Source organism: Litorilinea aerophila (genome assembly GCF_006569185.2).
Lineage (GTDB): Bacteria > Chloroflexota > Anaerolineae > Caldilineales > Caldilineaceae > Litorilinea > Litorilinea aerophila.
The window spans coordinates 57,672-244,897 of sequence record NZ_VIGC02000005.1 but is presented as its reverse complement, the minus strand read 5'-3'; the positions used below and the strand labels follow the sequence as shown (position 1 = coordinate 244,897).

The following is a 187,226-nucleotide window of genomic DNA, read 5'->3' as shown; positions in this document are numbered from 1 at the left end:
CGGCTGGGAGCCGCCCCTACCACAAACCGGCGCCCTCTCTTGTAGGCGCAGCTCGTAGCTGCGCACCCGTCGCCGTTCCTTCACCCGCCGGGATGTGGCGGCAGCGGGCGGGCACGGCGGCCCGCCCCTACAGGACATGGCCGCTCTTTCGTAGGCGCAGCTCGTAGCTGCGCAGCCGTCGGTACCCGTTCACGTGCCTGTGTGTGGCACCATCGGGCGGCTGGGAGCCGCCCCTACCACAAACCGGCGCCCTCTCTTGTAGGCGCAGCTCGTAGCTGCGCACCCGTCGCCGTTCCTTCACCCGCCGGGATGTGGCGGCAGCGGGCGGGCACGGCGGCCCGCCCTGACGGCTCAAGGCGACGGCGGCGAGTTGCGCAACGCGATGGCCACGGTACAACGGCTATAACGCTGCTTGGGCACCAACAGGGGGCCGCCCGCCACCAGCCGGGCACAGGGCTCGGCCACACCGGGCAGCCCGAATTTCTCCTGGGCGGCGCTGGGCGAGAAGTCCTCAGGGGCCAGCCCGGCCAGATCCCCTTCGGGAACGACCACCAGGGGCACCTGAAGCCGCGCGGCCAGGGCATGCAGGCCGGGCTCCTCCTGCTTGATGGAGGCCGTGGCCAGGGCCCCCACCGCCGAGAGGGCCAGACCGGCGTCGGCGCACGCGGCCTCCAGGGCTTCCTGTAGCTCGGCTACGTCCACCCCGCGGCGACAGCCGATGCCAGCCACCAGCAGCGGCGGACGATAGACGACCACCCGGCCCTGCCAAAGCCGCGCCGCTGGCTCCAGTCGGCGATGGCTTACGATCACGGCCGCGGCCAGGCGTTGACCGGCCAACCCTTCCTCCAGTTGGGCCAGGCTGGCCACGGACTGCACCTGGCCCAGCCCACGCAGGGGCGCCAGCACCGGCGCGGTGGCGTCGGCCAGGGCCGGTTCCACGAACAGGCCGATGGGCGCCCCGTTCACCAGGGCGGCGCTCACAGGGGTCAGGGCCTCTTCTCCTTCCAGCCGCCACCCCTCTTCCAGGCCCAGGAGATCCAGGGCCGGTTTTCCCTGCAGGTCGCTGGCCGTAGTAATGGCCGCATGGGCGCCGGTCAACGCAGCCAGGCGTCGAGCCAGCCCATTGGCCCCTCCCCTGTGCCCTCCCACCAGCGGGATCACGGAACGGCCGGCTTCATCCAGGCAGACCACCGCCGGGTCTGTCCGTTTGTCTGCCAGGAGGGGGGCGATGGCCCGGACGGCAACGCCGGTGGGCATGACCAGCACCAGCTGGCGACAGGTGGACCAGCGCCGGCGTACTTCATCCAACACAGAGCCGGTGTAACCGGTCAGGGGGATGTCCGGCCCCGGGGCCGGCGGCGCGAACCGGGCTGGCACGACCAGCTCAGCCTCCAGTGCCTGGGCCAGGCGAAGGGCCAGCTGGCTGCCGGCCCGGGTCACCGCAAGGACGGCCCCGGAGGAGCGGCCTGCCTCCGGGGCGGATGTTGGTGCGGAGGCGTCCTGCCCATTCGGCTTCGGCCGGGCAGGAGTGGACACCGCCCGGCGAAAGCGATGGGTATATGTCTTGTCATAGAGGTGGCTGGTGGTCCGGCCTTCACGGCTTTTCAGGGCGGGATCCAGGGCCGGGCTGACCAGGATCAGGGCCTGGCGGGTATAGCCGGCCGCCCGCACCTTCTCGGTGATGTCGGCCAGCGTCCCCACCACGTAACTCTCGTCGGGCCAGGTCACCCGGTGGAGCACGGCCACTGGCGTTTCGGCCGGATAGCCGCCGGCCCGAAGATCGGCGACCACCTGCCCCATGCGGGTGACGCTCAGGTAGATGGCCAGGGAAGCCCGGGAAGCGGCCAGGTGGCGCAGATCTTCGTGGGGTGGCATGGCGGTGCGCCCGGCCGTGCGGGTGAAGATCACCGTCTGCACCACGTCGGGGATGGTCAGCTCGCATTTCAGCCGGGCCGCCGCGGCAAAGGCGGCGGTGATGCCCGGCACAATTTCATAGGGAATGGCCAGGTCATCCAGGTGGGCCATCTGCTCGTGGATGGCACCGTAGAGGGCCGGATCGCCGCTGTGCACCCGGGCGACGACGCCCCCCCGTTGGGCGGTTTCCACCATCAACGCCAGGATCTGTTCCAGGTGTAACCCCGAGGAACGCTCGATGCGCACCTGGGGATTGCGGCTCCAGCGCAGGATGCTGGCTTCCACCAGGCTATCCGCGTACAGGATCAGATCCGCCGCGGCCAGGATGGACGCCCCCCGCACCGAGATCAGGTCGGGCGCGCCCGGCCCCGCGCCGATGAAGTAGACGGTGCCGGGTTGGATGGAAAACTCGTTCATGGGCCAGCGCTTCCTTTCACTGCTTCCTGGTCACGAGAATCAGGGAAAAATAGGAGGTGGGCTGGGGTGGCAGTTGACGCAGATCCAGGACGACCCGCTCGTCCGGCATGCCGACTCGCTCCACGTAGACTGCGTCCGTCAGCCGGCCCAGCGCCTCCAGAAGCTGCACCATCTGGGGCAACACCGGTCCCACCTTCAACAAGATCACGGTCTCAAAGGCGGCCAGGATCTCCCTCAGGGCGGCTGCATCCGTTTCATGGCTGGCCGGGAGGATGGCCACCCGTCCGGCCATGGCGCTCAGGGGCTGCTGGATCCGGGCCGCCGCGGCCGCGAAGGAGGTCACGCCGGGGACAATCTCCACGGCCATGGCCGGGCAGAGGCGCTGCAGCGCCGCCTGGATGTAGGGAAAAGTGCCGTATAGCAGGGGATCCCCCAGCAGCAGATAGACGCCCCGGCGGTCGACGACCCCCTGGACCCGCAGCTCCTGGAATGCGGCCGCGATGGTCTCTGCCGCCGCCTGCCAGGCAGACTCCAGCACCTCCGCATCCCGGGTCATGGGCAGGGGCAGTTCAATCACGGTCTGCCGGGCCGGGTCGATGTGGGGGCTGGCCACCTGCAGGGCCAGGCTTTGCCCCCGGCCGCGGCTTCGGGGCACAAAGATGAGCTGCGCCGCCTGGATGGCCCGCAGCCCTTTTAAGGTCAACAGCTCCGGGTCGCCGGGCCCCAGGCCCACAGCCGTCAGGGAATCGTTCGTCATGGCGGTCCATCCGTTGTCTGTGGTGGCTGCCCGGCAGCAGGCGGGGCCGGGGCGGCGGTCCTCCCCTGGCGCCAGGTAAGGATGAAAACTGGGTTCAGGGCCTGAAAACGCAGCGTCTCCAGGATCGGCACGGCCCGGCTGACCTGAAGTTGCACCAGCTGGGCCGCGGGCAAAAGGGTCAGGGCGATGGCCAGGCTATCCAGGGTGACCAGGTTGACGACCAGCCGGCCGCCTGGCCGCAACCGCGCCTGGGCCAGGGCGATCAGATCCGCTAGCCGGCCACCGCTGCCGCCGATGAAGACGGCGTGGGGATCGGGCCAGGATGTGCAGGCTTCAGGCGCACTGCCCCGATAGGCCCGCAAGTTCGGCGCAGGGAAGCGGCGCAGGTTCTCCTGGAGGTGCTGGAAGAGGATCTCCCGACGCTCCACCGCGTAGACGGTGGCCGTAGGGCGCGACCGGGCCGCTTCGATGGCAAGGGCGCCGCTGCCCGCGCCGATGTCCCACAGGATCTCCCCCGGGCCCAGGGCCAGTTCCGCCAGGCTCAGCAGCCGCACCTCTCGCTTGGTGATCTGGCCGCCCTCTGTGCGGAAGGCGCTGTCAGGCAGCCCTGGCGGCAGGCCTTCCACAGGTCGATTCACCCCACCATGCTCTCCAGCCGGAGCCCTGACCCATGGATTCCAGACCACCACCACGTTCAGGGGCGCGGCCTGATACCCGCACAACCCGGAGAGGCTCATGCGCGCCACGTGGGCCGTGGGGCCCCCCAGATTTTCGCAGACGGCCACCGCCGTCTCCGGATCCAGGCCATCCTCCAGCAGCGCCCGGCCAATGGCCGCCGGCGTATGGTGCGGATCAGTCAGGATGGCGACCTTGGCCGCGGCCCGGACTGCCTGCACCACCTGGTCCAGGGGGCGGCCATGGGCACTGACCAGGGTCGCGTCGTGCCAGGGCTCCCCCAGGGCGGCAAAGGCCAGCTGAAACGCGCTCGGCGCGGGCACGAAGCGCAACATCTCGGGTGGGAAAAAACGGCGAAGGGTGCTGCCAATGCCGTAGCAGAGGGGATCGCCCGATGCCAACACGACAACCTGCTGGCCCTGCTCCCAGGCCTGACCCAGGCGCACCCGCAGCGCGTCCATATCTGCGCCCAGGGGGAAGGTTTCCCCCTGGAACTGGGGAAAGTACGACAGGTGACGGCGCCCGCCCACCAGCAGGTCCGCCGCCTGGATCTGGGCCAGCAGGTTCGGCGGCAGGCTGGATGCCCCGGCCGTGGTCAGCCCGATCACCAGGATCGGCTTCATGATTCCTCCTCCAGCGGGCTGTCGTCGTCGTAGGCGTGGCCTGGATCGGCGGCCAGCCGCTGCACCAGGGTGCTTCCATCCCGGGCCGGCGTCCGGCGGGGTGGGCGGTGATGGCGGGCACGGGCCAGGACCGTGCCGTCGAAGTCCACCAGAATGGTCTCCAGCGCCAGATCGCCCCCCTGTTTTTGAACGAAGGCCGTGCACTGTTCCAGGGCCAGGGCCACCACCCGCTCCACCGGCGCCATGTTCTGCCAGGCCTGGCAAAGCTCCAGGAAGTGGCGCCCGGTGTTGGCCTGCTCCACCGCCTCTGCCAGCCCGGGCGGTGCGCCCACGTCCCGACAGATCTGGGCCAGGAAAGCCAGGTCCACCTGGTTCCCCGCCACGTGGGTGGTCATGTGGCCCTGGGCCGTCTTGATCATTTTGCCGATCATGCCCACGAAGGCAGCCGCCGCCACGCCCTGGGCCACACAGGTCTTCAACGCATCGCCAGTAAAGACGCTCACCTGAACGAAGGCCACCTCGGGCAAGTCGGGAAAGAGCTGCATGGCGAAGCGTTCCGAGCGGCCACCGGTGGTCAAAACCAGTTTGGACACGTGGTTTTGCGCGGCCACCTCCACCGCCTGGATCACGCTGGCCCGCCAGGCCGCCGTGCTGTAGGGGTAGACCTTGCCGGTGGTGCCCAGAATGCTGATGCCCCCCACGATGCCCAGGCGAGGATTCAGGGTACGTCTGGCCAGTTCTTCGCCTGCCGGTACGCTGATCTCCACCTCCAGCCCCTGCCGCTCCAGGAAGGTGGGCGACCATCCCGCCGCTTCCACCCCGTCCCGGACGTTGGCACAGATCTGTTGGCGGGGCACCGGGTTGATGGCCGGGCCGCCCACCTCCAGGCCCAACCCCGGGAGGGTGACCCGCCCCACGCCCGGCCCTCCCTTCAGGTGGATGCCCGGCGTCTCTACCACGCGCACCCGGGCGCAGATGAGCGCGCCGTGGGTCACGTCCGGGTCGTCGCCGGCGTCCTTGACCATGCAGCAGTAGGCTTCCTCGTCGGTTCGCCGGCACTCCACCGGCGTCATGGTCGCGGTCTCGCCGATGGGCAGGGTAATGGTCACCTCGTCCGGCCAGCGGCCGGTGAGGAGGGCGATGGTAGCCGCTTTGGCGGCGGCTGCCGCGTTGCTGCCGGTGGTGTAGCCGGTGCGCTGACCGGTCCGGTTCCGGGGTGGTACAGGATACTCGCTCATGCCAGGACCTCCCAGTACAGTCTGGCGTAAATACTACGACAGAAATTCGGCGGCCTTACCTCTGGTGGAAACTCTCGGCGAATTTCTGCCGGGATTGACCAGGGGTCAGTCTGTCTCCGTGGCCGGCACATTCGCCGCCAGCCGCAGCAGGGCATTGACGATGGCGACCGCGACGGGCGAGCCGCCCTTGCGCCCCTGGGTGACAATCCAGGGCACCTGTCGGAGCCGGGTGAGGGCTTCCTTGCTTTCGGCCGTGCTCACGAAGCCCACGGGCACGCCAATCACCAGGGCCGGGCAGGCCTGTTCCTGCTCGACCAGGCGGATGATCTCGTAGAGGGCGGTGGGCGCGTTGCCGATCACCACCAGTCCCTTGTCCACCAGACCCTGCTCCCACGCCAGGCGGATGCCCGCCGCGCTGCGGGTGATGCCGCTGGCCCGGGCCCGGGTGGCACAGGCCGGGTCGGCCACGAAACAGTGGAGGGATCCGCCCAGGGCCTGCAGCCGCGACTCGCTGATGCCCGCCCGGACCATGTTCACGTCGGTGACCACCGGGCACCCCCGGCCCAGGGCCGCCGCGCCGGCCTGGACTGCCCCGGGCGCAAAGTGGGTGATGGTGGCGAAATCGAAGTCCGCGGTGCTGTGGATGATCCGCTCCACCACCGCGGCCTCGGGCCCGGCCCAGGCCAGGCCAAGCCGCTCCAGCTCCTGCCGGATGATGGCAAAGGAGCGGACGGTAATGGCTGTCGGATCGTTCAGGGGGGTGCTCATGGCGCTGGCTCGCCTCCCATGGCCTGGATATGTTCCTGCCAGTAATGATGGGTCTTGGCCACCACAGTGACCACATTTTTGATCTCCGCCGCCAGGCGGAAGTGGGGGCCGACGGGCAGAAAGAGCACCGTCCCTTCCCGCCGGGCGAAGACATTCTCCACCACGATGGCCCGCAGCAGCCAGATGGCCATCTCCTCGCTCTCACACTGGAGGCCGATCCAGCCGGGCGTGGCGCTCTCCACCACCGGCAGGCCAGTTACCAGCCGGAGGCCCCGCGCCAGCTCCGCCAGGACCCGGGCGTAGCCGGCCGGATCTGCTGTGCAGACGGTTGGATCCACCGGCTCCAGCAGCTGGCCCCGATGGGGCGGCCCGCCGGCCAGGGCCAGATCGCAGAAGTCGCTCCAGATCCGGTCCCAGGCCACCCGTCCCTCCTCATCGAACTGGAGGGGAGCAGCGCCCATGGGTGCCGGGGAGACGGCTTCGCCAGCCCGATAGCGGGGCGGCAGCAGCCGGGCCAGCCGCGGGTCTACGCCGTGATCGTGGGGAATACCCCGCAGGCCGTGGTGGTGATCCGAGTATTGGGGCAGCCCGAATTCGGCTTCGAACCCGGCCATCTGCACCCGATACTTGCAGAGGTCGCAGGTCATGGAGGCCGTGCCGTTCACCGCTTCAGCATGGCGTTGGACAAGGGCTTCCAGGACGCCGTCATGGGGCCACAGATAGGAGGCGCAGTGAATCCTCATCCCCGGATATCGCTCCTGGGCTGTGGCCACCTGCTGTTGGATTTGCCGGTAGATTCGCCCGGTGAAGAGCAGATAGGGGAGGACGACAACGCGCCGGGCGCCCAGGCGACTACATCGTTCGAGCCCCTCGGCCACGGATGGCGTGGCCAGGCTGAAGAAGCAGTAATCCACCCAGGCCACCTCCCGCCCTTCAAAGAGGAGGCGGGCCGCGCGGGCCACCTCGCCGTTGCTGTCCGGATCCCGGCTGCCCCGCCCCACCACCAGCAGCCCGGTCTCAGCACCGGGGATCCCAGGGTCGAGCGCCAGGCAGGCCGCAGCCCGGTCGGCCAGGGCCTGGATCAGGGGGTACTGGGCGCCCAGGGGTACGCCATAGCGAAACTGGACATGGGGCCATCTCTGGCGAGCCCAGTTGAGGATGGCCGGCACGTCGTTCTTCTGGTGGCCGCCGGGCCCCAGGAAGAGGGGCAACACCACCACCGTCTTCGCGCCACCCGCCACACAGGCCTGGATCCCCTCCACAATGGGCGGATGGGCGAATTCCAAGAAGCAGAGCTGGACCGACCGTTGTAGAGCCCGGCTTAATCGGTCGGCCAACGCCTGACATTCGTGGACGGCCGCCTGATCCCGGCTGCCATGTCCAATGAGCAGGATCTGCTCCGTCTGTGTTTCATCCATTCTTTGTGCACTCCTTCAGCTACTGTCGCCTGCCGGCCCCTACAGGACGGGATGTCTCGTCGTAGGCGGTAGGGCGAATCATGATTCGCCCCTACATACAGCGCAGCCGTCGCCCTCCCTTCACCCGCCTGGGGCTGGCGACACCGTGCGGTTAGAAACCGCACCTACGGCACGGGGTGCCATCCATCCCGGTTGGGCCACGGATCCGTAGGGCGGGTCTCCGGCCCGCCGGGCGTGGCCGGTTCTGCAGGAGATCCATGTCCGAGGGCGGCAGCGGGCGGGGCAAGCCCCGCCCCTACAGAATTGGGCGCCCCGTCGTAGGCGGTAGGGCGAATCATGATTCGCCCCTACATACAGCGCAGCCGTCGCCCTCCCTTCACCCGCCTGGGGCTGGCGACACCGTGCGGTTAGAAACCGCACCTACGGCAAACCGGCACCCCTCCTCGGCTGGCACCAGCGGGCGGGCACGGGGGCCCGCCCCTACTAATTGTTTCTTGCCGGCCCCGGGCTGCAGGTCCCGTTTCCATACGGGCCCTCCTTCGTGCGGCAGGGATACCGCACCTACTGGCCAGCCAGACTCTCCGTGGTCGGCCCCAGGAAGACGATCTGCAGCAGGCCGCTCTGGGGGTGCCGCTCCACCAGGGCCTCCACGCCGTACACCGCCCGGATCAGGCCGGGGGTCAGCACCTGCTCCGGCGGTCCCGAAGCCACCACCGTCCCCCCGGACAATAGGTAGAGCCGGTCGCAGTAGCGGGCCGCCAGGTTCAGGTCGTGCAGGGCGGCCAGCACCGTCACCCCCAGCCCCCGGACCAGGCCCAGGATCTCCATCTGGTAGCGGATGTCCAGGTGGTTGGTGGGCTCGTCCAGCACCAGCAGCCGGGCCTGCTGGGCCAGGGCCCGGGCGATGAGGACTCGCTGCTTCTCTCCGCCCGACAGGGTGTGGAAGAGCCGGTGGGCGAACGCCTGCATCTGAACCCGTTCCAGGGCTTCTTCCACCAGGGCCAGGTCGGCCGGGCCGTCCCGGTCCAAAAGCCCTTTGTGGGGATGGCGCCCCAGCATCACCACCTCGTGGACGGTCAGGTCGAAGTCATTACCCCGCTCCTGGGCGACCACCGCGGTGCGCCGGGCTGCTTCCCGCGCGCCCAGGGCCCAGACATCCTCGCCGTCCAGGCTCACCCGGCCGGCATCCGGCCGCAGCACCCGGTAGATGGTGCGCAACAGGGTGGACTTGCCGCTGCCGTTGGGGCCGATCAGGCCCACGAATTCCCCCGGCGCCACATCCAGCAGGATGCTGTCCACGATCCGCCGCCCGTCGGCAGCCCAGGTGACATCCTCCACGTAGAGCTTCAGGGGCACAGCGTCCACGGCACACCTCCTCACAGCCCATCCCGCAGGGCGTCCCGCCGGGTACGCATGAGCCAGATGAAGAAGGGCCCACCCAACAGAGCGGTGATCACCCCCACCGGCAGCTCCACCGGGGCAAAGGCGGTGCGGGCCACCACGTCCACCCAGGTGAGGAAGAGGCTGCCGGCCAGGGCCGCCACGGGCAACACCCGCCGGTGGTCGCTGCCCACCACCATGCGCACCATGTGGGGCACCATCAGGCCCACAAAGCCGATGGCGCCGCTCACGGCCACCATCACGCCGGTGACCACCGAGAGCACCAGGAAGAGCTGCCGCCGAAAGGGGTGAACGTCCACCCCCAGGGTGGCCGCGGTCTCGTCGCCCATGACCAGCGCGTTGAGACTGCGGGCCCGGAGCTGCAGGTAGCCGCAGCCGGCCAGCAACACCGCCACCGGCAAGGTGAGATCGGGCCAGTCTGCACCGGCCAGGCTGCCCAGGAGCCAGGCCAGCACCGACCGGGCCAGCTCCCGGTTGTCCGACGTCAGGATCAGGAAGCTGGTGAGGCCTGAGAAGATGTAGGCGCAGGCCACGCCAGCCAGAACCAGGCGGATGGGCGACAGACGCCCGCCGCTCTGGGCCAGCAGGAAGACCACGCCGAAGGTCAGCAGCGCGCCCGCAAAGGCGCCCAGGGAGATGGCGTAGAGTCCGGCGAAGGCGAACCACCCCAACTCCAGCACCGAGACCGCGCCCACCGAGGCGCCCGCAGAGACGCCCAGGATGTATGGGTCGGCCAGGGCGTTGCGCACCACAGCCTGCATGACCACCCCCACCGTGGCCAACCCCGCGCCCACACACACCGCCAACAGAACCCGGGGCAGCCGGATGAGCCAGACGATGTTGAGCTGGGCCGCATCCCACGGACCCAGGCCATCCCCCAGGAGCCGGTCGGCCACCATCTGCCAGACCAGGCCGGGCGGAATGGAGACAGGGCCGATGGCCACGGCCAGGACGACGGTCGCCAACAAGAGGCCGGCCAGCGTGGCCAGCAGCATCCAGAAGGGAGCCCGGCTGTACCCGGCACCCACCGGCCGGGCCGGGCTGGAGAGGGTCGTTGACATACCGGGCTCACTCCCCGTGGGCGGCGAAGCGATCCGGATAGAGCCCCTGGGCCAGGTCCACCACCGCCTGGGCGTTGCGCACGCCCAACGTGGTGGCGCTGAAGGGGAGCACCACGAAGCGCTCCTGCTGCACCGCGGTGATGGTGGCGTAGGCCGGGTTGCTGCGCAGCAGCTCGATCTTCTCCTGGGCCGGCGACCACTCGGCGTCGATGACCACAATGGCCTGGGGATCCCGGGCGATGACCTCTTCCCAGCTTACTGTGGCCCAACTGCCGCTGGCGTCGGCGAAGATGTTCTGGGCGCCGGCTGCTTCCAGGATCATGTTGGGCGCGCCACAGCAGGCGCCGGCGAAGGGCTCATCGTCTCCGCTGTCAAACCAGAAGACCCGCAAGGGCTCTGTCTCCTGCCCATTGGCAGCCGCTACCTGGTCCAGCCGGGCCTGCATGGCGGCCACCAGGGCCTCGGCCCGGTCGGACGCGCCGAAGATGCGGCCGATGTCCCGGATCTCGTCGTAGACCGTCTCGAAGGTGACCCGTTCCGGGCGCAGGGCCGGATCCTCGCAGGAAGCCACCGACAGGTAGGAGCGGATGCCCAGCTCCAGCAGGCGCTCCCGGGGCCCCGCGGCCTCGTCGCCAAATGCGCTGCGGTAGGCACCGTAGACGAAGTCCGGCTCTGCCACCAGCAGCACCTCCTGGGAGGGATACTCGTCTGCCAGGACTGGGATGGCCTGGTAGGCTTCCTCCAGCTCGGGAAGAATGGCGTCGTCCAGGTAGGCGGTGCCCACCATGTGATCGCCCAGGCCCAGGGAGAGCATGATCTCGGTGGCGGCCTGGTTCATGGTGACGGCCCGGGTGGGGGGTGCCGGGTAGGAGATGGTCAGCCCACAGTTATCGATGGTCACGGGGAAGCCGGCAGGGCTTGCTGCCGGCTGGGGGGTGGTGGCGGGGGGCAGGGTGGCGGTGCAGGCGGCCAACCACAGGGCCACAAGCCCGCTCCCAATCAACCGGACAAATGAACGGGCATATGAACGGACGTATCGGCTGAGTGGCTCACGCATGATTTCCTCCTTACAAAGAAAATGGCGCCTCCTCCCAGGGAGAAAGCGCCGGCAATAAAAAAGCCGCCAGAAGGCGGGCGAGACACAAGGGGCAATCCCTTGCGTTCGGCCTCCTCTCTCCACGAAGGTGGTCACGAACGGACGGTGAAGGCGGGTATTCGGGCTTGGCCGTGCAGGCCTTACCGTTGCGGGACAGCGCCGGACTGGTCCAAAGGACGTCACCGGTCTTCCCCCATTGTGCGCCACGCATCCGGGCGTCTGGCGCACCTCCACCGATGGAGTATGCAGTTGTGGGCGTGAGTATAGCCATCTCCCGCCGCCCTGTCAAACGGGGCCGACGGCTGTCCGATGTTGGAAAGCGAACAGGAAAAGTGAACAAAATCTGAGCAGAGAATGGCCTGTCATGTGAACAGACTGGCGACGTATCGTTGGGGCACCGGTGAACCACTCCTGTATTTCAGGACATCATCGAGGTGTATCCCCTGGGCCTCTGCACGCTGTTCCACATTGTGCAGCCAAATCAACGCTCATATCAAGAAAGGAGCCCGTACCATGTACCTCACCCTGTTGACGGGGAAGGCGCGAGTCGCCAACCGCTGGAACCTGCGCCCAGGCGCCGCTCTCCTCCTCCCCTTCCTGATGTTTGCCCTGGTCCTTAGCGGCTGCCAGCCCATTGTCCTGCCCGGCAGCGACGCCACGACGATTCAAAGCTTCGACGCGGCCTGGAATGCCCATGACGTGGATGCGGTGCTGGCTTTCTTCACCGACGACGCGGTGATCACGCCGGTTCCGCCCCTGCCCGGCGGTCCGGAGAAGTTCACGGGCAGGGAAGAGATCCGGGGCTTCATTCAGCTGCTCATGCCGGGTTTCCGCGTTAAATCAGAAAACATTCAGGTCTCCGGGACCACGGTCACCTGGTGGTTCGCCGTTTACTCGGACTTCTTCCAGAGCTTGGGGGTGAACCCCGTCACCGGCATGGGCGAAGCCGTGCTGGACCAGGGCAAGTTCCGCTCTTTTGTCCCGCGCTTCAGTCAGGAGACGGTCAACAAGCTGCTGGCCCTGCGGGAGGAAGCGGAGATCGAAAGCGGCGGCAACCTGGCACTGATCGATGAACTCTTTGCACCAGAGTTCCAGCTGCATTTCCCTGGCTTCCCGCCCATGGACCGGGAAGGGTACAAACAGCTCCTGGCCGGGTTCCGGGCCGGCTTCCCGGACCTGGAGGTCACGGTCGCCGGTCAGGTGGCGGAAGGGAGCATGGTGGCCAATCGGCTGGTCATCCGGGGGACCCACACGGGCGAATTCCAGGGCATCCCGCCCACAGGCAGCGCCATCGAGGTCACCGGCATGAATGTGATGCGCTTCGAGAATGGAAAAATCGTCGAACTCTGGGGCGTGCCCGACTTGCTGGGCATCTTGCAACAGATTGGGGCGATCCCGGCGCCGGGGCAGAACTAGGATCGAGAGCGTGACATCGTCACCCTCTCTTTCATACTACCTTGACCAAGCAAACCGCGCCCTGCAAACCTGGAGGACCAGCCTTGTTCTCGCTCTCTCTTGACGACATAGACCTGGGGGAAACTTTCTGGTCGAACCACGACCCAAGCCTGCGCCATCGGGCGGCTTTTGTCTCCTACGGCGACACGGGGGCGCGAGACTCCGCCGTCATCCTGGCCGAGCTGGAGCCGGGCTTTGCGGTCGGCCGGCACACGGATAGCGCCGAAGAGGTGGTTATCGTCCTCTCTGGCGCCCTGCAGGCCGAAATCGGCGACGAGACCCGGCGACTGGCTGCCGGCGATCTTGTCCTGGTGCCGGAGAGGATGCCCCACAACTTCCGCAACATCGGCGACGGCCCGGCCCGCTTTCTGGGATTCTTTGCGAAGGCCCAGATCATCAGCACCTTCGATGTGCCGCTGATGCCCGGCGGCCAGCGCGTCTTTCGTACCGACCAGATGGTGACCGATCCGCCCATTTCCTGACATTTCTCTTCTGACCCACACTCTGGAGGTGAACTCATGAGTCCACAGACCACCCCTAACAAACACGCCCTTGTCCTGGGCGCCAGCATGGCCGGTCTGCTCGCAGCCCGGGTACTCAGCGAACACTTCGACCAGGTGACCCTGCTGGAACGGGACGAAGTCTGGGATGAACCCCAGTCCCGCAAAGGACAGCCCCAGACCCGCCACCTGCACGGCATTCTGGCCAGCGGGTTGCAGACCCTGAACCAATACTATCCGGGCCTGGCCGATGAGCTGGCCGAGCACGGGGCCATGGTCGGGGATATGGCAGAGACCATGCACTGGTTCAGCTACGGCGGCTTTCGCCTGCGCTTCCGCATGGGCCTGCCCGCGGCCACCATGAGCCGCCCCCTGCTGGAGTATGTGGTCCGCCGGCGCACGCTGGCACGGCCCAACATCACCCTTCAGGACAACACGGCGGTCAGGGGGGTGGTGACCACCGGGGACAGGACTCGGGTGATCGGCGTGGAGGTGGAGGAGCGAGGAGGATCTGCCGCCCGTAAGACCCTCCATGCCGACCTGGTGGTGGACGCCACCGGCCGCGGCTCCCGCACGCCCCAGTGGCTGACCCAACTGGGGTACGAAGCGCCGCCGGAAAGCGAGGTCAAGATCGATGTGGGCTACGCTACCCGCCTCTATCGCCGGGACCCCCAGGACCCGAACGGCGGCGACTGGATCCTCTCCACGCCGGAAGCGCCCAAAGAGAGCCGTTTCGGCGGCATCTTCCCCATCGAGGGGGAGCGCTGGATTCTATCCGTCGGCGGCTGGGCTGGGGACCACGCGCCCACGGATGAAGAGGGGTTCAACGCCTTCGTGCGCTCGCTGCCCAACCCGGACATCCAGCGCATCGTCAGCAGCGCGGAGCCCCTGTCGGAGATCGTGGCCCACAAGTTCCCGGCCAGCCTGCGCCGCCACTACGAAAAGCTGAAGCGCTTTCCCCAGGGTTACCTGGTCATGGGGGACGCCATCAGCAGCTTCAACCCCACCTACGGCCAGGGGATGTCCTCTGCGATTCTCCAGGCGGCCGAACTGGACCAAATCCTGGCCCGGCGCCTGTCCCCAGAGCAGCTGGCGCCCACCTTCTTCAAGGCTGCAGCCCGGGTGGTGGACATCCCCTGGCAGCTCTGCGTGGGCGAAGATTTCCGCTTCCCCCAGACCTCTGGCCCCAAGCCCGCCGGCATCGACCTGATCAACCGCTACGTGGCCGCGGTCCACCGGGCCACCCGCTTCGATCCGGAGGTGGGCCGGGCCTTCCTGAAGGTGATGAACCTGCTGGAGCCGCCGACCAGCCTCATGAAGCCGGGCATGATGTGGCGGGTCTGGCGGGTGAACCGCCGGCATCCGGCGAAAGATCAACCGGCGACGGCTCTGCCCGCAGCGTCCGCGCTGTAGAGACACGCGATATCCATACAACTGAACGAGCAGCCCCCCATCTTCAGCCTGGAGGGCCACCGCTGGCCGATACCGATCAGCCCTATCCTGTGTCTATCAGTCAACTGTCCATTCCACATTGGAGGATCCACGATGAACGCTCATGTAGCCCGTACCATGCAGGCCTTGAAAGCCTGGAGCGCCCAGGACCTGGAGAGCTACCGCACCCTCTACCACCCGGACGCGGTGCTCTACGGCTTTGCGCCCCAGCCGATTGATGTGGAGAGCGCGATGCAGTTCTACCGCGCTTTCTTCGCCGCCTTCCCGGATGTCCACTTCGAAACGCTGGATACCGTCGCCGAAGGGGATCGAATCGCCATGCGCTACCGGGTGACCGGAACCCATGCGGGCGAGTTTCAGGGCATCCCTGCCACCGGACGCGCCATCGATGTCCAGGGCATCACCATCCTGCACTTCCGGAACGGGAAGGTCGCCGAACGCTGGCAACAGCTCGACCTGATGTCGTTGCTGCAGCAATTGGGCGTTGTTCCCGGATGATTTGGCAATGACGCAACGGGGACGCAGCCATTCGCTACGTCGATTCTCGACATTCTCAACATCTTTTACAAGAAAAGGAGCGAACCAATGAGCATTATGGTGATTTTTGACGTGCCAGGGATGACGGCGGATCAATACGACCGGGTCATCCACGATCTGGAGGAGGCCGGCCTGGGCGCGCCGGCGGCCCGGCAACACCACATCGCCGCGGCCAAGAACGACGGCTGGCTGGTGGTGGACGTGTGGGACTCGCCCGAGGCGTTGGAGCAATTTGCCCAGACGCTGATGCCGGTCCTGGCGAAAAACGGCGTCACGCCGCCCCAGCCCCAGGTTTATCCAACCCACAACATCCTCGTCAGGTGACAACCCAAAGGAGACTTTCCATGTCCAGCGAACCACTCAAAATGAATGTACGTCGCTTCATCGAGCAGGGGTTTAACCGGCAGGATATGGCCGAATTCGACCGCTATTTCTCGCCCCAGGTGGTGGACCACGCGCTGCCGCCGGGGATGCCGGCGGGGCGCGAGGGGCGCAAGCGCTTTGCCCAGGCCTTCTTCGCCGCCTTCCCGGACATCCACGTCCACATCGAGGATCTGCTGGCCGAGGGCGACCGCACAGTGGCGCGCTGGTCCGCCCACGGCACTCACCAGGGCGAGCTGATGGGCATTCCCGCCACGGGCAAGACGGTCAACCTCACCGGCATCGCCATCGACCGCTTCGAGAACGGCCAGTCGGTGGAGCACTGGGAGATCATCGACCAGGTGGGGTTGATGCAGCAGTTGGGGGTGATGCCGGCGTCGTAGGTCTGAATCGGTCTCCAGGCATCGATGGCGCCTTCTGCCAATCCCCGGCCTCGCCAGGTAACTTCAGGATAAACGTTGAACCTCCCAACTGAGCGCCGCCCGGGCCGCGTGGAAGCCGCACATGCCGTGCACACCGCCGCCGGGGGGCGTGGAGGAGGAGCAGAGGAAGACACCGGGGAGGGGCGTGGCGTAGGGCGGCCAGTGCAGCACAGGCCGGGTCCACAGTTGGCGAATGTCCTGGACGCCGCCATTGATGTCGCCGTCCACGTGAACCGTTCGGACGCTATCCAGGACACAGGGTCCCTCAACGCGTAGTCGATCTTGAAGAAGCCGGGCAGGGTCAGTTCACCGGTGCGGGCACCCCCGCCGATGGTCCTCCCCGGCTTCGATCACCAACACGGAACGCCCTGCCCGGGCCAGGGTGATGGCCGCGGCCAGCCCGTTGGGTCCTGCGCCGACGACCACTGCGTCGTGGTTGCCCGATCTCCAGTCTTCAGTCCCAAACCTAAAGAGACGAACGCTCATCGGCCAAGCATCTGTCGTACCCAGCGCCCCGGCAGGGCCAGGGTAGTGCGGATGACCGCGTTGTGCCAGATGTTCTTGGCCTGGCCCCACTGCAGCCGTGGGTCCACGCAGACCTTCTGTACACTGACTTCCCCTGCCCCGTCAAATTGGCGAGCCAGCCCGCTGAGCACGTGTCGCCAGATGCGTTCTTGCTGGGCGGCGCCCCCCATGAAACGAAAGCCAAGGGGCGTCGTAGTCAGTCATTGCCTTGTCCTTGACAATCGTCGTTAAGCATGTAGAATGAATGTAGCACATAACGCTACAAAAAGGATGAACCCATGCAATTTGTTCCCTATCGCATGTTGCGCAATCAGCCTCGCGTGTTGAGAGAGCGCCTGCAGCAGAGCGGCGAGCTGGTGGTAACGAACAACGGCGCGCCGTTCGCACTCATGATCCACGTGGAAGCGGATGAGTTGGAAGACATCCTCCACCTTGTCACCCAACTCAAAGCCCAGCGCGCTGTGTCGGAGCTACGGCGGACCGCCCAGGAGCAGGGGCTGGCGGATCTCACCATGAACGAGATCGACGCCGAGATTCAGGCGGCCCGAGCCGAGCGGTCGTAACGGTATGCTCGTCGTGCTGGATACGAACGTCCTCGTTTCGGGTCTACTCAAAGCCCACAGCACGCCCGGCCGCATCGTCGATCTCGTTCTGGCCGGCAAAATCCAGGTCTTGTTTGACGACCGAATTCTTGCCGAGTACCGTGATGTTCTGGCGCGCCCCCGATTCCAGTTCAACGCTGCACACGTGGCTTCCTTTCTGACCTTCTTGCGCCTGTCCGGCAGACATGTCATCGCTCCTCCGATCCCCGGAATAGAGCTGGCCAGCCTGCCGGACGGCAATGATCTGCCTTTTGCGGAAGTGGCGCTTGCCGGTGATGCGGCCTTTCTTGTGACCGGAAACGTGAAACATTTCGACTTCTTGGCAGACCACCCCATATCCGTCCTCACGCCGCGCCAGTTTCTGGACGCATGGGCGCACATCCAAGAAACCCCGATCTGATCTGCTCCCGCTCCACCGGCGCGGCCCGACAATAGCGCACGAACAGGGAAGCGACGCTGCCCAGAATGACGGTCATCAACCCGATGCCCCAGAACGATGGCCGCCAGCAATTGCTCGTCTTCGTGACCGCCGGCCCGGTTTAGAAGTAGCGCCGCCCTGTATGCCGAGTGTCTGGCTGCGGGAGGACAAAATCAAGCCGGTTGGGGCCTCCCGAAGCCTCTCCCCAATTTGCCGTGACCATCCACCGTTTCCATACGAGCCACGAGCAGCCATGCTGAACGCATCAGGCTTCATGTGCTACAATCGCTTTATATACTTTGTGGGATAAGGAGTTGTAAAGCATGCAAGTCGCTACGGTCTCTTCTAAATACCAGGTGGTTATTCCCCGCCACATACGCGATCAATTCAATCTGAAGCCCGGGAGCAAAGTCATGTTCATCCCCTATAACCAGACACTGCGTCTGGTGGTTGTGCCGCCTGTTGAACAGGCACAGGGCATGCTGGCCGGAATTGACACCGCCCCCCAGCGCGAAAAGGATGAACGGGAGTTATGAACCTGGTGGATTCTTCCGGCTGGCTGTCTTACTTTGCCAACGACAGCCATGCCCACCACTTTGTCCCTGTGATTCAGGCGACAGACCAGTTAATTGTGCCCACGATTTGTGTGTATGAGGTGTTCAAGCGTGTTTTGGCGCAGCGGGGAGAAGAGGCCGCTTTGCAGGCAACGGCCGTCATGGCGCTGGGAACCGTTGCCGATTTAACGCAGGAAATTACCATCAACGCGGCGCAAATCTCCCAGGCCCACAAGCTGGCTATGGCAGACAGCATCATTTTGGCCACTGCCCGCGCCCACAATGCCACACTCTGGACGCAGCATGTTGACCTTGCCGGGATTGAGGGCGTGCGGTACGTGCCAAAATGATGAAAGGTGTTGTTATACGGTGAACGGTAAACTCTCTCTTAAGACTTTCTGGGAAGCTGTCGAGCAACGGCTGGCCGAATGCTCAGCCGATGAACTGCGGGACATCCTACGGGGGATGGCCCGACACGTGTCGCCGTCCGCCCGCGGTGAGTTCCTGGCCCAACTTGGCGCCGGCGTGGTCTCCTCCCCAACCCCTGCAACGCCCTGGGAAGCGCTGTTGGATGACATCGAGGACCTGTTTCTGGAATTCCAGGAAGCAATGGCTTCGGCCGATGAATGGGAGGAGGACAACTGGCGGTATGAATATGGGGAGGACTCATCGAGGCCCTATGACGACTTTGTGGAGCCGGTCACCCTGCTCTTCGAGCGCACGGCTCTGGCTTTCGACCACGGCGAACTCCCCCTGGCCCATCAGGCCTACCGTCGCCTGTTCGACCTGCTAGACGCGGAAGACGATTATGGCCGTGGCCTCTCCCTTTTCCACTTGACCGGGCTGGATCAGAAAGAGGTTGTCGCCCGCTACCTGCGGGCCGTGTACGAAGTGACTCCTCTTGCTCGACGGCCTTCGGTCCTGTACGAAGAAATGAGCCGCTTTAGCGAATACCCCTTTTCCGCCCATCAGCATATGATGCTGGAGGACCTGCTCCAGATCTCTCCCCATCCCCTGCCCGACCAAGAGGCATTTTTCAAGGCGTGGGTCGCCTTCCTGCACACCCAGAGCGGCTCCAGGGCCGATGCCTGGCTGCGAGAGGCGGTGCGTATGACCGAAGGAACGGCCGGTTTAGAACGGCTGGCGCGCACAGAAGGCCGTCGCCACCCCCGCGCCTACCTGGACTGGTTCACCGATCTGGAGGAAGCAGGGCAGTACCGAGAGGTTCTGGTCGCCGCGCGTGAGGCACTGGAAGCCCTCCCCGACGACCTTCCCATCCGGGCCGCGATTGCCGACCACCTCTGTGCCGCCGCGTCCGTTCTCAAAGACACAGAAAGCCTGCGCGCCGGCCGGTGGGAGGCATTCCTCGCCAAACCCACCCTCGCCCGTTTGCTGGATCTGTGGGAGGTTTTCCCCGTCGGAAAGGAACGTTTCACGTGGATGCAGCGAGCCGCTCAGCATATGGAGCAGATCAGGGCCAGGAACACCTCTGGAGAGCATCCCTATTACCCGGCCTTGGACTTAGACGACCTGGAACGACCTGTCGTCCCCGACGATGCCCTGCTGGCCCACGCCCGGCTCCTGGCCGGGAACTGGGCAACCGCCCATCGGGCTGTCGCCGATAAGAAGGTGTTGGGCTGGAGTAGGACCAGCAGCGATCAGGGGCTGGTGCTCTCCTTCCTGCTGGCGTTGCTCTCCGGACAACCGCGTCAGGCCCTGTCCCCCAACCTGGAGAGGCTCTGGCTGTGGAATCTGCAAATCACGACATTGGATAGATGGACATATAGCCTGACAGGGGAGAACGAACTGGGCCAACGAGCGGACCGGATCTATGCCAACTATCTGGTCGGGGGAGAAGAAAACAGTCAGCTACGCCTGGAAGCAGGGCAGGAAGCAACCTATCTCGCCTGGTGCCTCGATGTGGCCCGCAAACGGATAGATGCCATTGTGTCTAACCAACACCGAAAAAGCTACAACAAAGCCGCCAACCTGACGGTGGCCTGCGCTGAAGTCCTGAGCCACCGGGGAGAGATCAACGCAGCTGATGCCTGGGTGCGCGATATCCGTGAGCGTTTCCCTCGGCATCATGCCTTCCAACGCGAACTCCGAACCGCGCTGAGCAGAAGAACCTGAGTAGGTGGAGAAAGCAGAGAACACCTCGACACCGTAGGTCCGGTCTCCGGGCCGGACGGGTGTCGCTGTTCCGGGGACCTCTGTCACGCAGGGATGCGTGACCTACGGGCTGCGGATGCACTCTTCGATCTGTTCGAAATCCTGGCACCCTTACCCACCCCGGGGCGGGGGCAGGTCCGGCTCCTGGGCCCGCAGGGCGGCCATGTCTCGCTTGATGGTGCGTTTGCTGACGCCCAGAGCTTCGGCCAGGTGATGGTAGGCGGGCAGGGCGAAGGGGCCGTTGTGGTTTGACAGGAAGAAAGTCACGCGTCCATCAGCCAATCCTGGCACAGCACCTCTGCCTGCTCCAGGACCGTCTGGGTGGCTTTCTCCTGCTTGTCCGGCGGGTAGCCATAGCGGCGCAGGATGCGCTTGACGATCACCCGCATCTGGGCCCGGGCGTTCTCCCGCAGGTTCCAGTCGATGGTCACGCTGCGACGCACGGCCCGCACCAATTCCTGGGCGATCTGCTTCAGGGTTTCATCGCCCAGCACCTGCACCGCGCTGTCGTTCACCCCCAGGGCGTCGTAGAAGGCGATCTCGTCCTCGTTCAGGCCCAGATCCTCGCCCCGGTGCTGGGCCGCCTGCATCTCCTTGGCCAGGTGGATCAGCTCTTCGATGACCTGGGCCGCCTCGATGGCCCGGTTTTGGTAGCGGCGGATGGCCTGCTCCAGCATCTGGGCGAAGGAGCGAGCCTGCACCACGTTCTTGCGAGAGCGGACCTTGATTTCGTCCTGGATCAGCTTGCGCAGCAATTCCACGGCCAGGTTTCGGTGGGGTAGTTGCCGCACCTCGGCCAGGAACTCGTCGGAGAGGATGGAGATGTCCGGTCTGGGCAGGCCGGCCGCGGCGAAGATGTCGATCACCTCATCCGAGGCCACGGCCCGGCTGACCAGCTGGCGGATGGCCGAATCCAGCTCGTCCGGGGCCTTGCCCTCGCCGGTGGCGGCCATCTTGGCGATGCCGCTACGCACGGCCTGGAAGAAACCCACCTCATCCCGCACGGCCAGGGCCGCCTCGTGGGGCGTGGCCAGGGCGAAGGCCTTGGAGAGGGCGGTCACCTCCCCCAGGTAGCGCTTCTTGCCATCCTCCAGCTGCAGGATGTGGTCCATGGCCGCGGCCACACCGGCCATGCGTCGCTCCGGGGGCGCGTCCAGCAGGGACAGGTAGTCGAAGCCGTGAAACATGGCCCGCACCACCTCCAGCTTCTCCTGCATGACCAGCACGGCCTGCTCCTGGTCGATGGCCGCATCGCCCCGGCCCCCGGCCTCGGTGTAGTCGGCCAGGGCCCGCTTGAGCTGGTCCGCCAGGCCCAGGTAATCCACCACCAGGCCGCCGGGCTTGTCCTTGAACACCCGGTTGACCCGGGCGATGGCCTGCATCAGGCCGTGGCCGCGCATGGGCTTGTCCACGTACATGGTGTGCAGGGCCGGGCAGTCGAAGCCGGTCAGCCACATGTCCCGCACAATGACCAGCTTGAGGGGATCGTCCGGGTCCTTGAAGCGACGGGCTAGGGCTTCCCGGCCGGCTTTGTTGCGGATGTGGGGCTGCCACTCCAGCGGGTCCGTGGCCGAGCCGGACATGACCACCTTGATGGCACCCTGGCCGTCGTCGTCGCTGTGCCAGTCGGGCCGAATCTCGACGATGGCGTTGTACATCTCCACGGCGATGCGCCGGCTCATGGTGACGATCATGCCCTTGCCGTCCAGGATCGCCAGCCGGTTCTCGAAGTGCTGCACCAGATCCTGGGCCACCAGGGCGATGCGCTTCTCCGCGCCCACCATGGCCTCCAGCGCGGCCCACTTGGTGCGCAGCCGGTGGCGCACTTCTTCCTCCTGGCCCTCGGTGATCTCCTCGAACTCGGGGTCGATCCTGGGCTTCTCCTCTTCCCGCAGTTCCAGCCTGGCCAGGCGGCTCTCGTAGTAGATGGGCACCGTGGCCCCGTCCTCCACGGCCCGCAGGATGTCGTACTTGTCGATGTAGTCGCCGAAGACGGCCGGCGTGCTGCGGTCGTCCCGCTCGATGGGGGTGCCGGTGAAGCCGATGAAGGAAGCGTTGGGCAGGGCGTCGTGCATGTGGCGAGCGAAGCCGTCGATGAAGTCGTACTGGCTGCGGTGGGCCTCGTCGGCGATGACCACGATGTTGCGCCGGTCGGAGAGTTGGGGATAGCGGGCGCCCTTGGCGTCGGGAAAGAACTTCTGGATGGTGGTGAAGATGACGCCGCCCGCGGGCACGGTGAGGAGTTGGCGCAGGTGCTCCCGGCTTTCGGCCTGCACCGGCGTCTGGCGGATCAGGTCCCGGCAGGCGGCGAAGGTGGCGAAGAGCTGGTCGTCCAGGTCGTTGCGGTCGGTGATGACCACCAGGGTGGGGTTCTCCATGGCCGGGTGGCGGATGACCTTGCCGGCGAAGAAGGTCATGAGCAGGCTCTTGCCGCTGCCTTGCGTGTGCCAGACCACGCCGATCTTGCGGCTGCCGAAGTGGTCGCTGTCGGGGCCGTAACGGGACCGTTCCTCCCGCAGGGTGGAGAAAGGGTTGTCCGCATCCAGTCGGGGGAAGCGGGCCAGGAGCCGCCGGGGGTCGGCGTCGATGCCACAGGCGGAGAGGGTACATGCCAGGGCCTTGTTGGTGGCGTGGAACTGGTGGTAGGCGGCCACTTTTTTGATGATGTGGGCGCCGTCGTCCTCGAAGACCACGAAGTTGTGGATCAGGTCCAGGAAGCGCCGCTGCTCGAAAACGCCGTAGATGACGGTTTTCAGGCCCGGCTGCAGGATGCCGTCGGTCTGCTGCTCGTTGCCCGGTTCCCGGTAAAGGTCCGTGCCGTCGATGGTGCGCCAGGGCATGAAGCGGTCCCAGCCGCTGGTCAGCGCGCCCACCCGCGCCGCCAGCCCGTCGGCCACGACCAGCAATTCGTTGGTGTGATAGAGGTCGGGAATGTGGGCCTTGTAGGTCTGGATCTGGTTATAGGCGTGGTGCAGGGTGGCGTTCTCGTCCTCCGGGTTCTTGAGTTCGATATCCACCAGGGGCAGGCCGTTGACGAAGAGGAGGATGTCGGGCCGACGATTTTTCTTGTTGATGATCACGGTGAACTGGCTCACGGCCAGCCAATCGTTGTTGGCCAGGTCGTCCACGTCGATCAACCAGGCCTTTTCATGCACCTCGCGGCCGTTCCTGAGGTAGGACACGTCCACGCCGTCGGTGAGGAAGCGGTGGAAGCGGCGGTTGTTTTCCACCAGGCTGGGCGATTCGGGCCGGGTGATCTGGCGCAGGGCGTCCTCCAGCGCGGCCGGGGGCAGGTCGGGGTTGATGCGGGCCAGGGCCTCCCGCAGACGACCGGTCAGGATGACCTGGTCGTAGCCGCTGCGTTCCGGCGTGGGGCCATCCGGCGCGATGTCCGGGCCGAAAACGTGGGTCCAGCCCAGGTCGGCCAGCCAGTCCAGGGCGAGTTGTTCCAGTTGGGCTTCGTTCATGAGAACTCCAGAAGTTAACGCAAAGGCGCAAAGGCGCAAGGCGTGTTTTTGCTTTGCGCCCTGGCGTCCTGGCGTCTTTGCGTTAAGTATTTTTCTAACGCAAAGGCGCAATGGCGCGAAGACGCAAGGATTTTCAGCTTATCTTTGCGCCCTGGCGTCTTTGCGTTGGAATTCTTTAACGCAATGGCGCAAAGGCGCAATGACGCAAGGGGCTTTCTGTCTTTGCGTTGAGCTTTTACAGCCCATTGACCACACGATGTATACCGTCTTTGACCAGACGTTCTCCAAAGTTGATCACCATGCCTAGTTTCAGACCGGTCAACCTGAGATAGGTCAGTGTTTGGGCTTCGAAGACCTCGTTGTACTTTGCCGTGGCTTTGCATTCCACAATCACCTTGCCATCTACCAGAAGATCGATACGGAGGGGCGATGCCAACGTCTGACCTTTGTAGGGAATAGGGAGGCTGACCTGTCGTTCTACTCGGAGACCGGCCTGGGCCAATTCCCACGCCAACGCTTCTTCGTACACGCTTTCCAGCAGCCCTGGGCCGCCCAGCGTGCGATGGACTTCGATGGCGCAACGGACGATTATCCGGCTGATCTCATCTTCGGTCATGTGTAGCTCCAGGATTTAACGCAATGACGCAAGGGCGCGAAGGCGCAAGGTTTTCTGCTTATCTTTGCGCCATTGCGTCCTGGCGTCTTTGCGTTAAGTATTGTTCTAACGCAATGGCGCAATGGCGCGAAGACGCAAGGATTTTTTTTCTTTCCGCCCTGGCGTCCTGGCGTCTTTGCGTTAAATCTTTTCATACCCCTGCCTCCGCCAGGAACTGCTCCGCATCTTCCACCCGCAGCTCGCCGGAGATGAGCCGGGGCAGCAGCGTGTCCCGCAGCCCCGCCAGCGTGCGGGATTCGTACAAATTGGCCTTCATGCGCTCCATAAACGGCGCGACTTCTTCATCAAAGCGTCGAATCAAGGTAGTGTCAGGGAAAACTGTTTTGGACTGTTCAAAGGTCCTGGTTGTGATGGTGTCAAAAATGGTTCCATACGAGTTTTGCTGTAACCAGCCAACAAGATTTGCCAGCGTAAAGAACACAAAGTAGTCCCCATAGCCCAGCTTGGACTTCAGTCCGTAATTGGTTTGATTGATCGACATAGGTTCGGCCAACAGGCAATAACTGCCGACCGTTCCACGCGCAGTTACCACGGTTGTATTTGCTGGCAGAATCTTTGCGCTACTTCTTTCGATTCCAAGAGCAGTGACTTTCTTTTCAGTATCAAGGACGAAGCTCCCATGTGCATTGCGCACGTCCTTTGCTGAGACCCACTTGATGTCTCCGTTCCAGTACTCGGGGACGCTCGTCTTTGGAGTTCCACCGCTAAGGCGTTCGGCATATTCCAAGATTGGTGTTACCCGCCACCCCTGGGGAATCAACCCCAACGCCGACTCCTCGAAGGCATCGGGGAACAGCGCCAGGATCTCCTCCGGTAGGGAGGGGGCGCCGGGGTGGGCGGCGGCCAAGTCTTCCGTTGCGCCCTTGCGCCCTTGCGCCCTTGTGTTCTCTTTTTCAACGCCAAGACGCGAAGACGCCAAGGCGCGAAGCTCTTCTTCCCCCTTTGCGTCCTCGCGCCCTTGCGCCCTTGCGTTTTCTTCCTTCCGCCTCACATTCTCCCACACGGGGTCGAAGTCCACGAACCAGCTCTTGAACAGGGCCCGGGCCATGGCCTCCAGGGTGGCGTTCATGCGTCGGTTCAGCTCGATCTTGTCGTCCAGCGTCCCCAGGATGTGGGCGATGGCCCGCTGTTCGGGGAGGGGGGGACAAGGCAACAGAATTTTCCTCATGTCGCCTTGGGTCAACTTTGGCCTCGTAGAACCTGAGAGATAGCTTCCGACATTAGCTACCTGCAATGCGTAGCACAGGAAGCGAGTATCATTGTGCGAATTACCTTTCAACACATGTGCATGGTTGTTCACCCAAAATTTACCACTGGCCATAAAGGCAATGGGCAGATTTCGTGAGCGCAAGTTTTCTCCATCTTCCGCAAGCAACAAGTACTCTCCATCGAAAATATACGAGTCTACGTAATCAACTATGCCAGAAGCTCCATAGTATGGATACGGTCCAGGTCTTCGATCTGCCTTTTTCACCGGTATTCGCATTGAATCATAGATATCAGCCAATAGGCCAAGTGGTTTCTTAGGATAGACCTCACTCCCCATAGCCCAACACCTCCAGGTTGCGGCGGATGGCGGCCTCCAGGGCTTTGGCCTCCTCGAAGTGCTCGTACGCCTCTGCGCTCAGCGTCACCGTGTGGTTCATAGGGGCTCCGTCCCTTCGCTCAAGATGGCGAGATACTGTTCGTAGGTAAAGACGCGGTTCCGACGCTGGCCGGTGATCTCCCGCAGGATGCCGGCCTCTTCCATTTCTTTCACCGCATTTGCGGCCGCAGCGAAGGAAAGGCCCGTCCGCTCGCACATTTGGGTCAGGTTCATCAGCGGACGCTCACAGAACACACGAAAAACTCGTAACGCTGTAGAGGCGCGACGGCCCATGGCCTGGATCCTTTGCTCATCTTGCTGGAACAGGGCCACGAGCCGTCTGGCGGTTTCCACCGCGTTGGATGCGGTTTGCTGTACTCCTTCCAAAAAGAAATCGATCCAGGCTTCCCAGTCCCCATCCGTGCGCACCAGGTCCAAGAGACGATAGTACTCTGCGCGATGCTGCTTGAAATAGAGACTCAGGTAGAGCAACGGTTGCGACAGCACGCCATCGTGGTGAAGAACAAAGGCGATGAGGAGCCGCCCCACTCGTCCGTTGCCATCCAAGAATGGATGGATGGTTTCAAACTGCACATGGGCCAGCGCCGCCTTGATCAGGGCAGGGTAGGGATTGCCTTCACCGTGAAGAAAGCGCTCCAATGCTGCCATACACTCCGCCACACGATCGGGCGGCGGGGGAACAAAATGGGCGTTCCCAGGCCGTGTGCCGCCAATCCAGTTCTGGGAACGACGGAATTCTCCGGGCGATTTGTCGCTGCCTCTCCCTCGTGCGAGCAGGACGCCGTGCATCTCCCGGATCAAGCGGTTGGATAGCGGAAACCCCCCTTGCAAACGCCTGAGGCCATGATCGAGTGCCGCCACGTAGTTTGAGACTTCCACCACGTCATCCAGTGGCACACCCGGAGCATCTTCTATTTCGAAGAGCAGCAATTGAGCGAGGGATGATTGGGTCCCTTCGATCTGCGAAGACAGAACAGCCTCACGGCGGACGTAGGCGTAGAGGAAGAGATCGGGATCGGGCAACAGAAGCGAAATGCTGTCCAAACGCCCCAAAGCCAAAGTAGCCCGTTCCAGCAGTCTCTGTCGTTGATTGGTCAGTTCCAGCGGCGGGTTGGGCGGAAGTGGATGGGGGACAAATGCGCGAACCTCTTCGCCCATAACACCTGTTACTTCGTATCTTCCTGTGAGTCCACGCTTCATGTCTCATCCCTTATTTTACGAACGTACAATAGGGCTCCTCCTTATTTTACAAAAGGCCTGCTTCGTAAAATAAGAACGGTCTACGTCCCATAGCCCAGCACCTCCAGGTTGCGGCGGATGGCGGCCTCCAGGGCTTTGGCCTCCTCGAACTGCTCGTACAGCTCCGCGGTGAGCTCGGCCATCTTCTCCTCGAAGGGCACGCCGTCGTCCTCCACCGCAGCCGCGCCCACGTAGCGGCCCGGCGTCAGCACGTAGCCGTGCTCCCGGATCTCCTCGAGGGTGGCCGATTTGCAGAAACCGGGGATGTCTTCATAAAACTCAACGCAATGACGCAAAGTCGCCAAGTCGCCAAGCCCTTCTTCCCCCTTTGCGCCTTCGCGCCCTTGCGCCCTCGCGCCCTCGCGTCCTTGCGCCCTTGCGTTCTCTTTTTCAACGCCAGGACGCGAAGACGCCAGGTCGCCAGGATTCTCTTCCGTTGCGCCCTTGCGCCCTTGCGCCTTTGCGTTTTCTCCCTCTCCCCTTCGCCAGGCGTGGTACGTCCCGGCGATGCGGGCGATCTCCTCGTCCGACAGCTCCCGGTGGGTGCGGTCGATGAGGTGGCCCATCTTGCGGGCGTCGATGAAGAGGGTCTCGCCGGGGCGGGATTTGCGGCGGCGCAGGAACCAGAGGCAGACGGGGATCTGGGTGGTGTAGAAGAGCTGGCCGGGCAGGGCGATCATGCAGTCCACCAGATCGGCCTCGATGATGGCCTTGCGGATGGCCCCCTCGCTGCTGGTGTTGCTGCTCATGGAACCGTTGGCCATGACGAAGCCGGCCACGCCGTTGGGGGCCAGGTGGTAGAGGAAGTGCTGGATCCAGGCGTAGTTGGCGTTGTTGGCCGGGGGGACGCCGTAGACCCAGCGGGCGTCCTCCCGCAGGCGCTCGCCGCCCCAGTCGCTCATGTTGAAGGGGGGATTGGCCAGGATGTAGTCAGCCCGCAGGTCCTTGTGCAGGTCGTTGTGGAAGCTGTCCGCCGGCTGGCCGCCCAGGTTGGCATCCAGGCCTCGGATGGCCAGGTTCATCATGGCCAGCCGCCAGGTGGTGGGGTTGGACTCCTGGCCGTAGAGGGCGATGTCTCCCAGCCGTCCGCCGTGCTCCTCCACGAAGCGCTCGCTCTGGACGAACATGCCGCCGGAGCCGCAGCAGGGGTCGAAGACCCGGCCCCGGTAGGGCTCGATCATGGCCACCAGCAGCTTGACCACGCTCTGGGGCGTGTAGAACTCGCCGCCGCCCTTGCCCTCGGCGGCCGCAAACTTGCCCAGGAAGTACTCGTAGACCCGGCCCAGGATGTCCCTGGAGCGGGCCGCCTCATCGCCCAGGCCAATGCTGCCGATGATGTCGATCAGCTCGCCCAGGCGGCGCTTGTCCAGGGTGGGACGGCCGTAGTTCTTGGGCAGTACGCCCCTCAGCCGGGGGTTCTCCCGCTCGATGGCGTCCATGGCGTCGTCGATGAGCTGGCCGATGGTGGGCTGTTTGGCGTTGGCCTGGAGCACCTGCCAGCGGGCTTCCGGCGGCACCCAGAAGATGTTGGCAGCCAGGTACTCGTCCCGGTCCTCCGGGTCGGTGTACTCAGTTTCCCGCAGGGCCTCCAGTTCCTGGTACTTGGCCTCGAAGGCGTCAGAGATGTACTTGAGGAAGATGAGGCCCAGGACCACGTGCTTGTATTCGGACGCGTCCATGTGGCCCCGCAGTTTGTCGGCTGCGGCCCAGAGTTGGTTTTCAAAGCCCAGGTTGGCGCCGTTGGTGGATGTGGTCATGATGTGGGTTCTCCTGATCGTCTTCGCCCCCATAGTGACGGCGGGAGGGTCATCTGCCAGGGTAAGCCGGTGAGGATGGCTGTGCTGAGCAGCTTCCAGGGCGGCATCATTTTTGAACCTGCTGGGTTAGGAAGAGGCCAGTCAGGACGGCGTGATGCGCCATCCTGGTCCAGGTATGTCGGTGGATGTCGGCGTGTCGGGCACGCCTGTCACGCAGGGATGCGTGACCTACGGACCACGCACCCCCTCGCCGGTCCGAGCGCCCGGCCGGGTGGAAGGTGTCGACGTGTCGGGCACGCCTGTCACACAGGGGTGCGTGACCTACGGACCACGCACCCCCTCGTCGGTCCGAGCGCCCGGCGCGGGCGGGGATGTCGGCGTGTCGGGCACGCCTGTCACGCAGGGATGCGTGACCTACGGACCACGCACCCCCTCGCCGGTCCGAGCTCCCGGCGCGGGCGGGGATGTGGGCGTGTCAAGCACGCCTGTCACGCAGGGATGCGTGACCTACGGACCATGCACCCCCTCGTCGGTCCGAGCGCCCGGCGCGGGCGGGGATGTGGGCGTGCCGGGCACGCCTGTCACGCAGGGATGCGTGACCTACGGGCCACACCGCAGGTCACGTATCCGGACAGGGCTCTAGAAGCCCTGCAACTTGCTCAGATCCGCCACGTCCTGGGGCAGGGCGGCGATGTGCTGGACCAGGGCCAGCCGGGCCCGGCGCAGGGTCTCGTCCTCGGCGTTGACCAGGACCCGGTCGAAGTAGGCGTTGATGGGGTCCCGCAGGGCCCGCAGTTGCTCGCCCAGGACGGTGGCCGGCTCGGGCGCTTCGGCCAGGGCTGTGGCCGCCGCCAGGTACGCGGTGTGCAGCTCGTGCTCCACCGGCTCCACGTAGGCGTCCGGGTTCAGGGGCAGCTGCTCTTCCAGGTTGCGGGTGATGCGGGCGCAGCGGGCGTAGGCCACGAAGGTCTCCTCCCACCAGGGCTGCTCCACCAGCGCCTGGAGCGCCGCGCAGGCCCGCCGGGCCGCGGTGGGGTTGTCCCCCCGCACGGCCAGGACCGCCTCCACCACGTCGTGGGCATAGCCCTCCTCCAGGAGGATGCCCTGCAGCCGCCGCTCCACGAACTGGGCCACCTCGGCCAGGGCCTCCGGCGAGACTTCCACCGGCTGGAGCGCGGCCGCGGCTTCCAGCGCCTGGCGGATGCTGAAGTCCTGCCCGGCGGCCAGGAGGTTGTTGACCACGCCCAGGGCAGCACGACGCAGGCCGAAGGGATCCGCGCTGCCGGTGGGCACGGCACCCACGGCGAAGAGACCGGCCAGGCTGTCCAGCTTGTCGGCCAGGCTCAGGGCCAGGCCGGGAAGGGAGGCGGGGTTCTCATCCCCGGCAAAGCGGGGCAGGTAATGCTCCCGGATGGCCTGGGCCACTGCGGGCGGCTCGCCGCTGCGCAGGGCGTAGATCTCGCCCATGATCCCCTGCAGGCTGGTCATCTCCACCACCATGGCGGTCACCAGGTCGGACTTGCTGAGCGCGGCGGCCCGGCGCACCGTCTCCACTTGCTCTTCGTCGGCACCCAACTGCCGGGCGATCTGGGGCGCCAGGGCCTTGAGCCGCTCCACCTTGTCCAGCATGGAGCCCAGCTTTTCGTGGAAGGTGAGGGTGGCCAGCCGGGGGGTGAAGTGCTCCAGGGGCTGGGCCGTGTCCTGGCGGTAGAAGTAGGCCGCGTCCGCGTAGCGGGCCCGGATCACCCCTTCGTTGCCGGCCCGCACCACGTCCGGGTGGGCCAGGTGGCTGCTGTTGGCGATGGTGATGAAGTAGGGGAGCAGGTGGGTGGTGCCTGCGGCGTCCGACGCCTGCACCACCGGGAAGTAGCGCTGATGTTTCTTCATCACGCTGATGAGCACAGGCTCTGGCAGCTCCAGGGAAGCCTCGTCGAAGTGGCCCAGGACGGCCACGGGGGCCTCCACCAGGTCGGTCACCTCGTCCAGCAGGTCGGGGTCGTCCGGGGTGACGCCCCCCACGCTGGCGGCCGTTTCCTGGACCAGGTGGGCGATGCGTTGCCGCCGTTCTTCCCGGTCCAGCACCACGCCCTGTTGGGCCACTGCGTCGAAGTAGCCCGCGCTGTCGGCCACAGAGAAGGTGACGAATTCGCCCGGCTGGAGCCTGGCTGCGGCGTCCACAAAGCGGGGGGCCCGGCTGACCCGGCCGCTGGTCACGCCGGCCCAGGTGAAGGGCACCACCGCCTGGCCGTAGAGGGCCACGATCCAGCGCAGGGGACGGGGGTAGGAGATGCCGCTGCTGTTCCAGCGCATGGCCTTGGACCAGCGCAGGCTGTCCAGCAGCTCCTGGCAGAGCTCGGGCAGGACGCTCAGGGTGGGCTGGCCGGCCACCCGCCGCACCGCGTAGACGTAGCCGTCCCGCACTTCCAGGTCCTCCACGGCGACCTCCTGGCCCCGGGCAAAGCCCTGGGCGGCCCGGGTGGGCCGGCCGGCGTCGTCGAAGGCCCGGTCCACGGAAGGCCCCCGCTTTTCGATGAGCTCGTCCTGCTGGCGTGGCGCCAGGCCCCGCACCCGGGCCACCAGGCGCCGGGGGGTCCCGGTGACGTAGAGGTCATGGTAGTCCAGGCGATAGCGTCGGAGGAGGTCCGGCAGCCGCTCCTGGATCTGCTGAATGCCGTCCACCACGTCGTGGGGGGGCAGCTCTTCGGAGCCCAGCTCCAACACGAAGTCGGCCGGCCCCGTGGGCGCGGGCGCTTCGTCCTGGGGCGCGGCTGCGGGGGCGGTGGGGCGGCTGGCCTGGCCGTTCTCCCGCAGCCAGGGGAACTCTTCCTGTTCCCGCTGCTGGACGTAGAGCTCGGCGATGGCCCGGGCCTGGCTGCGCATGGCGGCGAAAAACTTGGCCCGTTCGGTAACGCCGATGGCACCCCGGGCGTCCAGCAGGTTGAAGGTGTGGCTCTGGCGCAGGACGTAGTCGTGGGCGGGGATGACCAGCCCCCGCTGGATGCAGGCCTGGGCCTCGGCCTGGTAGATGTCGAAGAGGGTCTTGAGCCGCTCCACGTCGGCCAGCTCGAAGTTGTAGATGCAGTGTTCGATTTCCGGCGTGCGGTAGAGCTCGCCGTAGGTGTGGCGGTCATCCACGTCGATGGACCAGACGTCGGTCTTGTTCTGGAGGTACATGACGATGCGGTCCAGGCCGTAGGTGATCTCCACGCTAACGGGGTCCAGGGGCAGGCTGCCCGCCTGCTGGAAGTAGGTGAACTGGGTGATCTCCTGGCCGTCCAGCCAGACTTCCCAGCCCAGGCCCCAGGCGCCCAGCGCGGGCGACTCCCAGTTGTCCTCCACGAAGCGGATGTCGTGGCGGGTGCGGTCCAGGCCGATGGCCTCCAGGCTGCCCAGGTAGAGCTCCTGGGGGTTGCCCGGGTCGGGCTTGAGGATGACCTGGTACTGGTTGTGCATCTGCATGCGGTTGGGGTTTTCCGCGTAGCGGCCGTCATCGGCCCGGAAGGAAGGCTCCACGTAGGCCACGTTCCAGGGCTCCGGCCCCAACACCCGGAGCACCGTGGCGGGGTTCATGGTGCCGGCGCCCACTTTTTCGCTGTACGGGTGCCAGATGAGGCAGCCGTGGGCCGCCCAATATTCGTGGAGCCGCATGATCACGTCTTGCATGGTGGGACGTTTGGACATGGTTTTGCGCTCGCTTTGACCTTATGCTTTCACTGTATGTGATGCTTTCACTGTACGTGCTTTTTGGCTACGCTCGCTGCTTTGGGCGGCTCTGAATATTTTTCAGAGCCGGATATTTTAAAGCATAGTCCGCAAGGGGACAGGCACAAAGGTGATGATGAAAATGAAAATGACCAGGTAGCCGACCAGCCGCCGGTTGGGATCTAGCCGGGTGACGTCGTCCAACGCCGGCGGGTGGAAGGGGCCGATCAGGGCGAAGATCAAGATCAGCCAGAAGAACCAGCCGGTGAAGCCGATGGATCGCAGGGGCGGGTAAAGCTGCTGAAGGGGCTCCAGCCCGGCGATGGCCAGGAGGGCCATGACGCCGGTGGTGGCCAGGTTGATGTAGCGGGCCGATCGGCCGAAGAGGGCGTAGACGGTGTGGCCGCCGTCCAACTGCCCCACGGGCAGCAGGTTCAAGGCGGTCACCAGCAGCCCGATCCAGGCGGCGAAGGTGACCTGGTTCATGAGCACGTCTTCGCCGGTGATGGGGTTGGGCAGCACCTTGCCGAAGACGACCAACTTGGCGTAGTAGTAGAGCAGGCTGTTGCCCTCCACCACGGCGAAGGGAGAGGGCGGCGGTACCTCCACCGGGCTGGTGGCCAGGCCGATGAAGAGCAAAGGCACGGCCAGCACCAGTCCGGCCAGGGGGCCGGCTACTGCGATATCGAAGAGCTTGCGGCGGTCCGGCACCGGCTCCTTGAGCTGGATGAAGGCGCCCAGGGTGCCGAAGCCGAAGGGCATGGGGATGAAGTAGGGCAGGGTGACCGCCACCTTGTGATAGCGGGCGGCGAAGTAGTGGCCAAACTCGTGGGCGGTCAAAATGCCCAGCAGGGTCAGGGCGAAGGGCCAGCCCAGGAGCAGGTTACGGGGGAGGAAGAGTTCCCAGATGGTGTCTGCCTGCACGCCTGTGTCGCCGTAGAGGGAACCCACGAACAGGGTGCTGATCAGGGTGGCCACGAAGAGGGCCACGTTGATCCAGGGCCGGGGATGGGCCTGGGGGGGCACGCCCGGCAGGATGTGGAGGGCCACCTCGCCGGAGCCCTCGTCCTGGGCGTGGCGCAGCAGGGGCGTGAAACCCTGTTTGCGCAGCTCTTCCAGCCAGCGGGGGAAGACCTCGTGGCTGGGCCGCCGCAGATATCCCCGGAAGACGACCAGGCCGTGCTGCTGGGGAACGCGGGGGTGTTCAATGGATACGATTTCCATATCGGCCCCGATCAGTGTTCGCACCGTTTCGGCAACGAAGTGGGGATCGATGGCCGGTACCTGAACAAAACGGAACAACTGGTCGGTTGGTCTTCGCATGACTCTCCACTTCTTTGTCTGCACAACGTCGTAGGCGCAGCTTGTCGCTGCGCCGCCGTCGCCATCCCTGCATCTGCCCGGGGGCGGACACCATCGGGCGGGCGGGGCAAGCCCCGCCCCTACGGAAGATGGCTGCCTTTCCATCGTCTACATGGGCCGGCGAGGGCCGTATCATGCCCAGGATTTTACCCCAAAACCGCATATTATGGTATAACACAGCCAGCCCAGGATGGAATGGGAGAGGCGGTGGCTTTCCCGCCACGCTCAGCCTGGGCGCCCTCCGAGTTCACCCAATTACCTCCGGGCGGGAAAGCGCCGCGTAAGGAATCAGGAGTCCATGCTCAATCCGTTTTTGCAGAAACTCATGGAACAGCCCCTGCTGGGCGACGGTGCCATGGGCACCATGCTCTACGCCCGCGGGGCCAGCAGCGAACAGTGTCTGGAACAGCTGGTGGTGGACCGACCCGGGTGGGTCACCGGGATTCACCAGGCCTACGCGTCGGCCGGCGCCGACGTGATCACCACCCATACCTTCGGCGCCAACCGCTTCCGCCTGGCCAAACATGGCCTGGAAGACAAGGTGCGGGAGTTCAACTTCCGGGCCGTGCGCCTGGTCCGGGATGTGCGGGAGGTCACCGGCCGGGCCCTCTTCATCGCCGGCAATGTGGGCCCCCTGGGACGCCGCCTGGACCTGGACAATCCCCAGGAGCGGGCCGAGGCGGAGGAAGCGTTCAAAGAACAGATCGGCGTCCTCTGGGAGGCTGGAGCCGACCTGCTGTTGTTCGAAACCTTTTCCGACGTGGCCGAGCTGGAGCTGGCCGTCCAGGTGGCCCGGGCCCTCTGCGATTTGCCCATCGTGGCGGAGATGACCTTTGCCGAGGATGGCCTCACCCCGGCCGGCCAGAGCCCGGAGCTGATCAGCCAGCGGCTACACGCGGCCGGCGCCCACGTCATCGGCGTCAACTGCTCGGTGGGGCCGTCCCACGTGCTGGGGACCCTGGCCGCCATGCGCCAGACCGTGCCCGACGCCCTCCTGAGCGCCATGCCCAACGCCGGCTTTCCCCGGCGCATCAACGGCCGGCTCTATTACCCCTCCAGCCCCGAGTACTTCGCCCAACAGGTGCCCCAGCTCATCCAGCAGGGCGCCCAGCTCATCGGCGGCTGCTGTGGCACCACCCCCATCCACATCCGGGCCATGCGGGAAGCCCTGGACGCCTACCTGGCGGGCCGCAACCCCCGGCCTCCGGCCCAGCTCCGCGGGGGAGATCGCCCGGCTCCGCCTGAGGTGGACATGGGCCTGGCAGCGGACCTGGACACGGACCGGGACGACCAGCCCACGCTTCTACTGCGCAAGCTGCGGGCCGGCAAGTTCGTCATCAGCGTGGAGGTGGATCCGCCCCGGGCCTTCACCGCGGAGAAGCAGATCGAAGGGGCGCGCTATGCGAAGTCTGTGGGGGCCGACGCGGTCAATGTGGCCGACAGTCCCATGGCCCGGGTGCGCATGGCCGCGCTCTCCCTCTGTGCCCAGATCCAGCAGCAGGTGGAGATCGAGACCATCGTCCACTTCACCACCCGGGACCGCTCCCTCATGGGCCTCCAGGCGGACCTGATCGGCGCCCACGCCCTGGGCATCCGCAACATCCTGGCCCTGACGGGCGACCCGCCCAACCTGGGCGATAACCGGGAGAGCACGCCGGTCTACGACGTGGACAGCATCGGGCTGGTGCGCATCATCAACGCCTTCAACCAGGGGGTGGACATCTCCGGCCGGGAGATGGGCAAGCGGGCCCAATTCACCATCGCCGTGGCCTGCGACCCGACCCGCCCCAACCTGAGCGAAGAGGTGGACCGCTTCCACCAGAAGGTGAGCGGCGGCGCCCACTTCACCATGACCCAGCCCATCTACGATCCTCAGCTCTGGCTCAACTTCCTGCGCCTGTACGAGGAGCGCTACGGGGAATTTCCGGTGCCGGTGCTCATCGGCGTGTTGCCGCTCCAGAGCCACCGCCACGCCAGTTTCCTCCACAACGAGGTGCCCGGCATCACCCTGAGCGAGGAGGCGCTGGAACGGATGCGCAAGGCCGGCGCCAACGGCCGGCAGGAAGGGGTGAAGATGGCCCAGGAGCTGCTGGCCCAGCTCAAAGAGCTGCCCCACGTCCAGGGGGTCTATCTCATGCCCAGCTTTGGCCGCTACGAGCTGGCCTGCCAGGTGCTGGAGGTCCTTTCCCCCGAGGAGCGCAGCGGTCCCCTCTCCCCCGCATGAGGCGCAGGGTGGCCTGTCCCCTCAGCCCAGGGCCACCACCAGCGCGATGACCCGCTCCCGGTCGTGGCTGAGGCTGAGGCTCCACTCCCGCAGGCCCAACTCCTGGGCCCGCCGGGCGGCTGCGCCGTGGAGCAGCAGTTGGGGTGCGCCGGTGGCCTCATCCCGGCGCACCTCGATGTCCGTCCACTGGATGCCGGCCCGCCAGATGCCGGTGCCCAGGGCCTTGGCCACGGCTTCCTTGGCCGCAAAGCGCCCGGCCAGGGACTCCATGCGCGGGCCGCAGTCGGCCAGTTCGCCCGGCGTGAAGACCCGCTGCAGGAAGCGCGCGCCGTGGCGGTCCACGGCCTGACGCAGGCGTTCGATCTCCATCATATCCACCCCTGTGCGCAACATGCTGCCTCCTGCCCAGGTCCAGGTGACCCGGCCCGCCGGGCTACCCGTCGCCCGGCGGGCCGGCCACCACGGTCACGGCGCGGTCGGGCCGCAGATAGAGGCGGGCCACCCGCTGCACGTCTTCCGGGGTCACGCCGTAGATGAGGTCGTTGTAGCGGAGCAGGTAGTCCAGGCCCAGGCCGTACCACTCCATGTTGAGCAGGGTGCTGGCCACGCCCTCGTTGGTTTCCAGGGTCAGGGGCAGCACGCCGGTCATGTACGCCTGGCTGTCGGCCAGTTCGTCTTCCCCCACGGGCTCCTCCGCCAGGCGACGGAACTGCTCCTCGATGGCGGCCACGGCCCGCTCCACGTTGGCCGGATTGACGCCGGCAGAGGCCAGCCAGACGCCCCCGGCCCGCTCCGCGTCCAGGGTGCTGTAGGCGTAGTAGGCCAGCCCCTGCTCCTCCCGGATCTCCTCACCCAGCCGCCCCATCATGCCGAACTGGCCCAGCACGGTGTTGGCCACCCGCACCGCGTAGTAGTCCGGATGCTGCCGGGAGACGGCCTGGCAGCCCACGATGATGTCCGCCTGGTATTTGCCGGGCATGGGATAGTCCAGCCGCTGGGCTGACTCTCGGGGAGGCGGCGGGGGCACGTCCTGGGCCGGCGCCGGCCCCTGCCAGTCGCCCAGGTGTTGGGCCAGCAAGTCCAGCACCGCCCCGGCCTGGACGTGGCCGCTCACGGCCAGGATGGCGCCCTGGGGGGTGTAGCGAGCCTGGTGAAAGGCTTCCAGATCCTCCCGGCGGATGGCGCTGACCGTCTCGGTGTAACCGCTGACGGAGCGGCCGTAGGGGTGATCGCCGTAGATGGCCTCGTAGAAGCGCAGGATGGCCACGGACTGGGTGTCCTGGTCCCGCTCCTGGATGCGCACCAGCTTCTGGCGGCGGACCCGCTCCACGTGCTCCTGGGGGAAGGTGGGGCGCCGGAGCACGTCCGCCAGCACCTGGACCATGGTGGGGAAGTCCTCGCTGAGGCTGGTGATGTTGAAGCTGGTGACGTGGGTGTCGGCGGCCACGGTGAGATTGGCGCCGATGGCCTCGATGGTCTCGTTGAAGGTGGCGTAGTCGTAGTGGGCGGAGCCCCGGGTCACCATGGCGGCCACGAAGCTGCAGAGGCCCACCTTGTCGGCCGGGTCGTGGATGGCGCCGGCCGGCAGGTAGCCTTCCAGGACGGCCACCGGCGCCGAGGGGTTCTCCCGCACCAGGACCACCAGGCCGTTGTCCAGGACGAAGCGGGCCACATTTTCAGGGTTGGGGATAGATTGGCTCATGAGGCATCGCTCCCGTCGTCTGGCACGTACCAGCCCACCGTCTGGCGGTGGGGGGCGAAGTATTGGCGGGCCACCCGCTGCACGTCGGCCGCGGTGACAGCGCTCAGTTGATCCAGCCAGCCGTCCAGCCAGTCGATGCTGGCCACCATTTCGCTAAAGCCCAGCCAGTAGGCCTGGTAGGTGACACTTTCGCTGCTGTAGACGAACTGGGCCCGGGTCTGCTTGATGGCCTTCTCCAGCTCGGGGGCCTCCACGCCCTGCTCCTGGATGCGGACGATTTCGGCCCAGAGGGCATCCTCCACCTGTTGGTGGTGGACGCCGGGCGCCAGGGTGGCGTAGAAGCTGAAGAGGTTGGGATCCACCGTGGGGCGATAGCTGCTGCCCACGGCCACGGCCAGGTCCCGGTCCACCAGGGCCTGGTAGAGGCGGTTGCTGCGGTTGTTGGCGTTGCCGCCCAACATGCCCATGCCCTTGGCGCCGCCCAGCACCGCATCCATCACCATGAGGGGGAAGAAGTCGGGATGGGTGGCCGCCGGGGCGTGGAAGCAGAGGAGCAGGTAGCCCGTCCGGTCCCTGCCCCGCAGGACGACCCGGCGTTCGGCCCGCTGCTCGGGCTCCACCAGGCGCATGGGCGGCACGGCCGGCCCCCGGGGGATGGCGCCGAAGAAGTCGGCGATGCGGGCCAGCATTTGCTCCCGGTCGAAGTCGCCCACGGCCACGGCCACCGCGTTGTTGGGCGTGTAGTAGGTGCGGTAGTGGCGGTAGAGATCCTCCCGGGTGAGGCTCTGGAGGTCGCTCTTCCAGCCGATGATGGGGTGGTGGTAGCTGTGGACCTGGAAGGCCGCGGCCTGGACCTCCTCGCTGAGCAGGTAGAAGTAGCTGTTCTCGCTCCCTTCCCGCTCGCTGAGGATGACCGTGCGCTCGGACTCCACCTCCCCTGGTTCGAAGACCGCGTTGGCCATGCGGTCGCTTTCCACCTGCAGGGCCAGCTCGATGCGGTCGGCCGGGAAGGTTTCAAAGTAGGTGGTCCAGTCCTGGGTGGTCATGCCGTTGAAGAGCCCGCCGGCCCGGGCCACGGCCCGGTCGAATTCGCCCCGGGGGAACTGCTCTGTGCCCTTGAAGAGCATGTGTTCCACCCAGTGGCTGATGCCGGTGGTGCCGGGGAGCTCGTTGCGGCTGCCCACCCGGTAGTAGATCCAGAAGCTGGCCACCGGCGCCACGTGGCTCTCCTGCAGGATGACCTGGAGCCCGTTGTCCAGGGTCGTCTTCAGGCGGGTTTCAGGCGCCATTTTCGAAGCTTGCTCCTCGGCCCACGGCTCGATAGATGAAGCCCAGCTCCTTCATGGCCTGGACTTCATAGATGTTGCGGCCGTCGATGATGATGGGCCGCGCCATGAGATCCCGGATGCGGGCCAGATCCAGGTGTTTGAATTCGTTCCACTCGGTGCAGATGATGAGGGCATCCTTGTCCCGGGCCAGGTCGTAGGGGTCTTCGGCCAGGCAAAGCTCCGGATTTTCCCGGGCGGCGTTGGCCATGGCCACCGGGTCATAGCCGCTGACCAGCGCGCCTTCATACTGGAGCATGCGGGCGATCTCCAGCGCGGGCGCATCCCGGATGTCGTCGGTGTTGGGCTTGAAGGCCAGCCCCAGCAGGCCGATGCGCCGCTGGTCCAGGTTGTTGTCCAGCAGTTTGCGCAGGGTGACGATGGGCCAGCGCCGGGCGTCCCGGTTGATCTCCATCACTGCACGCAGCAGCGAGGGGTGGGATCCCTGGACCAGGGCCATGTGCTCCAGGGCTTTGACGTCCTTGGGGAAACAGTTGTGGCAGATCAGGCCCGACGACGCCACCAGGGTACCGGTGCTCGTCTCGAGACTATAGACGGTCGTTTCCACCTCCTCGTATTCCACGGCCTGGACGGTGAGGGTCGCCACCCCGCCCTCCCGGGAGAAGCCTCGCTGTCGGATATGTCGCTGGTAACCTTCCAGAACGCTGCCGATGGCGGCCCGATGCCTGGCGCCGAACACGTCCTGAAGGGCAGCCAGTTGACCATAGCCGCTCACCCGCAAAATGTAGGCCGGCTGTTTGGACTTGTTCATCCAGCGCTTGCGCACCGATGGAACAATTCCCAGGGACTGCATCAACAGGACCATACCGTCGGCCAGTTGCTTGCTGACGGTGGCATACTCGAAGATCAGGTTGCGTCCATTCTGCACCGCCGTGACGGCGCCGTCCCCGCTGAATGCGCCCCGAAGCAGTTCGTGGCGCAGTTCCGACGCCACGTTGAAGGCCAGGCGTGGCAGCGCCTTATCCTCTGAACGCGTGCCCAACTTGAGGACATCCCGCAGGAGCCAGGCGAAGATGCGCGAGGAGACCACCGTGGTGACGGCATTGGAACTGCGCCGTTCGATAAACTTCAGCCCCCAGCGCTCGAGGATCCGGCGTACATCGGCGATGTACTCGGCCTCATCCTGATGGAAAGTGAGACCCACACGCTCCCGTGTGGCCCCGGCCCGCCCCCGGTCGCAGCTGATGTAGCCCTCGGCCAGGTAGTAACCGCAAAAGCGCAACAGGTCCGCATCCACCGGAATCACGGCATTGAGCCGGGTCCCCGCCCCCTTGGCCGTGTAGAGCTGGAGCTTTTCAGCGGGAACATGGAGCACGCCTTTTTCTCTGAGATGCCGGAAGAGGCGGAGCGGCATACGGTTCTTTCGCCTGATGTCATACGGGTAGCGCAACATCTCCGGTGGGATGTGGTCCGCGAAATGGGTGTACTGCGCCCGGAAGGAGTCGTCGGTGGGGGCCACATGGACGTCCTTCTCCAGTTCGGTGCCGGCTAACAGCTGGACCAGGTCGAGCCGGGTGATCTCTTCAACGGCCGGCAGATCGCACAGGGCCAGGAGCTGGTCCCCTGGGGTCACGGCAAGCGCCGGCACGATCTCAAGGCCGGCCCCTGCACGCACAATGACCGGATGATCGGCCGTGACCCGCAGGGTGCGTCCCATGCTGGCTTTGATTTCGACCATGGTCCCCTTGTAGGGCCGCCGTGTTACGGCCTTGACTTCGGCCAGCGTCGGACGGCCGGTTTCCAGGTCAAACGCCAGCACGCGCCGGTCCCTGGGTGTACACACTTGCACGGTGTCGCCCTGAAAAGGTTCGCCGGCATTGGCAAAGAGGGCCTCGAAGGACTCGGCAGCCACGTTGGGGCTATTGAGGGTGAAGACGGTCTCATCTCCCTCAAAGCAGGAGCCCCCGTAGCCCAGGCCGGCGTTGAGGAAGTGGGGGCCGATGCGCTTGTCGTAGCCCATGCCCACGGCCACTTCCTGGACGTCCGCCCCCAGCTTTTCGCAGATGGCTGCGATCTCGTTGATGAAGCTGATCTTGGTGGCCAGGAAGGCGTTGCTGGCGTACTTGATCATCTCGGCCGTGCGCAGGTCGGTGACCACGATGCGGGTGCGCAGGGGCAGGTGGAGCTGGGCCACCTTCTCGGCCGCCTCCGGGTTCTTGCTGCCCAACACCACCCGATCCGGGTTCATGAAGTCGTAGATGGCCGAACCTTCCCGGGTGAACTCGGGACAGCTGACCACGTCGAAGGGGATGGGTTTGGGCTGGCTGCGCTGGATGATGTCCGCCACCCAGTCGCCCGTGCCCACGGGGACAGTGCTCTTGTTGACCACGATCAGGGGGTGGTCCATGGCCTGGGCGATGGACTCGGCGGCCATGCGCACGTAGCGCAGGTCAGCCTCGCCGTCCACGCCGCTGGGCGTCCCCACGCAGATGAAGACGAACTCGGCGTCGGCCAGGGCTTCGGCGTAGTCGGTGGTAAAAAAGAGGCGTCCCGCCTTGACGTTGCGGGTGATGAGTTCGCTGAGGCCAGGCTCGTAGATGGGAACCTCGCCCCGGCGCAGCATTTCGATCTTCTCCTCGTTGATGTCGATACAGGTGACCTTGTTGCCCATGTCGGCGAAACAGGTCCCCGTGGAAAGCCCCACGTAGCCGGTACCGGCAACTGCGATGTTTTTCATGCCCGATCCCTCTCCTTCATCAAGCGATCATCCATCTATCATTCATCTATTTTATTGACCGTTGGTTCCAATGGGGCGCTCATGGCCCTTGTGGCGTCAATCCGCGACCGGATCCATTCCGTCGGCCATCTGCGGCTGGGGCTGGCTGAAGTCCCGCCAGTGGAGATGCTCCCGCCAGAAATAATACGCCCCCACGGCGGTGACAGGGATCCACAGCGCGGCGTGCAGGGTAAAGGTGTAGCTGGCGGCCAGGTTCCGGTCCACCTGGAAGGCGGCCAGGGTCTCGATGCCCGGCGTGTCAAAGGTGCCGATGTAGCCCGGCGCCGAGGGCAGGGTGGTGGCCAGGTTGACCAGACCATTCATGAGCATCAGCACCAGGAAGGAGACGTGAAACGGAAAGGCATGCATCACGAACCAGTACTTCACCGTCTCCATCAGCCAGATCACCACGCTGGTAGCAAAGATCATGACCACGTCGCGGCTGCTGCTCAGACTCTGGAGGCCGTGGAGGAAACGGGTGTAGAGATCATCCGTGCGCAGCCGCACCCGTGCCGGCAGCACCCGCCCGGCCAGCCAGCCATAGACCCGCACCACCCGCTCCGGCCGGGAAGCCATCCAGACGAAGATGGCGGCGGCCATCACCATCATCAGGGTCAAGAGGACTACCAGGTTGCGGTAGGTGGCCGGCAGGGGCGCGAAGGGCAGGGCCAGGAAGACGAAGAGCAGCATCACCAGGCCGTCGAAAACCCGCTCGATGAGGACCGTGGCCAGGCTGGACGAGATGGGAATGCCCTCCTTGCGGCGCAGGACGTACGAGCGGATAATCTCGCCGGCTCTGAAGGGGTAGACGTTGTTGCCGAAGTAGCCAATGCAGATGAGGGGATACAGCCGGGAGACCGGCACCGGCTTCAAGTGGCGCAAGGTGTAGTGCCAGCGCCAGCTCCGTGCCCACAGCCCCCCAAAGTAGACGGCGATACCAGGCAGGATCCACCAGTAGTTGGCCGTGCGCAGGGACCGGGCTACTTCGGGCAAGTGGAGGCCCGGCAATGCCAGATAAATGAAAAAAACGCTGATCAATACCCCGACCAGCAACTGTCCGTATCGCTTCAAGATCCTCTCCGCTCCCATCCCTTTGAGCGTTTAGCGACCCTCAGAATAGCACAACCCTGGGACTTCGCAAAAGCCATGGCGGGAGGCGGGGGGATTGGGGAATTAGGGGATTGGGTGGGGAGAGAGGTGGGATCGAAAAGCCGGATACGAGTGCGCTGGCCTCGTATCCGGCCTCTCCATCGGATGGAGCAACGACGACGGCGATCTGGGTCAGGGCAGGCCCGCTCCCGAAAGGAGTTACTCTACCTGGGGCGTGTGTACGGTGGCCGTCTCCACCGAATCGCCCAGGATCTCCTCCATGGCCATGATGTGGGCGCAGACCCCGCGAAGCTGGAAGTCCTCACAGTCACAGCGCCAGTTGCCTTCGTCGTAGGTGATCACATGGTTGGCGTGCTCGCCGTGAAGTTCTACCTCAAAGCTGTGGACACGGATGCGGCGGTCCCGCTCTTGAGCATACTGGCGAGCCTTGATGATTCTGCTGGCAATTGAATCCATCATTGTTCGATCCTTTCTTGTGGAGAATGAACTGTCTGTACTGTCTTTCTGCAACGGCCTTCGGGACGGTCTATGGATGTCGGACGGGCCCTGGTTCCATCCAGGGCTGTCTGTCTGGCAAAGGGACGGGTAAAGAAAAACGCCCAGGCAGTATGGTACCTGGGCGCTTCAATGTCGTTCTTGAGTTGTCCCACAACACTCTGGCGTTTTGGAGAACACCGGCATTGGCCTTTCTGCTCAAGCCTTTCCTCCCATGTGGGGGAGAAATGGCCGTCTGCTCGATCCACTTACCAAACACCAATACCAGGAGAAAATGGGCAGCCTCGTGATTTCCGCTTTCACAGATAGTTATTTAACAGATAGTTAACATGAAGTTAACTCCAGTATAGCCCGCTTTGAGAGTCATGTCAAACCCAATTTTTAGACCATTAAACGACGATTTCCCGACGGCGCGATGGGATTCAGATCTCGTTTCCAGGCGGCTCCAGAAGCTGAAGCGGCACCCGATCCGCCGGGTCCACGTTGGCCAGGATGGCGGCGTAGAGGGCCACCCATTCGCCCAGGGCCAACAGATGGACCATGGCCGCAGGCAGGGGGAGATCCGCCGGCGCAGAGACGACCCGGGCAGTGAAACGCCGGCGCCGAAAGATGTAGTCCAGGGTCTCGGCCGACCCTGAAGGAGAAGCAGGGCCATGTTGCAGGCGGACCAGGCTGACCGTATTGGGCCAGTAGCGGGGCAGCCGGGCCATGACGTGCATGCGCGCCATCTCCCCGCTGGACGCGCCCAGGGCCATGGCCTCGGCATACCACTGGTACCGCAGCGCCCAGTCCACCGCCACGCCAGCCAGGGGTCCCTCCCCCCAGAACAGAGGCACCCGCTCGTGGAGGTGCCAGGCCAGCTGCTTGGCCGGGTTGTCCCGCAGGGGAACGTCTGGGGCACAGTGGGCCGGCCAGAGCTGACTTCCCGGGAACGAAAGCAGGGCTTCCAGCGTTGTTTCGTCAATCTTCGCATCCACTGGGCCGGCCAGCCGGCGCAGGAGGCCCAGCAGGACCAGGAAGGTCTGGGCGGGATGATGTTCGGCGCTGATCCACGCCGTCAGATCCACCAGGGTGCCCTGGCCCGGCCCACCCTGGGTCAGGGCACCCTGGCCGGAGCCCGGCAGGGCCGACAAGAACAGGGCACCCCGGGGCAGAGAATCCAGGGGAAGGTCCGGCTGCCAGAGCCACAGGGGTTGGCCGAAGTGGTGGGAAAGGAGCGAGACGAGGGCCCGGCCAATGCCGCTCAACTCGGCGGGCAGGGCCAAGACCACCAGCGGCGCACTGCCGGCCGCGTAGGACGGCTCCAGCCGGTCGGCGGCCTGGGCCACCGCCGTTGCAATGGCGTCGACACGAAGGTCATGCTGGCCGGCCCGCTCCAACAGCCGGGTACGATCATAGCGCTGGAGGTGGGTCAGGTCGTCCAGTTCGTATTCATGCATGGCGCTTCCGCCTTCCATTCAGAATGGAGATACCATGAACGCTGTACACCCGGATGGGCAAAATCAAAATTTAGGCCGCAGATGATGCACGCAGGCTTCCGCACGCAGATTTCTTCGCGTCTTTGCGCCCTGGTGTCCTTGCGTTCCTCCCCGATGGTTGGCCATGTGCGGCGGCATCCCATCTGGGTCGGCATCTGAGGGTGCCGACTCCGCTTTGTGAGGGTGGCCCATGTGTGGCGGAAGCACCCTCCGATGCGGTGTCATCCGTGGAATCTGTGGTTCCTGCAGGCGAGTCAGGATTCAGGGCGCAGGCTGGATGCGAAAACCAGGGGGCACGGCGGCGGGTTCATAGCGCAGGGGCAAAGCCAACGGCGCCTGGGTCTGGGCCAGCTCCTGTTGAACGGCCTCCAGGCGCTGGCTGAGCTCCACCGGCGACGCGGCCGGGTAGAGGCCCATCTGCTGCTGCAACGCCAGCCAGCGCAACAGGTCAGCCCGCAGCAGGGCCCGCTCCACCGGATCGGCCTGGCTGCCGGCCAGCGCCTCCCCGACGGCGGCCAGGTTGGCCGTGACATTGGCCAGTTCCTGGAGCAGCAGGTCGGCGCGAGCCTGCCATTCAGGCACCAGCGCCAGGCCGAAGCCTTCCCGGGCCACCTGCAGCTTGAGGGCCACCCACCGGCGCTGCTCCAGGAGCAGGCTGAGCTGCTGGGGCAAGGGCAGGCCAGCCGCCAACGCCTGGTTGACAGCGGCGTTGCGTACCTGATCTTCAGCCAGGAGGGCAGCGGCCAGGGCCTGGCGCTCCGGCTCGATGTCCACACCGCCGGTCAGGAGCAGCCGATCGGCCAGGATGCGGGCCGCCTGGGTGCGGGCCTGGAACGCGGCCATCACCGTTGGATCCAGCGCCAGGGGCTCTGCCAGGTCATGCCAGCGGCCGTCCCATGGCCGCCCCGTCGGCTGGAGGTAGGGGTTGCGGATCAGCTCGCCCACCTCCTGGAGTAGGGCGTTATCGGCCAGCGCCCGGGCTACCGGCTGGATCCCCTCGAAGATCTGGCTGCGCTGGGCCGGCAGCAGCTCCGGCGTCTGGCGGCCCAGGCGCACGGCCTGCCGGGCGGCATCCCGGGCCGCCTCTGTCTGGTCGGCCTGCAGGAAGCCACTGGCACACTGGAGGAGCGCCTGCCCCCGTTCCATGGGGCTCAGGGGCGCGTCCAACAGGGCCACCGTTTGGGCCAGGCCGTAGATCTGGGCCGCGCGCAGGGGTTCGTCCAGGGCGTGGTACCGGCGGGCCAGGAGCAGCAACAGGCCCAGCCGCTGGGTGGCCGGCAGGTGGGGGGCGAACAGCAACATGGCGTGGGCCGTCCCTGCCTCCCCGGCGTTGAGGGCCTGGTAGACCAGGGCATCCACCGGGTCGCCGGCCAGCTCCATGAGCGCCAGGGCCGGGGTGACCCGGGCAGGGTCCAGGGTCTCCAGGGGTGGAGCGTCCAATGCCGGCCTTTGGGCCGTGCGCAGGAGGATCAAAGCTGCCAGCGCGCCCATGCCGATGAGCAGACAGCCGAGGAATGCGGCCAGCAGAAACCGTTCTAACCAGCGTCGTGAGCGTGTGGGAGCAGCCTCCTGCTCCATGTATTCCAGTTCCATGGTGCCCAGTATAGCATGGCTCCGGATGGTCCGGCGAAATGATGAATGCAAAATCCAGGGGTGCCGTCCCCCGGGCGCCGCCGTGGCTTTGCAGGATTTTTGGACCGCAATCCAGCTATGCTAAGATTAGGATTCGTCTACGCGCCTTTCCGTTGGACAGGGCAACCCAGGCCAGATCGCTGCCGGGCACCAACCAACAGCCTGGTACGCCCAAACAGATGGCGGTGGAACTTTAGACTTTTATCAAGGAGTTTAATCCGATGCAAAACACCCGGTTTGAGCCTCGTCTTGAATCGCGACCGTCGATCTGGTCTAGCATTGGGCGGGTGCTGGAAGGGCCGGCTGCCTGGCTGCTCACCTTTGTGGTCATTCCAGCCCTGGTGATCGCCGCCCTGCTGCTGCCGCCCATTAGCCTGATGAGCCGGCTCCAGGCCTTCACCTATACCCGCATCGGCGTGGCCGGCGGCGCCATTCGGGATCCCGATGGTACCATCGTCAACTTCCCGGCCGAAGGCATTCAACGTGGCTTTTTGGCCACCATCGAAAGCACGCCTCGCGCAGAATTCATCGAAGGGCAGGCAGGCCGAGAGCTGTACGAAGCCGCCCGCGACCTGCCCGATTATCTGATCCCCAAAAGCCCTTTCTATAAGGTCAAGCTGATCGGCACCGAACCCACCCAGGTTATCCTGGAGATCCCCATCCCCAACGACAGCCTGCCCTACGAGACCCTGGGGGTCTACTCCTACCGGGATGGCCGCTGGTGGCACCTGCCCAATGTGGTCTACCCCGCCGACGACATCATCGAATCTCGCCTGGAGTTCGTCCCACCCAACTTTATGGTCATGCAGACAGTAGCCGTGGTGCCTGCCGTCTCGGTGGACCTGGGGCTGGAAGGCCAGTTGCCCCAGAATGCCATGGTGGCCAACGAGATCAAGGCGGGCCTCTACCTGCGAGGGGATGGTGCGCTGGAGGGTGTGGCCCCGGTGAACACCGGCAACACCCTGCCCGTCATCCGCAACTGGGTGGACGACGTGGTGCGCACCGACCTGATCAACAACCTGCTCCTGGACCCGGGCCTGCAGGATAACCAGCTGGTCGCGGTGGAGCAGACGGTGGTCCAGAACGGCTACCCGGGTGTGGTCATCGACTACCGGGGCGTGGATGCAGTGCCCAGCGCCCGGGCCGACTTTGTCCACCTCATGTCCCGCCTGGCCGAACGGCTCCACGCCAATAACAAGACCCTGGCCGTGCGGGTGGAACGTCCCCGGCAAATTTCTGCCGACACCTGGGACACCACCGGCTACGACTGGGAAGGGCTGGGCCAGGTGGTGGACACCCTCATCATTCCCGCGCCTGTCGACCCCCGGGCGTACGCGCCCAATGGCGAGATGGAAGCCCTGCTGGACTTCGCCACCAGCCGGGTGGAACGCCGCAAGATCCAGTTTGAGCTGACCGCCCAGTCCATCGAGCGCAGCGGCAACTATCTGCTCCTCAAGGGTTACCAGGAGTCGTTGCAGCCCCTGGTGACCCAGATCCAGGCGGAAGTGGGCGACGACGGCAACGTGGTCGTCAGCCTGGACAACCCCCGCATCCAGGAACGGGTGACGTGGGATGACGCCATCGGCATGTACACCTACACCTACGTGGATGACCAGGGCCTGCAGCGCACGGTCTATATCGAGACGGCCAGCAGCCTGGCCCGCAAGCTGACCCTGCTCCAGCGCTTCCACGTCCGGGGCGTCTCGGTGGTGACACCTCCCTCCGGCGATGTGGATCCCAACATCTGGAACGTCCTGCTCCAGTTCCAGCAGGGCACGGACCTGAGCGGCGTGGCCAACCAGATGGCCATCGCCTACACCGTGTACGGACCCGACGGCAACGTGATCGCCCAGGAGCTGCGGCCCCTGGATGACCCCCGCCTGGCCTTCGCCGCCCCGGCCGGTCAGGGCGAGCTACGGGTGGACGCCCAGATCGTGGGCGGCAACGGCCAGCCGCTGACCGCCCTGCAGTCCACCACCCTGGCCCTGGGCGCCCAGGCCGTCGCTGAAGAGGCCCCGGCGGAGGCAGTGGCCGCCGCCGAGGAGGCCCCCGCGGAGGAAGTCGTCGCGGCCAGCGGCGAACCCACCCTGAGCAGCGGCCAGGTGGTGAACGTCCGGGAAGGGCCGAGCACCGCCTACAACGTCCTGGGGCAGATCACCCCGGGCAATACCTACCGCATCAAGGCCCAGAACGAAAACCGGGACTGGTGGCAGATCGACTTCAACGGCCAGGACGGCTGGGTGATCGGCCAGCTGGTCAACACCAGCGGCAACGTGGATGCGGTGGCCGTGACCAGCGACTACCCCGAGCCGCCGGCCCAGCCGGTGGCCGCCGCTGCAGCCCCGGCAGCCGCGCCGGCCGTGGCAGCGCCCGCCCCCACCGGCGGTGGCAGCTTCGGCTATGGCGTCCAGGCCCACATGGTCCACAACGACCAGGCCGGCCAGGTGATGGCCATGACCCGGGACCTGGGCTTCAATTGGGTCAAGCAGCAGGTGGAGTGGAAGGTCTTTGAGCCCAGCCCAGGCCAGCGGGACTTCGGTGCGCTGGACGGCATCGTCAACGCGGCCAACGGCGCGGGCATCAACCTGCTCTTCAGCGTGGTGAACGCCCCCGGCTGGGCCCGGGAACCGGGCTTCGACGCCAGCGTGGGCGGCCCGCCCCAGAATCCCCAGACCTTCGCCGATTTCCTGGGGGCGCTGGCCGGCAAGTACTGCGGCTCTTCGGTGAAGGCCATCGAAGTCTGGAACGAACAGAACCTCCACTACGAGTGGGGCAACCGGCCTCTGAACCCGGCCGACTACGTGGCCCTGCTGGCGCCGTCCTACGCGGCCATCAAGGCGGCCTGCCCGTCCATGTACGTCATCAGCGGCGCGCTCACCCCCGCCGGCGACAACCCGGGCCTGGCCGTGGACGACTTCGCCTACCTGGAGGGCATGTTCCAGGCCGGCCTGAACAATTACATCGACGGCGTGGGCGCCCACCCCAGCGGCTACAACGTCCCCCCCAGCGTCACCTGGGAAGGCGCCTGTGAGGCCATCCAGCGCCACGGCAATAGCTTCAACGGCGCCTGCGACTCGCCCCACCACTCCTGGAGCTTCCGCAGCACCATGGAGGGCTACCGCAATATCATGGTCAAGTATGGCGCCGGCAACAAGAAGATCTGGCCCACCGAGTTCGGTTGGGCCGCGGGCGGGGCCTTCCATCCGGCCTACAAATATGCCGACGACAACGACTTCAACGAACAGGCCCAGTGGACGGTGGAAGCCTTCCAGATGATGAAGAGCTGGGGCTGGGTCGGCCCGGCCTTCCTCTGGAACCTGAACTTCCGGGTGGTGGCCAACGGCACCGAGAAGGCCCAGTGGGGCATTGTCGGTCCCAACTGGGAGCCCCTGCCGGTCTACAACGCGCTGAAGTCCATGCCCAAATAATGGGTCGGCTCGCTGCATGTCCGTGGGGAGCCGTGAGGATCTGGCATCTTATCATCGCGAGGGGTACGGGTTACCCCTCGCGATCTCTTTATGCGCCCGCCCTGTCCACTCCGCCATCGCCATCAACGCCGGCGGGCATTCACTTCCCATCTGCCAGCCTGCAAGAAATCCAGGTAGATAGACTTTAAGGCCCCCCAGGGGCCAACTGTCGTACCCATCTGGCTGCCATGTCCATTGGGAGGAGTGGAATCATGTTGTCATTCAGCAGAAACCGCAGGCAAGGCCCTCGCCCGCTGGGGTGGATCGTAGCCAGCATGGCCTGGCTCGTCCTGGCCGGCAGTTGCACCCAGGCCATGCCCGCCCTACCGGCCGCCGAGGAGCCCACACCCACCCCGGCAGTCACCCTGGCGGTGGTGACCACCGAGGACAGCCGCCTGAATGTGCGCAGCGGTCCCGGCACAGACTTCGCCATCGTGGGGAAACTCGACCCCGGCCGTGTGGTGACCATCACAGGAAGCAGCGAGGACGGCCAGTGGTACCGGGTCCAGGTGGATGAGGTCGACGGGGAGGCCTGGATCGCAGCGGCGTACGCGGCGGTGACCGAGGCCACCCCGGCTGCAACCGAAGAGCCGGCAGCGGCACTCCCCACGCCTACCCCTACCCCTGGCCAGGCCAGCACCCCGGCCCAGCCTGTCGAGGTCAGCCTGCTGCCCACGCCCACCCCTACCCCCCAGCCGACGCCCACTGCGCCGGTGGCCGTGATCCAGCCGGAGCGGATGAACGTCCGCCAGGGGCCGGGCACCAACTACCCGGTGGTCACCACCGTCACCGCGGGTACCTGGCTGCCCATCGTGGCCCTGGGGCCCCAGGGCGAGTGGTACCAGGTCCAGGTGGCCGGCCGGGATGAACCGGCCTGGGTCTACGCCGGGCTGACCCAGGGGCTGGGGCCGCTGGAGACGCTGCCCCGGCTGAGCCCGGAGGAGATCCCACCGGCACCCACACCCACCCCGGCACCGGTGGTGCAGGCGGCCGCCCTGCCCGCTGCCCCGGCGCCAGCCGCCCCCGGCTTCTTCGGCTATGGCGTCCAGGCCCACATGCTGGGCGGCGGCGTGGATGCCGCGCTGGCCGCCACCAGCGACCTGGGCTTCAACTGGATCAAGCAGCAGGTGGAGTGGCGTCTCTTCCAGCCGGAGCCCGGCGCCATCGGTTTCGGGGAGCTCCATGGCATTGTCAACGCGGCCGGCAACCGGGGCATCAACGTGCTCTTCAGCGTGGTCAATGCACCACCCTGGGCCCGGGAACCCGGCTTCGACGCCAGCGTGGGCGGCCCCCCCGCCGATCCCCAGACCCTGGCCAATTTCCTGGGCGCCATGGCTGGGGAGTTCTGCGGCAGCGCACTCAAGGCCATCGAGGTCTGGAACGAGCAGAACCTCCACTACGAGTGGGGCAACAAGCCCCTGAATCCGGCGGAGTATATGAACCTGTTGCGGGCTTCGTACGCCAGCATCAAGGCGGCCTGCCCGTCCATGTACGTCATCAGCGGCGCGCTCACCCCCGCCGGCGACAACCCGCCCTTCGCCATGGACGACTTCGCCTACCTGGAGGGGATGTACCAGCACGGACTGGCCCAGTACAGCGATGGCATCGGCGCCCACCCCAGCGGCTACAACGTCCCCCCCAGCGTCACCTGGCAGGAGGCGTGCGCCGTGATCCAGCAGACGGGCAACAGCTTCAACGGCGCCTGCGACACGCCCCACCACTCCTGGAGCTTCCGCAGCACCATGGAGGGCTACCGCAACATCATGGTCAAGTATGGTGACGCCAACAAGCGCATCTGGCCCACCGAGTTCGGCTGGGCCGCGGGCGGCGCCTTCCACCCGGCCTATGCCTATGCCAACGACAACGACTTCACCGAGCAGGCCCAGTGGACGGTGGAAGCCTTCCAGATGATGAAGAACTGGGGCTGGGTCGGGCCGGCCTTCCTCTGGAACCTGAACTTCCGGGTGGTGGCCGACGGCACCGAAAAGGCCCAGTGGGGCATTGTACGGAACGATTACTCCCCCCTGCCCGTCTATGAGGCGTTGCGGGCCATGCCCAAGTGAGCCACGGAAAGGCTGCGGGCCGCCGAAAGCCGGCGCGAGCCCTGTTCCGTTTCATGGACAGACAATCACGAAACCCAGGAGTCAAACAGGATTCAGGAAAAGGATGAACCAACACCAGCTTAAGCCAACCAAGAGGATTTCGATGAACAGGGGCTATATGTTGTGGGCTATGTTGTGGGCTGTGCTGCTCGTGGCCAGCCTGCTGCTGGCAAGCTGTGGCCGGAGCGAGCCCGAACCCACGCCGACCCCGACCAAGACGCCGGTGGGCGCGGCAGGCCAGGCCCCGCAGCCGGCGACCACGCCATCCCCTGCGACGGACGGAAGCCAGTCTGCTCCCCAACCGGCCAACACCCAGCTGGCTGCCAACCCGGACCCGGCCACCCCCACAGCGGCAGCCGCCGTCTTCGCGGTGGTGGATGCCGACCTCCTCAACGTGCGCAGCGGCCCGGGCACCAATTTCGACGTGGTCACCACCGTGTCCCGGGGCGAACGGTATCAGATCATCGGCCGCAGCCAGGACAATTCCTGGGTACAGCTGGGCAACGAGGGCCGGGAGTTGGGCTGGGTAGCGGCAGACTTCGTGCGGGAGGAACGGGGCGATGGGAGCGGCCAGGTGGCCCAGGCCACGCCTACCCCGGCCACCGGCGGTGGAAGCCAGCCGACGGGCGGGGGCACCTACGCGGCGGCCACCATGTCCAGCCCGGACTTTGGCGCCCAGGCCTTCCTCTGGTGGCGCCCCGAGATCGCCGACCGGGACCTGAAGCTGATGCAGGAGGCCGGTTTTAACTGGGTGAAACAGACCTTCGCCTGGGAGACCATCGAGGGCGCGGGGAAGGGCCAGTTCGATTGGTCCATCGCCGACCGGGTGGTGACCCACGTGAACCAGCACAACCTCAAATTGCTGGCCCGCCTGAGCAGCGATCCGGAAAAGACCAACTTCTGGCCCGGCCAGCCCCCGGGCAACGCAGACCACTTCGCCGACTTCGCCTTCGCCGTGGCCAGCCGCTATAACTGCACGCCCCAGGCCGTGGGCTGCATCCAGGCCTACCAGATCTGGAACGAGCCCAACCTGGCCCGGGAATGGGGCGGCAACCGGCCCAACCCGGCCCAGTACGTGGAGTTCCTGCGCAAGGCCTACGCGGCCATCAAGCGGGCCAACCCCAACGCCATCGTCATCAGCGCGGGGATGGCGCCCACCGGCGACAACAACGCCAACGCCATGCCCGACGACCTTTTCTACGAGTCCATGTACCAGGCCATGGGCGGCAGCAGCAACGGCTACTTCGACATGCTGGGGGTCCACGGGGCCGGCTTCGCCGCGCCGCCAGAGCTGGACCCGGCAGAGGCGGCAGCCAATCCCCAGTACGGCGGCTACCGCTTCTTCGCCTTCCGCCACGTGGAGGACATCCGCAACATCATGGTGCGCTACGGCGACGGCAACAAACGGATCGTCCTGCTGGAGTTCGGCTGGACCTTCGACCGGGTCAACCCCAGCTACAAATGGCATGGCGCCGACGCCGGCATCGACGAATTTGTCCAGGCAGATTACTTGAAGCGGGCCTACCAATACGCCGCGGCCAACTGGCAGCCCTGGATCGGCCTGATGAGCCTGCTGACCATGCCCAACCTGGACTGGCTCAACGACGGCAATCCCCAGGACGAGGAGCAGTACTGGTGGGCCATCCTGGAGCCCAGCCAGATCGACGAGCTGAAGCTGCGCCCGGCGTTTGTGGAGCTCTGCATCTACTTCAACTCCCTCAAGGGGCAGCGCTGTAAGTACGACCCGAACTAAACCAGCGGCCTCTGCCCCGGCCAGGGAGGGACCGGCAGACAACATCAGGGGGAGGCGTGCGCCTCCCCCTGATTCTTGCATGGGTGTTGTGGGCGATGGGTGGACGAGCAGCTGCCTGCGTGCCCGCCCCGCTTAGCTGCCGCTGGTAACGCCGAAAAAGAGCTGAATGACCTCTTCCCCCAACGCAGCGATGAAGTCAATCCAGTCGCCATTCTGATTGAAGGCGGAAAGATCCAGATCCTGGGGCCGGATCTGCCAGTGGGCGGTGGCATACCAGGCGCCCAACAGTCCCATGCCCAGGACCAGGATCAGATAAAGGCGCAGCCAGCGGCGATGGGGACGTACCATGATGAAATCCTCAGACGCATCTGCCATAACTTCAAAACAACCCGGGCGCGAACTTGCGTTGTCGCCCAAATATGATATACTGGCTTCAGTCATTCAGGAAATCTACGGGTGAATAGCTCAGCTGGTTAGAGCGCACGGTTCACATCCGTGAGGTCGGGGGTTCGAGTCCCTCTTCGCCCACAGGCTGCAGGCCCTCTTTCAGGGCCTGCAGTTTTTTGATTGCCCCATGGCTGGCTCGACTACAGAAACCATCGAGTTTTACAGATGAACACAGATGGTAACTGTTCATCCCCTAGCCCCCTTCCCCCTGCTTCCGCCGGGGGTGAATGCCTACGCCGCCAGCGCGGCCCGGCGCAGGAGCTGGGCGTTGATGGCCACGATGATGGTGCTCAGGGACATGAGCACCGCACCCACCGCCGGCGAGATGGCCGGGATGCCCATGGGCACCAACACGCCCGCCGCCAGGGGAATGGCCACGATGTTGTAGCCCGCCGCCCACCACAGATTCTGGACCATCTTGCCATAGGTGGCCCGGCTCAGGCGGATGACCTTCACCACATCCCGCGGGTCGTTGCGGACCAGCACAATATCTGCTGACTCCACCGCTACGTCCGTGCCGCTGCCGATGGCAATGCCCACGTCCGCCCGGGTCAGGGCCGGCGCGTCATTGACGCCATCGCCCACCATGGCCACCTTCTTGCCCTGACGCTGCAACTCGGCCACCTTCTGGTCCTTGTGCTCCGGCAGAACCTGGGCAAAGTAGGTGTCGATGTCCAGCTCGGCAGCCACCGCCCTGGCCACCGCTTCGCTGTCGCCGGTGAGCATGGCCACCTCCAGCCCCATGGACTGCAACTGGCGCACCGCCTCGTAGCTCACTTCCCGGATCACGTCGGCCAGGGCCAGCGCGGCCACCGGCTCCTTCTCCACGACGAGGAAGATCACGCTCTGGCCCTTCTCGGCTGCCCGCTCTTCAAAGGCGGCCAGCGCCTCCGGCAGACGGACTTCCAGCATCTCCAACAGGCGAGGACCGCCCACATGAACGACCTTCCCCTGGTGCCGGGCCCGCACACCCCGCCCCTGGATGGCCTCGAAGTCACTGACCTGGGGCAGTGAGAGTCCCTTCTCCTCCGCGCTGCGGCGGATGCCCTGGGCGATGGTATGCTCCGAGTCCCCTTCCACCGCCGCGGTCAGGGCCAGCGCATCCTCTGTTTCCCAGCCCTCCACCGTGGCCAGATCCACCACGCCAAACTTCCCCTCGGTTAACGTGCCGGTCTTGTCAAAGATGACGGTGTCCAGCTCTCGGGCGGCCTCCAGGGCCAGGCGGTTGCGCACCAGGATGCCGTTATTGGCAGCCAGGGCCGTGCTGATGGCCACCACCAGAGGGACAGCCAGCCCCAGGGCATGGGGGCAGGCGATGACCAGCACGGTGGCCACCCGCTCCACCACCTCCACCTGGAAGCCCTGGGCCACGCTCCAGGCCACCGCGGTGATCAGCGCCGCGGCCAGGGCAATGTAGAAGAGCCAGCCGGCCGCGCGGTCGGCCAACACCTGGGTTTTGGACTTGCTCTGTTGGGCCTCCTCCACCAACCGCATGATCCCGGCCAGCGCAGTCTGGTCGCCGGTGGCGGTGACCCGCACCCGCAAACTGCCATCGCCGTTGATGGTCCCCGCAATGACCCGGTCCCCTTCGCCTTTCTCCACCGGCCGGGATTCGCCGGTAATCATGGCTTCGTTGACCGCGGAACGCCCTTCCACCACCTCGCCGTCGGCGGGGATGCTCTCGCCGGGCCGCACCAGCACCAGGTCTCCCTCCCGGAGCTGGCTGACCGGGACCGTCTCGGTGCTGCCGTCCTCCCGCAGGCGTTCCGCGGTGTCCGGCATGAGCCGGGCCAGCTCGTCCAGCGCGCCGGAAGCCTGGCGCACGCTGCGCATCTCCAGCCAGTGGCCCAGGAGCATGATGTCGATCAGGGTGACCAGTTCCCAGAAGAAGCTGGCCGTGCCGGGCAGGAAGAGCGCGGCCAGGCTGTAGACAAAGGCTACGGTGATGGCCAGGGAGATCAGGGTCATCATGCCCGGCTGGCGGTTGCGCAGCTCGGGGATGGCCATATCGATGAAAGGCCAGCCGCCATAGAAGAAGATGACGATGGCGAAGAGGGGGCCGATCCACTGGCTGCCGGGGAAGGTCGGTACGGTAAAGCCCAGCCAGCTCTGCAACATCTCGCTGTAGAGCAGCACAGGGATGGAGAGCACCAACGACACCCAGAACTTACGGCGAAACATCTGCTCGTGGCCGGTGTGGTCGACGCCGTGGCCCCCATGCCCATCTCCGTGGCCGGCGTGTTCATCCCCATGGTCGCCGTGGGCCATGGCCGGCGCCTGGCCATCCGCCTGGTCGTGGGCGTGGGCGGCGTGATGGGCATGCGCTTCCTGTTTCTGTGCGGTTTGCGGCATAGTTTCCTCGTGTCCATGTTCAGAAGTCATAGCGATGAGCTCCTCTCCGTCATTGTCCATCTGGCGTCAATCCGACCTGGGAGGTGGGCGCCGGGGCAACACCACCGAAACCCGGGTGCCCCGAGCCTGTCCGGGGGGCGGACTTTCGGCCCAGATGCGCCCGCCGTGGGCGGCTACAAACTGGCGGGCGATGGCCAGCCCCAACCCGCTCCCGCCCCGCTGACGACTGCGGGAGGGATCCCCCCGATAAAAACGGTCGAAAATGTGGGGCAGGTCCGCCGGGGCGATGCCCTCGCCGTCGTCCTGGACGTACATGCGAACGCCGTCGGGGTCGGGTTGCAGGGCCACGGTGACGTGTCCCCCAGGCGGGGTGTGGCGCAGGGCATTGGTGAGCAGGTTGCCCAGCACCTGGCCCAGCCGCTTTTCATCTCCCTGCACGGGCGGCAGGGGTTCAGAGATGTCCAGAGCCAGGGCAATGCCCTTCTGTTGAGCCTGGGGCTGATGGAGCGCCACCTGGCGAGTCGCCAGCCCGGCCAGATCCAGGGCGGTAATTTCCAGAGTCAACTGGCCTGCCTCCGCGTGGGCCAGGGTGCGCAGCTCCTCCACCAGGCGGTTGAGCAGCTCGATCTGTTGGTGAATACTGGCCAGGTTCTCCGGCGTGGGCGGGAAGACGCCGTCCTGCATGGCCTCCACCATGCCCTGGATGCCCGCCATGGGCGTCCGCAGCTCATGGGCCACATCGGCCATGAGGTTGCGCCGCAGCTGCTCCTGCTCTTCCAGCGCGGCGGCCATCTGGTTGAAGGTGTGGGCCAACTGCCCCAGTTCATCCTGCCCCTGGACAGGCACCCGCACATCCAGCCGCCCCTGGGCAATGGCCCGGGAAGCCCGGTGCAGTGCGGAAAGGGGGCGGGTGATCTGGCGGATGAGGAGGGCTGCCAGGGCCAGGGCCACCAGACCGGCCACCAGGCCGGCTGTCAACACCGCCCGGGTCACGCTGATGACCAGCTGCTGCTCTCCGCCGCTTTCCATGGTCATGAACGGCCCCTGGACGACCACCGTCCCCACCCGGCGGCCCTCCACCATCACGGGCCATCCCTGTTCCATCGCCCCGCTCAAACCGGGTGCGGGCTCTCCCGATTGCGCCAGGAGTTGCCCCTGGGCATCCAGCAGGGTCACCTGGCTGTTGAAGAGCCCCATCATTTCACCCATCATGCGGCCCATGGAGCCGGCCGGAGAAGCCTGGGCCACCAGCCCGGGGAGGGCATCCGCCACCCCGTCCCAGCCACCGTGTTTCCGGTAGTAGTCGGCCAGGAGATTCCGCAACAAGTCAGGTTGGACCATATACGGCCCGACCATGACGTGGGAAATCTGGGTGGCAGTGCCCTGCCGGGCCAACACCACGGTCACCACGATGCCCACGGCAATGACAGCGGCGAAAGCCAGGGTCAACCGCAACCAGAGGGGTGCACTCCAGCGGCTGGTGGACGGCTTCATGGGGAGCCCTCTGCAGCTTGCGGCACAAAACGGTAGCCTACCCCGTGGACGGTTTCGATATACCGCTCGCGATCGGTATCGTCCAGCTTCTGGCGGATGTTCTTCACATGGGCGTCGATGGTCCGCTCATACGGGCTCACATCGCCCACAGCGTCCCGCTGGGTCACATCCAGCAGCTCACTGCGGGTGAAAGGACGGCCGGGGTGACGCATGAAATGGGCCAGCAGGTCGAACTCGGTGCGGGTCAGGTCGACGGGCTTCCCGGCCAGGGTGACGGTCCGGTAGACCGGGTCCAGACGCAGCGCGCCGGCCACCAGGGGCTGGGCCTGGCCGGACTGGCCTTCCAGGCGTCGGAGGGCAGCGCGGATGCGGGCCACCAGTTCCCGGGGGCTGAAGGGCTTGGTCACGTAGTCGTCTGCGCCCAGTTCCAGGCCCACCACCCGGTCGGTCTCCTCCACCCGGGCGGTGAGCATGATGATGTAGATGCCGGCCAGGGCCGGATCTGGGCTGGCCCGCAGGCGGCGGGTCAGCTCCCAGCCATCCAGTTCCGGCAGCATCAGGTCCAGGACCACCAGGTGGGGTTTTTCCTGTTGGACCAGGGCCAGCCCGGTGCGGCCGTCCCCGGCAGTCAGAACCCGGTAGCCGGCTTGCTTCAGATATCCTTCCAGGACGTGGCGTATCTGGGCGTCGTCCTCAACGATCAGTAGGGTCTTCGTCATCCTGGATCCCGTATTTGTGCATGCGATAGATGAGGGTGGCCCGGGTCAGCCCCAGCAGGCGGGCAGCCTGGGACTTGTTGCCGCCGGCCAGGGCCAGGGCCTGTCGGATAAGTCCCTGCTCTACTTCCTCCAGGTCCACGCCCTGGGGCGGCAGCAGGTAGGGGCCGGCCGGCAGGGAGGCCCCGCGGAGATGATCGGGGAGATGATGGGGCAAGACCGGTCCATCGCCGGCTGCCCTGGCGGCCTGGGTCACCACCCGCTGGAACTCCGCCACGTTGCCCGGCCAGCCGTATGCCCGCAGAATGGCCTCGGCCTCCTGGGACCAGCGACTCTGGGGCGCAAAATGGGCCAGAAGGAGGGGCAGGTCGGCCAGCCGCTCCCGCAGAGGAGGCAACTGCACCGTGAGCAACGCCGGCAGACGGCTGGACCAGACGTCCGGCAGGCACTGGGCCGTGAGCAGCAGCCGCAGGCCATGGGGATGGTCTGCATCCCGGAGGAAACTTTGAAGGTGGGGCCAGACCGCTTCCATGAGCTCGTCGGGGACGGCGTCCACGTTGGCCAGGAGCAAGGAGCCGCCCAGGGCTTCCTGCCAGCGCCCCTTCTCTGTGGGCGGCAATTCCTGGCGCAACAGGGCCGACGAGAGGCTGGCCCCATCCAGCACCACCAGCCGGCCCTGTCGAGTGGCGGCCGTCTGGTGGTGGATGAGGGTGGCCAGGTGTCGACGTCCGCTGCCGGCCTCACCGCTCACCAGGACAGGGTAGAGATGTTCACAGGCGGAGCGAGCCTGGGCCAGGGGACGCTCCAGGGCCGGATCGGCGCCGATGAAGAGGTCGAAGGAGGGTCCATCCGTCCGGGCAGTCGGCTCCCCAGGGCGCTGTTGCATGAGATATTCGTTGATCTTGGCCAGCACCGTCTCCAGGTCAAAGGGTTTGCGCAGGTAGTCGGTGGCGCCATGCTGCATGGCCGCCACGGCGGTGGGCACGGTGGCGTAGGCGGTGAGCAGCAGCACTGGCACCGACTGGGTCCGCCGGCGGATCTCCCGCAGGACGGCCAGGCCATCCATCCCCGGCATCTTCAAATCCAGCAGGATCAGGTCCACGGGGTGGAGGGCCAGGAGCTGGAGTCCCTGCTCGCCTCGGCCGGCCGTCAGCACATCGTAGCCGGCCTTCTTGAGGGCCCGTTCCAGGACCCAGCGCATGTTCTCTTCGTCGTCAATCACCAGGACAGTTCGGGCCATGTTATAACGCTCTCCCTGCGGCAGCGGTCAGGTGGTCCGGGGCACTGGTACAGTCGGGCGGAAATACCACGGCGGAAATTCCGGGTGCCCTCTGGGCGCACTACCTCTGGTGGAAACCATCGGCGAATTTCTGCCGGGATTTACTGGATGTGGAATGGGTTCTCCCCGGGTCCAGGGGTAGCAAGAGGGTAAAGGTGGTCCCCTGGCCGGGCGTGGAATCCACGGTGATGCGGCCGCCGTGGTTGGCCACAATGCGCTGGACGACGCTCAGCCCCAGGCCGGTACCCGTGTCCTTGGTGGTGTAGAAGGGGTCGAAGATACGGACCCGGTCGGGCGGGGCGATGCCCGGGCCGTTGTCGATCACCTCGAGGGCCAGCCACGCCTCGCCCTCGAGGGAGGCGCGCAGCTGAATCTCGCCGGGGCCGTCCAGGGCCTGGATGGCATTGACGCACAAATTCATCAGCGCCTGCTCCATCTGTTCCCCATCCAGCCACGCTGTGGACACCCCGGCCGCCACGTGGATGCGACAGGCGATGGCATAGCGCTCCAGCAAGGGGCGCAGCCGGCCAGCCACCCGTTCCAGCAGAGCAGCCACAGGGGTAGGCGCTCGCTGCAGGCGACTTTCCCCGGCATAGTTGAGCAGCTCCTGGATAAAGCGCTCGATGCGGTCGGCCTCCTTTTGGATAATGGCCAGAGACTCGGCTGCCTCTGGTCCGCATTCCATGGCCAGCAGTTGGGCGGTGGCCCGGATGATGCCCAGGGGATTGCGGATCTCGTGGGCCAGCCCGCCAGCCAGGGTCCCCAGCGCGCTCAGGTGCTCGGCCCGCCGGAGTTCCTCGCCCTGGGCCTCCAGGCGCTGGAGGGTGGCGGCCAGGCGCCGGGCTGTGGCCTGTTCCTGCTGCTGGCTCCGGTGCAGCCGCTCCACGGTGATGCCGGTGATGGCCGCAACGGCACAAAAGACCACCACCACCAGCAGGTCATTGAGGCTGTCCTCGGGGAAATCCCCCCATTTGAAGAAAATGTGGGGCGCAAAAAAGAGGCTGGCCGCCAGCGCGGTGTACACGCCACCCCAGAAGCCAAAGCGCAGGGCGGCATAGACAATGGGCAGAAAGTAAAAATAGCGGTAGACCGCGTGTAGTTCCCGCAGCCCTGGGGTGGTGGCGTAATGGAGCACGGTGACCAGCGCAATGCCCGACACCACCAGCAGGAGGCTCCCCCAGGACGTCGGCAGGCGACTGGACCAGCGATTCCTGAACATAATTGAATCCTACCACGGGCCAATGGGCCGACACAACCCAAAGCAGTGGGCTTACCCAAGCAGACAGGCAACATCCCCGGGGTAGAGCCCTGCCCTGTCGCAAATGCGCTACCCCTGTCGGATTTGCGCGAGTGGGCGCCATGGATCTCCCCATCGCGCCAGCCATTTCGCCTCGGGATTGCAAAAGGCTGGCCGACTCCGCTATGCTCTAATCGCGACAGCGGGTCCACAGATTGCGCGGAAGAGACAGACTTTTCTGCCTATCCGTGGCTCCACTGGTTCGTCAGCGGGCGGGAACGGGGAGCCACCCCTACGGGACATCGCCGCCTCGTTGTAGGCGGCAGGGGCGAATCATGATTCGCCCCTACATACGGCGCATCCATCGCCCTCCCTTCACCCGCCGGGATGTGGCGACAACGGGCGGCTGGGTGCCGCCCCTACGGCAAACCGGTACCCTTTCGCGATTGGCGCCAGCGGGCGGATCTCCGGCCCGCCGTGGGTGGCTGTGAAATCTGGGGATCGGATCTACAAGATAGTGGAATGTTCTTTCCGCCAAAACAAAAATGGGAAACGAGCGTATGGAAATTCAGTTGCGCCAAGTGATGGGGATACCGTGGCAGACTTCGGCCGGCCGCCTGCTGCCGGTATGGATGGCCGTGGGGCTGGCGGCGGTGTTGTTGAGCGCCTGTGGGGGCCAGACGCCTCGCCAGGCTTCTGCCGATGCCACGGCCCCAGACGGCGAGGCCCTCTACCTGGAGTACTGTGCATCCTGCCATGGGGAACGGGGCGAAGGGCAGCCCAACTGGCGGGAACCCAACGCCCAGGGCGTCTACCCGGCGCCACCCCACGACAGCAGCGGCCACACCTGGCACCACCCGGACGAGCTGCTGCTCCAGATCATCGCCCAGGGCGGCGGCATGCCCAACAGCGCCATGCCCGCCTTCGGCGACCGGCTAAGCCGGGCTGAAATGGAAGCCATTTTAGAGCACATCAAGGGCTTTTGGGGCCCCCAGGAGCGGGCCTTCCAACAGGAGGTCACCCGACAGCAAGGCGGGTAAAACGATGGGTGAATTGGCCCTTTCTCTACAGGAGACAAACCTCACAGGAGACATGTCATGAACAGAAGATGGCTGCTTGTTGCCACGCTGGCGGGCCTGATGCTCTTGGGCGGCTGCATGGGCATCTCGCCCATGGGGCCGGCTGGAGCGGAGCACGGCCCCATGATGGGGAATGGGGGGATGATGGGCGGGGGCATGATGAATCCACAGGCCCCGACCGGAGGGAGCGACGCCCATACAGAAGGGGACGAACATGCCCAGACCAGCCCTGAGGGCCTCAGCGCCGCCCACAACGTTCCTCCCGAGGCCGCCGCGGTGGAGAACCCCATCCCGGCCAGCCAGGAGTCGGTAGCCATGGGCGCCCGCCTCTACGCCCAAAATTGCCAGGCGTGCCATGGCCCCCAGGGCAAAGGCGATGGTCCGGCCGGCATGGCCCTCAATCCCCGGCCGGCGGACCTGACCGCGGAGCACGTCCAGGCCAATACCGACGGCGCGCTCTTCTACATCATCACCCACGGCGTACCAGGGACGGCCATGCCCGGCTGGTCCCAGCTCTCTGAGGAGGATCGCTGGCACCTGGTCAACTACCTGCGCAGCCTGGCGTCCCACTAGTACAATCTGGCGCAAATACCACGGCAGAAATTCCGGGTGCCCTCTGGGCGCACTCCCTCTGGTGGAAACTATTGGCGAACTTCTGCCGGGATTTACGAATGCCAGCCACGAACGCCAACTGAAAAGCGCCCGGGTTCGGTACCCGGGCGCTTTGTTCTTGGAGGGATTGCACACTGCCATTTTCTGTTATTTTTCAGTGCCCCTGCTCCGACTCGAACGGAGATGCCCTAATGGGCACAGGCCCTCAACCTGCTGTGTATACCAATTCCACCACAGGGGCATGTTGGTTGCTATTATAGCCGAGGAAGGGACGAAAAGTCAAAATTGGTCCATAGGGCAATACGCCAATGATTTTGACAGCTCTTCCACCTCTGCCTATGATATCTGACTGTGCGGATGGGGCCATGGCCGCGGCGGCTCACCCAGACGGCCAGCCCGGGCCACCGCCCAATGCCGGGACCGGCTGGGCGTGTCCATCTGTGCAGATTCAGACGTACATCCGCGTTTGGGAGGAATCGCCATGACCGACACAACGCTTACGCCCGAATCCCTGGAATATCGTACAGAAGTCAAACAACTGCTGGATATCCTGGCCCACTCCCTCTACACCGACCGGGAGATCTTCCTGCGGGAGCTGATCTCCAACGCCTCGGACGCCCTCCACCGGGTCCAGTTCGAAATGTTGACCAACGCCAACGTAGTGGACCCGGACCGGGAGCTGGCCATCTGGATCCGGCCGGATCCCCAGGCAAAGACCCTCACCATCACCGACAGCGGCATCGGCATGAACCGGGACGAGCTGGTGGAAAACCTGGGCACCATCGCCCATTCCGGCGCCAGGGCCTTTCTCCAGAACGCCAACGCCGACAAACAGGCCCTGGCAGAGATCATCGGCCAGTTTGGCGTGGGCTTCTACTCGGTCTTCATGGTGGCCCAGGAAGTCACGGTGACTTCCCGCTCCTACCGGCCGGAGGACCGGGCCTGGCGCTGGCGCTCCCGAGGAGACAGCAGTTTCACCCTGGAGCCGGCCGATCAAGAAGAGCGAGGCACCACCATCGAAATCCGCCTGAAGGAGGACGCCACCGAGTTCGCCCAGACCTGGCGCCTGGAGCAGATCATCAAGAAACACTCGGACTACGTCTCCTTCCCCATCTACCTGATCCAGCCGGGCAGCGACGGCGACGAAGCCAAAGCCGAGGTGATCAACAGCCGGACGGCCCTCTGGCGCCAGTCTCCCTCCACGGTGGAGGAAGAGGCGTACCACGATTTCTACAAACAGCTCACCTACGACACCGAGCCGCCCCTCCTCAAGGTGCACCTGGTGGCCGACGCGCCGGCCAGCCTGCGGGCCATCCTCTTTGTGCCTTCCCGCCGGGACCGGGCTGTGCTGGCCATGCGCCCAGATCTGGGGCTCCGCCTCTACTCCCGGAAGATCCTGATCCAGGAACGCAACCGGGACCTCCTGCCCGACTATTTCCGCTTTGTGGAAGGGGTGGTGGACTCGGACGACTTGCCCCTGAACGTCTCCCGGGAAATGGTGCAGAGCAATCCCATCCTGCGCCAGTTGCGGCGGGCCCTGAGCAGCCGGCTGATTCGGGAGCTGAAGGCCATGGCCGAAAACGAGCCGGAGAAATACCTCACCTTCTGGCAGGAATTCGGCATCTTCCTTAAGGAGGGCGTGGCCACCGATCCCACCAGCCACGAAAACCTGCTGGATCTGCTCCGCTTCCGCTCCACCAAGAGCGGCGACGGATGGATCTCCTTCCAGGAATACGTGGACCGGATGCAGGCCGAGCAGAAGGCCATCTACTATGTCCTGGGCGACAACCTCCAGGCGGCAGCCCGCAGCCCCCATCTGGACTACTTCCGGGCCCATGACATCGAGGTGCTCTACCTGGTGGATCCCATCGATGGCTTCATGACCACCATGCTGCGGGAATACAAGGGGCATCCCCTGCAGAACGTAGACGATGCCGGGCTGGAGCTGCCCAAAGGGAAGGATGCCGAAGCAGAGGAAAGTGGGCTGGATCAGGAGGCCTTCAACCGGCTGATGGACCGCTTCAAGACGGTGCTGGGCGAGCGGATCCGGGATGTGCGAGAGTCCCGCCAGCTGGTCCAGAGCCCCTGTCGGCTGGTCTCGCCGGAGGATAGCCTGGACCGGGATCTGCAGCGGATTCGTCGGCTGACGGAAGAGGATTACGAGGTGCCCAAAAAATTCCTGGAACTCAACCGCAGGCACCCCCTTATCGTCAACCTGGCCCAGATCCTGCAAAAGCAACCTGAAGAGCCGGTGATCGATGCCACCATCGAACAGCTCTTCGCCAACGCGCTCCTGTTGGAGGGGCTCCACACCAACCCGGTGGAGATGGTGGAGCGCATCCAGAATTTCATGGAAATGGCCGTGGCGGCGCGGACCCCTGCCGACTGATGGGGGCTGCACCGGGAAATATCTGTGTCAACTGCGATGGTGCTGCTAAAAGGGAAGGGGGGCGATCCCGAGCAGCACCATCAGCAGAAACAGCGCCGGCTGATGCAACAGGTAGATGGTCAGGGAGTGGCGGCCCAGGAAGCTCAGCCAGCGCACGGGCAGGGACCCGCCCCATTCGGGCAGCGGCAGCTGCCGCCCTCTCCCCGTGTAGAAGGTGTTGCCCACAAAGATACCCAACAACACCACGCCAAACCAGGGCACGATGGGGAAATAATCCACTGCCCCATAGCCGTAGGGCTCCACGCCCAGCCAGACCAGCCAGGGGAAGCTCACCCGCACCGAGAGCAGAACATAGCCGGCCACATTGAAAAGGGCCCACAAGGCCAGGTTAAGCCAGCGCCGCTCCAGGAAGGGATACGCGGCCGCCACTGAAAATCCGATCAGGTGGAGGATGCCAAAGTGGACCTGCCCGATCCCCAGGGCCGCGACCACCAGGCTGATCACCATCCCCCACGCAAAGATCCGCATGCCCCGTCGCAGGAACTTCTGAAAAAGGCCCGGCCCGCCACCGCCTCCCCGAGAGGCCCGTCGGTAGCTGATGGTCAGGGAGACCCCCACCAGCAGAATGAACAGATTGGCCGTGACGCGCTGAAAGTACTTCCAGAAACCCGCGTACAGCACCAGGTCGGGCAGGACGCGGAAAAACCAGAGGTCCCACATGAGGTGAAAGATCACCATCATGATGATGGCCACCCCACGCAAGGCGTCGATCTCCCAAAAACGCCGGGCAGGGCTCTGTGCCAGCGTCCCCGACAACCGCTCGGTCTGTTGAATCTGCACCCGAAAACCTCCCTGTTCATGTCTGGGTGATGACGGGCCGGCCGCGCCCGGCCCCGTTGCCTGCGTCCTCCATCATACCCTATCCCCGGCCGATGACAAGTAGGCACCGCCCCATGGATGGCTCCTCCCGCCACTCCGCCAGAGCGAGAAGGGGCGAACAGGGGTGAACAATGGCGGCTTGCGCATTTCTGGGGCCTGGATTATGATCCGGGCATCGCCACACGAATTTGACCTGGCCCCACCCGTCGCCCCCACCATCATCCCAGCGTCCCCGCCCCGTCGACCCGCCTCCCCGGGCTGGAAACCCCCGCAGGGACACTGAGGCTTCATCGACGCCCCCAAGTCCAATCCGTGTGCCAGACCACCTTGGGCAGTTCCTGGAGTGTTCCCCAGAGGAGTGGGCGAACCATGGGCTGGAACCCCAGTTTGAACGAGCTACGCGACGTGCTGGCCGGACTCTTCTCGGATGAAGAGGACGCGCGCCGTATCGCCACCTCCGCCGGCCTGGAACCCCAGTACATCCGCTTCGACGACAAGCCCATCAACGTCTGGCACAACATCCTGGAGGAAGCCACCCGCCGGGACAAGCTTCAGGCCCTCCTGGACCAGGCCCGGCATGCCTATCCCAACAACCCCGCCCTCCAGCGGGCCATGGCCGGCCTGGACCCGGTGACCGCCGGGATGTCTGGACCCCTCGCGGATCTCCGCCGGGGCGTCCCCCAGCCGTGGATGTGGGCGCTGGCCCTGGCGCTCCTCGTCCTGGTCGGGTTGCTGCTGCGCTGGCCGCCCCTGTCTACGGCCCATCCCGAAGTTGCCGTGGCCGAGCCCCACGAAGCGGCGCCTTCCCCCGCGCCCGCCCCCTCGTCCACGCCGCCCCCCATCCCCATGAGCGGCCTCTTCAACATTCTGGTGGCCGACTTTGGCACCCTGGATGACCAGGGCCAGGTCCAACCGTCGGAGCTGGGCGAACGGGTGAGCCTGTGGCTGGCGCGCCGGCTGGAACAGGAGCTGGCCCAGACCGGCAGCGGGGACGGGCTGGCACTGAACGTGCAGATCTGGCAGGATGGCTGGAACAAACCAGCGAGCAATCCGGAGATCGGCGTGGTGGTCGATCCTCAAGTGGACCTGGAACGGCTACAGGCCTTTCGGCCCACCCTGGTGATCTACGGCTATGTCACCGGTGCGGCCGACTCGCCGCAACTGGCGCTAGACTTCTTCTACAGTTCGCCCCAGCTCCAGGATGAGCCGGACGCAGCCCTGGGCCGCCATTCCCTGGGCCGGCCCATTCCCATCGCCTACGGGAGAGACCCGGACCTGGCCGTGGAAAAACTGGACAGCAACCGGGCCTTTACCGCACGGCTGGCCGCGCTGGTCTGGCTCACCAAGGGGCTGATCAAGACCCTCGTGGAGGAGCCAGCCGACGCCCTACGCATCTTCCAGGACGCAGACCACACCCTGGGCGACTGGCAGGCAGCGGACGGCCGGGAGACCCTCTACTACTTCATGGGGCGGGCCGCGCTGGATCTGAAGCAGTACGACCTGGCCGAGACCGCCTTCATCTCCGCCACCCTCATCAACGACCGCTACGTCAACGCCCACATCGGCCTGGGCAATGTCCACTTCAGCCGCGCCCAGAGCTACTTCACCCCCGCGGCCACCCTCCCCGCTGAGGTGGCCGCCTGCGTGGCACCCACCGGCCAGGCCACGCCCCGGACGCCCACCGGCCATCTGCCCACCACCGAACCAGAGGCCATGGAGCAGATCGACCAGGCCATCCAGGCGTACCTGCACGCCGAAAGACTGGCCACCGCCCCCGACACGCCCTGGCCTCCCATCCTGTACGTGGCCCAGGCCATGCTGGGCAACGCCTACCGCCTGAAGGGTGAAGCCTTCACCGCCCAGGGCGACTTTCCGGCCGCGCGGGTGGAACTCCGCAAAGCCCAGGACGCCTACCTGCAAACCCTGACGCCCTTCCAGCAGGCCCAACGCCACGGCTTCCTGGCCCACGTTTACCTGGGGCTGAGCGCCGTCGCCCGGGCCCAGGGCTACATGGCCCAACGACAGGGAGAGCTGGATGCCGCGCGCGGGGCCTTCGTCCAGGCCCTGGGCCACTACGCCGGCTGCATCCAACAGGAAGCCGTTCCCGACGGCGACGGCAGCCTGAAGTTACAGCGCACCACAGCCTGTCTGTGCAGGCTCTATGCAAGTGCCGTCCAACAGACGCTGGATGAGCTGGGAGGAGGTGAAGGATGAAAACCGCCATGGGAGCCCTCCACGGGGCCCTGCTGGCAGGGATGTTGGCCCTGGCCGGGTGCGGTGGGCCGGCCGCCGGACCCGCCGCTGCCTCCACGCCAACGGCGTCAACCCGGGATCCGGCCGTGGCCACCCACACCGCCCCAGCCCCGCCGCCAACCCCGTGTACCGTGGCCGCCGACCGGGGCCTCAACCTGCGCAGTGGCCCCGGCACCGCCTACAACGTGATCGCCGTCCTGCCCGACGGCCTGGCCGTCTATCCCCAGGCCACCAACGGGGACGGCTCCTGGCTGGAGGTGACCGGCGAGTCCGGCCAGCCCCGGGGCTGGGTGAGCCGGGATTACCTGCGCTGCCCCCCCGCGCTGGCCGGCCTGCCCCTGGCCACCCCGCCGCCGACGCCCATGCCGCCGCCCACAGCCACGCCGGGCCCAACATCCACCCCGGAGCCGCCGCCCTCCCCCACGCCCTTCACCGTGAGCTACACCGAGCCGCCCAACCAGGACGGCGATCCCGGCAACCTCAGCGGGCGCATCCTCATCCCCGGGGAGGCAGTCGCTTCCCCTCTGCCCATCTTCCGGGATCGGCTGGTCTTCCAGTTGGAGGTGAGCGACCGGGCAGGCGAACCCAACGGCCACGGCATCCAGAAGGTAGAGATCACCATCTCCCAACTGGACGAATTCGGATCCATCGTGGCCGACGTGTACCGCCGCACGGAGGGGAACCCGCCCTACTGCGCCTTCGGCAATCAGGAGCCCTTCTGCGAGAAGATCTGGGTGTTCCAGGCCACCGACTACTTCTGGCCCCTACCTGGCCAGGAATTCAGCGGGCATAGCGACATTGCCGTGGATCCCAACGCCGTCTACCGGGCCGGCATGCTGGCCATCACCGACACCGGGGACAGCGGATTCTGGTTCTTCGACTTCAAGATCGAGCGACCGTGAGCAGGACGGCTGGCCCGCCGCCCCGTCATCCCCGTGGCGGGCGTGGGGAAGCGGGGTCGGCCGTCCCCCCTGCAGGGAGAGATCATGCCGTGGCATGCCAGCCTGGACCCAATCCAGACCATCCTGGCCGACCTCTATCCCACCGAGGATGCCGCCCGCCGCGTCGTGGACCAGGCCGGCCTCAACGCCCAGCAGATCGACTTCGACGGCCCGGCCATCAACCGCTGGCACAACATCCTCCTGGAGGCCGAACGCCAGGGCAGCGTCCACGCGATCCTGGCCGTGGCCCAGGCCGAGTATCCCCGCAACCAGGCCCTGAGCCAGGCCGCGGCTGCCTACCGGCCCTTGCCCCCCGGCTTCCGTTCCTTGCTGGTGACGAAGCGCCGGCTAGGAGTGGGTGTGGTCCTCGTCCTCCTGGTGCTGGCCCTGGCCGCGCTCCCGGGCCTCCTGCCGCCGCGGGACGCCCCATCGCCCACCGCCACCCCCACCCAGACCCCATCTCCCACCGCCACGCCCACCGCGTCCCCCACCCCCACACCGTCGCCCCTGCCCCGCATGGGCGACGGCCAGTTCAACATTGCCGTGGCCGAATTCACCGCCCTGGATCCCGCCGGCCGCCCCCTGCTGGCCAACCAGGTGCCGGCCATCTCCGCAGCCAGCATCGCCCACTACCTGGAGGGCGAAACCGAGACCTTCCGGGAGATCACAGGCCAGCGGGCGGCCGTCTGGGGGCCGGAACAGGGCATCCAGCCGGTGGCGCCGGGCGCGGAAGCCGCCCGTGCCGCTGCCCACAACGCCCACGTCCTGCTCTACGGGACCCTGCGCGCCCGGGCCGATGGCCGCTTCGAGCTGGCGCCCGCCTTCTTCGTGGCCGACCCATCCATTGCCCAGGCCAACGAGCTGCTGGGCGAACACGCACTGGGCACGCCCCTCCTCTTCCAGCCCGAAAGCACTGCCTCCATGCGGGACCTGAACGCCGGGCTGGAAAGGCGCCTGCGGGCCCTGCTCCAGCTCCTCATCGGCCTCTCCTACTTCGAACAGGGCACGGAAGCGGGCTATCAACAGGCGACCCAGATGTTCCAGGAGGCGACCCGAGGCGAGTGGGGACAGGCGGGCGACGGCACCGGCCAGGAGATCCTTTACCTCTTCCTGGGCAGCTCCTACCTGCAACAACTCTTCTACGCCGAGGCCCACGGCGCCACCCAGGAGGCCCGGGCCGGGCTGCTGGAGAAAGCCCGAGACGCGTACGCGACGGGCCGCGAGATGAACCCGCGTTACCCCCGCATCTACAATGGGCTGGGCATTGTTCTCTTCCAGCTGGCCCGCCTGCCCAGCCTGAAGGGCGACTTCTGCGACTGGACGTGGGAGCTACTGGACGAAGCCCGGGAGAGGTACCAGCAGGCCCTGGAGGTGTTGACCCCGGACGATCCCGCGGCCGATGGGGTGCAGATCACCGCCCACCTGGGCCTGGGCCGCATCGCCTACACCCGGGGCCTTTGCCAGGGGCTGGCAGCGGAGCTGGACGCGGCCCGCGACCACTATACCACCGTGATCCAGGCGTTTGAGGCTACACCCCGTCCCTTCCTGGTCGCCGCGGCCATGGCCGCCCACAGCGAGCTGGCCAACTCGCTCCTCTTCACCCTGGACGCCCTGCCCCCAGAGCAGGCCGCGGCTGCCCTCCCCCAGATCGTCGACCACTACCGCCGTGCTGTGGCCCTGGGTGTAGAAGCCGGAACCCCCCAGGGGCTGGATGGCGCCAGGCTGATCATGCCCTATCTGCTGGTGGCCCTCTGTCGCAACGGCCAGCCCCAGGAGATCGCCCCCACCCTGGATCAGTTCAGCGATCGCTTCCCCGAACCGGCTCAAGTGCGCGAGGAAATCCTGAGTGCGTTTCAACTCCCGGAGGGATGTCGATATGAAGAGCAACCGTAAATGGCTCCAACTCCTGTTACACCGGCTGCGGCCACCTGGTACAGTCTGGCGTCAATACCCCGGCAGAAATTCGGCGGCAGTACGTCTGGTAGATACGCTCGGCAAATTTCTGCCGGGATTTACCAGCCTGGCCATTGTGTTCCTCTGCCTGGCCCTGTTCGGCGGCCGGGCCCTGGCCCAGGATGGCTCGAGCGATACCGGTGGCTCCTCGGTGGGCGGGCTGAACCCCTTCGGCACCTACCGCCTCAACCAAAGCCCCTTCCTGATGAACCTGTGCAAAGTTTACCAGGAGCAATTCCAGGGCACCTTCTGGATCCTGCTCTCCCAAAACCAGCAGGAGCTGTGGACCGTGCCCGACCCCAGCGGCACTGAGGCGCCGCCCACCTTCTACCTGGACGACTTCGGCGAGGCGCTCACGGTCTATCGCTGTGAGGCCGGACCCCAAACGCTGGTGCCGGTGCCAGGCGTGGTTCAGCCGGCGGCGCCTGAGCTGGCCCAACCGGCAGCGCCTCCCGCCCTGGTGCAGCCTCCCCTGACCGCTGTCCTGCCGGACGCGCGCCTGGAAGCCGTGCGGCCGGGGCTACCGGTGATCGCGGTCCTGCCCGACATCACCCTGCTGCCGGCCGAGCGGGTGCGCGAGCTGCCGCCCTGGTTCCCCCCGGCCACCGTCCAGGTGCAGCTCACCGACGCGGCCGGCCGCACCGTCAACCTGCAGCCCGATCCTGTCCCCGACAGTTGGCGCCACGTCTTCCCCCAGGACAGCCCCGCGGGCGAATACCGGCTCCGCCTCCGTTCGGGCAGCGACGTCCAGGAGGTGCCCCTCTTCGTGGGCGTGGCCCCCCGCGTCTACGTCCACCCGGCAGACAGCCCGGAACCCGCCGCCCGGTTCGATGGGGCCGGAGAGGTGATGATCACCTATGCTGACTTCCCGCCCGACCACACGGTGCTGGTCGCGCTGTTTCGGGTGGTGCCTGCGCTGATCCCCGATACCCTGACCGGAGTGGACTACGACTGGGCGCCGGTGGCCCAATGGTCGGTCCAGATGCCCGACAGCGGCCGACACCGCCATCGCCTGACGGAGCACGTGCCCCTGGCCCGGGGGGAATCCTTGAGCGGCAACTACCTCCTCCTGGCCTGTGACGCTGCCGCCTGCCACAAGACGCCCGAGCTCATCCTGGCTCCAACTGGGGAGGGGCTTCTGGGTCAGTATCAGGTGGCGGAGATCCGCTGGCCCCGGGTCTTCCACGAGCCCTTTGCCATCGCGCCCCCGCCCGCTGCCACCGGGTCGGGGCTGGTACTGGAACTGGCAGCAGCCGGCCCGCCGGCGGATGCGCCCGATACCCTGGCCGGGCTGACCTTCGAGGTGACAGCCCACGATCCCGAGGCAGGCCCCGACAACGGTGACGGCATCGCTGCGGTCACCCTGGCGGTTTTTGACAGCCGGGGCGTCCTGGTCTACACGAAACAAGAGGACGAGCCCGCCTACTGCGCCCTGGGCGGTACGGCCCCCTGTCCCACCTGGGAATTCGCTGCTCAAGGGTACCGCTGGCCTGGTGGCCAGGCCATGGCCGGCGGATTGCACACCCTGCGGGCCATGGCCGCCACGCCCGACGGCCGCTTCCAGATCCAGGAGTGGACGGTGAGCCTCTGGCGACCTCCGCTGGTGGCCCACATCACCCGAACGGGCGAGGCGGGCCCATCGGCCGTGATCCAGGGTGGGCTCGTCTTCCAGGTGGAGGCCTTGGACCCGGCCCGGGGATTGGTGGACGGCAGTGGGATCGAGGGGGTGGAGCTGACCATCTTCGGCCCCGACGGGGCACTGCGCCACCGCCGGGTGGAACGCACGGCCGCCTTCTGCGCCTTCGGCGGGGACAGCCGGTGCAACGTCTGGTCCCTGGCAGGCGGCCGCTGGCCCGACGGGAGCGCCATCCGGCCAGGGCTCCATCGGCTGGTCGCGACGGTCCACGGAGAAGATGGCCGGCAACGCACCGTGGAACAGGCTGTCCTCATCCCCTGAGGGAGATATCCCCTCAAGAAGCATCATAGGTCCAGTTTTTATAGCGGACAATCGGGATGCAGTCGCAGGGGCGGGCCGCCGTGCCCGCCCGCTGTCGCCAGAACCCCGCAGATCCGGCCACCCACGGCGGGCCAGAGACCCGCCCTACGTCCCCGTTGTACCCAATCTGCGCGGGTGACGGCCTTTGCCGTAGGTGCGGTCTCCGGCCGCACGGTTTCGCCAGATCCAGGCCGGTGAAGGGAGGGCGGCATCTGCGCAGCTACGAGCTGCGCCTACGACGAGGCCCCCGTTTTCGTAGGGGCGGGCCGCGGTGCCCGCCCGTTGTCCCTATCGATCCAGCAACCCGGCGATCTCGAACTTGACAGGAAAGCCGAAATCGGTGAAAATGGGCCCATTCATGCAAACGTTTGCACGAACTGGTATCAGAACCCCCATCAGAACCGATTTTCACCGACAACCATGACCGTCTCCATCCGCACCATCGCCGAAAAAGCCCAGGTCAGCCCCTCTACCGTCAGCCGCGCCCTGCGGGATGACCCCCGCATCAGCGCCGAGACCCGCGCGCTGGTGCAAACGTTGGCACGAGAGCTGGGCTATGTGCCCTCCCAGGTGGCCCGCAGCCTGGTCCTGCGCCGCACCCACACCCTGGGCGTGGTGGCCACCACCGTGGCCGACCCCTACGTGAGCCAGGTCACCGCCGGCATCGAACAGGCCGCGGCCGCTGCCGGCTACACGGTCCTCCTGGCCACCTCCAACGGCTCCGCCGAGCAGGAGCTCCGGGCCATCGACACCCTGCGGCAGCGCCAGGTGGACGCGCTGCTGGTGGTGAGCAGCCGGGCCGGGGAGCTTTACGCCTCCCTCCTCCCCAACCTGGAGCAGCCCCTGGTCACCATCAACTCGCCCCGCATCGACGGCCACAACTATTCGGTGCGCACCGACACCGCGCAGGGGTCCTGGCTGGCCACCCAACACCTCCTGGAGCTGGGCCACCATCGCATCGCCTTCATCGGCGGGCCGCCCGCGGGCCACAGCAGCGCCCAACGCCGGGCCGGCTACCTGGCCGCGCTGGCCCAGGCCGGCCTGGCCCCGGACCACCGCCTGCTGCTGCCCGGCGCCGGTGAGGCCGACGACGGCCGCCGGGCCTTCCCCTGGCTGATGGACCTGGGCGCCACCGGCGTGGTCTGTTACAACGACCTGACCGCGCTGGGGGTGCTGGCGGCCGCGCTGGATGCCGGCCTGGCCGTGCCCCAGGAGCTGAGCATCGTGGGCATCGACAACCTCCCCGTGGGCACCCTGGTGCGTCCCCAGCTCACCACCGTGGACCAGCGGACGGTGGAGCTGGGACAGCAGGCGGTGGCCGTGGCCCTGGCCGCCATCCAGGGGGAGGAGCCGGCCGACGTGGTGCTGGAAAGCCAGCTGGTGGTGCGGGCCTCCACCGGCGAACCGGTGCTGTAGGTAAGCTGCTTCAAAGACCAACCAGAAAGGATGAAGGGATGAGCAAGAAGATCCGAGTGGCCATCATCGGCGTGGGCAACTGCGCCAGCAGCCTGGTGCAGGGCGTCCACTACTACCGGGATGCAGACCCCACGGCCCAGATCCCCGGCTTGATGCACGTGGAGCTGGGTGGCTACCACATCCGCGACATCGAGTTTAGCGCGGCCTTTGACGTGGACGCAGCCAAAGTGGGCCAAGATCTGAGCCAGGCCATCTTCGCGGGGAAGAACAACACCCATCGCTTCGCCGAAGTGCCCCACCTGGGCGTGCCGGTGCTGCGGGGCCCCACCCTGGACGGCCTGGGCAAGTACCTGCGGGCCGTAGTCCAGGAATCAGAGGAGGCGCCGGTGGACGTGGCCCGGGTGCTGCGGGAGACCCGGACCGATGTGGTGGTCAACTACCTGCCCGTGGGCAGCGAAGAGGCCACCCACTTCTACGTGGAGCAGGTGCTGGCCGCGGGCTGCGCCTTTGTCAACTGCATCCCCGTCTTCATCGCCCGGGATGCCACGTGGCGCCGCCGCTTCGAGGAGGCCGGCGTGCCCATCATCGGCGACGACATCAAAAGCCAGGTGGGCGCCACCATCACCCACCGCATCCTGAGCCGCCTCTTCGAAGACCGGGGCGTGCGCATCGACCGCACCTACCAGCTCAACTTCGGCGGCAACACCGATTTCCTGAACATGCTGGAGCGGGAGCGGCTGGAGAGCAAGAAGATCAGCAAGACCGAAGCCGTCACCAGCCAGATTGAGCGGGAACTCCGGGAGCGGGAGAAGAACGTCCACGTGGGTCCCAGCGACTATGTCCCCTGGCTGGAAGACCGCAAGTGGTGCTACATCCGCATCGAGGGCACCACCTTCGGCGATGTACCGTTGAACCTGGAGCTGAAGCTGGAGGTGTGGGACAGCCCCAACAGCGCCGGCGTGGTCATCGACGCGGTTCGTTGCGCCAAACTGGGCCTGGACCGGGGGCTGGCCGGCGCGCTCTATGGCCCCAGCAGCTACTTCAAGAAGAGCCCGCCCGAGCAGTACACCGACGAGGTGGCCCGTCGCAAGGTGGAAGCCTTCATCGCCGGCACCGAAAACCAGACCACGCCGGAGCGCGCCGTCGATAGCACCCCCGTGCCGGCCTGACAAATTCACCCCGGACCGCCGGCCATTTTCTCCACCTGCCCAGGAACACGGCAAACACAGGAACACGACAAACAGAGGTCGGGCGCTGCATGGGGCGTCCGGCCTCTCCCCAATTTCCTCGCATTCCCCGCTGCGATTCCGCCCCAATGGGCCGTGTGATATAATTATTGTAGTGAACTAATGAACGCACCGTGGGCCGGGGCATCCGGCTCCCCTGGCCGCTTCCCCGAGCTCAGGCCGCGTTCCGCCCTCAGCTCTTTACCCAACCGACTGCCCATCCATACCGACTTGGATCGCTGGATTCGGCAAGTTGCAAGGAGAATCCAAAATGGAATACCGCTCTTTAGGTCGCACAGCCGTCAAAGTCAGCCCCCTCTGCCTGGGGTGCATGATGTTCGGCGGCCGCACTTCCCCCGAAGATTCCTATGCCATCATCGACCGGGCGTTGGACGCCGGTATCAACTTCCTGGACACGGCCAACGTCTACAGCCGGGGCCGCAGCGAAGAGGTGGTGGGCGAAGCCCTGAAGCGCAATGGCAAGCGCCACCGGGTGATCCTGGCTACCAAGGTCCACGGCCGCATGGACGACGATGACCCCAACGCGGCCGGCAGCAGTCGCCGCCACATCATCGAACAGTGCGAGGCCAGCCTGCGCCGCCTGCAGACCGACTACATCGACCTCTACCAGATCCACCGGCCCCGCTCCGATACCCCCATCGACGAGACCCTGCGCGCCCTGGACGACCTGATCCGCGCCGGCAAGGTCCGTTACATCGGCACCAGCACCTTTGCCGCCTGGCAGGTCATGGAAGCCCTGTGGGTCTCCAAGGAGCTGGGGCTCAACCGCTTTGTCACCGAGCAGCCCCCCTACCACATCCTGGACCGGCGCATCGAGCGGGAGCTGATCCCCATGGCCCAGACCTACGGCATCGGCATCATCCCGTGGAGTCCCCTGGCCGGCGGCCTCCTCACGGGCAAATACACCCGGGAAAATCCGTCGCCTGAGGGGGCCCGCTATGCCAACGTGGAAGACAACCCCCGCCTGGCCCGACGCAAGACCGATGAACTCTACGACGTGGTGGAAGGGCTCCAGCCCCTGGCCCAGGCCAAAGGCTGCACCCTGGCCCAGCTGGCCCTGGCCTGGTGCATGCATCAGCCCGGCATCACCAGCCCCATCATCGGCCCCCGCACCATGGAGCAATTGGAGGACAACCTGGGCGCCCTGGAGGTCACCATCACCGACGAGGATCGGGCGGCCATCGACCGGCTGGTGCCCCCCGGCCGCATGGTCTCCCCCTTCTACGAAGCAGACTTCGGCCCCCACCAGTTCCGCTGGTAGGGGCGGCCAGCATGAAGCGTGAAGTAACTATGGATCAACAGGCCTTGCGCCACCTGCTCCAACAGGTGGCCAGTGGAGAACGGGATGTGGACGCCGCGCTCCAGGCGTTGCGGGCCCTCCCCTTCGAGAGTCTCGACTATGCCACCCTGGACCACCACCGCCACCTGCGCTGGGGCTTTCCAGAGGTCATCTTCTGCGCCGGAAAGACCCCGGAACAGGTGGCCGGGATCGCTGCCCGCCTGGCGGATCGGGGCCCCCGGCTGCTGGGCACCCGGGCCACGCCCGAACAGTACGCCGCCGCCCGGCGCCTGGTGCCGGATCTCCAATACCACGAGCTGGCCCGCTGCCTCTGGCTGGACCGGGAGCCGGATCAGCCCCGCCACCCCGGCGTGGTGGCCGTGGCCGCCGGCACCAGCGACCTGCCGGTCCTGGAGGAAGCCATCCTGACCCTGGAGCTCATGGGCCATCGCCCCCAACGCATCGTAGACGTGGGTGTGGCCGGGCTCCACCGGCTCCTGCCCCACGTGCAGACGGTGCAGACGGCCAACGTGGTGGTAGTGGCGGCGGGCATGGAGGGCGCTCTGGCCAGCGTGGTGGGCGGCCTGACCGATGCCCCTGTAATTGCCGTGCCCACCTCGGTGGGCTACGGCGCCAGCTTCGGCGGGCTGGCCGCGCTGCTGGCCATGCTCAACAGCTGCGCCTCGGGCGTGGCGGTGGTCAACATCGACAACGGCTTCGGCGCCGGCCACCTGGCCGCCCTGATCAACCAGCGCATCGTCGACGCCCAGGAACGTGCCCGGTCGGCCCAGCCGGCCCTGGGCAGCCCGTAAACTCGACAAGAATTGGGTCCACAGATAACACAGATTGCACAGATAGAGGCGAAGAAAATCTGTGTTCCTCTGGGAAATCTGTGGATCCCCTTTCGTTCAACGAACTGAGATGAGAACCATGGAACCCAAACATGCCAGCGAACAGGTAGCGGAGCTGACGCCCGAAGTGGCCCAGAAACTGGCCCGGCTACGGGAAACCCTGCGGGAACTGGGCTCGGTACTGGTGGCCTACTCCGGCGGGGTGGACAGTGCCCTGGTCATGGCCGTGGCCCACCAGGAGCTGGGCGAGCGCGCCCTGGCCTGCATCGGCATTTCCCCCAGTTACCCCACCCGGGAGATGCGGGACGCGATCAAATTGGCCGAGGAGCTGGGCGTCCCCTACCGCACCATCAACACGGAAGAATATCTGGATCCCAACTACGCGGCCAACCCCAACAATCGTTGCTACTTCTGTAAGTCCGAGCTCCACGACCGGCTGAAGGCCATCGCCGCCCAGGAAGGCTGGCACGCGGTGGTGGACGGCACCAATGCCAGCGACCTGGGGGACTATCGGCCCGGCATTGCTGCCGCCCGGGAACGTCAGGTGCGCTCGCCCCTGGCCGAGCTGGGCATCACCAAGGACGAAGTACGGGCCATCGCCCGTCATCTAGGCCTCCCCGTCTGGGACAAGCCGGCCATGGCCTGCCTCTCGTCCAGGGTGCCCCATGGCACGCCCATCACCCCCGAGTTGCTGCGGCAGATCGAAACGGCAGAGGATGTGTTGGTCGAACTGGGCTTCCGCCAGTTCCGGGTTCGCCATCACGGCGAGATCGCCCGCATCGAGCTGCCGGTGGCGGACTTCCTCCGGGCGCTGGAGCACCGGGAGGCCATCGTGGCAGGCGTTCAGGCCGCCGGCTACCGCTTCGTCACCCTGGATCTGGCCGGCTTCCGCGGCCAGGGAGCTCCTGGCTCCCAAAATGGGGCAGCCGCCAGCGCGGTGGTCCCCCTGGCGGAGCTGCTGGCCGTATGATCGGATACCTGGACCTGCCGTCGGGCATCTCCGGCGATATGTTCCTGGGCTGCCTGGTGGATGCAGGCTGGCCCCTGGCAGAGCTCCAGGCGACCATCCACCGGCTGCACCTGCCGCCGACGCCAAACGGTCCCGGCTGGGCAATTCGGGCGGAGCCGGTGATGCGGGGGCCATTGCGGGCCACCCTGGTGACGGTGGAGGCGGCCGAGGGACATGTCCATCGGCACCTGGCCGACATCCGCCAGATCATCCAGGCAGCCGACTTGCCCACTGCCGTCCGCGAGGCCGCCATCCGGGTCTTCACCCGGCTGGCCCACGCAGAGGCGGCCGTCCACGGCGTGTCGGTGGAGGAGATCCACTTCCACGAGGTGGGCGCCCTGGACGCCATCATCGACATCGTGGGGGTCTGCGCCGGGCTCCATGCCCTGGGCATCCGCCGGCTCTACGCCGGCTCTGTGCCCCTGGGTGAAGGGTGGACCCGAAGCGCCCACGGCCCCATCCCCCTGCCGGCACCGGCCACCCTGGAGCTGCTGGCCGCAGTCCAGGCGCCCACCCGGCCTGCACCTGGCCCCGGCGAACTGGTCACCCCCACCGGCGCGGCGCTGTTGGCGGAGCTGGCCACCTTCGGACAGCCCCCCATGGCCGTGCAGCGCATCGGCCTGGGCGCGGGGCGCAAGGAGTTCGACTGGCCCAACCTGGCCCGCCTGTGGCTGGGCGAGGAGATCCGGTCAGAGAGCCAGGGCACGCCCCTGGTGGTGCTGGAGACCAACATCGACGACATGAACCCGGAGCTCTACGCCGCGGTCAGCCGTCAACTCTTCGCCCACGGTGCGCTGGACGTCTGGACCACGCCCATCCAGATGAAGAAAGGCCGACCGGGCGTCCTGCTCAGCGTGTTGGCCCGGGCCGAACAGGAAAAGGCCCTGTCCACCCTGCTGCTGCGGGAAAGCACCACCCTGGGCGTGCGAGTCTACGGGGTACGCCGCCACGAGGCCCAACGGCATCTGGAGATGGTCGAGACCCGCTTCGGCCCTGTTCCGGTCAAGGTCAAGCGGGTGGGCGGCGAAGTGTGGGGGGTGAAACCGGAGTACGACGCGTGTGTGGATGTCGCGGAAGCCCATCGCGTGCCGGTGCGCCTGGTCTACGAGGCCGCGCTGGCCGCGGGACAGGCCTATTGGGAAACACGAGTTCCCGAAACGCAAAATTTAGCAGCACAAGACAAGAAGGAGCACATGGACCATGATTCGCAAACAAGCATTCGGCCGGACCGGCCACATGAGCACGGTGACCATCTTCGGGGCAGCGGCCCTGAGCCGGGTCACCCAGGAAGAGGCTGACCGCACCCTGGAGGTGCTGCTGGAGTATGGCGTCAACCACATTGACACAGCTGCCAGCTACGGCGACGCCGAGTTGCGCATCGGGCCATGGATGAAGGAGCACCGCAAGACCTTCTTCCTGGCCACCAAGACCGGGGAACGCACCTATCAGAAGGCCAAGGAGGAGTTCCACCGCTCCCTGGAGCGGCTTCAGGTAGACTCGGTGGATCTGATCCAGCTTCACAACCTGGTCCACCCGGACGATTGGGATGTGGCCATGGGGCCTGGCGGCGCGCTGGAAGCCCTGGTAGAGGCCCGGGAGCAGGGGCTGGTCCGCTTCATCGGCGTCACCGGTCACGGCCTGCATGCCCCGGCCATGCATCGCCGCAGCCTGGAGCACTTTGACTTCGACTCGGTGCTGTTGCCCTACAACTACCCCATGATGCAGAACACGCGCTACGCCCAGGACTTCGAGCGGCTCTTTGCCCTCTGCCAGGAGCGCAACGTGGCGGTGCAGACCATCAAATCCATCACCCGGGGGCCGTGGGCTACCCACGAGCGCACCCGCAGCACCTGGTACCAGCCCCTGGAAGATCAGGCGGACATCGACGTGGCCGTGCACTGGGTCATCGGCCGGCCGGGTCTCTTCCTGAACACCGTGGGCGACATCCACCTCCTGCCCAAGGTGTTGGATGCCGCCAGCCGCTTTGAGCGTCGGCCCAGCGACGAAGAGATCGCGGCCGTGGTCAACCGGCAGCACATGACGCCCCTGTTTGCGTAACACATAATTGGGGATGGGCAGGGCAATGCCCTGCCCATCCCCAATTATTTCCTACTCCACGATCACCCGGTCGCTGCCGCTGCGGCCGAAGACCTCCGGTGAGTACATCTCTTCCGCCCGGGCCGGGGGTACAATGAACTCCCCTGGCGTGGCGGCCCGGGCTACGTACGTGTAGTTGTACACCCCTTCCCACAGCAACGTGGTAAACGCCTCAGCCCGATCATCCCGCATGTTCTGGTGCTCGTACCAGGCGCCACCCCACCACCAACCATAGCTGGACCGGTCGTTGGGATCCGCCGGAATGCTCTCCGACACGGCCAGCGCCGGGTTGAGGATCTCCAGGCCGGCGGGCAGGGGATCCACCAGGGCCACGTGGTAACGCCGGTTGCTGGCCACCAGATCGATGCGCACCCGCACCCGGGCCCCGGCCTTGATGTGCCATACCCCATCCTCATCCCGGGTGACATCCGTTGGATCGTCCACCGCCTCGTAGCGCCGCTGCACCACAAAGCCCATCTCCAGCGGCTCCAGGTCCAGATCGGTGGGGGCATAGCGCAGCCCCAGGCGGTAATAGAGTCGCCCCGCTCCTTCCTTGCCGATGATCAGGTCGTGGGGCCCCTCGCCCCGGGCAGGATCCACCAGATAGTCCATGGGAATGGTGGTCTCCTGGGTCTCGGTGGTGCGTCCCCGGAATTCATGGGCGGCCACGTAGGTGTCGCCCAGCCAGATGCGGGCCACGAAGTCCGGTGTGACCGACTCGTAGGTGTTGAAGTAGCGGTCCAGCGCCAGCAGGACGAAGACATTCTCCTGGGTGTTCCCCCAGCGCCCTCGGGTGCGGTGGGCCAGGAGGCCGTTCACCACCTTCGGAATCAGGTCGCTATCCGGCTGATCCTGAATGAGGGCATCCAGGATCAGGGCGTCGGTGCGGCGGTTGGAGTGGAGGAGCAGGTAGCCGTCGTCCCCGTAGGAAGTGGTGAAGTTCGCCGCAGACGGCGTCTCCACAGCCCGGTTGGCCACGAAGCGTCGGATGGCGGCCAGCTCCTGGGTAGAGGCAGCATCGTCGCTCAGGACCTGCCAGAGCCAGGCGATGGCTTCCAGGGACTGGTTCTCCAGGGGCACCTCGTTGAGCAGCTGCCGGGCTTTGGCCGTGTCCACGTCCCCCATGAGCATGCGCACGTAGAGCGCGTACGCGCTGAGGGTGCGCCGGACATCCGGGCTGTACCAAGACGGGTAGAAGTCCTCGATGCGGCGCAGGTGATCCAGCGCCCGCTGTAACATCTCCTCCGGAACTTCATAGCCCTTGAGCCTGGCCCGCTGGAGGGCATGGGTCACGTGGATGCTGTAGAAAGGCACCGACTCCTGCCCCTTGGTCCAGATGGGGAAGCCGCCGTCCGGGTTTTGGAGCTGCTGGAGGCGGGCGATGTCCCGCTTCACGGCTGCCTCTATCTCCTCGGGGGTGGGCAGGCCCTCGGCCTTGAAGGCCGTAAGCACGTCCCGCAGCGCGGCCACGCCCAGGATGCGGGAGGCCAGTTGTTCGGAACACTCAAACGGATAGCTGGTCAGGTAGAGCAGGGCATCGGTCAGGGACTGGAGCGCGGTGGAGGATGTGCTCACTTCCAGGCCGCCGAACTGGGGGAAGACATCCTGGGGTGTGGCCACAGGTTGGACCACCACACCCTCGTCCAGCACGCCATAGGTGGCGAAAGCCTCGGTGGTGGCCGGGGTGTAGACCGGCAGTTCCACGGTGGCCGCGTCGGCCAGGGGGCCGGAGACCGCGGCGATCTGGGCCTGGACGGTGCCGGCGCTCAGGGTGGCAGCGGGGAAGCGAACCTCCCGGCGATCGTTGGCAGGGATCTCCACCCGGCGGCCGGCCCCTTCGGGCAGCGCCAGGTTGAGGGCCCGCACCACCACGTCCACGGTCATGGGTGCATCGGTCTGGTTCTGCACCACCACCGGCAGCTGGAAGTGATCGCCGAAGTTGAGGAAACGGGGGGCCGACGGCCGCACCATCAGCGGCAGCCGGGCGGTGAGGTTGGCCTCCCCGGTGCCGAAGTAGCGCCCCTGGGCCACGGCCACCACCATCACCCGGTAGCGGGTCAGGTTATCCGGCAGACGCACCGGGATGGTGGCCTGGCCCTGCTCGTCCGTGCGGACGGCAGGCACGAAGGTAGCCAGGGGGTTGAAATCGGTGCGGATCTGGATGGGGGTGGGCGCTTCGCCAGGTGCCTCACCGGCCATGTCCATGGCCGCGGCTTCCTCGGCTACGGCCGTAGGAGCAGAGGGCGCCGGCATGGCGGTCATGGGCATGGCCGCGCGCTCCAGCACGGCCTGCTGGGCGCCGGCAGCCACCTCTGCCGCCAGGGCAGCCGGGTCGGCCAGGACGATATTGGCCCGGCCGTAGTAGCTGTAGAGGCCCGAGCCCCGCTGGGCATAGAAGCGCTCCACGGGATCGGCAAGCTGGTAATTGGTCAGCGCCAGCACCGCCTCATCCACCACCACCACGGCCAGCTCGGCGTCTGCCACCGGCTCTCCGGCCGCATCCTGGACCGTCAGCGCCAGGGTCGTCTCTTCACCGGGCGCCAGTTCCGTCTCCTGGGGTGTGACCGTCAGGGAAAGCTGACGACTGACGGGTGGAATGGGCAGGTTGAGGGTGCCGCTGGCGTAGGCTGGCCGGGGCGGTAACTCCGCCACCACGTTGCCCGCGTCGTCCGTGCGGGGGGCCGAGCCCACCAACTCCACGTTCACGTAGACGTTGGGCAGGTAGGCTTCCTGGATGGGCACCTGCAGGGTGTAGGTGCTCTCCGTCATGGAAAAGCGTTCGGTATAGAGGATGCCGTCCCGGGTGACGGTGAGCAGCCCCTCGGCCGGTGCAAAGGGCGCCTGCACCAGCACCTGGGCCACATCCCCCGGTTGATAGCTTTCTTTGTCCGGGATGAGGGTGACCGTTTCCTGCTCCACCCGGCGGGCCGGCGGCCGGGTGCCGCCGCTCACCCAGCGGGTGAACTCGCTCTGGTTGATCCGGCCCTGGTCATCCTGGACGGTGGCGGTGATGCGGTAGGTGCCGCCCTGGCTGGTCTCAAAGGTGCAGCTCACCGGCTCCTGGCCGGAGGCCACGGTACATTCCTGAACGTCCACCTCTTCCTCGCGCCAGTCGCCCTTGACCACCTTCCACGCCAGCCGGGCCGCGCGCAGGTGAATGGGCCGATCCGGCACGGGCACGCCGTCCAGGTCGGTGACGATGGCCTGGATTTCCAGGGGCTCGCCCTGCTCCACGAAGGTGCGCTCGCTGCGAATGCCCACGTAGAGATCAGCCGGGTGGACCAGGAGGCTGGTGGTGGCGGCCCACGTCTGGCGGTTGACGTCCATCACCGCAGCTTCGGCCAACACGCTGTAGGGCCGGGGTTCCAGGGCCTTTTCAAAGCTCATGCGCAGGTAGTGGGTACCGGTGGCGTCGGTCCGGCCGGTGTAGGTCTGGGTGGCGGAGGCCCCGCCGTCGGGCCCACCGTAGGACCACCAGGGCGTCCACTTGCCGAAGGTAAAGTCGGGCCAGTTGGGCGGCGCGTAGGTGCCGGGAGAGGCGGTCACCCGCCAGGTGGTCTCTGCGTTGGGCAGGGGACCGCCGGCGAAGTACTGGGCGGAGACGGCCACTTCCGCCTCGCCGCCCACGAAGAAGGGTCCCTTGCCTTCCGTGCGGGCCGAGACGGAGAACTCGGGGCGGCGGAATTCCTGGATCTGGAAGGTGTGGCTGAACTGGTTGCCGTCCACCCCGGGGCTGCCCATGGCCTCGAAGCGGATGGTGGCATAGCCCAGGTTGGCGTTGGCCGGCAGGGTGAGGACGAGGTCGAAACCGCCCAGGTCGTTGACATCGGCGATGCCATCGGTCAGGTCGTTGCCCCGGGGGTCGTAGACGTAATAGCGGATGCCCGTCAGGCCGGTGGGCAGGGTGACGTCGCCCTGTTGGCCGGCCTCAATGCGGCGCACCCAGCCTTTGACGTGCACCTCCTCGCCGGGTCGATACATCTGGCGGTCGTCGAAGACGTACCAGCGCAATTCGTCCCGCAGGGGCTGCTGGCGCCAGCCGTCACCGGACCAGTAGTAGAGGTTCTGGGGCAGGATGGCGGAATCATCCCCCCGTCGAGCGATCAGGGCGGGCGCGGGGGTGCTGGACAGGGGCAGGGTTGCCACCCCATCCTCTCCCGTCACCGCCTGGGTGCCGGCATCCAGCAGGGTGAGCTGCACGTCGGCCAGGGGCGAGCCGTCCCGCAGGGCGGTGGCCCAGGCCACCATGGTGCTGTGGTTGACGAAGGCATCCAGGCCGATCTGGGTGACCTGGACCCACGCCTGGACGATGCTGCGGTCGGTCTGGCGCCCCAGGAGGGGGTTGGGCGGGAAGTCCACGATGACGATCAGGTGGCCCGTTTCGTTGCCCAGGGCTTCCCGCAGGTCGATGTCGGTGGCGATGAGCTGGTCGGGCTCGCCGTGGATGGTGAAGACGCTGGACATAACCTGGCGCCCTGGCGGCTCAGGCGGCGAGTCGGTGCGGTAGTACTCGCTCAGATACTTGAGGTAGGCTGGCCAGTCCTCCGGCTGGACGGCGTAGACCCGGGCCCGCAGGCGCTCGTAGTTGACCGAATAAATGGTGAAAACTGGCCGGCTGGTGGTGGGATCCAGGGTGACAAAGGGTTCTGAGGGCCCGGTCAGGAAGCGAGGGGCCGAGCCGGTCTTGAAGGTGACCGTCTGATCCTGGCCCAGGCTCTGGCCGAAGATATCCAACAGTTGGCCGGCCACGGTGACCTGATAGGTGGTGCGCCCCTGGGTCAACCCGCGCAGGCTGATGGTGTTGCCGTGGGCCTCCACCGCCAGGTCCGGGATCTCCGGCGTCACCGAAATCCAGGCCGGGTCGAAGCGCTCCACATCCAGGGGATTGTTGAAGCGGATGTGGAGGGGCGTCAGGGGCGGACACTCGTCGCCGCCGTAGGCGCAGAAGTGCCCGTCGATGCGCAGGGGCGCATAGGTTTGGAAGCTGAAGGACTGAACCTGCTGGGTCACCAGGGGGCCCTCTGCCGAGGGCGTGCCCGGGCCGATGTTGACTACCACGGTGGTGTTGGCTGGGAAGGGTTCATCGCTGCGGAAGGCCAGCCAGCGGCCCTCGCCGCTGCGCTCAGCCAGGCGCTGCACCGCCGGATCGGCCTGAAGCTCCTCCTGGGTGGCCAGGTGCACCGGGTAGACCTGGCCGCCGGCCGTAACCCGGATGGTCTCCAGCACCGCGGCGGGTTCGATGCGCTGGTCAAAGGAGATGAAGATCACCGGGTGGCGCGGCTGGGGGCCGTAGCCGGGGTGGGTGAAGCGCAGCCGGGGCGGCGGTGTGCGGAAGGTCCAGGTGACCGCTTCTTCCAGCACGCCGCCGGTGGCCGAGCGGGTACCCGCCGGCACCTCCACCTGGTACTCGGTGGCCATGGGGAAGCGAACCATCCCCTCCCCCTGTTCCGGGTCCCGGTATTCAAAGGTCAGGGTGCGGGTGCCGATCCATTTCCAGACGCCGGGGATGGCGGGCGTCAGACGGACCGGGACATCGGCCGCGGAAAGCTCCTCCAGGGTGGCCAGGGGAACCATGGGCTGGTTGAAGGTGACGTTGAGGAAGGGCGCCACCTGGATCTCCCCTTCCGGTGCGTAGCGAAGCACCTCCAGGGGGCCAGTGGGAATGGGCTCTGGTGGGGCCACCGTTTCGGTGGCCGGGAAGGTGGTCGTCACCGTGGCGCCGGTGCGAGGAGCGGGCAGAGACTGGACGGGCAGCCGGAAGGGCACGGTCACGGCGGCCGTCGCGGTGAGGGGCGGAAGCCGATCCAGGATGGGCTGGATGGCTTCGGGGGGAAGGGGCTCTGCCGGGGCCGGCGGGATCACCTCCACGGTCGGCGGCTGCGCGGCCCCTTCGCCCAGGGTGATCTCCAGGCCAACCGGGGCGCTGCTGTCCCCTTCGGGCCCATAGGCCACAGGTCCATCGACGTCGAGTTGTCCGATCATCCGGCTCTCCACAAGTGCGCTGCTCTGGGAAGGCCCCAGGGGGCCGGCCAGGAGCGAGACGATGAGCAGAAGGGCTATCAGGAGCGATTGACGGTGGCCAGGGTAGGGGCGCATGAACAGTTCTCCATGGATTCGCAGGCGGTGACGACGACGCAGCCCGTCCAGCCCAGCTGCACAATGGCGCAAGGCACCCCTGCAGGATGGCGTGGCACAAGGCCCGTCCCTGCGCCGGCGAGCCGGGGTCGGGATTCACTCAGGAGACGGTCATGCCCGGCCGATTGTTCCGGCAAATCTGGAATGGGGCAGCAGCCGGGCTATGGGAAGAGTTGGTGCAGCATGTGAAGCGGGGCGGTGCCCACCAGGATCAGGATGATGTATTTGATGCTCTTGCCGACGGCCACAGCCGCCAGAAAGACCAGGATGTTCATGCGCAACATGCCGGCGCAGACGCCCGCCAGGTCGAAGAGGGGAAAGGGTACGGCGGCCAGGGCCGCCAGCAACACGGCGCCGTAGCGGTCGGTCAGGCCGTGCAGGCGGTTGAAATAGACCCGTTGCTCCTCGGGGATAAAGGCGCGGCCGCTGGCGCCGGCCAGGTAGCCGCTGAGCTCGCCCACTGCGCTCCCCAACCCGGCCACGATGCCCAGCAAGACCGGATCCAGGGCCGTGCCCATGGCGATGATGACGGCGATACCCGGCGCGGGCAGAATGATGGTGGCGCTGGCGATCATGCTGATAAAGAAAGCCCCCACGTAGCCCCAGCGGCCGAAGCGTTCTACCCACTGGGGATTGAAAGCCAGCCAAAAGCTGACCACCACGATGGCCAGGATGGCCGCCGTGCCCAGCCAGCGGCGGGCCCGCTGGGAGAAGAGCCGGTTGATGTCGAAGGCAGCCGCACCTGCCAGCGGTTGTGCGTTGGAACTTTCCTGGGACATGCAGGGGCTCCTTCCAGATGGGCCCCACCTGGCTCCCAGACTCCGGCAAGAAGCCTGGGAGCCAGGCAGGGCAAACGCTGATGGGCAGCGAAAGGATTACCTCCCCATCACTCGGCCGCTGCGTCCGACGTGGTGATGGTGATGGACTCGATCACGTCTTCGGTGGTGAGTTCGTTGAGCAGTTCCAGCCCATCCGTCACCTGGCCGAAGAAGCTGAACGTGTTGTTGGCCTCGGCCGGTGGATCGATCAGGGCGATGAGCAACTGGCTGCTGCTGCTCATAATCGTGCCATCGGCCAGGCGTTCATACGGAATATACGTCAACGCGCCGATGCCAGCTTCGATGTCGGTGCCCACTTCTGCAGCCAATTTATACCCGGCATCGTTGAGCGGATTGTTATCCGGCACCCCAATGATGATGGAATCATCCGGCCGGACCAGGGTGATGGGGGTCTGGTCGTAGAAGCCCAGATTCACCAGGACCACGAAGTTGTTGACGGCCACCGGCGCTTTGTCCGCGTAGAGCTCCACCGTCAGGTCCCCCTTGGTGGTGCGGATCACGGCGCCGTAGCGTTGGGCCGGGTCGATGACCATCTCGGGCGGAATGTTGAAGTAGTTGGCCCGTTCGGCCGGATCCAGCTGGGCCAGGGGGCGCTCACCCTCCAGGCTGGTGGGCGCGAAGGGCGTCGGCGTCGGCGTCGGCGTGGGCGTCGGCGGCGACGGGGTGGGCGTGGGCAGGATGCTGCTCTCGCTCTCCTCGATGATCACCGTGTACAGGGTATCCCCCTGGATGTCCGCCTGCTGGATGGGGTCGCGGCGGGTGAGCTTATCCAGCACGTCGGCGCCCTCAATCACCTCGCCGAAGATGGTGTGCTGGCCGTTGAGCCACTCGGTGGGGGCGAAGGTGATGAAGAACTGGCTGCCGTTGGTGTTGGGGCCCCGGTTGGCCATGGCCAGCAGGCCGGGGCGGTCGAAGTTCAGGCCGGGGTAAAACTCGTCGGCGAACTCGTAGCCGGGACCGCCGGTGCCGGTGCCGGTGGGATCGCCGCCCTGGGCCATGAAGCCGTCCAACACCCGGTGAAAGATGGTGTTGTCATAGAAGCCCTGGCGGGCCAGGAAGACGAAATTGTTGACCGTGTTGGGAGCCCGTTTGGCGAAGAGCTGCACCTTGATGTTGCCCCGGTCGGTGACAAAGGTGGCGTAGTAGTACTTGTCCGGGTCGATCTCCATAGGCGGCGGTGCGTCGTACATGTCCACCCGCTCGACCGGGGGGATCTCGCTGACGGGGCCCCGCTCCAGCCCTTCGGGCGGGGGGACCTTCTCGGCGGCCGGCGCTTGGGCCTGGGGCGTGGCCGCGGCCGGAGCCTCCGCCGGCGCCCCTGTCGGGGTGGGAGTCGGCTGGTCGGGGGCAGGCGTCTCAGCGGCCGCGGGGGCCGGCGTTGCCGGCGGCGCGGTCTCCTCCTGGTTGCGTCCACAGCCAGCCAGGAGCAGGGCGCCCATCAGGGCCAGGGCCACCAGGAGGCGGGAGGACAGGAAGATGGGGGCGCGACGTCGCATGGGCGACCCCGCCGGAGAAGAAGTCGGGTATGTCTTGTGGGTTTTCAATTTGTGGAATTACTCCTTGCCAATGGGGCGGCGGTATCGCGCTCGCGAACCCCGCCATTGCGAAACTCGAGCCACCACAGGCCGAACAGCGCCACCAGAACGACGGCACTCCCTACGATCAGGGCTTCGGCCGGGGTGGCCTGGGTGATGAAAACGGACGTAAGCCCTGCTGCACCGGCGATCAGGTAGCAAAGCAGGACCGCCTCTCGTCGGCTGCCGGTCAGCAGGGCCAACCGGTGGCTGAGGTGATCTTTGCCAGGGGTCGTCAAGGGGTTCTTCCCGCGGCGCAGACGGCTGACGAAGACGAGGGTGGTGTCAAAAATGGGCAACGCCATGACCAGGACGGGAATCATCCAGGTGATGGTATTGCTGTTGGAAGGGAAGCGTAACTTGATCCCGACCGCCGCCAGCAAGAAACCCAGGAACAGGCTGCCCGTATCGCCCATGAAAATATGGGCCGGGTTCCAATTATAAACCAAAAAGCCCGCGCACGCACCTGCCAACGCGGCCGCCAGCGCGCCCACCAGGTATTGGCCGCTCATGGCGGCCAGGAGGGTGAAGTAGATGGCTGCGATCATGGCGATGCCGCCCGAGAGGCCGTCCATGTTGTCCAGCAGGTTAAGGGCGTTGGTGATGCCCACCACCCACACGGTAGTCAGCACCAGGTCAAACCAGTTGTTGAACAGGCGTACCTGGACCCCGCTGTAGATGAGGATGAAGGCGGCTGCCAGCTGTCCGCCCAGCTTGATGTAACTACCCACGCCCCAGCGGTCGTCGGCCACGCCCATCAGGCTGACCAGGGTTGCCCCCACGAAGATGCCCACCACCTCGTGGACATAGCGCCGGTCGCCGAAGAAGATGAGCACCAGGGCGAAGGCCACGTAGATGGCCACGCCGCCCAGGAGGGGCACAGGGGTGGTATGGATCTTGCGGGCCTGGGGCTGATCCACCACCTTCAGGCGGAGCGCCAGTTGCCGCACCAGGGGCGTCCCCCCCATGGCCACAATCAGGGCGCTGGCCGCCAGGAGCAAGTAGGCGCTCATCACATCGCTTTTCATCGGCTGGTGCCCTTTCAGCGGTTATCCGGTGAGAGGCCCATGGACTGGAACCGAACAGCCTTTCGGTAGCTCATAGATGCTCTGCCTGCTATCTTAACTGCCTGCGCTCAGGGCCTGGATGAAGGCGCTGATGCTGGCCTTCTGATCCTCCGGGGCCAGGGACAGGGCCTGATTGGCAAAGGCCAGTGCGTTTTCGGTCTGCCCCACCTGGTTCAAAATCTGGGCGATGGCCAGGGGATGCCGGTAGTTGTCCGGTTCCAGGGCGGCCAGCGCCTGCAGCACCTCCACGGCCTTGTTCCAGTTGCTCTCGGCCGCGTAGAGGCTGTAGAGGGTGTTCAAGGTCGCCACGTCATCGGGCTGGAGCGCACGTATCTGCTCATAGTGAACGATCACCTGGTCGTTCTGGTTCGCCGCCTGATAGAGCTGAGCCGCCAACTGGTGCAACTGAACCAGCTCCGCCGTGCTGTTGGGGTTGGTGGCGGTGATGGCCTGGTTCACCCATCGAATGGCCTCCTCAGTCTCTCCCAGATCGCGATAGAGCAGGGCCAGGTTGCGCATGGCCCCCGCGTTGAAAGGCTGTAGCTCCAGCACCTTCAGGTTGGCGTCGATGGCCCCCTGCAGATCCCCCTGGCGAGCTAGCATCACCCCCAGGTAGCTGTAGAGCTGGGCGTTGCGCGGGAGCTGTTCGATGCCCTGGCGCAGAAGACGGACGGCTTCGTCATAGGCCTGGCGGCGGTCGTAGAAATCGGCCAGCAACAGGTAGGTCTGATCGTACTTCTGATCCAGGGAAAGGCTGTGGAGATAGGCCTGCTCGGCCAGCTCATCCTCGCCCCGAGCCTGGTGGGCGTTGCCCTTCTCGTTCCAGAGGTGGGCGGCGTTGGGGCTGAGCTGGACGGCCATGTCGTAGTGGGCGATGCTCCGGTCCAGCATCTCCTGGCGCACGGCCGGATCCGTGGCCAGGTCCGCCCAGGTCCGATAGAGTCGCGCCAGGTTGGCGGTGTGATCGGTGTTCAAGGGGTTCACCCGTTGGGCCTGGCGCAGCACCACCTCGGCCGCCCGCAGCAGCTCCCCCTGGCTCATCTGGCTGACCATCTGGGGCGTCAGAGACAACACGTCCTCCAGGCGGGGCTGGGGAGGCAATTGCACGCTGCCTTCCGCCGGTGCCCGTTTGGCCTGCTCCAGCAGGCTGCGCCCCAGGAAGAGCATGTAGTGGTCCTCCGTCTTGCGGACGGCCAGGGCCCGGCGGTAGAGCTCGATGCTGCTGAGCCAGTTGCCCTGCTGGTCGAACTGTTGCCCCTGCTTGTAGATAATGTCGGCCTTTACCAGGGCCACGTTGACGCTGCTGATGATGGCGAAGATGATCACGGCCAAAACGGTGCCCGCAGCCAGGCTGACGGCAGCCCGGCCGGCGGTAGGCACCCGGGCATCCCGCAGCCAGGGCCAGGCATAGACGCCGCCGGCCACCAGCATCCAGGCCGCCACCAGCCAGGTGTAGAGGGCGAAGTGGCCGGCCACCATGTTCAGCTGGCTGTCCAGGTCCGTGCCGGCCGCGCCGGGCACCAGCCGCGCGCCCTGGATGCCTCCGTAGATCAGCCAGCCACCCCAGACCACCCCGGCGTGGAGCAGATAGCCCCGGAGCCACCAGCCCATCCCCGGCATCCGGCGCCGCTGGAGGGCTTCCGCAGCCAACCCCAGGGTGGCAGCCACCAGCCAGGTGAAGAGCATGAGGAAGAAGATGGCCGGGCTGGAGACCATCACGCCTCCTTCGTTCCGCTGTAAGATACTGCTGAAGAGGATGCCGAAGGGGTTCGTCGAGCCCTGGGCATTGGTGGTGTAGATGAAAACAAAGGTGAGGAAGATCAGCAGATCCACCATCACCGTGCCTGGCAGCGCGGGGAGGGCTTCCTCCCGACGTGCCGCCGCCCTGGGACGTGCAGGCCGTCGCCGCCGTCGCCTGCCTCGGGCATCCTGGGCCGGCTCCGGCTCTGCTTCCGCTTCCTCGGTCTCGGGCTCCAGCTGCCAGGCGAGGGCGCCGGTCTGGGCCCAATTCATGCCCAGGACCAAGAGCAGGGCCAGCTGAATCCAGAAGTAGGTGCGGGTGGCGGCAATGGCGATGCCGAAGTGAATCTCCACGAAATGGGCCACCACGGTGGCCAGCAGGGCGATGATCAGCAGCTGGCGGGCCACATCCCGCTGCCCTTCGCCTCCCACCTGGGGATGCAGATAGGCCGCCACGGTGACGTAGATGCCCAGGCCCAGCATCAGGCCGGCCGGCAGGGCAACGCCGAAGAAGCGCCAGCTTTGGTCAAAAAAGTAGAAAAACACCACCGCGCCGGCGCCACAGGCCAACAAGAGCCCGCCAAAGAGCCAGGTGTCCCGCCGGTTGACCAGCAGCCCCAACCAGCGCAGCGCCCAGTAGAAGATGGAGATGAAGAGGCTCATGTAGGCCAGAAAGCCCAGGATGCCGGTGATGACCAGCGAATCCCACGTCTCGTTGTGGGAGCGGTCCGGGCTGGCGTTACGGGCCTCCACGTGGGCCAGATCCGGCGGGTAGAAGGGGTTGTAGGCAATCCACATGGCCTCCGGCCCGTAGCCCACCAATGGGCGCAGCACGTTCACGGGATCGGCGTGGCCATCCGGGTAGACCAGGGGCTCGTGGGGCGCCACCATCCTGGCAGCCCCTTCCCAGATCAGGACACGCACCTGGGCGGTCACGCTTTCCAGGTCCAGGATGGTGCTGAGGCGGCGCAGGGAAGGCACCGCGTGGACCGCGTTGAAGAGGGTGGTGGTGTTGAGCAGGACCAGGAAGAGGGCGCCCGCCACGCCCAGCCCTACCCAGCCCAGGGTCAGGCCCCGGTAGTAGCGGGGGCGCAGCCCCGTAAAGAGCAACAGGCCAAAGACGTAGATGCCCAGGAGAAGGCCCAGGAGGGGACCGCGGCTCTGGGTCCAGAAGATGGCCAGCAGTTGCACCAGCAGGATAAAGAGATAGGCACCGCCGGCCAGGGCCGTGGCCATGTCTTCCGCCTCGGCCACCCGATTCGGCTTATAGCCCAGCAGGTGGGCGAAGCTGCTGTAGATGCGCTCCAGGGTGAAGAAAAAGGCCATGATCAGGTAGGCCGACAGGAAAATGGCGTTGCCGGCATTGGCAGCCACCCGGGTGGTCACATCACCGCCCCAGGGCAGGGGATCGATGCCGTAATGCTGGATCACGCCGTAGATGGCAATGGGCAAACTGGTGACGATGATGGCGTGCTGGATGCGCCGGATCTGCACCGCCTGGCGCAGATGGGCCATGGTGAGCAGGGCGATGATGATGTAACTGTAGTAGGTGTAGGTGCCCTGAAGCCGCTGATAGGATCCCCACCAGCTGACGTAGGGAGCCACGCTGAAGAGGGTGCTCAGTAGATAGGCCACGACCAGCAAGGCGATGGGCAACAGAAAGGGCACCCGTACCCATCGGCGCCAGAAGGGTTCTGCCGCTTCACCCCCTGGCTCGGCCTCCCCGCCCGAGGCCAGCGCAGCCGGCAGCCAGAGCGGCCCGCCGTTGGCCACCTTCACCAGCCAGGCCAACAACATGACCAGGGCGATGGAGCGGATCAGGCTGATCTTGTCCGGCTCGAAGACCCGGCTGGAAAAGACGTTGAAGAAGAGGGGCGCCACCACCAACGCCGCCAGCCATCCGGCCTCGATGATAGCCTCACACCAGTAGTCAAGTTTGCTCTTGTGGTTCATGGAGTTCATCACGCCAACTTTGTCAGCTCGAAGGGTTCGCGGCGATCCAGCTCTCAACAGACACCCACCAATCGTACCCCAGGCCGATCGATGGGTCAAAACGGGTGACCGGCCTGCCGATTCCCTAAATCGCTCCCCTCATCTCCTGCCAGCTGCACTTCCTGCCCCGTCCGGGCCGACTGGTAAATGGCCAACACCAGGGCCAGGGATTTGCGCGCCTCTAGCCCTGGCGTGCCCGGGGTGCGGTCATCCCGTACCGCCAGGGCAAAGTCCCGGATCACCTCCCGGTGGCTGTAGCCGTAGACCGACGGCGGATCCACCCGCTGGCTGGTGAGGATCTCCGCCTCCTGTTCCAGCTGGCCGTCCACCTTCCAGAGGGTGATCCGATTCAGCGCGGTGCCGCCGATCTTCACCGAGCCCCGCGCGCCGAAGACAGCCACCGACCCCTCCAGGTTTTGGGGCCAGGTCAGGGTGGAGCCCTCGATGGTGCCCAGCGCGCCGCTGGCAAAGCGCAACACCGCGACGCCCACGTCCTCGGCTTCCATGCGGTGGGCCAGGGTGGCGGTGTAGGCGTATACGGAGCGCACCGGCCCCATGAACCACTGCAGCGCGTCGATGTGGTGGATGCTCTGGTTCATGAGCGCGCCGCCGTCCATGGCCCAGGTGCCGTGCCATTCGTCCTCGTAGTAGGATTGGGGGCGATACCAGCGGACGCAGGCGTTGCCCAGGTAGAGGGGCCCCAGGCCGCCGGCGTCGATGAGGCGGCGCAGCTCCTGCATGGGCTGGTTGTAGCGGTTCTGGAGCACAACCCCCAGCTTACGCTTCTGGGCCTCGGCCGTCTCGATCATGCGGTCGGCGTCCTCCAGGCGTAGGGCGATGGGCTTCTCCACCAGGACGTGTTTGCCGGCCTGCAGGGCATCCAGGGCGACGGGGGCGTGCAGGCCGCTGGGCACGCAGATGCTCACCGCGTCGATGTCCGGCCGTTCCAACAGGTGACGATAATCGGTGTAGGCGTCGGCGCCATATTCCTCGGCAAAACGGCGGGCCCGGTTCTCCTTCACATCCGCCACCGCCACCAGCCGGGTTTCGGGAAGCTGCAGCAGCGATTGGGCATGGCGCGGGGCCACCCGGCCACAGCCGATCAAGCCAAAACGCACAGTCATCAGGATCTGTTCACTCCTTTGTTGAGGTTGGCAGGACAAAAGGGCCCATTCGGCGGTTCGTTCATGGGCATCTTCCGTGGATTGGCGTGCCAATCCGCCGCCCATTATGCCGCCCTGGCAAGTTTCAGCCAAAAATCTGCCCGATGCGCAGCTCGTCGCTGCGCCTACGACGGGCGACCCGTCAGGGCTGTGATCAGCTCGTGATAGCGCCGGACCACGGACGGCCGCGCGTGATGTTCGACCACGTACTCCCGGCCGGACTGTCCCATGGCCGCCGCCTGGCCCCGCTCCTGATAGGCCCGTTCGATGGCCTGGGCCAGCGCGTGGACGTCCTCCGGCGGCACCACCCAGCCACACCCTGCCTGCTCCACCACCCACGCCAGCTCCGTATCCGGATCCGCCGCGGCCACCACCGGCCGCGCCGCGGCCATGATGGTGTAGATCTTGGATGGGAAGGTGTCCTGGGCCATGCCCCGCTTCAGGGGCACCAGGCAGAGGTCGGCCGTGGCGTAGATCTCCGGCACCCGTTCCCGAGGCTGGTAGGGCAGCAAGGTCATGTTGGCCAGGCCCTGGGCCTGGATCTGGCGGGCCAGCCAGTCGAAGCGGGCACCGCCGCCGATGATCAGAAAGTGAAGGTCAGGCAGATGGGTCAGCCGGCGTGCCGCCTCCAGCACGGTCTCAAAACCCTGGGTCAGGCCGATATTGCCGGCATAGAGCACCACAAACTTGTCGTCCAGGGCCAGCTCCTGGGAAAAAGTGTTCTGGCGGGGATGCGGCTGGACGAAGTCCACGTCCACAAAGTTGGGGATGACTGCCAGCCGGGCCGGGGGGACGCCCTTCTGCAGGAGATCCCGGCGAAACCACTCGGAAATCACCGCTACCCGCCCCGCCCGGCCATAGACGAAGCGCTCCACCCCCTGCAAAAGGCGGATCAGCAGCCGATTGCGCAGCACCCCCAGCTTGACGGCCACGTCCGGGTAAATTTCCTGGACGTTGTAGATGAACGGCGCACGATGGCGCAGGGAGAGCAGCCAGGCATGGAGCCCGATGGTCAGAGGCGGCGACGGCGCAAAGATCACGTCGGCCCGGGGCACCAAGAACCAACCCACCCACAGGCCGAACAGGTGATAGCGCAGGTAGTCCAGCGCCCGCAGCCAGATGCGACTCCCCTTGGGCGCCACCTGCACATGGAAGACCTGGATGCCAGAAAGCTGGCTCTCCTGGACCCACCGTCCCCAGCGAGGCCGCAGGGGCTGGCGGGCCAGCGCCTTCTCTTCCAGGTTGTAGTGGGGCGTGGTGGTGATCACCGTCAGCCGATGGCCCTGGGCCTGCAGTTCCTGGGCCAGTTCGGCCATGAGCACCGCGGTGGAGAGGCTGTCGGGCGTGAAAAAGTAGGAAACGAAGAGGATATGGGCCATGAATCAGAATCACACATTGGCTAGCAGTTCTTCCCAGCGGTTCAAATGGCGGTCCAGGGAAAAACGGGCACGAAACAGTTCCAGGCCGGCCAGAGCCAGACGCAGACGGGTCGCGTCATCTTGGGCCAGACGCACCAGGGCATCGGCCAGGGCATCGGGAGCAGCCTCCGCCAGCAGGATGGCCGTCTCGGGGCTGAGGGTACTGGGGATCTCCCCCTGCCGGGTGGTGATGATGGCGCAGCCGCTGGCCAGGGCTTCCAACAGAACCAGGGGCTGGGCTTCCACCGGATAGCGGGTGGGCAACACAAAGACATGGCTCTGGTGGAAGAGTGCCTCCTTCTCCCGGCCATAGGCTCCTTGAATCCAGCGCACCTGGCAGCGGCCGTGGCCGTTGATCGCGGCCAGGCGGGCCTCGATCCAGCGGCTCGCCTCTGCCACCGAGCGGAAACGCCCATCCTCGTCCGAAAGGACAACCTGGCCACAGAGGACCGCCTCCACAGGTCGAGGCGTCCGCTGCCCCAGAAGCGCCAATGCCGCTAAAAATTCGGGATAGCCTTTACTCTCCAACAAGTTGCTCAAAAACAAAATCCGGAGGGGTTCTTCCGCTGCCAGGGCCTGTTTCCGACGACATGCTTCAGCGGAAATGGGAGGCAGGGCGCAGGTATTGTCCACGTGGGCAACCCTGTCCGGGGGCACCCCCAGGCGGACCAGGTGCGCCTTCTGGCGTTCCCCCAGCACGGTGACCCGACTCGCCGCCGCCAGGATGCCCCGCAGGATCCGGGCCTGCCGGGATCCTGGCGCCCATTGGGTGAAGAGATCGCCATGCAGGGCCACCACCGCCCGGCCCGGCCGCCTCAGGGCCCGCCGCAACAGCAGCGCCAGCCCGTCCCGTATCATGGCAAAGGATGTCTGCCCCAGGTTGACGCAGAGGATATCCGGGCTCAGGGCCGCCGCCAGGGCCCGGAGCTCTGCAGGCACCAGGCGCAGAACCAGCCCCACAGCCTGCCATCGTCCCTTCCCGTCCGCGGTTCGGGGAAGCAGGGGCATGGTCAGCACCCGGACGGACCATCCCCGCTGGCGGAGGCCCGCCACCAACAGTTCCGACGCCAGCCGCTGGCCGGTCAAATGGGGGCCACAGCCGTAGATACAGGTGAGCTGCCCTTTCGGCCCGCCCATCACCCTGCCTCCGGCGCCAGCCGTGCTCCAACATACTCGCCCACCAGGCAGACTTCTCCGCTGAGCAGGGTTGGCCACAGGTTGCGCAACCTGGACAGCCGGCGGCCAATGCCCAGCCGACGTCGGGGTTGAAAGCCAGCCACCTGGTACAGGATTTCCAGCTGCCGGTACGTAAAGTAGTGGAGGTGCCCGCCGTCCAGCAGTTCCGTCTCATGGGGTTTCTCCCGAAAACCATGGTTGCCGTGGAGCGGCAGACTGGTCACCGGTGCCCGGCCCAGCAGGAGGCGCAGGCGGTGGGGCAGATAGGCCACGTTGGGCGTCACCGTCACCAGTTGGGTGCCCGGCCGGGCCAATTTGGCCAGGCTGGCCATGGCCTGAATGACATCGGGAATATGCTCGATCACGTCGGCCCAGAGGATCACGTCAAATGGCTCGGGGTTCAAGGCCAACAGATCTTCCAGCGTGCCGGTGACGATCTCCACGTTGGCCAGGTGGGCCAGACGTTGTCGGGCAGCCTGGGCCCGGTTCGACGAGAGCTCCGTACCGACCACCTGGTCATACTGAGGCGCCAGGGTGGCCAGCACGACGCCAGAGCCACAGCCTACTTCCAACAGCCGTCCCCCTGGCCGGGCCAGGTACACCAACGCCTGGTTACGGTCCCGGGGATATCCATGGACGCAGATGGGCGACGGCGGAATGGGCGCCCCAGATTCTGGAGGGGCTCCATAAAGCCGGTCATATTTCCGCCCCAGCTGACTGTCATCCCGGTTCATACCCATCCATCCCTGGCCTGCCATGTCACCCCTGGGTCTACCGGAAAAGGCGTTCTATCACCCCAGTGGCGCTGAGAATTGCAAAAAAACTTCTTGCGCAATCTGTGTGCATCCGTGAAACCGATGATTGATGCAACGAAATCATCCCTGGCCCTGTCTGGCGGTCTGCGCCAGGGCCTGTAAAAAGCGCGCCACCATGACGTCCACGTTGAAGCGGGTGCGGACCACCTCTTGGGCAGCCTGCCCCATGCGCCGCGACCGTCCCGGATCATCCAGCAGGGAACGGACGGCTTCCGCCAGGCTCGCCACGTCTCCCGGTGTAAAGACCAACCCGTTGACGCCCGGTTCCAGGGCCGCGATCTCGGGCATCTGCTGGGCCAGGTCTCCGTGGGTCACCACGGGCAAACCATACCCGAAGGCATGCAGAAGCGTCAAGCCGATGGCGCCCGGGTGGATCAACAGCCGGGCGGAGAGAAACCAGGGTGCCAGGGCCTCCTCGTCGTACAGCGCACCCACCCACACCACCAGGTCCTCCACCTGGTGGGCCCGTACCAGCCCGGCCAACGCCTCCCGGGCCGGGCCGTCCCCGATGACACACCAGCGGAGGTCGGGATAGCGGCTCCGCAGCCGTGCCAGGAGGGGAGGCACCAGGTCGAAGCGGTTCTTCTCCACCAGCCGGGCACAGGAGAGCAACACCGGACGCCCCTCCAGGCCTCGCGCCTGCTGCCAGGCGGTCAGCCGCCGGACGGGCCAGCGGGCGATAGCCTGCTCGATGCGGTCCTGGTCCAGGCCATTGTTCAGACCGATCACCTGGCGGCCCGCCAGCACCGAACGCTGCAGTGCCTCCGCCTCCCGGTCGGTGTAGACCAGGATGGTGTCGAACTGGCGCCACCAGCGTAAACGGAGGCCCTCGGTCCAGGGCGGGGCGCCCGCGGTATGGCCCTGCCCCCAGATGATCACCGGTTTGCCCAGCCATCGGAAGAGGGTAGCCCACAGAACAGTCGAGAGTAGCCGGGGGTTGCCGTAGAAGACGAGCACGTCGAAATCGCGCCAGAGGCGCATCACCGGCAGTCGCTGCCAGACCACCCCATGTTCGCTGCCCCACGCGGCCAGCCGCTCCACCTTGCAGGGAACCCGGTCGTGGACCAGGGCAAGGTTGAAGCCGGGGAGGCGATCCTGGCAGAAGAGGACGAAGTCGTGCTCCGGCTGCTGGCACAGGCGCTGGTAGAACGCCAGCCGGTAACTGGGTACCACGTTGGTGACGATGGCCACTTTCACGGTGATCCGGCCTCCAACCTGCCGAGAATCCGGGAAAAGATACGGTGGGCAAAAGCCTCGCCGTGATGGGCCAGGCCCCAGGCCCTGGCCACCTGAGGCTCAAAGTCCGGCGGCGCGCCCTCGACCACAAAGCGGGCGAGGGCCGCGGCCAGGGCCGCGGGCTCGCCGCACTCCACCGCCAGCCCCAAACGATGCTCCCGGACCAGGGCGCCCACCAGGCCATAGTCGGAGGCCAGCACCGGCCGGCCGGCGGCCGCGGCCCGTACCAGTTGCCCGCTCATGCCCACGTGGCGCTGGTAGGGGATCAAGACCACGTCGGCCAGGTGAAACAGGGCCTGAACCTGCTCCTCGGGCAGATAGCCGGGTTGATTCACCACCTGGAGGGGCAACTGTTGGCAGAGGGCCTGAACCGCCTGGGTCAGGCGGGCTTCGTCGGATGGCTCCTGGCGGCCGGCCAGGAGCACCGCGGTGCGCCGGGCCACCTCTGGCGACAGCAGCCCCAGGGCCGCCAGCAGAGGTTCCACCCCCTTGCGCCGCCAGTTGTCCATCCCCCGGAAATCACCAAAAAGAAGAAAGACCTGCCGGCCGGATTCCAGCCCCAGGCACTGCTTCAAGGCCTCCACCTGGGCTTCCTCCACCGACGGCACCCGCACGGGATCCGGCACGTGAACGACCTGCTGCCCGTGGGGATCCAGGGATTCGGCCGCATACGGATCCAGGCAGAAAAGGCAAGCCAGGGATGGATTGGCCAGGGCTGCCCGGATCAGGGCCTGTTGACGCCACGCCCGCAGCCGCTCCTGCCAGGAGAAACGGTGGCCGGTCAGCCCCTCATAGTGGAAGGTGGGGCGAAAGTAGATGCCGGAGACGGGACAGGGAGCCCGGCGCTGCAGGGCCAGGGGTAGCTGGTGGTGGTCGGCATACATCAACAGGCAATGGTCCGCGGCCAGCCGGGTGGCATAGCGGATAGCCAGCCGCCATCGGGCCATACTGGCCTGAACCAGACCTGTCGCCTGCCGCATCTCGTCCACCTCCTGGGGCGCCAACATGACCCAGGCCAGGGTGGGTGCCGAAAAACGCCGGACCAGATCGCCGTGTTGGTCTGCGAAGGCGGGCGCCGTCACCACGGAGAGGCGAGCAGGCGGGTAACCGTCCTGAGCACGGCGGGTCAGCTCCAGCCAGTGGGTGAGCAGATGGTCCAGGTAGTCGGCATGATGGCCGCCCACGTCTGGCTCGAAGAGGAGGAGATGGGGCAGCGGGCGGTCCATGGCGGGCATAGACTCAGGCGGCGTCGACATGGGAAGATTCCACCAGCTGCTGATACAGGTCCAGATAGCGCTGAGCCTGCCGTTCCAGGGTAAAGTCTGCCTCTACCCTGGCCCGAGCCCGTTGGGAGAGCTGCTGCCAGCGCAGCGGATCGGACAGGACCCACTGGATGCCCCGGGCCAGATCCTGGCTGTCCAGTGGACGGGCCAGATAGCCGTTGCCCTGATGTTCGATCATATCGGGCATGCCGCCGATCTCAAAAGCCACACAAGGGGTGCCGCAGGCCAGGGCCTCCAACACCGTGTTGGGCAGGTTATCCTGGACCGAAGGGGCAACGAAGACGTCGGCGGCGGCGTAGAGCAGTGCCAGGCTGACGTCGTCATGGAAGGCCCCTACATCGTGGACGGCCAGACCCTGGGCCACTGCCTCTCGCTCCTGATGGGCCCCAAAGATCACCAGCGCCACCTGCCGGGAGTCCAGGTGGGTGGTCAGATGCTGGAGGGCTTCCTGAAGGTAGGCAAAGCCTTTGCGGGGATCCCCGGTGCTACGCATGGCGCCAAAGAGGATCAGCTGGCGGTCCAGAGGCAACCCCAGGGCCTGGCGGGCGAAAGCCTTGTCGTGGGGCCGGAAGACCGCCGTATCCAGGCCGTAGGGGATGACGTGCACCGGCTGGTCGGCGAAGAGCGCACTCTGGCGAGCGCATTGGGCCAGCCAGTGGCTAGGAGTCACCACATGGATCCTCCGGGGTGCCCAGGCCCGGTTCTTCCAGTGCCAGATCCAGCGGCTCAGATCGGCCTCGTGGCTGGAACGGAGTTGGGGACAATGGCCACAGCGCTGGCGATAGCGGCCACAGCCACCGTCATAGTGGCAGCCGCCGGTGAAGGCCCACATGTCGTGTAGGGTCCAGACCAGGGGGCCAGGGATGCGGGCCAAGGCCGCGATGGGCAGGAAGCCCACGCCCACCCAGTGGAGGTTGACCACGTCGGGGGCGGCCTGCCGGATGCGCGCTCCAATGCCCGTGGGAAGCCAGTTGAGGCTCCACTGGTTGCGGCTGCGTCGGGGGTAGAGGGCCAGAGGCAATGGATCCAGATGGGGAACCAGCTTGCCCCAGATGCGGGCCAGCAGGCCAGAAGCCGTGAAGACCGCCGGATCGTTGCTGCTTTTCTGGTGCACCAGCATGCGGGAGTGGACGCCCAGGCGGCGCAGGCCCAGGTGCAGACGGTAGGCGGCCCGGGGAGCCCCTCCCTGGAGGTCAAAGGTACTCAGGTGCAGGACGTTCAACGACAATTCCTTTGCGCTTTACACAGTGGATGGCCGGGTTGCAAAGATGTTAAGTTGGAGGTCCATTCCAGCCTGAATTTTAGGCCGTACAAAGGGTTGGGTTGCCACTGACTCTGACTGGATCTGGACCCGAAAACCGGCCTCGGCCAAAACGGTTAGCAGGCGGTGAAGCTCTTGATGTCGTCCGCTCAAGGAATGATACTCCACAAACAGGCGTTGGACCTTCTGCAGGTCATCACGGCAATGCACCAGGATCTCCGTCTCTGCGCCCTCCACATCCAATTTAAGGAGATCCACAGGTCGCTCCAGGAAAGGGTTCAGATCCACTGTTTGGACTAACTGCACCCCGGGCTCAGCAGCATAGAGAGCCAGGCGACCGGCATCGGCGCCATCGGACACGAAGGCCAGCTCGGTCTCGGTATGCCAGACCGCTTTGGGGTGGAGTGCGACATCTCGCAAGCCAAAGCTGCGCACGTTCTCTGAAAGGGCGTCAAAGGCAATGGCATCCGGTTCAAACGCAATCAGGCGGGCCCGGGGATAACGCTGTTTAAAATAGAGCACACTCAGGCCAATGTTCGCACCGCAGTCCAAAATGGTCGGCTCGGCGCTCGGCGCCTCAAACCGATAGATCTCCCGGCAGAAGATGGCGTCGTAGGCGGACAGGAAGGAGGCCGCGTCGATCAACCGCAAGGGGGGGCCCAGCAGGTGGGTGTAGGCAGGCCGGTAACGGGGCATCCGCCAGAGGCGAATGAGCTCCATCCAGGCCGCGGGCCGCCGGCGGTGGCGGGGATGGAGAAGCAGCTTAGACAGGTATTTCAAACCGGCCAAATCCATATCTTTCATGGAGCTTGGTTCTGAAGATACTGCCGCACCATCCATCGGAGCTTCCTAACGACCCGCGCCCCAAGGCCAGGTCTGGAGAAGACTGTCTTCTGAATATATCGATCTGCCTCCACATGGCGGGCAACGAAAGGGGGATGCTGCAGCGGAAACTCCATAGGAAACGTTGGTAAGTTCGCTCGAGGATTCCAGGGATCGACGGTGTGGGATGCGTCAGGACGAAAGCCGATATTCGACACCAAGTTAACGTTTGGCGTAATCGTCAAGCCATTCTGTAACCAACACGAAAAGATCCAGCAATAATCCCAGCCGTCGTCCACTTCTTTTCTGTACCGGCGTTCAAACATGCGAGTCCAAAACTGCAATGTTTCTGGGTCTTCCAGCAGTCCCGCCAGAAGATTATTGTCCCGAGCCTCCGGCCACATATGGAGTGTATCGTCGTAGTGTTGCCAGGCTCTTCGCCAGGTCGCCCATCCCCACGAATGAAAATAACGGGAAAAATAGTAGCTATACTTAGTTCGAGATCGGCCGAACTGGAAATTGTCGCCGGTGATGGCCATAATCCGCTCGTCATGGCAATAGCGGTTCAACAGTTCTTCACAGAAAGGAAAGAAGGTTGGGTGAGGCAGGCAATCATCTTCCAGGACAATGGCCGCCTCTACCTGCGAAAAAGCCCAGGTTAGACCACTTGAAATTCGCCTGCGGCCGCCCAGGTTTTCCTCAGCAAAGTCACAGCTCACCTCACATGGCCAGTCTACCCGTTCGATCACCGCCCGCGTCGCCGAGCACTTCTCCACGTCGTCGGGTCGGTGGGGCCGGGGGCCATCGGCCACCACCAGCAGCCGACGGGGCCGGGCTTTGGCAATCTCCGCAAAGACCTGCGCGGTGGTGTCGGGTCGATTGAAGATGAGGAAGATGACGGGTGTTTGCATAGGCGGTGTTGAGGCGGTATTGGTCCGGATCTAAACCCGATTCCCATGCGACCGGATGCAGCGATGCTGACAGGAGGCCCGCGCCATGTGGGCGAGCATGGACGGCCGGTCGGTCAAAATGGAGCCGATCACGTCGCTGACGGTGCCGGGTGAAGTCGTCACAGGCAGGATGCGATAGTGAAACAGGGTCTCCCGCATGTCATCCGGGCGGACCAGCAGGTCCTGCAACATGTTACCCCAACGCTTCTCGGGCATCAACTCCACGGTGGCGCCGGCATGGGCCGAAGGCAGCAGCATGTTGGATCCGTGCACGCCCACCACCACGTGGCTGGCCGCGTAGCGCTCCACCAGGGCCCGCTCCAGCGGCTCATCGAACCGGCGGGTCCGCAGGTCCTGAATCCAGGCCGGCAGGCCGCCTGCCTGCCCCACGCCGGCCACGGCAAAATCCAGCTCCGGAAAACGCTGCCGCAGCTTGCGGGCCAGCGCCGTCACGGCACGGCTTTGCTCCCAAAAGGTCCACGGCGCCGGCCCGGCCAGGATCCCATGGCGGATCAGGAAATTCTGGGCACGCCGCAGGAAACGCTGGATGGGCTCCCGGCTCCAGAGGCGATCCTCCCGCCAGATGTAGGTCACCGTGGGTCGGCGAAGGCGCTCTTCCCATTCTGTCAGCGGAAAGGGCGTCACCCGGGTGAAGCGCTGGATGTGGAAGTCGGTGGGGTGGGGATGGGAAAAGGCCCGGCTCAGATACGCTTCGTCCCATGTCTCCACCTGCTTTTTGAATTCCGCCGCCAGCCAGTCGTTCCATTCGATGCCGGCCCGGAGGGGCAGGTCTACCGTCCAGATGGCGGCCACGCCGTCGGGCACCAGCCAGCGGAACATGGGCTGGATCAGGACCACCAGGTCCAGGTCGAGGCAGTGGTCCAGGTAGTACTGGGCGTTGAGCAGCTTCAGCAACCCATGGCCATACACCGTGTCCAGGCAGTTGAGCAGGACGCCCCGCCGCGGCGTCCGAAATGTTTCCACATGGATCGGACGCGGGTTTTGGGTTCGCTGGGCATAGGAGCGGCGCAGCCAGCCGGCGTGCCAGTCGTGCCCCGGGGTCTCTCCATAGATTTGGCCGGTCGCTTTCTCCAACAGACGGGCATGGCGGATACCGTGCCCCACGGGCAGGTCGCCGTAGAAGTCGCGAGAGCAGCGGGGGCAACGGAGCGTGGCCAGGGTACGCATGCCGGGCATGTACCAGCCGGTGACCGTCAGCGGAAGCTGGCAGTACGGGCAATCGAAAGCAACATCCGGAATGGGATGCAGGCGGATCATGGGCGTAACCGATCTACCGTGGCCGCTTTAACGTGGTCCAAAGGGTGAAACATCTCCCTGTTTACGAAACAGATACAAGCCCGTCCCAAAGCCGCGGCCTGGATCATAGTAATCCACCATTTCGCTGCCATAGATGTACTTTTCTTCCAGCAGAGTGCAGCCCTGGAAAAGCTGCAGGAAATAGTCCCGGGTAAAAGCCCGGTGCGCGTTGAAGTAGACCCGGTTTACCCGGTCCACCGGTACCGAAACCATGATCACACCCCCCGGCTTCACCACCCGCTTGAGCTCGGCAATGGCCTTTTCGCTGCCCTGCGGGTCGAGGGGATCGCCGTAACGTCCCAGGCCGATATGCTCGAGGACGCAGAGGGAGGAGATGGAGGCCACCGAATCATCGGCCAGGGGCAGATCCAGGATGCTTCCCTGCCGGAATTCCAGCTGATCCAATTTCAACGGGATCGGGCGGATATCGAACATGGTGATGGGAACGAACTGGGAAACCAACCCTATGGAGCGAACAGAGCTACCCACATCATAGTGGTGGGCCGGCTTCAACTCAAAGATCTTTCGGGCAAACCAGCAGTCCTGGTAAAAATACAGGGGATCGACCGGGGTGAACGTCGTCCGGTCGGAGAGACAGGGGAACACCCGATCCAACTGAAAAGCCTGGGATGGCATGGCGCGAAAGCGCCGGAAATCTCGCAGGAACCAGGTAACATCCCGAATGTACCGGACCAGCCGCAGACGAACGTAGGCATCCCTGGTCCGGAACAGGCCGACCACCAGACGTAACCAAAGCCAACCTGCGGGGATTTGCATGAGTCGGCGAACCATATTCGCTGTTTGCTCCTTTGTCCTGTCCCTGTCATCACCCGGGTGGTTCGTTCACGGCTTCCGGATGCTCAGCAGTCCCTCCACCCGCCGTGCCACAGCCTCCGGATCCACCACCAGGTGGCCGCCACAATCCTCCCCACGAACGCCAGCATACGGGAAGCCCAGGCTTTGGGCAATGATGAAATACCCCGGCACAAAGGTCGACGTGTAGATCTCCAGAATCGCCGGCCGCTGGCCGAAGATCATGTTGACCAGACCGGCGCCATGGGGCGCAATGACCAGCTCGGCCTGGGCAAAGAGGCGCACCTGGTCGGCAAAGCTCAGCCGGGAGAGCTGGTAGGGGACCACATGGAACGCTTCCAGCCGGCGCAAAAGGACATCCTCGTTGAGCACCCGGCGCACTTGGGCATCCCCCCGGGAGATGTAGATCCGGGGCGCGGGTGTAAAATCAGAAGGCAGATGGGCTATCGCCTGCTGGATGCGCTCTTTGACATACCAATACCCCGCCACGGAGTAGGGATTGAACTTTTTCCGCTGGACAGGCAGCGTGCGGGGGGAGGGGAATACCAGCGTCTCCACCTGCCCCATGTCCCCGCTCCATGCCACCTGGCGGTCCCGGCCGATCCCCATGTAAGTCAGAGACTCCTGCATCCAGGGCGCAGGAGACGGCGGTAACAGGATCAGCGGCTGTTCTCCTGTGATTTTCTGGTACTGTTCCACCCCTTCCAGCCGGGTCAGGCAGTCGGTGATCCAATGAAAGTAGCCGCAGCGACGGCCACACCACGGCGGCTGGACCAGGGAGGCCAGGAGTGGGTAACGGCTGGTGGTCCGTCCACGGCGGGGACGGACCGCCACGTGGGCCTTCACCACCCGGTCCAACACCAGGGGGTTCAGCTCGGGCACAATGTAGCCTCCGGCCTGACGAACCACCGCGTACGGCCCCACCAGCTCCACCTGGGAGAGGGATGCCACAAAGGGTTGGCCCAGCCGATGGGCGCCCAACACCCCGGGCAGCAGGGCCGGGATCTCCGGGTCCACGCCCCGGCCGTCCAGATGGATGACTTCCTCCCCGCCATACGGCCAGTGGGGATAGCGGTCCAGCACTTCGGACAACAGACGCACATCCAGCCAGCGACGAATCCAGGTCGGATGGGCCAGGAGTTGATGATAGGGCCATCGTAACAGTGGGCGAAGCATGTCGGTTTCCCAAAAGGCAGCCGTCGCCTTCATGGGTACGCTGGCGCCGAACCCGCCTGGATCCTCCACAGCGACGCATACAGGCCACCCGCCGCCAGCAAGGACGGGTGGGTCCCCTGCTCCACGACGCGGCCGTCCTGGAGGACGTAGATCTGGTCGGCATCCACCACGGTGGAAAGGCGGTGGGCGATGACGACCAGGGTCCGGTCCTGGCGTAGTTCTCCCATGGCTGACTGGATCAGCCGCTCGGACCGACTGTCCAGCGCGCTGGTGGCTTCATCGAAAATCAAGATCTCCGGCTCCCGGATCACGGCCCGGGCAATGGCCAGGCGCTGCCGCTGCCCACCGGACAGGCGATACCCCCGGTCCCCCACCTCGGTCTCGTAGCCGGCCGGAAGTTGGGCAATGAACTCATGGGCCTGGGCCATCTGTGCCGCGCGCCGAACCGCCCCATCGTCGGCATCCAGGCGGCCAAAACGGATGTTTTCAGCAATGGTGGTGCTGAACACGAAAGTATCCTGGTCCACCACCCCAATCCGCTCCCGCCAGTCGGTCAGCCGCAACCGCTTCAGGTCCTTCCCGTCCACCCAGATGTGCCCGGTGTCCGGGTCATACAGGCGCAGAAGCAGATTGACCAGGGTGGACTTGCCCGCGCCCGAGGTGCCCACAAAGGCCACCATGCTTCCCCGGGGAATGGTAAAAGAAAGGTTGTGCACGGCTGGCCGGGTACTGCCGGGGTAGGTCAGGGTCACCCCGTCAAAGCGGATGCCCTCCTCCAGCCGCTGGAACGGAAGCTCGCCCGAATGGACGTACTCCTTGTCGTCGGTGCGCAGAATCTCGGCCACCCGCTCCACAAAGGGCCACTCGCCGTTGATCTGGGCCAGGCCGTTGTTTACCCCGCTCACCCGGGGCAGCAGGCGATAGAGCACAAAGACAAAGGTGATGAGCCGGGGCACCATGCCCACGCCCACCCGCTGCACCATCTGGTAGCCGATGGCCAGGAAGATCACCACGCCCAGCACCATCAGCACCTGCATGACAGGCAGGATGCTGGCTGCCCAAATCATGCCCCGGCGCTGGGCGCGAATGCTGCGATCCACGATCTGGTCCACCTGTCGGATGGCGTGCTCCTGGCGGGCGAAGGAGTGGATCAGGCGCAGCCCCTGGAGAAATTCCACCACCTGGGTATTGAACTGCACGCTGGCTTCCAGCAGTTGTCGGGAGATCTGACGGACCCGGGCCATGATGCCCCGCAGCGCGATGGAAAGTAGCAGCAATACCACCAGAGCCCCCAGGGTCATCTGCCAGGAGAGCCAAAACAGGACGACGGCGTAGGCCACCACGATGAGGAGGTGGCTCAGGAGATAGTTGGTGGTGGTAATCAGGCGCCCCACGTTGGCGACCTGCTCCGTGTAGCTGACCAGGTCGCCGGTGCGATAGCGGCTGATGGCTGGATAGTGAAGGGAGACAAACTGACGGAAGATCTGTCGGCGCAGCTCCCCTTCCAGCCAGGCCCGCAGATAGGCGCTGGCCACCTGGGCGCTGAAGTCCAGCCCACTGCGAGCGATCTGCATGGCTGCCGCAATGCCCAGCAGGAGGAAGAAGGCGCCGCCCACCCCCCAACGTTGTTGCCAACCAGCGATGAGATCGCTGAACAGGCTCTGGCCAGCACTTTCCCCAGGCTGGAAGGTGCCCGCCAACAGCTCCAGCGCCAGGGTCAGGACACCCAGGGTGCTGCCTTCAAAGACGGCCGCCGCCAGGTTGGCACCCAAAGCCAGCAGGACGAAGTAGCGGTAACGCCACAGCCAGCCACGCACCACCTGGGCCGTCCAGCTCTCGCCACCACTCAACCGGCGGATGGCAAGCCGCAGGGGCTTGGGAATCCGGCTGGTGCTCTGCCGCTGGGCAGCGGTCAACCATGTCAACAATCTGGCTTTAGCCTGCTGCATGTCTCCTCAGGTCTGAAGGGAGCTCTAATGGGCCGCCTGATGGGCCATAAACTCGGCCAGCGCCCGGAATGCCAGGGCCGGCTGGGTGGGATTCCGTTCTGGGTTGCGGCCGGTGTTGTAGGTGACGATCAACTCCCGGCGGGCCCGGGTGATCCCCACATAGAGCAGGCGCAGACGCTCGGCGGCAATCTCCAGGCGGGCCTGGCGGCTGGCCACGCCAGGCACATATTCGTCCAATGTGCCACGGTGGAGCTGGGTCAGCTGGGCCACCGCCTCGGCCACCAGGTTCAGGTTGTCCCGCACGTACCAGCGCTCACCCCGATAGGACTCCTCGTCCCCGCCGCTGGGGAAGCTGTAGCTGTTCACCGACAACAGGTAGACCCGGTCCCACTCCAGCCCCTTGGCCGAATGCATGGTGGCCACGGTCACCTGACCCGGCCGGGCTTCGTAGCCAACGCCCTCCTCGTTGAAGCCCAGGATGCGGCGGCGGTTCTGGGCGATGCCTTCCAGCTCGCCTGCCAGCTCGGGCAGGCGCCAGCCAGGGTTCTCCTGGGCCAGCCTGGCCAACAACACCGCCAGCCGATGGGTCAGGGCCAGGTCGGCAGGCTCGTGGAACAGGTCGTTGCCCAGGGTCAGGAGCAGCTCATCCACCGGCAAGATCATGGCGGAGGTCCAGCGGCGCAGGTCGGCCCGAAACGCCTCCACCACTTCCCGGAAGCCCGGGTATTCGTCCAGCCACCCCAGGGTGTCCAGCCAATCGGTCTGGGCGGGGAAGAGCAGCTGTTCCGGCTCCTGGACCCGACGCAGGGCCCGGCCGAAGGTCTCCACCGGCTCGGGCATGGGGGCCGACCGCGTAGCCAGCCGTGTAGCCGGCCGTGCATCCAGCGCCTCGGCGGGAGCTTCCCCGTCCGCCTGGGTGGCCAACACCACACCCCGCCGGGGCCACCAGACTTCGCCCCAGACTTTCTCCAGGTGGGCCACGGCTTCCGGCCGGGCGATGTAGGCCAGCACGGTGGCCAGGGCCTGGGCCGCGGCCCGGGTGGCCCCATCGGCCCGGAGGAGGCTGTCGTCAAAGGGGAGGCCGGCCGCTTCCAGGGCTGCGGCCATCTGGAAACCCCGGTTGTTGTCCGGCACCAACACGGCCACGGTCCACTCGGGGTTATCTGGCAGCCAGCGGCTCAGGCTGCGGACGATGACTTCCAGCTCCTGGTCCGGCGTGAGATCCCGGTCGTAGATGTGGATGGCCGGATTGCCGGGCTCCGGGTTGGGCTGGGGGTCCCCGGGTGGCGTGGGCTCGATGTCCGGCGGGGTCAGGGCCATGTCCGGCGGCAGCACCGGGTGGGCGGTGCGGGACCAGTGGCTGAGCCAGTTGGCCAACTCGATGATGGGCAACGCGCTGCGACCGGAGTTGGGCAGGGTTCGGGCCTGTTCCGGATGCTGTTGAATGAACCGGCGCAGGAAGCGGGTGTCGGCGCTGGTGAAGGTGGTGTTGATGGCCTGGTTGGGATCCCCCACCCGCACCCAGTTGCCGTGGCTGGCCGTCAGGCGACGCAACATCTCCTCCTGCAGCACACTGCTGTCCTGGGCTTCGTCCTCCAGCACGTAGGGCCAGCGATCCTGCAGGCGGGCCAGGTAGTCGGGGTCGGCATCCAGGGCGCGCAGGGCCAGGATGATGAGGTCGTCGAAGTCCACCGCGCCCCGCACCGACAGGCTGCGCTGGTAGTCGGCATAGATGCGCACTCCGAACTCCAGCAGGGGCCAGGTGCCGCTCTGGGCCCGCAGGGCGGCCTGCAGGGTGTGGGGCTCCACCCGGAGGTCTTTGGCCGTACGGATCACCGCGTTGGCCACCTCCAGGGCGTCGTCCAGCAGGTAGCGCTCGATGCTGCGGAAGTTCTGCAGGTAGTCGGGCAGGATCAGGTAGCTGAAGGCGTCGGGATGGGAGCGGAAGTAGGCGACCACGGCATCCCGCTTGATCTCCGCGGCCGTCCGTTCATCGATGATGTCGAAGTCTTCACTCAGGCCAACCAGGGCCGGCCGCTCCCGGACGATGTCGTGGGCCAGGCCGTGGAGGGTGCGCACCCGATAGCCCACGCCGGCCAGCAGCCCCTTCTCCTCCCGCACAAAACGGCCGATCCGGCTGCGGAAATTTTCCACTGCGCTGTTGGTGAAGGTGACGACCAGGACCTCCCGTTCGTCGAGCCGACCGGCCTGGGCCAGCCGCTCCACCAACTGGGCAGCCAGAAGGCTCAGGGTAAAGGTCTTGCCGCTGCCTGGCACCGCGCTGATGCCCATGGGGCCGCCGGTGTATTCCAGGATGCGCTGTTGGGCCGGTCGAGGTACGAAGCGTTCGGACATGGCTATCACAGTAAGTACCCCGGCAGAAATTCGACGACTTTCTGCCGGGCTCCACTAGGGGGCCAGGATCTGGACGCCGCTGGCCGTGGCTTCGGCCATCCAGCCGTCGATGACCCGGCCATCGCCGGTGACATAGCGCACCCGCCACCAGACCAGGCCATCGGCCACGGCGCGGCCGCCCAGGATTTCCACCTCGTCGCCGGGCATGGCCTGGGCCAGGATATCGCCCTCTGGCTTGCCCAGGTAGCCGGGCACCTGGCGGATGTTGACCCGGCTGGTGGTGACGTTCCGCACCCGATCGCCGATCTGGAAGGTGCCGCCCGTGGCCATCCCCGGGGTACTGTCTGCCTGGACGGCAGGGACGGGTGTGGGGGTGACTGCCGGCGGCGTCCAGGCGGCCTGCCCGGCCTGGAGTTCGGCCAGATCCAGGGTATCGATGCCCATGGCCATGGCCAGGCCGCCGCAGCTCAGGAGGCTGAGCAGGAGAAAGCCGGCCAGAAAGCCCGGCCAGAACCAGCTACGCCGACGCTTGGGCGCGGGGTCCGGCAACGGATTCATGGCAGGGGCTGGGGAAGCGGTCATGTTCAGCGTATCCGGATCAAAAATGCCAGCCAGTCATGGATACGCCTGGCTGGCATCCAATTGCACCGTCAATTTTTCACCGTCAATTTCGCGGTTTGCCTGTCGCTCCATGGGGCCTGTGGTCGGTTGGGCCAGCCGACGGCTCAATCCGCCAGCTCGTCCAGGACCCGCAACACGCCCACCGTATGCCCTTCGGTGTCCAGGCTGTTATGCTGGAGAAGCACGCTGCAGCTGCGGCCATCCTCCAGCTTCAAGGTCAACTTGCGATCCCGGTGCAGCTCCACCATGGTCCTGCGGGCGTTGAGCTTCCGGGTTTTGTAGTAGATGCGCACCGGCGCGGCGGTATGGTTGTCGTTCATACGGACGATCTTGACTTCGTCCAGGACGGCGACCGGGTCGTTCTGGTTGGCAAAGTAGAGGTTGGCTTTCATAAACAGGTCAACTCCTGGCAGGTTCGCATATGATATTCCTTGATGACCTGGATGACATTGTATCAGACGGTCCAATGTTCCAGCAAAACCCGTTGATACAAGGGATTGTGCCTGCCCATGGCAGGGCCAACAGAGTTGTCGGCCCCGCCATGGGCGGCGGGCAGGTCGGCGGGCGACTGCTACTGATCCTTCAAAGTCAACAGATAGGCGATGATATCGGCCAGATCCTGGGTGCTGATGGTTTCGGCAAAGGTCTGGATCATCAGGTTCGGCGGATACCCCTCGACGATGTAGTCATTGGGATTGACGATGCTGTCGTAGAGGTAGAAGGCTGCGGTCTTGCCTGGCATCCGGGTGGCGGCAGTTTCGGCCAGGTTGTGCCAGGTGGGACCGGCCATGGGCTGGTTGGGGTCCAGGGAGTGGCAGCCGACGCAGCCGTTCTGCAGGGTGAGCTGCTGGCCCCGGGCCGGGTCGGCATCCGCCATGGCCGCCTTCAGGTCCTCGGGCAGCCCGGCATAGGGATCGGCTTCGGCGGCCTCGGGGGTGGCTGCCTCCTCGGCCGAGGTCACCTGAGAAGTGGCGGTAATCTCCTGGGTAGCGGTGAGGGTCTCGCCGCCCTCTACCGTCGGCGCCACGGTCGGCTCGACGGTGGTGGTCAGGCTCTCCGTGGCGGTCACCGTCCCGGTCTCCGCCGGGACAGGCGTCTCAGCCGCTTCCGCCGGCGCTTCCACGGTGGCCTCGACAGTGGCAGTCAGGCTCTCGGTGGCGGTCACCGTCCCGGTCTCCGCCAGGACAGGCGTCTCAGCCGCTTCTGCTGGCGCTTCCACGGTAGCCTCGACGGTGGCGGTTAAGCTCTCGGTGGCGGTCACCGTCCCGGTCTCCGCCAGGACAGGCGTCTCAGCCGCTTCTGCCGGCGCTTCCACGGTGGCCTCGACGGTGGCAGTCAGGCTCTCGGTGGCGGTCACCGTCCCGGTCTCCGCCGGAGCTTCGGCAGCGGTTGGCTCTGCGGTGGCCGCCTCAGCAGCGGCCGGGGGCGTCGGGGTCGGGGGCTGGGTGGGCGTAACCGCGAAGAAGTCGGGACCCAGGGTGGGGACTCGGGTCGGCAAAAGAGATTCGTCCACCTGGCCGCCACAAGCACTCAGCGCCCACAACAGGCCAGCCAGCACAGCAAGAATGTACGCACGTCTCATGATGAGGTCTACTCCTACAATCTCCTGTGAAACGACGGAAGGGTTCGTGGTGCCCGCTCCCACAGACCACGGACGTGTCCTGAGCCCGGGCACGTGTGCCAGAATTCACAATCCAATCCTTTTGATTGTGCCCGGATTTGGTAGCCGTGTCAAAATGGGGCGCGCCCCATTTTGACGAAGGCGGCAGGAATTTGCCCATCCCTTTGTGGGCGTCCTTTCGGACAGATGGCGCCGAGGCGGGTACAGTGGCAGGGGCGGGCGGATTCTGCCGTTTCTTTATCATTCCGGGAGGCTGGTCTATAATCCAGGGCGAACTGCCGCGGCCCGACAATGGCGGCAGTCCACGTCTGGGCAGCCTGGCCCGGAGCAACGGACCCCGGCTGCGGACAAGCTGTCGCCCGGGCGTCTATCCACGATCCATATGTAACACACGCATACGCACCACACGCAAGGAATAGAGATGGCTATCGATCCAAATGCGTTCAAAGAAACCATGTCCCACTGGGCCAGCGGGGTCACAGTGGTGACGGCTGTCCATCAGGGGCAACGGGTGGGCATCACGGCAAGTTCTTTCAGCAGTGTCAGCCTGGAACCGCCCCAGGTGTTGATCTGTGTGGCCAGGCGGCTGTACACCCACCAGGTGATCCAGCAGAGCCGTGCCTTTGCGGTGAACCTGTTGGGGACCGAACACCTGGAATGGGGTATGCGCTTCGCGGGGATGATACCGGAGATTGAAGACCGCTTTCAGGGCATCGAATGTTCCACGGCTGCCACGGGCAGCCCCATCCTCACCGATGCCCTGGGCTGGCTGGACTGTGAGGTGCGCCACGCGTACGATGGTGGGGATCACACCATCTTCGTGGGCGAAGTGGTGGCCTGCGGGGCCAGGGACGGGGAATCGCCGCTCCTCTACTATCGACGCCACTGGCGACGACTCCATGAGACGCCCCTGACCCTGACGGACCGGGAAAGGGGTGCGTAGCGCGTGGTGCGTAAATTGGTACACACCACACACTACACAAGTATTCCCCCTGCCATTTGCGCCGTTATGTCTTACTCCTGGCCCGGCCAGGCCCGCTCATAGGCCTGGATGATCTGATCCATCAATGCATCCAGGCGAGGATCCACCACCTGGCGGGCCGGGTCGGCGTCGTACCAGGCCAGGATTTCCCGTGCGCCCTGGGCGAAGGGAATGGTGCAGGCAAAGTCCGGCGCGATGCGCTTAATTTTGCTGTTGTCGAAGATGACACTGTGGGCCTTGTCTCCCAACAGGCCGGCCCCCCAGTTGGCGTCGTAGGCGGCGATCAGCTCCGACGGCACATGGACCAGCTGGGGGTGTTCCACACCGGCCGCCCGGGCACAGATTTCGTAGATCTGGTTCCAGGTCAGCAGTTCGTCGGACGTGATATGGAAGGTTTCCCCCAGGGCGTGGGGATTGCCCAACAGGGGCACGAACCCCTTGGCGAAATCCCGATGGTGGGTCATCACCCACAGGGAGGTGCCGTCGCCGTGGACGATCACCTTTTTGCCTTTGCGCATGCGGTCGATGACGGTGTAACCGCCGGTGAAGGGCAGCATGGTCTTGTCATAGGTGTGGGATGGCCGCACCACGGTGAAGGGGAATCCGTCTTCCCGGTAGGCCCGCATGAGCCGCTCCTCGCATGCGATCTTGTTGCGAGAGTAGAGCCAGTAGGGGTTGGCCAGGGGAGTGGACTCGGTGATGGGGAGCTGGCTCAGGGGCTTCTGATAGGCGGAGGCGGAGCTGATAAAGATGTACTGGCCCACCTGCCCGCCGAACAGAGCCAGGTCAGTTTCGATGTGCTCGGGCGTGAACGCAATCCAGTTCACGACCACGTCGAAGGTATGGCCGGCCAGGGCCTGCCGCGCCGATTGGATATCCCGAATGTCGCCGTGGAGCACCTGAACGCCGGCGGGAACCGGCCGTTCGCTGGTCTGGCCCCGGTTGAGGAAGTAGAGCTCGATGCCCCGTTCCACGGCCAACTGGGCGCAGGCGGAGCTGATCTTGCCCGTGCCGCCGATAAAGAGGACTTTCATGGTTGCCTTCTCCTCCAAATCCTGGGAAAGTTGAATGCTGAAAAGTCGGATACTGGGAAAATTGGATGACGATGATGAGCCTGTTGCAAGAAACATCCCCGCCACCGCTGGAGCCCCGGGATCTCCAAAACTTCATCGAGGCCCACGGCATCGCCGCGCGGCTGCTCCCGGACATCGGCCACACGCCCACCGTGCCGGCGGCCGCCCAGGTGCTGGGCGTTCATCCAGATCAGATCATCAAGACGCTGCTCTTCGTGCTGGAAGCGCCGGCCACAGACACCCCAGCCGAAGCAGTGCCCCCGTACGTGGTGGTGATCAGCCATGGCGAACGGCGGGTGGATCGGCGGGCCCTGGCTGCCCGGTGGAAGCTGGGCCGCAAGCGGGTGAAGCTGGCCCCGCCGGATGTGGTGCTGGACGTGCTGGGATATCCGGCCGGTGGTGTTCCGCCCTTTGGCCACCGGACTGCCCTGCCTGTCCTGCTGGACGCAGGGGTGATGTCCCTGCCGGAGCGCCACGGGGAGCTGGTTTACGGAGGCGGCGGCAACGACCGCACCATGCTGGAGATCCCGATCCCGGAGCTGCTGCGGGTGATTTGTCCGGAAATTCTCCCCCTCGGTGAATGAGAATGGGGATGGGGCGAGTAAATCCCGGCAGAAATTCGCCGATAGATTCCACCAGAGGTAGCGCGCCCAGAGGGTACCCGGAATTTCTGCTGTGGTATTGACGCCAGACTGTACTAGCCGGCGGCTCTGGTCGCTCCAGGTGGCCGGCCCCAAGGTAACTGAAAAACCCTGGGCAAATTGCCCAGGGTTCCACAGGGTCGTCCTCGACTACTTGGCCACCCGCACCGGTCGATAGTGCATCTGTTCGTCCACTTCTTCGGGGACGAAGCCACCATCCTGGGGCATGGGCGAGCGGGGCAGGGCATGGGCTGCCGGCACGGGCTGACGTTCGCCACAGTAGACGCAGATGGCCCATTCGTTGCGCACCAGCCTGCCGCAACTGGTACAGGAATGCTGGAGCTGGCTGTGGCAGTTGGGGCAGTAGACCCATTCGTCCTTGACGGGCACGCCGCAGTGGTGGCAGGAGAGGGTTTCCTCGATCTCCCGCAACAGGGCTTCCTCTTCCAGGGCCCGGTCGTACACCTCAGCCAGGGTCTCCTTGGGGCGGATCATCAGGTAGAGGATCAGGCCCACCACCGGAAAGGCCAGGACCAGGGCGCAGGCCAGGAGGATGGCCAGCCAGTCGTGGCTGCGGGACCGGATGTCGTTGAAGGTCCAGATCCCCATGGCAATCCAAAACGCAAACAGAAACGCCCCCATGACGGCCACGATGATACCGGCGATGGTTGCGATGGTATTGACTAACTCTGCAGACATGCTGTTCTCTCCAAATACGGATAGGACCGCCCGGATGATTGCGGATTATAGCGCAGAGGGTGCAAAAAGCCAAAAGGCATGGACGGGGCCACCACCTGTCCCGGAAGCTGCACGGGGCAATCTGGCTCCCCATGCCGACGTTTGACAGGGCCCCGGATCCATGGTAAGAGAAGCGCAAGTGTAAGCCGTATTCTTTCCTTCACCCAAAACCTTGTCCATCGTGCGCTCGAACGTATGTTACAGCGAAGATGGGTGAATCCAGATCTTCGTTGTCGTCGAGCCGGGTGGACACCAGTTTGGAAGGCTCCCAAAGTAAAACCAACACCACAGTTTTTTACGAGAGGCCCGACCCGTGACTGAACAGAATGGCGATACCGGCGACATCATTATCATGCGGGACGTCTGCAAGTGGTATGGCAATTTCCAGGCCCTGCGCAATATCAACCTGCGGGTCAAGCCCAAGGAGGTGGTGGTCATCATCGGGCCGTCGGGCTCCGGCAAGTCCACCTTAATTCGCACCATCAACCGCCTGGAAAAACACCAGAGCGGCGAAATCATCGTGGACAACATCCCCCTCACCGACAACGTACGCAACATCGAGGCCATCCGCATGGAGACGGGCATGGTCTTCCAGCAGTTCAACCTCTTCCCCCACCTGACCGTTCTCCAGAACATCACCCTGGCCCCCATCAAGGTGCGCAAGCGCAAAAAAGCCGAGGCCGAAGCCATGGCCATGCAACTCCTGGAGCGGGTGGGTATCCCCGAGCAGGCCAACAAATATCCGGCCCAGCTCTCCGGTGGGCAACAGCAACGGGTGGCCATCGCCCGGGCCCTGGCCATGCAGCCCAAGATCATGCTCTTCGACGAGCCCACCTCTGCCCTGGATCCCGAGATGATTAAAGAGGTGCTGGATGTGATGAAGGAGCTGGCCTATTCCGGCATGACCATGCTGGTGGTCACCCATGAGATGGGCTTCGCCCGGGAAGTAGCCGACCGGATCGTCTTCATGGACGGCGGCGAGATCGTGGAAAGTGGGCCGCCGGAGCATTTCTTCCACAACCCCCAACATAAGCGGACTCAGCTCTTTCTGGAAAAAATCCTCTGAGGCGGCCGGCCTACGCCGGTTTACCCCTGTCCGTACCCAGGCGCTGGGCCGCGGCGGCCTGCTCCCCATTGTCGCCACGTTCAGCGGCGGCCGGTCAACGGGCCAACCGGCGTGGGCGTGGGGCGTGGGGTGCCCGGACCGGTGACCCAGTTGGCTGTGAGGGTCTCCAGCGAGGGATTTTGGAGGGCCTGGAGAGCATCCTGCCACGTGGCCGTATCCACGATGCCGTAGCGGTGGTCCGCCAGGTACTCCCGCAGGAAGCGGCGGAAGCGCCGATCCCCCACAGTCTGGCGAATCTGGTCGTAGAGGAGGGCCCCTTTGGCGTAGATGACCGTCTCGTACTGGCGGTTGTCATCGAAGCTGGCCACCGGCCGATCCAGTGGGGCGTCACGCCCCTGCTCTACCAAGAGGTCCACCGGCGCCTGCCACCGCTGGCGTTGCAGCAGGTTCGCCCGGGTCGATCCGTACAGCTCCTCCAGGTAGAGCTTCACCGCATATTCCGCCAGGGCCTCGTCCAGCCAGGGGGCATTGACCGGATCGTTGTGGACAATCTGGTACCACCACTGGTGAGCCACCTCATGGGCCACCAGAATCTCCAGGTCCGAGATATAGCGGCCATAGAGTTCAACCCCCAACAGGTTTACCTGGGGATACTCCATGCCCCGATAGGTGAGGGGCGCCGGGGCCAGGGACATGGTGCGGAACGGATACGGCGCGAAGAGGTCGCTGTAGATGCGCAGCGCGCTTACCCCATATTGCAGCGCGGCCCGGCCCGCGGCTTCCTGGCCCGGCAGCCAGTAGCTGGTCACCTGGACGCCGTAGGCCTCTTCCGACGCCTGGCGAAACAGGGGGCTCATGTGCAACACAAACTCCCGCACCGGTCCGGTGACCCAGACATACTGGCGGCGGTCCGGCGCGACCTGGGTGGCCGTAATCAGGCTGCCGGTGGCCACCGGGATTTCATCGGCCGGCAGGGTGGCCGTCACCACAAAGAGGGAGGCCACGTTAAAGGCAGCATCCCCCCGCACAGAGCCGATCTCAGTCCACCAGCGGCCGGCCCCCATCACCGGCCCCGGCTGATAGACGGCCAGGGAAGGGTAAAAGAGGGGGAGGCTGGTCATCCCCTGGCTGCGCCCCAGCAGGGCGTAGACCTGGGGTGTGTCGGACCAGACAGGGATGTTGAGCCGCCAGGCAAAGTCAACGGTGAGGGCCCGACCGCCCGGCAGGGGCGTTTTCAGATCGATGCGGATGGCCGTGTTGTCAGCCATGTAGACATAATTGGCCGGAAAGCCATCCACCAGCACGCTGAAGAGGGTGACCTGGCCGCCGTACTGCTCCAGCATGGGGTACAGGCGAAAGACCAGGGAACGCCAGGGCTCCTGGCTGTAGTTGACGACCCGAATCTGGGCGGTGCCGGTGAGAATTTCCTTGCCCGGATCCAGGGTGATATCCAGGGCATAGCGGGGCGCACTCTCCAGGGCCATCAGGTCGGCCTCAAACCCCTCTCGCATGGCCAGCCGGTAGGGAGCCAGCGGATCCGGGGGCTCACGCTCCACCCGGACACAGGCCCCCAGCAGCAACAGGGCCGTCGTCAGGATCACGGGCAGGCAGAGCGCCAGCCAAAAGTGCAGCCACCTGGGAGATCCGCCCCCACCCGTCGGGGGCGACCCCGGCCCGGCACAGGCACGCCAGGGGAAGCGGCCGCTAAACGCCCTCGCAATCTTCCGAGACAAGCCTGGATCCTCCTCTGCCATGGACAAGTTCAGCGTTTTTTTCTAAAATGCGTTTTACAGGGCCCTGTGCTACACTGTGTCAGGTAGATAGGTTACAGCAGGTCGAGCGAAATTGGTAGACAGTAGGACGGTAGACAGTAGACGGTAGTTGGGTAGACGGCAATTAGGGTGAAGCGGACCCTATGGGTCAGAAGGTAAGTTGGTCCACTTCGATGGGACAGCAGGCGTGTTATGCTGGCCTGGATGACAACGCCCAAACATGAAGCCATTATAACACAGCGAGACATGGAAGATGCGTGAACCGACAACTTACATCCTTCTGATCCGACACGGTGAGAACGATTGGGTGGGCAGCAATCGCCTGGCCGGGCGCACGCCGGGCGTCCACCTCAACGAGCGGGGGCGCCAACAGGTACAACAGCTCATCGAGCTCCTCTCCCGGCAGCCGGTGAGCGCCATCTACTCCAGCCCCCTGGAGCGATGCCTGGAAACAGCCCAACCGGTGGCCGAGGCCTTGGGGCTGCCGGTCATCACTGAGGAGGCCGTGCAGGAAGTGGACTACGGCGACTGGCAGGGCGGTGAGTTGAAAGCCCTCTCCCAGACGCCGGAATGGTCCCTGGTGCAACACCACCCCAGCAGCTTCCGCTTCCCCGGCGGTGAAAGCCTGCGGGAAGTCCAGTTTCGGGCGGTCACGGCCATCGAACGGATGCGTGAACGGCACCCCAACCAGCTGGTGGCTGTCTTCAGCCACGGCGATGTGATCCGAACGTCCCTGGCCCACTACATGGGTACGCCGCTGGATCTCTTCCAGCGTATCGGCATTGGGACGGCCTCCATCTCGGGCCTGGCCTTTCACGGCGCTCGGCCCATGGTGCTCTTCGTCAACTATCATGCCGAACTGCCCCGGCTCGAGTTCAAAAGCGAAGAGGCAACCCAGGAGGCTGAACATGCCGCCGCCAACGCCTAGTACAGTCTGGCGTAAATACCACGGCAGAAATCCCGGGTGCCCTCTGGGCGCGTTACCTCTGGTGGAAACCATAGGCGAATTTCTGCCGGGATTTACCAGGGCAACGCCTGGTGCAAAGCCCAGTGTAACGGGTGTAAAGCCCAGTGTAAAAACGGTGTAAATACGCCTACGGATTTTGGGGTGTGTAGTTCGTGAACGAGTGCACGCACCACGCCAGAAACCACTGGTTTATTTACGCCATCGTGTACTGGTACAGTCTGGCGTCAATCTGCCCAGGAATCGGATGATTCGGTTCACCTTGTGAGCGTGAAGAACCATGGCCCAATTTGCCTACGACCTCAACCCTGTTCAACATATCATCGCCGATGCCGTTGGAGAACCCGGCAAACGCACCTTCTTCCTGCAGGCGCGGGCGGGCTCTCAGCTCGTCAGCCTGGTGCTGGAAAAGCAAGAGGTCGCGAACCTGGCCCTCAGCATTCTGCAACTCCTGGAAGAACTGGAGGAGAAATATCCGGATCTCCCGCCGGTCTCCAAACACCACCAGGTGCTGCAGCCAGAACAGCCGCTGGAACCCATCTTCCGGGTCGGTCAGCTGATCATCGGCTACGACGAGCAGGAAGACATGATCTGGGTCATTGCCAAGGCCCTGGTCGTCACCGAAAGTGGCACCATCCTGGATCCCGAAAGCGACGAAGTGCCGGCTGTCCGTTTTGTGGCCACCCGGGAGCAGATGCGGGCCCTGAGCGAGCACGCGCTGGAAGTGGTGGCGAAAGGGCGTCCCACCTGTCCTCTCTGTGGGCGGCCCATCGACCGGGAAGGGCACTTCTGTCCCCGCTCCGACGGGGAAGCCATGCCCATCATCTTTTAACGCTGTTGACGCCACCATCGACGCCCGCGTGTACGAGTCGCCCCCGGAGGCAGACAGCGTTCCGGGTGGCCTTGTCCGACGTTTGACGAGGATTCGACCAACTTGGCAGCCAAGCGCAGAGCCCGGCCCCACTCGGGCCCAGACCCCATCCAGCTGAACGAGGCGGAGGTCCTGGAGATCCTCACCGCCGGCCGCATGGAAGAGCAGGGGCTGCTGCCCTACAGCTCCAACCACAGTTTTCTGGTCACCGTGACCCACCAGCAGTGTACCCTGCCGGCCGTCTATAAACCCCGCCGCGGGGAAAGCCCCCTCTGGGATTTTGAATGGGGCAGCCTCTGCCTGCGAGAGACGGCCGCTTACCTGGTCAGCCATGGCCTGGGCTGGCGCCTGGTCCCGCCCACGGTCCTGCGGGAGGGGACGCGCGGGCTGGGCAGTGTCCAGTTTTATGTGGACAACGACGAAAACGAGCACTACTTCACGGTCCAGGCCGATGCCCGTTACGCCCAGTCCCTGCGCCAGCTGGCCCTCTTCGACTTTGTCATCAACAACGCGGACCGCAAAAGTGGCCACTGCCTCATCGGCACCGATGGCCGCCTCTGGGCCATCGACCATGGGGTCTGCTTCCACAGCGAATACAAGCTGCGCACCGTGATCTGGGAATTCAGCGGTCAGCCCATTGAAGAAGAACTCCTGGCCGGCCTGCAGCGGCTGGAAGCCCAATTGACCGACATGAACACCCCCCTGGCCCAGAGCCTGTGTCAGCTTTTGAACGACGAGGAGCGGGCAGCCATGCTGGAACGTCTGCGCCTGCTCCTGCATACCCGCACCTTCCCTGAGCCGTCGCCATTTCGGCGCAATTATCCGTGGCCCCCGATCTAACATGCACCCTCCACCCACTGTGCTCAAGTGGGTGGGTCGTTGGCCAGCCCCTGGCACAAAACCCGCAAAGGAGGATCCATGAAAGCTGTCGTCATGGCCGGCGGCGAAGGCTCTCGCCTTCGCCCTCTGACCGTTGGGCGCCCCAAACCCATGGTGCCCATTGTCAACAAGTCCGTGATGGCCCACATCCTGGATCTCTTGAAAAACCACGGCATCACCGATGTGGTGGTGACCTTGCGCTACATGGCCTCCACCATCCAGGACTTCTTCGAGGACGGCCGGAACCTGGGCATGCGGCTGACCTACGTGGTGGAAGAATCGCCCCTGGGCACGGCCGGCAGCGTCAAAAACGCCGAGCGCTACCTGGACGACACCTTCCTGGTCATCAGCGGCGATGCCCTCACCGACTTTGACCTGGGCCGGATCATCCAAACCCACCGGGAACGGGAAGCCCTGGCCTCCCTCACCCTGACCCACGTGGCCAACCCCCTGGAGTTCGGCGTGATCGTCACAGGGGAAGATGGGCGCATCCTGGGCTTTCAGGAAAAGCCCAGCTGGGGCGAGATCATGTCCGACACGGTAAACACCGGGATCTACGTGCTGGAGCCGGAGGTGTTGGAGATGATCCCGTCGGATGTGGCCTACGACTTCTCCACAGATCTCTTCCCGCTCTTGCTTCAGAAGAAGCTCCCCCTCTACGGCTACGTGGCCGACGGCTACTGGTGCGACGTGGGCACCATCGAAGAGTATCGCCGGGCCAATGCCGACCTGCTCTTCGGCAAAGTCAAGCTGTCCAGCCCCATCGGCCAGCACGTGGGCGGGGGCATCTGGGTGGGGCAGGACGTGGAGATCGCGCCCAGCGCCCAGCTCTTCGGCCCCATCTACCTGGGCAACGGCGTCAAAATCAAGGGGGATGTAACCATCTACGGTCCCAGCGTCATCCGGGATTACACCATCGTCGATGCCTACACCCGCATCGAGCGCAGCATCCTGTGGCGCAACAACTACGTGGGCGAAAATTGTGAGCTGCGGGGAACGGTGGTGGCGCGCCAGTGTAGCATCAAGTCCAACGTGGTGGCCTACGAAGGGGTGGTCATCGGCGATAACAACGTTCTGGGCGAGGGCTGCGTGCTCCATGCCGAGGTGAAGCTCTGGCCCCACAAGGAGATCGAGGCCGGGGCCACGGTGAAGGACAGCATCATCTGGGGCAACCAGGGGCGGCGTTCCCTCTTCGGCCGCTTCGGCGTCACGGGCGTAGTCAACGTGGACCTGACGCCCGAGTTCGCGGCCAAGCTGGGTGCTGCCCTGGGCGCGACGCTGCCCAAAAACAGCTACGTCGCGCTCAACCGGGACATCCACCGCTCCTCCCGCATGCTCAAACGGGCCCTGATCAGCGGACTCCCCGGCACCGGGGTCAACGTGTGGGACCTGGGCACCGTGGCCATCCCCGTGTTGCGTCACTTCGTGCGCAAACATGCCAACACCTCGGCCGGCATCCACGTCCGCCTCAGCCCCTTCGACCAGCGGGTGGTGGACATCCGCTTCATCGACCACAACGGCCTGAACCAGAGCAAGGCGGCCGAGCGGGCCATCGAGCGCAGCTTCTTCCGGGAGGACTTCCGACGGGCCTACCTGGACGAGATCGGCCTGATCCAGTACGCCAACCGGCCCATCGAGGAGTACACCGAGGACTTCCTGGCCCACGTGGACGTGGACCGCATCCGCCAGGCCCATTTCCGCATCGTCATCGATTACTCCCACGGGCTGGCCGCGGATACCCTCTCCCACATCCTGAATAAGCTGGGGGTGGATACTGTCCCCCTCAACGCCCGCATGGACGAGACCAAGCTGGCCATGCTCCAGCACGAGTTCCACGCCAACCTGGAACGGGTGGCCAAAATTGTGGGCGTCCTGGATGCAGACATGGGCATTCAACTGGATGTGGGCGGCGAGAAGATCTTCCTGGTGGACGAACATGGCCGCATCCTGGACGATCTCACCGCGGCCGCGCTCATGGTGGAGCTGGCCCTCTACGCCCACCCGGGCCGCACGGTGGCCGTCCCCGCGACCATGCCCAACGCCATCGACACCATCGCCGCCTGGCATGAGGGGCGGGTGCTGCGCATCAACAACAACCTGCACAGCCTCATGACCACCGCCCAGCAGAGCGACATCCTGCTGGTGACCGACGGCACCGGCAACTTTATCTTCCCGCCCTTCCAGCCCGCGGTGGATGGGATGATGGCCGTGGCCTGCCTGCTGGAATACCTGGCCGTCCGGCAGGCCCCCCTAAGCGAAGTGGTGAGCTATCTGCCGCCCATGAACCTGGTCCGCCATCTGGTCAATTGCCCCTGGGATGCCAAGGCCCGGGTCATGCGGGAACTCCACAGACAGCACACCGTGAACATCTCCGACAACATCGACGGACTCAAAATCTGCCTGGAAAACCAAGAGTGGGTCCACATCGCCCCCGATCCGGATCGGCCCTATCTGGAGGTAGTGGCCGAGGGGCAAGACCCCGAGCGGGCCCAGCAACTGGTGAACCAGTTCAGCGCCCAGATCCAGGCCCTGATCGAAACTGTAAACCAGCCATGACTGAGACCATGCACACCTCTGTTACCCATCCCTACGCAGTCGAAACCCACAGCGCAGCCGAGACCCAGGCCCTGGGCCACCAGCTGGGCAGCCTGGTCCAGGCCGGCCACATCATCGCCCTGCGGGGCGACCTGGGCGCCGGCAAGACCACCTTCACCCAGGGGCTGGCCGCGGGCATGGGCATCACCGCCCGGGTGACCAGCCCCACCTTCACCCTGGTCAACGAGTACCAGGGCCGGGGCGGGCTGCAGCTGATCCACGTGGATGTCTATCGGCTGGCCGATACGGCCCCCGAGCTGGACGCAGCCACCTTTGGCCTGGAGGAAATCCTGGACAGCGCCGGAGAACCGACCAGCCTCAGCGGGCAGGCCAGCGGGGCCGTGGTGGTCATCGAATGGGCGGACCGGGTGGCCGGAATGCTGACGGACGATCACCTGGCCGTCAACCTGGAAGCGACCGGCGATAGCCCCGACCACCGGCGGATCGTCCTGACGGCCCACGGCCCCCACAGCGCGGCCCTGCTCCAGGCCCTGGCCCAGCGGGTTCCATCGCTGCGGCCACAAATTGGGTAGTAAATCCCGGCAGAAATTCGCCGATAGTATCCAGCACAGGCAGTGCGCCCAGAGGGCACCCGGAATTTCTGCCGGGGTATTTACGCCAGGCTGTAGTAGCACCGCTGTCACGCATCCTTGCGTGATCTACGGCCCCAGGAATGCCGGGCAATCGGGCCAGAGGACCCCGGCGCCCGGTCACCGAAGGCGGGCCAGATCCTCGGGTGTGTCCACGTCCTGGAGCTCTTCCGGCTGCACGGGGATGGTGGCTGCCTGGTGCTGATGACGACGCAGCACCTCCCGGCCGCCCACATCCCCCTGGACGGCCAGCAGCTCGGGCCAGAGGGCCCGGTCGAAGAGGGCCGGGGCGCCCCGGATCTGACCATCCACCCGGGGAGTGACCAGGGGAGCGCCTGCCTGCCAGCAGCGATACATCTGCCGCAACAACCGAGACGACAGCAAAGGCTGATCCACGGGCAGAAAGAGGGCCGCCTGGATGGCCTCGTCCAGGGCCAACAGGCCGGCCCGCATGCTACTGGCCTGTCCTTCGGCCCAACGGGGATTGGGAACCAACCGCAGGCTTGTGCCGGCCACTGCCTGCCAGGACGCCAGGGCCGCCTGGACCTGCTCCCCATGGGCTCCGGTGACCACCAGCACGGCTGATGGCCCGGCCGCCAAGACCGTCCCCACAGCGCGAGCTACCATGGGCTCGCCGTCCACCGGGACGAGCTGCTTGGGGCGCCCCATGCGCCGGCCTTCTCCTGCCGCCAACACAATGGCCGCCCAGGGAGCCCACCGCTCCAACACCGGCTCCTCCTCTTGGGCCACGGCAGCCACCAGGGACGCCTGGCCCAGGCGAAGCAGGCAGGCGGCGGTCAGGCGCCCCAGGACCAGGCGGCAGATGTCGTCCGCCTTGTTGAGCAGGGGAAGCAGGCGGGCCGTGGGCGGTCTATGCCTGGCCCCGCCCGCTGGATGAACCAGGAGCCGGGCCAGTTGCGCCGGCGTCAACCGAGCGGACATCCCGGCATCCAACCCCAGCAGCTTCCGCACCTGTTCGGGCCGGTGGACATGGTCCCCGTCCACCGGTGCGCCCACACCATCCAGCCCGGCCACCGGCACCAGCAGTGTGGTCATGGGCGGCACCACAGGCTCGTGGGATGCCGGCGCCTTCACCGGCAGGCCACGGCTGCCGTCGGCTTCCACCAGGATGGCCGTCACCGCCAGTGCCCGCGCCACCGTCCACAGGGCCTGAAATTGCCCGGCCGTCAGCCCCCGCCACTTCGCACCCACCCGAGGTCCGACCAACAGGCATTGGCCATGGGCGACCAGTCGGTCGGCTATCCCGTCTGCCGGCGGACCCTCGCCCTCCGCCAGGCACAACAGGCCGGCGTAGCCCTGGGTTTGGGCCACGCCCAGGTGGGTGGTGGTGGTCACAATGACCCGGCTGCCCTGGGCCACCAGTTCCCGGGCCAGCCGAAAGAGGGCCGTACTTTTGCCGCCGCCGCCCACAAAGCTGACCACGTGGGGAGTCTCGGGCGCCAGATCCAGCCGGAGGGCACGCCAGAGTTCCATGGTCGCGTCAACCCAGGGCCTGGGCCAGGTCGGCGATCAGGTCGTCGGGATGCTCCAGGCCGACGGAAAGCCGCAGCAGGTTGGGCGGCGTGGTGGATGCAGGGCCCTCCACCGAGGCCCGATGTTCGATGAGGCTTTCCACACCGCCCAGACTGGTGGCCCGGGTGAAGAGGCGCACCCGGCTGGCCACGGCCATGGCTGCGTCGGCGCCGCCGGCCACCTGGATGGAGAGCATCCCGCCGAATCCCTGCATCTGGCGCGCGGCCACGGTGTGTCCCGGGTGACTGGCCAGTCCGGGGTAGTGGACGGCCTCCACCCGGGGGTGCTCCTGCAGGAAGCGAGCGACTGCCAGCCCGTTGTGGCAGTGGGCCCGCATGCGGTAGGGCAGGGTGCGGATGCTGCGCAACAAGAGCCAGCAGTCGAAGGGCGACGGCACTGCGCCCCCCGTGGCCTGGATCTCACGGATGCGCAGGAAAAAGTCGTCCTCCTCCCGGGCGATGAGGGCGCCCCCCAGCAGGTCGCTGTGTCCCCCCAGGTACTTGGTGGTGGCGTGCATGGCCAGATCGGCGCCCAGGCTCAGGGGCTGTTGCAAAACCGGCGTGGCCCAGGTGTTGTCCACCACACAGCGCGCACCCACCCGGTGGGCCATCTCGGCCACCGCGGCAATGTCGGTGATCTTGAGCAGGGGATTGGACGGCGTCTCCACCCAGACCAGCCGGGTTTGCGGCTGGATGGCCGCCCGGACCTGCTCCAGGTCGGCCATGTCCACGGTGGAGACCGCCAGGCCCCAGGGGCGGAAGATTTCCTGGGCCAGCTTACGGGTGCCGTAGTAGACATCGGCCGGCAACAGCACGTGGTCGCCTGGCTGGAAGGCCTGCAGCACAGCCATGGTGGCCGCCATGCCAGAGGAGAAGGCGGCCGCGGCTGCCCCCCCTTCCAACTGGGCCAGGCACTGCTCCAGGGCCTGGCGGTTGGGATTGCCGCTGCGGGTGTAGATGTAGCCGTGGGGATACGCGCCGTCGGCATCCCGCTCGAAGGTGGTGGAAAGATGGATGGGCGGCATCACCGCGCCGGTGGCCGGGTCCACCTGGCGACCAGCGTGGACCGCCCGGGTTTCCAGCTGCATGGCCTCAGCCCTCCCGGGGGATGCCGGTGATGCGGATGCCGCTGCCCTTGACCTTGTAGCGGATGTTGATCCCGATCAGCAACGCGGTCAACCCTTCCACCACGCCGGCGTTGGCCAGCGGCCCCGCGTCCACGCCGAAGAGGCCGGCCGCGCGCACTAGCTCCAGGGCCTGCTGCCGGGCGGCCTTGTCGTCGCCCACCACCAGCACATCGCAATCCGGTTCCCAGCTCAGGTCCTGGAGGTGATCGGCGGCGATGTTCTGGAACGCAGCCACCACCCGGACGCCCTCCCCCAGTTGGGCCTGGGCTTCCTGAGCTGCGGAGCCGGCCGGCGGATGCCAGACGACGCTCACCCGGGGCGGCTTGAGGGGCACGCCCACGGTGATGAGGATCTTGCCCTGGCAGGCGTCCCCGATTTGCTGGAGGGTGGCCTCCTGGGCGCTGTAGGGGACGCTGAGCACGACCACGTCGGCGGCCTGAGCCGCTTCTGCGTTGGTGGCGCCGGTCAGCGGGGCGCTGCCTGGGGGCAGCCGTTCTCCCAGGCTGGCACTGACCGTGGCGGCCTTCTCTGCGCTGCGGCTGCCGATCACCACGGGGTAGCCGGCCCGGGCCCAACGCAAGGCCAGGCCGGACCCCTCGGCACCGGTGCCGCCAATGACGGCGATGGTGGGTTTCATGTAAGTGGACTCCTTGACTGAAGATTAAAGATTCAAGATTGAAGATTCCCTACGGAAACATCTCCCAGTAGCGCTCCCATGTCTGGGCAGCCAGATGGCGACTGCACGCGGTGATTTGGGCCTCGTCCAGGGTGAGGAGTTTCCGGTTGCGCATGAGCACCTGGCCATGGGCGATGGTGCTGTGGACATGGCCACCGCTGACGCCAAAGAGCAGATGCCAGGGCAAATTTTCGGGGGTGAGGGGAGTTGTGGGGTAGTAGTCCAACAAAATGAGGTCTGCGTAGGCTCCGGGGGCGATGATGCCCAGAGGTTTCTCGAAGAAGACCTGGGCCAGCCGGCGGTTGTGGTGGATAGCCATGCGGACCACCTGGTCCGCGCCCAGGTAGCGGGGGTCGCCGTGAGCGGCCTTCTGCAGTAGATCGGCCACCTTCATTTCGGCGAACATGTCGTTGCTGAAACCATCGTTGCCCAGGCAGACCGGGACACCGCCCCGCAGGAGGGTGGTGATTTCCGCAGTGCCCACCGCATTGTTCATGTTGGAGCGGGGCTGATGGCTGACGAAGGAGCCCACTTCCCGGATCAGGGCCATCTCCCAGGCGTCGATGTGGACGCAGTGGGCCAGGATACTCTCGGGCGCCGCGATGCCGAAGTCTACCAGGCGCTCCACCACCCGCATGCCCGATCGTTGCAGCGTCTCGTATTGATCCACCGGGTGTTCGGCCACGTGGATGTGGAACCGGTTGCTGTCCGCGATGGCCGCCTCCAGGGTTTCATCCGAGAGGGTAAAGCTGGCGTGGAGGCCGAAGGTGGCGGCCAGCCGGGTGGCCAGGGGGGAGGTCGGGTCACTCTGCCGGGCCTGGGCCAGACGCCGGGCGAAGCGGACGTTTTCCCGGATTCCGGCGGCCGCGGCCTCGGGGCCATCCCGGTCGGTCACTTCGTAGCAGAGCACAGCCCGCAGCCCGCTTTCCACCACGGCCTCGGCAATGGCGTCCAGGCTGCCGTCGATGGCCCGCTGGCTGGCGTGATGGTCGATGAGGGTGGTGGTGCCGTTGCGAATGGCATCCACCAGGCAGACCTGGGCGGAGGCGCGCACCCCGTCCAGGTCCAGGGCTTTGTCCAGCCGCCACCACAGGCGTTCCAGAATCTGGGGGAAATCCGCTGGGGGCGGGCCGGGGATGTACATCCCCCGCGCGAAGGCGCCGTAAAAATGGGTATGGGCACAGATCTGGCCGGGCATGAGGAGCAATCCCTCAGCATCCCACTGCTCCTCTTCAGGGTAACGACTCCGGAGCTCCTGGCTTTCGCCCACGTCCACGATGCTGTCCCCCTGGATCAGCACCGCGCCGGATTCCAGGACGCGATCCTGGTCGTCGAATGTGAGAACAACCGCATTGTGAATCAGCATACTTGATGGACCTCCGGCCAGGTCTTTTCCATGAAAGGCGCGACGCAACGGCCTCTGATTGTACCCAGGAGCGAGAAGATGGCCAAGCTCCGGGAGTGGAGTCAAAAAGGCTTTCCCCAAGTGAAGCGCTGCATCGCTTCGCTAGAACCCCAATAGAACACCGCTAGAACCGGAAGAAAGTTTCAGCCGTGTGCTGGCTAGATGCTGGGGGGACACCGCCCCGTGGGTATCAGGGCGCAACCTCAGGGTGTTGGCACAGCAACAACCTTATTATATCGAAAATTTGCCGAAAAGATCGTGCTGTATCCTGCAATTCCGCCGATTTTCAAAATTCGCAACCGGGTTGCCGACCACCGGCATCTCTGCAGGCCGAATTGGCCCACCTGTGGCGTCGTCATCCTGCCGTGAAAAAGGATGCTGCTGCACGCAGATTCAGCCTGTGGTGGAGCCATTTGCCGGAATCGGCCCTGAGCCCCATAATGCACACCAGTACAGTCTGGCGTAAAGAGCACAGCAGAAATTCCGGGTGCCCTCTGGGTGCACTCCCTCTGGTGGAACCCATCGGCGAATTTCTGCCGGGATTTACTCGGTTGAATATCAGGATAAGCCCATCGGGGCTGGCCCCCAGTGGGCGCTCAAAAACAAGCAAGGAGGCGATGGATGATTGTCATGGTAACCGGCGGTGCCGGCTTCATCGGCAGCCATGTGGCCGATGCACTCCTGGAGGCAGGCCATCGGGTGGTGGTGGTCGACAACCTGCACACCGGCCACGCGGACAATGTGCCGGCGGCGGCCACCTTCTATCAGGCGGACATCTGCGACGAAGAGCAAATGGCCGCCATCTTTCAGGCAGAGGGCATCCAGGCGGTGGTCCATCAGGCCGCCCTGGCCAACGTGCGGGAGAGCATGGCCGACCCCATCACCTACGCCCGGGTCAATGTGTTGGGCTCCCTGATCCTGCTGGAGCAGGCCCGCCAGCACGGTTGCCGCAAGTTCGTCTTTGCCAGCACCGGCGGCGCCGTCTATGGCGAAGGGGCCAGCGAGGCTGGCGACCGCCTTCCCTTCACCGAGCGAAGCTGGCCGCAGCCCAAAGACAACTACGGCGCCAACAAGCTCAGCGTGGAGTATCACCTGGACCTCTACCATCAGAACTACGGCCTCCCCTACGTGGCGCTGCGCTACCCCAACGTCTACGGCCCTCGCCAGGACAGCCGGGGCGAGGCCGGCGTGGTGGCCATCTTCGCCGACGCCATGCTGGCCCAAAAGCCGACCCGCATCACCGGGGACGGCACCCAGAGCCGGGATTTCACCTACGTGGGCGACATCGCCAGGGCCAACCGGTTGGCCCTGGAAAGCGACGCCGTGGGCATCTTCAACGTGGGCACCGGTGTCCCCACGGACATCAACACCCTCCACCGGCTGCTGGCCACCATCACCGGTTACTCCCACCAGCCCAGTTACGTCCCCCGGCCGGTCGGTGAAGTGCTGGCCACCTACCTGGATAGCAGCAAGGCCCGGCAACAGTTGGGCTGGGAAGCCCAGGTCTCCCTGGAGGAGGGGCTGCGCCAGACGGTGGAATGGTTCCGGGCGCGACGCTGAACCTTCATCTCCGACCCATGCATGTGGCCATCAACGGCTGGTTCGCCGGCCGCCTCACCACGGGAAGCGGACAATACCTGGAACAGCTCCTGCAGCGGCTGCCCCACCTGGCACCCCACCTGCGTCTTTCCCTGCTCCAGCCGGCAGGCGCAGCGGCTGCCCAGGAGGACCGCCCCGGCGTGGAGTCCATCGCCGTCCCGCTGCCCCGGCTGCCAAAAGCCCTGGCCAAAGTCTGGTGGGAACAGGTGACGGTCCCGGCGACGGCGGCGCGGCTGGGGGCCCATGTGCTCTGGGTGCCCTACTGGGCGGCACCCTGGCGTCAGCCCTGCCCGGTGGTGGTCACCGTCCACGATCTGATACCGCTGCTGCTGCCCGGCTATCGGGGCAGCCCCTTCCATCGCCTCTACACGACCCTGGTGGCCCACACGGCCCGTCGGGCCCAGGCCATCCTCACGGTCAGCCATGCCAGCGCCCAAGACATTGTCCAGCACCTGAATGTCCCACCTGAACGGGTTCACGTGGTCCACCACGGACCGAACCAGGCAGGTCCCCCCCCGGACCTGGCCCAAACGGCCGCGGTCCGCCGCCGGTACAACTTGCCGGCACGCTATTTTCTCTACCTGGGGGGCTTTGACCGCCGAAAGAACGTGGCGGGTATCCTGCGGGCCTACCGCCGTTACCTGGAAAAGGGGGGCGATCCGGCCATCCATCTGGTGATCGCCGGGGAGTTGCCCGCGCGAGACACCCCCTTCGCGCCAGACCCGCGCCCCCTGGCCCGGGCAGAGGGCATCGAGGCGCAGGTGCATTTCTGTGGTTGGGTGGCGGAGGGGGACAAACCGGCCTTGTATGCGGGGGCGACGGCGTTTCTCTTTCCCAGCACCTACGAAGGCTTCGGCATGATGGTACTGGAGGCCATGGCCGCGGGCACGCCGGTGGTGACCAGCGGCCAGTTGGCACGCAGGGACGTGTGACCGCCCCACGGCGTAGGTTCGGCCTCCTGGCCGGACATGGACACCAGGAACCGCGTACCTCTGTCACGCAGGGACGCGTGGTCGACCCACCACGTCAGAGTCCATCGTACCGGGCCGGGCTGCACCCGGTCAGGGCACAAAGCAGATCTGCTCTGGCGCCAGGGCAGGATGGTTGTAGCCGTAATGATCGGTGATCTGCCAGAGGTCGCTGTTGGCCTCGAAGATGGGCTGCACCGCTTCGCAGGCCTGGGCCGGATCACCCGTCTCCTGGTAGACCTGTAGCCACTGTTGGGTCGCCTGGCTGTAATCGCTGTCTGGCTGACCCTGAGCCAGAGCGGCTGCCGTGGCCGCGGCGGCTTCCAGGTCACCGTTCAGGGCCAGGGCCTGGACCAGGCGGAAGCTGGCCAGCCCCTGGAGCAGGATCAGCTCTTCCTCGGCCGGCAGGCCAAAGATGCTGCATGCGTCCCATCCTGGCTTGAGGGCATCCGTGTAGGCTTCCACAGCGGGACCGTAGCCCAACACATCCGCCGCCTGGAGCGCCACATCCGCCTCTACCAGGCGCAGCCCCATGCAGCGGCTGCCGGGGTTGTCCCGGTCGTAGGTCCAGCGGATGCGCTGGTAGAGGCCGCCGTCCACACTCTGCCAGATCTCCGTGTGGGGCACGTCCAGGCCTCCTTCTGGCGTACCGCTGACCCCGCCGGCCAACACCAACTGCTGGCCACTGCCCGGATCCCCTTCGGCCACAGGCTCAAAGTAGGCCGTCCCCTCGGCAATGGTAGCGCCGGGCTGGATCAGGGAGACGTAGGCGTCCTGGTCCCAGGTCCACATCTGCACCTCCCGGACGCAGAAGGTGGAGCAACCCACCACCGTCCAGGCGATGTCCATGCGTCCGTCAGCGTTAAGGTCGTCCACGGCCAGGGGCTCGGGCTGGCCGTAGATGTCTGGCTGGGCGGCCAGGGTGTAGCCGCCGTCCGCCGTGGCGTGGTAGATGAGGACCGCGCCCTGGGCGCCGTCCGGGCCAAAGCCCACGTCACTGATGATCACCGGATAGAAGATAGCATCGGATCGCCCGTCGCCCGTCAGGTCGGCCAGCACTACTGCGCCCCGGCCATCGCCCATGGCGTTGCAGAGGCGAAGCCAGTTTTCCAGGCTGGCCTGGTCATTGCCCACCGCGGTCAGGACATCAGGCAGGGTGGTGGCATAGTCGGACAGGGTGGCAGGACAGTCCGGCAACACCTGGGCGGAGAGGGGGGTCGCTGTGGGGGCTGCGCCTGCCTCCGCCGGGGCTTCCTGTGCGTCCGGCTCGGCCAACTCCAGGATGGGGCAGACGTCGCTGGCCTGGAAGGATGGATTGGTGTATCCGTAGTCGGCCAGCATCTGCCAGGATTCGGGGTGCTCGGTGGCATACTCGTTGGCGACCTGACAGGCAGCCTGGGGATCGGCGCTCTCCTGATAGGCCTGGAGCCAGGCCTGCCCCAGCTGGTCGTAGACGCTATCGGGATAGGTCGCGCCCAACTGTTCGATGTACTCGGCCGCTGCCTCGGCGTCGCCCTGATAGCTGGCCAGCACGGCCAGGCGATAGAGGCTGAAGCTGCGCAACTCATCCAGTTCGTTGGGCCGCATCCAGCATTCGATCAGGCTTTCGTCCTCCACCGCCTGGGTGTACAGCGCCTGGGCCTGGCGGAAGCCCTCCCCCGGCCCTGCCAGGAAGGCCCGGTTGGCGTCCAATACCGTGTGGTAGAGGCACTCGCTGGGGCTGTAGCTCTTTTCGGCCAGCACGTAAGGCGCCCCCTGATAGCTGGCCCAGACTTCGGTGCGGCTCCGCTGGGGACCGGCGCCGATGCTGCCGTAGATCCCGCCGTTGAGCACAATCTCCTGGCCCTGCCCCTCTGGGCTGCGATCATCCAGGGAGATCTCCGCATAGGCCATGGTGATGGTGCCCTCGGTCCAGTCGGCCCAGGTAGAGCCATCCCAACTTCGTACATTCACTGTGTCGAAGCAGGTGCTGGCGCCGCAGGTGGTATCGACCCAGACCACGTCGGCCTGGCCGTCGGCGTTGATGTCTTCCGTGGCCAGGAGACGCACCTCGCCGGCGGCCCGGGCCCGGTAGCCCAGCTGGTATCCGTCGGCGCTGCTCTGGAAGATGAGCAAATCGTTCTGGATAAAGGTGGCCTCCGGCTGGGGATTCTGGAAGACTACCACCAGATCCGGCACGTCATCGCCAGTCCAGTCGCCGGTCACGAGGCCGTTATCCACGGCGGCACCACAGGCTGCCAGGAAGGCCGAGACGGCTGCTTTTACGTCGCCGGCCTGGTTCACCAGCTCGCTCAGGCTTTCAGGATAATCAGCAAAGCGGGCCGGACAGGGAGGCAAGGTTTCCGCACCGGCCGACGAGGCAGTGGTGGTGACCGTGGCAGAGACCTGCGGGCCCGTCACCGGGGCTGTGACCGTGACAGTGCCTGTGGCCGTCGCCGTGGCAGCGGCGGTAGCCATGGCAGTGGCGGTGGGTGTGGCCGTGGCCGTGGGGGCCGGCGTGGGCGTGGCGGTGGGAACCTGGCCCCGGGCCGGGATCACCAGGATTTCCCCCCGATAAAGCACCAGGCCGGGGCGGACCGAGTTGGGGTTGGCCGCCATGAGCAGGTCCACGGGGATGTTGTACTGGCTGGCGATGGTGCTCCAAGATTCGCCGCTGCGCACCACGTGGGTACGGGTGGGGGTGCTGGCGGCGGCCAGGGGCACGAACAGCTCCTCCCCCACCAGGAGCCAGTCGTTGTCCCGCTGGGCCTGGGGATTGGCGGCCCGCAGGGTGGCCTCGTCGACGCCGGTGGTGGCCGCCACCGAGGCCCAGGAGTCGCCCTCCTGGACCGTGTAGGTGTAGCCGGCCTGGGTGGACCGGGGTTGCGCCTCGTCCTGGGCCTGGGCCGGCCTGGCCAGGGCGCCGACCAATCCGATCAGGAGTACGGCCGCCAGGGCAAGGGTGCTGGCGGTCACTGCGTAGAGGTGGGGAGCTCGGGACCTTACGTTCATGTTCGACTCCATGGTGAATGATCAGGACGGTTGAGACGGAAGCGCAAAGACGCCAGATGCCAGGCCAGGATGAGGTTGGGAGCGGTAGCCGGGTGCGGAGCTGCCCAGAAGCGCTCCCCCAAGAGGCGTGAAGTCACCCAGGAATCGGACGGTATGTGGTGCGGGATGCGTAGGCGGGTACACCCAGCTACGCAAGAGCCCACTGGGCTACTGACACCGGGCTGTCCTACTGGTAGGTAACTTCGCCCAACTCCCGGATTACCTGGATCCAGCTCTGGCCTGGCTTCAACTTCACAACGACTTCACCCGGCCCCAGCCAGCGGGGCGGGTTTTCGGGATCGGCTCGCCAGGTCCCCTCGTAGACCTGGCCATCCCGGAAGATGCGGAAGTCGCCAAAGCCGTAGAGTTCGATGTCCACGCTGCGGGTGCCCAGGCTGTCTTCCACAATGTCGGTCAGACGATGGTTGGCCACGATGACGATCACATTCTGGGCCAGGATGGGCTGATTGGTGGCCGGGTCGAACTGCTGCTGCCCACCCTGGAAGCGCAGATAGCCGCCCTGGCTGGCGTCGTAGCGCCACTCCACCTGGTTACCGCCCGGGTAGGGAATGCGGATAACGGTGGCAGTGCCGGCGGCGCCAGGTGGCGGCTCCGGGCTGAATTCAAAGCCCGGCCGGCTCCACTCCTTGGTCAGGCCCTGGTCCGCCAACCAGCGCCGAACGCCGTCGGTGCTGGTCTGCAACCGGGTGCGATAGTCGTTGCCGATGCTCTGGAAATAGACCGAATTGGAGGGATCGTCCACATCGGCATCCAGGTAGGGGAAGCCGACTTCGTTCTTGAGCAGGTAGCGGACCTCATCGCTGCCGCCCGAGCAGGCCAGCACGCCGTCGTACATGTAGGTCATCCAGATGTTGGGCAGCCGCGCCGACCGCACCGGCCCCACCCGGGACGCGCTGCGGCTCTGGTACATGGCCGTGATGCGGGTCATGGTGAAGCCATCCACGATGTACTCGTAGACCAGGTCGGCCAGGCTGAGCCCATGGTGGGCGCTGCGGCCGACGGGATCGTTGTTGATGCAGATGAAAATGGGCCGGCGGTGCAGGAATTCTTCATTCTCAGCCGGCAGGCCGGAGTAAGGGGCGATGTTGGCGGGCACAGGGGTGGGCGTGGCCGTGGGCAAAACGGCTGCCGGCTGGGGCGTGGGGGAGGCCGCGGGGGCGGCGCTGGCGGGCTGGACGGCTGCCTGGGGCTCTGCGGGCAGGGGCGTCTTGGTCGGGGTGGGTGTCGGTTCCGGGCCGGTACTTCCACAGGCACTGCTCAGAAAGAGGGCCAGGATCACCCCCAGGCCCAGGGCCATGGATCGTAGCGAAAAAGGGAAGGTTCGAAACATAGATTTCAGACACCTTTGCATTCAGACACCTTTGCATTCAGTGGATGTACATTCCATGAGTACCGCCATCGTACGTCCGTCGGTGGACGTGACGGTCACCGTCCATTGAGCTCCACAGGCCGGTGGCGACTGCATAGCGATGGGAGCTCGATAGGACGAGGGCAGCCGCTAGTATACCACAAAGCCAGGGCCATTCCCTACCGATGGGCGCGTGCCGGGTGTGTGTCCGCCATCCCCGTTATCCATGATGACGAACCCGGCCCCCATCCAGATACTCCAAACTGCCCCGCCGGATAATTCCGACTCCCCCCAGGCCGCGCGGTCCACACCCGGATGGTCCATGGGCCAGGCTATGGTACAATAGCCGAAACTGTGCCCGACCTTCCACCATCGACAGGAAACTCGAGTCCGATGTCCGCTTTCCATCCAGGATCCACACAGGATAGACCGCCCATGGGAGCCGCCGATCCTGAACCCACGCCCGAAGACGTCCTGTGGGAACGGCTGGCCCGGCCGCCCCTGGACACGCCGGCGGCCCTGTTTCTGCTGGGCCATTGGCCCCTTCGTTTCGTGGCCGGGCAGATGCTCTACCTGCTGGCCCCCATGGCCGAGCTATTGGGCTGGCACGGCTGGCGCTCTTGGGCCGAGCGCCTGAGCCGGGCCCAGGGCTCTGAGAAAGGGAAAGCGCCATGACCTGGCAACCCACCGAGACCGGTCTGGCCACCACCTGGCAGGTGGCCATCGAGGCGGAGCTGGAAGCCGGCAGCCAGGCCGTGCTGGGCATGGAAACCGGCCCGGGCATCCTGGAGGGGGTTGTCCCGCTGTTGGCCCTCCAGATGCTGGCGGAGCGGCGCACCGATCCTACCCGGCCCCTCCTGATGGCAGGCGGAACAGGACCAGCCTGGCTGGCGGCGCTGTTCACCCCACCCCACCAGAAGCCACCCGCCTCCCCCAGGGTGAACGTCCTTTTCGCCGGCCCAGATGTGGCCACGTGGCTGGCCAGCCATGCCTTGAGCGCAGGCAGTCGTCCTCGGGCGTTCCAGCCCCAGCCCACCGCTATGACAACGGCCATGCACGACTGGCTGTTCCCCCATCAGGCCGCCCTACCCACTGGCCGGCGAGAGACCTTGCCCTGGTGGATCGTGAACCGGCCTACCGCGTCCCCCCCGGATGCCCCTGATCCCGCCCAGGATTGGCTGGCCTGGATCAGCATGGTGGCTGTCACCCTGCTCCTGCTGCTGGCCCTCGTGGCCTGAACCCGATCATGGGAGCGATGATACCGACGACGCCTTTTGTCGAATCAAGATGAGATCCAGTCGCACCCTCGTTGGACATTATCTCGCCCTGTTGGGGATGGCAGCGGTGGCCTTCACCATTGGCCTGGAACGGAGTGGCCTGGTGCCCGGCATCGAGACCGTCACCAACACCCTCTACCAGTGGGCGATTCTGCTGGGCGGCTTTGGGCTGCTTCTGGGCGTGGCCAACGTGGCCCTGGTCCACATCCGCCGCATCCAGGAGGGCGGCGCAGAGTGGCCCTACAGCCTGCTCCTGTTGCTCACCCTGTTGGCAGTGCTCATCAGTGGTCTGCTGGCACCGTCGGGGATCCAAAGCCCGCTGGTCAACTGGATCTTTGATGCCATCATCGCGCCGGGACAGGCAGCGCTGTTCTCCCTGGTGGCCCTGTTCATGGTGGCGGCGGCCTATCAGTACCTGCGCTTCAACCGGCCCGGCGGCCTGTGGATGCTGGCCGGCGTGCTGCTGATGTTGACGGCCCAGACCCCCATGGCCGCCCCCCGGCTGGCTGCCGGGCTGGCCGGCGCCATGGCGTGGGCACTGGATGTTCCAGCCATGGCTGCGTTTCGAGGCGTCCTGCTGGGAAGCGGCCTGGCACTGCTGGCAGCGGGTATCCGCTACTTGATCCATCGTCCCTAGTAAATCCCGGCAGAAATTCGCCGATGGTATCCACCAGAGGGAGCGCGCCCAGAGGGCACCCGAAATTTCTGCCGTGATATTTACGCCAGACTGTAATAGCAAGCAAAGATGGCCATTATTCGCTGTCCCCACTGTGGCACTGCCAACCGAGCTGGATCTAACTTCTGCAATCGCTGCGGCACCAACCTGCGGGAGGATGAAGAACGCCCCCCAGACCAGGCCCGGCGACCGTCCAGGCCTGAACCACCGGGCGCCGAGCCGCCCCCGCGCCCCCGGCTCAACCTGAACCAGCCCTGGCTGGAAAGCAGCCCGGAAGAGGAGAAAAGGTCGGACACCTCGCCCACAGCCGAGGAGGCGCAGGTCGAAGCTGAACAGGAAATCCCGGGTGGCCGGCGCCTGATCACCGGCATCCAGGGGTTGTTAGAACCGGTGCGAATCGCAGATCGGCTGGGCGAGGAGGCTGCCCCCCCAGCCACCGCGCTACCCGTTTCCCCCATCCAGGCGTTGCCGCCAGCCCTGGATCGGCAACTGCGGGCTATCCTGTCGGGGGAGCCTCGGCCCAGCGGCCGGCAGGAAACGGAGACGCCAGCCGCCATGCCCTCGCTGCACCGGCGCTGGCTCTTCTTCACCATCCTGGCCGTGGTCCTGGGCTCCCTGTTGGCGAGCGGCCGTCCCGAGGCGGTCCAGCCGCAGGAGTGGCCTGGGGTGGCCGCAGCCTACGCCGCAGTGGAGGCCCTGCCCCCGGATGCGCCGGTGTTGGTGCTCTGGGCCTACGATCCGGCTACCGGCGGCGAGCTAAATCTGGTGGCGCGGCCGGTGGTGCAACACCTGTTGGAGCGGGGCGCCCGGCTGGCCGTGGTGAGCCTGCTGCCGGGCGGGCCGCCCAGCGCCACCCGGGTCATCGAGCAGGCGCTGCAGACCTTGCGCCGGGATGCCAGCCGGCTGACCCGGCCCGAGGGCAGGCTGCTGGGCGAGCCGCTCTTCCTCTCCGGTGGCCTGGCCGCCCTGCCCCTGGCAGGTCAGGAGCTGACAGCTCTGCTGCCGGGCGTGTGGCCTGAAGCCGGGGGCAGGCCCACCCCGCCGGCCCTGGGGATCGTCCTGGCGGCCCAGACGGAGGATGTGCAGCAATGGCTGGAGCAGATCCAGCCCCGCAACGGAGTGCCCCTGGTGGCGGCGACCAGCGCGGCAGCCGATCCGCTGCTGCGCCCCTACCTGGACAGCGGCCAGCTGGTGGGGTTGGTGAGCGGCTACGACGGCGCTTACAGCTATGCGAATCTGTATGCCCGAACACGCCTGCTGGCGGAATCCCCCGCCCTGGCCCCGCAGATCCGCGGCCAGCGGGGGGCCTATCTGGCCATGCTGGCCGTGCTGGCCCTGGGAAACCTGGCTGCCCTGGTCGGCCGGGAGACGGGAACCTGAGTGGAGACCATGGAGGCCCTGGCAAACGACGTCGGCACCTGGGTTGGCCTGCTGCTGACCCTGATGATCCTGAGCGAGGTGGTGGGCGACAACGCCCTGGCCCGGGCGGCCCAGTCCATTCTGGTGGGCGCGGGCCTGGGCTATGGAGCTCTGATCACCTGGGAGCACGTGTTGCAGCCCCGCCTGCTGGCCCCCCTGGAGCAAAATCCCGGGGCCGTGCACCTGTGGGTACCCTTGTTGCTGGGGATCCTCCTCTGGGTGGCCGGCGGCATGGCCATGCTCCAGCCCGCAGACCGGGTGGGGGAGCCGGCGCCCTGGTGGCGCACCCTGCTCTACGGCGCCGGGCGGATCCCGGTCCTGTTGCTGCTGGCCACTACCCTGGGTGTGGCCCTGTTTGGCGGCTGGCAGGGAACCCTGGTGCCCCAGTTCTGGCACGCGGCCCGCATTGCCTTTGGCCAGCAGACCGGTGCCCAGATGGTGGGCGGCATGATGACCCTGCTGATCACGGCGGGCACCCTCCTGGCCCTGCATGTAGACAGGCGACGTCACCTGGCCCAACAGCCCGTTTACGTCCGGCGTCTGCTGCAGGGCTGGATATGGCTGGGGGAGCGGGCCCTGTGGTTTGCGGCCGGGCTGCTCTTCGCCCGGCTGTTGGCTGCCCGCTTCAGTTTGCTGATCGACCGCCTGGCGTATCTCCTGGCCGGCATGGAACAGCTCGGCCTGGGCCGGTGGCTGGGCCGTTTTTGAGGTGACGCCATGAGCACGGCAACACCGTCGGCGGAACGGCTGACCGAAGGGCCCACAGGCCCCATCCTGATCCTGTCTGTGGAACGCGGCCAGCTCCAGGCCGGGCTCCTGGTGCTGGCCAGCGGCACCTACCAGCTGGTGACCCAGCAGCGGGTGGCCCGACAGGCAGAGATCCCGGTGACCGAGCAACTGGGCGAGCTCATCCAGCGGCTGGGGGAACCCCTGGGATGCCGCCTCTGGGATGCAGAGCGGGGACAGCCCTGGCTGCACAGCGACGATCCCATCCGCTTTCCGCCCCTGGAGCAGGTGGCCATCGCCGCCAGCCTGGCCGACCATCCCCGGGTCCACCTGATCAGCCTAACCGGGCATGTCAGCGGCGCGGCCGCCCTGGAAGCCCTGGCTGAAAGCCCGGCGCAACTGGTGGGCCACACAAGCCTTTCCCCCGACCTGACGTCTGCCAGCCTGTCCCAGGCCCTGGCTGCCACCCGGCCGGATGCGGTTATCATAGCAGGCGGGTACGAACAGGCGGGGGAGGGAATCCGCCATTCCCTGCGGGAGCTCTGCCGCCTGGTGGGCCAGGCCTTGTCCCAGGTGCCGGGGGTCTGGCGGCCGGCCGTCCTCTACGCTGGCGCGAGCAGCGTTGCCCAGGATGCCGCCGGGCTACTGCAGACCCGCAACGGCGTCGCCGTGACTGTGGTGGAGAACGTGGCACCCGGGCCGGGCCAGATCCGGACGGTGGGGATCACCGCCGGTCTGCAGCAACTGTACACACGGCTGTCCCAGGCCAGGCCGGGCTATCCCCAGCTTGCCCAGTGGGCCAGCAGACGGCCAGCCGGTTCGCCGGCCCGGGTTCTTCCTGTGGAGACGGCCTTTGTGCATCTGGTGCAGCTCTGGCAGCTCGTCCAGGGGCTGCCTCGGCTCCACGGCGTTCTCTGCGATGAAGCCGGACAGAGCTGGCGTCTGCATGTTTGGGCAGAAGAGGAGCGGGTCACCCTCCGGTACGTGGCGGCGCAGACGCCGCTTCAGGCGTTGACGGGCTGGCCCCCGGTGCGCCTCCTCTGCGGGAACTGGCCAGCGGCTGCTGGGCCGGCACCGGCGGCAGCATGGTGGGATCCCACCCGGCTGGCTCCGGCCGTGGCCTGCGTGGGGCAGATCTTTCCCCTGGTCACCGTGCACGTGCTGACCAGTTCAGTCTGGCGTCAAGCCCAGGGGGAAAACCCGTTGGCGTGAATCATCTTTGGAAAGAGCGGCAATCATCATGGAACAACCCATTCGTATCCTGGTGGTGGACGATCACCCCATCGTGCGGGAGGGGCTGGTGGCCGTCCTGGGCACCCAGCCCGATCTGCGGGTGGTCGGCGAAGCGGACAGCGGCGCTACGGCCGTGGCCAGGGCGGCAGCGCTGGCGCCGGATATCGTGTTGCTCGATCTGGAAATGCCCGACATGGACGGTGTAGAGGTCCTGGCGGCCATGCGGGCACGGAACCCGGCGCTGCGCGCCATCGTTTTTACAGCGTTCGACACCGACGAACGGATTTTGGCCACTGTGCAGGCCGGCGCCCAGGGCTACCTGCTCAAAGGTGCGCCCCGGGAAGAGCTGTTCCGGGCCATTCGGGTGGTCCACCAGGGGGGCTCACTGCTCCAGCCGGTGGTAGCCTCCAAGCTGTTGCGCCAGGTGAGTGCGCCCTCGACCTCACCCCTGGCCGAACCCCTCACCGCCCGGGAGATGGAGGTCCTGGAGGCTCTGGGACGGGGTCTCCAGAACAAGGAGATCGCGGCCGAGCTTACCATTACCGAGCGCACCGTGAAGTTCCACGTGAGCGCCATCATGGGGAAGCTGGGCGCGGGCAACCGGACCGAAGCCGTTGCCATTGCGGCCCAGATGGGGTTGATCAAACTCGCCTGAGTCTAAAATTGAAGCGGACGCACCTTGAACGTGAAGACTGAAACGGATGTGTGGGACGCCCTCTGGCGCCGGGTGCGGATGCGGGTGGATCCGTACCTGCTTCTTCTGCTGGGGCTCAGCCTCTTTGCCCTGTCTCCCCTGACGGCACCGGGCTATTTTTACGAAGCCCACGACGGCCGCCACAGCGTTTTCTACCTGCTGATGTTCGATGCCTCCATCCGGGATGGCGCCCTGTGGCCCCGGTGGGCCATGCATCACATTCAGGGCTACGGCTACCCCACCTTCATCCTCCAGGCGCCCCTGGGCTTCTACCTGGGGGAGCTGTTCATCCTGTTGGGCGCGGGCTACACCCTGGCGGCCAAGCTGACCTGGGCGGTGGGGTTTCTGGCCGGCGCCTGGGGCATCTACCGGCTCCTCTGCCACTGGCTGGAGTCATCCCTGGGTGGGGAACGACCGGCCAACCAGATGGCTGTCCGCCTAGCAGGGGTGGTGGCCGGCCTGCTCTACGTTTATGCGCCCTATCACCTGGTGGACATCTACGTGCGGGCGGCGCTGAACGACTCCCTGCTGCTGGGGTGGTTTCCCTGGGTCTTCCTGGCCTTCGACCGGCTCATCGCCCTGGGCGATGCCCCCGGCTGGCCGCGACGGCTGGCCCTGGCCATCCTGGCCCTGGGCGGTGTGCTGTTGACCCATACCTTCGCCCTGTTGTCGTTTCTGCCCCTGCTGATGACCTTTGTGCTCTTCCGGCTGGGGATGCTCTGGCTGAGCCCCGCCAACCGGAAGCTGGCGCCATTCCTGCTGGCCGGCGCGGCCGGGGTGGGTGGCCTGTTGCTCACCGGCACCTTCCTCCTGCCCCTGCTGGCCGAGGGCCCCTACCTCCAGCAGCAGGTCTACGTCACCAACACCTACGACTTCCGCAACCACTTCATCCAGCTCGGCCAGTACTTCAGCCCCTTCTGGGGCTATGGCTACTCCGACGATCCCCAGGGGGCCAATGACGGCATGAGTTTTCAGGTGGGCCTGGTGCCCCTGGTGATGATGTTTGTGTCCGTCACCCTGCTCTGGCGACGGAAGGAGTTGGGGCGGGAGACCCTGGGGCTGTTGGTCTACCTGCTGGCGGTGACCGTCGGCTTGCTGTTTGTCATGACGCCGTGGGCAGCGCCCCTCTGGGAGGCCTTCCCCCCCCTGGCGGTGATCCAGTTCCCCTGGCGGCTGCTGGCTCTGGTGGTGTTCACGAGCAGCGCCCTGGGCGGCCTGGTGGTCTGGCGGCTGGCCAGCGACTACATGAGCTACAGCGAGGAGGCCCGGGGCGGTGTGCTGGTTCTGGGGCTGCTGGTGGCCTTTGCCAGCTACTCGTACGTCTACGCGCAGTTACAGCCGGTGGAACCCTGGCGGGAGGATGGCCGCGCGGTCTATCGCTTCGAAGAGGAGCACCCGGACATGATCGCGTACACCCAGTGGGTCCAGGAGCCCTTCACCCAATCGCCCATGAGCCCGGACTACGCCGCGGAGGACTACCGGGAGGACTACAGCGAAAACGGCCGCCTGACCCGCCTGAGCATCGTCCAGGGTAGCGGGGAAGTGGTGAGCCAGTACAGCCGCGGCTCCAGCGCAGGTGGCGTGGTGCGCCTGGATGGCCCGGCCACGGTGCGCATCCATCTCCTCTATTTCCCCGGCTGGCAGGTCTGGGTGGACGGTATGCTGGTGCCCCATCGGGTCTCGGATCCCTACGGGCTTATCGAGGTGGATGTGCCGGCAGGCGAACACCGGATCGACGTGCGCATGGGCGCCACTCCGGCCCGCCGGCTGGGCACGCTCCTCTCCTGGGGGATGGTGCTGGTGGTGCTGGGGCTGTGGTGGTGGCCACGCCAGTAGCCGCCGGTGCCAGGCTCAGGCGGATGCCAGGACCCCGTCAAAACGGCCGCTTCTGGCGGGCCGGAGACCCGCCCTACGCATCCATGGCACCCCGTCCGCGGGAAGGTGACCCTTGCCGTAGGTGCGGTCTCCAGCCGCACGATTGCACCAGCCCCGGTAGGGCGAATCATGATTCGCCCCAATTGACCCCAGGCGGGTGAAGGCACGGCGACGAATGCACAGCTGCGAGCTGCGCTTACGACAGGGCACCCATTCCCGCAAGCCCGCCCGCTGTCGCCAGGCCCCGGTAGGGGCGGGTCCGTGACCCGCCCGATTGCCGCTCTCGCAGGAGAGCCATCACCCGAACAATTCCTCAAACGGCCCGATGTAGCGCTTTTCCTCAGACCAATCCAGGATGGCGAAGATGATGCGGCGGTAGGCCCCCTGGAAATTCTCCGTCAGCGCCCGGTGGAACAGGGGGGCAATGTCCCGACTGTCGTTGCCGAAGGCGCCACAGCCCCAGGCGCCCAGCACGAGGCTGTCGTGGCCGTGCTGCAGCCCCACCGCCAGCACCTTGAGGATGCGGCTCCACATGGCCGGCAGGATCGCCTTTTTGCGACCTGGCGCATACTTGCGCAGCGCCCGGGCGTTGACCGCCGGTGCGGTGATGATGCCGACGGTGTAGGGCTCCTCCAGCAGGGAGCCGTCGTCCCCACGAAAGACCGGCACCTCGGGCGAATACAGGACGTAGTCGGTGTATAGGGCGTTGCGCTGGGCCCGGTGGAAACCATACATGGGGTTGTCCCGGAGGCAGGCGTACAGGCCGGAGGAACGGGCCAGGTACTCTTCCTGGGCCAGGGCGCCGTTGAGAAAACCGCCGCCTGGACGGTTTGCAGAGGCAAAGTTGAGGGCAGCCGGATGATGGCCCTCGTCCAGGAGCAGGCGGGCAGCCGCCAGGGTGCTATCGTTGATCACCTGGATGCGGGTGGCGTGGGGGCCCGGCTGCGCCTCGGGCAGGGAGACATCCGGCGGATAGGAAACGGTCCCCTGCACAGCCCGTTCCAGCTGTTCCCCAATCTGCACCGTCCGGCCCGAGGGGGCAACGTACTGGCCGGCTTCCAGGATTTGGACGGCCTGGTGCCCATACTCCCTGGCGAGATCTCTAGAGATGCGGGTCTGGTGGGGCGTGGTCATGGGGAGCCTCCTTCATGTCCTCTCTGGTTTCTACGGTGGACTCATACTGGGAAAAATGGCTTATCTACCACAAATGTGTGCTATCCACCCCCAGCTTCGCAGGGAACCAAACAGGTTCGCACACATTGGGGAGATGAGCTGCAAAAATTACGGCGCCTGCAGGCGAAAGGTCCCCAACACGGTATAGATGGGGCCACCGGGCCGCAGGTCGCTGCGCATGTGGACGATCTCCTGCACTGGCCAGGGGATGCCCGGTGGCTCGCCCCGGGCGGCCAGGGCAGCCAGGATCTCGCCGGCCCGGCGCTGGGCCTGCCGGTCCGCCTGCCGCTGGAGGCGGGCGATGGTGAGGTGGGGCGAAAAAGGACGCTCCTCTGGGACAAAGCCGACCTCCTGGGCCGCCTGTTCCACTTCGGCCTGGAGCGCGCCCAGGGCCTGGGATGCGCCCTGAATGCCCAGCCAGAGCACCCGGGGCGCCTGCCAGCGGGGAAAACAGCCCACCCCGGACACCGTCAGCCCGAAGGGCCCATACCCGGCCACCACCGCGGCCAGGCGAGCCGCCAGTTGAGCCTGCTGGGCCGACGTGGTCTCGCCCAGGAAGCGCAGGGTCAGGTGCATCTGTTCCACCGGCGTCCACCGGAAAACGTCGGCCAGCCCCTGGGCGGCCAACCGGGCCCGGACCTGTTCCTGGCGTCGCTGGACCTGGGCCCGGGCGGCAGGTGGCAGTTCAATGGCGATGAAAGTGCGCATGGGTCACATCACGAGTCAGTCTGGCTTCAACATCATCGATACTAACGACGGCGTCCACCCCAGTAGCGGTCCAGGTAGCGGTCGAAGTATCGGTCCCGCTGTTCCCGGGAGCGGAGATAGATGATCACTGTGACCAGCCCCAGGGTGCCCAAACCGCTGGCGCTGAGGAAGGTCAGGCAGAGGAGCAAGAGCATGAGATTTTGGGTGTTCAGGGCCAGCAGGCCATTGAGCCCCTGGACGGGCAGGGGGGTGGCTGTGGGCCAGGGGGTAAAGGCCGGCGCCACGGCCAGGGCCGCGGGCGTGGGGGTGGCGGTAACCACCACGTAGAGGGGCGTGGGCGTAGGTTCCCCCACAGCTCCCCTTTCCACCGGCGATTCAGCCATCGCCGGCACAGGCAGAACGGCTACGGGACTCTCGGAAACGGGCGTGGGCGTCCAGGTCGGCGTTTCGGTCGGCGGCCCAGGCACAAAGGTGGGGGTCGACGTCGGGGTGAAAGTCGGCGTCGGGGTGAATTGGGCCAGGGCGGCTGCCTGGGCCGTTGCCTCGGCGTCGGACATGGGGCTGTTGGAGATGGGCGTGGCCGTGGGCGTGATCAGGGGCGACTGGCCCGGGAAGGTCGGCGTGGGCGTGGCCGGCGTCACGTCTTCGCCGCCCACCACGATGGTGGTGGGCGTAGGCGTCACATCGGCCTGGCCGATCTCGGCGCTCTCTGGGGTGACACCTGGGCCGTAGCCGCAGACGTCAAAGGCTTCCCCCGGGGTGCCGTCGGTGGTCACTTCCCGAATGCGAAAGCAGTAGCGCCGGCCGTAGACCAGGCCGCTGGTGACGTTGAAGTTGTAGACCGCGCCCCGGTCTGGCGCCCCCTGGGCGATGCGGGAGCCAATGGCGTGGTACTCGCTGTCCGGCTCGCCCTCTTCCTTGCACAGGATCTCGAAGCCAGCCAGATTGAACTCTCGGGCGGTGCTCCACTCCAGCAGGACTGCATTTTCGGTGGACGTGGCCCGGAAGTAGTTGAGTTCAATGGCGGCCTGGAGGGGCCAGATGGAAAGCACCAGGATCAACAGGGCGATCCCGGAGAGCAGGAAGGGACGGCTTCGGCGGCGAAGGCCGATTCCGGCTCCTGGATGTGTCTCCATCCTGCTGTGCGGCTGTTGACTCACGCCGTATCCTTCCCCCGTGTCGTGCCCAAATCTCGGTTACATCCCAATTCACCCAGACGGATCTTCCGCCGTCCCATCTTCGCCCTCCTCTTCGGCGGTCGATTGCCAGCTTTCCAGGAGGGAGCGGATCTCCGCCACGCAGGCATGGTTGAGGCCACTATTGTACCAGACCCGCATCTCCCAGGTGAGGCAGTCCAGCAGATGGCCATAGGCATCCTGGGCTTCAGCCGACTCATCCTCCGCCAGGGTCTCATATTCTGGATGACGCTCCAACCATGCTTCCAGATATGGTTCAGCGGCCTGGGGATGGGGCCCCCACCGGTCCTGATATTGCCACTCTTCATCGAAAAGGAGCAGCAGGGGCAGCTCTACATCGGCCAGATCCTCCGTCAGGTCCAGGTCGTCGACCAGGGGCGCCAGCAGGGAGAGATCGTCTGTGTCCCGCCAGATGCGCAGGTCGATGCGGGGCGAGCACTGGGCCAGCCGCATCCAGATGGGGAGCACGATGGCCGTATCCGGCGTGTCCTCGGAGACCAGGGCAATCCAGTGGAGGACATCCGGATAAGCGTTGAAGAAGTGCTGATCCTCGGGCAGGAGGCGAACCTCCTGCAGGCGGCTGTGGATTGCCCGGCCGGCGCAGGTATCCTGGGACAGATATTCTGCCGGCGTCAGGGCCATGGTGAACGCCAGCGCTTCCCCTCGCAGGGGCAGGGCGGTGACGCCCGAAGCCTGATCTTCTCCCACAGGCATCAACTCTCCGTTTCTGGATAGCTCGGGTCCTGGATTGCTCCGGCCCTGAATTGGGTAGACATTGGGAACCGCAGGGTGGAACACCCCGCCCCATGGCGGCATTGTATCACAGGTGTTTCAGCCAGGCACAGGCTGCCACAGGGAAAAAGAGACAGCCAAAAACGGGATCAAATTGACGAATTGTCCAAAGCATGTTATGTTGCCACCTGTGTGTCCGGGGCCGGGTCGCCGCTCCAGCAGCCGGCTATCAGGGTCCCTGGCGCGCATTCCAACCGCCATGGACTTCGACGCGTTGCCCCTCCCACGCGTTGTGTTTGGAACGATCAGAGAGGGAGCCTCTGTTCCCAAGGAGAATGGATGGATGAGTATCACATCATCATTACAAACGGGCAACCAGGCGGAACACACGTCGCCCCTTGCCTTTGACGCCTGGACCGACACCCCCGATCCCCGGGAGATTTTGGCCGAACAGGATCCGGAAATCTACGAGGCCATCGAGCTGGAGCGCAAACGCCAGTTCAGCGGCATCGAGTTGATCGCCAGCGAGAACTATGTCTCCCCGGCCGTGCTGGCAGCCATGGGCAGTGTCCTGACCAACAAATACGCGGAAGGTTATCCGGGCAAGCGCTACTACGGCGGCTGTGAATTTGTGGACATCGCCGAGCGCATCGCCATTGAACGGGCCAAGGCCATCTTTGGCGCCGAACACGCCAACGTCCAGCCCCACTCCGGCGCCCAGGCCAACGAAGCGGTCTACCTGGCCCTGTTGAAGCCCGGTGACACGGTGCTGGCCCTCAAACTGGACCACGGCGGCCACCTCAGCCACGGCTTCCACCTGAACAGCTCCGGCAAGCTGTACAACTTCCAGCACTATGGCGTGGACCGGGAAACCGAGCGCATCGACTACGACAACCTGCAGCGGATGGCCGAGGAGCTGCGGCCCAAACTGATCGTGGCCGGCGCCAGCGCCTACCCCCGCTTCTTTGACTTCCCCCGGCTGCGGGAGATTGCGGACAGCGTGGGGGCCAAGCTGATGATGGACATGGCCCACGTGGCCGGGTTGATCGCCGCGGGGCTGCACCCCGATCCGGTGCCCTACTGCGACGTGGTGACCTCCACCACCCACAAGACCTTGCGAGGGCCCCGGGGTGGGCTGATCCTCTGCCGGGCCGAATACGCGCGGGAGATCGACCGGGCTGTCTTCCCTGGCACCCAGGGCGGCCCCCTGATGCACATCATCGCGGCCAAGGCAGTCAGCTTCGGCGAGGCCCTGCGGCCCGAGTTCAAGGCCTATCAGCAGCAGGTGGTGGCCAACGCCCAGGCCCTGGCCCGCTCCCTGCAGGAGGAGGGGCTGCGCATCGTCAGCGGCGGCACCGATAACCACCTGATGTTGGTGGACCTGAGCGTGCTGAATTCAGAGGAGATCACAGGCAAGGCGGTGGAAAAGGCGCTGGACAACGCAGGCATCCACTGCAACAAGAACATGATCCCCTTCGACCCCAGACCCGCCATGGTGACCAGCGGCATCCGGCTGGGCACGCCGGCCGCCACCACCCGGGGGCTGGGCGAGGCCGAATTCACCCAGATCGGCCGCTGGATTGCGGCCATTGCCCGAGACCCCCAGAACCAGGCCCTCCAGGAGCAAACCCGGGCCCAGGTGCTGGAGATGGCCAGCCGTTTCCCCGTCCCCGCCTGACAGGCAACGGCCGAGACCATGAAGACAATGGCATGAAAAAGGGGAGCACGTTCCTGTGCTCCCCTTTTTGAATTGGCCGGTATGCGATAGCTCGACATGAGACCGTGGCCGGCCTTGGGCCGATGATTGAAATCATCGGCTGACACGCCCTAAGTGCCTTGAAACGCACTCCACCAGGAAAGAGGAGGCGAAGCGCCATGGACCAACCCACGCCAGCCTACAGTCGACGAGAGCAGATCGGCTGGTACTTCTATGACTGGGCCAATTCTGCCTTTTCCACCACCGTGGTGACGGTCTTCCTGGGTCCCTACCTCACGGCTGTGACCAAGCAGGCCGCCGATGCAGCCGGGTACGTGTATCCCCTGGGCCTGCCCGTCCTGGCCGATTCCTTCTTCCCCTACGTGGTTTCCCTGTCGGTGGCGCTCCAGGTCTTCTTCCTGCCCATCCTGGGCGCTATCGCCGACTATTCCCACCGCAAAAAGCAGCTCATGGGCATCTTCGCCTATGTGGGCGCCCTGGCGACCATGGGCCTCTACTTCTTGAACGGCGACCGCTATCTGCTGGGAGGCGTGCTCTTTCTGCTGGCCAACCTGAGCTTTGGCGCCTCCATTGTGTTCTACAACGCCTACCTGCCCGACATCGCCCCGCCGGAGGAGCGGGACCGGGTCTCGTCCCAGGGATGGGCGTTGGGCTACCTGGGCGGTGGGCTCCTCCTGGCCTTGAACCTGGTCTTCGTCCAGTTTCTGGCCGAGCCCCTGGGCATCGACACTGGCCACGCAGCCCGCATCTGTCTGGCTTCGGCCGGCCTCTGGTGGGCCATCTTCACCGTGATCCCCCTGTTGAGCCTGCGGCGACGGCAGCCCCTGCGGGCCTTGCCCCCGGGCGAACACTACTGGAGCGTCGGCTTCAAACAGCTTCGCCACACCCTGCGACACCTGCCCGGCTACCCCCAGACGCTGCTGTTTCTGGTGGCCTACCTCCTCTACAACGACGGCATCCAGACCGTCATCGCGCTGGCCGCGCAGTTCGGCAGCCAGGTGCTGGGCATGGGGACCGCCTCCCTGGTGCAGGTGATCCTCATGGTTCAGTTCATCGCCTTTGTGGGGGCGCTGGTTTTCGGCTATGTGGCCCGGTGGGTGGGGACGCGTCGGGCCATCGTCATCAGCCTGGTGATCTGGCTGGCGGTGACCGTCTATGCCTACGGGATGCTGCAGACGGAGCGGGAGTTCTTCCTCATGGCCGCGGTGATTGCCGTGGTGTTGGGGGGCAGCCAGGCCCTGAGCCGCTCCCTCTTTTCCCAGATGATTCCCACCGGCCAGGAGGCAGAGTACTTCAGCCTGTATGAAGTCAGCGAGCGGGGCACCAGCTGGCTTGGCCCCCTCTTGTACGGCCTGACCCTCCAGTTCAGCGGCAGCTACCGGCTGGCCATCCTCTCCATTGCTGTCTTTTTCGCCCTGGGGCTGATCCTGCTGGTGATGGTGGACGTGCCCCGGGCCATCCGGGAGGCGGGGCACCCCGTTCCCGAGCGGATCTGAACACGGGCACGGGGGCCCTGCAGGCGGGCACAGAGGCCCGCCCCTATTTGTTCCATTCGATCACCTGGCCGGTGGTGGCATCCAGGATGACCCGCTTGCCGTCCACCAGCTGGTCGATCTCCCCATCCACGCCGATGATGGCCGGCAGACCCAGCTCCACGGCAGCCACCGCGCCCAGGCTATCCAGCCCCGAATCCCGGGTGATGAGGCCGCCGGCCCGCTGCAGCAACTTGATGCAGGAGCGGTCCACGTGGTCGACAAAGACGATGTCCTGGGGCCCGATCTCCGGCTCCACGCCGTTGAGGGGGGTTTTAATGCGCACGATGCGGCCGGCGATCTCCCGCTGGCCCAGGCCAATGCCCCGGGCCAACACCCGCTCGATGGTGCGCACCATCATCAGGTTGGTGGCGCTGCGCACGCTGCCCACCACCCCGGCCGTCAACACCACCGTGTCCCCTGGATTGACATAACCATGCTTCTGGGCCACCGCGATGGCATCGTTGACCACTTCGTCGGTGTTGCTCAGGCGGCGGGTCAACAGGGGATAGACGCCCCAGTACATGCAGAGTTGCCGCTGGACCATGGGGCTGGGGGTGACGGCCACCACCGGAACCCGGGGCCGGAAGCTGGCAATGAACTTGGCCGTGGCGCCGCTGACGGTCGGTGCAATGATGGCCTTGGCATTCAAGAGCTCGGCCGTCTGCATGGCCGCGTGGCAGACCGCGCCGGCAGCGGTGTAGATCTCGGGCTTGGCGAACTTCACCCGGCGGTCGCTGGCCAGGAGGGCCCGCTCTGCCTCTTCGGCAATTTTGACCATGGTCTCCACCGACTCCACCGGGTAGTTGCCAGAGGCCGTCTCGCCCGAGAGCATGATGGCGTCGCTGCCGTCCAACACCGCGTTGGCCACGTCGCTGGCCTCGGCCCGGGTGGGCCGGGGGTTGCGGATCATGGAGTCCAGCATCTGGGTGGCGGTGATCACCGGCTTGGCCGCGGCCAGGCACTTGGAGATGATCATCTTTTGGACCATGGGGACGGTTTCGGGGCGGGTCTCAATGCCCAGATCCCCCCGGGCCACCATGATGGCGTCCGAGGCGTTGATGATGGCATCGATGTTGCGCACTGCTTCCGGCTTTTCAATTTTGGAGATGACGGGAGGCACCCGCCCAAAGGAGGAGTCCTGCTGGATGATCTGCTTTAACTCCAACACCTCCCCGGCCGTGCGCACAAAGCTGAGGGCGATCCAGTCCACCTGCTGGCTCAGGGCAAACCGGACATCTTCCAGGTCTTTTTCCGTCAGGGCCGGAATGTCCAGGGAAGCGTCGGGGAGGTTCATGCCCTTGTTGTCGGTGAGGGTTCCGCCGATTACCACCCGGGCCCGAATCTCCTTGTCCGAGCTGGAGAGCACTTCCAGCTCCAGCAGGCCATCGTCGATGAGGATGCGCTCGCCCGGGCGGACCTTGGCGGGCAGATCCTGGTACTGGATGGGGATCAGGCCGGGCTTGCCTTCCACATCTTCGACGGTCAGGACCACTTCTTCCCCCTTGCGCAGGGGAACGCCGCCGGGCTGCATCTTACCCACCCGCAACTTCGGTCCCTGCAGGTCGGCCAGAATGGCGATGGGTTTGCCCAATTCTTCCGAAATGGTGCGAATGCGCTCGATGGTAGCGCGGTGGTACTCGTGGGTTCCGTGGCTCAGGTTCAGGCGAGCCACATTCATGCCTGCCTGAATCAGCCGGGTCAACACCTCTGGCTCACGGCTGGCCGGGCCAATTGTACAGATGATTTTTACTCGGAGCATATCCGTTCCTCGTCAGGGTTGACTCCTTTGAGGCCGCAGCAACTGTCCATTGTTCTGGTGCCTGCCCCCCCTTTTTTCTCCAGCTTTATCCAATCGATCTCATCGAACCCGACACGCTATCATCTGACTCCATACAGGAGGTCGATACGGGGGACCACGAGGATTTGTCAGGGCAGGTCCCGCTGGGCACAGGGCTGTGGACTACAGGAAAGATTCGTTGCAATCCGCCAATGGACCAACTCCACCCGGGGCGGTGTGGAGTTGGTAAAGCTGCCATATTAGAGTAATCCTACCACATTTTTCTTTGGAATTCTAAGTTGAATCGCTTTTCGATGGAACCTTTGGATGTGATGCCCGGCGGGTGACGAAACTGGAGCTGGCCACCAAAACGAGGGGAGTGAACAACAAACATCCAACCACAAAGAAAGTGCCGCCTGTCCAGGTGCAGACAGGCGGCACGCGTCCCGACGCCGTCCGTCCCGGCCTATGCAGGCTCCTGGGACGGCTCAGACTCTGCCTCCGGATCCTCTGCTTCGGTGTCTTCCCCCTCTTCTTGCCGTTGTGCTGCTTCGGCCAGGGAGATCTCGCCCGCATCGTGGCGGGCGCGGGCTTCCAGGAACTCCTCTTCCGACATGCCGGGCGGGATGTCATCCTGGCCCAGGACCCGCAACAGCCCCAGGCGCAGCCCCTTCACCGTACGCTCCAGCGGGCGCTCGCTGTGGAGCTCGGCGAAGGTGCTCACAGCGGCTTCCGGGCTGAGGGGCGCCAACCCGTAGTGGGCCGCCAGGCGCTCCCGGTGATGGGCAATCCACAGGTAGAGATCCGCCTCAGTACGCTCGGGGAAATGCTCCAGGAGGTTGTACTTGCGGATCGCTTCCACCACAGGCTGGTAGACGTTGCGATACCAGCTCACCACGGCGTCTTCCCAGCTAAGGCGCTCTTCCTTCCCTTCCCGGTCCAGGTCCAGGTTGCGCAGGTACTGGTGCACCTGGATGTGGTGGATCAGCTGTTCGTATCGGCCCGGCTCCGTCAGACTGATGCCGTGATCCGGCACCAGCTCATTGATCTTCGTCTTCTCCAGAAATTCAGCTTCCTCCACCTTGATCAGCCAGCGATCCCGTTCGAAGTCATCCAGGGTGAGGGGGATATCGGTGGCCACCTCGGTGACATAGGCTTCGATGTGGGTCATGCCGTTGGCCCGGGCCACGCTGACCCGGTGGTTCCCATCTTTCACAAAGTAGACTTCACCGATCTTGAAAAGTTCCACTGGCGGCAAGCCTTCCAGGGAATGCATGGCCGCGTCGACCCGCGTCCAGCGCTCTTCGTTGACGCCAGAGCGGGGCAGGAAGGTGCGGGTGAAATCTCGATAACGCCCCACGCTGCCCACAATCCGATCCAGGGGAACCATCTCGGTTCCTTTTTCAATCTGTTGACGGGCCTTGAGGCGATTGGCGATCTCATGGTAATTGATCAAATCAGTGTCCTGGCCCGTGATCAGGCCCAACAAATCGGCCACCTGGGCCCGGGTGACACTGCGTCGATAGCGTTCTCGCGCTTCGATCTGGTTCAGCGCTTCTGATGTCATTTCTGACTCTCCTTCTGCAAGGCTGTTGTCCAACAGGCTGGTCCGGCCTTCGGCCAGTGCAGCCTGACCTACACAAGGCCAGACAGGGCAGCAGCACCTGCAACTTAGATTTGAGTCTACCGTCGATACGTTAACAACGTGTCAACGGTTGCTGTCGAATGGGCACCGGGGCTGTTAAACCAGGTCCAAGCCTGTTCCAGCCTGCGCTCCCTGGTGGCGTTCCCATGTGCCCGGCCGGGCGACTCACGTCCCGACCTCATCCTATCATACGCCACGGACATACAACTCAATGAAATGGCGCAAAGTTCCCCGGATTTTATTATGCAAAAGTACCAAAAACCCGCCGACAAAAACGGCTCTGCTCCGATGACGGAAAGCAGAGCCTTTCAGTATATCAGCTTTCAATGACCAGGCCTGTAACCCCGGCTCCAAGGCAGATTCTTCGCTTCAGATATCTCCCTGTGACAGGTATTCGGGCATATCCGCAGGGCGCAGGCAAATTGGGCAGGAAAACGCGACCGGACGTTTCCCAGCAGGGTATCAGGCAGGGGCCGCAGCCAGGGCCGGCAGCACCGCCACGGCGACGCACTCGTCGGCCCGCAGGTTCATGCAGTTGACCCCCTGGACCACCCCCTCCTTGGGCGGCACCTCGGCCGCCGCAAAGCGGATGACCTTGCCCAGCCGGGAGAGGATCAGCAGGTCGTCGCCCTCCTGGACAGGCACCGCGCCCACGATCTGGTCGGCTCTCATGGCCGTCTTCCCGGCTGCCCCCGGCGACTTGTGGGCACTGAAGCCGCTCATCAGGCGGATGGTCCCCTTGCCCTGGTCGCTGAGCAGGAAGACAGCCCCGTCCGCGGGGATGGCCGCCACGCCCACCACCTCGTCCTGGGGATCCACCCGCATGCCCAGGCATCCCCGGACTGGCACCAGCCGTTCGGCGAAACGGGTAGCCTGGCCGGCCCGGGTCACGATGAACAATTCCTGATCGCCCTGGGACCAGCAGGCGGCGGCCGGCGGGCCCCCTTCGGATACGTTGTAGAGCACCGTTCCCGGTTGCAGGCTGCGCCCCAGAAAGTGGGCGGCAATGCGGCGCACCTGTCCCCGCCGGGTCACCAGGATCAGGTAGGCGCCCCGGCCATCCAGGGGCTGGTCGGGGAAGGCCAGGGCCAGCCGCTCGTCCGCCCGCAGGGGAAAGCGCTCCAGGATGGAGCGGCCCCGCCCGTTCAGGGGCGTTTCAGGCAGCTCGGCCACCGGCAGGCGAAAAGCGCGCCCCTGGTCCGTCAGCAGGATGATGCCGGCGTCGTCATCGGCCAGCACCAGCCCCACGGGCGGATCCGCCTCGGCCGCGTCGATGCCGAAGACGCCCATACCGCCCCGGCGCTGGCGTCCGTACAGGTGGCGGGGAGTCCGTTTCACCTGCCCCTGCTCGGTGATGGTGATCACGCTGGTATGGGACGGCGGCTCCTCCGGCCCGGAGGCCGACTCCGACGCCACGGGCTCGGACTCAGCCTGGAGGCGCGCCAGCTTTGCCTCCAGCGCCTCGATGTAGGCGCGGACATGGGGCGGCAACTGGGTCAGGTCAGGGCGTTCCAGTTCCATGACAGGCTCTCCTCAGCCTTCAAAAACCACAGATGACTCCTCTGCATTTTATTTTCAGCCACAGATTCCACAGGTGACACCGCATCTGAGTGCTTCATGATCTGAGTGCTTCATGCACCTTCATGGCGTTGCGGGGAATGAAAAAACCCGCACGATCCGTAGGTCACGCCTCCCTGCGTGACATGGGTTCCCGTCCCACCGGATGCGGATGTCCGGCCAGGAGACCGGACCTACCGATCCGGGTTCCATTTTTCAGGACCGGATGCTCCCACGGCACACAGGCTACCCTCGCGACACGGAGTCGGCATCTGAGGATGCCGATCCAGACGGGACGACGTCGCACCTGAGTTCTCCATGCACCTTCATGGCGTTGCGGGGAATGAAAAAACCCGCACGATCCGTAGGTCACGCATCCCTGCGTGACATGGGTTCCCGTCCCACCGGATGCGAATGTCCGGCCAGGAGACCGGACCTACGAAATCATAAACGCCACTTCGCAAGACAATTCGGTATCACTCCGCGGGGATGGTGGCAGCCAGGCGCCGGATCTGGGTGGCGTAGTCTTGCAGTTCCGGCGCCAGCGTCTCCCAGGTGCCGCCAGCTGCCAGGAAGTCCAGTAGCTGGTCTGGCCCCCAGTTGTAGGCGACCAGCATCCACTCTTCCTGGGGGTATCCCCGGCTGCCCAACAGGGTGCGCAGGTAGTCCAGATAGGCCGCCGCCACCAGGACGTTGCTGTAGCTGTCAAAGGGATCGTTCACCTGGAGGGCCGGAGCCCATTCCTGCCACGTGGTGGGCAAGATCTGCATCAGGCCCAAATCGCCGTGGCTGCCCATGGCCAAAGAGTCGAAGCCACTTTCCACGTAGGCCTGGGCGGCCAACAGGCGCCAGTTCAGGTCGTAGCGGGCGCCGATCTCCTGAAACATCTGCTGGTAGGTCATGGTCTGCCGGGGCACAGGAGTGGCGGTGGGCGGCGGGGAGGGCAGGACCTCTCCCGGGGCAGTCACCTGTTCGGGCAAGACCACCGGACCCAATGCCGAGACGCCGCCCGTGGACGCCGCCGGAGCCGGGGGCGCTGCCATCCCATCTGGCACAGGGCCCGGCATGGAGGCCACTGCCGGCCGGGTCGGCACCGGGTCCGCTACCCTGACCAGGATGGCGATGGGCACGGCCACCGGCGTCGCTCCTGGGTCGACACCGGGTTCCCCGGCCGCGGGGCCTGGCAGGGCCAACAGGGCGCCGAGGGCCAGCATGGCCATCCCGATGACAGCCAGCAGGAGTACCCCAGCGGCGGCGAACATCTGGCCCAGGCCGATCCAGGGGGCCAAAGCCACGGCGCACCCTCCGCCGTGGCGCTCCACTTCGCCATTTGCCCCCCGGCCCCACAGACGAAAATAGAGCGGCGCAACTTCAGCCCGGATCCCCAACACAGGCCGCTGTCTGGGGGTAACCCGCACTGCCACCCACAGGCGTTCACCGGGCTGGAGCAGAAAACGGGCCGGATTGGGCTGGAGCCCGGAGTCGTAAGAGACGCGATAGCTCAGCTGACAGCGACCATGTCGGTCGCGCCCCTGGAGTTCACAGCGAAGCGGGGCGTTTCCGCCGTTGGCCACCGGCAGACGCACCCAGGCCTCTCGCCGGAACCACGCCAGGGAAACTCGCCCCGGGGTTGGCCTCCCCAGGCGAAGGTCGTAGAACGGCTCAATCACCAGGCGGGCGGCCACCCGGCTCTGGCGGCCGGGATACGCGTCCGGGGCCCGCACCACCACGGCAAAAGGATGCTCCCCTGCCCGGCTGGCAGGGTGGCGGGGCGGTGCCAGGGTGAGGGTGAGCTGTGCCCGCTCGCCCGGCTGTAGGGTCCGGTATACCGGCAGGGACGGCAGCCAGGCCGGGTCCAGCCAGCCTTCCACCGTGACGATGAAGGTGGCCGGCCGGGGGCCGTTGTTGAGGAGGCCCACCGCCAGCTCCACATGCTCCCCTGCCGCGACGGTGGGGGTGCGGTCGCCCAGACTGACCACCAGGATCTCATCCTGCTGCTCGGGAAGCGCCCCTCTCCGCTCTGGAGCTGGCTGACGCCCGGCCGACTGGGGCGGTGGTGCCACAGGGGTGGCCTCCCCGTCGATCTCCAGCACCGGCAGCGCCGTCCAGGAGGGGGGAACCTGGGGCGCTTCAGCGTCGTCCAATGCCTCAAATCGGGTCGCCTCGACTTGAGGCGATGGACGGGCGCGGGTAGAATCGGGCTGCCGGGATGCGGTGGAAGGATGCCGCTGTTCGTCGAGCATAGGCTATAGTATCGGGGCAGGGCAGCCTGCTGTCAAGTCGACCGGCAATGGAGGGTATAGTCCAAGATCGTCGGTGCAGCATGTCGGGAGAGGGTTTGTCCTGTCCGGGACTCCGACGATTGTGAACCATACCCGGCAATGGGCGCGTGTTCGTAAGGAGGCACAGGTTGATGCAAGTTGGAAGGTGGCGCCGTCGTCTGGGGCGGAAGTGGGTAGGGATCCTGATCGGAGGTTCGATCCTGGGCCTGATGCTGTTTCCATTTGGCTGGCGCTGGTGGATCAGCTACCGCTATGCGAATGCCATCTACACGGCCAACGACGTGCCGCCGGCCCGGGTGGCCATCGTCTTTGGGGCCCGGGTCTATGGCAGCGGCCGCCTGAGCGCCATGCTGCGGGACCGGGTGGACACGGCCATCGAGCTCTACCAGGCGGGCAAGGTGCAAAAGCTACTGATGAGCGGCGACAACCGCTTCGACAATTACAACGAGCCCGGCGCCATGATGGCCTACGCCCTGGAGCGGGGCGTGCCGGCCGAAGACATCCAGCCCGACTATGGCGGCCGCCGAACCTACGACACCTGCTATCGGGCCCGGGCCATCTTCCAGGTTCAGGATGCCATCCTGGTGACCCAGAATTTTCACCTGCCCAGGGCCCTCTTCCTCTGCGAGCAGCTGGGAGTGCCGGCGGTGGGCGTCGCAGCCGACCGCCGCACCTACGATCCCCGTTCCATCGCCTGGTCCGAGCTGCGGGAAATCCCGGCACTCCTGGCCGCCCTGCTGGATGTGATTCGTCGGGTTCCGCCGCCAGTGATGGGCGAACCCATCCCCCTGGAGTAGGCGGCCCCCGGGCTCAGGCGAGGTCATCCTCCCCGGTTGCCCCACCTTCCGCCTGGAGGGCCTGCAGGTAGCGGGCTGCCGAGCGGGCCACCGCGGCCTGAGCATCCCCGGCCACCACCCGATCCCACCAGCCGCCGTAAATCCGCTCGAAGGAATAGGGGGCCAGCGCGTCCACAATGCGCCGTACCGCCGCGGCAGACAAGGGGATCAGGTTGGGATAGCTGCGCATGAAGCTCACATAGCGCCGATCGGAAACCACCTGCAGGGTATCCCCGGTGAGCAGCACGCCCTGGCCCTCCGCCCCATCCCGCCAGTGCAGGACGGTCGACCCGGCAAAATGGCCGCCACAGCGAATCAGGGTCACCCCATCCCACAACGACAGGGTTTCGCCCTGCCAGAAGTGGATGGCAGGATCCGGCCGCATGACCCACCGACGGTCGGATTCGTGCAGGTAGATGGGCGCCTGGAAGGCCCGCCCCCACTCCACCATGCTGCTGTAGAAGTGGGGATGGGAGATGGCGATGGCCTGAATACCGCCCAGCGCCTCAACCGCCGCAATGGTGGGATCATCCAGCAGGCTGATGCAGTCCCACAGGACATTGCCCTGGGGCGTCTGCACCAGCAGGGCCCGCTGGCCGATGGCAAAGTGGGGGTGGGTGCCGATGCCCGTCAGGCCAGGCTCAGCGGTCTTGATGACGTTGTGGTAATCCGCCTGCAGCTCGGCCAGGGTGGTCCAGCGCTGCCCCTCCCATCCTATGTACTGGCGTTCATCGGCACAGATGGGGCATGTGTCAGGAGGGCTGTCCGTTTCGGCAAATTGGGTGCCGCAGGTCGTGCAGATATAGTTCATGGTCTTTACCTCACTGCTGACGTTGTGCCTGCCACGCCCGATAGTAGGTGTGAACATCGGCCACGAAATCGGGATGCTGGGGGTGCCAGCCCAGGAAGCGGGTTGCTTTATCCGGGCGGAGCTTCTGATCCAGGGCCAATGCTTCGGCCAGGGGGCCCATCTCTGTCACAGCCTCCGCCAGCGGCCGGTAATGGGGCCGCTTGTGGGTGCCGGTGGCCCGCCCGATGGCGGTCACCATCTCCGAGACCTGCCGGGGTACGCCATCCACCAGGTTGAAGACCTCGCCGGCCAGGCCGCTCTGGGCGGCCAGCACATACCCCTGGGCCAGATCGCCCACGTGCACCATGGACCAGTGGTTGCGACCATCGCCCACCACGTCGAAGGGGTGGCCGTTGGTGGCGCCGTCAAACCAGAGGCCGGTCAACCCGCCGGCCCCGCCGTAGACCACCCCGGGCCGCAGCACCAGACCCCGTACTCCCGTCTCGGTCAGCACCTGATCCTCCACGGCTGGCCGCCAGGCGACCGCGGCCGCCGGCGCCAGGGGAGAACTTTCATCGACTGCGTCGCCCCCCGTGTCGCCGTGAACCCAGACACCGCTGGTGTAGATGAGGGTCCGGGGCGTCGTCCCCTGGCGGGCAGCGGCCAGCAACGTCTCCACCGTGAGCCGATCCAGCTCTGCCGTATCCGCCTGGTAGTCCACCGCGGCGTGGATCAGGATATCTGCCTGGGCGGCCAGGTGACGATAGGTGTCCGGCTCCTGCATGGCGCCTACCACCGGCTGGATCTCCCGCTGGGCCAGGAAGCGGGCCTTGTGCGGGCTGCGGGTCAACCCCAGGACAGCGTAGCCTGCCCGTCGAAAAGCCTGTGCCACGCTGAAGCCAATGTAGCCGGTCGCGCCAGTGATGAAGACGGTTTGCATGGTTGCCTCCTCTCTGTTGTCCGCATAGCCGGGCACAAAAATGCAGCCCGGCGTGTTGGTGGATTGACTTCCCGCTCTTCTTGAACGGTTGACAACAGGATAGGCGAAAACGGGCCGGCAGACGCCGCCCCTGGGGACAGTTCGGATGCGACCAAAAGGGAAGCTCCCCGCTGGACCAAAGATCAGGATCCGGGCGCGAGAAAACGTCCGATCCAGCAGGGAGGGAACTCAGGCCAGGGAATCGGGGTCTAAAACCACCACGGCCTCCAGATGCCGCGGGCGATCGGGGTCCAGACCCTTGGCCATGGCCCGATGGTAGGCCAGCAGCTGGAGTGGGGGCAGGTAGAGGGGTGGGAGCGTCCACTCGGGCAGCGCAGTGGGCAGTTGTACGTTGATGGCGCCAGCGATGGGTTCGGCGGGACTCAGGGCCAGGATGGTGGCCGCCATCTCGCCGGTCTCCATCAGCACCGCCCGCTCATGGTCGAAGGCACGGCGGGAGAGGAGACCCACGGCCAGCGTTTCGCCATCGACCATGGCCTTGGGGCCATGGCGAAATTCCAGGGCGTGGTAGGCTTCGCTGTGGGTGATGGACATCTCCTTGAGCTTCAGCATGGCTTCACAGGCCACGCCGTACTGGGGCCCGGATCCCAGGAAGAAATAGCGGCACAGCTCCAGGCGGTTGCCCAGCCCTTCCATCTCCCCGGCTGTGGCCTCCAGCAGAGCCTCCCCAGCCGGCGGCAGGGAAAAGAGGGCGTCCAGCGGCTCATGGGCCACGGTGGCGGCCAATGCCTGAACCAGCACCAACATGGTGCTGAAGGAGCGGGTCTGGGCCACGCTCTCTTCCTGGGCCGCCTCGGCGGGCAAGACCAGATCGCTCTCCTGGGCCAGGGGCGTATCCGGGTAGCAGGTCACACACCAGACCCGCCGGCCGCCCATCTGCCGGAAGCGGCTGACCGCGGCGATGGTCTCCGAGGTGGTGCCAGAGCGGGAGATGGCCACCAGGAGGGTGCGGCCTGGGTCGGCGGTCACATGGTGGGGAAAGAGCACCAATTCCGAGGCCGGCACACCCCGGGCCGGAATGCCCGTCAGCCCCTGGAGGATGGATGCAGCGATGAGGGAGAGGTAGTAGGTGGAGCCGCAACCGGTGAAGAGCACCCGGGTAGGTGCGGCGTCGTCCCAGGCGGCCTGCACCTGCTCCACCCGGCCCTGAAATTCTGCCAGGGCCGCGGACCAGGCGGTCGCCTGGCTCATGATTTCGGCGAAGGTGTGTTGTCCTCGTGACGTCATAGTCCGTTCCATTCCATGTTCATCGGCAGCCTTACCGCCCTCCCGAAGGTGCCGGAAAAAGAGGGGAAATAGCCCAATCCGGGAAGAAACAAAAAACGCTCAAAAAAGTTCATGGAATCCATCAAAGTTCAAGGTATAGGGGCATTATGGGCGAGCCAGGCGGGTTTGTCAAGGCCTGTCGGGAGGTAAAATCGGGCCATTTTCAGGGGATGACCAGATGTGCTGAGGCAGATCGGTTGGCAGGTCGCTCACAACCCATCACAATCAGTCAGCAAAGCACGAAAAACGAGCAGCCGACGTCTTGACTTTTCCCAGCCGACCGGCTACACTGGCCCGGATTCCCCCGCTTCGTCGCTGAAACCATTCCAACCGACCCACAGCGCCATGCACATGTTTGACATCCTCGTCCTGGGCGAAATCAACGTCGACCTGATCCTCTCTGGAGATGCTCGCCCCGAATTCGGGCAGGTGGAAAAAGTCATCCAGGATGCCACCCTGGCCATCGGCGGCTCTGGCACCATCTTTGCCTGTGGCGCCGCACGGCTGGGCCTGCGGGTAGCCTACTGCGGCGTAGTCGGCCAGGACCTGTTCGGCCGCTACATGCTGGAACAACTGCAGGCCCGCAAGATCGACACCACCGGCGTGATCGTCGACCCATCCCTCAAGACCGGGATGACGGTGATCCTCCACCACCAGGGAGATCGGGCCTTGCTGACCTACCTGGGCGCCATCAATCGCCTGGAGGCCGAGATGGTCGACCGGGCGTTGCTGGCCCAGGCCCGCCATGTCCATGTCTCCAGCTACTTCCTGCAACACGCCCTCCAGCCTGGCCTGGCCGACCTGCTGGCGGCTGCCCACAAACAGGGCGCCACCGTCTCCATGGATACCAACTGGGATCCGGCTGAACGCTGGGATAGCGGCCTGGAGCACCTCTGGCCCCACGTGGACCTCTTCCTCCCCAATGAACAGGAGGCGCTGGCCATCGCCCGGGCCGACAGCCTGGAACAGGCCCTGGATGCCCTGGCCGCCCGCCTGCCCCTGGTGGCCGTGAAGCGGGGCGCCCAAGGGGCAGTGGCCCGCCAGGATGGCCAAACCGTTTGGGATCCCGGCTTTACCGTCCCGGTGGTGGATACCACCGGCGCCGGCGACAGCTTCGACGCCGGTTTCGTGTACGGCTTCCTCCACGGCTGGCCCCTGGTTGAAACCCTGGGCCTGGCCTGCGCCTGTGGCGCCCTCTCCACCCGCGCCCCAGGCGGCACCGAGGCCCAACCGACCCTGGATGAAGCCAAAGAGCTGCTGCATAGCCGGCAGGCGCCCTAGTGCGGCCCGGTGAAAATAGGCCAATGACGCCCCTGCAAAAAGGGCATTTTTTCACATAAAGACGCAGAGGGCGCAAATCCGATTTACGCCGGGCTACATCAGGTATGCTACAATGCCCCCCATGAGCACCCACACCACCGTTCGCATTCTCTTCATGGGCACGCCGGACTTTGCCGTGCCCACCCTCCAGGCCCTCCACGAGCAGGGACCCGCCCACGGCTGGCAGGTGGTGGCCGTGGTGACCCAGCCGGACCGGCCTGCCGGCCGCCGGCGGACACTGACGGCCAGTCCTGTCAAGCAGTTTGCCCAGGCCCAGGGGCTGCCCGTGCTACAACCGGCACGCCTGCGCAAAGACCCGGCCGCGGTGGACGCCCTGGCCGCCCAGGCGCCGGATGTGATCGTGGTCGCGGCCTACGGCCTGATCCTGCCCAAATCGGTGCTGGAGATCCCCGCCTTCGGCTGCCTCAACGTCCATGCCAGCCTGCTGCCCGCCTATCGGGGGGCGTCGCCCATTGCCGCCGCCATTCTCAACGGCGAAACCGAAACCGGCGTCTCCATTATGCTGATGGATGAGGGAATGGACACGGGCCCGGTGCTGGCCCAGGAACGGGAAGCCATCCGCCCCGAGGACACCACCGAAAGCCTGAGCCAACGCCTGGCCGAGCTGGGCGCATCACTGCTGGTTCGCACCCTGCCCCGCTGGCTGGCTGGAGAGGTCTCACCCATCCCCCAGAGCGACCTCCCCGGCACGCCGTCCATCTGCCGCCTGATTAAAAAGGAGGACGGCCAGATCAACTGGCACAAGCCCGCCGTCCAGATCGAGCGGATGACCCGCGCCTATACACCCTGGCCCAGCGCCTACACCTTCTGGCGTGGCCAGCCGTTCAAAATCTGGCGGGCCCGGGTAGTGCCAGGCCAGGCCGAGCCGGGTTTGGTCGTCCAGAGTGAGGAAGGGCCGGCGGTAGGCACCGGCCAGGATCTCTTGCTGCTCCAGGAAGTCCAGCCCGCGGGGAAACGCAGCATGGACATCCAGAGCTTCGTCAACGGTGCGCCTGAATTTGTGGGTTCCAGGCTAGGAGCGGAAGAAGGCGAGGGTGCTAGCCCTCCCGGCTGACCGAAGGATTGACCGGATTGGCCGGGGAGCCCAGGGGCGACGACAGAGGCTCCGGGTGCAGCGAAGAGCGACCCTCAGGCCGGCCATCGGCCAGGTCCGCAGTCGGTAGACTCTGTCCACTGGTGACGCCGGCCCGGCGCAGGCTGTAGAGCAAGAGCCCCAGGGGCGCGCAGATGATCATCCCCACCAGAAAGCCCCATAACCCCAGGGTCAAGATACCGATAATTTGGGCCTGTAGCTGTCCCGGAAAATCGATCTGATAGCCCGGCGCCACCAACAGTCCAGAGACACCCTGCCCCGTGACGCCCAGGTAGCTTTCCACACCGGTCAAATGCCAGCCCTGGCCGGCCGTCCCGTCGGCGAAGATGGCCAGGAGGAGCAACCCCACCACCGCGGGAATGCCGCTGACGCTGATGGTGCCGGTGGCATCGTCCAGACGCAGGATGCCGTCCACCAGAAAGGTGATAAAGGGTACCGTGAGCCCGGCCAGGAAGCCAATGAGAAAGGCCGGGGCGGGCTGCACAAAGGGCCCCACCGCCAGGCCGGCCACCACGCCAGCCGTCAGCCCCCGCGCGCTCAGGACCGGGCTGCTGGTCCCGGTGACAAACCAGGTGTAGATCAGCGGAACCAGGACGCCGCCACAGGCGAACAGGATCAGGTTGACACTGCCCCGCAACAGGGCCACCTCCTGCAAGGCCGAGACCTGGAGGGGGTTGCTCCACAGCCATCCCAGGCTGCCAGCTAGAAAGAGAAGGCTGCCGGCCACGGCCAGCAATGGCAACTGGGCCGGTGGCACCGGCGTGGCGGCCACGGGGCGCCGGGGACGTCGGGGGACCCAGACCACCAGGGCGGCCAGGGCCACGCCCGCAGCCACCAGATGCACCGTGCCGGCACCGCCAAAGTCCACCAGGCCATGGCCCAGGTTCAGGTTACGGCCCAATGCGCCCAGCCAGCCGCCTCCGCGCACCCAGTTCCCGGCCAGGGGATAGATGAAGCCTCCCATGAGCAGGGGCAGCAACAGGGTGGCAGTTACCGGCGCCCGGCCCCGCAGGGCCAGGTTGGGCAGGAGCGCCGCAGTCAAGACCCAGGGAAGGTGGGCAAGGAACAGGGCGTAGGTCAAGGGCGTCACATCCCGGCCGGCCAGGAACCAGCCGCTCAGGCCAGCCATCCCCCAGCCGGTTCCCCAGTCCGAGGGGAGCGGGCTCCACTCCCAGACCAGATCGCGCAGGCCGGGTAGATCGTACACCAGGCCCACGCCGCCAAAGTGGAGGGCGAACCCGATGGCCCAGTAGCCCAGGGCAGCCAGGCCCATGGCAGCCACTCCGCCCAGCGCGGCATCCCAGGCCCGGCCCGGCTCCAGGCCGGAGACCGCCACCAGGGTCAGCCCGGCAGGAACCAGCAGCGCCAGCCCGGAAGCCAGCACAAACCAGTAGGTGGGCACCGTCAGCCCACCGTTCTGGGAGGCAGTCCAGAGAGTCTGAGGCGTCTCGGGGGTTTGAGCCAGGAGGGGGGTCGGCCAGAGGGCCAGGGTCAACCAACCCAGGGCGCCGGCCAGGAAAACATGTGTAATCGATTTGATTCGATGATCCATATTGTGATAAGTCCGCTCACCCCATACGCGCCTGACGTCGGTGCTATGCGGTTCTGTCCAGAATGAATCGGGCCTGTATGATACCAAATCACCGGTGTATCCACAAAGTCGACGGCCTCTGGCGGATGCGGCGCCGTCCCGTCTGGGTTCTGGGCCGGGTTGTGGTAGACTTCACCCCTATGAAATCCAAGCAACTGCTGGCAGCCCTGTGCCAGGAGCGGGTGTGGAGTTGGCTCGTCGGCCTGGGGGGGCTCTTCCTCTACGGGGCCACGGCGGCGCCGAGTATCGTAGAACTGTTCGACGATAGCCTGGAATTCCAGCTGGTGGGGCCGACCTTCGGCATCGCCCACCCGACGGGCTACCCCCTCTACATCCTGCTGGGAGGCCTCTGGAGCCGGGTGTTGTTCCCCCTGGGCAACTGGGCCTGGCGAATGAACCTGTTCAGCGCCCTGGCCGCGGCGGCCACCCTGGGCTTGCTCTTCCGGCTGGCCTGCCGCCTCTTCCGCCGGGACGATGGCCGCTGCGACCTGGTGGCCGCGCTGGCCAGCACCGTAGCCTTCGGCCTGGGGCCAGTCTGGTGGAGCCAGGCCACCGTGGCCGAAGTGTACGCCCTCCACGGCCTGCTGATGGTCGCCATGCTCAACCTGGCCCTGGATCTGCCCCAACTCGACCCGGCAGCAGCCCGCCGGCGGATTTCGTTCCTCTGCGTGGTGGTAGGGCTCGCCCTGGCCCATCACCGGACCACCCTGCTGGCCCTGCCTGCCGTGGGTCTCTACCTGCTCTGGCGCGTGCCGGGCCTCTGGCGGCCGGGGCGTCACTGGCTGGCCTGGCTGGCGGCATTGGGCGGCCCGCTCCTGCTCTATCTCTATCTGCCCGTGCGCGCGGCCATGGGGGTGCGGGACCTCCACGGCAGCTACGCGAACACCTGGCAGGGGTTCTGGGATCATGTGTTGGCCCGGGGGTACTTTCGCTTTCTGACCGACAACCCCTTCGCCCTGGAGCGGACGCCGGCCTGGTGGTTTGGCCTGTTCCAGGAGCAGGTGGGGCTGGTGGGATTGGGGCTGGCCCTCCTGGGCGTGGCCTGGATCGTGCTCCGGCGACAACGGCCTGCCGCCCCCTGGCTCCTGTTGGCGCTCCTGTGGGTGAGCCACCTGGCCTTCGCCCTCCACTATCAGGTGGCCGACGTGCCGGTCTTTTTGCTGCCGGCCTTTCTGGTGGTAGGCCTCTTTGCCGGCGCGGGCCTGGCCGGGCTGCGGCGGATGCTGCGCCCCTGGTCAGGCAGGATGGTCGGTACCTTCCTGCTCGTCCTCCTGGCCCTGGGCACTGGCGGCCGCGGCCCAGCTGTCAACCGCAGCCAGGTGTGGTCGGTCCACAACTATGCGGTGGCCATGGCCAGCGTGCCCTTTCCGCCCCAAAGTCAGGTGATTGGCCTGGAGGGGGAGATTACCGCGCTCCTGTACATGCAGCAGGCTGCCGGCCTGGGCCAGAACGCCACCGGCGTCGTGGCCGATGATCCCGAGGAGCGACGCCGAGCCGTGGCCGAAGGGGTCGAGGCCGGGCTGCCCGTCTACCTGACCCGGGAGCTGGCGGGCATCGAGGACCTCTACAGCTTCAGCGGGGAAGGGCCGCTGGTGCGGGTGTGGCCCCGGGGAGAGGCGCAGAGCGGGGAACCCGAGTTTCCCCGGGACGAGTGGTTCATGGATGGGCGTCTGCATCTGGAGGGGTACGACCTGGTGATGCTGGAGCAGCCCGGCAATCGGGCCCTCCGCCTGGCCCTCTACTGGCGCCCGCAAACGGCTCTGGAACAGGTGGCCAAGGTCTCTCTGCGCCTGGAAGACAGCAGCGGCAACCTGGTCCACTGGCCCGATGGACGTCCAGCTGTATCGGACCAATTTCCCCTGCGCCTGGTTTCATCCACCCGTCACTGGCTGCCGGGTGAACGAATCCGGGATGTCTACTACCTGGACCTGCCCGGGCCGTGGTCCGATCCGGCCGTGCAGCCCAGCCGCCTGCGACTGATCCTCTACGACGCCGAGACCCTGGCCGAATTGGGGCAGACCACCTTTACCCTGCCGGGCAGCGGGTAGTAAACCCTGGCAGAAATTCGCCGATAGCACCCACCAGAGGGAGCGCGCCCAGAGGGCATCCGGAATTTCTGCCGTGGTATCGACGCCAGACTGTAGTAGCCGGGTGCTGTCGTGAGTATTTGCGCCGGCCCTGGCCAATTTTGGCTACACCTGGAAAGCGTGCCATAATGTTCGGTGTTTTGCGGCCGGTGGATCCATCGGTTGCGTGGGGCTCCTTCCCGTGGATATCCGGGGAACCCGCCCCCAGAAATGCCGCCCCAACATGCCCACCGGAGGAATTATCCACCGGGGAAACGAGGTCGGCAGGCGGAAAAGCGGTTGTATTTGAAGCGTGGAAAAAATGAGATGAGGATGAGGGATAGTTCTATGAAATGGATCACTTCACTGCACACCGGTTCTCGGCTGATGGGTAGCCTGGTCCTGGTGGTGGCCTTTGCCCTGCTGGCCGGCTGCACGGCCTTGCCCATGGACCCGGCGCTCCTGGAACAGGCTGGCAACAGCCCGGCAGAGAGCACCGAGCAGATGCCGGCGGTCGAGGTGGAACCGGCCCGGGCGACCGTGGCCACTCGTTCCCTGCGGGTGCGGGAAGCCCCTTCCACCGAGAGCGAGATGATCGCCGGAGTCAAAGAGGGCGAGACATATGATGTGCTGGCCATCAGCTCCGACGGCGCCTGGATCCAGCTGGCCATCCCCAGCGCACCTGACGGCAAGGGCTGGGTCTCGGCCAACTTTGTGACCCTGGAAGGGGATATCACCAATATCCCCACGGTGGAAGTGGAGGCGAGCGCCAGCACCGACACCGCCGGGGAAGCCAACGCCGAAGAGGCGACGGCTGAGGACGAGGCCAGCGAAGCTGCGCCAGCGGTCACGCCGGAGCCCGGCTACGTGCTCATCCAGACCGATGGCACGCCCCTGCGGGTGCGCAGCGCCCCCACCACCGAAGAAGACAACAAGATCGGCAACGTCTTCAACGGCGAGGTTTACCGGATCCTGGAAATCAGCGAAGACGGCCAGTGGATCAAGATCGAGGTGCCCGAGCTCAGCGAGGATGGCGGCTGGATCTCGGCTGAATTCGCGGTGATTGGCCAGTAAGCTGGGGCTATCTCCTGGCTGAGTCCACAATTGAATCTCAGCGAACTTGGGTGTAGCATGTTCCACATGCTACACCCAAGTTGTTTTTTTGTACCGAATCTTTGCAGATCCGATCCATAGATTTCACAGACGAACACAGACGTTTCGCCCCCGATGGACCCCAGGCGGGTGCAGGGACGGCGACGGCTGCGCCGTATGTAGGGGCGGGCCGCCGTGCCCGCCCGATGGTGCCACACCCAGGCGGATGAAGGGACGACGACAAACGCGCAGCTACGATAGTAATGAACAGGAAATCATCGGGAGGGGAATCGCCATGGAAGAGACCATCAAGCTGGATCAATTTCTCAAGTTAGCCCGGGTGGTCCACAGCGGAGGGGAAGCTAAAATCCTCATCCGTTCGGGCGCTGTGCAGGTCAACGGCGTCACAGAAACCCGTCGGGGCCGCAAATTGCGCCACGGCGACGTGGTCCACGTGCACGACCTGGAGCTGGTGGTCCAGGTCGAACCCGACGAGGAATAGTTCAAAGACCGGGTTTCGAAATCGGCGGTAGTCGGCCCGCTTGAAGCCTTAATCCGCGCTGGAGGGCCTGGCCATCCCTGGGGGGGAATGGGGTGTCTCCGTGGGCGTCGCCGGTGGATGGACCCCACCGGAGGTGACCGGGCTCCCCTGGGGCTCACCCGGGGCGATGGCCTGGGAGATGACACCATCTGCGGCCAGGACAGGCTGGAGGGCTGCGATGGCACACTCGATCATCGCGTCGTCCGGCTCCCGGGTGGTCATCTTCTGGAGGGCCAGGCCGGGCGCGATGAGCGCCCGCATGAGGGGCTTGTCGTCATGGGCCGCGCTGAAACGGATGATCTCGTAGGCGATGCTGGCCACCACCGGCACCAGGAGCAGGCGAGTCACAAAACGCAGGACCAGGGCCAGCCAGCCCGGCTGGACCCCGGCAAAGGTCAACGGGGCGAAGAGGAAGATGCTGATCACCAGCACGTAGAGGAGAAAGCTGGTGCCACAGCGGGTATGCTGGACGCTGAAGGGCCGGACCTGATCGACCGTCAGGGCGGCCCCGGCCTCATAGGCGTTGATGGTCTTGTGTTCGGCGCCGTGGTAGCCGAAGACCCGCTGGATATCCGGCAAGCGGCCGATGGCGTACAGGTAGATCAAAAAGAGGAGCAGCCGGATTCCCCCTTCCAGCAGGGCATCCACCATGGGATGATCGTTCAGCAGGGAAGCCAGCCAGCGGCTGATCCAGGTGGGAATGAGAAAGAAGAGGACAATGGCAACGGCCAGGCTGGCAGCGATGGTGGTCCAGGCAACGGGGCCGGAGAACTCCACCGGCTCTTCCCCCTCTTCCTGAGAGGCAACCTCGGCGCTCCAGAGTAGGGCTCGCATCCCGAGCCCCAGGGCATCCCACAACATGGCGATGCCCCGCACGAAAGGCCATTTGCCCCATGTGCTGGTGTAAATTTTGGCGGTGAGGGGTTCTTCGTGGACCACGATGTGGCCCTGGGGCGTGCGGACTGCGACAGCCATGGCCTTGCGCCCCCGCATCATGACGCCTTCCAGGACAGCCTGCCCCCCGTAGTAGTGTCTGCTCATGGCCGCGAATTGTAACACCGTCGCCAGGAGGGGTCAAACCGGGCGGCACAGACGTCACCGCTCCAGGTTCGGCTGCGCGGACCGGGCCAGCCATTGGGTCAACAGGGGTTTCAACTTCTGCTGCTGAATGGGCTTGGCGATGAAGTCGTTCATGCCGGCGGCCAGGCACGCTTCCCGATCTTCGGGAAAAGCATTGGCGGTCAGGGCGATGATGGGGATCTCCCGATTGCGCACCGGGGAGTGGAGCGCACGGATGGCCCGGGTTGTCTGGTAGCCGTCCATCCCCGGCATCTGGATGTCCATCAAGACCAGGTCATAGTCCTGTTGCTGGAGCGCCTGGAGGGCCTCCTCGCCGCTGGCCACCGCGTCCACCTGGTAGCCCAACTTGCGGACCATGGCCATCGCCACCCGCTGGTTCACCAGGTTATCCTCCACCAGCAGGATGTGCGCGGCAGGACCAGCCGGCTCCTTCTCCCGGGCCTTCCTGGCACCGGTCCCATTTGCACCCCTCCCATTTGCATCGGCAGGGTCAGCTGCCGCAACCGCCTCTCCGGCGGGCCCGGCGGGATGGCTGCCATCTTCATCGGATGGCGGCTCCACCGCTGCATCGGCCAGGAGCCTGGTCAACACCGCGTGCAGAGCTTGCCGCTTCACCGGCCAGGGCAACCGGCAGGGAGCGTTCTCCGCCTCCGGGTGGCAGATGGGACGCTGGAGAAGGGCCGTCAGCAAGACCAGGCCCAGGCTCCGGTGGACCGGGTGCTGACGGATGGCCTGGGCCAGGGCTATTCCCTCCCCGTCGGCCAGCCTCTCGTCGATGATGGCCAGGGCAAAGGGCTGGCCATCGTCCTGCCCCCGCTGCAGGAGGGCCAACGCGCTGGCCTGATCCACGGCTTCCGCCACCTGGCAGCCCAGGTCCTCCAGGTAGTCCCGCAGGATACCCCGGGAAAGGTCCTGGTGGCTCACCAGGAGCACGCGGCGTCCTGGGAAGGAAGCCGGCCCCGGGAAAGCCGAATGTGCCTCCCCCGGACCGTCGGCACCGGGAGGGGACACCAGGTCGAAGGTGGCCGTGAACCAGAAGACCGTCCCCTGGTCGTCGTTGGGGTGGACGCCGATTTCGCCGCCCATCATCTGGACCAGCCGTTTGGAAATGGCCAGGCCCAGTCCTGTGCCGCCAAAGCGACGGCTGGTGGAGGGGTCCAGCTGGTTGAAGGGCTGGAAGAGCTCGGGAAGCCGGGCCGGGTCGATGCCGATCCCGGTATCGATGACGGTGAAGCGCACGGTGAGCTGTTGCCCCTGCCGCCGGACCGGTTCCACCCGAATGGCCACGCCGCCCTCCTCGGTAAATTTAACGGCGTTGCCCACCAGGTTGAGGAGAACCTGACGCAGCCGCACCGGATCTCCCCGCACCGACACGCAGACCTCCGGCGAGATGTAGCAGGCCAGGTCCAGCCCCTTGGTCTGGACATTGGCGGTGACGGTATCTACCACCGTCTCCACCACCTCTTCCAACTCGAACTCCTCCATTTCCAGGCTGAGGCGGTTGGCCTCGATCTTGGAGAAGTCCAGAATCTCGTCGATGATGGAGAGCAGGTGTTTGCCACTCCGCCGGATCACCTGGACAAAATCCCGCTGCTCCGGCTGCAGCTCGCTCTCCAGCAACAGCTCGGCCATCCCAATCACGCCGTTCATGGGCGTGCGGATTTCATGGCTCATGTTGGCCAGGAACTGGCTCTTGGCCACGTTGGCCGCCTCCGCCTGAATGGCCATCTCATTGGCCCGCCGGACGGCTTCCTCCAGCCGGCGCAGATCCTCCTTACGCCGAAAGCCTTCGTCCAGCGCCTGGGCCATGTCGTGGAAGACGGCCAGATCCACCTCGTCGAAGGCTTCGGGCTCGGTGCTGTTGACGGCAAAGGTGCCATAGGCGAAGGGGATGTCCACCACGCAGCGCACGGCGGGCCCCAAGGAACGCCGCAGGTCTTCGGCTTCTCCCAGCAGATCCTCCTTCAGCAGGTCCCGGCGGTAGAAAACTTTCTGCTCCCGCCAGAAGCGGTAGATGAGCTTCAGGCCGTTGCCGCTGTCGAACATGCTCCAACCGCCGTCCCCTTCCCGCAGGCCGGCATAGGCCACCACCCGAGGCGTCTCGGGGGAGGGGTCGACCACGTTGACGCCGTAGGCATGGAAGGGCACCGCTAACTCGAGGAGCCCTTCCCGCAGGGCCTGCATCACCGGCTCCATGTCGTCGCTGTGCTTCATGGCCCAGATGGCGTCCCGGATGCGGGCCATGATGTCCCGGCGCATCTCTTCCCAGGTCGATTGGGCGACGAGGCGGCGCAGAATCAGCGCGCCCACGACCTGGCCCTCTCCATCGCGAATGGCGCTCCCTTCCAGCTCCACGTGGGCGAGCCAGGAAGCAAGGCCAGAACCAGGCCGCTGGCGCTGGCGGGTGCGGGCGTGGCCGTCGGCGAAGATCCGCTGGACGAATTCCCAGAGGGAGTCCCGGTACCACTCGGAGGAGAAGTCACAGATGTGGCGGCCGATGCGGTCGGCAGGGGTAATGTCCCGGCCGAGCCGGCGAGCATACTCGATAAAGGCCGGGTTGATGTCCAGGATGATCCCATTGCAGTCGATAATGGTGGCCGGAATAGAGAGAGAGCGAAAAACCGCAGCGTAGTCCACGGGAAGGGTCATAGTTCGAGCACCGTATCTTCGAAACGGCCGTCCAGAGGAGGGCTGGTTGGTGCCCCATGGCCATACAGATGCAGCGCCTGGGACAGCGTGCCGGTCTTGTCTGCAGCGAAAGGGTTCATGCCCCCAGTGTACGCCAAAGTTGGGACATCCGGCACCGATGAATGACGTATTCCGCTTCGTGCGATTGTCTATCCCGGCTTTCGAACTGCCGCTGAGCCAGGCCCGTTGGCGGAGGCGGCCACCGGCAGGGCGTCCATGGCCAGCTCCTGCCGCAAGACCAGCACCGTCTCCAGCACACTGTCCAACATGGCGTGATGTTCGTAGCGGAAGGTGGCCTTCATGGACCGGCAGGTCACCTGGATGGGGAGCCCCCGTTTCTGGAGCAACAGCTTGGCTGCGGCCGGATATTGGATGTTGATCACCGCCTCCATCAGCCGCAGCAGCCGCTGGACCTTGCGGGCCTCCTCAGGATGGGTGTCGAAGTGTCGGCAGAGCCAGGCGAAGAGTTCCGGGTAGGCGTTGGCGGCAATGGGCGAAAGGCCGGCGGCTCCGTCCTGCAATGACTCCAGCGCCGAAGCGGTGTTGGCGTTGAAGAGGCGCAAGGACGTGCCGTGCAGCGCGGCCAGCTTCGCCCGGATGGCCACCGGGTCACAGGTGGTGTCCTTCAGGTAGAGGAAGCGGCCCGTCTGGCCGGCCCAGGCGGCCAGCTCCGGAGACAGGAGGCGCTTGTACGGATCCGGGCATTCGTAAAGCCCCAGCGGGATTTCCCCGGTCAACTGGAGCAGATGGTCCAGCCGCTCCTGGAGCACTGCATCGGGCTCCTCCTGGGTGGCCAGTTGGCTGGTGATCACCACCACGGCCGCTACGCCGGTATCGGCCATCTCCTGGATGAAGCGGGCCTGGGCCGGCAGGGAGCCGCCAAAGGTGCCCGTGGCCACCACCGGCACGCGGCCATCCACCCGGGCCACCACGTGCCGGGTCAAGGCCAGGCGCTCGGTTGGCGAAAGGTGATACATCTCGCTGGAGAGGCAGTTGGCGAAGAGCCCCGCCGCGCCCGCCTGCAGGTACCAGTCGGTCAGGGCATCCATGCCGGCCCAATCAATACGCCCATCGGGGTGAAAAGCGGTTAACATGACGGGCCAGAGCCCGTCGGGCAAGGTAAGGGTCATGTTGGTTTGGTCCTTAAAAAAGGGTTTGACAGAGTTCAGCGGACTATGTTAGCCTGTGGCCAGTACAGAAACAATATCATACCCGAGCCGCCCTTCCGGATCAACTGTATCCCGAAGGGTTCTTTTTGTAACAGCCATTGGGAACAGAAAGAGGTAGCCAAGATGGCGGTTGTTCCGCCCCGTGACCCGGCCGCCGGTCCCCGGATCCTGGTCTGCGATCCCATCCACGAAGAGGGGCTCCGCCTCTTACGCCAGCATGCCCGGGTGGATGTGGTAGAAGGGGCGTTGACGCCGGCAGAACTGGCCGAGCGCATCGGGGACTACGAAGCCGTAATTGTGGGTGCCCGGACGACCCTGCCGGCCGCGGTCATCCACCGGGGCAGCCGGCTCCAGGTCATCGGCCGCGCGGCCGCGGGGCTGGACAACATCGACGTCGCCGCTGCCCGGGCCGAGGGCGTTCAGGTGGTGGACAGCCCGGATCCCCACACGGTTGCTGTGGCCGAACAGGTTCTGGCCCTGATGCTGGCCCTGGCCCATCGCCTCCACCCGGGCCGGGGGGGCAGCCCGGGAGCGACAGGTCTGTCATCCCCGGACGCGCCCGCCGGTCTGGCGGGCAAAACCCTGGGCGTCCTGGGCTTTGGACCGGTGGGGCGACAGGTGGCAGGGCGGGCCAGGGCCTTCGGCATGCGAGTGCTGGTCCACCAACAGCCGCCCACGCCCGAGCTCATCCTGGATCCGGCCGTCGAACAGGTTTCCCTGACCGACCTCCTGGAACAGGCCGATGTGCTCACCATCCACGACCTGTCCGGCCCATTGACAGGCTCGCTGGACGCCTCCACCCTGGCCCGGCTCCCGACGGGGGCTATCGTGGTACTGGCCGTCCCCCAGGCCAGGGTGGACGCGGAGGTGCTACTGGAAGGGCTGGAGACGGGCCGGCTGGCCGGGGTGGGGTTGGTCCTGGCCGAGGAGCCTCCCAGGACGTGGTCTGGACTATTGAGCCATCCGCGGGTGCTGGTTGCGCCTCCGCTGCCCCCCCATCCAGCCGAGACCCAGCGCCGGCTGGCCCTGGCCGTGGCCCACCAGGTGCTGGCCCGCCTGCGTCCCCAGCCGCCGGCCGGCACCCTGGCGCTGAAGGTGGTGGCCGTCGAGGAGGCCCTGCCCCACGAGGAGTATGACCGCAGCCGGGTGACCGAGCTGGCGGCCCGGCTGACCGCTGAAGGGCGGCTGATCAACCCGCCGGTGGCCGTCCTCCACCGGGGCCGCTACATTGTCCTGGACGGCGCCACCCGGGTGACTGCGTTCCGGGAGCTCCGCTATCCCCACATCGTACTTCAGGTGGTGGACCTGGGACAGCAGGGTGTCCAGTTGTACACCTGGCACCATGTGATTCGCGGCGGGGCGGGGCTCCTGTCGCGCCTGGCAGAGCTGCCCGGCATCCGTCTGGTGCCCGTTGGTGAAGGAGGAGACGGGCCGAATGCTGGGGAACAAGCCCTGGCACACCTGATCACGGCCCAAGGCGTGACCTATCGGGTGGAGGCGGCCGCCGGCGCCGACTGGCTGGAACAGCTCAACCAGGTGGTGGCCTGTTACAGCGAATGGGGACGGGTGGAACGGACGCTGACCACCGACCTGGAGAGCCTGCGCAGCCAGTATCCGGATCTGGCCGCGCTGGTGACCTTTCCCCCGTTCACCCTGGATACGGTTTTGACGCTGGCCGCCGAGGGGCGCAAGCTGCCCGCAGGCATCACCCGGTTTGTCATCCCCGGCCGCATCCTGCGGCTGAACGCTCCCCTGGAGCGGCTGGCCGGAGACGAACCCCTGGCGGCCAAACAGGCATGGCTGGACAACCTGTTGCGGGAAAAGCTCGCCTATCGCCAGGTGCGCTACTACCAGGAGCCGGTTGTCCTGTTGGACGAGTGACGCCGGCATGGAACAGGCCCACATTCGCTTTCACGGTGAGCTGAACGACTTTCTGCCCGAGGAACAACGCTCCGGGGCCATCGCCTACAGCCTGGACGGCACGGTCTCCATCAAGCATGTGGTGGAAGCCCTGGGCGTACCCCACACGGAGATCGAGCTGCTCCTGGTGAACCGGGTGCCGGTGACCTTTGCCTACCTGCTCCGGGCCGGCGACCAGGTGGACGTCTATCCGGAGTCGGTCAGGCCGGGCGTCCGGGCAGCCTTCTGCCTGCGGCCGCCCCTGCCCCGGCCGGTGCGCTTCATCCTGGACACCCACCTGGGGCAGCTGGCCAGTTATCTGCGGCTGTTGGGATTCGACAGCCTCTACCGCAACGACTACGACGACGCCACCCTGGCCCAAATCGCCAGCCGGGAGAACCGGGTGCTCCTGACCCGGGACCGGGGCGTGCTCAAGCGGAAGATCGTGCTCTACGGCTACTGTCTGCGCCAGACGGAGCCCCAGGCCCAGTTACTGGCGGTGCTGCGCCGCTATCGGCTGGCCGGCGAGATTCGGCCCTGGCGCCGGTGCCTCCGCTGCAACGGCCTGCTGGCGCCGGTGCCCAAGGCGACCATCCTGGCAGAGCTGGAACCCAAGACCCGGCGATACTACCAGGAATTCCAGCGATGTCAGGCCTGCGGGCAGATCTACTGGCAAGGCTCCCATTACGCCCGCCTGCAGCACTTCATCGACCGTATCCTGGCTGCCGTCCACCGCTGAGGGTAACGCCGGCCCTGGGGAAGGAAGGGGCGAACAGGCCAGAGCCGTCGGATCATTTTATGGTACAATAGAAATTCTACAACGGTTTTGGCAATCGTGAGGTAGGTCACGCAAGGATGCGTGACAAAGGTGCAGGCATCCCAGCCCGGCCAGGAGGCCGGATCCACGGGGAGGGACGTAAATTCGCCTGCGCTACACCTTCTGGTTCCTGGATGAGTTTCAACCTCCCAGGAGGAGAAAATCTGAGACAGGCGGCAGGTCATCCAGGCCTCGCCGCCGGGATAGTGCAGGAGCAGAGGAAGATAGATGAGCGAGCTTGTCGAACTTTGGGAACGACCCAAGGCCCGTCGGATCTACATGATCGCGGGCTGGCATCAGTGGGCCGACGCCGGTGCCGTTTCCTCTGGACTGCCGGCCTACCTGATCGACCACCTGGATGCGCGCCAGATCGGGCGGCTGAAGCCCGATGGTTTTTACCTGTTTCAGATTCCGGGCACCCACCACCTGCTGCGCCCGGAAGTCCACTTCCAGGAGGGATACAGCAAGCAGATCGAGCCCCGGCGCAACGACTTCTACTACGCAGGCACAGAAGAACAGGGCCTGGTCATCTTCCTGGGCGAGGAACCCCACATGAACGTGGATGACTATGCCGACGCCCTCTTCCACGCCGCGCGCGAATTGCAGGTCCGGCGCATGGCCATCGTGGGCGGCGTCTATGGCGCCATGCCCTACGACAAGGACCGGGAAATTTCGTGCACCTACAGCCTGCCATCCATGAAAGCGGAGCTGGAAGCCTATGCGGTGCGCTTCTCCAACTACCACGGCGGCGCCACCATCGGCTCCTACCTGGTGGACCGGGCCGAGCAGTATCAGCTGGAAGTGTTCGTCTTCAACGCCTTTGTGCCCGTCTACGATTTCGGCCAGAGTGCATCGCTCCCCATCCAGGGCGTGCGCATCGAAAACGACTACCGGGCCTGGTATGAACTGATGCGGCGCTTCAACCACATGTTTGGGTTGGGCATCGATCTGTCCGATCTGGACCGCCGCAGCGAAGAGCTGACGGCTTCCATCGAGGCAAAGGTGGAGGAGCTGGACCGGACCATGCCCCAACTGAACGTGCGGGCCTACCTCCAGAAGGTGGCCAGCGAATTCACCGAGCGCCCCTTCATGCCCCTGGACGACGTCTGGGAAGAAGGGTTGAGCGATCTGTTTGAAGATCTTGAAGACTGACTCGATGGGAAGGAGAGGGGGGTGGGCCGCCACCAAAAGGCGGCGGCCCCAGAGGAAAAGGAGGAACCAAAGGAGGTATGATGAAGTGGAAGTAACTGCAAAGCCCGTTCCCCAGTTGACTTTGCAGTGCATCAACCTGCCGGGTTTGTACGCCCTGACGGGCACCCAGGAGGTCGATGCCGTGGATGCAATCTGTCTGCCCCCAGATTTTCACATCCACTTGACCGCCAGTATAGCACAGCCTGCTTGCCCCCCCATATGTGCAACTTGCACACAAATCAACCGAAACCATCCTCAAAAACGCCGATTGACAGCCAGAAAAACTCGTGAAACTTGTAACTTTTGTTCGCTGTGCACATAGCCGAGGCTGTTTCCCTCGTTATCCGGTGATTTTCTGACAACAATTTTTACGTCTTTCCGCATAGCCAACCTGGCGGTTGCCAGGTCATCTCGACGATCCACCTGTCCTCTGTTTCTGTTATCCTGCCAGATGGAGACCATCCTGCCGGGCGCGTCCCGGACCTGGGTGCCATCGGTCAGGACTGTTGGGACACACGGGTGTAGGGAAATTGACAGAATTTAGACATCTTGGGTGGCAGGATTCTGTGATATAGTCAACGGACATGAGGAGATCTGCAAATTTGCCGGGGAAATTACCAGGCCGTCATCAACTGCCCGGCGGCCAGAGACGATTCCACCCATATGGCTGGCGTGCGGCCCTGCTCCTGCTGGTGGGCGTGTGGCTGTTGGGCATGCTCTGGGTGAGCTCACCCCGGCTTTTGGCTGCAGCTTCAAGGGAGGGCGAACAGGAGGAAGCGACGCTCTTGCTTCAATTTCGGGCCGAGACGTCGGCCGAAGAGCGGGCCCAGACCATCGCCCAGTTGGGTGGGGAGATGATCCAGTGGCTGCCCCAGATCCAGGTAGCTGCAGTTCGCCTCCTGGCTCCCCGGCCAGATGCCATCCTCCAGGCCCAGCAGGTGGACAACATCCGTTTCACCGAGCTGGATCTGCCCATCACCGGCACCCTCCTGCCCAATGACCCGGCCCTGTCCAGCCCCGAACAGGGGTACGCCTTTGTCCGCATCCACGCTCTGGAGGGGTGGGAGATCACCACGGGCAGCCCCGAGGTGGTGATCGCCATGCTGGATACCGGGCTCAACCTGCAGCACCCCGAATTCGCCGGCCGCATCGTGCCCGGCTACGACTTCGTGAACGACGATCCCGATCCCACCGATGACCATGGACACGGCACCCATGCCGCCGGCCTGATCGCTGCCGCCATCGACAACGGCATCGGCCTGGCCGGGGTCTGTCCCAATTGCCGGCTCATGCCCATCAAGGTGTTGAACGGACAGAACAGCGGCACCTGGTTTAACGTGGCCCGGGGCATCTTGTTCGCCGTCGACCATGGCGCCCGGGTAATTAACCTGAGCCTGGGTTCCAGTGTCCCTTCGCAGACGGTGGCGGAAGCGGTACGATATGCGGAAGAGCGGGGTGTGTTGGTGGTGGCGGCTGCGGGCAACGCCGACAGCGATGCCCCCTTTTACCCGGCCGCCCTGGATCCAGTGATAGGCGTCAGCGCCACCATGGAGAACGATCAAACCTGGTCACTGAGCAACCAGGGCTCCTATGTGGATGTGGCCGCTCCCGGCCACATCATCTACAGCACCTATCACGATCTGAACAATCGCTTTGGCGGCTATACGTTTATGAGCGGGACCAGCATGGCCACCCCCCTGGTGGCAGGCCTGGCCGGCCTTCTGCTCAGCCAGGACCCCCAGCGCCAGCCCGCGGATCTGCGCTTCCTGATCACCGCCAGCGCCGACGACCTGGGCGAACCGGGCTGGGACCCCATCTACGGCTATGGACGCATCAACGTGGCCCGGGCCCTCTCCCTGACCACTTCCCAGCCCGCCGGAACACTGATACCCACGGTTCAGCTCTACCTGCCCCTGGTGGTTCAAAACTAAAAACTGAGCCGACCCTATGGGAATGGGTGCCCCGTCGTAGGCGTCGCCGTCCCTTCACCCACCTGGGTCCGGCATCCTCGGGCGGCTGGGAGCCGCCCCTACCGCAAACCGGTACCCTTTCGCGATGGGCCACAGCGGGCGGGCACGGCGGCCCGCCCCTACGGGAACGGGCGCTATGTCGGGCTGCGCAGCGACAGCGGGCGGGCACGGAGGCCCTTCCGAGCATCACCGTGCGGCCGGAGACCGCACCTACGACAGGGGCCGCCATCCGCGTAGACCGGACGCGGCGAATATGTAGGGCGGGTCTCCGGCCCGCCGTGGGTGGCGGTGGAATCAAAGGCGCAAAGAAACGCAGGAAAGAATGGCCCTAATCAGCGTTCATCGGCGTGGGTCCGCGTCCTATTCAACCTTTTCGCAGCAGAACCATCAAACCCAATCGGCAAAGATGGTAACCCCAGAGGGTGGACTCAAGCGGTCGCCGCGTCCGGTAGGAGGGTGCTGGGGAGGCCGGCCCGGGCCGACTGGATGCCCCGGAGCAGGGCTTCGTGGAGGGAGGGCTGGCCGTTGCTGGCGATCAGGCTGGAGCTGGAGAGGGTCCATTCGGCGCCGTTGTAGTCGGTCACCCGTCCCCCGGCCTCGCGCACCATGAGCACGCCCGGCGCGGCATCCCACGGGTTGAGCCAGCCTTCCCAGTAGCCGGCAAAGGCACCAGCCGCCACGTAGGCCAGATCCAGGGCCGCTGCGCCCATACAACGCACCGCCTGGGCTCGGGTCAAAAAGTAGGTGAATTCCGCACTGTTGTTATCGGCATGGGTGGCCCGGTGATAGGGGAAGCCGGTGGTGAGGAGAGCCTGGGCCAGCTCCGTGCGCCGGTTGACAGCCAGGGGTCGTTCCACGCCGGAGGGCTCCCGCACGAAGGCGCCCTGTCCCCGGACGGCCCAAAAGACCCGCTGGGCAGGCAGCTCCAGGGTGACCCCCAGCAGGGTGGTCTCGCCCCGGTTGAGGGCGATGTTCACGGCGCAAAAAGGCACCTGGTTGGCAAAATTGATGGTCCCATCGATGGGATCCACAATCCAAAAATACTCATCATCCGGCCGGTGATTGCTCTCCTCGCCCCAAAAACCGATGTGGGGGGCCAGGTCCTGAAGGGCCTGGCGGATGAGGTTCTCGCTGGCCACGTCGGCCTCGGTGACCAGATCGATGGCGCTGGATTTCTCTCGGATCTGTTGGAGCCCCTGGCGCTGCATGCGCCAGACCAGCTGGCCGGCCTGCCGGGCCACAGCGATGACGGCTTCAATAGGCGGCGTTTCCATTTCTGCTTCCAGACTCATGGTATCCAGTCCTTACATCTCCTCGCGATAGTGAAGTCCCCGGCGGTTCTTCTCCTCCAGGGCGGCTTTGCGGATCAACTCCCGCACCTCCACCGGATTTTTGACGTTGTGGAGCACAAGCTCGGGCGTGGTGGGATCGGTGCTATAAATAGTGATGTCCCCCACGTTCAGGGCGCGCTCACCCAGGTGCTGCTTGACCTTGGTATCCCGCACCCGCACCAGTTCGATCTCTTCGATGTTCTTGCCCAAAATGCCCCGGATGATGCGGATGCGCTGGGTGGTCAGCTCGTAGCGAACGCCGATGGTCAGGTAGGGTCGGCCCTGCCAGAGGACCTCTTCCGGCGGTTCATCTATGGCAGGGGGCGCGGCGTTGCGGGGGCGGGCGCCCGCGGCGCTGTCTTCTTCTTCCAGGGCGTCGAAGGCAGCGAAGATGCTGTCGGCCAGGGCGTTGACAATGGCCTGGAGCTGGGTCGTGGGGATGGCGTCGATCTGGACACCACTTTCCGCCAACGATTGGTAGAATTGGGCGGTGACAATTTTCCGAATTTCATCGCGTTCCATGGCTTGTACTCCTTCCGTGTTCCCCGGTCTTCCTCCGGTGGCCGATCCCAGGATTTCATCATAACACCGGGCCCTGGGCTGCGCAACCGCCATGCCCGTCCGCCGTTGAAAACCTGCCCACAGGGTGCTACCATAGCTATGTGGAGCGGGTGCGCCATTTTGCCCGGGAGGTGACGGTGAACCATGCCCCAAGCCCCGGGTGTATTTCAACTTTGGAGCAAGCGGACGGGACAAACCCCGCCCCTACCGGATCTGCCCGCACCAGGTGTCGGTAGGGTCCGAATCCTGCCCCCAACTTGAACTACACCCCCAAGCCCCACCGATCTTGTCGCCATGCCCAAAGTGGGGTATAGTGCGCCCAAACATTTGTTCCAAATTCGGACTTCCCCCCAGAAGGGGAGCTTCCAGCTCATCACGAAGCAGGGCAAGGAGTTGTCATGGACATTACCTGGTATGGGCTATCCTGTTTTCGTATCCGGGAGGGCGGCGTTACCGTCGTCTGCGATCCCTACGATAAATCGGTGGGCATTCAGATGCCCAAGATCCGTGCCGACATCGTCACCGTCAGCCACGACCGCCCTGGCCACAACGGCGTGGACCGTATCACCGGTGAGCCCAAAATTTTGCGTGGGCCAGGCGAATACGAAATCAAAAATGTCTTCATCACCGGTGCCACCACCTACCACCGCGCCCGCTCCAACGGAGACCGGGAACGGAACGTGATCTATTTCTTTGAATTCGACAATTTCATTGTAGGCCACCTGGGCGACCTGGGCGAAGTGCCCGCCCAGTCGGAGATCGAGGAGCTGAACCTGGGTGAGGTGGACGTGCTGATGGTGCCCGTGGGCGGAGGCACGACCCTGGACGCGGCCCGGGCTGTGGAGGTGGTGGGGATGTTCGAGCCCAAGCTCGTGATCCCCATGCACTATGCCCATCCCCAACTCCAGGTGGAGTGGCTGAGCAAGCTCGACCCGGTGGAAAAGTTCCTCAAGGAGCTGGGCATCTCGGCGCCGGAGCCCCAGGAGACCCTCAAACTCACCAAGAGCTCCCTGCCGGACGAAACCCAGGTGGCCCTGCTGGTGCCCGCCGTGTAAACTCGTTGAGCCGGGAAGGCACCGCGGAGCACGCTTTGCATCCAGGTGGAAACCGGACAGCCCTGCGTGCTCCGCCTCCGTCGCAATCTCAACGGCCATAGACCGTCTGGATCAGGCAGCGGATGTAACCGTTGGCGTAGGCCCGGCCCACCTGCTCCGAGTCAGCCTGGGGAAAACGGGGCGTGTGGTCCAGCATGTAGGGGCCGTTGAAGCCGTGGTCCCGGTATAGTTCCATGGCCCGGCGCATGTCGATATCCCCTTCGTCGATGAAGACCTCGGCGAAGTGGGGCAGGCGTCCCCGCACGTTACGGAAGTGAACCCACGCGATCTTCCCCTGGGAGGCCATTTCCACGATGGCGTCGTAGACGCCGGTACCCAGCAGCTCGGTCATGCAGCCCTGGCAGAAGATCATGGCGTGGCTGGGGCTGGGCACCAGGTCGAAGATGCGGCGAAACTGCTCCAGGGTGGAACAGATCTGGGCCACGCCACCTAGCGGCTCCGGCACCGGCGGGTCGTCCGGGTGGAGGGCCATGCGCACCCCGGCCCGCTCTGCCACGGGAATCACCGCCCGCAAGAACTTCTCCATCCGTGCCCACATCTCCTCCTCGGAGACCGGCGGCGTGTGTTGCGGCGGGCGGTTCCGCATGAATTCGTCGTAGTCGAAGGTGCTGTACTGCACCC

The 187,226-nt window shown here is 65.6% G+C and carries 141 protein-coding genes, 1 tRNA gene, 2 pseudogenes and 1 riboswitch (1 of these 145 only partly in view); of the genes and pseudogenes, 61 read left to right on the top strand and 83 right to left on the bottom strand.

Going from position 1 to position 187,226, the window contains the following annotated elements; genetic code table 11:
- Positions 1 to 351: 351 nt before the first annotated feature.
- From cobM to FKZ61_RS05440, 9 genes are all read right to left on the bottom strand, one after another.
- Complete coding sequence (cobM, locus tag FKZ61_RS05480; RefSeq protein WP_141609059.1) at positions 352 to 2,331, bottom strand: precorrin-4 C(11)-methyltransferase; 1,980 nt, start codon at positions 2,329 to 2,331, stop codon at positions 352 to 354.
- Positions 2,332 to 2,347: 16 nt separating this feature from the next.
- Positions 2,348 to 3,088 (bottom strand): precorrin-2 C(20)-methyltransferase, encoded by a 741-nt coding sequence (gene cobI / locus FKZ61_RS05475; RefSeq protein ID WP_141609058.1) that lies wholly within the window; start codon positions 3,086 to 3,088, stop codon positions 2,348 to 2,350.
- Positions 3,085 to 4,386, bottom strand: a complete 1,302-nt coding sequence (gene cbiE, locus FKZ61_RS05470) for a precorrin-6y C5,15-methyltransferase (decarboxylating) subunit CbiE (protein WP_141609057.1) — start codon at positions 4,384 to 4,386, stop codon at positions 3,085 to 3,087. The genes cobI and cbiE overlap by 4 nt, the downstream gene beginning before the upstream one ends.
- Positions 4,383 to 5,624 (bottom strand): cobalt-precorrin-5B (C(1))-methyltransferase, encoded by a 1,242-nt coding sequence (locus FKZ61_RS05465; RefSeq protein WP_141609056.1) that lies wholly within the window; start codon positions 5,622 to 5,624, stop codon positions 4,383 to 4,385. The genes cbiE and FKZ61_RS05465 overlap by 4 nt, the downstream gene beginning before the upstream one ends.
- 105 nt (positions 5,625 to 5,729) lie before the next feature.
- A complete protein-coding gene (locus tag FKZ61_RS05460) occupies positions 5,730 to 6,392 on the bottom strand; it encodes a precorrin-8X methylmutase (RefSeq protein WP_141609055.1) in 663 nt (220 codons plus the stop codon).
- A complete protein-coding gene (locus FKZ61_RS05455) occupies positions 6,389 to 7,810 on the bottom strand; it encodes a sirohydrochlorin chelatase (RefSeq protein WP_141609054.1) in 1,422 nt (473 codons plus the stop codon). Before FKZ61_RS05455 ends, FKZ61_RS05460 begins: the two co-directional genes overlap by 4 nt.
- Positions 7,811 to 8,371: 561 nt before the next feature.
- Complete coding sequence (locus tag FKZ61_RS05450; protein WP_141609075.1) at positions 8,372 to 9,160, bottom strand: ABC transporter ATP-binding protein; 789 nt, start codon at positions 9,158 to 9,160, stop codon at positions 8,372 to 8,374.
- A gap of 26 nt (positions 9,161 to 9,186) precedes the next feature.
- Entirely contained in the window at positions 9,187 to 10,272 is a 1,086-nt protein-coding gene (locus FKZ61_RS05445; RefSeq protein ID WP_141609053.1) for a FecCD family ABC transporter permease, read from the bottom strand.
- A gap of 7 nt (positions 10,273 to 10,279) precedes the next feature.
- The gene (locus tag FKZ61_RS05440; RefSeq protein ID WP_170199308.1) at positions 10,280 to 11,257 is read right to left on the bottom strand and encodes an ABC transporter substrate-binding protein; all 978 of its coding nucleotides are present in this window, start codon (positions 11,255 to 11,257) and stop codon (positions 10,280 to 10,282) included.
- Positions 11,258 to 11,461: 204 nt separating this feature from the next.
- Positions 11,462 to 11,615, bottom strand: a riboswitch (cobalamin riboswitch).
- Positions 11,616 to 11,881: 266 nt separating this feature from the next.
- Between FKZ61_RS05440 and FKZ61_RS05435 the strand changes: the two genes are divergently transcribed.
- From FKZ61_RS05435 to FKZ61_RS05410, 6 genes are all read left to right on the top strand, one after another.
- Entirely contained in the window at positions 11,882 to 12,784 is a 903-nt protein-coding gene (locus FKZ61_RS05435; RefSeq protein ID WP_170199306.1) for an ester cyclase, read from the top strand.
- Between the two features lie 83 nt (positions 12,785 to 12,867).
- Positions 12,868 to 13,305: a cupin domain-containing protein gene (locus FKZ61_RS05430; RefSeq protein ID WP_170199304.1), complete on the top strand. Its 438-nt coding sequence runs from the start codon at positions 12,868 to 12,870 to the stop codon at positions 13,303 to 13,305.
- 36 nt (positions 13,306 to 13,341) lie between these two features.
- Positions 13,342 to 14,736: an FAD-dependent oxidoreductase gene (locus tag FKZ61_RS05425; RefSeq protein WP_141609049.1), complete on the top strand. Its 1,395-nt coding sequence runs from the start codon at positions 13,342 to 13,344 to the stop codon at positions 14,734 to 14,736.
- Between the two features lie 132 nt (positions 14,737 to 14,868).
- A complete protein-coding gene (locus tag FKZ61_RS05420; protein WP_141609048.1) occupies positions 14,869 to 15,273 on the top strand; it encodes an ester cyclase in 405 nt (134 codons plus the stop codon).
- An 87-nt stretch (positions 15,274 to 15,360) separates the two neighbouring features.
- On the top strand, positions 15,361 to 15,636 hold the full coding sequence (locus FKZ61_RS05415; protein ID WP_141609047.1) for a hypothetical protein: 276 nt from the start codon (positions 15,361 to 15,363) through the stop codon (positions 15,634 to 15,636).
- A 20-nt stretch (positions 15,637 to 15,656) separates the two neighbouring features.
- Positions 15,657 to 16,076 carry an ester cyclase gene (locus FKZ61_RS05410; protein ID WP_141609046.1) on the top strand — a complete coding sequence of 140 codons (420 nt, stop codon included), beginning with the start codon at positions 15,657 to 15,659 and terminating at the stop codon, positions 16,074 to 16,076.
- A gap of 63 nt (positions 16,077 to 16,139) precedes the next feature.
- Here the strand turns inward: FKZ61_RS05410 and FKZ61_RS05405 are convergent.
- Positions 16,140 to 16,346, bottom strand: a pseudogene (locus FKZ61_RS05405) (hypothetical protein); the annotation flags it as partial.
- A 56-nt stretch (positions 16,347 to 16,402) separates the two neighbouring features.
- A pseudogene (locus tag FKZ61_RS05400) lies at positions 16,403 to 16,601 on the bottom strand (FAD-dependent oxidoreductase); the annotation flags it as partial.
- 317 nt (positions 16,602 to 16,918) lie between these two features.
- Between FKZ61_RS05400 and FKZ61_RS05395 the strand changes: the two are divergent.
- The 5 genes from FKZ61_RS05395 (at position 16,919) to FKZ61_RS05375 (ending at position 20,347) form a co-directional block, all read left to right on the top strand.
- Entirely contained in the window at positions 16,919 to 17,203 is a 285-nt protein-coding gene (locus FKZ61_RS05395; protein WP_141609044.1) for a type II toxin-antitoxin system Phd/YefM family antitoxin, read from the top strand.
- A 4-nt stretch (positions 17,204 to 17,207) separates the two neighbouring features.
- The gene (locus FKZ61_RS05390) at positions 17,208 to 17,642 is read left to right on the top strand and encodes a putative toxin-antitoxin system toxin component, PIN family (RefSeq protein WP_141609043.1); all 435 of its coding nucleotides are present in this window, start codon (positions 17,208 to 17,210) and stop codon (positions 17,640 to 17,642) included.
- 341 nt (positions 17,643 to 17,983) lie between these two features.
- A complete protein-coding gene (locus FKZ61_RS05385) occupies positions 17,984 to 18,196 on the top strand; it encodes an AbrB/MazE/SpoVT family DNA-binding domain-containing protein (protein WP_141609042.1) in 213 nt (70 codons plus the stop codon).
- Positions 18,193 to 18,564 (top strand): type II toxin-antitoxin system VapC family toxin, encoded by a 372-nt coding sequence (locus FKZ61_RS05380; RefSeq protein WP_141609041.1) that lies wholly within the window; start codon positions 18,193 to 18,195, stop codon positions 18,562 to 18,564. The genes FKZ61_RS05385 and FKZ61_RS05380 overlap by 4 nt, the downstream gene beginning before the upstream one ends.
- A gap of 19 nt (positions 18,565 to 18,583) precedes the next feature.
- A complete protein-coding gene (locus FKZ61_RS05375; RefSeq protein WP_141609040.1) occupies positions 18,584 to 20,347 on the top strand; it encodes a hypothetical protein in 1,764 nt (587 codons plus the stop codon).
- Between the two features lie 150 nt (positions 20,348 to 20,497).
- Here the strand turns inward: FKZ61_RS05375 and FKZ61_RS05370 are convergent, their stop codons facing one another.
- From FKZ61_RS05370 to FKZ61_RS05335, 8 genes are all read right to left on the bottom strand, one after another.
- Complete coding sequence (locus tag FKZ61_RS05370) at positions 20,498 to 20,653, bottom strand: HTH domain-containing protein (RefSeq protein WP_229964151.1); 156 nt, start codon at positions 20,651 to 20,653, stop codon at positions 20,498 to 20,500.
- Entirely contained in the window at positions 20,650 to 23,853 is a 3,204-nt protein-coding gene (locus tag FKZ61_RS05365; protein ID WP_141609038.1) for a type I restriction endonuclease subunit R, read from the bottom strand. Before FKZ61_RS05365 ends, FKZ61_RS05370 begins: the two co-directional genes overlap by 4 nt.
- Before the next feature lie 235 nt (positions 23,854 to 24,088).
- Positions 24,089 to 24,469, bottom strand: coding sequence for a GxxExxY protein (locus FKZ61_RS05360; RefSeq protein ID WP_141609037.1), 381 nt, complete (start codon positions 24,467 to 24,469; stop codon positions 24,089 to 24,091).
- Positions 24,470 to 24,659: 190 nt separating this feature from the next.
- A complete protein-coding gene (locus tag FKZ61_RS05355; RefSeq protein WP_229964157.1) occupies positions 24,660 to 26,015 on the bottom strand; it encodes a restriction endonuclease subunit S in 1,356 nt (451 codons plus the stop codon).
- Between the two features lie 156 nt (positions 26,016 to 26,171).
- Positions 26,172 to 27,335, bottom strand: a complete 1,164-nt coding sequence (locus FKZ61_RS05350; protein ID WP_141609035.1) for a Fic family protein — start codon at positions 27,333 to 27,335, stop codon at positions 26,172 to 26,174.
- Positions 27,336 to 27,415: 80 nt separating this feature from the next.
- On the bottom strand, positions 27,416 to 29,131 hold the full coding sequence (locus FKZ61_RS05345; RefSeq protein ID WP_141609034.1) for a type I restriction-modification system subunit M: 1,716 nt from the start codon (positions 29,129 to 29,131) through the stop codon (positions 27,416 to 27,418).
- A 639-nt stretch (positions 29,132 to 29,770) separates the two neighbouring features.
- Positions 29,771 to 32,812, bottom strand: coding sequence for a glycine--tRNA ligase subunit beta (glyS, locus tag FKZ61_RS05340; protein WP_141609033.1), 3,042 nt, complete (start codon positions 32,810 to 32,812; stop codon positions 29,771 to 29,773).
- Between the two features lie 117 nt (positions 32,813 to 32,929).
- Positions 32,930 to 34,156 (bottom strand): site-2 protease family protein, encoded by a 1,227-nt coding sequence (locus FKZ61_RS05335; protein ID WP_211358423.1) that lies wholly within the window; start codon positions 34,154 to 34,156, stop codon positions 32,930 to 32,932.
- A gap of 337 nt (positions 34,157 to 34,493) precedes the next feature.
- On the opposite strand from FKZ61_RS05335, the gene FKZ61_RS05330 reads away from it, so the two are divergent.
- Complete coding sequence (locus FKZ61_RS05330; RefSeq protein ID WP_141609032.1) at positions 34,494 to 36,419, top strand: bifunctional homocysteine S-methyltransferase/methylenetetrahydrofolate reductase; 1,926 nt, start codon at positions 34,494 to 34,496, stop codon at positions 36,417 to 36,419.
- 21 nt (positions 36,420 to 36,440) lie between these two features.
- Here FKZ61_RS05330 and acpS read toward each other — a convergent pair whose 3' ends face one another.
- From acpS to FKZ61_RS05290, 8 genes are all read right to left on the bottom strand, one after another.
- Positions 36,441 to 36,812 (bottom strand): holo-ACP synthase, encoded by a 372-nt coding sequence (gene acpS / locus FKZ61_RS05325; RefSeq protein ID WP_141609031.1) that lies wholly within the window; start codon positions 36,810 to 36,812, stop codon positions 36,441 to 36,443.
- A 40-nt stretch (positions 36,813 to 36,852) separates the two neighbouring features.
- Complete coding sequence (locus tag FKZ61_RS05320) at positions 36,853 to 38,121, bottom strand: M16 family metallopeptidase (protein ID WP_141609030.1); 1,269 nt, start codon at positions 38,119 to 38,121, stop codon at positions 36,853 to 36,855.
- Complete coding sequence (locus FKZ61_RS05315; protein WP_141609029.1) at positions 38,118 to 39,410, bottom strand: M16 family metallopeptidase; 1,293 nt, start codon at positions 39,408 to 39,410, stop codon at positions 38,118 to 38,120. Before FKZ61_RS05315 ends, FKZ61_RS05320 begins: the two co-directional genes overlap by 4 nt.
- Positions 39,400 to 42,144: a nucleotide sugar dehydrogenase gene (locus FKZ61_RS05310; protein WP_141609028.1), complete on the bottom strand. Its 2,745-nt coding sequence runs from the start codon at positions 42,142 to 42,144 to the stop codon at positions 39,400 to 39,402. The genes FKZ61_RS05315 and FKZ61_RS05310 overlap by 11 nt, the downstream gene beginning before the upstream one ends.
- 96 nt (positions 42,145 to 42,240) lie before the next feature.
- Positions 42,241 to 43,254 (bottom strand): lysylphosphatidylglycerol synthase transmembrane domain-containing protein, encoded by a 1,014-nt coding sequence (locus FKZ61_RS05305; protein ID WP_229964150.1) that lies wholly within the window; start codon positions 43,252 to 43,254, stop codon positions 42,241 to 42,243.
- A 237-nt stretch (positions 43,255 to 43,491) separates the two neighbouring features.
- Entirely contained in the window at positions 43,492 to 43,752 is a 261-nt protein-coding gene (locus FKZ61_RS05300; RefSeq protein ID WP_141609027.1) for an SWIM zinc finger family protein, read from the bottom strand.
- A 458-nt stretch (positions 43,753 to 44,210) separates the two neighbouring features.
- Positions 44,211 to 45,227 (bottom strand): SIS domain-containing protein, encoded by a 1,017-nt coding sequence (locus FKZ61_RS05295; protein ID WP_170199295.1) that lies wholly within the window; start codon positions 45,225 to 45,227, stop codon positions 44,211 to 44,213.
- A gap of 300 nt (positions 45,228 to 45,527) precedes the next feature.
- The gene (locus FKZ61_RS05290) at positions 45,528 to 46,859 is read right to left on the bottom strand and encodes a hypothetical protein (RefSeq protein ID WP_141609025.1); all 1,332 of its coding nucleotides are present in this window, start codon (positions 46,857 to 46,859) and stop codon (positions 45,528 to 45,530) included.
- Between the two features lie 260 nt (positions 46,860 to 47,119).
- Here FKZ61_RS05290 and FKZ61_RS05285 point away from each other — a divergent pair, with 260 nt between their 5' ends.
- From FKZ61_RS05285 to FKZ61_RS05265, 3 genes are all read left to right on the top strand, one after another.
- Positions 47,120 to 50,326 (top strand): SH3 domain-containing protein, encoded by a 3,207-nt coding sequence (locus tag FKZ61_RS05285; protein WP_141609024.1) that lies wholly within the window; start codon positions 47,120 to 47,122, stop codon positions 50,324 to 50,326.
- Positions 50,327 to 50,640: 314 nt separating this feature from the next.
- Positions 50,641 to 52,428 carry an SH3 domain-containing protein gene (locus FKZ61_RS05270; protein ID WP_170199293.1) on the top strand — a complete coding sequence of 596 codons (1,788 nt, stop codon included), beginning with the start codon at positions 50,641 to 50,643 and terminating at the stop codon, positions 52,426 to 52,428.
- Positions 52,429 to 52,570: 142 nt separating this feature from the next.
- Positions 52,571 to 54,220: an SH3 domain-containing protein gene (locus FKZ61_RS05265; RefSeq protein WP_170199291.1), complete on the top strand. Its 1,650-nt coding sequence runs from the start codon at positions 52,571 to 52,573 to the stop codon at positions 54,218 to 54,220.
- Between the two features lie 132 nt (positions 54,221 to 54,352).
- Here FKZ61_RS05265 and FKZ61_RS05260 read toward each other — a convergent pair whose 3' ends face one another.
- Positions 54,353 to 54,568: a hypothetical protein gene (locus tag FKZ61_RS05260; RefSeq protein ID WP_141609021.1), complete on the bottom strand. Its 216-nt coding sequence runs from the start codon at positions 54,566 to 54,568 to the stop codon at positions 54,353 to 54,355.
- A 106-nt stretch (positions 54,569 to 54,674) separates the two neighbouring features.
- On the opposite strand from FKZ61_RS05260, the gene FKZ61_RS05255 reads away from it, so the two are divergent.
- Positions 54,675 to 54,748 (top strand) — tRNA-Val (locus tag FKZ61_RS05255).
- A 150-nt stretch (positions 54,749 to 54,898) separates the two neighbouring features.
- Here FKZ61_RS05255 and FKZ61_RS05250 read toward each other — a convergent pair.
- The 5 genes from FKZ61_RS05250 to FKZ61_RS05230 all read right to left on the bottom strand — a co-directional run bounded on the left by FKZ61_RS05250 (position 54,899) and on the right by FKZ61_RS05230 (position 61,727).
- A complete protein-coding gene (locus tag FKZ61_RS05250) occupies positions 54,899 to 57,049 on the bottom strand; it encodes a heavy metal translocating P-type ATPase (RefSeq protein ID WP_407659855.1) in 2,151 nt (716 codons plus the stop codon).
- A 36-nt stretch (positions 57,050 to 57,085) separates the two neighbouring features.
- Entirely contained in the window at positions 57,086 to 58,048 is a 963-nt protein-coding gene (locus FKZ61_RS05245; RefSeq protein ID WP_407659858.1) for a sensor histidine kinase, read from the bottom strand.
- Between the two features lie 461 nt (positions 58,049 to 58,509).
- A complete protein-coding gene (locus tag FKZ61_RS05240; RefSeq protein ID WP_141609018.1) occupies positions 58,510 to 59,232 on the bottom strand; it encodes a response regulator transcription factor in 723 nt (240 codons plus the stop codon).
- Positions 59,207 to 60,469, bottom strand: coding sequence for a sigma-54-dependent transcriptional regulator (locus FKZ61_RS05235; RefSeq protein WP_141609017.1), 1,263 nt, complete (start codon positions 60,467 to 60,469; stop codon positions 59,207 to 59,209). Before FKZ61_RS05235 ends, FKZ61_RS05240 begins: the two co-directional genes overlap by 26 nt.
- Before the next feature lie 100 nt (positions 60,470 to 60,569).
- The gene (locus FKZ61_RS05230) at positions 60,570 to 61,727 is read right to left on the bottom strand and encodes an ATP-binding protein (RefSeq protein WP_141609016.1); all 1,158 of its coding nucleotides are present in this window, start codon (positions 61,725 to 61,727) and stop codon (positions 60,570 to 60,572) included.
- Between the two features lie 578 nt (positions 61,728 to 62,305).
- Between FKZ61_RS05230 and FKZ61_RS05225 the strand changes: the two genes are divergently transcribed.
- From FKZ61_RS05225 to htpG, 3 genes are all read left to right on the top strand, one after another.
- Positions 62,306 to 62,785 carry a c-type cytochrome gene (locus FKZ61_RS05225; protein ID WP_211358422.1) on the top strand — a complete coding sequence of 160 codons (480 nt, stop codon included), beginning with the start codon at positions 62,306 to 62,308 and terminating at the stop codon, positions 62,783 to 62,785.
- A 57-nt stretch (positions 62,786 to 62,842) separates the two neighbouring features.
- A complete protein-coding gene (locus tag FKZ61_RS05220) occupies positions 62,843 to 63,397 on the top strand; it encodes a c-type cytochrome (protein ID WP_141609015.1) in 555 nt (184 codons plus the stop codon).
- A gap of 520 nt (positions 63,398 to 63,917) precedes the next feature.
- Positions 63,918 to 65,825 carry a molecular chaperone HtpG gene (htpG, locus tag FKZ61_RS05215; RefSeq protein WP_141609014.1) on the top strand — a complete coding sequence of 636 codons (1,908 nt, stop codon included), beginning with the start codon at positions 63,918 to 63,920 and terminating at the stop codon, positions 65,823 to 65,825.
- Between the two features lie 45 nt (positions 65,826 to 65,870).
- Here htpG and FKZ61_RS05210 read toward each other — a convergent pair whose 3' ends face one another.
- Entirely contained in the window at positions 65,871 to 66,665 is a 795-nt protein-coding gene (locus FKZ61_RS05210; RefSeq protein WP_141609013.1) for a heparan-alpha-glucosaminide N-acetyltransferase, read from the bottom strand.
- Positions 66,666 to 67,091: 426 nt separating this feature from the next.
- Here FKZ61_RS05210 and FKZ61_RS05205 point away from each other — a divergent pair, with 426 nt between their 5' ends.
- The 11 genes from FKZ61_RS05205 to FKZ61_RS05155 all read left to right on the top strand — a co-directional run bounded on the left by FKZ61_RS05205 (position 67,092) and on the right by FKZ61_RS05155 (position 81,707).
- Positions 67,092 to 68,918 carry an effector-associated domain EAD1-containing protein gene (locus FKZ61_RS05205; protein WP_141609012.1) on the top strand — a complete coding sequence of 609 codons (1,827 nt, stop codon included), beginning with the start codon at positions 67,092 to 67,094 and terminating at the stop codon, positions 68,916 to 68,918.
- Entirely contained in the window at positions 68,915 to 69,859 is a 945-nt protein-coding gene (locus FKZ61_RS05200) for an SH3 domain-containing protein (protein ID WP_141609011.1), read from the top strand. The genes FKZ61_RS05205 and FKZ61_RS05200 overlap by 4 nt, the downstream gene beginning before the upstream one ends.
- An 84-nt stretch (positions 69,860 to 69,943) precedes the next feature.
- Complete coding sequence (locus FKZ61_RS05195; RefSeq protein WP_211358421.1) at positions 69,944 to 71,791, top strand: effector-associated domain EAD1-containing protein; 1,848 nt, start codon at positions 69,944 to 69,946, stop codon at positions 71,789 to 71,791.
- Positions 71,775 to 73,808, top strand: coding sequence for a chromosomal replication initiator protein DnaA (locus tag FKZ61_RS05190; protein WP_141609010.1), 2,034 nt, complete (start codon positions 71,775 to 71,777; stop codon positions 73,806 to 73,808). Before FKZ61_RS05195 ends, FKZ61_RS05190 begins: the two co-directional genes overlap by 17 nt.
- 459 nt (positions 73,809 to 74,267) lie before the next feature.
- Positions 74,268 to 75,263, top strand: a complete 996-nt coding sequence (locus tag FKZ61_RS05185; RefSeq protein ID WP_141609009.1) for a LacI family DNA-binding transcriptional regulator — start codon at positions 74,268 to 74,270, stop codon at positions 75,261 to 75,263.
- Positions 75,264 to 75,301: 38 nt separating this feature from the next.
- Positions 75,302 to 76,432 carry an inositol-3-phosphate synthase gene (locus FKZ61_RS05180; protein WP_141609008.1) on the top strand — a complete coding sequence of 377 codons (1,131 nt, stop codon included), beginning with the start codon at positions 75,302 to 75,304 and terminating at the stop codon, positions 76,430 to 76,432.
- A gap of 328 nt (positions 76,433 to 76,760) precedes the next feature.
- Positions 76,761 to 77,771 carry an aldo/keto reductase gene (locus FKZ61_RS05175; protein WP_141609007.1) on the top strand — a complete coding sequence of 337 codons (1,011 nt, stop codon included), beginning with the start codon at positions 76,761 to 76,763 and terminating at the stop codon, positions 77,769 to 77,771.
- Between the two features lie 29 nt (positions 77,772 to 77,800).
- A complete protein-coding gene (larB, locus tag FKZ61_RS05170; protein WP_141609071.1) occupies positions 77,801 to 78,601 on the top strand; it encodes a nickel pincer cofactor biosynthesis protein LarB in 801 nt (266 codons plus the stop codon).
- Between the two features lie 118 nt (positions 78,602 to 78,719).
- A complete protein-coding gene (gene larE / locus FKZ61_RS05165; RefSeq protein ID WP_170199312.1) occupies positions 78,720 to 79,610 on the top strand; it encodes an ATP-dependent sacrificial sulfur transferase LarE in 891 nt (296 codons plus the stop codon).
- A complete protein-coding gene (gene larC / locus FKZ61_RS05160; protein ID WP_141609005.1) occupies positions 79,607 to 80,947 on the top strand; it encodes a nickel pincer cofactor biosynthesis protein LarC in 1,341 nt (446 codons plus the stop codon). Before larE ends, larC begins: the two co-directional genes overlap by 4 nt.
- Positions 80,850 to 81,707, top strand: a complete 858-nt coding sequence (locus tag FKZ61_RS05155; RefSeq protein ID WP_141609004.1) for an aldo/keto reductase — start codon at positions 80,850 to 80,852, stop codon at positions 81,705 to 81,707. Before larC ends, FKZ61_RS05155 begins: the two co-directional genes overlap by 98 nt.
- Before the next feature lie 51 nt (positions 81,708 to 81,758).
- Here FKZ61_RS05155 and FKZ61_RS05150 read toward each other — a convergent pair whose 3' ends face one another.
- From FKZ61_RS05150 to FKZ61_RS05040, 22 genes are all read right to left on the bottom strand, one after another.
- Positions 81,759 to 87,842: an alpha-2-macroglobulin family protein gene (locus FKZ61_RS05150; protein ID WP_141609003.1), complete on the bottom strand. Its 6,084-nt coding sequence runs from the start codon at positions 87,840 to 87,842 to the stop codon at positions 81,759 to 81,761.
- A 200-nt stretch (positions 87,843 to 88,042) separates the two neighbouring features.
- Positions 88,043 to 88,660, bottom strand: a complete 618-nt coding sequence (locus tag FKZ61_RS05145; protein ID WP_141609002.1) for a YqaA family protein — start codon at positions 88,658 to 88,660, stop codon at positions 88,043 to 88,045.
- A gap of 107 nt (positions 88,661 to 88,767) precedes the next feature.
- The gene (locus FKZ61_RS24230; RefSeq protein ID WP_141609001.1) at positions 88,768 to 90,216 is read right to left on the bottom strand and encodes a peptidylprolyl isomerase; all 1,449 of its coding nucleotides are present in this window, start codon (positions 90,214 to 90,216) and stop codon (positions 88,768 to 88,770) included.
- 44 nt (positions 90,217 to 90,260) lie between these two features.
- A complete protein-coding gene (locus tag FKZ61_RS05130; RefSeq protein ID WP_141609070.1) occupies positions 90,261 to 91,307 on the bottom strand; it encodes an MraY family glycosyltransferase in 1,047 nt (348 codons plus the stop codon).
- A 108-nt stretch (positions 91,308 to 91,415) separates the two neighbouring features.
- A complete protein-coding gene (locus FKZ61_RS05125; protein ID WP_170199289.1) occupies positions 91,416 to 95,054 on the bottom strand; it encodes a tetratricopeptide repeat protein in 3,639 nt (1,212 codons plus the stop codon).
- 95 nt (positions 95,055 to 95,149) lie between these two features.
- Positions 95,150 to 96,217: a Gfo/Idh/MocA family protein gene (locus FKZ61_RS05120; RefSeq protein ID WP_141608999.1), complete on the bottom strand. Its 1,068-nt coding sequence runs from the start codon at positions 96,215 to 96,217 to the stop codon at positions 95,150 to 95,152.
- Positions 96,218 to 96,381: 164 nt separating this feature from the next.
- Positions 96,382 to 97,635 carry a glycosyltransferase family 4 protein gene (locus FKZ61_RS05115; RefSeq protein WP_141608998.1) on the bottom strand — a complete coding sequence of 418 codons (1,254 nt, stop codon included), beginning with the start codon at positions 97,633 to 97,635 and terminating at the stop codon, positions 96,382 to 96,384.
- A 9-nt stretch (positions 97,636 to 97,644) separates the two neighbouring features.
- Positions 97,645 to 98,811, bottom strand: coding sequence for a glycosyltransferase family 4 protein (locus FKZ61_RS05110; RefSeq protein WP_141608997.1), 1,167 nt, complete (start codon positions 98,809 to 98,811; stop codon positions 97,645 to 97,647).
- On the bottom strand, positions 98,811 to 99,584 hold the full coding sequence (locus FKZ61_RS05105; protein ID WP_170199287.1) for a class I SAM-dependent methyltransferase: 774 nt from the start codon (positions 99,582 to 99,584) through the stop codon (positions 98,811 to 98,813). Before FKZ61_RS05105 ends, FKZ61_RS05110 begins: the two co-directional genes overlap by 1 nt.
- Before the next feature lie 141 nt (positions 99,585 to 99,725).
- Positions 99,726 to 100,862 (bottom strand): glycosyltransferase family 4 protein, encoded by a 1,137-nt coding sequence (locus FKZ61_RS05100; RefSeq protein ID WP_141608995.1) that lies wholly within the window; start codon positions 100,860 to 100,862, stop codon positions 99,726 to 99,728.
- Positions 100,859 to 102,157: a glycosyltransferase gene (locus FKZ61_RS05095; protein WP_141608994.1), complete on the bottom strand. Its 1,299-nt coding sequence runs from the start codon at positions 102,155 to 102,157 to the stop codon at positions 100,859 to 100,861. Before FKZ61_RS05095 ends, FKZ61_RS05100 begins: the two co-directional genes overlap by 4 nt.
- The gene (locus tag FKZ61_RS05090; protein ID WP_141608993.1) at positions 102,141 to 103,406 is read right to left on the bottom strand and encodes a glycosyltransferase family 4 protein; all 1,266 of its coding nucleotides are present in this window, start codon (positions 103,404 to 103,406) and stop codon (positions 102,141 to 102,143) included. Before FKZ61_RS05090 ends, FKZ61_RS05095 begins: the two co-directional genes overlap by 17 nt.
- 18 nt (positions 103,407 to 103,424) lie before the next feature.
- The gene (locus FKZ61_RS05085) at positions 103,425 to 104,225 is read right to left on the bottom strand and encodes an FkbM family methyltransferase (RefSeq protein WP_170199285.1); all 801 of its coding nucleotides are present in this window, start codon (positions 104,223 to 104,225) and stop codon (positions 103,425 to 103,427) included.
- Positions 104,226 to 104,245: 20 nt separating this feature from the next.
- A complete protein-coding gene (locus FKZ61_RS05080) occupies positions 104,246 to 105,178 on the bottom strand; it encodes a glycosyltransferase family protein (protein WP_141608991.1) in 933 nt (310 codons plus the stop codon).
- Positions 105,179 to 105,208: 30 nt separating this feature from the next.
- Positions 105,209 to 106,495 (bottom strand): hypothetical protein, encoded by a 1,287-nt coding sequence (locus FKZ61_RS05075; RefSeq protein WP_141608990.1) that lies wholly within the window; start codon positions 106,493 to 106,495, stop codon positions 105,209 to 105,211.
- Between the two features lie 27 nt (positions 106,496 to 106,522).
- The gene (locus FKZ61_RS05070) at positions 106,523 to 107,326 is read right to left on the bottom strand and encodes a DUF268 domain-containing protein (RefSeq protein ID WP_141608989.1); all 804 of its coding nucleotides are present in this window, start codon (positions 107,324 to 107,326) and stop codon (positions 106,523 to 106,525) included.
- Positions 107,327 to 107,377: 51 nt separating this feature from the next.
- Positions 107,378 to 108,523 carry a glycosyltransferase family 61 protein gene (locus FKZ61_RS05065; RefSeq protein WP_141608988.1) on the bottom strand — a complete coding sequence of 382 codons (1,146 nt, stop codon included), beginning with the start codon at positions 108,521 to 108,523 and terminating at the stop codon, positions 107,378 to 107,380.
- Positions 108,524 to 108,552: 29 nt separating this feature from the next.
- Positions 108,553 to 110,451, bottom strand: coding sequence for an ABC transporter ATP-binding protein (locus FKZ61_RS05060; protein ID WP_229964147.1), 1,899 nt, complete (start codon positions 110,449 to 110,451; stop codon positions 108,553 to 108,555).
- Positions 110,452 to 110,496: 45 nt separating this feature from the next.
- Positions 110,497 to 112,827, bottom strand: coding sequence for an ATP-dependent helicase (locus tag FKZ61_RS05055; protein ID WP_141608986.1), 2,331 nt, complete (start codon positions 112,825 to 112,827; stop codon positions 110,497 to 110,499).
- Positions 112,828 to 112,881: 54 nt separating this feature from the next.
- Positions 112,882 to 113,409, bottom strand: a complete 528-nt coding sequence (locus tag FKZ61_RS05050; protein ID WP_141608985.1) for an SH3 domain-containing protein — start codon at positions 113,407 to 113,409, stop codon at positions 112,882 to 112,884.
- Between the two features lie 143 nt (positions 113,410 to 113,552).
- On the bottom strand, positions 113,553 to 113,840 hold the full coding sequence (locus tag FKZ61_RS05045; protein ID WP_141608984.1) for a hypothetical protein: 288 nt from the start codon (positions 113,838 to 113,840) through the stop codon (positions 113,553 to 113,555).
- A gap of 179 nt (positions 113,841 to 114,019) precedes the next feature.
- Positions 114,020 to 115,030, bottom strand: coding sequence for a c-type cytochrome (locus tag FKZ61_RS05040; protein WP_141608983.1), 1,011 nt, complete (start codon positions 115,028 to 115,030; stop codon positions 114,020 to 114,022).
- Between the two features lie 460 nt (positions 115,031 to 115,490).
- Between FKZ61_RS05040 and FKZ61_RS05035 the strand changes: the two genes are divergently transcribed.
- A complete protein-coding gene (locus FKZ61_RS05035) occupies positions 115,491 to 116,012 on the top strand; it encodes a flavin reductase family protein (RefSeq protein ID WP_141608982.1) in 522 nt (173 codons plus the stop codon).
- A 71-nt stretch (positions 116,013 to 116,083) separates the two neighbouring features.
- Here the strand turns inward: FKZ61_RS05035 and FKZ61_RS05030 are convergent, their stop codons facing one another.
- A complete protein-coding gene (locus FKZ61_RS05030) occupies positions 116,084 to 117,085 on the bottom strand; it encodes an SDR family oxidoreductase (protein ID WP_141608981.1) in 1,002 nt (333 codons plus the stop codon).
- A gap of 65 nt (positions 117,086 to 117,150) precedes the next feature.
- Here FKZ61_RS05030 and FKZ61_RS05025 point away from each other — a divergent pair, with 65 nt between their 5' ends.
- Entirely contained in the window at positions 117,151 to 117,708 is a 558-nt protein-coding gene (locus FKZ61_RS05025; RefSeq protein WP_211358419.1) for an aminoacyl-tRNA deacylase, read from the top strand.
- A gap of 207 nt (positions 117,709 to 117,915) precedes the next feature.
- Here FKZ61_RS05025 and FKZ61_RS05020 read toward each other — a convergent pair whose 3' ends face one another.
- Complete coding sequence (locus tag FKZ61_RS05020; protein ID WP_141608980.1) at positions 117,916 to 118,464, bottom strand: zinc ribbon domain-containing protein; 549 nt, start codon at positions 118,462 to 118,464, stop codon at positions 117,916 to 117,918.
- Positions 118,465 to 118,855: 391 nt separating this feature from the next.
- On the opposite strand from FKZ61_RS05020, the gene FKZ61_RS05015 reads away from it, so the two are divergent.
- On the top strand, positions 118,856 to 119,569 hold the full coding sequence (locus FKZ61_RS05015) for an amino acid ABC transporter ATP-binding protein (RefSeq protein WP_170199310.1): 714 nt from the start codon (positions 118,856 to 118,858) through the stop codon (positions 119,567 to 119,569).
- Positions 119,570 to 119,649: 80 nt separating this feature from the next.
- On the opposite strand, the gene FKZ61_RS05010 is transcribed toward FKZ61_RS05015, so the two are convergent.
- Positions 119,650 to 121,302: a M1 family metallopeptidase gene (locus FKZ61_RS05010; protein ID WP_170199283.1), complete on the bottom strand. Its 1,653-nt coding sequence runs from the start codon at positions 121,300 to 121,302 to the stop codon at positions 119,650 to 119,652.
- Positions 121,303 to 121,594: 292 nt separating this feature from the next.
- Between FKZ61_RS05010 and FKZ61_RS05005 the strand changes: the two genes are divergently transcribed.
- The 5 genes from FKZ61_RS05005 to tsaE all read left to right on the top strand — a co-directional run bounded on the left by FKZ61_RS05005 (position 121,595) and on the right by tsaE (position 127,183).
- Complete coding sequence (locus tag FKZ61_RS05005) at positions 121,595 to 122,269, top strand: MSMEG_4193 family putative phosphomutase (RefSeq protein ID WP_141608978.1); 675 nt, start codon at positions 121,595 to 121,597, stop codon at positions 122,267 to 122,269.
- 316 nt (positions 122,270 to 122,585) lie between these two features.
- The gene (locus tag FKZ61_RS05000; RefSeq protein ID WP_141608977.1) at positions 122,586 to 123,137 is read left to right on the top strand and encodes a DUF3090 domain-containing protein; all 552 of its coding nucleotides are present in this window, start codon (positions 122,586 to 122,588) and stop codon (positions 123,135 to 123,137) included.
- Between the two features lie 102 nt (positions 123,138 to 123,239).
- On the top strand, positions 123,240 to 124,016 hold the full coding sequence (locus FKZ61_RS04995) for an SCO1664 family protein (RefSeq protein ID WP_229964146.1): 777 nt from the start codon (positions 123,240 to 123,242) through the stop codon (positions 124,014 to 124,016).
- Between the two features lie 78 nt (positions 124,017 to 124,094).
- Positions 124,095 to 126,611 carry a sugar phosphate nucleotidyltransferase gene (locus FKZ61_RS04990; protein WP_141608976.1) on the top strand — a complete coding sequence of 839 codons (2,517 nt, stop codon included), beginning with the start codon at positions 124,095 to 124,097 and terminating at the stop codon, positions 126,609 to 126,611.
- A gap of 8 nt (positions 126,612 to 126,619) precedes the next feature.
- Positions 126,620 to 127,183, top strand: coding sequence for a tRNA (adenosine(37)-N6)-threonylcarbamoyltransferase complex ATPase subunit type 1 TsaE (gene tsaE / locus FKZ61_RS04985; RefSeq protein ID WP_141608975.1), 564 nt, complete (start codon positions 126,620 to 126,622; stop codon positions 127,181 to 127,183).
- A 177-nt stretch (positions 127,184 to 127,360) separates the two neighbouring features.
- Here tsaE and yqeC read toward each other — a convergent pair whose 3' ends face one another.
- Genes yqeC through ssnA form a run of 4 tightly spaced genes read right to left on the bottom strand, consistent with a single transcriptional unit; the run spans position 127,361 to position 131,941 of the window.
- Positions 127,361 to 128,734, bottom strand: a complete 1,374-nt coding sequence (yqeC, locus tag FKZ61_RS04980) for a selenium cofactor biosynthesis protein YqeC (RefSeq protein ID WP_141608974.1) — start codon at positions 128,732 to 128,734, stop codon at positions 127,361 to 127,363.
- A 7-nt stretch (positions 128,735 to 128,741) separates the two neighbouring features.
- A complete protein-coding gene (locus FKZ61_RS04975; protein ID WP_141608973.1) occupies positions 128,742 to 129,860 on the bottom strand; it encodes a trans-sulfuration enzyme family protein in 1,119 nt (372 codons plus the stop codon).
- A gap of 4 nt (positions 129,861 to 129,864) precedes the next feature.
- Positions 129,865 to 130,536, bottom strand: coding sequence for an NADPH-dependent F420 reductase (gene npdG, locus FKZ61_RS04970; RefSeq protein ID WP_141608972.1), 672 nt, complete (start codon positions 130,534 to 130,536; stop codon positions 129,865 to 129,867).
- Between the two features lie 49 nt (positions 130,537 to 130,585).
- Entirely contained in the window at positions 130,586 to 131,941 is a 1,356-nt protein-coding gene (ssnA, locus tag FKZ61_RS04965; RefSeq protein ID WP_141608971.1) for a putative aminohydrolase SsnA, read from the bottom strand.
- Between the two features lie 660 nt (positions 131,942 to 132,601).
- Between ssnA and FKZ61_RS04960 the strand changes: the two genes are divergently transcribed.
- Positions 132,602 to 133,540: an NAD-dependent epimerase/dehydratase family protein gene (locus FKZ61_RS04960; protein WP_141608970.1), complete on the top strand. Its 939-nt coding sequence runs from the start codon at positions 132,602 to 132,604 to the stop codon at positions 133,538 to 133,540.
- 17 nt (positions 133,541 to 133,557) lie between these two features.
- Complete coding sequence (locus FKZ61_RS04955; RefSeq protein ID WP_170199281.1) at positions 133,558 to 134,511, top strand: glycosyltransferase family 4 protein; 954 nt, start codon at positions 133,558 to 133,560, stop codon at positions 134,509 to 134,511.
- Between the two features lie 129 nt (positions 134,512 to 134,640).
- On the opposite strand, the gene FKZ61_RS04950 is transcribed toward FKZ61_RS04955, so the two are convergent.
- Both FKZ61_RS04950 and FKZ61_RS04945 read right to left on the bottom strand, forming a co-directional pair.
- A complete protein-coding gene (locus tag FKZ61_RS04950) occupies positions 134,641 to 137,538 on the bottom strand; it encodes a LysM peptidoglycan-binding domain-containing protein (protein WP_170199279.1) in 2,898 nt (965 codons plus the stop codon).
- 226 nt (positions 137,539 to 137,764) lie between these two features.
- Positions 137,765 to 138,928, bottom strand: coding sequence for a DUF3048 domain-containing protein (locus FKZ61_RS04945; RefSeq protein ID WP_141608967.1), 1,164 nt, complete (start codon positions 138,926 to 138,928; stop codon positions 137,765 to 137,767).
- Between the two features lie 453 nt (positions 138,929 to 139,381).
- Between FKZ61_RS04945 and FKZ61_RS04940 the strand changes: the two genes are divergently transcribed.
- From FKZ61_RS04940 to FKZ61_RS04905, 8 genes are all read left to right on the top strand, one after another.
- The gene (locus tag FKZ61_RS04940; RefSeq protein ID WP_141608966.1) at positions 139,382 to 139,621 is read left to right on the top strand and encodes a hypothetical protein; all 240 of its coding nucleotides are present in this window, start codon (positions 139,382 to 139,384) and stop codon (positions 139,619 to 139,621) included.
- The gene (locus FKZ61_RS04935) at positions 139,618 to 140,184 is read left to right on the top strand and encodes a hypothetical protein (protein WP_141608965.1); all 567 of its coding nucleotides are present in this window, start codon (positions 139,618 to 139,620) and stop codon (positions 140,182 to 140,184) included. The genes FKZ61_RS04940 and FKZ61_RS04935 overlap by 4 nt, the downstream gene beginning before the upstream one ends.
- 49 nt (positions 140,185 to 140,233) lie before the next feature.
- Complete coding sequence (locus FKZ61_RS04930; RefSeq protein ID WP_141608964.1) at positions 140,234 to 140,860, top strand: hypothetical protein; 627 nt, start codon at positions 140,234 to 140,236, stop codon at positions 140,858 to 140,860.
- Positions 140,861 to 140,968: 108 nt separating this feature from the next.
- Positions 140,969 to 142,279, top strand: coding sequence for a zinc ribbon domain-containing protein (locus FKZ61_RS04925; RefSeq protein WP_141608963.1), 1,311 nt, complete (start codon positions 140,969 to 140,971; stop codon positions 142,277 to 142,279).
- A gap of 9 nt (positions 142,280 to 142,288) precedes the next feature.
- Positions 142,289 to 143,026 carry a hypothetical protein gene (locus FKZ61_RS04920; RefSeq protein WP_141608962.1) on the top strand — a complete coding sequence of 246 codons (738 nt, stop codon included), beginning with the start codon at positions 142,289 to 142,291 and terminating at the stop codon, positions 143,024 to 143,026.
- A gap of 9 nt (positions 143,027 to 143,035) precedes the next feature.
- Complete coding sequence (locus FKZ61_RS04915) at positions 143,036 to 144,256, top strand: glutamate mutase L (RefSeq protein ID WP_141608961.1); 1,221 nt, start codon at positions 143,036 to 143,038, stop codon at positions 144,254 to 144,256.
- Positions 144,257 to 144,284: 28 nt separating this feature from the next.
- A complete protein-coding gene (locus FKZ61_RS04910; RefSeq protein WP_141608960.1) occupies positions 144,285 to 144,932 on the top strand; it encodes a response regulator in 648 nt (215 codons plus the stop codon).
- 30 nt (positions 144,933 to 144,962) lie between these two features.
- Positions 144,963 to 146,807, top strand: a complete 1,845-nt coding sequence (locus FKZ61_RS04905) for a glycosyltransferase family protein (protein WP_141608959.1) — start codon at positions 144,963 to 144,965, stop codon at positions 146,805 to 146,807.
- Positions 146,808 to 147,143: 336 nt separating this feature from the next.
- On the opposite strand, the gene FKZ61_RS04900 is transcribed toward FKZ61_RS04905, so the two are convergent.
- The 4 genes from FKZ61_RS04900 to FKZ61_RS04885 form a co-directional block, all read right to left on the bottom strand.
- Positions 147,144 to 147,980, bottom strand: a complete 837-nt coding sequence (locus FKZ61_RS04900; RefSeq protein ID WP_141608958.1) for a TIGR02452 family protein — start codon at positions 147,978 to 147,980, stop codon at positions 147,144 to 147,146.
- A gap of 147 nt (positions 147,981 to 148,127) precedes the next feature.
- On the bottom strand, positions 148,128 to 148,727 hold the full coding sequence (gene thpR / locus FKZ61_RS04895; RefSeq protein WP_141608957.1) for an RNA 2',3'-cyclic phosphodiesterase: 600 nt from the start codon (positions 148,725 to 148,727) through the stop codon (positions 148,128 to 148,130).
- A 41-nt stretch (positions 148,728 to 148,768) separates the two neighbouring features.
- Positions 148,769 to 149,863 carry a hypothetical protein gene (locus FKZ61_RS04890; protein ID WP_229964145.1) on the bottom strand — a complete coding sequence of 365 codons (1,095 nt, stop codon included), beginning with the start codon at positions 149,861 to 149,863 and terminating at the stop codon, positions 148,769 to 148,771.
- 72 nt (positions 149,864 to 149,935) lie between these two features.
- On the bottom strand, positions 149,936 to 150,637 hold the full coding sequence (locus FKZ61_RS04885; protein ID WP_170199277.1) for a thioredoxin family protein: 702 nt from the start codon (positions 150,635 to 150,637) through the stop codon (positions 149,936 to 149,938).
- A gap of 361 nt (positions 150,638 to 150,998) precedes the next feature.
- Here FKZ61_RS04885 and FKZ61_RS04880 point away from each other — a divergent pair, with 361 nt between their 5' ends.
- Both FKZ61_RS04880 and FKZ61_RS04875 read left to right on the top strand, forming a co-directional pair.
- Positions 150,999 to 152,333: a serine hydroxymethyltransferase gene (locus FKZ61_RS04880; RefSeq protein ID WP_141608954.1), complete on the top strand. Its 1,335-nt coding sequence runs from the start codon at positions 150,999 to 151,001 to the stop codon at positions 152,331 to 152,333.
- A gap of 197 nt (positions 152,334 to 152,530) precedes the next feature.
- Positions 152,531 to 153,868: an MFS transporter gene (locus tag FKZ61_RS04875; protein ID WP_141608953.1), complete on the top strand. Its 1,338-nt coding sequence runs from the start codon at positions 152,531 to 152,533 to the stop codon at positions 153,866 to 153,868.
- Positions 153,869 to 153,911: 43 nt separating this feature from the next.
- Here the strand turns inward: FKZ61_RS04875 and pyk are convergent, their stop codons facing one another.
- The 4 genes from pyk to FKZ61_RS04855 form a co-directional block, all read right to left on the bottom strand.
- Positions 153,912 to 155,666, bottom strand: a complete 1,755-nt coding sequence (gene pyk / locus FKZ61_RS04870; RefSeq protein ID WP_141608952.1) for a pyruvate kinase — start codon at positions 155,664 to 155,666, stop codon at positions 153,912 to 153,914.
- Positions 155,667 to 156,150: 484 nt separating this feature from the next.
- Positions 156,151 to 157,251, bottom strand: a complete 1,101-nt coding sequence (locus FKZ61_RS04865; RefSeq protein ID WP_141608951.1) for a hypothetical protein — start codon at positions 157,249 to 157,251, stop codon at positions 156,151 to 156,153.
- A 540-nt stretch (positions 157,252 to 157,791) separates the two neighbouring features.
- The gene (locus tag FKZ61_RS04860; RefSeq protein ID WP_141608950.1) at positions 157,792 to 158,850 is read right to left on the bottom strand and encodes a DNA gyrase C-terminal beta-propeller domain-containing protein; all 1,059 of its coding nucleotides are present in this window, start codon (positions 158,848 to 158,850) and stop codon (positions 157,792 to 157,794) included.
- A 512-nt stretch (positions 158,851 to 159,362) separates the two neighbouring features.
- Positions 159,363 to 161,030 (bottom strand): transglycosylase SLT domain-containing protein, encoded by a 1,668-nt coding sequence (locus FKZ61_RS04855; RefSeq protein WP_229964144.1) that lies wholly within the window; start codon positions 161,028 to 161,030, stop codon positions 159,363 to 159,365.
- Positions 161,031 to 161,299: 269 nt separating this feature from the next.
- Here FKZ61_RS04855 and FKZ61_RS04850 point away from each other — a divergent pair, with 269 nt between their 5' ends.
- Complete coding sequence (locus FKZ61_RS04850) at positions 161,300 to 161,965, top strand: SanA/YdcF family protein (protein WP_211358418.1); 666 nt, start codon at positions 161,300 to 161,302, stop codon at positions 161,963 to 161,965.
- Between the two features lie 13 nt (positions 161,966 to 161,978).
- On the opposite strand, the gene FKZ61_RS04845 is transcribed toward FKZ61_RS04850, so the two are convergent.
- The 3 genes from FKZ61_RS04845 to FKZ61_RS04835 form a co-directional block, all read right to left on the bottom strand.
- Positions 161,979 to 162,815: an MBL fold metallo-hydrolase gene (locus FKZ61_RS04845; RefSeq protein ID WP_141608948.1), complete on the bottom strand. Its 837-nt coding sequence runs from the start codon at positions 162,813 to 162,815 to the stop codon at positions 161,979 to 161,981.
- A 10-nt stretch (positions 162,816 to 162,825) separates the two neighbouring features.
- Positions 162,826 to 163,734, bottom strand: a complete 909-nt coding sequence (locus FKZ61_RS04840; protein ID WP_141608947.1) for an NAD-dependent epimerase/dehydratase family protein — start codon at positions 163,732 to 163,734, stop codon at positions 162,826 to 162,828.
- A 228-nt stretch (positions 163,735 to 163,962) separates the two neighbouring features.
- A complete protein-coding gene (locus tag FKZ61_RS04835) occupies positions 163,963 to 165,021 on the bottom strand; it encodes an SIS domain-containing protein (protein WP_170199275.1) in 1,059 nt (352 codons plus the stop codon).
- A 390-nt stretch (positions 165,022 to 165,411) separates the two neighbouring features.
- Between FKZ61_RS04835 and FKZ61_RS04830 the strand changes: the two genes are divergently transcribed.
- The gene (locus FKZ61_RS04830; RefSeq protein ID WP_229964143.1) at positions 165,412 to 166,341 is read left to right on the top strand and encodes a carbohydrate kinase family protein; all 930 of its coding nucleotides are present in this window, start codon (positions 165,412 to 165,414) and stop codon (positions 166,339 to 166,341) included.
- 121 nt (positions 166,342 to 166,462) lie between these two features.
- Positions 166,463 to 167,455, top strand: coding sequence for a methionyl-tRNA formyltransferase (gene fmt / locus FKZ61_RS04825; protein WP_141609065.1), 993 nt, complete (start codon positions 166,463 to 166,465; stop codon positions 167,453 to 167,455).
- Here fmt and FKZ61_RS04820 read toward each other — a convergent pair.
- Complete coding sequence (locus FKZ61_RS04820; RefSeq protein ID WP_141608944.1) at positions 167,439 to 169,046, bottom strand: ammonium transporter; 1,608 nt, start codon at positions 169,044 to 169,046, stop codon at positions 167,439 to 167,441. The genes fmt and FKZ61_RS04820 overlap by 17 nt on opposite strands.
- A 179-nt stretch (positions 169,047 to 169,225) precedes the next feature.
- On the opposite strand from FKZ61_RS04820, the gene FKZ61_RS04815 reads away from it, so the two are divergent.
- From FKZ61_RS04815 to FKZ61_RS04805, 3 genes are all read left to right on the top strand, one after another.
- A complete protein-coding gene (locus FKZ61_RS04815) occupies positions 169,226 to 171,133 on the top strand; it encodes a protein O-mannosyl-transferase family (RefSeq protein ID WP_170199273.1) in 1,908 nt (635 codons plus the stop codon).
- A gap of 366 nt (positions 171,134 to 171,499) precedes the next feature.
- Positions 171,500 to 172,225, top strand: a complete 726-nt coding sequence (locus tag FKZ61_RS04810) for an SH3 domain-containing protein (RefSeq protein ID WP_170199271.1) — start codon at positions 171,500 to 171,502, stop codon at positions 172,223 to 172,225.
- A gap of 313 nt (positions 172,226 to 172,538) precedes the next feature.
- Positions 172,539 to 172,745 carry an RNA-binding S4 domain-containing protein gene (locus FKZ61_RS04805; protein WP_141608941.1) on the top strand — a complete coding sequence of 69 codons (207 nt, stop codon included), beginning with the start codon at positions 172,539 to 172,541 and terminating at the stop codon, positions 172,743 to 172,745.
- 48 nt (positions 172,746 to 172,793) lie between these two features.
- Here FKZ61_RS04805 and FKZ61_RS04800 read toward each other — a convergent pair whose 3' ends face one another.
- The 3 genes from FKZ61_RS04800 to FKZ61_RS04785 all read right to left on the bottom strand — a co-directional run bounded on the left by FKZ61_RS04800 (position 172,794) and on the right by FKZ61_RS04785 (position 177,682).
- Positions 172,794 to 173,825, bottom strand: coding sequence for a DUF1385 domain-containing protein (locus FKZ61_RS04800; RefSeq protein WP_141608940.1), 1,032 nt, complete (start codon positions 173,823 to 173,825; stop codon positions 172,794 to 172,796).
- A gap of 54 nt (positions 173,826 to 173,879) precedes the next feature.
- A complete protein-coding gene (locus FKZ61_RS23875) occupies positions 173,880 to 176,513 on the bottom strand; it encodes a response regulator (protein WP_141608939.1) in 2,634 nt (877 codons plus the stop codon).
- A gap of 188 nt (positions 176,514 to 176,701) precedes the next feature.
- Entirely contained in the window at positions 176,702 to 177,682 is a 981-nt protein-coding gene (locus FKZ61_RS04785; RefSeq protein ID WP_141608938.1) for a dihydrodipicolinate synthase family protein, read from the bottom strand.
- Positions 177,683 to 177,844: 162 nt separating this feature from the next.
- On the opposite strand from FKZ61_RS04785, the gene FKZ61_RS04780 reads away from it, so the two are divergent.
- The 4 genes from FKZ61_RS04780 to FKZ61_RS04765 all read left to right on the top strand — a co-directional run bounded on the left by FKZ61_RS04780 (position 177,845) and on the right by FKZ61_RS04765 (position 183,559).
- Positions 177,845 to 179,602 (top strand): NAD(P)-dependent oxidoreductase, encoded by a 1,758-nt coding sequence (locus FKZ61_RS04780; RefSeq protein ID WP_170199269.1) that lies wholly within the window; start codon positions 177,845 to 177,847, stop codon positions 179,600 to 179,602.
- A 7-nt stretch (positions 179,603 to 179,609) separates the two neighbouring features.
- Entirely contained in the window at positions 179,610 to 180,359 is a 750-nt protein-coding gene (locus FKZ61_RS04775; protein WP_141608936.1) for a Mut7-C RNAse domain-containing protein, read from the top strand.
- 306 nt (positions 180,360 to 180,665) lie between these two features.
- Positions 180,666 to 181,589, top strand: a complete 924-nt coding sequence (locus FKZ61_RS04770) for a PAC2 family protein (protein ID WP_141608935.1) — start codon at positions 180,666 to 180,668, stop codon at positions 181,587 to 181,589.
- A 641-nt stretch (positions 181,590 to 182,230) separates the two neighbouring features.
- Positions 182,231 to 183,559 carry a S8 family peptidase gene (locus FKZ61_RS04765; RefSeq protein ID WP_170199267.1) on the top strand — a complete coding sequence of 443 codons (1,329 nt, stop codon included), beginning with the start codon at positions 182,231 to 182,233 and terminating at the stop codon, positions 183,557 to 183,559.
- A gap of 467 nt (positions 183,560 to 184,026) precedes the next feature.
- Here the strand turns inward: FKZ61_RS04765 and FKZ61_RS04760 are convergent, their stop codons facing one another.
- Both FKZ61_RS04760 and FKZ61_RS04755 read right to left on the bottom strand, forming a co-directional pair.
- On the bottom strand, positions 184,027 to 184,890 hold the full coding sequence (locus FKZ61_RS04760; protein ID WP_141608933.1) for an inositol monophosphatase family protein: 864 nt from the start codon (positions 184,888 to 184,890) through the stop codon (positions 184,027 to 184,029).
- A gap of 12 nt (positions 184,891 to 184,902) precedes the next feature.
- Complete coding sequence (locus FKZ61_RS04755; RefSeq protein WP_141608932.1) at positions 184,903 to 185,451, bottom strand: PH domain-containing protein; 549 nt, start codon at positions 185,449 to 185,451, stop codon at positions 184,903 to 184,905.
- Between the two features lie 437 nt (positions 185,452 to 185,888).
- Between FKZ61_RS04755 and FKZ61_RS04750 the strand changes: the two genes are divergently transcribed.
- Positions 185,889 to 186,545 (top strand): MBL fold metallo-hydrolase, encoded by a 657-nt coding sequence (locus tag FKZ61_RS04750; RefSeq protein WP_141608931.1) that lies wholly within the window; start codon positions 185,889 to 185,891, stop codon positions 186,543 to 186,545.
- Positions 186,546 to 186,633: 88 nt separating this feature from the next.
- On the opposite strand, the gene FKZ61_RS04745 is transcribed toward FKZ61_RS04750, so the two are convergent.
- Positions 186,634 to 187,226 carry the 3' portion of a mannonate dehydratase gene (locus FKZ61_RS04745; RefSeq protein ID WP_141608930.1) on the bottom strand. Its footprint extends 391 nt past the window's final position, so 593 of the gene's 984 nt are visible here — the last part of the coding sequence; the start codon falls outside the window, past its right edge — the gene reads right to left on this strand; its stop codon occupies positions 186,634 to 186,636.

What these genes read in the sequence shown, in the direction of transcription:
- cobM (WP_141609059.1), bottom strand. Translation starts at nt 2,331, where the DNA reads ATGAACGAGTTTTCCATCCAACCCGGCACCGTCTACTTCATCGGCGCG.
- cobI (WP_141609058.1), bottom strand. Translation starts at nt 3,088, where the DNA reads ATGACGAACGATTCCCTGACGGCTGTGGGCCTGGGGCCCGGCGACCCG.
- cbiE (WP_141609057.1), bottom strand. Translation starts at nt 4,386, where the DNA reads ATGAAGCCGATCCTGGTGATCGGGCTGACCACGGCCGGGGCATCCAGC.
- FKZ61_RS05465 (WP_141609056.1), bottom strand. Translation starts at nt 5,624, where the DNA reads ATGAGCGAGTATCCTGTACCACCCCGGAACCGGACCGGTCAGCGCACC.
- FKZ61_RS05460 (WP_141609055.1), bottom strand. Translation starts at nt 6,392, where the DNA reads ATGAGCACCCCCCTGAACGATCCGACAGCCATTACCGTCCGCTCCTTT.
- FKZ61_RS05455 (WP_141609054.1), bottom strand. Translation starts at nt 7,810, where the DNA reads ATGGATGAAACACAGACGGAGCAGATCCTGCTCATTGGACATGGCAGC.
- FKZ61_RS05445 (WP_141609053.1), bottom strand. Translation starts at nt 10,272, where the DNA reads ATGTCAACGACCCTCTCCAGCCCGGCCCGGCCGGTGGGTGCCGGGTAC.
- FKZ61_RS05435 (WP_170199306.1), top strand. Translation starts at nt 11,882, where the DNA reads ATGTACCTCACCCTGTTGACGGGGAAGGCGCGAGTCGCCAACCGCTGG.
- FKZ61_RS05425 (WP_141609049.1), top strand. Translation starts at nt 13,342, where the DNA reads ATGAGTCCACAGACCACCCCTAACAAACACGCCCTTGTCCTGGGCGCC.
- FKZ61_RS05420 (WP_141609048.1), top strand. Translation starts at nt 14,869, where the DNA reads ATGAACGCTCATGTAGCCCGTACCATGCAGGCCTTGAAAGCCTGGAGC.
- FKZ61_RS05415 (WP_141609047.1), top strand. Translation starts at nt 15,361, where the DNA reads ATGAGCATTATGGTGATTTTTGACGTGCCAGGGATGACGGCGGATCAA.
- FKZ61_RS05410 (WP_141609046.1), top strand. Translation starts at nt 15,657, where the DNA reads ATGTCCAGCGAACCACTCAAAATGAATGTACGTCGCTTCATCGAGCAG.
- FKZ61_RS05395 (WP_141609044.1), top strand. Translation starts at nt 16,919, where the DNA reads ATGCAATTTGTTCCCTATCGCATGTTGCGCAATCAGCCTCGCGTGTTG.
- FKZ61_RS05390 (WP_141609043.1), top strand. Translation starts at nt 17,208, where the DNA reads ATGCTCGTCGTGCTGGATACGAACGTCCTCGTTTCGGGTCTACTCAAA.
- FKZ61_RS05385 (WP_141609042.1), top strand. Translation starts at nt 17,984, where the DNA reads ATGCAAGTCGCTACGGTCTCTTCTAAATACCAGGTGGTTATTCCCCGC.
- FKZ61_RS05380 (WP_141609041.1), top strand. Translation starts at nt 18,193, where the DNA reads ATGAACCTGGTGGATTCTTCCGGCTGGCTGTCTTACTTTGCCAACGAC.
- FKZ61_RS05365 (WP_141609038.1), bottom strand. Translation starts at nt 23,853, where the DNA reads ATGAACGAAGCCCAACTGGAACAACTCGCCCTGGACTGGCTGGCCGAC.
- FKZ61_RS05360 (WP_141609037.1), bottom strand. Translation starts at nt 24,469, where the DNA reads ATGACCGAAGATGAGATCAGCCGGATAATCGTCCGTTGCGCCATCGAA.
- FKZ61_RS05355 (WP_229964157.1), bottom strand. Translation starts at nt 26,015, where the DNA reads ATGCGAATACCGGTGAAAAAGGCAGATCGAAGACCTGGACCGTATCCA.
- FKZ61_RS05350 (WP_141609035.1), bottom strand. Translation starts at nt 27,335, where the DNA reads ATGAAGCGTGGACTCACAGGAAGATACGAAGTAACAGGTGTTATGGGC.
- FKZ61_RS05345 (WP_141609034.1), bottom strand. Translation starts at nt 29,131, where the DNA reads ATGACCACATCCACCAACGGCGCCAACCTGGGCTTTGAAAACCAACTC.
- glyS (WP_141609033.1), bottom strand. Translation starts at nt 32,812, where the DNA reads ATGTCCAAACGTCCCACCATGCAAGACGTGATCATGCGGCTCCACGAA.
- FKZ61_RS05335 (WP_211358423.1), bottom strand. Translation starts at nt 34,156, where the DNA reads ATGCGAAGACCAACCGACCAGTTGTTCCGTTTTGTTCAGGTACCGGCC.
- FKZ61_RS05330 (WP_141609032.1), top strand. Translation starts at nt 34,494, where the DNA reads ATGCTCAATCCGTTTTTGCAGAAACTCATGGAACAGCCCCTGCTGGGC.
- acpS (WP_141609031.1), bottom strand. Translation starts at nt 36,812, where the DNA reads ATGTTGCGCACAGGGGTGGATATGATGGAGATCGAACGCCTGCGTCAG.
- FKZ61_RS05320 (WP_141609030.1), bottom strand. Translation starts at nt 38,121, where the DNA reads ATGAGCCAATCTATCCCCAACCCTGAAAATGTGGCCCGCTTCGTCCTG.
- FKZ61_RS05315 (WP_141609029.1), bottom strand. Translation starts at nt 39,410, where the DNA reads ATGGCGCCTGAAACCCGCCTGAAGACGACCCTGGACAACGGGCTCCAG.
- FKZ61_RS05310 (WP_141609028.1), bottom strand. Translation starts at nt 42,144, where the DNA reads ATGAAAAACATCGCAGTTGCCGGTACCGGCTACGTGGGGCTTTCCACG.
- FKZ61_RS05300 (WP_141609027.1), bottom strand. Translation starts at nt 43,752, where the DNA reads ATGATGGATTCAATTGCCAGCAGAATCATCAAGGCTCGCCAGTATGCT.
- FKZ61_RS05295 (WP_170199295.1), bottom strand. Translation starts at nt 45,227, where the DNA reads ATGCATGAATACGAACTGGACGACCTGACCCACCTCCAGCGCTATGAT.
- FKZ61_RS05290 (WP_141609025.1), bottom strand. Translation starts at nt 46,859, where the DNA reads ATGGAACTGGAATACATGGAGCAGGAGGCTGCTCCCACACGCTCACGA.
- FKZ61_RS05285 (WP_141609024.1), top strand. Translation starts at nt 47,120, where the DNA reads ATGCAAAACACCCGGTTTGAGCCTCGTCTTGAATCGCGACCGTCGATC.
- FKZ61_RS05270 (WP_170199293.1), top strand. Translation starts at nt 50,641, where the DNA reads ATGGCCTGGCTCGTCCTGGCCGGCAGTTGCACCCAGGCCATGCCCGCC.
- FKZ61_RS05265 (WP_170199291.1), top strand. Translation starts at nt 52,571, where the DNA reads ATGAACAGGGGCTATATGTTGTGGGCTATGTTGTGGGCTGTGCTGCTC.
- FKZ61_RS05260 (WP_141609021.1), bottom strand. Translation starts at nt 54,568, where the DNA reads ATGGTACGTCCCCATCGCCGCTGGCTGCGCCTTTATCTGATCCTGGTC.
- FKZ61_RS05250 (WP_407659855.1), bottom strand. Translation starts at nt 57,049, where the DNA reads ATGACTTCTGAACATGGACACGAGGAAACTATGCCGCAAACCGCACAG.
- FKZ61_RS05245 (WP_407659858.1), bottom strand. Translation starts at nt 58,048, where the DNA reads ATGGAAAGCGGCGGAGAGCAGCAGCTGGTCATCAGCGTGACCCGGGCG.
- FKZ61_RS05240 (WP_141609018.1), bottom strand. Translation starts at nt 59,232, where the DNA reads ATGACGAAGACCCTACTGATCGTTGAGGACGACGCCCAGATACGCCAC.
- FKZ61_RS05235 (WP_141609017.1), bottom strand. Translation starts at nt 60,469, where the DNA reads ATGGCCCGAACTGTCCTGGTGATTGACGACGAAGAGAACATGCGCTGG.
- FKZ61_RS05230 (WP_141609016.1), bottom strand. Translation starts at nt 61,727, where the DNA reads ATGTTCAGGAATCGCTGGTCCAGTCGCCTGCCGACGTCCTGGGGGAGC.
- FKZ61_RS05225 (WP_211358422.1), top strand. Translation starts at nt 62,306, where the DNA reads ATGGAAATTCAGTTGCGCCAAGTGATGGGGATACCGTGGCAGACTTCG.
- FKZ61_RS05220 (WP_141609015.1), top strand. Translation starts at nt 62,843, where the DNA reads ATGAACAGAAGATGGCTGCTTGTTGCCACGCTGGCGGGCCTGATGCTC.
- htpG (WP_141609014.1), top strand. Translation starts at nt 63,918, where the DNA reads ATGACCGACACAACGCTTACGCCCGAATCCCTGGAATATCGTACAGAA.
- FKZ61_RS05200 (WP_141609011.1), top strand. Translation starts at nt 68,915, where the DNA reads ATGAAAACCGCCATGGGAGCCCTCCACGGGGCCCTGCTGGCAGGGATG.
- FKZ61_RS05195 (WP_211358421.1), top strand. Translation starts at nt 69,944, where the DNA reads ATGCCGTGGCATGCCAGCCTGGACCCAATCCAGACCATCCTGGCCGAC.
- FKZ61_RS05190 (WP_141609010.1), top strand. Translation starts at nt 71,775, where the DNA reads ATGAAGAGCAACCGTAAATGGCTCCAACTCCTGTTACACCGGCTGCGG.
- FKZ61_RS05185 (WP_141609009.1), top strand. Translation starts at nt 74,268, where the DNA reads ATGACCGTCTCCATCCGCACCATCGCCGAAAAAGCCCAGGTCAGCCCC.
- FKZ61_RS05180 (WP_141609008.1), top strand. Translation starts at nt 75,302, where the DNA reads ATGAGCAAGAAGATCCGAGTGGCCATCATCGGCGTGGGCAACTGCGCC.
- FKZ61_RS05175 (WP_141609007.1), top strand. Translation starts at nt 76,761, where the DNA reads ATGGAATACCGCTCTTTAGGTCGCACAGCCGTCAAAGTCAGCCCCCTC.
- larB (WP_141609071.1), top strand. Translation starts at nt 77,801, where the DNA reads ATGGATCAACAGGCCTTGCGCCACCTGCTCCAACAGGTGGCCAGTGGA.
- larE (WP_170199312.1), top strand. Translation starts at nt 78,720, where the DNA reads ATGGAACCCAAACATGCCAGCGAACAGGTAGCGGAGCTGACGCCCGAA.
- larC (WP_141609005.1), top strand. Translation starts at nt 79,607, where the DNA reads ATGATCGGATACCTGGACCTGCCGTCGGGCATCTCCGGCGATATGTTC.
- FKZ61_RS05155 (WP_141609004.1), top strand. Translation starts at nt 80,850, where the DNA reads ATGATTCGCAAACAAGCATTCGGCCGGACCGGCCACATGAGCACGGTG.
- FKZ61_RS05150 (WP_141609003.1), bottom strand. Translation starts at nt 87,842, where the DNA reads ATGCGCCCCTACCCTGGCCACCGTCAATCGCTCCTGATAGCCCTTCTG.
- FKZ61_RS05145 (WP_141609002.1), bottom strand. Translation starts at nt 88,660, where the DNA reads ATGTCCCAGGAAAGTTCCAACGCACAACCGCTGGCAGGTGCGGCTGCC.
- FKZ61_RS24230 (WP_141609001.1), bottom strand. Translation starts at nt 90,216, where the DNA reads ATGCGACGTCGCGCCCCCATCTTCCTGTCCTCCCGCCTCCTGGTGGCC.
- FKZ61_RS05130 (WP_141609070.1), bottom strand. Translation starts at nt 91,307, where the DNA reads ATGAGCGCCTACTTGCTCCTGGCGGCCAGCGCCCTGATTGTGGCCATG.
- FKZ61_RS05125 (WP_170199289.1), bottom strand. Translation starts at nt 95,054, where the DNA reads ATGAACCACAAGAGCAAACTTGACTACTGGTGTGAGGCTATCATCGAG.
- FKZ61_RS05120 (WP_141608999.1), bottom strand. Translation starts at nt 96,217, where the DNA reads ATGACTGTGCGTTTTGGCTTGATCGGCTGTGGCCGGGTGGCCCCGCGC.
- FKZ61_RS05115 (WP_141608998.1), bottom strand. Translation starts at nt 97,635, where the DNA reads ATGGCCCATATCCTCTTCGTTTCCTACTTTTTCACGCCCGACAGCCTC.
- FKZ61_RS05110 (WP_141608997.1), bottom strand. Translation starts at nt 98,811, where the DNA reads ATGGGCGGGCCGAAAGGGCAGCTCACCTGTATCTACGGCTGTGGCCCC.
- FKZ61_RS05105 (WP_170199287.1), bottom strand. Translation starts at nt 99,584, where the DNA reads ATGAACCGGGATGACAGTCAGCTGGGGCGGAAATATGACCGGCTTTAT.
- FKZ61_RS05095 (WP_141608994.1), bottom strand. Translation starts at nt 102,157, where the DNA reads ATGTCGACGCCGCCTGAGTCTATGCCCGCCATGGACCGCCCGCTGCCC.
- FKZ61_RS05080 (WP_141608991.1), bottom strand. Translation starts at nt 105,178, where the DNA reads ATGCAAACACCCGTCATCTTCCTCATCTTCAATCGACCCGACACCACC.
- FKZ61_RS05075 (WP_141608990.1), bottom strand. Translation starts at nt 106,495, where the DNA reads ATGATCCGCCTGCATCCCATTCCGGATGTTGCTTTCGATTGCCCGTAC.
- FKZ61_RS05070 (WP_141608989.1), bottom strand. Translation starts at nt 107,326, where the DNA reads ATGGTTCGCCGACTCATGCAAATCCCCGCAGGTTGGCTTTGGTTACGT.
- FKZ61_RS05065 (WP_141608988.1), bottom strand. Translation starts at nt 108,523, where the DNA reads ATGCTTCGCCCACTGTTACGATGGCCCTATCATCAACTCCTGGCCCAT.
- FKZ61_RS05055 (WP_141608986.1), bottom strand. Translation starts at nt 112,827, where the DNA reads ATGTCCGAACGCTTCGTACCTCGACCGGCCCAACAGCGCATCCTGGAA.
- FKZ61_RS05050 (WP_141608985.1), bottom strand. Translation starts at nt 113,409, where the DNA reads ATGACCGCTTCCCCAGCCCCTGCCATGAATCCGTTGCCGGACCCCGCG.
- FKZ61_RS05045 (WP_141608984.1), bottom strand. Translation starts at nt 113,840, where the DNA reads ATGAAAGCCAACCTCTACTTTGCCAACCAGAACGACCCGGTCGCCGTC.
- FKZ61_RS05040 (WP_141608983.1), bottom strand. Translation starts at nt 115,030, where the DNA reads ATGAGACGTGCGTACATTCTTGCTGTGCTGGCTGGCCTGTTGTGGGCG.
- FKZ61_RS05035 (WP_141608982.1), top strand. Translation starts at nt 115,491, where the DNA reads ATGGCTATCGATCCAAATGCGTTCAAAGAAACCATGTCCCACTGGGCC.
- FKZ61_RS05030 (WP_141608981.1), bottom strand. Translation starts at nt 117,085, where the DNA reads ATGAAAGTCCTCTTTATCGGCGGCACGGGCAAGATCAGCTCCGCCTGC.
- FKZ61_RS05025 (WP_211358419.1), top strand. Translation starts at nt 117,151, where the DNA reads ATGACGATGATGAGCCTGTTGCAAGAAACATCCCCGCCACCGCTGGAG.
- FKZ61_RS05020 (WP_141608980.1), bottom strand. Translation starts at nt 118,464, where the DNA reads ATGTCTGCAGAGTTAGTCAATACCATCGCAACCATCGCCGGTATCATC.
- FKZ61_RS05015 (WP_170199310.1), top strand. Translation starts at nt 118,856, where the DNA reads ATGCGGGACGTCTGCAAGTGGTATGGCAATTTCCAGGCCCTGCGCAAT.
- FKZ61_RS05005 (WP_141608978.1), top strand. Translation starts at nt 121,595, where the DNA reads ATGCGTGAACCGACAACTTACATCCTTCTGATCCGACACGGTGAGAAC.
- FKZ61_RS05000 (WP_141608977.1), top strand. Translation starts at nt 122,586, where the DNA reads ATGGCCCAATTTGCCTACGACCTCAACCCTGTTCAACATATCATCGCC.
- FKZ61_RS04990 (WP_141608976.1), top strand. Translation starts at nt 124,095, where the DNA reads ATGAAAGCTGTCGTCATGGCCGGCGGCGAAGGCTCTCGCCTTCGCCCT.
- tsaE (WP_141608975.1), top strand. Translation starts at nt 126,620, where the DNA reads ATGCACACCTCTGTTACCCATCCCTACGCAGTCGAAACCCACAGCGCA.
- yqeC (WP_141608974.1), bottom strand. Translation starts at nt 128,734, where the DNA reads ATGGAACTCTGGCGTGCCCTCCGGCTGGATCTGGCGCCCGAGACTCCC.
- FKZ61_RS04975 (WP_141608973.1), bottom strand. Translation starts at nt 129,860, where the DNA reads ATGCAGCTGGAAACCCGGGCGGTCCACGCTGGTCGCCAGGTGGACCCG.
- npdG (WP_141608972.1), bottom strand. Translation starts at nt 130,536, where the DNA reads ATGAAACCCACCATCGCCGTCATTGGCGGCACCGGTGCCGAGGGGTCC.
- ssnA (WP_141608971.1), bottom strand. Translation starts at nt 131,941, where the DNA reads ATGCTGATTCACAATGCGGTTGTTCTCACATTCGACGACCAGGATCGC.
- FKZ61_RS04960 (WP_141608970.1), top strand. Translation starts at nt 132,602, where the DNA reads ATGATTGTCATGGTAACCGGCGGTGCCGGCTTCATCGGCAGCCATGTG.
- FKZ61_RS04955 (WP_170199281.1), top strand. Translation starts at nt 133,558, where the DNA reads ATGCATGTGGCCATCAACGGCTGGTTCGCCGGCCGCCTCACCACGGGA.
- FKZ61_RS04950 (WP_170199279.1), bottom strand. Translation starts at nt 137,538, where the DNA reads ATGAACGTAAGGTCCCGAGCTCCCCACCTCTACGCAGTGACCGCCAGC.
- FKZ61_RS04945 (WP_141608967.1), bottom strand. Translation starts at nt 138,928, where the DNA reads ATGTTTCGAACCTTCCCTTTTTCGCTACGATCCATGGCCCTGGGCCTG.
- FKZ61_RS04940 (WP_141608966.1), top strand. Translation starts at nt 139,382, where the DNA reads ATGGGAGCCGCCGATCCTGAACCCACGCCCGAAGACGTCCTGTGGGAA.
- FKZ61_RS04935 (WP_141608965.1), top strand. Translation starts at nt 139,618, where the DNA reads ATGACCTGGCAACCCACCGAGACCGGTCTGGCCACCACCTGGCAGGTG.
- FKZ61_RS04930 (WP_141608964.1), top strand. Translation starts at nt 140,234, where the DNA reads ATGAGATCCAGTCGCACCCTCGTTGGACATTATCTCGCCCTGTTGGGG.
- FKZ61_RS04925 (WP_141608963.1), top strand. Translation starts at nt 140,969, where the DNA reads ATGGCCATTATTCGCTGTCCCCACTGTGGCACTGCCAACCGAGCTGGA.
- FKZ61_RS04920 (WP_141608962.1), top strand. Translation starts at nt 142,289, where the DNA reads ATGGAGGCCCTGGCAAACGACGTCGGCACCTGGGTTGGCCTGCTGCTG.
- FKZ61_RS04915 (WP_141608961.1), top strand. Translation starts at nt 143,036, where the DNA reads ATGAGCACGGCAACACCGTCGGCGGAACGGCTGACCGAAGGGCCCACA.
- FKZ61_RS04910 (WP_141608960.1), top strand. Translation starts at nt 144,285, where the DNA reads ATGGAACAACCCATTCGTATCCTGGTGGTGGACGATCACCCCATCGTG.
- FKZ61_RS04900 (WP_141608958.1), bottom strand. Translation starts at nt 147,980, where the DNA reads ATGACCACGCCCCACCAGACCCGCATCTCTAGAGATCTCGCCAGGGAG.
- thpR (WP_141608957.1), bottom strand. Translation starts at nt 148,727, where the DNA reads ATGCGCACTTTCATCGCCATTGAACTGCCACCTGCCGCCCGGGCCCAG.
- FKZ61_RS04890 (WP_229964145.1), bottom strand. Translation starts at nt 149,863, where the DNA reads ATGGAGACACATCCAGGAGCCGGAATCGGCCTTCGCCGCCGAAGCCGT.
- FKZ61_RS04885 (WP_170199277.1), bottom strand. Translation starts at nt 150,637, where the DNA reads ATGCCTGTGGGAGAAGATCAGGCTTCGGGCGTCACCGCCCTGCCCCTG.
- FKZ61_RS04880 (WP_141608954.1), top strand. Translation starts at nt 150,999, where the DNA reads ATGAGTATCACATCATCATTACAAACGGGCAACCAGGCGGAACACACG.
- FKZ61_RS04875 (WP_141608953.1), top strand. Translation starts at nt 152,531, where the DNA reads ATGGACCAACCCACGCCAGCCTACAGTCGACGAGAGCAGATCGGCTGG.
- pyk (WP_141608952.1), bottom strand. Translation starts at nt 155,666, where the DNA reads ATGCTCCGAGTAAAAATCATCTGTACAATTGGCCCGGCCAGCCGTGAG.
- FKZ61_RS04865 (WP_141608951.1), bottom strand. Translation starts at nt 157,251, where the DNA reads ATGACATCAGAAGCGCTGAACCAGATCGAAGCGCGAGAACGCTATCGA.
- FKZ61_RS04860 (WP_141608950.1), bottom strand. Translation starts at nt 158,850, where the DNA reads ATGGAACTGGAACGCCCTGACCTGACCCAGTTGCCGCCCCATGTCCGC.
- FKZ61_RS04850 (WP_211358418.1), top strand. Translation starts at nt 161,300, where the DNA reads ATGCAAGTTGGAAGGTGGCGCCGTCGTCTGGGGCGGAAGTGGGTAGGG.
- FKZ61_RS04845 (WP_141608948.1), bottom strand. Translation starts at nt 162,815, where the DNA reads ATGAACTATATCTGCACGACCTGCGGCACCCAATTTGCCGAAACGGAC.
- FKZ61_RS04840 (WP_141608947.1), bottom strand. Translation starts at nt 163,734, where the DNA reads ATGCAAACCGTCTTCATCACTGGCGCGACCGGCTACATTGGCTTCAGC.
- FKZ61_RS04835 (WP_170199275.1), bottom strand. Translation starts at nt 165,021, where the DNA reads ATGACGTCACGAGGACAACACACCTTCGCCGAAATCATGAGCCAGGCG.
- FKZ61_RS04830 (WP_229964143.1), top strand. Translation starts at nt 165,412, where the DNA reads ATGTTTGACATCCTCGTCCTGGGCGAAATCAACGTCGACCTGATCCTC.
- fmt (WP_141609065.1), top strand. Translation starts at nt 166,463, where the DNA reads ATGAGCACCCACACCACCGTTCGCATTCTCTTCATGGGCACGCCGGAC.
- FKZ61_RS04820 (WP_141608944.1), bottom strand. Translation starts at nt 169,046, where the DNA reads ATGGATCATCGAATCAAATCGATTACACATGTTTTCCTGGCCGGCGCC.
- FKZ61_RS04815 (WP_170199273.1), top strand. Translation starts at nt 169,226, where the DNA reads ATGAAATCCAAGCAACTGCTGGCAGCCCTGTGCCAGGAGCGGGTGTGG.
- FKZ61_RS04810 (WP_170199271.1), top strand. Translation starts at nt 171,500, where the DNA reads ATGAAATGGATCACTTCACTGCACACCGGTTCTCGGCTGATGGGTAGC.
- FKZ61_RS04805 (WP_141608941.1), top strand. Translation starts at nt 172,539, where the DNA reads ATGGAAGAGACCATCAAGCTGGATCAATTTCTCAAGTTAGCCCGGGTG.
- FKZ61_RS04800 (WP_141608940.1), bottom strand. Translation starts at nt 173,825, where the DNA reads ATGAGCAGACACTACTACGGGGGGCAGGCTGTCCTGGAAGGCGTCATG.
- FKZ61_RS23875 (WP_141608939.1), bottom strand. Translation starts at nt 176,513, where the DNA reads ATGACCCTTCCCGTGGACTACGCTGCGGTTTTTCGCTCTCTCTCTATT.
- FKZ61_RS04785 (WP_141608938.1), bottom strand. Translation starts at nt 177,682, where the DNA reads ATGACCCTTACCTTGCCCGACGGGCTCTGGCCCGTCATGTTAACCGCT.
- FKZ61_RS04780 (WP_170199269.1), top strand. Translation starts at nt 177,845, where the DNA reads ATGGCGGTTGTTCCGCCCCGTGACCCGGCCGCCGGTCCCCGGATCCTG.
- FKZ61_RS04775 (WP_141608936.1), top strand. Translation starts at nt 179,610, where the DNA reads ATGGAACAGGCCCACATTCGCTTTCACGGTGAGCTGAACGACTTTCTG.
- FKZ61_RS04770 (WP_141608935.1), top strand. Translation starts at nt 180,666, where the DNA reads ATGAGCGAGCTTGTCGAACTTTGGGAACGACCCAAGGCCCGTCGGATC.
- FKZ61_RS04760 (WP_141608933.1), bottom strand. Translation starts at nt 184,890, where the DNA reads ATGAGTCTGGAAGCAGAAATGGAAACGCCGCCTATTGAAGCCGTCATC.
- FKZ61_RS04755 (WP_141608932.1), bottom strand. Translation starts at nt 185,451, where the DNA reads ATGGAACGCGATGAAATTCGGAAAATTGTCACCGCCCAATTCTACCAA.
- FKZ61_RS04750 (WP_141608931.1), top strand. Translation starts at nt 185,889, where the DNA reads ATGGACATTACCTGGTATGGGCTATCCTGTTTTCGTATCCGGGAGGGC.